Source organism: Pseudomonas sp. HN8-3, assembly GCF_020790195.1.
GTDB lineage: Bacteria > Pseudomonadota > Gammaproteobacteria > Pseudomonadales > Pseudomonadaceae > Aquipseudomonas > Aquipseudomonas synxantha_A.
In genome coordinates, this window is sequence record NZ_CP086206.1 from 4,796,679 (window position 1) to 5,027,364 (window position 230,686).

211 protein-coding genes, 3 tRNA genes and 3 pseudogenes (1 of these 217 running past the window's edge) are annotated in these 230,686 nt (G+C 59.8%); 84 read left to right on the forward strand and 133 right to left on the reverse strand.

Annotated features, from left to right (window positions below; translation table 11 throughout):
* The first annotated feature begins 17 nt into the window (after positions 1 to 17).
* A complete protein-coding gene (locus LJX92_RS21285) occupies positions 18 to 1,082 on the forward strand; it encodes an imelysin family protein (protein ID WP_005791021.1) in 1,065 nt (354 codons plus the stop codon).
* Between the two features lie 2 nt (positions 1,083 to 1,084).
* Positions 1,085 to 2,182: a DUF1513 domain-containing protein gene (locus LJX92_RS21290; protein ID WP_228309923.1), complete on the forward strand. Its 1,098-nt coding sequence runs from the start codon at positions 1,085 to 1,087 to the stop codon at positions 2,180 to 2,182.
* A 102-nt stretch (positions 2,183 to 2,284) separates the two neighbouring features.
* Here the strand turns inward: LJX92_RS21290 and LJX92_RS21295 are convergent, their stop codons facing one another.
* The 5 genes from LJX92_RS21295 to colR all read right to left on the reverse strand — a co-directional run bounded on the left by LJX92_RS21295 (position 2,285) and on the right by colR (position 6,054).
* The gene (locus LJX92_RS21295) at positions 2,285 to 2,512 is read right to left on the reverse strand and encodes a hypothetical protein (protein WP_005791025.1); all 228 of its coding nucleotides are present in this window, start codon (positions 2,510 to 2,512) and stop codon (positions 2,285 to 2,287) included.
* On the reverse strand, positions 2,509 to 3,228 hold the full coding sequence (locus tag LJX92_RS21300) for a lipopolysaccharide kinase InaA family protein (RefSeq protein WP_005791027.1): 720 nt from the start codon (positions 3,226 to 3,228) through the stop codon (positions 2,509 to 2,511). The genes LJX92_RS21295 and LJX92_RS21300 overlap by 4 nt, the downstream gene beginning before the upstream one ends.
* Positions 3,229 to 3,231: 3 nt before the next feature.
* Entirely contained in the window at positions 3,232 to 3,912 is a 681-nt protein-coding gene (locus tag LJX92_RS21305) for a class I SAM-dependent methyltransferase (protein WP_005791029.1), read from the reverse strand.
* Between the two features lie 188 nt (positions 3,913 to 4,100).
* Positions 4,101 to 5,381, reverse strand: coding sequence for a sensor histidine kinase (locus LJX92_RS21310; RefSeq protein ID WP_103734877.1), 1,281 nt, complete (start codon positions 5,379 to 5,381; stop codon positions 4,101 to 4,103).
* The gene (gene colR, locus LJX92_RS21315; RefSeq protein WP_003175870.1) at positions 5,371 to 6,054 is read right to left on the reverse strand and encodes a two-component system response regulator ColR; all 684 of its coding nucleotides are present in this window, start codon (positions 6,052 to 6,054) and stop codon (positions 5,371 to 5,373) included. Before colR ends, LJX92_RS21310 begins: the two co-directional genes overlap by 11 nt.
* Positions 6,055 to 6,254: 200 nt before the next feature.
* On the opposite strand from colR, the gene LJX92_RS21320 reads away from it, so the two are divergent.
* Both LJX92_RS21320 and LJX92_RS21325 read left to right on the forward strand, forming a co-directional pair.
* Positions 6,255 to 8,204 (forward strand): LTA synthase family protein, encoded by a 1,950-nt coding sequence (locus LJX92_RS21320; RefSeq protein WP_228308920.1) that lies wholly within the window; start codon positions 6,255 to 6,257, stop codon positions 8,202 to 8,204.
* Between the two features lie 50 nt (positions 8,205 to 8,254).
* Positions 8,255 to 8,980 carry a phosphatase PAP2 family protein gene (locus LJX92_RS21325; protein ID WP_228308921.1) on the forward strand — a complete coding sequence of 242 codons (726 nt, stop codon included), beginning with the start codon at positions 8,255 to 8,257 and terminating at the stop codon, positions 8,978 to 8,980.
* Between the two features lie 632 nt (positions 8,981 to 9,612).
* On the opposite strand, the gene groL is transcribed toward LJX92_RS21325, so the two are convergent.
* The 5 genes from groL to LJX92_RS21350 form a co-directional block, all read right to left on the reverse strand.
* Complete coding sequence (gene groL / locus LJX92_RS21330) at positions 9,613 to 11,259, reverse strand: chaperonin GroEL (protein WP_005791041.1); 1,647 nt, start codon at positions 11,257 to 11,259, stop codon at positions 9,613 to 9,615.
* A 50-nt stretch (positions 11,260 to 11,309) separates the two neighbouring features.
* A complete protein-coding gene (locus tag LJX92_RS21335) occupies positions 11,310 to 11,603 on the reverse strand; it encodes a co-chaperone GroES (protein ID WP_003193940.1) in 294 nt (97 codons plus the stop codon).
* Positions 11,604 to 11,853: 250 nt separating this feature from the next.
* Complete coding sequence (locus LJX92_RS21340) at positions 11,854 to 12,330, reverse strand: FxsA family protein (protein ID WP_032879654.1); 477 nt, start codon at positions 12,328 to 12,330, stop codon at positions 11,854 to 11,856.
* A gap of 66 nt (positions 12,331 to 12,396) precedes the next feature.
* Positions 12,397 to 13,128, reverse strand: coding sequence for a HugZ family protein (locus tag LJX92_RS21345; RefSeq protein ID WP_148852649.1), 732 nt, complete (start codon positions 13,126 to 13,128; stop codon positions 12,397 to 12,399).
* A 103-nt stretch (positions 13,129 to 13,231) separates the two neighbouring features.
* The gene (locus LJX92_RS21350) at positions 13,232 to 14,239 is read right to left on the reverse strand and encodes a DUF481 domain-containing protein (protein WP_032879652.1); all 1,008 of its coding nucleotides are present in this window, start codon (positions 14,237 to 14,239) and stop codon (positions 13,232 to 13,234) included.
* A 194-nt stretch (positions 14,240 to 14,433) separates the two neighbouring features.
* Between LJX92_RS21350 and LJX92_RS21355 the strand changes: the two genes are divergently transcribed.
* The 4 genes from LJX92_RS21355 to LJX92_RS21370 all read left to right on the forward strand — a co-directional run bounded on the left by LJX92_RS21355 (position 14,434) and on the right by LJX92_RS21370 (position 19,211).
* Positions 14,434 to 14,748 (forward strand): MGMT family protein, encoded by a 315-nt coding sequence (locus tag LJX92_RS21355; protein ID WP_050549437.1) that lies wholly within the window; start codon positions 14,434 to 14,436, stop codon positions 14,746 to 14,748.
* 43 nt (positions 14,749 to 14,791) lie between these two features.
* Complete coding sequence (locus LJX92_RS21360; RefSeq protein WP_005791052.1) at positions 14,792 to 16,324, forward strand: AmpG family muropeptide MFS transporter; 1,533 nt, start codon at positions 14,792 to 14,794, stop codon at positions 16,322 to 16,324.
* Positions 16,325 to 16,521: 197 nt separating this feature from the next.
* The gene (locus tag LJX92_RS21365; protein ID WP_148852651.1) at positions 16,522 to 18,237 is read left to right on the forward strand and encodes a proline--tRNA ligase; all 1,716 of its coding nucleotides are present in this window, start codon (positions 16,522 to 16,524) and stop codon (positions 18,235 to 18,237) included.
* A 20-nt stretch (positions 18,238 to 18,257) separates the two neighbouring features.
* On the forward strand, positions 18,258 to 19,211 hold the full coding sequence (locus LJX92_RS21370; protein ID WP_005791056.1) for a hypothetical protein: 954 nt from the start codon (positions 18,258 to 18,260) through the stop codon (positions 19,209 to 19,211).
* A 129-nt stretch (positions 19,212 to 19,340) separates the two neighbouring features.
* Here LJX92_RS21370 and dinB read toward each other — a convergent pair whose 3' ends face one another.
* Positions 19,341 to 20,399 (reverse strand): DNA polymerase IV, encoded by a 1,059-nt coding sequence (dinB, locus tag LJX92_RS21375; RefSeq protein WP_005791058.1) that lies wholly within the window; start codon positions 20,397 to 20,399, stop codon positions 19,341 to 19,343.
* A 278-nt stretch (positions 20,400 to 20,677) separates the two neighbouring features.
* Here dinB and LJX92_RS21380 point away from each other — a divergent pair.
* The 4 genes from LJX92_RS21380 (at position 20,678) to LJX92_RS21395 (ending at position 25,207) form a co-directional block, all read left to right on the forward strand.
* A tRNA-Met gene (locus LJX92_RS21380) sits at positions 20,678 to 20,754 on the forward strand.
* A gap of 174 nt (positions 20,755 to 20,928) precedes the next feature.
* Positions 20,929 to 21,005, forward strand: a tRNA-Met gene (locus tag LJX92_RS21385).
* A gap of 279 nt (positions 21,006 to 21,284) precedes the next feature.
* Positions 21,285 to 23,927: a bifunctional lysylphosphatidylglycerol flippase/synthetase MprF gene (gene mprF, locus LJX92_RS21390; protein WP_005791060.1), complete on the forward strand. Its 2,643-nt coding sequence runs from the start codon at positions 21,285 to 21,287 to the stop codon at positions 23,925 to 23,927.
* On the forward strand, positions 23,927 to 25,207 hold the full coding sequence (locus LJX92_RS21395; RefSeq protein WP_103734883.1) for a virulence factor family protein: 1,281 nt from the start codon (positions 23,927 to 23,929) through the stop codon (positions 25,205 to 25,207). The genes mprF and LJX92_RS21395 overlap by 1 nt, the downstream gene beginning before the upstream one ends.
* A gap of 137 nt (positions 25,208 to 25,344) precedes the next feature.
* Here LJX92_RS21395 and recJ read toward each other — a convergent pair whose 3' ends face one another.
* Both recJ and LJX92_RS21405 read right to left on the reverse strand, forming a co-directional pair.
* Entirely contained in the window at positions 25,345 to 27,054 is a 1,710-nt protein-coding gene (recJ, locus tag LJX92_RS21400; RefSeq protein WP_228308922.1) for a single-stranded-DNA-specific exonuclease RecJ, read from the reverse strand.
* 157 nt (positions 27,055 to 27,211) lie between these two features.
* Positions 27,212 to 27,754, reverse strand: coding sequence for a YaeQ family protein (locus LJX92_RS21405; protein WP_003193952.1), 543 nt, complete (start codon positions 27,752 to 27,754; stop codon positions 27,212 to 27,214).
* A 137-nt stretch (positions 27,755 to 27,891) separates the two neighbouring features.
* Here LJX92_RS21405 and LJX92_RS21410 point away from each other — a divergent pair, with 137 nt between their 5' ends.
* A complete protein-coding gene (locus tag LJX92_RS21410) occupies positions 27,892 to 29,091 on the forward strand; it encodes a CaiB/BaiF CoA transferase family protein (RefSeq protein ID WP_228308923.1) in 1,200 nt (399 codons plus the stop codon).
* A gap of 170 nt (positions 29,092 to 29,261) precedes the next feature.
* On the opposite strand, the gene LJX92_RS21415 is transcribed toward LJX92_RS21410, so the two are convergent.
* Complete coding sequence (locus LJX92_RS21415) at positions 29,262 to 29,546, reverse strand: DUF3509 domain-containing protein (protein WP_032803962.1); 285 nt, start codon at positions 29,544 to 29,546, stop codon at positions 29,262 to 29,264.
* 206 nt (positions 29,547 to 29,752) lie between these two features.
* On the opposite strand from LJX92_RS21415, the gene LJX92_RS21420 reads away from it, so the two are divergent.
* The gene (locus LJX92_RS21420) at positions 29,753 to 30,415 is read left to right on the forward strand and encodes a response regulator transcription factor (protein ID WP_228308924.1); all 663 of its coding nucleotides are present in this window, start codon (positions 29,753 to 29,755) and stop codon (positions 30,413 to 30,415) included.
* Here LJX92_RS21420 and LJX92_RS21425 read toward each other — a convergent pair.
* From LJX92_RS21425 to xerD, 6 genes are all read right to left on the reverse strand, one after another.
* Positions 30,384 to 31,628, reverse strand: coding sequence for an EAL domain-containing protein (locus LJX92_RS21425; protein WP_032879641.1), 1,245 nt, complete (start codon positions 31,626 to 31,628; stop codon positions 30,384 to 30,386). The genes LJX92_RS21420 and LJX92_RS21425 overlap by 32 nt on opposite strands.
* Positions 31,629 to 32,050: 422 nt before the next feature.
* Positions 32,051 to 35,620 carry an ATP-binding protein gene (locus LJX92_RS21430; RefSeq protein ID WP_228308925.1) on the reverse strand — a complete coding sequence of 1,190 codons (3,570 nt, stop codon included), beginning with the start codon at positions 35,618 to 35,620 and terminating at the stop codon, positions 32,051 to 32,053.
* A gap of 129 nt (positions 35,621 to 35,749) precedes the next feature.
* Positions 35,750 to 37,159 carry a threonine synthase gene (gene thrC / locus LJX92_RS21435; RefSeq protein WP_032879637.1) on the reverse strand — a complete coding sequence of 470 codons (1,410 nt, stop codon included), beginning with the start codon at positions 37,157 to 37,159 and terminating at the stop codon, positions 35,750 to 35,752.
* Positions 37,160 to 37,226: 67 nt separating this feature from the next.
* Complete coding sequence (locus LJX92_RS21440; protein WP_005791086.1) at positions 37,227 to 38,531, reverse strand: homoserine dehydrogenase; 1,305 nt, start codon at positions 38,529 to 38,531, stop codon at positions 37,227 to 37,229.
* Positions 38,532 to 38,659: 128 nt separating this feature from the next.
* Positions 38,660 to 39,391, reverse strand: a complete 732-nt coding sequence (locus LJX92_RS21445) for a thioredoxin fold domain-containing protein (protein WP_005791088.1) — start codon at positions 39,389 to 39,391, stop codon at positions 38,660 to 38,662.
* 148 nt (positions 39,392 to 39,539) lie between these two features.
* On the reverse strand, positions 39,540 to 40,436 hold the full coding sequence (xerD, locus tag LJX92_RS21450) for a site-specific tyrosine recombinase XerD (protein WP_078822235.1): 897 nt from the start codon (positions 40,434 to 40,436) through the stop codon (positions 39,540 to 39,542).
* A gap of 107 nt (positions 40,437 to 40,543) precedes the next feature.
* On the opposite strand from xerD, the gene LJX92_RS21455 reads away from it, so the two are divergent.
* Entirely contained in the window at positions 40,544 to 42,352 is a 1,809-nt protein-coding gene (locus LJX92_RS21455; RefSeq protein ID WP_228308926.1) for a cation:proton antiporter, read from the forward strand.
* On the opposite strand, the gene LJX92_RS21460 is transcribed toward LJX92_RS21455, so the two are convergent.
* The 6 genes from LJX92_RS21460 to ffh all read right to left on the reverse strand — a co-directional run bounded on the left by LJX92_RS21460 (position 42,353) and on the right by ffh (position 46,420).
* A complete protein-coding gene (locus LJX92_RS21460; RefSeq protein ID WP_005791095.1) occupies positions 42,353 to 42,766 on the reverse strand; it encodes an acyl-CoA thioesterase in 414 nt (137 codons plus the stop codon). It lies immediately after the preceding gene.
* Positions 42,767 to 42,847: 81 nt separating this feature from the next.
* Positions 42,848 to 43,198, reverse strand: a complete 351-nt coding sequence (rplS, locus tag LJX92_RS21465; RefSeq protein WP_003175895.1) for a 50S ribosomal protein L19 — start codon at positions 43,196 to 43,198, stop codon at positions 42,848 to 42,850.
* A gap of 45 nt (positions 43,199 to 43,243) precedes the next feature.
* A complete protein-coding gene (gene trmD, locus LJX92_RS21470) occupies positions 43,244 to 44,017 on the reverse strand; it encodes a tRNA (guanosine(37)-N1)-methyltransferase TrmD (protein WP_173664496.1) in 774 nt (257 codons plus the stop codon).
* Positions 43,999 to 44,535, reverse strand: coding sequence for a ribosome maturation factor RimM (gene rimM, locus LJX92_RS21475; RefSeq protein ID WP_003175898.1), 537 nt, complete (start codon positions 44,533 to 44,535; stop codon positions 43,999 to 44,001). The genes trmD and rimM overlap by 19 nt, the downstream gene beginning before the upstream one ends.
* A gap of 5 nt (positions 44,536 to 44,540) precedes the next feature.
* Complete coding sequence (gene rpsP / locus LJX92_RS21480) at positions 44,541 to 44,792, reverse strand: 30S ribosomal protein S16 (protein WP_003175899.1); 252 nt, start codon at positions 44,790 to 44,792, stop codon at positions 44,541 to 44,543.
* 251 nt (positions 44,793 to 45,043) lie between these two features.
* Positions 45,044 to 46,420 carry a signal recognition particle protein gene (ffh, locus tag LJX92_RS21485; protein ID WP_017139724.1) on the reverse strand — a complete coding sequence of 459 codons (1,377 nt, stop codon included), beginning with the start codon at positions 46,418 to 46,420 and terminating at the stop codon, positions 45,044 to 45,046.
* Positions 46,421 to 46,652: 232 nt separating this feature from the next.
* Here ffh and LJX92_RS21490 point away from each other — a divergent pair, with 232 nt between their 5' ends.
* The 3 genes from LJX92_RS21490 (at position 46,653) to LJX92_RS21500 (ending at position 50,392) form a co-directional block, all read left to right on the forward strand.
* Entirely contained in the window at positions 46,653 to 47,465 is an 813-nt protein-coding gene (locus tag LJX92_RS21490) for a cytochrome C assembly family protein (RefSeq protein ID WP_032879633.1), read from the forward strand.
* 12 nt (positions 47,466 to 47,477) lie between these two features.
* Positions 47,478 to 48,716, forward strand: a complete 1,239-nt coding sequence (locus LJX92_RS21495) for a transporter associated domain-containing protein (protein WP_005791125.1) — start codon at positions 47,478 to 47,480, stop codon at positions 48,714 to 48,716.
* Between the two features lie 365 nt (positions 48,717 to 49,081).
* Positions 49,082 to 50,392 (forward strand): MFS transporter, encoded by a 1,311-nt coding sequence (locus LJX92_RS21500; RefSeq protein WP_005791128.1) that lies wholly within the window; start codon positions 49,082 to 49,084, stop codon positions 50,390 to 50,392.
* A 95-nt stretch (positions 50,393 to 50,487) separates the two neighbouring features.
* Here the strand turns inward: LJX92_RS21500 and purT are convergent, their stop codons facing one another.
* From purT to LJX92_RS21525, 5 genes are all read right to left on the reverse strand, one after another.
* On the reverse strand, positions 50,488 to 51,669 hold the full coding sequence (purT, locus tag LJX92_RS21505; protein ID WP_019817237.1) for a formate-dependent phosphoribosylglycinamide formyltransferase: 1,182 nt from the start codon (positions 51,667 to 51,669) through the stop codon (positions 50,488 to 50,490).
* Positions 51,670 to 51,738: 69 nt separating this feature from the next.
* The gene (locus tag LJX92_RS21510) at positions 51,739 to 52,206 is read right to left on the reverse strand and encodes a preQ0 transporter (RefSeq protein WP_078822237.1); all 468 of its coding nucleotides are present in this window, start codon (positions 52,204 to 52,206) and stop codon (positions 51,739 to 51,741) included.
* 151 nt (positions 52,207 to 52,357) lie between these two features.
* The gene (locus LJX92_RS21515; protein WP_228308927.1) at positions 52,358 to 52,573 is read right to left on the reverse strand and encodes a DUF1289 domain-containing protein; all 216 of its coding nucleotides are present in this window, start codon (positions 52,571 to 52,573) and stop codon (positions 52,358 to 52,360) included.
* On the reverse strand, positions 52,570 to 53,094 hold the full coding sequence (locus LJX92_RS21520) for a gamma carbonic anhydrase family protein (protein WP_032879630.1): 525 nt from the start codon (positions 53,092 to 53,094) through the stop codon (positions 52,570 to 52,572). The genes LJX92_RS21515 and LJX92_RS21520 overlap by 4 nt, the downstream gene beginning before the upstream one ends.
* A 35-nt stretch (positions 53,095 to 53,129) precedes the next feature.
* Positions 53,130 to 53,732: a CoA pyrophosphatase gene (locus LJX92_RS21525; RefSeq protein ID WP_078822240.1), complete on the reverse strand. Its 603-nt coding sequence runs from the start codon at positions 53,730 to 53,732 to the stop codon at positions 53,130 to 53,132.
* 147 nt (positions 53,733 to 53,879) lie between these two features.
* Between LJX92_RS21525 and LJX92_RS21530 the strand changes: the two genes are divergently transcribed.
* From LJX92_RS21530 to nagE, 7 genes are all read left to right on the forward strand, one after another.
* Complete coding sequence (locus LJX92_RS21530; protein WP_223017895.1) at positions 53,880 to 54,428, forward strand: NUDIX hydrolase; 549 nt, start codon at positions 53,880 to 53,882, stop codon at positions 54,426 to 54,428.
* 37 nt (positions 54,429 to 54,465) lie between these two features.
* On the forward strand, positions 54,466 to 54,969 hold the full coding sequence (locus LJX92_RS21535; protein ID WP_103734891.1) for a L,D-transpeptidase family protein: 504 nt from the start codon (positions 54,466 to 54,468) through the stop codon (positions 54,967 to 54,969).
* Between the two features lie 262 nt (positions 54,970 to 55,231).
* Positions 55,232 to 55,990 (forward strand): GntR family transcriptional regulator, encoded by a 759-nt coding sequence (locus tag LJX92_RS21540; RefSeq protein ID WP_005791139.1) that lies wholly within the window; start codon positions 55,232 to 55,234, stop codon positions 55,988 to 55,990.
* 10 nt (positions 55,991 to 56,000) lie between these two features.
* Complete coding sequence (gene nagA / locus LJX92_RS21545; protein WP_078822244.1) at positions 56,001 to 57,107, forward strand: N-acetylglucosamine-6-phosphate deacetylase; 1,107 nt, start codon at positions 56,001 to 56,003, stop codon at positions 57,105 to 57,107.
* A complete protein-coding gene (locus LJX92_RS21550) occupies positions 57,100 to 58,110 on the forward strand; it encodes an SIS domain-containing protein (RefSeq protein ID WP_416309148.1) in 1,011 nt (336 codons plus the stop codon). Before nagA ends, LJX92_RS21550 begins: the two co-directional genes overlap by 8 nt.
* Positions 58,111 to 58,140: 30 nt before the next feature.
* Positions 58,141 to 60,651, forward strand: a complete 2,511-nt coding sequence (ptsP, locus tag LJX92_RS21555; protein ID WP_228309924.1) for a phosphoenolpyruvate--protein phosphotransferase — start codon at positions 58,141 to 58,143, stop codon at positions 60,649 to 60,651.
* 26 nt (positions 60,652 to 60,677) lie between these two features.
* Positions 60,678 to 62,381 carry an N-acetylglucosamine-specific PTS transporter subunit IIBC gene (gene nagE, locus LJX92_RS21560; RefSeq protein ID WP_228308929.1) on the forward strand — a complete coding sequence of 568 codons (1,704 nt, stop codon included), beginning with the start codon at positions 60,678 to 60,680 and terminating at the stop codon, positions 62,379 to 62,381.
* A gap of 64 nt (positions 62,382 to 62,445) precedes the next feature.
* Here nagE and LJX92_RS21565 read toward each other — a convergent pair whose 3' ends face one another.
* The 3 genes from LJX92_RS21565 to purL form a co-directional block, all read right to left on the reverse strand.
* Entirely contained in the window at positions 62,446 to 62,739 is a 294-nt protein-coding gene (locus LJX92_RS21565; protein ID WP_032879623.1) for a DUF6124 family protein, read from the reverse strand.
* Positions 62,740 to 63,048: 309 nt separating this feature from the next.
* On the reverse strand, positions 63,049 to 63,360 hold the full coding sequence (locus tag LJX92_RS21570; protein ID WP_003193986.1) for an NIF3 1: 312 nt from the start codon (positions 63,358 to 63,360) through the stop codon (positions 63,049 to 63,051).
* A gap of 4 nt (positions 63,361 to 63,364) precedes the next feature.
* The gene (gene purL / locus LJX92_RS21575) at positions 63,365 to 67,261 is read right to left on the reverse strand and encodes a phosphoribosylformylglycinamidine synthase (RefSeq protein WP_032879622.1); all 3,897 of its coding nucleotides are present in this window, start codon (positions 67,259 to 67,261) and stop codon (positions 63,365 to 63,367) included.
* 286 nt (positions 67,262 to 67,547) lie between these two features.
* On the opposite strand from purL, the gene mltF reads away from it, so the two are divergent.
* Positions 67,548 to 69,008, forward strand: a complete 1,461-nt coding sequence (gene mltF / locus LJX92_RS21580; RefSeq protein WP_005791148.1) for a membrane-bound lytic murein transglycosylase MltF — start codon at positions 67,548 to 67,550, stop codon at positions 69,006 to 69,008.
* A 136-nt stretch (positions 69,009 to 69,144) separates the two neighbouring features.
* Here mltF and LJX92_RS21585 read toward each other — a convergent pair whose 3' ends face one another.
* From LJX92_RS21585 to treP, 5 genes are all read right to left on the reverse strand, one after another.
* Positions 69,145 to 69,423: a PTS transporter subunit EIIB gene (locus LJX92_RS21585; protein WP_228308930.1), complete on the reverse strand. Its 279-nt coding sequence runs from the start codon at positions 69,421 to 69,423 to the stop codon at positions 69,145 to 69,147.
* A gap of 2 nt (positions 69,424 to 69,425) precedes the next feature.
* A complete protein-coding gene (gene ptsP / locus LJX92_RS21590) occupies positions 69,426 to 71,960 on the reverse strand; it encodes a phosphoenolpyruvate--protein phosphotransferase (RefSeq protein ID WP_228308931.1) in 2,535 nt (844 codons plus the stop codon).
* Positions 71,961 to 72,008: 48 nt separating this feature from the next.
* On the reverse strand, positions 72,009 to 73,229 hold the full coding sequence (locus tag LJX92_RS21595) for a maltoporin (RefSeq protein WP_228308932.1): 1,221 nt from the start codon (positions 73,227 to 73,229) through the stop codon (positions 72,009 to 72,011).
* A gap of 68 nt (positions 73,230 to 73,297) precedes the next feature.
* Positions 73,298 to 74,944 (reverse strand): alpha,alpha-phosphotrehalase, encoded by a 1,647-nt coding sequence (gene treC, locus LJX92_RS21600; protein WP_228308933.1) that lies wholly within the window; start codon positions 74,942 to 74,944, stop codon positions 73,298 to 73,300.
* A gap of 122 nt (positions 74,945 to 75,066) precedes the next feature.
* The gene (treP, locus tag LJX92_RS21605) at positions 75,067 to 76,509 is read right to left on the reverse strand and encodes a PTS system trehalose-specific EIIBC component (RefSeq protein WP_032879618.1); all 1,443 of its coding nucleotides are present in this window, start codon (positions 76,507 to 76,509) and stop codon (positions 75,067 to 75,069) included.
* 239 nt (positions 76,510 to 76,748) lie between these two features.
* Between treP and treR the strand changes: the two genes are divergently transcribed.
* The 5 genes and pseudogenes from treR to LJX92_RS21630 all read left to right on the forward strand — a co-directional run.
* Entirely contained in the window at positions 76,749 to 77,453 is a 705-nt protein-coding gene (gene treR, locus LJX92_RS21610; RefSeq protein WP_032879617.1) for a trehalose operon repressor, read from the forward strand.
* A gap of 13 nt (positions 77,454 to 77,466) precedes the next feature.
* Positions 77,467 to 78,237: an APH(3')-II family aminoglycoside O-phosphotransferase gene (locus tag LJX92_RS21615; protein ID WP_228308934.1), complete on the forward strand. Its 771-nt coding sequence runs from the start codon at positions 77,467 to 77,469 to the stop codon at positions 78,235 to 78,237.
* A gap of 356 nt (positions 78,238 to 78,593) precedes the next feature.
* On the forward strand, positions 78,594 to 80,666 hold the full coding sequence (locus LJX92_RS21620) for a TerD family protein (protein WP_228308935.1): 2,073 nt from the start codon (positions 78,594 to 78,596) through the stop codon (positions 80,664 to 80,666).
* A gap of 369 nt (positions 80,667 to 81,035) precedes the next feature.
* Positions 81,036 to 81,980: a hypothetical protein gene (locus LJX92_RS21625; RefSeq protein WP_228308936.1), complete on the forward strand. Its 945-nt coding sequence runs from the start codon at positions 81,036 to 81,038 to the stop codon at positions 81,978 to 81,980.
* A gap of 76 nt (positions 81,981 to 82,056) precedes the next feature.
* Positions 82,057 to 82,302 (forward strand): annotated as a pseudogene (locus tag LJX92_RS21630) (UTRA domain-containing protein); the annotation flags it as partial.
* Between the two features lie 45 nt (positions 82,303 to 82,347).
* On the opposite strand, the gene LJX92_RS21635 reads toward LJX92_RS21630, so the two are convergent.
* From LJX92_RS21635 to LJX92_RS21665, 7 genes are all read right to left on the reverse strand, one after another.
* Entirely contained in the window at positions 82,348 to 82,659 is a 312-nt protein-coding gene (locus tag LJX92_RS21635) for a hypothetical protein (protein WP_266105147.1), read from the reverse strand.
* Between the two features lie 50 nt (positions 82,660 to 82,709).
* Positions 82,710 to 82,949: a hypothetical protein gene (locus LJX92_RS21640; protein WP_228308938.1), complete on the reverse strand. Its 240-nt coding sequence runs from the start codon at positions 82,947 to 82,949 to the stop codon at positions 82,710 to 82,712.
* Between the two features lie 115 nt (positions 82,950 to 83,064).
* Positions 83,065 to 83,757, reverse strand: a complete 693-nt coding sequence (locus tag LJX92_RS21645; RefSeq protein ID WP_228308939.1) for a hypothetical protein — start codon at positions 83,755 to 83,757, stop codon at positions 83,065 to 83,067.
* Between the two features lie 177 nt (positions 83,758 to 83,934).
* Complete coding sequence (gene guaA, locus LJX92_RS21650) at positions 83,935 to 85,512, reverse strand: glutamine-hydrolyzing GMP synthase (protein WP_005791155.1); 1,578 nt, start codon at positions 85,510 to 85,512, stop codon at positions 83,935 to 83,937.
* 81 nt (positions 85,513 to 85,593) lie between these two features.
* A complete protein-coding gene (gene guaB, locus LJX92_RS21655; protein ID WP_014719807.1) occupies positions 85,594 to 87,063 on the reverse strand; it encodes an IMP dehydrogenase in 1,470 nt (489 codons plus the stop codon).
* A gap of 104 nt (positions 87,064 to 87,167) precedes the next feature.
* Positions 87,168 to 87,716, reverse strand: coding sequence for a hypothetical protein (locus LJX92_RS21660; RefSeq protein ID WP_005791157.1), 549 nt, complete (start codon positions 87,714 to 87,716; stop codon positions 87,168 to 87,170).
* A 137-nt stretch (positions 87,717 to 87,853) separates the two neighbouring features.
* Positions 87,854 to 88,621, reverse strand: coding sequence for a sulfite exporter TauE/SafE family protein (locus tag LJX92_RS21665; protein WP_103734899.1), 768 nt, complete (start codon positions 88,619 to 88,621; stop codon positions 87,854 to 87,856).
* 99 nt (positions 88,622 to 88,720) lie between these two features.
* Between LJX92_RS21665 and LJX92_RS21670 the strand changes: the two genes are divergently transcribed.
* From LJX92_RS21670 to leuA, 4 genes are all read left to right on the forward strand, one after another.
* Entirely contained in the window at positions 88,721 to 89,611 is an 891-nt protein-coding gene (locus tag LJX92_RS21670; RefSeq protein ID WP_228308940.1) for a LysR family transcriptional regulator, read from the forward strand.
* A 10-nt stretch (positions 89,612 to 89,621) separates the two neighbouring features.
* Positions 89,622 to 91,001, forward strand: a complete 1,380-nt coding sequence (gene xseA / locus LJX92_RS21675; protein WP_032879613.1) for an exodeoxyribonuclease VII large subunit — start codon at positions 89,622 to 89,624, stop codon at positions 90,999 to 91,001.
* Positions 91,002 to 91,004: 3 nt separating this feature from the next.
* A complete protein-coding gene (locus tag LJX92_RS21680; protein WP_032879612.1) occupies positions 91,005 to 91,823 on the forward strand; it encodes a M23 family metallopeptidase in 819 nt (272 codons plus the stop codon).
* A 323-nt stretch (positions 91,824 to 92,146) separates the two neighbouring features.
* Complete coding sequence (gene leuA, locus LJX92_RS21685; protein ID WP_103734900.1) at positions 92,147 to 93,826, forward strand: 2-isopropylmalate synthase; 1,680 nt, start codon at positions 92,147 to 92,149, stop codon at positions 93,824 to 93,826.
* Between the two features lie 161 nt (positions 93,827 to 93,987).
* Here leuA and LJX92_RS21690 read toward each other — a convergent pair whose 3' ends face one another.
* The 21 genes from LJX92_RS21690 to trmJ form a co-directional block, all read right to left on the reverse strand.
* Positions 93,988 to 94,779 carry an amidohydrolase gene (locus LJX92_RS21690; RefSeq protein WP_032879610.1) on the reverse strand — a complete coding sequence of 264 codons (792 nt, stop codon included), beginning with the start codon at positions 94,777 to 94,779 and terminating at the stop codon, positions 93,988 to 93,990.
* Positions 94,767 to 95,915 (reverse strand): pyridoxal phosphate-dependent aminotransferase, encoded by a 1,149-nt coding sequence (locus tag LJX92_RS21695; protein ID WP_103734901.1) that lies wholly within the window; start codon positions 95,913 to 95,915, stop codon positions 94,767 to 94,769. The genes LJX92_RS21690 and LJX92_RS21695 overlap by 13 nt, the downstream gene beginning before the upstream one ends.
* A 134-nt stretch (positions 95,916 to 96,049) precedes the next feature.
* Entirely contained in the window at positions 96,050 to 97,519 is a 1,470-nt protein-coding gene (gene der / locus LJX92_RS21700) for a ribosome biogenesis GTPase Der (RefSeq protein WP_005791167.1), read from the reverse strand.
* A 134-nt stretch (positions 97,520 to 97,653) separates the two neighbouring features.
* Positions 97,654 to 98,805: an outer membrane protein assembly factor BamB gene (gene bamB, locus LJX92_RS21705; RefSeq protein ID WP_005791169.1), complete on the reverse strand. Its 1,152-nt coding sequence runs from the start codon at positions 98,803 to 98,805 to the stop codon at positions 97,654 to 97,656.
* A complete protein-coding gene (locus LJX92_RS21710) occupies positions 98,798 to 99,439 on the reverse strand; it encodes a YfgM family protein (protein ID WP_003194010.1) in 642 nt (213 codons plus the stop codon). Before LJX92_RS21710 ends, bamB begins: the two co-directional genes overlap by 8 nt.
* A 41-nt stretch (positions 99,440 to 99,480) precedes the next feature.
* Positions 99,481 to 100,770 carry a histidine--tRNA ligase gene (gene hisS, locus LJX92_RS21715; protein WP_032879608.1) on the reverse strand — a complete coding sequence of 430 codons (1,290 nt, stop codon included), beginning with the start codon at positions 100,768 to 100,770 and terminating at the stop codon, positions 99,481 to 99,483.
* A gap of 23 nt (positions 100,771 to 100,793) precedes the next feature.
* Positions 100,794 to 101,903, reverse strand: coding sequence for a flavodoxin-dependent (E)-4-hydroxy-3-methylbut-2-enyl-diphosphate synthase (gene ispG, locus LJX92_RS21720; RefSeq protein ID WP_228308941.1), 1,110 nt, complete (start codon positions 101,901 to 101,903; stop codon positions 100,794 to 100,796).
* A 2-nt stretch (positions 101,904 to 101,905) separates the two neighbouring features.
* Positions 101,906 to 102,892 carry a RodZ domain-containing protein gene (locus LJX92_RS21725; RefSeq protein ID WP_228308942.1) on the reverse strand — a complete coding sequence of 329 codons (987 nt, stop codon included), beginning with the start codon at positions 102,890 to 102,892 and terminating at the stop codon, positions 101,906 to 101,908.
* On the reverse strand, positions 102,892 to 103,650 hold the full coding sequence (gene pilW / locus LJX92_RS21730) for a type IV pilus biogenesis/stability protein PilW (RefSeq protein ID WP_032879606.1): 759 nt from the start codon (positions 103,648 to 103,650) through the stop codon (positions 102,892 to 102,894). Before pilW ends, LJX92_RS21725 begins: the two co-directional genes overlap by 1 nt.
* Positions 103,651 to 103,662: 12 nt before the next feature.
* Positions 103,663 to 104,811 (reverse strand): 23S rRNA (adenine(2503)-C(2))-methyltransferase RlmN, encoded by a 1,149-nt coding sequence (gene rlmN / locus LJX92_RS21735; RefSeq protein WP_005791178.1) that lies wholly within the window; start codon positions 104,809 to 104,811, stop codon positions 103,663 to 103,665.
* Between the two features lie 29 nt (positions 104,812 to 104,840).
* On the reverse strand, positions 104,841 to 105,266 hold the full coding sequence (gene ndk / locus LJX92_RS21740; protein WP_003175956.1) for a nucleoside-diphosphate kinase: 426 nt from the start codon (positions 105,264 to 105,266) through the stop codon (positions 104,841 to 104,843).
* Between the two features lie 92 nt (positions 105,267 to 105,358).
* Positions 105,359 to 105,559: a Fe-S cluster assembly protein IscX gene (iscX, locus tag LJX92_RS21745; protein ID WP_032879605.1), complete on the reverse strand. Its 201-nt coding sequence runs from the start codon at positions 105,557 to 105,559 to the stop codon at positions 105,359 to 105,361.
* Between the two features lie 14 nt (positions 105,560 to 105,573).
* Entirely contained in the window at positions 105,574 to 105,915 is a 342-nt protein-coding gene (fdx, locus tag LJX92_RS21750; RefSeq protein ID WP_005791182.1) for an ISC system 2Fe-2S type ferredoxin, read from the reverse strand.
* Positions 105,916 to 105,918: 3 nt separating this feature from the next.
* Complete coding sequence (gene hscA / locus LJX92_RS21755) at positions 105,919 to 107,781, reverse strand: Fe-S protein assembly chaperone HscA (RefSeq protein ID WP_078822258.1); 1,863 nt, start codon at positions 107,779 to 107,781, stop codon at positions 105,919 to 105,921.
* 51 nt (positions 107,782 to 107,832) lie between these two features.
* A complete protein-coding gene (hscB, locus tag LJX92_RS21760) occupies positions 107,833 to 108,354 on the reverse strand; it encodes a co-chaperone HscB (RefSeq protein ID WP_005791186.1) in 522 nt (173 codons plus the stop codon).
* Between the two features lie 8 nt (positions 108,355 to 108,362).
* Positions 108,363 to 108,686 carry an iron-sulfur cluster assembly protein IscA gene (gene iscA, locus LJX92_RS21765; protein WP_003209680.1) on the reverse strand — a complete coding sequence of 108 codons (324 nt, stop codon included), beginning with the start codon at positions 108,684 to 108,686 and terminating at the stop codon, positions 108,363 to 108,365.
* A gap of 28 nt (positions 108,687 to 108,714) precedes the next feature.
* Positions 108,715 to 109,101 carry a Fe-S cluster assembly scaffold IscU gene (gene iscU / locus LJX92_RS21770; protein ID WP_032879603.1) on the reverse strand — a complete coding sequence of 129 codons (387 nt, stop codon included), beginning with the start codon at positions 109,099 to 109,101 and terminating at the stop codon, positions 108,715 to 108,717.
* Between the two features lie 99 nt (positions 109,102 to 109,200).
* Positions 109,201 to 110,415, reverse strand: coding sequence for an IscS subfamily cysteine desulfurase (locus LJX92_RS21775; protein WP_003194019.1), 1,215 nt, complete (start codon positions 110,413 to 110,415; stop codon positions 109,201 to 109,203).
* Positions 110,416 to 110,465: 50 nt separating this feature from the next.
* Positions 110,466 to 110,957 (reverse strand): Fe-S cluster assembly transcriptional regulator IscR, encoded by a 492-nt coding sequence (gene iscR / locus LJX92_RS21780; RefSeq protein WP_003194020.1) that lies wholly within the window; start codon positions 110,955 to 110,957, stop codon positions 110,466 to 110,468.
* Positions 110,958 to 111,259: 302 nt separating this feature from the next.
* Positions 111,260 to 112,042 carry a serine O-acetyltransferase gene (gene cysE / locus LJX92_RS21785; protein WP_032879602.1) on the reverse strand — a complete coding sequence of 261 codons (783 nt, stop codon included), beginning with the start codon at positions 112,040 to 112,042 and terminating at the stop codon, positions 111,260 to 111,262.
* 2 nt (positions 112,043 to 112,044) lie between these two features.
* A complete protein-coding gene (gene trmJ / locus LJX92_RS21790; RefSeq protein WP_032879601.1) occupies positions 112,045 to 112,815 on the reverse strand; it encodes a tRNA (cytosine(32)/uridine(32)-2'-O)-methyltransferase TrmJ in 771 nt (256 codons plus the stop codon).
* Positions 112,816 to 112,960: 145 nt separating this feature from the next.
* Here trmJ and suhB point away from each other — a divergent pair, with 145 nt between their 5' ends.
* Positions 112,961 to 113,776, forward strand: a complete 816-nt coding sequence (gene suhB / locus LJX92_RS21795) for an inositol-phosphate phosphatase (protein ID WP_005791195.1) — start codon at positions 112,961 to 112,963, stop codon at positions 113,774 to 113,776.
* Positions 113,777 to 113,981: 205 nt separating this feature from the next.
* On the opposite strand, the gene LJX92_RS21800 is transcribed toward suhB, so the two are convergent.
* The 6 genes from LJX92_RS21800 to queA all read right to left on the reverse strand — a co-directional run bounded on the left by LJX92_RS21800 (position 113,982) and on the right by queA (position 120,059).
* The gene (locus tag LJX92_RS21800; RefSeq protein ID WP_005791197.1) at positions 113,982 to 114,524 is read right to left on the reverse strand and encodes a glycine zipper 2TM domain-containing protein; all 543 of its coding nucleotides are present in this window, start codon (positions 114,522 to 114,524) and stop codon (positions 113,982 to 113,984) included.
* 124 nt (positions 114,525 to 114,648) lie between these two features.
* Positions 114,649 to 115,563, reverse strand: a complete 915-nt coding sequence (gene secF / locus LJX92_RS21805; protein WP_032879600.1) for a protein translocase subunit SecF — start codon at positions 115,561 to 115,563, stop codon at positions 114,649 to 114,651.
* Positions 115,564 to 115,572: 9 nt separating this feature from the next.
* Positions 115,573 to 117,444 carry a protein translocase subunit SecD gene (secD, locus tag LJX92_RS21810; RefSeq protein WP_032879599.1) on the reverse strand — a complete coding sequence of 624 codons (1,872 nt, stop codon included), beginning with the start codon at positions 117,442 to 117,444 and terminating at the stop codon, positions 115,573 to 115,575.
* Between the two features lie 62 nt (positions 117,445 to 117,506).
* Complete coding sequence (gene yajC / locus LJX92_RS21815; protein ID WP_003175975.1) at positions 117,507 to 117,845, reverse strand: preprotein translocase subunit YajC; 339 nt, start codon at positions 117,843 to 117,845, stop codon at positions 117,507 to 117,509.
* Positions 117,846 to 117,888: 43 nt separating this feature from the next.
* Entirely contained in the window at positions 117,889 to 119,004 is a 1,116-nt protein-coding gene (tgt, locus tag LJX92_RS21820; RefSeq protein ID WP_032803964.1) for a tRNA guanosine(34) transglycosylase Tgt, read from the reverse strand.
* Positions 119,005 to 119,009: 5 nt separating this feature from the next.
* Entirely contained in the window at positions 119,010 to 120,059 is a 1,050-nt protein-coding gene (gene queA / locus LJX92_RS21825; protein WP_032879598.1) for a tRNA preQ1(34) S-adenosylmethionine ribosyltransferase-isomerase QueA, read from the reverse strand.
* Between the two features lie 108 nt (positions 120,060 to 120,167).
* Between queA and LJX92_RS21830 the strand changes: the two genes are divergently transcribed.
* Positions 120,168 to 120,252, forward strand: a tRNA-Leu gene (locus tag LJX92_RS21830).
* Between the two features lie 85 nt (positions 120,253 to 120,337).
* Positions 120,338 to 120,667 (forward strand): hypothetical protein, encoded by a 330-nt coding sequence (locus LJX92_RS21835; RefSeq protein ID WP_148852663.1) that lies wholly within the window; start codon positions 120,338 to 120,340, stop codon positions 120,665 to 120,667.
* Here the strand turns inward: LJX92_RS21835 and LJX92_RS21840 are convergent.
* Complete coding sequence (locus LJX92_RS21840; RefSeq protein WP_005791208.1) at positions 120,638 to 121,276, reverse strand: LysE/ArgO family amino acid transporter; 639 nt, start codon at positions 121,274 to 121,276, stop codon at positions 120,638 to 120,640. The two genes, LJX92_RS21835 and LJX92_RS21840, sit on opposite strands and share 30 nt — an antisense overlap.
* Before the next feature lie 26 nt (positions 121,277 to 121,302).
* Complete coding sequence (locus LJX92_RS21845; protein WP_032879594.1) at positions 121,303 to 122,109, reverse strand: 2OG-Fe(II) oxygenase family protein; 807 nt, start codon at positions 122,107 to 122,109, stop codon at positions 121,303 to 121,305.
* A 229-nt stretch (positions 122,110 to 122,338) separates the two neighbouring features.
* Between LJX92_RS21845 and LJX92_RS21850 the strand changes: the two genes are divergently transcribed.
* Positions 122,339 to 123,031, forward strand: a complete 693-nt coding sequence (locus LJX92_RS21850) for an NBR1-Ig-like domain-containing protein (protein WP_005791214.1) — start codon at positions 122,339 to 122,341, stop codon at positions 123,029 to 123,031.
* An 8-nt stretch (positions 123,032 to 123,039) separates the two neighbouring features.
* Here LJX92_RS21850 and LJX92_RS21855 read toward each other — a convergent pair whose 3' ends face one another.
* Entirely contained in the window at positions 123,040 to 123,675 is a 636-nt protein-coding gene (locus LJX92_RS21855) for a LysE family translocator (RefSeq protein WP_032879592.1), read from the reverse strand.
* Positions 123,676 to 123,831: 156 nt separating this feature from the next.
* Here LJX92_RS21855 and LJX92_RS21860 point away from each other — a divergent pair, with 156 nt between their 5' ends.
* Positions 123,832 to 124,203, forward strand: a complete 372-nt coding sequence (locus LJX92_RS21860) for a PH domain-containing protein (RefSeq protein ID WP_032879590.1) — start codon at positions 123,832 to 123,834, stop codon at positions 124,201 to 124,203.
* A 145-nt stretch (positions 124,204 to 124,348) separates the two neighbouring features.
* Here LJX92_RS21860 and LJX92_RS21865 read toward each other — a convergent pair whose 3' ends face one another.
* Together LJX92_RS21865 and LJX92_RS21870 are read right to left on the reverse strand one after the other, a co-directional pair.
* On the reverse strand, positions 124,349 to 124,582 hold the full coding sequence (locus LJX92_RS21865; RefSeq protein ID WP_032879588.1) for a hypothetical protein: 234 nt from the start codon (positions 124,580 to 124,582) through the stop codon (positions 124,349 to 124,351).
* Positions 124,579 to 124,875 (reverse strand): T6SS effector amidase Tae4 family protein, encoded by a 297-nt coding sequence (locus tag LJX92_RS21870; RefSeq protein ID WP_266105156.1) that lies wholly within the window; start codon positions 124,873 to 124,875, stop codon positions 124,579 to 124,581. Before LJX92_RS21870 ends, LJX92_RS21865 begins: the two co-directional genes overlap by 4 nt.
* 443 nt (positions 124,876 to 125,318) lie before the next feature.
* Here LJX92_RS21870 and LJX92_RS21875 point away from each other — a divergent pair, with 443 nt between their 5' ends.
* A complete protein-coding gene (locus LJX92_RS21875) occupies positions 125,319 to 125,603 on the forward strand; it encodes a barstar family protein (RefSeq protein ID WP_228309925.1) in 285 nt (94 codons plus the stop codon).
* Positions 125,604 to 125,749: 146 nt separating this feature from the next.
* Here the strand turns inward: LJX92_RS21875 and LJX92_RS21880 are convergent, their stop codons facing one another.
* Both LJX92_RS21880 and LJX92_RS21885 read right to left on the reverse strand, forming a co-directional pair.
* Positions 125,750 to 126,124, reverse strand: a complete 375-nt coding sequence (locus LJX92_RS21880; RefSeq protein ID WP_078822265.1) for a c-type cytochrome — start codon at positions 126,122 to 126,124, stop codon at positions 125,750 to 125,752.
* Between the two features lie 30 nt (positions 126,125 to 126,154).
* Complete coding sequence (locus tag LJX92_RS21885) at positions 126,155 to 126,586, reverse strand: bleomycin resistance protein (protein WP_228308944.1); 432 nt, start codon at positions 126,584 to 126,586, stop codon at positions 126,155 to 126,157.
* A gap of 180 nt (positions 126,587 to 126,766) precedes the next feature.
* On the opposite strand from LJX92_RS21885, the gene LJX92_RS21890 reads away from it, so the two are divergent.
* From LJX92_RS21890 to LJX92_RS21925, 8 genes are all read left to right on the forward strand, one after another.
* Positions 126,767 to 127,147 (forward strand): response regulator, encoded by a 381-nt coding sequence (locus LJX92_RS21890; RefSeq protein WP_032879577.1) that lies wholly within the window; start codon positions 126,767 to 126,769, stop codon positions 127,145 to 127,147.
* 194 nt (positions 127,148 to 127,341) lie between these two features.
* Positions 127,342 to 127,956, forward strand: coding sequence for a biliverdin-producing heme oxygenase (locus tag LJX92_RS21895; protein ID WP_032879575.1), 615 nt, complete (start codon positions 127,342 to 127,344; stop codon positions 127,954 to 127,956).
* A complete protein-coding gene (locus LJX92_RS21900; RefSeq protein ID WP_228308945.1) occupies positions 127,953 to 130,181 on the forward strand; it encodes an ATP-binding protein in 2,229 nt (742 codons plus the stop codon). The genes LJX92_RS21895 and LJX92_RS21900 overlap by 4 nt, the downstream gene beginning before the upstream one ends.
* 141 nt (positions 130,182 to 130,322) lie before the next feature.
* Complete coding sequence (locus LJX92_RS21905; RefSeq protein ID WP_146097887.1) at positions 130,323 to 130,508, forward strand: hypothetical protein; 186 nt, start codon at positions 130,323 to 130,325, stop codon at positions 130,506 to 130,508.
* A gap of 126 nt (positions 130,509 to 130,634) precedes the next feature.
* Complete coding sequence (locus LJX92_RS21910; protein WP_228308946.1) at positions 130,635 to 132,536, forward strand: alkaline phosphatase D family protein; 1,902 nt, start codon at positions 130,635 to 130,637, stop codon at positions 132,534 to 132,536.
* Between the two features lie 409 nt (positions 132,537 to 132,945).
* Positions 132,946 to 133,959, forward strand: coding sequence for a diguanylate cyclase domain-containing protein (locus LJX92_RS21915; protein WP_032879571.1), 1,014 nt, complete (start codon positions 132,946 to 132,948; stop codon positions 133,957 to 133,959).
* Between the two features lie 114 nt (positions 133,960 to 134,073).
* Positions 134,074 to 135,327: an aspartate aminotransferase family protein gene (locus tag LJX92_RS21920; protein ID WP_103734913.1), complete on the forward strand. Its 1,254-nt coding sequence runs from the start codon at positions 134,074 to 134,076 to the stop codon at positions 135,325 to 135,327.
* Between the two features lie 94 nt (positions 135,328 to 135,421).
* Positions 135,422 to 136,138 (forward strand): hypothetical protein, encoded by a 717-nt coding sequence (locus tag LJX92_RS21925; RefSeq protein WP_122732585.1) that lies wholly within the window; start codon positions 135,422 to 135,424, stop codon positions 136,136 to 136,138.
* A 102-nt stretch (positions 136,139 to 136,240) separates the two neighbouring features.
* On the opposite strand, the gene LJX92_RS21930 is transcribed toward LJX92_RS21925, so the two are convergent.
* Positions 136,241 to 137,335: a pyridoxal phosphate-dependent aminotransferase gene (locus LJX92_RS21930; protein ID WP_228308947.1), complete on the reverse strand. Its 1,095-nt coding sequence runs from the start codon at positions 137,333 to 137,335 to the stop codon at positions 136,241 to 136,243.
* Between the two features lie 212 nt (positions 137,336 to 137,547).
* Here LJX92_RS21930 and LJX92_RS21935 point away from each other — a divergent pair, with 212 nt between their 5' ends.
* Positions 137,548 to 138,153, forward strand: coding sequence for a helix-turn-helix transcriptional regulator (locus tag LJX92_RS21935; RefSeq protein ID WP_005791243.1), 606 nt, complete (start codon positions 137,548 to 137,550; stop codon positions 138,151 to 138,153).
* Positions 138,140 to 139,018 carry a queuosine precursor transporter gene (locus LJX92_RS21940; protein ID WP_032879563.1) on the forward strand — a complete coding sequence of 293 codons (879 nt, stop codon included), beginning with the start codon at positions 138,140 to 138,142 and terminating at the stop codon, positions 139,016 to 139,018. Before LJX92_RS21935 ends, LJX92_RS21940 begins: the two co-directional genes overlap by 14 nt.
* A gap of 141 nt (positions 139,019 to 139,159) precedes the next feature.
* Here LJX92_RS21940 and queC read toward each other — a convergent pair whose 3' ends face one another.
* The 8 genes from queC to hmpA form a co-directional block, all read right to left on the reverse strand.
* On the reverse strand, positions 139,160 to 139,858 hold the full coding sequence (gene queC, locus LJX92_RS21945) for a 7-cyano-7-deazaguanine synthase QueC (RefSeq protein WP_032879562.1): 699 nt from the start codon (positions 139,856 to 139,858) through the stop codon (positions 139,160 to 139,162).
* 167 nt (positions 139,859 to 140,025) lie between these two features.
* Positions 140,026 to 140,913 (reverse strand): heme o synthase, encoded by an 888-nt coding sequence (gene cyoE, locus LJX92_RS21950; RefSeq protein WP_005791249.1) that lies wholly within the window; start codon positions 140,911 to 140,913, stop codon positions 140,026 to 140,028.
* 11 nt (positions 140,914 to 140,924) lie between these two features.
* A complete protein-coding gene (cyoD, locus tag LJX92_RS21955) occupies positions 140,925 to 141,260 on the reverse strand; it encodes a cytochrome o ubiquinol oxidase subunit IV (RefSeq protein WP_003194051.1) in 336 nt (111 codons plus the stop codon).
* Positions 141,260 to 141,886 (reverse strand): cytochrome o ubiquinol oxidase subunit III, encoded by a 627-nt coding sequence (locus LJX92_RS21960; RefSeq protein WP_005791252.1) that lies wholly within the window; start codon positions 141,884 to 141,886, stop codon positions 141,260 to 141,262. The genes cyoD and LJX92_RS21960 overlap by 1 nt, the downstream gene beginning before the upstream one ends.
* 3 nt (positions 141,887 to 141,889) lie before the next feature.
* A complete protein-coding gene (gene cyoB / locus LJX92_RS21965) occupies positions 141,890 to 143,908 on the reverse strand; it encodes a cytochrome o ubiquinol oxidase subunit I (RefSeq protein ID WP_005791254.1) in 2,019 nt (672 codons plus the stop codon).
* A 3-nt stretch (positions 143,909 to 143,911) separates the two neighbouring features.
* Positions 143,912 to 144,853, reverse strand: a complete 942-nt coding sequence (gene cyoA, locus LJX92_RS21970) for a ubiquinol oxidase subunit II (protein ID WP_005791256.1) — start codon at positions 144,851 to 144,853, stop codon at positions 143,912 to 143,914.
* A 792-nt stretch (positions 144,854 to 145,645) separates the two neighbouring features.
* Positions 145,646 to 146,152 (reverse strand): disulfide bond formation protein B, encoded by a 507-nt coding sequence (locus tag LJX92_RS21975; RefSeq protein ID WP_032879561.1) that lies wholly within the window; start codon positions 146,150 to 146,152, stop codon positions 145,646 to 145,648.
* Between the two features lie 221 nt (positions 146,153 to 146,373).
* Positions 146,374 to 147,555: an NO-inducible flavohemoprotein gene (gene hmpA, locus LJX92_RS21980; RefSeq protein ID WP_032879559.1), complete on the reverse strand. Its 1,182-nt coding sequence runs from the start codon at positions 147,553 to 147,555 to the stop codon at positions 146,374 to 146,376.
* Between the two features lie 147 nt (positions 147,556 to 147,702).
* On the opposite strand from hmpA, the gene norR reads away from it, so the two are divergent.
* Positions 147,703 to 149,247, forward strand: coding sequence for a nitric oxide reductase transcriptional regulator NorR (gene norR / locus LJX92_RS21985; RefSeq protein ID WP_148852672.1), 1,545 nt, complete (start codon positions 147,703 to 147,705; stop codon positions 149,245 to 149,247).
* 14 nt (positions 149,248 to 149,261) lie between these two features.
* On the opposite strand, the gene LJX92_RS21990 is transcribed toward norR, so the two are convergent.
* Entirely contained in the window at positions 149,262 to 150,164 is a 903-nt protein-coding gene (locus LJX92_RS21990) for a DMT family transporter (protein WP_032879555.1), read from the reverse strand.
* Positions 150,165 to 150,300: 136 nt separating this feature from the next.
* Between LJX92_RS21990 and LJX92_RS21995 the strand changes: the two genes are divergently transcribed.
* Positions 150,301 to 151,176, forward strand: a complete 876-nt coding sequence (locus tag LJX92_RS21995; protein ID WP_223017920.1) for a helix-turn-helix domain-containing protein — start codon at positions 150,301 to 150,303, stop codon at positions 151,174 to 151,176.
* 403 nt (positions 151,177 to 151,579) lie between these two features.
* Here the strand turns inward: LJX92_RS21995 and LJX92_RS22000 are convergent, their stop codons facing one another.
* The 4 genes from LJX92_RS22000 to LJX92_RS22015 all read right to left on the reverse strand — a co-directional run bounded on the left by LJX92_RS22000 (position 151,580) and on the right by LJX92_RS22015 (position 154,907).
* A complete protein-coding gene (locus tag LJX92_RS22000; protein WP_032879553.1) occupies positions 151,580 to 152,491 on the reverse strand; it encodes an SDR family oxidoreductase in 912 nt (303 codons plus the stop codon).
* 130 nt (positions 152,492 to 152,621) lie between these two features.
* Complete coding sequence (locus LJX92_RS22005; RefSeq protein ID WP_032879552.1) at positions 152,622 to 153,524, reverse strand: alpha/beta fold hydrolase; 903 nt, start codon at positions 153,522 to 153,524, stop codon at positions 152,622 to 152,624.
* On the reverse strand, positions 153,524 to 154,306 hold the full coding sequence (locus LJX92_RS22010; RefSeq protein ID WP_228308948.1) for a class II aldolase/adducin family protein: 783 nt from the start codon (positions 154,304 to 154,306) through the stop codon (positions 153,524 to 153,526). The genes LJX92_RS22005 and LJX92_RS22010 overlap by 1 nt, the downstream gene beginning before the upstream one ends.
* A gap of 145 nt (positions 154,307 to 154,451) precedes the next feature.
* Positions 154,452 to 154,907, reverse strand: a complete 456-nt coding sequence (locus tag LJX92_RS22015; RefSeq protein WP_032879551.1) for a flavodoxin — start codon at positions 154,905 to 154,907, stop codon at positions 154,452 to 154,454.
* 129 nt (positions 154,908 to 155,036) lie between these two features.
* Between LJX92_RS22015 and LJX92_RS22020 the strand changes: the two genes are divergently transcribed.
* A complete protein-coding gene (locus tag LJX92_RS22020) occupies positions 155,037 to 155,504 on the forward strand; it encodes a PAS domain-containing protein (protein ID WP_032879550.1) in 468 nt (155 codons plus the stop codon).
* A 58-nt stretch (positions 155,505 to 155,562) separates the two neighbouring features.
* A complete protein-coding gene (locus tag LJX92_RS22025) occupies positions 155,563 to 156,168 on the forward strand; it encodes a hypothetical protein (RefSeq protein WP_032879549.1) in 606 nt (201 codons plus the stop codon).
* A 2-nt stretch (positions 156,169 to 156,170) separates the two neighbouring features.
* Here the strand turns inward: LJX92_RS22025 and LJX92_RS22030 are convergent, their stop codons facing one another.
* A complete protein-coding gene (locus LJX92_RS22030; protein WP_032879548.1) occupies positions 156,171 to 157,127 on the reverse strand; it encodes a MerR family transcriptional regulator in 957 nt (318 codons plus the stop codon).
* 212 nt (positions 157,128 to 157,339) lie between these two features.
* On the opposite strand from LJX92_RS22030, the gene LJX92_RS22035 reads away from it, so the two are divergent.
* The 6 genes from LJX92_RS22035 to LJX92_RS22060 are packed head-to-tail and all read left to right on the forward strand — an operon-like array spanning position 157,340 to position 160,264.
* Complete coding sequence (locus tag LJX92_RS22035; protein ID WP_032879547.1) at positions 157,340 to 157,897, forward strand: antibiotic biosynthesis monooxygenase; 558 nt, start codon at positions 157,340 to 157,342, stop codon at positions 157,895 to 157,897.
* Between the two features lie 55 nt (positions 157,898 to 157,952).
* Complete coding sequence (folM, locus tag LJX92_RS22040; protein WP_032879545.1) at positions 157,953 to 158,663, forward strand: dihydromonapterin reductase; 711 nt, start codon at positions 157,953 to 157,955, stop codon at positions 158,661 to 158,663.
* Between the two features lie 20 nt (positions 158,664 to 158,683).
* Positions 158,684 to 159,244, forward strand: coding sequence for a GTP cyclohydrolase I FolE (gene folE / locus LJX92_RS22045; protein ID WP_005791285.1), 561 nt, complete (start codon positions 158,684 to 158,686; stop codon positions 159,242 to 159,244).
* A 2-nt stretch (positions 159,245 to 159,246) separates the two neighbouring features.
* The gene (gene folX / locus LJX92_RS22050) at positions 159,247 to 159,618 is read left to right on the forward strand and encodes a dihydroneopterin triphosphate 2'-epimerase (protein WP_032857710.1); all 372 of its coding nucleotides are present in this window, start codon (positions 159,247 to 159,249) and stop codon (positions 159,616 to 159,618) included.
* Between the two features lie 15 nt (positions 159,619 to 159,633).
* Positions 159,634 to 159,930 (forward strand): DUF1244 domain-containing protein, encoded by a 297-nt coding sequence (locus LJX92_RS22055; protein ID WP_032879544.1) that lies wholly within the window; start codon positions 159,634 to 159,636, stop codon positions 159,928 to 159,930.
* Positions 159,923 to 160,264 carry a HopJ type III effector protein gene (locus LJX92_RS22060; protein ID WP_148852675.1) on the forward strand — a complete coding sequence of 114 codons (342 nt, stop codon included), beginning with the start codon at positions 159,923 to 159,925 and terminating at the stop codon, positions 160,262 to 160,264. The genes LJX92_RS22055 and LJX92_RS22060 overlap by 8 nt, the downstream gene beginning before the upstream one ends.
* 123 nt (positions 160,265 to 160,387) lie before the next feature.
* Here the strand turns inward: LJX92_RS22060 and trxB are convergent, their stop codons facing one another.
* On the reverse strand, positions 160,388 to 161,350 hold the full coding sequence (gene trxB / locus LJX92_RS22065; RefSeq protein ID WP_003194076.1) for a thioredoxin-disulfide reductase: 963 nt from the start codon (positions 161,348 to 161,350) through the stop codon (positions 160,388 to 160,390).
* A 294-nt stretch (positions 161,351 to 161,644) separates the two neighbouring features.
* Between trxB and cysZ the strand changes: the two genes are divergently transcribed.
* The 3 genes from cysZ (at position 161,645) to LJX92_RS22080 (ending at position 164,589) form a co-directional block, all read left to right on the forward strand.
* Positions 161,645 to 162,409, forward strand: a complete 765-nt coding sequence (gene cysZ, locus LJX92_RS22070; RefSeq protein WP_228308949.1) for a sulfate transporter CysZ — start codon at positions 161,645 to 161,647, stop codon at positions 162,407 to 162,409.
* Positions 162,410 to 162,463: 54 nt separating this feature from the next.
* The gene (locus tag LJX92_RS22075; protein WP_032879541.1) at positions 162,464 to 163,642 is read left to right on the forward strand and encodes a glycosyltransferase family 4 protein; all 1,179 of its coding nucleotides are present in this window, start codon (positions 162,464 to 162,466) and stop codon (positions 163,640 to 163,642) included.
* A gap of 767 nt (positions 163,643 to 164,409) precedes the next feature.
* Positions 164,410 to 164,589: a hypothetical protein gene (locus LJX92_RS22080; RefSeq protein WP_032879540.1), complete on the forward strand. Its 180-nt coding sequence runs from the start codon at positions 164,410 to 164,412 to the stop codon at positions 164,587 to 164,589.
* A gap of 49 nt (positions 164,590 to 164,638) precedes the next feature.
* Here the strand turns inward: LJX92_RS22080 and LJX92_RS22085 are convergent, their stop codons facing one another.
* The 7 genes from LJX92_RS22085 to rplU all read right to left on the reverse strand — a co-directional run bounded on the left by LJX92_RS22085 (position 164,639) and on the right by rplU (position 170,277).
* Complete coding sequence (locus LJX92_RS22085; protein ID WP_032879538.1) at positions 164,639 to 165,742, reverse strand: NADH:flavin oxidoreductase; 1,104 nt, start codon at positions 165,740 to 165,742, stop codon at positions 164,639 to 164,641.
* A gap of 219 nt (positions 165,743 to 165,961) precedes the next feature.
* Entirely contained in the window at positions 165,962 to 166,444 is a 483-nt protein-coding gene (locus tag LJX92_RS22090; protein WP_032879536.1) for a glutathione peroxidase, read from the reverse strand.
* Between the two features lie 101 nt (positions 166,445 to 166,545).
* Complete coding sequence (locus tag LJX92_RS22095; RefSeq protein WP_032879534.1) at positions 166,546 to 167,010, reverse strand: CreA family protein; 465 nt, start codon at positions 167,008 to 167,010, stop codon at positions 166,546 to 166,548.
* A 16-nt stretch (positions 167,011 to 167,026) separates the two neighbouring features.
* Entirely contained in the window at positions 167,027 to 168,145 is a 1,119-nt protein-coding gene (gene proB / locus LJX92_RS22100) for a glutamate 5-kinase (protein WP_005791305.1), read from the reverse strand.
* A 109-nt stretch (positions 168,146 to 168,254) separates the two neighbouring features.
* Positions 168,255 to 169,478 (reverse strand): Obg family GTPase CgtA, encoded by a 1,224-nt coding sequence (cgtA, locus tag LJX92_RS22105; RefSeq protein WP_005791308.1) that lies wholly within the window; start codon positions 169,476 to 169,478, stop codon positions 168,255 to 168,257.
* 192 nt (positions 169,479 to 169,670) lie between these two features.
* Positions 169,671 to 169,928 carry a 50S ribosomal protein L27 gene (gene rpmA / locus LJX92_RS22110; protein ID WP_003176049.1) on the reverse strand — a complete coding sequence of 86 codons (258 nt, stop codon included), beginning with the start codon at positions 169,926 to 169,928 and terminating at the stop codon, positions 169,671 to 169,673.
* 34 nt (positions 169,929 to 169,962) lie between these two features.
* The gene (gene rplU, locus LJX92_RS22115; protein WP_003176051.1) at positions 169,963 to 170,277 is read right to left on the reverse strand and encodes a 50S ribosomal protein L21; all 315 of its coding nucleotides are present in this window, start codon (positions 170,275 to 170,277) and stop codon (positions 169,963 to 169,965) included.
* Between the two features lie 399 nt (positions 170,278 to 170,676).
* Here rplU and LJX92_RS22120 point away from each other — a divergent pair, with 399 nt between their 5' ends.
* The 3 genes from LJX92_RS22120 (at position 170,677) to LJX92_RS22130 (ending at position 172,585) form a co-directional block, all read left to right on the forward strand.
* The gene (locus LJX92_RS22120; protein ID WP_005791318.1) at positions 170,677 to 171,645 is read left to right on the forward strand and encodes a polyprenyl synthetase family protein; all 969 of its coding nucleotides are present in this window, start codon (positions 170,677 to 170,679) and stop codon (positions 171,643 to 171,645) included.
* Positions 171,646 to 171,826: 181 nt separating this feature from the next.
* Positions 171,827 to 172,168 (forward strand): zinc ribbon domain-containing protein YjdM, encoded by a 342-nt coding sequence (locus LJX92_RS22125; protein WP_228308950.1) that lies wholly within the window; start codon positions 171,827 to 171,829, stop codon positions 172,166 to 172,168.
* A gap of 159 nt (positions 172,169 to 172,327) precedes the next feature.
* The gene (locus tag LJX92_RS22130) at positions 172,328 to 172,585 is read left to right on the forward strand and encodes a hypothetical protein (RefSeq protein ID WP_005791321.1); all 258 of its coding nucleotides are present in this window, start codon (positions 172,328 to 172,330) and stop codon (positions 172,583 to 172,585) included.
* A 60-nt stretch (positions 172,586 to 172,645) separates the two neighbouring features.
* Here LJX92_RS22130 and LJX92_RS22135 read toward each other — a convergent pair whose 3' ends face one another.
* Together LJX92_RS22135 and LJX92_RS22140 are read right to left on the reverse strand one after the other, a co-directional pair.
* Positions 172,646 to 173,263, reverse strand: coding sequence for an FKBP-type peptidyl-prolyl cis-trans isomerase (locus LJX92_RS22135; protein ID WP_014719893.1), 618 nt, complete (start codon positions 173,261 to 173,263; stop codon positions 172,646 to 172,648).
* A gap of 104 nt (positions 173,264 to 173,367) precedes the next feature.
* Positions 173,368 to 174,591, reverse strand: a complete 1,224-nt coding sequence (locus LJX92_RS22140; protein ID WP_032879531.1) for an OprD family porin — start codon at positions 174,589 to 174,591, stop codon at positions 173,368 to 173,370.
* A 183-nt stretch (positions 174,592 to 174,774) separates the two neighbouring features.
* On the opposite strand from LJX92_RS22140, the gene LJX92_RS22145 reads away from it, so the two are divergent.
* From LJX92_RS22145 to LJX92_RS27165, 5 genes and pseudogenes are all read left to right on the forward strand, one after another.
* Positions 174,775 to 175,671, forward strand: a complete 897-nt coding sequence (locus tag LJX92_RS22145) for a LysR family transcriptional regulator (RefSeq protein WP_198845094.1) — start codon at positions 174,775 to 174,777, stop codon at positions 175,669 to 175,671.
* 107 nt (positions 175,672 to 175,778) lie between these two features.
* Positions 175,779 to 177,206, forward strand: a complete 1,428-nt coding sequence (locus LJX92_RS22150) for a YfcC family protein (RefSeq protein WP_228308951.1) — start codon at positions 175,779 to 175,781, stop codon at positions 177,204 to 177,206.
* 19 nt (positions 177,207 to 177,225) lie between these two features.
* Positions 177,226 to 179,055, forward strand: coding sequence for a CocE/NonD family hydrolase (locus LJX92_RS22155; RefSeq protein ID WP_228308952.1), 1,830 nt, complete (start codon positions 177,226 to 177,228; stop codon positions 179,053 to 179,055).
* A 166-nt stretch (positions 179,056 to 179,221) separates the two neighbouring features.
* Positions 179,222 to 180,238: pseudogene (locus LJX92_RS27160) on the forward strand (methyl-accepting chemotaxis protein); the annotation flags it as partial.
* 306 nt (positions 180,239 to 180,544) lie between these two features.
* Positions 180,545 to 181,141 (forward strand): annotated as a pseudogene (locus tag LJX92_RS27165) (methyl-accepting chemotaxis protein); the annotation flags it as partial.
* A 626-nt stretch (positions 181,142 to 181,767) separates the two neighbouring features.
* Here the strand turns inward: LJX92_RS27165 and LJX92_RS22165 are convergent.
* From LJX92_RS22165 to LJX92_RS22180, 4 genes are read right to left on the reverse strand one after another with little or no spacing between them, the layout of a single operon-like run.
* The gene (locus tag LJX92_RS22165) at positions 181,768 to 182,136 is read right to left on the reverse strand and encodes a glyoxalase superfamily protein (RefSeq protein ID WP_032879523.1); all 369 of its coding nucleotides are present in this window, start codon (positions 182,134 to 182,136) and stop codon (positions 181,768 to 181,770) included.
* 29 nt (positions 182,137 to 182,165) lie between these two features.
* Complete coding sequence (locus tag LJX92_RS22170; protein ID WP_228308953.1) at positions 182,166 to 183,629, reverse strand: N-acyl-D-amino-acid deacylase family protein; 1,464 nt, start codon at positions 183,627 to 183,629, stop codon at positions 182,166 to 182,168.
* Between the two features lies 1 nt (position 183,630).
* Positions 183,631 to 184,491 (reverse strand): MurR/RpiR family transcriptional regulator, encoded by an 861-nt coding sequence (locus tag LJX92_RS22175; RefSeq protein ID WP_228308954.1) that lies wholly within the window; start codon positions 184,489 to 184,491, stop codon positions 183,631 to 183,633.
* A gap of 25 nt (positions 184,492 to 184,516) precedes the next feature.
* The gene (locus LJX92_RS22180) at positions 184,517 to 185,866 is read right to left on the reverse strand and encodes a gluconate:H+ symporter (RefSeq protein WP_228308955.1); all 1,350 of its coding nucleotides are present in this window, start codon (positions 185,864 to 185,866) and stop codon (positions 184,517 to 184,519) included.
* 246 nt (positions 185,867 to 186,112) lie between these two features.
* Between LJX92_RS22180 and LJX92_RS22185 the strand changes: the two genes are divergently transcribed.
* Positions 186,113 to 186,493, forward strand: coding sequence for a lysozyme inhibitor LprI family protein (locus LJX92_RS22185; protein ID WP_032879519.1), 381 nt, complete (start codon positions 186,113 to 186,115; stop codon positions 186,491 to 186,493).
* Positions 186,494 to 186,529: 36 nt separating this feature from the next.
* On the opposite strand, the gene LJX92_RS22190 is transcribed toward LJX92_RS22185, so the two are convergent.
* From LJX92_RS22190 to LJX92_RS22205, 4 genes are all read right to left on the reverse strand, one after another.
* Positions 186,530 to 187,975 (reverse strand): SulP family inorganic anion transporter, encoded by a 1,446-nt coding sequence (locus LJX92_RS22190; RefSeq protein ID WP_032879517.1) that lies wholly within the window; start codon positions 187,973 to 187,975, stop codon positions 186,530 to 186,532.
* A 195-nt stretch (positions 187,976 to 188,170) separates the two neighbouring features.
* Positions 188,171 to 189,064, reverse strand: coding sequence for an NAD-dependent epimerase/dehydratase family protein (locus LJX92_RS22195; RefSeq protein WP_216092096.1), 894 nt, complete (start codon positions 189,062 to 189,064; stop codon positions 188,171 to 188,173).
* 103 nt (positions 189,065 to 189,167) lie between these two features.
* Positions 189,168 to 190,064: a LysR family transcriptional regulator gene (locus LJX92_RS22200; protein ID WP_078822289.1), complete on the reverse strand. Its 897-nt coding sequence runs from the start codon at positions 190,062 to 190,064 to the stop codon at positions 189,168 to 189,170.
* Positions 190,065 to 190,106: 42 nt separating this feature from the next.
* On the reverse strand, positions 190,107 to 190,871 hold the full coding sequence (locus LJX92_RS22205) for a sulfite exporter TauE/SafE family protein (protein WP_228308956.1): 765 nt from the start codon (positions 190,869 to 190,871) through the stop codon (positions 190,107 to 190,109).
* A 189-nt stretch (positions 190,872 to 191,060) separates the two neighbouring features.
* On the opposite strand from LJX92_RS22205, the gene LJX92_RS22210 reads away from it, so the two are divergent.
* Positions 191,061 to 191,951, forward strand: a complete 891-nt coding sequence (locus LJX92_RS22210) for a LysR substrate-binding domain-containing protein (protein ID WP_005791344.1) — start codon at positions 191,061 to 191,063, stop codon at positions 191,949 to 191,951.
* On the opposite strand, the gene LJX92_RS22215 is transcribed toward LJX92_RS22210, so the two are convergent.
* Positions 191,897 to 193,303, reverse strand: coding sequence for an amino acid permease (locus LJX92_RS22215; protein ID WP_034133661.1), 1,407 nt, complete (start codon positions 193,301 to 193,303; stop codon positions 191,897 to 191,899). The genes LJX92_RS22210 and LJX92_RS22215 overlap by 55 nt on opposite strands.
* 153 nt (positions 193,304 to 193,456) lie before the next feature.
* Positions 193,457 to 194,707: a kynureninase gene (gene kynU, locus LJX92_RS22220; protein ID WP_228308957.1), complete on the reverse strand. Its 1,251-nt coding sequence runs from the start codon at positions 194,705 to 194,707 to the stop codon at positions 193,457 to 193,459.
* Between the two features lie 144 nt (positions 194,708 to 194,851).
* On the opposite strand from kynU, the gene LJX92_RS22225 reads away from it, so the two are divergent.
* Positions 194,852 to 195,325, forward strand: a complete 474-nt coding sequence (locus LJX92_RS22225; RefSeq protein ID WP_032879507.1) for an Lrp/AsnC family transcriptional regulator — start codon at positions 194,852 to 194,854, stop codon at positions 195,323 to 195,325.
* Positions 195,326 to 195,456: 131 nt separating this feature from the next.
* On the opposite strand, the gene catA is transcribed toward LJX92_RS22225, so the two are convergent.
* Genes catA through LJX92_RS22240 form a run of 3 tightly spaced genes read right to left on the reverse strand, consistent with a single transcriptional unit; the run spans position 195,457 to position 197,857 of the window.
* Complete coding sequence (catA, locus tag LJX92_RS22230; protein ID WP_078822294.1) at positions 195,457 to 196,386, reverse strand: catechol 1,2-dioxygenase; 930 nt, start codon at positions 196,384 to 196,386, stop codon at positions 195,457 to 195,459.
* A gap of 40 nt (positions 196,387 to 196,426) precedes the next feature.
* Positions 196,427 to 196,717: a muconolactone Delta-isomerase gene (gene catC, locus LJX92_RS22235; protein WP_056845956.1), complete on the reverse strand. Its 291-nt coding sequence runs from the start codon at positions 196,715 to 196,717 to the stop codon at positions 196,427 to 196,429.
* Between the two features lie 12 nt (positions 196,718 to 196,729).
* A complete protein-coding gene (locus tag LJX92_RS22240) occupies positions 196,730 to 197,857 on the reverse strand; it encodes a muconate cycloisomerase family protein (RefSeq protein ID WP_032879498.1) in 1,128 nt (375 codons plus the stop codon).
* 114 nt (positions 197,858 to 197,971) lie between these two features.
* Here LJX92_RS22240 and LJX92_RS22245 point away from each other — a divergent pair, with 114 nt between their 5' ends.
* Entirely contained in the window at positions 197,972 to 198,847 is an 876-nt protein-coding gene (locus tag LJX92_RS22245) for a LysR family transcriptional regulator (RefSeq protein WP_032879497.1), read from the forward strand.
* A 133-nt stretch (positions 198,848 to 198,980) separates the two neighbouring features.
* Here the strand turns inward: LJX92_RS22245 and LJX92_RS22250 are convergent, their stop codons facing one another.
* Positions 198,981 to 199,973: an AraC family transcriptional regulator gene (locus LJX92_RS22250; protein WP_103734932.1), complete on the reverse strand. Its 993-nt coding sequence runs from the start codon at positions 199,971 to 199,973 to the stop codon at positions 198,981 to 198,983.
* A gap of 313 nt (positions 199,974 to 200,286) precedes the next feature.
* On the opposite strand from LJX92_RS22250, the gene antA reads away from it, so the two are divergent.
* From antA to LJX92_RS22270, 4 genes are all read left to right on the forward strand, one after another.
* Positions 200,287 to 201,678: an anthranilate 1,2-dioxygenase large subunit gene (antA, locus tag LJX92_RS22255; protein WP_032879492.1), complete on the forward strand. Its 1,392-nt coding sequence runs from the start codon at positions 200,287 to 200,289 to the stop codon at positions 201,676 to 201,678.
* Complete coding sequence (gene antB / locus LJX92_RS22260; RefSeq protein WP_005791362.1) at positions 201,678 to 202,169, forward strand: anthranilate 1,2-dioxygenase small subunit; 492 nt, start codon at positions 201,678 to 201,680, stop codon at positions 202,167 to 202,169. The genes antA and antB overlap by 1 nt, the downstream gene beginning before the upstream one ends.
* A gap of 18 nt (positions 202,170 to 202,187) precedes the next feature.
* Positions 202,188 to 203,195, forward strand: a complete 1,008-nt coding sequence (antC, locus tag LJX92_RS22265) for an anthranilate 1,2-dioxygenase electron transfer component AntC (RefSeq protein ID WP_228308958.1) — start codon at positions 202,188 to 202,190, stop codon at positions 203,193 to 203,195.
* A 71-nt stretch (positions 203,196 to 203,266) separates the two neighbouring features.
* Complete coding sequence (locus LJX92_RS22270) at positions 203,267 to 204,667, forward strand: amino acid permease (protein ID WP_005791366.1); 1,401 nt, start codon at positions 203,267 to 203,269, stop codon at positions 204,665 to 204,667.
* An 83-nt stretch (positions 204,668 to 204,750) separates the two neighbouring features.
* On the opposite strand, the gene kynA is transcribed toward LJX92_RS22270, so the two are convergent.
* Together kynA and kynB are read right to left on the reverse strand one after the other, a co-directional pair.
* Positions 204,751 to 205,608 carry a tryptophan 2,3-dioxygenase gene (gene kynA, locus LJX92_RS22275; RefSeq protein ID WP_005791367.1) on the reverse strand — a complete coding sequence of 286 codons (858 nt, stop codon included), beginning with the start codon at positions 205,606 to 205,608 and terminating at the stop codon, positions 204,751 to 204,753.
* Complete coding sequence (kynB, locus tag LJX92_RS22280; protein WP_005791369.1) at positions 205,605 to 206,255, reverse strand: arylformamidase; 651 nt, start codon at positions 206,253 to 206,255, stop codon at positions 205,605 to 205,607. Before kynB ends, kynA begins: the two co-directional genes overlap by 4 nt.
* Before the next feature lie 369 nt (positions 206,256 to 206,624).
* Between kynB and LJX92_RS22285 the strand changes: the two genes are divergently transcribed.
* From LJX92_RS22285 to LJX92_RS22295, 3 genes are all read left to right on the forward strand, one after another.
* Positions 206,625 to 206,969, forward strand: coding sequence for a cupin domain-containing protein (locus LJX92_RS22285; RefSeq protein ID WP_003194115.1), 345 nt, complete (start codon positions 206,625 to 206,627; stop codon positions 206,967 to 206,969).
* A gap of 506 nt (positions 206,970 to 207,475) precedes the next feature.
* A complete protein-coding gene (locus tag LJX92_RS22290; RefSeq protein WP_005791371.1) occupies positions 207,476 to 207,676 on the forward strand; it encodes a hypothetical protein in 201 nt (66 codons plus the stop codon).
* Between the two features lie 400 nt (positions 207,677 to 208,076).
* Positions 208,077 to 210,959: a UDP-N-acetylmuramoyl-tripeptide--D-alanyl-D-alanine ligase gene (locus LJX92_RS22295; protein WP_228308959.1), complete on the forward strand. Its 2,883-nt coding sequence runs from the start codon at positions 208,077 to 208,079 to the stop codon at positions 210,957 to 210,959.
* Here the strand turns inward: LJX92_RS22295 and LJX92_RS22300 are convergent.
* The 7 genes from LJX92_RS22300 to LJX92_RS22330 all read right to left on the reverse strand — a co-directional run bounded on the left by LJX92_RS22300 (position 210,956) and on the right by LJX92_RS22330 (position 224,367).
* Positions 210,956 to 211,852 (reverse strand): alpha/beta hydrolase family protein, encoded by an 897-nt coding sequence (locus tag LJX92_RS22300; RefSeq protein WP_228308960.1) that lies wholly within the window; start codon positions 211,850 to 211,852, stop codon positions 210,956 to 210,958. The two genes, LJX92_RS22295 and LJX92_RS22300, sit on opposite strands and share 4 nt — an antisense overlap.
* A 9-nt stretch (positions 211,853 to 211,861) precedes the next feature.
* Complete coding sequence (locus LJX92_RS22305; protein ID WP_228309926.1) at positions 211,862 to 213,028, reverse strand: HlyD family efflux transporter periplasmic adaptor subunit; 1,167 nt, start codon at positions 213,026 to 213,028, stop codon at positions 211,862 to 211,864.
* A gap of 50 nt (positions 213,029 to 213,078) precedes the next feature.
* Positions 213,079 to 215,262 (reverse strand): type I secretion system permease/ATPase, encoded by a 2,184-nt coding sequence (locus LJX92_RS22310; protein ID WP_032879484.1) that lies wholly within the window; start codon positions 215,260 to 215,262, stop codon positions 213,079 to 213,081.
* On the reverse strand, positions 215,259 to 216,656 hold the full coding sequence (locus tag LJX92_RS22315; RefSeq protein ID WP_050549390.1) for a TolC family outer membrane protein: 1,398 nt from the start codon (positions 216,654 to 216,656) through the stop codon (positions 215,259 to 215,261). The genes LJX92_RS22310 and LJX92_RS22315 overlap by 4 nt, the downstream gene beginning before the upstream one ends.
* 187 nt (positions 216,657 to 216,843) lie before the next feature.
* On the reverse strand, positions 216,844 to 221,019 hold the full coding sequence (locus LJX92_RS22320; RefSeq protein ID WP_228308961.1) for a BapA/Bap/LapF family large adhesin: 4,176 nt from the start codon (positions 221,017 to 221,019) through the stop codon (positions 216,844 to 216,846).
* Between the two features lie 927 nt (positions 221,020 to 221,946).
* On the reverse strand, positions 221,947 to 222,834 hold the full coding sequence (mmsB, locus tag LJX92_RS22325; RefSeq protein WP_005791381.1) for a 3-hydroxyisobutyrate dehydrogenase: 888 nt from the start codon (positions 222,832 to 222,834) through the stop codon (positions 221,947 to 221,949).
* A 15-nt stretch (positions 222,835 to 222,849) separates the two neighbouring features.
* Positions 222,850 to 224,367: a CoA-acylating methylmalonate-semialdehyde dehydrogenase gene (locus tag LJX92_RS22330; RefSeq protein ID WP_228308962.1), complete on the reverse strand. Its 1,518-nt coding sequence runs from the start codon at positions 224,365 to 224,367 to the stop codon at positions 222,850 to 222,852.
* Positions 224,368 to 224,500: 133 nt separating this feature from the next.
* On the opposite strand from LJX92_RS22330, the gene LJX92_RS22335 reads away from it, so the two are divergent.
* Entirely contained in the window at positions 224,501 to 225,448 is a 948-nt protein-coding gene (locus LJX92_RS22335; RefSeq protein WP_228308963.1) for a LysR family transcriptional regulator, read from the forward strand.
* A gap of 127 nt (positions 225,449 to 225,575) precedes the next feature.
* Here LJX92_RS22335 and LJX92_RS22340 read toward each other — a convergent pair whose 3' ends face one another.
* From LJX92_RS22340 to recB, 5 genes are all read right to left on the reverse strand, one after another.
* Positions 225,576 to 226,067 carry an OmpA family protein gene (locus LJX92_RS22340; protein ID WP_032879478.1) on the reverse strand — a complete coding sequence of 164 codons (492 nt, stop codon included), beginning with the start codon at positions 226,065 to 226,067 and terminating at the stop codon, positions 225,576 to 225,578.
* Between the two features lie 5 nt (positions 226,068 to 226,072).
* Positions 226,073 to 227,335: a diguanylate cyclase domain-containing protein gene (locus LJX92_RS22345; RefSeq protein WP_032879477.1), complete on the reverse strand. Its 1,263-nt coding sequence runs from the start codon at positions 227,333 to 227,335 to the stop codon at positions 226,073 to 226,075.
* Positions 227,332 to 227,898, reverse strand: coding sequence for a YfiR family protein (locus tag LJX92_RS22350; protein ID WP_032879475.1), 567 nt, complete (start codon positions 227,896 to 227,898; stop codon positions 227,332 to 227,334). The genes LJX92_RS22345 and LJX92_RS22350 overlap by 4 nt, the downstream gene beginning before the upstream one ends.
* Before the next feature lie 132 nt (positions 227,899 to 228,030).
* A complete protein-coding gene (gene recD / locus LJX92_RS22355) occupies positions 228,031 to 230,109 on the reverse strand; it encodes an exodeoxyribonuclease V subunit alpha (RefSeq protein WP_032879474.1) in 2,079 nt (692 codons plus the stop codon).
* On the reverse strand, positions 230,106 to 230,686 hold the 3' end of the coding sequence (gene recB / locus LJX92_RS22360) for an exodeoxyribonuclease V subunit beta (RefSeq protein ID WP_228308964.1). Its footprint extends 3,091 nt past the window's final position; the window shows 581 of its 3,672 coding nt (coding positions 3,092–3,672); the start codon falls outside the window, past its right edge; it ends in the stop codon at positions 230,106 to 230,108. Before recB ends, recD begins: the two co-directional genes overlap by 4 nt.

Consider the following 230,686-nt stretch of genomic DNA (forward strand, 5'->3'; position numbering starts at 1 on the left):
ACAGAAGGGAGCTCGACATGTTTCGTCCCAAGTTGTTGTTCACCAGCCTCGCCGCCCTTGCCCTGGGCGCGTGCTCGCCCCAGGACCCGCAAGCGGTGACCTCGGCGGCTATCGCCAAGCAGGTGATCCTGCCGACCTACAGCCGCTGGGTTGAAGCCGACCGCCAGTTGGCCGTAAGCGCCCTGGCCTACTGCCAGGGCAAGGAAAGCCTGGACACTGCCCGCGCCGACTTCCTGCACGCCCAAAAAGCCTGGGCCGAGTTGCAACCGTTGCTGATCGGCCCACTGGCCGAAGGCAACCGCGCCTGGCAGGTGCAGTTCTGGCCGGACAAGAAGAACCTGGTAGGTCGCCAGGTCGAGCAACTGGTCAGCGCCCAGCCGCAGATCGATGCGGCCGCCCTGGCCAAATCGAGCGTGGTGGTGCAGGGCCTGTCGGCCTACGAATACATCCTCTACGACGCCAAGCCCGACGTTGCCGACGAAACCCAGAAAGCCCGCTACTGCCCGCTGCTGATGGCCATCGGCGAGCGTCAGAAGGCCCTGGCTGAAGAGATCCTCGCCAGTTGGAACAGCACCGACGGTATGCTCGCGCAGATGACCAAGTTTCCGAACCAGCGCTACGCTGATTCCCACGAAGCCATTGCCGATCTGCTGCGCGTGCAAGTAACCGCACTGGACACCCTGAAGAAAAAACTCGGCACGCCGATGGGCCGCCAGACCAAGGGCATCCCGCAACCCTTCCAGGCCGATGCATGGCGCAGCCAGTCCTCCCTGCAAAGCCTGGAGGCCAGCCTCGCCGCCGCCCAGACCGTATGGGTCGGTGTCGACAACAAAGGCCTGCGCGGCCTGCTGCCGAGCGATCAGAAGCCGTTGGCCGAGAAGATCGACGCCGCCTATGCTGCGTCCCTGAAACTGTTCGCCAGCAACCAGCGCTCCCTCAACGAACTGTTGAACGATGACGCCGGGCGCCAGCAACTCAACGATATCTACGACAGCCTCAATGTGGTCCATCGCCTTCACGAGGGCGAGCTGGCCAAAGCATTGGGCGTCCAACTGGGCTTCAACGCCAACGACGGTGACTGATGATGCTCAGGCGACAGGCTTTGGCGCTGGGTAGCGTGCTGCTCAGCGCCCTCACGTTGGGCGGCTGGACGCTGTTCAAAGGCAAAGACAAGGGACCGCTGCTGCTCTCGGCACGCGATGATGCCGACGGCAAGCACTACGCTGTCGGCTATCGCCTGGACGGCAAGCCCGTCTTTGCCACCCAGGTCGGCCAGCGCTGTCACGACATCATCAACCACCCCACACTGCCAATTGCGTTGTTCGTCGCCCGTCGTCCGGGCACCGAGAGCTACCTGATCGACCTGCGCGATGGCACGCTGCTGCAAACCATCACCTCAAAGGCCAACCGGCACTTTTACGGCCATGCGGTGATCCACAAGAGCGGCGACTGGCTGTACGCCACCGAGAACGACACCTCAGATCCCGGTCGTGGGTTGTTGGGGGTGTATAAGTTCGAAGGCGAGCGGCTGGTACACAGCGGCGAGATTTCCACCCAAGGCATCGGCCCGCACCAGGTCTCCTGGATGCCCGACGGCGAAACCCTGGTGGTGGCCAACGGCGGCATTCGCACCGAAGCCGAAAGCCGCGTGGAGATGAACCTCAACGCCATGGAACCGAGCCTGGTGCTGATGCAGCGCGATGGCACCTTGATCAGCAAGGAAACGTTGGGCCAGCAAATGAACAGCGTGCGCCATATGGGGATCGCCAGCGATGGCACCATCCTCACCGGGCAGCAGTTCATGGGGCCGTCCCAGGAGCGTTCCGAGTTGCTCGCAATCAAGCGCCCGGGCCAGCCTTTTATGGCGTTCCCGGTAGCCGATGAGCAACTGCAAGCGATAGGGCACTACACCGCCAGCGTGGCGGTGCACAGCGAACTGCGCCTAGTAGCGCTCACGGCGCCGCGTGGCAATCGTTTCTTCATCTGGGATATGGACAGCGCCGAGCTGCGCCTGGATGGGCCGTTGCCCGACTGCGCCGGTGTGGGTGCAGTGGCGGACGGGTTTGTGGTTACGTCGGGACAGGGACGTTGCCGCTTCTATGATTGTCGTCAGGAACGACTGATGGCCAAGCCATTGGAATTACCGGCGGGGTTTTGGGATAACCACCTGCACCTGATCTGAAAATCGCCCCTCTGCAGGAGCGAGCTTGCTCCTACCGTTAAAGCGTCAGGCGTAAAAAAAGGGCCTCGCATCGCAAGGCCCTTTCCAGGAGTTTTACTCGTTTCAACTTTGCGGCCTCATTGCTTGAGACATCCCGAACATGAATAGCAGCAAATCATGATCAGGCCTGGCCGCCACACTTGCCTTGGCAATCCGCGGCAGCAGGCATTGCCCGCCACCGTCTACCGCACTGAGCACTTGTGTGCGAGGTTGTTCCCACGCTGCCAGGGCAAGGGCTGAAATGCCCAACGCCCCGACCAAAAACAAACCTCGTGCTATTTCTAGCTTCATCTGGTTAAACCCTTGATAGCGCTGCCAAACGCCGTCTCGTAAAAGTAGCTGAGTTTTTTCCAGTCGGTATCGTTCCACGACGAATGGCGGCGCAATTGCAGCATGTCATGGGACGCCGCCCGATAAGCGGTCAAACGCTGGCGACATTTTTCAAAGTCCAGCAGGGCCACTTCCACAATCGCCGCATCAGGCTCACCGGTTACCCGCACGAAAATGTGCTTGATATACAAGCAACCGTGCTGCCAGCGGCCCTTGTGCATACGGGCCAGGGTGCCGGCCAGCTCCTGGAGCAAACGCTCGTGGACCGCCTCGCCGTACTGCTCACGGCCACCGGCGGCGTACCAGTTTTCGATCTCGTCGAAACCGTCCAATGACGCGGTCACCAACAGGGCTTTCCATTGATGCTCCGGGTCGCGTCGCGCCTCGCAAAACACCAACTCCGGCACGCGCACATCCAGCAAACGCAGGCCCTTCAAGGCATCACGTTCACGCAGCACGGTCGGACGCCCGAATGGATGCAACCAACTGCGGTAGATGTGCCCGGTCTGACGCTTGCAATACAGCAAACGCCCATTAGGGCTGACCACTCGCTGCACACCACTTTCACCGCCACGCCGGCGATTGGGTTCTTCGACCCACTCACCCTTCTGGCGCCAGAAATAATCAAACCGCTCCTCGGGAGCTACATGACTGCCTGCTACGCACTCAACTGCCATCTGTTACCTCTTGCGCAATACATACACTCGCCACATGGCGTAGAGCGGTATGAAGTCCAGGGACTCCTGAACACGGAAACCGGCCTGCTCGAATTCTGCCTCGACAGTAGCAGCCGGTAACACAAACCGGTTTTGGTAACCTTCCTGCTCACCTCTTTTGCGACGACGCACTTCGCTGCGCTTGCGCTTCCAGGCCTTGAAATTGCCGTCCACCCACAGCGAAATAATCACGCTGTCACGGGTAACTCGCTGAAACTCACGCAGTATTGTCAGCCTGTGCTCCGCTTCACCGATGTGGTGCATCAAGCGCATGCAGAAAATACTGTCGACGGAGTTATCTGGCAAATCGATATCAAAGGCAGATGTCTGCAAAGGGCGTACCCGTTTCACCACCTCCGCCGGTTGCGCGGTGGTGGCGATCTTCAACATCGACGCCGAATTGTCAGCCCCGATAATCACACGGTTGGGTTTTTCGGCCAGCAACGGCCAGAAACGTCCAGCGCCACAAGGCAGGTCCAGCACCAGGCCCGGCTCACCGGCCATGGCCAGTGCACCACGCGCCAGTTGCTCGTCGCGTTTGTGGGACAACCGGCGAGCCAGATTGTCCTGATGTTTGAGCAAATATTGTTGCGCGTGTTGATCGTCGTACTTTTCGGAAAATTCCAACTTGATTGGGGAAGGCATCGTACGTCTCCGGTAACTGATGCCTGCAACCTTAAGCAGTTAAACGTAATCAACAGGTCAACTCATTGTGAAAATCTTGTCCTGTCCAACTGCATACATTTCAAGACTTTACAGAAACATTCAGTAGCATCGGGCCATCTTCGCTGAAAAGCAGGCAGTCTGCATCCGCAAAACGACAGACTGAACGGTCAGCTTTTGACCTGACTCAGCTCCACATGAAAACGGCAGCCATTGGGCTCCATCGTCGTCAGGCTCACGCTCCAGCCCTGGCTCTCGCAGATCCGTTGCACCAGCGACAGACCAAGCCCCAGCCCCTCGCCACGGTTCTCGCTGCCGCGCACAAAAGGCTCGAACATCGCTTCGCGCTTGTCTTCAGGAATGCCCACGCCAGAGTCCTCCACCACAAAACCACTCGGCTCCAGCGTGAGGCGGATAAACCCTTGCTCGGTGTAATGCAGTGCATTGCGCAACAGGTTACCCATCACTGCGTGCAGGAACGTAGTGTTGTAGCGAGTATCCAGAGGATTGCCAGGGCAGTAGATCAACTCAAGGCCTTTTTGCTCGATGGGCCCACGCCAGATCCCAAGCAAATCTTCGGCGACCTGCGTCAGGTTGACCTGAGCCGACATGGCAGCATCATCGTGTTTGGCGCGGGCCAGCATCAGGAAGGTCTGCACTAGTTCACGCATTTCCTCACAGGCCCGCGCGATTCGCTGGACCTGGTTACGGCCGCGTTGATCGATGGCGGGGTTTTCCAGCAGCAGCTCACAGGAGCTGGCCAACACCATCAAGGGCGTGCGCAACTCATGGCTTACATCGCTGGTAAACAACTGCTCACGGGACAACGCCTGCCGCAGGCGACCCAGCGTGGCATCGAACGCCACCGCCAGCTCGCCCACTTCATCGGCTGCATAATCCGGTGCCAAAGGCGGCGCCAGCCCTAATAACTGGTCACGATGCCGCACCTGGCGAGCCAGGCGCACTACCGGCGCCATCACCTTGCGGGCCAGCACCCAGCCGAGGAACACCGCCAGCGCCAGGCTGAGCACGAACCCCACCAGCACCACGGCAAACAGCACGCGCTCGCGCTCTTCAAAATCGCTTTGATCCTGCAACAGCACATAACGCCGACCGTCGATCACCTCGACCATGGCGTGGTACGACAGAGACTCGCGAAATACTTCGTGGAAGCCCGGGTCCAGATGCCGAAGATCCTTGGGCAACTCGAAATCGCCTTGCCCGCCGCTGAAGTAAAACAGCTGGTCCGGCTCCGGCCGATGTCGCCAGTCTTCCATGCTGTCCATCAACAGCAGGCGTTGCAGGTCACCGCCCAGGCCCGCCGAGATCAGCTTCTCTTCCACCAGGTGCACCGTCGCAACGATCCCCATGGCGAAGGCCCCCGCCACCAACGCACTCATCAAGGCAAAGGCGATGATGATCCGTTGGGCAAGGCTTTGTCTAAACTCCATCACGGCCCTCGGCCAAGCGATAACCCACACCGTGCACCGTTTGCAGCAACGGCTTGGCAAAGGGCTTATCGATCACCTGGCGCAATTGGTGAACGTGGCTGCGCAGGCTGTCGCTGTCCGGGCAGTCATCGCCCCACAGGGCTTCTTCGAGAATTTCCCGGCGTAGCACGTGCGGGCTCTTCTGCATCAGCACTGCCAGCAGTTTCAGGCCGACGGGGTTGAGCTTGAGCAGGCGCCCTTCGCGGGTGACTTCCAAGGTATCGAGATCGTAGCTCAGGTCACCCACCTGCAGGGCGCGGCGGCCACCACCCTGGGCACGCCGCAACACCGCCTCGATCCGCGCGGCCAGTTCCGACAAGGCAAATGGCTTGAGCAGGTAATCATCAGCCCCGGACTTGAAGCCTTGCAGGCGGTCATCCAGTTGATCGCGTGCGGTGAGCATGATCACCGGCGTATCGCGCCGTGCGTCTTCGCGCAGGCGTTTGCACAGGGTGTAGCCATCGATGCCAGGCAGCATGATATCGAGCACGATCAGGTCGTAATGCTCGGTGGCCGCAAGGTGCAGGCCCGACAAGCCGTCCTGCGCACAGTCCACTGTGTAGCCTTTGAGCCCCAGGTAATCGGCCAGGTTGGCCAGAATATCGCGGTTGTCTTCAACCAATAAAATTCGCATGGGCAGTGTCTCCGTACGCGGTAACAGCCGTGTTGGCTCGCGCAGCTTAAGGCCAAGCGGGGCTCAGGGATAGAGCTGAAAGGCCCACTGATGAGGGTTTTCAACTGATTACAGGGACAAACGAGTTTTTCACTATAGCTTCACAAACAGACCACAGTGTCAGGGTGAAGATCGCGCCCATCGATCTAAGGAACCTGGACATGGGCTTTCTCAAAACAGCGCCAATGCGCTATTTGCTGTTGATAACCGCTGCCTGGTTATTGGTTTTCCTGCTCACTCGCAGCGTGTTGCTCGTGACTCACCTGAATGAAGTGGGCGGCAACTTGCTGCCGGTGTTTGGCGTGGGTCTGGTCTACGACCTGGGCTTCCTCGCCTATGCGGCCTTGCCGCTGGGCTTGTATTTGCTGCTCTGCCCACCCGCACTGTGGCGCCGCCGCGGCCACCGCTGGTTCTTGCAGGCGCTGCTGACAATCAGCCTGTTCGCCATGCTGTTCACCTCGGTGGCCGAATGGCTGTTCTGGGATGAGTTTGGGGTGCGCTTCAACTTTATTGCGGTCGACTATCTGGTGTATTCCGATGAGGTGCTGAACAACCTGCTGGAGTCTTACCCGATCGGCAAGCTGCTGAGCCTGCTGGCAATGCTGGCGATCCTCATGAGCCTGGCCCTGCGTAAACCCTTCAATGCCGCCATGGCGGCACCTTCGCCGGCACTGCGTGGCCGTTTGGTCAATGCCCTGGGCCTGTTGGTGGTCGCCGGCCTCAGCCTGCAACTGATCAGCCAGGACAGCCCGCGTACCCAGGGCGGTAACGCTTACAAGAACGAACTGGCCAGCAACGGCCCTTATCAATTCTTCGCTGCGTTCCGCAATAACGAATTGGACTACACCCAGTTCTATCAGAGCCTGCCCACTGACGTGGTCGCCCGGCAACTGCGCGCCGAACTCAGCGAGCCCAATGCGCGCTTTATCGACCCGGACCCGCTGGATATTCGCCGCGCCATCACCAACCCGGGCACACTGCGCAAGCCCAACATCGTGCTGGTCACCATCGAAAGCTTCAGCGCCAAGTACATGGGCAGCAACGGCGATCAACGCAACCTCACGCCCAACCTGGATGCGTTGCGCAAACAAAGCCTGTACTTCAATAACTTCTATGCCACCGGGACACGAACCGACCGGGGCCTGGAAGCCATTACCCTGGCGATCCCACCCACGCCAGGCCGCTCGATCGTCAAGCGCATCGGTCGTGAAAGCGGGTTCGCGAGCCTCGGCCAACAACTCACGGCCATCGGTTACGACAGCGTGTTTGTCTACGGCGGTCGCGGTTACTTCGACAATATGAACGCGTTTTTCAGCGGCAACGGGTATCGGGTCGTGGACCAAAGCAGCGTGCCCGAGTCAGAAATCTCGTTCAAAAATGCCTGGGGCATGGCCGACGAAGACCTGTTCAAACAGACGCTTAAACTGGCCGACGCCGACTACGCCAAGCAACAGCCGTTCTTGCTGCAACTGATGACGACTTCCAACCATCGCCCCTATACCTACCCGGATGGGCGCATCGATATCAAATCCGGCAAGGGTCGCGATGGTGCAGTGAAATACACCGACTACGCCATCAACCAGTTCCTTGAAGCTGCACGCCAGAAACCCTGGTTCGACAACACCATTTTTGTGTTCGTCGCCGACCACACGGCCGGCAGCGCAGGCAAGGAAGACCTGCCGATCACCAACTACCAGATCCCGTTGTTTATCTATGCGCCCAAGCTGATCGACGCACGGGAGTCCGCGCAACTGGCCAGCCAGATCGACCTTGCGCCGACCTTGCTGGGCCTGATCAACCTCAGCTACGAGTCGACGTTCTTCGGCCGTAATCTGTTGCAAGACAACCCGCTGCCACCGCGGGTCGTGGTGGGCAACTACCAGCATCTGGGCTTGTTTGACGGCAAGGACCTGGCAATCCTCAGCCCGCGCCAAGGCCTGCGTCGCCATGACCAGGCTCTTGGAGAAAGCCAGGAGTTGCGCGTCGGTAGCGATGACCCATTGATCCAGCGGGCAATTACCTATTATCAGGCCGCCAGCTACGACTACAAACAGCAACTGCTGAGCTGGAAAGCGCCCAAGGAAGAAGCTCCAGTCTTAAGCAAACGCTAATCAAAAAGCCCCGTGCAGGTGAGCACGGGGCTTTCTCACCAAGGTTCGTGATGAAATCCTCCTCTTCTTTACCGGTTTCCAAACCGCTCAATTTCTGGCTGTGCCTGGGCCTGCCTGCCGGCGCCGCAGTGGTCTTGCTGTTGCTGGAACTGACCTCATTGGACATGGACCTGGCCAGGCGCTTCTACAGCGCGGAGGCTGGCGGCTTCATCGGCCGCTATAGCTTCTTCCTTGAAGACATCCTGCATGATCGGGCCAAGCAACTGGTGATTCTGTTTTCGGTACTGGCGATTCTGGGGCTGGTCGGCAGTTTCATTCTGCAACGACTCAAGCCGTACCGCCGCGAACTGGTGTGCCTGGTGCTGTCGCTGGGAATGGCGACGGCCTTCGTGGCGCCGTTGAAAACCATCACCGCCGTGCAATGCCCCTGGAGCCTCAAGGAATTCGGCGGCCAGGAAACCTACAGCGAACTGCTCAGCCCGCGCCCGCCTACCGATAAACCTGGCCGCTGTTGGCCTGGCGGACATGCAGCTACCGGTTTTGCCTTGTTCGCCTGGTTCTTCGCGCTGAGGGATCGGCGACCACGGCTGGCGCGCAACGCGTTCATTTTTGCCGTCAGCCTGGGCAGCGTCTTCTCCGTCAGCCGTATGCTGCAAGGGGCACACTTTTTTTCCCACAACGTGTGGACAGCGATTTTTTGCTGGCTGATTTGCCTGGGTTTGTATTGCCTGTTGCTGTACCGGCCTTCACGGCAAGCCGTAATGCCGATCAGTTAAGCGAATGCAATGCTCAACGCAACGAAGATCAAATGTGAGAGCTGGCTTGCCTGCGATTGGCATGGGTATCAACACAACTTTACAGTCGCCAACAGTAACCACGATGCGAAGCGAGTCGCTTTTGATCTGCTTTTGATCTCAGGCGCCCCGTTAAACCACGCTGGCCGGAATTCGACAGGGATTTGGGGGGTAAACCGGCAGGGATGCCGGTTTAGCCGCCCCGCGCCATGGATGGCGCGTGGCGGCGGCCCCCCAAATCGCTGTCGGATTACGGGCACACCGAGCCTAGGCGAGGTGCCGAGTGGTGGGGCAAGAGCGTTTTGCTTACTTTGCCGCTTTTGCAAAGTGAGCCGCCGTCAGGGCGGAACCCTAAGTGGCCGTTACCGCAGGAATGGATATGTACTCGGTATAACTGTGTCGGCTGGCAGGCCGCCATCGGGAGCAAGCCCCCTCCCACATTTGGATCGCGGGGTGTCAGGTAGATAGGCGTCGGCTGTCAGGCCGCCAGCGGGAGCAAGCTCCCTCGCCACAGGTCGAGTGTCATACCGAAGTTGAGAGATACAACCGCTCACAAAAAAGCCCCGCCTGCATCACTGCAGGCGGGGCTTTTTATAGCGCCGGGTAAGGCTGGCTTACATCATGCCGCCCATGCCACCCATGCCGCCCATATCTGGCATACCGCCGCCAGCTGCGCCTTCAGCCTTCGGCTTGTCAGCGATGGCAGCTTCGGTAGTCAGGATCAGGCCACCGATGGAGGCTGCCGCTTGCAGCGCGGAACGGGTCACCTTGGTAGGGTCCAGGATGCCCATTTCGATCATGTCGCCATAGACGCCAGTCGCAGCGTTGTAACCGTAGTTACCTTTGCCGTTCTTGACTTCGTTGACCACAACGCTTGGCTCGTCGCCGGAGTTGGCAGCGATCTGGCGCAGCGGTGCTTCAACGGCACGACGCAGCACAGCGATACCAACGTTCTGGTCGGCATTGTCGCCGGTCAGGTTGGTCAGGGCTTCCAGAGCACGGATCAGCGCAACGCCACCGCCAGGTACCACGCCTTCTTCAACGGCTGCACGGGTTGCGTGCAGGGCGTCTTCAACGCGGGCCTTCTTCTCTTTCATTTCAACTTCGGAGCCAGCGCCAACCTTGATCACTGCAACGCCGCCGGACAGCTTGGCCAGACGCTCTTGCAGTTTTTCACGGTCGTAGTCCGAGGAGGTTTCGGCAACCTGGGCACGGATCTGCGCGATACGGGACTCGATGTCGCCTTCAACGCCAGCACCGTCAACGATGATGGTGTTTTCCTTGGAGATGGTCACGCGCTTGGCGCTGCCCAGGTTTTCCAGGGTGGCGCTTTCCAGGCTCAGGCCGATCTCTTCGGAGATAACGGTACCGCCAGTCAATACGGCGATGTCCTGCAGCATGGCCTTGCGACGGTCGCCGAAGCCTGGAGCCTTGACGGCTGCAACCTTGACGATGCCACGCATGTTGTTCACAACCAGGGTCGCCAGGGCTTCGCCTTCAACGTCTTCGGAAACGATCAGCAATGGGCGGCCGGCTTTGGCAACGGCTTCCAGTACTGGCAGCATTTCGCGAATGTTGGAGATCTTCTTGTCAACCAGCAGGATCAGCGGGTTGTCCAGCTCGGCAACCATGGTCTCTGGCTTGTTGACGAAGTACGGAGACAGGTAGCCACGGTCGAACTGCATGCCTTCTACAACCGACAGTTCGTTTTCCAGGCCCGAGCCTTCTTCAACGGTGATCACGCCTTCTTTACCGACTTTTTCCATGGCTTCGGCAATGATGTCACCGATGGAGCTGTCGGAGTTGGCGGAGATGGTGCCGACCTGAGCGATGGCCTTGGTGTCGGCGCATGGCTTGGACAGGTTTTTCAGCTCGGCAACGATGGCGATGGTCGCCTTGTCGATGCCACGCTTGAGGTCCATAGGGTTCATGCCGGCAGCGACGGCCTTGTAGCCCTCGTTGACGATCGCCTGAGCCAGTACGGTAGCGGTGGTGGTGCCGTCGCCTGCGTCGTCGTTGGCACGGGAGGCAACGTCTTTGACCAGCTGCGCGCCCATGTTCTCGAAACGGTCTTCCAGTTCGATTTCTTTGGCGACGGAAACGCCGTCCTTGGTGATGGTCGGAGCGCCGAAGCTCTTCTCGATGATCACGTTACGGCCTTTCGGGCCCAGGGTCGCTTTTACTGCGTCAGCCAGGACGTTGACACCGGTGAGCATTTTCTTGCGGGCGGAGTCGCCGAATTTAACTTCTTTAGCAGCCATGATCGATATTCCTTAAATACTTTGTAGTAACGGGAAAATGAGCGAGGAAATCAGTCTTCCAGTACGGCGAGAATTTCGTTCTCAGCCATGACCAGCAGGTCTTCGCCGTCTACTTTCACAGTGTTGCTGCCGGAGTAAGGGCCGAAAACAACCTTGTCACCCACTTTCACGGCCAGTGCGCGTACATCACCGTTCTCCAGGGTCTTGCCTGGGCCAGCAGCGACGATCACACCGTGGTTGGCTTTTTCAGCAGCCGAACCTGGCAGAACGATCCCGCCAGCGGTTTTCTTTTCTTCTTCGCTGCGACGGATTACGACGCGGTCGTGCAGAGGACGAAGCTTCATTGTCGATCTCTCCTAATTGTGTTTTTCATCGGCCGGTATCAATTCCGGCGGGTTAAATTCCGGCGGTGCCGGTCGCGGCTCGCTGGGCGAGACGCGGAAGTCTGTCTGATGTCACCACCAGAAACCTTGCGGTGACCGTTACATAAGGGCGCATACGCTTATTACAAGGGGGCCGGGAGGAAATTTTTTCTCAGATCGCTCCCCGGGCCAATGCAACACGGCACCCGAAGGTGCCGTGCCAGTGAAGCAGTTATTTGTTGTCGCGGTGTTCGAACTCGCCTTCGATCACGTCGCCTTCACGCCCCAGCGGTTGACGCGGGGCCGGGCCGCCACGGGGTTGCAGGTCGTCGGCAAACGCGCGTTGGCGAATCGCCGCTTCTTCGGCGCGCTGGCGCATCTTGCCGGCCAGCAGTTTGCGGGTAAACGGCAGCAGCAGGACCAGGCCGAGCACGTCGCTGATAAAGCCCGGCAGGATCAGCAGGCCACCGGCCAGGGCCATCATCAGGCCCTCAAGCATGGTCTGGGCCGGCAGTTCGCCGCGGTTCAGGCTTTCACGGGCACGCAACGCCGTGGCCAGGCCTGCCACGCGCAGCACCAGGACGCCGAGCATGGAGCCTGCGATGATCAGCAGCAGCGCCGGGAAAAAACCGATCGCACCGCTGACTTTGACGAATACGAACAGCTCCAACACCGGGAACAGCAGAAAGAGCAATAAAAAAGGGCGCATCAAATGGTTCCTCAACGCAAGAATGCCTTGCCAGTTCACCTTAGATGACGTCGCCATTGTGTGAATTCAAGCGTCGGCAGTGGTTTTTTTCGGCCACACCGCGGCGTGAGCCAATGAAACCAGGGCCTCGCGTACTTGTGTCGGTGTGTTGCAAGGCGTCTCGAAAGGCAACCAATGCAAGCTTTGGCCAATACGCAGGTGCATGCCTTCGCTGTCGATGCCGGCCAACTGCGCAGGCTCGCCAGTCGGCAAACCGCTGAGGTCGACGTAATGGGCGATGGCCTTGGTGTGATCGCTGTTCATGTGCTCGATCATGCTGCGCTCGGCCTTGCCGGCGAACGGATTGGCCAGGGTCAACTGGTCGACCCAGTGAATCGCACCAAACCCACCGATATAACGGTGGCGCACCGGCTTGAGCACCCAGAAATCGAAATCGTGGGCCTTGTGGTAGTTGGCCGAATCGGGGAAGTAGCGGTAGTAACGCTCGGCGGCCGCTTCAATGGCTGCGCCGTCTTCCAGTTTCTCGGCCTCGGCCAGGTAGGTCAGACGCCCCACGGCCTGCACATCATCAGCCTCGCGCTCACCCACCAGCAATGAGCACTTGGGGTCTTTTTGCAGGTTATGGGTGTGCTGGGCGATGCGGCTGATCAGGATCAGCGGACGGCCCTGCTCATCGAGGCAGTAGGGCACGACCGAGCCGAAGGGAAAACCGGGCATGGCTTTTGACTGTGTGGCCAAAGCCCCACGGTATTCCTTGAGCAACAGCTCTCGGGCGTTCTTGGCAACGTGCGCGCTCAACGTATGACTCCTCGGGTGTTCCGCCGCCCATGGCATATGGGAATGGATCTCAACACAAGGTAATCAATATCCGCGCAGGTTGCCAGAGTGGCCGACGCAGCTTTTACCAGGCCACACCAAAGCCTGCGGTGTAGCGAGTCTTGCTCAGGCTGCTCTCGGAACTGCCGCTGACCTCGTTGCGCTCGGCCTTCAAGTTGAGCGAGGCCCACTCGGTAACCTTGTAGCGCAGGCCCATTTCCGCATCCAGGGAATACTCGGACGGCCCGGCAAGGGGTTTGCCCAATTCGCCGTTGGTGAAGAACTCGACGGTCTTGCCCACCAGGTAGCGGTTGTAGTTCCACTTCATGGCCAGGGAATAGAAGTTGTCCTTGCCGCCGTCGGCGTATTCGTAATCGGTGCGGTTGACCAGCGAACCGAGGGAGAACGCGCCCAGTTCATCGTCCCAGAACTGATAGCCCGGGCCGGTACCGACAACGCGCTGACGGGCCAGGTCTTCGACCTTGTCGCGCTTGTAGGTCAGGCGGCCCTGCCAGAACCAGTGCTCGGTGATGAAGCGGTCCAGGTTGTACTCCAGCGCCCAGTTATCGGTGGTGGTAACGTCGTCCTGGAACTCGCGGTTGTATTCGCCCTTGCCCGTATGACGCCATTGGCCATGACGGGCCGAGGTCTTGAAGTCGATGTCGTAGTCGTTGGTGTCTTTGTCGGCACGCTTGTAGTCCAGCGCCAGGTCGACGTTGCCCTTCCACACCAGGTCTTCGATCACTGGCTTGGGCTTCATGATCTGTTGGATGCTTGCCAGGTCGACCGTCTTGGGTGCCTCGCCATTGGCCAGCACCACCTTGCCGTCATCTGACGCCTGCAACGACTTGGCCTTTTCGCCGCTGTAGGCGTCCTGCTTGACCAGCAACTCCTGATCGCTTTCCAGGGTCTTGACCTGCTTCCAATCCACCGGGATCGAGCCTGCGTAGGTGGTTTGGATCAGCAGTTTGCCACCGTCGAAGACTTTGATCTTGCCGGTCAGCCGGTCGCCGTTTTTCAACCAGACGGTATCGGCGAGCAAGGGCGTGGAAGCACTGAAAACAGCAAGGCACAACAGGGTTCTGGACAACATAAGCAGATACGGGGCTCAGGGGTGGCAAAAAATAGGGGCGTTATAGTGTTACATGGCTAGAACTGACTCAAGGATTTATATTGAGTTCAATGCTCATCGTCATGTTTACAGACGTTTCTGACAAAACCGCGACGATCTCAACGGATATCCCCATAGTGAAGCCACCTGCCGATACGCCGCAAAGCCCCGCCGAAATGCGGCGTACCGCGCTGTACCTGACCTTGTCGCAAGTGCCCGAAGGCTGTGTGGTGAGCTACGGCGAGCTGGCTCACCTGGCGGGTCTGGGCCGTGCCGCCCGATGGGTCGGGCGCACCCTGAGCCAGTTGCCCGAAGACACCCGATTACCCTGGCATCGGGTGTTGGGCGCCGGTGGTCGGATAAGTCTGCCGGCGGGCAGCGCCTCAGGCGACGAACAACGTGCGCGTTTGCGTAGCGAAGGCGTCACTATCTTGAACAATCGTGTTGATATTCAGCGCCATGGCTGGCGTCCGGTAGAGCACAGCGGTTAGAGTGCGCGCTTTGTTTCCGCAAACCTGAGGCAGACTCCAGCCCATGCCCCGTAAAACCTGGCGCGCCGCGCTCGCCGCCTATGCCAGCCCCTCGACATTAGTGCTGTTGTTGCTCGGCTTCGCCGCCGGCATGCCTTACATGTTGGTGTTCTCGACGCTTTCAGTGTGGCTGCGTGAAGCCGGTGTGGCCCGCGAGACCATTGGCTATGCAAGCCTGATCGGCCTGGCCTACGCCTTTAAATGGGTCTGGTCGCCGCTGCTCGATCAATGGCGCTTGCCGTTGCTCGGTAAACTGGGGCGTCGTCGCTCCTGGCTGGTGCTGGCCCAATCGCTGGTGATCCTCGGATTGATCGGCATGGGTTTTTGTGACCCGCAAAAACACCTGTCCTGGTTGATCGCCATCGCGGTGATCGTCGCCTTCGCGTCGGCCACCCAAGATATCGCCGTGGATGCCTACCGCCTGGAAATCGCCGACGACAGCCGCCAGGCCGCCCTGGCCGCGAGCTACATGTCCGGCTACCGCATCGCTGCCCTGCTGGCCACCGCCGGCGCGCTGTTCTTTGCCGAAGGCTTTGGCTCCACCGGCTTCAACTATAAACACTCGGCCTGGACCGGCACCTATGTGCTGTTCGGCGTGTTGATGGTGCCGGCGTTGCTCACCACCTTCCTCATGCGTGAACCAGATGTACCACTGCGCACCCAGTTGCAGGCCGGCCGCTACAGTTTCATGCACCAGTTGGTGTCGGTGTTTGTGCTGATCGTGCTGTTGGTCTCGGTGCCGGCGATGTTCACCCAGCTGTACAACACCGACTTCGCCAGCGTGCTGTTCCAGGGCGTGAGCCTGTGGGAACTGCTGATGGAAGACCGCGCGTTCCTGCGCGCCATCCTTTATATCATCCTCACCACCCTGTGCCTTTCGGCCATGGGCCGTCGGGGCCTGGCGCCGGTGCTGACGCCGGTCAACGACTTTATCCTGCGCTATCGCTGGCAGGCGCTGCTGCTGCTCGGGCTGATTGCCACGTATCGCATGTCCGACACGGTGATGGGCGTGATGGCCAACGTGTTCTATATCGACCAGGGTTTCACCAAGGACCAGATCGCCGGAGTGAGCAAGATCTTCGGCTTGATCATGACCCTGCTCGGCGCCGGCATGGGCGGCCTGTTGATTGTGCGGTTCGGGATCCTGCCGATCCTGTTCATCGGTGGCGTGGCCTCGGCCGGCACCAACCTTTTGTTCGTGATGCTCGCCGACATGGGCCCCGACCTGCAGATGCTGATCGTCACCATTTCCCTGGACAACTTCAGTTCGGGCATGGCCACCTCGGCGTTCGTGGCGTACCTGTCGAGCCTGACCAACCTCAAGTTCTCCGCTACCCAATATGCGTTGCTCAGCTCGATCATGCTGTTGCTGCCACGCCTGATCGGCGGGTATTCGGGGGTGATGGTGGAGAAGTTCGGTTATCACAACTTCTTTATGATTACTTGCCTGCTGGGGGTGCCGACGCTGCTCCTGATTGCATTGCACTGGTTCCAGGAGAACCGGCGCGCCCGGCTTAATCCACCACAGGAAGACTGATACGACTCGGTCAATGTGGGAGCTGGCTTGCCTGCGATAGCGATGGTGAACCCAACGCCGCTATCGCAGGCAAGCCAGCTCCCACACAAGCGACGGTTACGACAGATACGCCCCACCACCTCACGCCTGTACTCCAGCAGCAACCGCCCGTACAATCCCAAGTCATTTCAAGTCCAAGCAACCGACAACGGCCTACCATGCGTACCAGTCAATATTTGCTCGCCACACAGAAAGAAACGCCTTCCGACGCGGTTGTGATCAGCCATCAGCTGATGCTGCGCGCCGGCATGATCCGCAAACTGGCCTCGGGCCTGTACACCTGGTTGCCCATGGGCTTGAAGGTGATGCGCAAGGTCGAAGCCATCGTTCGCGAAGAAATGAACGCTGCCGGCTCTCTGGAAGTGTTGATGCCGAGCACCCAACCGGCTGAGTTGTGGCAGGAATCCGGGCGCTGGGAAGAGTACGGCCCTGAGTTGCTGCGCTTCAAGGACCGTCATGGCCGCGATTTCTGCGCCGGCCCGACCCATGAAGAAGTCATCACCGACCTGATGCGCAACGAGTTGAGCAGCTATAAACAGTTGCCGCTGAACCTGTATCAGATCCAGACCAAATTCCGCGATGAAATCCGCCCGCGCTTCGGCTTGATGCGTGGTCGCGAATTCATCATGAAGGACGCCTATTCGTTCCATGCCGACCAGGCTTCCCTGCAAGCGACCTACGACCGCATGCACCAGGCCTACTGCAATGTATTCACGCGCCTGGGCCTGAAGTTCCGCCCGGTTGAAGCGGACAACGGCTCCATCGGCGGTGCCGGCTCCCACGAATTCCACGTGCTGGCCGAATCCGGTGAAGACGATATCGTGTTCAGCAACGGTTCCGACTACGCGGCGAACATCGAGAAGGCCGAAGCCATACCACGTGAAACCTCGCGTCCTGCTCCCACCGAGGAGCTGCGCCTGGTCGACACGCCGGACACCAAAACCATCGTGGCCCTGGTGGAGAAATTCAATCTGCCGATTGAAAAGACCATCAAGACCCTGATCGTGCGCGCTGAAGAAGAAGGCAAGCTGATCGCCCTGGTGATCCGTGGCGACCACGAGCTCAACGAAATCAAGGCCGCCAACCAGCCTGGCGTAGCCAGCCCGCTGGTCATGGCCACCGATGCCGAACTGCGCGACGCCATTGGTGCCGGTGCCGGTTCCCTAGGCCCGCTGAACCTGCCGCTGCCGATCATCATCGACCGTTCCGTCGAGCTGATGAGCGACTTCGGTATCGGCGCGAACATCGACGACAAGCACTACTTCGGCGTGAACTGGGAGCGTGACCTGCCGGTTCCGACCGTGGCCGACCTGCGCAACGTCGTAGCCGGTGACCCAAGCCCGGATGGCAAGGGCACCCTGGAAATCAAGCGCGGCATCGAAGTCGGGCACATCTTCCAGCTGGGCAACAAGTACAGCAAGGCGATGAAGTGCGAAGTGCTGGGCGAGAACGGCAAGCCGATCACCCTGGACATGGGCTGCTACGGCATTGGTGTTTCCCGCGTGGTCGCCGCTGCCATCGAGCAGAACAACGACGAGAAAGGCATCATCTGGAGTGACGCTTTGGCGCCGTTCCAGGTGGCCCTGGTGCCGTTGCGCTATGAAACCGAGCAAGTACGCGAAGCCACCGACAAGCTGTACGCTGAACTGACCGCTGCCGGTTTTGAAGTGCTGCTCGATGACCGGGACAAGAAAACCAGCCCGGGCATCAAGTTCGCCGACATGGAACTGATTGGCATCCCGCACCGGATCGTGGTCAGTGACCGTGGCCTGGCCGATGGCAATCTGGAATACAAGAGCCGGACCGAAGCGCAAGCCCAACCGTTGCCGGTGGCTGACGTGCTGTCTTTCCTTCAGGCGCGTATTCGTCGCTGAAAACCAGATCAAGAGAAGTCATGTTCAAGCGAAACACCAAAGCCCTGGGGGGCGCCGCCTTGTGCGGCGCCCTGCTGGTCAGCGGCTGCGCCAATCAGATGTCGCAACGCAGTGAGCACGAGGAGCGGGTCGAGCGTAAATTGCTCGATCACAGCCTGCAGATCGATGTAGGCGAACCCAAAGTGCTGGAGCTGCCGCAACGCCGGGTTCGCATTCATGAGCAGAAGACCTTCGAGGTCACCGAATTCGAAGTCACCCGTCGTTACGATCGCTACACGCCCTACCAGCCCTGGCGCAAACTCTATGAGATGCCGCTGGGTGCCGTGGCGTTGGTCGCGGGCGTGGGTGCCAACGTGGCGAATATCTTCGCCCTCGGCAACCTGCCCACGAGTGTGACGCGAGACTGGCTGAGCTATGGCGTGGACGGCATCAACCCGTTCATGAACGTGCAATCCCATGGCCGTGCGCAACAGAACCTGGCAGCTATCGATGAAGTCCAGCGCGACAAGCGCCTGGAGTATTCGAGCCTGCCGTGGAGCGAGCGCCCGGTACAAGTCACTGCCGGCAAGCAGACCCATGAGCTGACCACCGACCGCAACGGCATCCTGCGCCTGAACCTGTTGGACAGCCCGTTTGCCGAGCAGGACCTGAACCGTGTCACCACCTTGAAGATCAGCGTGGCAGATGGTCAGGACGATGTGCACACAGACTCGACCCTGGCGGTCAGCAACTCCCTGCGCGGCAAATTGCTGGAAGCCCATGGCCTGATCTACGACGACCTGGAAGATGACGAAGTGAACCAGTGGGTGCACCGCGTCAAGCGCCTGTCGGAACTGGGCCTGGAAGAAGAAGCCAGCGAACTGGAACAAAGCCTGATCGAGCTGACCCGCAATGATCCGGAATTGCAGCAGGAGTTTGTGCAGGCACTGACCAAGGATGCGGGGCGGTTGGTCGCAGATCCTGGCGCACGCTGATCGCGCAATACCTGTGAAGATCAAACTGTGGGAGCTGGCTTGCCTGCGATAGCGGTGTATCAGTTAAAGCATTCTTGACTGACACTCCGCTATCGCAGGCAAGCCAGCTCCCACATTTGTTTCGGGTTTCTACCAGGAGAACTCGAGCTGTTCGTTTCCGCCGCTCAAGTCCAGCAACCGCACCCCAATCCCCAGCAATCGCACCGGTTTCCCCCCGCGATTAAACGCCTGGGTCAGCAACTGCTGATAACTCTCCAGATCCCGCCCTGCCCCCGCCTGCTCCAGCGTCGTCTGGGTAAAGTCATGAAACTTCACTTTGACGAACGGCTTGCCCGCCCGGTAGCTGCTGTCGATGCGCGCCATACGCCCCGCGAGGGTTTCCATCAATTCGGGAAGTTTAGCCAGGCAGCTTGAAAGATCCGGCAAGTCCACATCGTAGGTATTTTCCACACTGATGGACTGTCGACGACTGTCGTTTTGCACCACGCGATCATCAATCCCACGGGCCAGGCTCCAGAGTCGTTCGCCAAAACTGCCGAATTCGCGCACCAGCGCCAGTTTGTTCCACTCGCGCAGCTGCAAGCAGTCTTCGATGCCCAGGCGCGCGAGCTTATCGGCGGTGACCTTGCCAACGCCGTGCAGCTTGCTGACCCGCAGCTGCGAGACAAAGTCTTCGACCTGGTCCGGGGTAATCACGAACAGGCCGTTGGGTTTCTTCCAGTCGCTGGCGATCTTGGCCAGGAACTTGTTCGGCGCCACCCCGGCAGACACGGTGATATGCAGCTGGTTGGAGACCCGCCGACGGATGTCCTGGGCAATACGCGTGGCGCTGCCGCCAAAATGCGGGCTGTCGGAGACATCGAGGTAGGCTTCATCCAGCGACAACGGCTCGATCAAGTCGGTGTAGTCGCGAAAGATCGTCTGGATTTCCTTCGATGCTTCTTTATAGGCATCCATGCGCGGCTTGACGATGGTCAGGTCGGGGCACAGCTTCAAGGCGTGGCGCGACGACATCGCAGAACGAACTCCATACGCACGCGCTTCGTAGTTGCAGGTAGCGATAACCCCCCGCCGGTCCGCCGAGCCGCCCACAGCCAAGGGCTTTTGCGCCAGGCTCGGGTCGTCACGCATCTCGATGGCGGCGTAGAAGCAATCACAGTCGACGTGGATGATTTTGCGCTGCGTCATATAAACGGGGTGTGAACCAACGGGTGGCCAGTATCGCATTCACCCCTGTATATAGCACCAGTAGTTTGATTCTTCCTTCCAAGTGGTAGGAAGTTTCCCCGATGAATTTATTTTCTCAATCGAATTCAGCCTTCCGATAGAGCTGAAAGCCTCAGCCTGACTGGCCCGAAGCGCTTCATGACCCCGCCTTGGAGAGCTAACCGATTGAACCACAAGCGCTTTTGTTTGATTTACAGGTTGACACACTCGCGTTCCTCTGTAGAATGCCGACACACAGACGCGGGATGGAGCAGTCTGGTAGCTCGTCGGGCTCATAACCCGAAGGTCGTCGGTTCAAATCCGGCTCCCGCAACCAAACATCAAAAAAGGCTACTCGAAAGAGTGGCCTTTTTTGTGCTCGCGTGTTTTCTCCCGCTGCGCCTGAAAACACCGCCAACACTTTGATTTCAGAATAATTCGCGCTTATTTGGTCCATCGGCTCATTAACGGTTGACACCTCGCCGCTTGGCTGTAGAATGCCGCCCACAGACGCGGGATGGAGCAGTCTGGTAGCTCGTCGGGCTCATAACCCGAAGGTCGTCGGTTCAAATCCGGCTCCCGCAACCAAACATCAAAAAAGGCTACTCGAAAGAGTGGCCTTTTTTGTATCCGACGAAAAAGTTCTTCTGAAACAATGGCATGGCATCTTTCATGAAACCGTAGTCGGTTTGTAGAGTCCATCTCATTGCACGCTAGGCTCAATGCTCAAGCGCTACCCTCTACGACCAATGGCCGCAGTCGCCGACCCCGGTGATCCGCGTTAATATTTGTAATTATTTTGTCCATAGGGATTGGTAACTTGGCCGGATACCCCCATCCTGTCGCGCACAATCCACGAGGTGATTGATGCGCGCCAACTCGTCTGAACCACAAGACACCGTCACAGCAGAACAACCGATCACGCCGACCCGCTTGCGATGGCTGGATTTGTTGAGCAAGTATCGCCAGCCCATTGGCCTGGCCGTAACGCTGCTGCTGTTTGCAATCGCCCTGATCGCCTGCCGACACCTGCTGCTGGAACTGGACCTCTACGCACTCCACGATTCGATTCTGGAAGTGCCCAAGCCAGCCTTGCTCGGTGCGTTTGCAGCGGCAGTCGCAGGTTTCATTATCCTGCTTGGTTATGAATTTTCCGGCGCACGCTATGCCGGCGTGAAGTTACCCGCCAAGACCCTGGCCCTGGGCGGCTTCACCGCCTTTGCCATCGGCAACGCCATTGGCTTGTCGATGCTCTCGGGCGGTTCGGTGCGCTACCGTTTATATGCACGCCACGGCATCGGCGCATCGGAAGTGGCGCACATGACCGTGTTCGCCAGCCTGGCTCTGGGCTGTGCTCTGCCGCCACTGGCCGCATTGGCCACGCTGAGCAATTTGCCGGCGGCTTCGACTTACCTGCATTTACCGCAAAGCCTGCTCGGGGGGATTTCCGGCGCCGTGTTGGTGTTGTCGGCCATGCTGTGCATCGGCATCTATCGTCGTCGCCTGCCGGAACAGCCCTACCCCGATAACCTGCTGGTCAAGGCCGGGCGTCGCACCCTGCGCCTGCCGGGCCGCCGCCTGACCTTCCTGCAGTTGATCATCACCGCCCTCGACGTAGCCGCTGCCGCTGCCGTCCTTTATATGCTGTTGCCGGAAGCACCGCCCTTCGGCCCGTTCCTGCTGGTGTACCTGCTGGCACTGGCCGCCGGTGTGCTCAGCCATGTGCCGGGGGGCGTGGGTGTATTCGAAGCGATCCTGCTGGCGGCCTTCGCCGACAAACTCGGTGCCGCGCCCCTGGCTGCCGCCTTGCTGCTGTACCGGATGATCTACGTGGTATTGCCGCTGCTGATCGCCTGTGTGTTCCTACTGGTCAACGAGGCCCAGCGCCTGTTCCAGACCCAGCAAAGCCTGCGGGTGGCGTCGGGGCTGGCAGCGCCGGTATTGGCCGTCCTGGTTTTTTTGTCCGGCGTGGTCCTGCTGTTTTCCGGCGCCACGCCAGAGATCGACTCACGCCTGGAAAACATCGGCTTCCTGATTCCCCACCGCCTGATTGACGCCTCGCACTTTGGTGCCAGCCTGATCGGCGTGTTGTGCCTGTTGCTCGCCCAGGGCCTGCGTCGACGTTTGTCGGCGGCCTGGATGCTGACCATGGTGCTGCTGCTGGTCGGCGCCCTGCTCTCGTTGCTCAAGGGCTTCGACTGGGAAGAAGCCAGCCTGATGACCATGACCGCGGTGCTGCTGGCGATCTTTCGCCGCTCGTTCTACCGCGCCAGCCGCTTGACCGAGCTGCCGTTTTCGCCGCTTTACCTGGTGGCCAGTGTCTGTGTACTCGGCGCCTCGATCTGGCTGCTGTTGTTCGCCTATCAGGATGTGCCTTACAGCCATCAACTGTGGTGGCAGTTCACCCTCGACGCCAACGCCCCCCGCGGTTTGCGCTCGTTGCTGGGCGCTGCGGTGCTGCTGGTGATCGTATCGCTGACCTGGCTGCTGCGCACGGCGCGCCCGGTCATCCACTTGCCCACCCCGGAAGAACTGGAGCGCGCCAGCAAGATCCTGATGGCCTCGTCCCAACCCGACGGCGGCCTGGCGCTGACCGGCGACAAGGCGCTGCTGTTTCACCCCAACGATGAAGCCTTCCTGATGTACGCCCGTCGCGGGCGCAGCCTAGTGGCCTTGTACGACCCGATCGGCCCGACCCAGCCGCGCGCCGAGATGATCTGGCAGTTCCGTGACCTGTGCGATATCCACCACGCAAGACCGGTGTTCTACCAGGTACGCGCCGAGAACCTGCCGTACTACATGGACATCGGCCTCACCGCGATCAAGCTGGGCGAGGAAGCCCGCGTCGACCTGAAACGCTTTGACCTGGAAGCCAAGGGCAAAGAGATGAAGGATTTGCGCTACACCTGGAACCGTGGCACCCGGGACGGCTTGTCCCTGGAAATCTTCGAACCGGGCCAGGCGCCGATGGATGAATTAAAAGTCATCTCCGATGCCTGGCTTACAGGTAAGAATGTGCGGGAAAAAGGCTTCTCCCTGGGCCGTTTCAGCGACGACTACCTCAAGCACTTCCGTATCGCGATCATTCGCTTCGAAGGGCGCCCGGTAGCCTTCGCCAACCTGCTCGAGACCTACAATCATGACCTGGCCAGCCTTGACCTGATGCGCGCCCACCCCGACGCGCCCAAGCTCACGATGGAATTCATGATGGTGGGCCTGATTCAACATTATAAGAACCACGGCTACGCCCGCTTCAGCCTCGGTATGGTGCCGCTGTCGGGCTTGCAACCGCGCCGTGGCGCACCGCTGACCCAGCGCCTGGGCTCGATGGTGTTCCGCCGTGGCGAGCAACTGTATAACTTCCAAGGTTTGCGCCGCTTCAAAGACAAGTTCCAGCCCGACTGGGAACCCCGTTACATGGCCGTGCCCGCAGGACTTGATCCGCTGGTGGCACTGGCCGATACCGCCGCCCTGATCGCGGGCGGCTTGACTGGATTGGTGAAACGCTGATGATTCGACGCTCCTGGCGGTATGTATTGGCCTTTGTAGTGCTGCTCGCGCTGGTCGTGGCGGGTGGTTTTTGGTACTGGAATCGCCCTGCCCCGCAACCGACCCTGGAGCAATTGCCCCAGGCCGATGGCTCGGTAATGACCCGCGTCACCCCCGCCAGCGCCGCCAAAGCCCGTGTGGCTGTGGCCGTGATGGCCGATGAAGCGCTGACCGACAGCCAACTGGTTGCCCTGAGCCAGGGCGGCGCGGCGCAAATCGTTCAGGTGATCCTGCCTAAGGATGACTGCAAGCTGCAGGAACAAGCGCTGCAAGGCGCCCTGGCCCAGCTCAAAGGCCCGGCGACCCTGGTCAGCGGCATCGGCCCTGGCGCTGCGCTCGCCTGGCGCTGGCTGGCCACTCAGAATGATGACAAGGCTAACGCGATCTCCGTCGGCTTTGCCCTGAAACAGGAAGGCTGCAACGACCCGCTGCCCACGACCTCTGCCCACGGCAACTGGCTGGTGGCGTGGAACGACAATCCCGACGATGAAAGCGCCAGCTTCGTACGTGACACGCCGCGTGCCACCACCAGCATCAGCGACTACGACATTCATTACCCGCAAGTGCTGAACAACGAGCTGCGCAAGCAACTGGTCGGTTCGGACAACGGTGGCCTGGCGATTCCCGTGGTGGAAGTTCCTGCCGGGCAGGCCAAAGACACCGTGACCCTGTTCCTCTCCGGTGACGGCGGCTGGCGTGACCTGGACCGCGATGTGGCCGGCGAGATGGCGAAGATCGGCTACCCGGTGGTCGGCATCGACACACTGCGCTACTACTGGCAGCACAAGAGCCCGGAGCAAAGCGCCAAGGACCTCACCGAGTTGATGCAACACTATCGGCAGAAGTGGGGCACCAAGCGCTTCGTGCTGACCGGTTATTCGTTCGGCGCCGATGTACTGCCGGCCATTTACAACCGTATGCCGGAAAACGAACAGCAGCGCGTCGATGCGATCATCCTGTTGGCATTTGCGCGCACTGGCAGCTTTGAAATCGAAGTGGAAGGTTGGCTGGGCAACGCCGGCAAAGAAGCCGCCACCGGCCCGGAAATGGCCAAGCTGCCACCTGAGAAGGTCGTGTGCATCTATGGTGCAGAGGAAGTCGACGAGAGTGGCTGCACCGACAAGACCGCAGTGGGCGAAGCCATGAAGCTGCCGGGCGGGCATCACTTCGATGAGAACTACCCGGCGCTGGCCAAGCGCTTGGTGGATATTATCGTCAAGCACCAGGCCAAAGCCGAGTAGCTCCAGGCTGCACACAGGACCCAATGTGGGAGGGGGCTTGCTCCCGATAGCTGAATGTCAGTCAATGATTTAGTGACTGATGCACCGCTATCGGGAGCAAGCCCCCTCCCACATTTGTCTTGCATTGTCAGGAATATCTAACGTGGTTCGATGTGGGCAATCATCAGCTGCACAGTCTCATTGCCACGAAACTCATTCACATCCAGCTTGTAAGCCAACTCCACCCAACGCACCGTCGGGTTCGGCCACACCTCGCGGTCCACGCCGAAGGCGATGCCATCAAGCTTCACTGACCCGCATTCGCTCTTGAGCACCACCTTCAGGTGCCGCTCCCCCACTACCCGCTGCTCCACCAACTGGAACACACCGTGAAACAACGGCTCCGGAAAGTGTTGCCCCCAAGGGCCGGCGTGACGCAGGGCGCGGGCCAGCTCCAGGTGGAACTCTTCCACGGCCAAGGTGCCGTCGGAGAGCAGGCGGCCGGTGAGGTCCTCTTCACGCAGCTGCCGACGCACTTCGGCATCGAAGGCTTGCGCAAACAGCGGGAAGTTCGCCTCGGGCAGGGTCAGCCCGGCGGCCATGGCGTGACCGCCGTACTTGCTGATCAGGTTGGGATGCTGGCTTGCAACAACCGCCAGCGCATCGCGGATATGAAAGCCTTGCACCGAACGCCCAGAACCCTTGAGCAGGCCGTCGCCCGCGTCAGCAAAGGCAATGGTCGGGCGGAAGTAACGTTCTTTCATGCGCGACGCGAGGATGCCGATCACCCCCTGGTGCCACTCCGGGTCGAACAGGCACAAACCGTACGGCCTCGACTCCACCGGCAAGTCCTTGAGCTGGGCCAGGGCCTCGCGCTGCATGCCTTGTTCAATGGATTTACGGTCCTGGTTCATGCCGTCCAGTTGCGCGGCCATTTCCCGTGCGGCGCCAGCGTCGGTGGTGAGCAGGCATTCGATGCCCAGGCTCATATCATCCAGGCGCCCGGCCGCGTTCAGCCGCGGGCCGAGGATAAACCCCAGGTCGGTGGAGGTGATGCGAGCGTGGTCGCGCTTGGCCACTTCCAGGATCGCCTTGATGCCAGGCCGCGCCCGACCGGCACGAATGCGCTCCAGGCCTTGATGAACAAGGATGCGATTGTTGGCGTCAAGCGGCACCACGTCGGCGACGCTGCCCAACGCCACCAGATCAAGCAGTTCACCGATGTTCGGCTGGGGTTTGTTGTCATACCAACCCAGGCTGCGTAACCGCGCGCGCAGGGCCATCAACACGTAGAAGATCACGCCGACACCGGCCAGGGCCTTGCTGGGAAACGTGCAGCCCGGCTGGTTCGGATTGACGATGGCGTCGGCGGCCGGCAGTTCATCGCCGGGCAAGTGGTGGTCGGTGACCAGCACCTTCAGCCCCGCCGCTTTCGCCGCCGCCACGCCTTCGACGCTGGAGATGCCGTTGTCCACGGTAATCAGCAACTGGGGCTCGCGCTGCAACGCCACCGCGACGATTTCCGGCGTCAGGCCGTAGCCGTACTCGAAACGGTTGGGCACCAGGTAATCGACATGGGCCGCCCCAAGCAAGCGCAGGCCCAGGGTACCTACGGTGCTCGCCGTGGCGCCATCGGCGTCGAAGTCACCAACGATCAGGATGCGTTGGCGCTGCTCCAGGGCGGTCACCAGCAAGTCCACCGCCGCGTCGATCCCTTTGAGCTGCTGGTAGGGAATCAACCGCGCCAGGCTCTTGTCCAGCTCAGCTTCCGATTGCACCCCGCGCGCGGCATAGAGACGGGTCAACAGCGGCGGCAATTCACCGAGAAAAGGCAGGACGGCGGGCAATGGGCGGGGATCGATACGCATGGGGTGACGGGCGCTTCTCTTCTAATACATCGGTTAAACACAGATATTGAACGCAACAAAGATCAAGTGTGGGAGCTGGCTTGCCTGCGATGGCATCCACTCGGTGTGTCTGATGTACCGAGTGGTATGCATCGCAGGCAAGCCAGCTCCCAACTTTTCAACCGCGCTCGCCAACCAGCCATTGCAGTTGCACTTCATGCTGGCCACGGTCGTCGGTCACGAAGATCGTACCTTCGCTGATCATCACATCCCACTTGATCACCCGCGGCATGTCCTTGGCCAGGGTCTCCAACACTTCCTGAGGCACGGCAGCGATGTGCACGTTCTTCAGGTTATTGGCCACCGGCACTACCTTGCCTTCCCACACACGCAGGCTGCCATAGGCCAGCAGGCTGGTGCGCTCGGTGCGGCGCGAGCACCAGGTCAGGCGATCGGCATCCGGCTGGCCGACTTCGATCCAGTGCAGGACCCGATCATCCAGGCTTTTTTCCCACAGGGCTGGTTCGTCTACATCCGACAGGCCACGCCCGAACGCCAGTTGCTCGTTGTACCAGAGGGCGTAGGCCAGCAGGCGCACGGTCATGCGCTCTTCGGTTTCCGAAGGGTGGCGGGCAATGGTCTGTTTGACACTCTCGTACACCGAACGGTCGAGGTCGGTGAGGTTGAGTTCGAACTTGTAGGTCGTGGACGGCTGGGCCATGAACGGGCTTCTAAAGACAAGGAAAGGCGGCCAGTCTAACCGATGGCGAGGTCATTCAACGAATACTGCGCTGCATCCGGGCGGCTCGCCTATGTTAAAAAGCAGGACACCATCGTCCCGCGCTTGTAAGGATCCCCATGTCGCTCAACGCCAAACCACTTGCCGGCCTGAAAGTCATCGAACTGGGCACCCTGATCGCCGGCCCGTTTGCCTCACGCATTTGCGCTGAATTCGGTGCCGAGGTGATCAAGGTCGAATCCCCGGACGGCGGCGACCCGCTGCGCAAATGGCGCAAGCTGTATGAAGGCACCTCGCTGTGGTGGTTCGTACAGGCCCGTAACAAGCAGTCGCTGACCCTCAACCTCAAGCACCCCGACGGCCTGGCAATCCTCAAAAAACTATTGGCCGACGCCGACATCCTGATCGAGAACTTCCGCCCCGGCGTGCTGGAAAAACTCGGCCTGAGCTGGGAAACCCTGCACGCTCTGAACCCCAAGCTGGTGATGGTGCGCCTCTCGGGCTTCGGCCAGACCGGGCCGATGAAGGATCAGCCAGGGTTTGGTGCCGTGGGTGAATCCATGGGCGGCTTGCGCTATATCACCGGCTTCGAAGACCGCCCGCCGGTGCGCACCGGGATCTCCATCGGCGACTCGATTGCCGCGCTGTGGGCGGTGATCGGCGCGCTGATGGCGCTGCGTCATCGCGAGGTCAACGGCGGCTTGGGCCAAGTGGTGGATGTGGCGCTGTACGAAGCCATCTTCGCCATGATGGAAAGCATGATTCCCGAGTTCGATGTGTTCGGATTTATTCGCGAGCGTACCGGTAACATCATGCCCGGCATTACACCGTCTTCGATCCACACCAGCGCCGACGGCAAGCATGTGCAGATCGGCGCCAATGGCGATGCAATCTTCAAGCGCTTTATGGCGGCCATCGGCCGTGACGACTTGGCGAACGACCCACAATTGGCCAGCAACGATGGGCGCGACAGCCGCCGCGACGAGCTGTATGGCGTGATCGACCGCTGGGTCAACTCGCTGCCGCTGGAGCAGGTGATTGAGCAACTGAACAAGGCTGAAGTACCCGCCAGCCGTATCTACAGCGCCGAAGACATGCTGGGCGACCCGCAATTTCTGGCCCGAGAGATGTTCCTCAAGGCTCAGCTCCCGGACGGCAAGCACTTCAAGATGCCAGGCATCGTGCCCAAGCTTTCGGATACACCGGGCAGTTGTGAATGGGTGGGCCCGCAACTGGGTGAACACAACAATGTGCTGCTCAATGCCCTGGGCTACGACGCGGCGGCTATTGCGCGTCTGCGTGAGAATGGCGCGATCTGAGAATCGCGGGCAAAAAGAAACCCCGAGCAGTGGGGAGACAACTCGGGGTTAAACGTGGCCTTAAAAAGGCACGCACAGCAAGCGACAAACACCGGAGCACAATGATTGCTCTTGCTGTTACGGACTCTGACTGACCGCCGCGTAGGAAGGTTCCGAAGAAAAATAATGTTTCATGCGAGTGCGCCGCCACGGGTTTGGGCAGCATTGCGCAAGGCAGCAATGACCGAGGGTTCCAGGCGCCCTTCGGCGATTTTCACGTCGCGAAGCAGGCAATCCGCGACATCCACCAGCGCACGCTTGTCGGACAATTGCGCGCGATCGACATCGCGCTCGACCACAATCGCGCCGCCGGGATTCTTTACGGTTACCAGGCAGTCTTCCCGCACACCAGAAGTGGTCAGCGTAACCTGATAAGGGCTCAGTGCTTCACTGAGCAATAGGTGGATACTTTCCATCTCGATCACCACTCAATCATTCGAAAAAGGTTCGAAAAACAAAAATGTCACGAAGAGGCTGACATTCAAGTGACCCGTGCTCAAAGCAGAAAGTTCTACCTTTTGTGTAATCCACTGCTTGAGGAAAACGAGCATGCACGGAAAAGATGACAGAGAAAAAACACAGGCTCACACGCTAGAATCCCTGGATTACCTGGGAGCCTGCCTTGAGAGCTGCGTCTGAAACACCTTTGCGCGTCGTCATTGCCGACGATCATCCGATTTTCCTGATTGGCCTGCGCGCCGTGCTTGAGCGTGACCCGCACATCAGCATCGTCGGGGAGGCCAACTCGCCGCAGGTCCTCAATGCGTTGCTGCAAGACTGTGCCTGCGATGTGCTGGTGACCGACTTTATGATGCCTGCCGAGCCCCATGCCGACGGGTTGCGCCTGATCGACCAACTGCGCCGACACTACCCGGACCTGCCGATTGTGGTGGTCACCATGCTCAACAATGCCGGTTTGTTTCACTCGATTCTGGCATTGGGCGTGATGGGCCTTTTGAGCAAGGCCAGCCTGGCCGATGAACTGCCGCAGGCGATTCGTCAGGTCCGCCAGCAACGCACCTACGTGGCCCAGACCATTCGCCAGGCGCTGAGCCTGGCCGGAGAAGTCGGTGCCGATCGCCTGCACTCCCAGGAACAGTTGTCACCCCGGGAGCTGGAGGTGATTCGCCTGTTGGCCACTGGCATGACGGTGGGCCAGATCGCCGCGCACCTGCATCGCAGCAAGCAGACCGTCAGTGCGCAAAAAGTCAGCGCCATGCGCAAACTTGGGCTTGCCAATGATGCCGCTCTGTTTATTTATGTGCAGGAACACGGGCTGGCCTAGCCTGGAACGCAATCCATTGCTTGAGCGCCTCGGCCTCCATCGGCCGGGCAATGAAGCAGCCTTGCAACCACGCCGCCCCCAGCTCACCCACAGCGTGGTAGTCGGCAGCACTTTCAACCCCGGTGACGACCACGGCGATATCCAGACGCGCGGCCATGCTCATGGCCCCCGCCACCACCGCCGCCTTGCGATCGTCATCGGCCATTCCGCAGGCAAACGCCGGGGGGATTTTCAGTTCGGTGAAAGGCAACTCCAGCAAATGCTGCAAGCTGGTGCCACCCATGCCGAAATCCCCGATGGACAACTGGCAACCCAGCATCCGCAGGCGCAGCAAGCCAGTGAGGTGGGCACTGTCGGTTTTCAGCGTTGAGGTTTCCACCAGCTCCAGGGTGAGGCTATGGGCGGGTATGCCGTGAAGTTGCAGCAGCCCCTGCAATATTTGTGGGAAGTGTGTGCGCTCAAGCATACGTCCGGGAATGTTCACCGCCACCGGCAGCACCTGGCCGGTCTCGCCCATGACCTGGTTGGCCAGGCCAAGTGCCTGTTCCAGCACATGCCAGGTAAAGGCCTCTTCCATGCCGGCAAACTCCAACACCGGCAGGAACTCTTCGGGCAGCAGCAATTGAGCGTGCGGCAACTGCCAACGCGCCAGCGCCTCCACCCCTTGCAACACCCCGGCCTGGCTGACGATGGGTTGGTACCAGACCCTGCCGCAGGCTGCGATAGTGGCCTGGCTGACATCCGCCGACGGTGGCAGTTGTTCTCGCGCGCTCAACCCCAGCAACTGGCGCACACGCTCCCAGGACAGCACCGCTGGCCCCGGGCGCAAGTGCCGCTGACAATCGGCCAACACCTGCCCGATCAGCGTTGCCGAAGCCGGCTTGGGCAAGCACGCCAGCACGTTGAGGCCCAATTGCCGGGCCATGTTCGCCACGCCTTCGAGCACATCGGGCTCAGCATTGCTGAGCAGAACCAGCACTTGAGCCAAACGGCGCTCGGCGAGTTCGCGGATCAACTCCAGCCCATCGCCCTGCTCCAGATACAGATCGCAGATGGCGACATCCACCGGGCCTTTGCTGTCCAGGGACTGGCGAGCCGTTTCGACATCTTCAGCAGTCAGTACATTGAACACGCCATTGGCATTGAGCATCTGGTGCAGTGCCATCAGCTGAAACGGGTTGTCTTCGAGGATCAGGACATTGAGAGAGCGCATGGGTCATGGAGTCGGTACTGGGAAAAGTCCTTCACAGTAGCCATAAGACGCGAAGCGTCCCATAGGACGTGTCCGAAATGCTGTCGAGCGGAGCGCACAACTTGGTTGACGCCACCGCTAACCACGATGCGAAGCAAGCCGATCTTGATCTTGACCTGCTTTTGATCTCAGGCGCCCCGTCAAACCACGCTGGCCGGAATTCGACAGGGATTTGGGGGGTAAACCGGCAGGGATGCCGGTTTAGCCGCCCCGCGCCATGGATGGCGCGTGGCGGCGGCCCCCCAAATACCTGTCGGATTACGGGCACACCGAGCCGGGCAAGCCCCCTCCCACATTTGGGACCAATACCATCAGTTAGATACTCATCTGCTGCCAAGCCGTCACGGGAGCAAATCTCCTCCCACATTGCATCGCGTCAGCTATCAGTCCAGATAAGGCTGCAGATCGCGACGAAACACCTTCAACACCTCAGACAACCTCAACCACGGCTCCTCAAGCTCAGCCCCACGCTGCTCCCGCGCGCATTGCTCAAGCACCACACAAGCCTTGGCCAACGGCAGCGCATCCACCAGCGAACAAATACCCTTGAGCCGATGCAGCGCCGCATTCAAGCGCGCCACATCACGCTCGGCCAATGCGCTGGCCAATACCTCATGCTCGTGGTCCAGGCTTTTTGCCAGTTCTTGCAACATGCTATGCAGCACAGGCCCGTCAGCCTGGGTCATGGTACGCAGGGCCTGGATATCAAACGAACGCTGCGGCGCCACCCGCGCCAGCACGCGCGTCCAATCCTCCAGAGTCACCGGCTTGACCAGCAGCTCATCCATACCCGCGTCCTCGCAGCGTCTTTGTTCATCTTTCATCGCGTTCGCCGTGCAACCGATCAACGCACAACGGGGCCGTTGTTCTTCGGTTTCGATACGCCGGACCGCCTCGCTCAAGGCATAGCCGGACATACCCGGCATCTGGCAATCGGTCACCAGCACGTCGAAACGCTGCTCACGCCAACGCTGCAACGCGGCCTCGGCCGAATCCAGAGCAATCACCTGATGCCCCAGGAACTGCAACTGCTGCGCCAGCACCAAGCGGTTGGCCGCCAAATCATCCACCACCAGCACCGACAGGCTACGCCCCGCTGGGGGCAACGCTGGCGCTGGCGTGGCCGGCACATCGTCGGTGCTGACCCGATCAAGGCGCAGGTCGATGCACACCTCGGTGCCCTCACCCACCACGCTTGCCAAATGAATGCGACCGCCCATCAACTCCACCAATTGCTTGCAGATACTCAGGCCCAGCCCGGTGCCGCCATGTTCCGCCGCGGTCAATGCGCTCACTTGGGTAAACGGCTTGAACAACCTTGGCTGCTGTTCGGCGCTGATCCCCGGGCCGCTGTCTTCGACGCACAGGTGCAGGTATTCGGTATCAGACTCATCCCGCTGGCAGGTGACGCTGAGCCGCACCCCGCCCTGCTCGGTAAACTTCAGCGCATTACCCAGCAGGTTGTGCATCACTTGGCGTAAACGCAGCGGATCGAACCAGTAATAGCCCTTGGCCGCAGGATCAAACGCCAGGGTCAAATGCAGGCCCTTTTTTTGCGCCGTGGCTTCGAACAGACGCTGGATGCCTTCGAAAAAACCCTTCAACTCGGTGGTTTGCGGAACCAGTTGCAGGTGACCGGCCTCGATCTTGGCCAGGTCCAGGCTGTCGCCCATCAGCGCGATCAGCTCGCGCGCCGAACGATGGGCCACCTGTAATGCTTCAGAGACGGGCTGGCCGCTTGCCAGGCAGCGTTCCTGCTCCAGCTCGAGCAAACCGATGATGGCGGTCATGGGTGTGCGAATTTCATGACTTAGCGCAGAAAGAAATGCACTTTTGGCGTAGTTCGCTTCGTCGGCAGCCTGGCGGGCATCCATCAGTTGGTGCTCCAGGTCTTTGCGTTCGTTGATATCGATCCAGCCGCCCAGCAGCCCCTGCAAGCGGCCCTGGGCATCGAAGAACGGAACCGTCCACTGGTAAACGTGAAAGCTGCCGCCGTTGAACTCCAGCTCGCGATCGACAAACAACGACTGTTGCGTGGCCAGTTGTTCCATATGGCCGGCGTGCAGGCGCGCCGCCGTGGCCTCGGGCATTACCCCGCTTTCCATCAGCGTCAGCCCCTGAATCAGCTCAAGCCGGGTCGCCAGTTGCTGTTCATAGCTTTTGTTGCAGGTCACCAGCCGCCCGGCCAGGTCGCGCACAAACAGCGGGTTGGGCATGCCGTCGAGCAACGCGCGTTTGAACGCCAATTGGTCATTGAGCCGCTGCTCGGCCTCCAGCCGCTGGCGAATCTGACGCTTGAGCCGGCTGTTCCACACCAGCGATACCAGCACAAACAGCAGCGCCGTGGCCACCATCCAATACGCCCAGGGCGGCACCCGTTGCCAGGCCGGTAGAGGGATCGCCACAGCGCCGATCCAGCGCAGGCGCAGTGCGCTCAACTCGGCCACCGGCAAGGCTTCCAGGGCCTTGTTCAGGATACTCAGCAGCTCAGGCTGGTCCTTGCGTACCGACAAGCAATTGGATGACCACTTGCCGTCGACACTGCGGCCAATACGCAAGCCTTCCTGGGAGTAACTCTGGACCTCCACCTCAGTCTGCAACGTGGCAGCGGCCTCGCCCCGTTGCACCAGTTCGCGGGCCTGGGCGTAATTGTCCACCAGGCGCAGCTTGATCTGCGGGTGCATCTGGCGGATATAACTCTCCAGCACATGGCGCGCCGGCAGCGCCAGGACCTTGCCTTCCAGCTGCTTCAACCCAGTCAGCGGTGTGACATCGGCGCGTTCGACGAACACCCAGCCGGAGCCGCCAAAGCCATGACTGAAGTCAAGCAGCGCCCTGCGCTCCTGATTCGACGCCAGGGTGGTGTTCATCTGCGCCCTGCCGGTTTCCAGCCATTCCAGGGTTTGCGCGGTGGAGTGCACCTCTTCGAAGACAAACTGCAAACCGGTCATGCGCGAAATGCGGTGCAGCAGGTCGACATTCAAACCCACCCAGTGACCGTCCTTGTCCTTGAATATGTAAGGTGACATCTGCTGCGCCACCACCACGACATGGGAATGCTGCAACAGCCAGGTGCGCTCCGAGGCCGACAATTCAACGCGCTCACCCCTGAAGCCGACGCCGAGCCCTGTGGTCCAGCGGCCCAGGATCTCCCGCTGCACCGACTCGTCAATGCTCGCCAAGGCGCGGTTCATCATCGCCCCCAGCAATGGGTCGGCCTGGCGGGTGGCGAAAGCAAAGCCGATGGGCGCCAGCCGACTTTGTTCCTTGATCTGCAACCCCAGGTAAGGCCGCAGCGATTTGTAGGCCCGCACAATCACTTCATTGCCGATAAACGCATCGGCATCACCTTGCTTGAGCGCCTCCAGGCCGCTGTAGAGGTTGGGCGCGAGCATGATGTGGCTATCGGGGTAGGCCGCCTGCACGTTGTGCACATTGGCGTAGCCATCGAGCAATACGACTTTCTTGCCCGCCAGGTCGTCCTCTTGAAGCTCATCGCGACGCAGCACCACCACTGACCGATCGGGCATGTAGTCCTGGGTGAACTGCAAGCCGGGCACATCGCGCTCATAGCCGTTGGCGCTGGTCAGGATATCGATGGCTCCACTGCGCAGCGCCTCGACCGCCTGGGCCCGCTCGGCAAAGCCCAGCACCTGCATCGGCACCTGCAAGCGCGCGCCGACCAGGCTCAGGTAATCGGCACTGATACCCTGGTAGCGGTTGCGGTCGCGGGTGATATCGATCGGCTGATAGTCATCAATGGAAATACCCACCTTCAACGTCCGATGCGTCGCCAGCCACTGCTGCTCTGCGGGCGCCAGGGGCAAAGGCTCAAGCGGGATAAACGCCGGCACCAGCTTGAAAGGCAGGCTGACGGCCGCCAGGCTTACCGGTAGTTGGGTAAGCCACAGCATGCACATCAGCCGCACTGTCCATTGAATCAAAACCTGCACCGATTTGGCTTCCTTGATTGGGCGAAGGAACAAGTATGGCTCGCCAAAATAAAAAAGCCCGTCACGAGGACGGGCTTGGCCGACTGCAAAAAAGCTAACTGCCGGATGTAATCTGATCAACCGCGGGCATCAGAGCGGCTTGCCACGATTGCCATGCTGGCTGACAAACGCCTGCACCGCCTTCAGGTCGTTAGCCAGCACGGTGCAGCGCTCTTCACGCTCGAACAGGTCGGCCAGGTGCTCCGGCAATTCCAGCGCCTTGCCAACACCGGCCTTCTCCACCGCTTCGGGGAATTTGACCGGGTGCGCGGTACCCAGGATCACCATTGGAATATCCAGGCTACGGCGGCATTCGCGCGCAGCCTTCACGCCGATAGCCGTGTGGGGGTCGAGCACTTCGCCGGTCTGGGCATAGACCTCGGCAATGGTTTCGCACGTCTGCGCATCGTCCACGGCCAGGGAGTCGAACAACTTGCGGGTTTCGGTCCAGCGTTCTTGTTCGACGCTGAAACCGCCACCCTGCTTGAAGCTGCTCATCAGCTCGGCCAGCGCCGCGCCATTGCGACCGTGCATGTCGAACAGCAAGCGTTCGAAGTTAGACGACACCATGATGTCCATGGATGGCGACAGGGTGGCGTGCAGGGTTTCCTTGACGTACTGGTTGCCGCTCATGAAGCGGTGCAGGATGTCATTGCGGTTGGTAGCAACGATCAACTGATTGATCGGCAGGCCCATGTTGCGTGCCAGATAACCGGCGAAGATGTCGCCGAAGTTGCCGGTCGGCACCGAGAACGACACCGAACGCGCCGGGCCGCCCAGCTGCAGGGAGGCGTGGAAGTAGTAGACGATCTGGGCCATGATCCGCGCCCAGTTGATCGAGTTCACCGCCACCAGGCGTGTGCCCTTGAGGAAGCTCTGGTCAGCGAAGCTGTTCTTGACCATTTCCTGGCAGTCATCGAAGTTGCCTTCGATGGCGATGTTGTGGATGTTCTCACCGAAGATGGTGGTCATCTGGCGACGTTGCACCTCCGACACGCGCTTGTGCGGGTGCAGGATGAAGATGTCGACGTTTTCGCAGTGCTTGCACCCTTCGATGGCAGCCGAACCGGTGTCACCGGAGGTGGCGCCGATGATCACCACGCGCTCGCCGCGCTTTTCCAGCACGTAGTCCAGCAGGCGCCCCAGCAGTTGCAGGGCGAAGTCCTTGAACGCCAGGGTCGGGCCGTGGAACAGCTCCAGCACCCACTCGTTGCCGTTCAGCTGGCGCAAAGGCGCGATGGCGCTGTGGGCAAACACGCCGTACGTCTCTTCCAGGATCTTCTTGAAGTCCGCATCCGGAATGCTGCCGGTGACGAACGGGCGCATTACCCGGAACGCCAGCTCGTAGTACGGCAGGCCGGCCCAGGAAGCGATTTCTTCCTGGGTGAAGCGTGGCAGGTTTTCCGGCACGTACAGGCCGCCGTCGGTGGCAAGGCCTGCCAGCAGGACGTCTTCGAAATTCAGGGCCGGTGCCTGGCCGCGGGTGCTGATGTAACGCATGAGTGGCTCCTCTAAAACATTCTCGAACAGAGGCCGCCGAAGGTGCGGGGCCCCTGGAACAAATCGGTTAGTTCAAGTGCTCGACGCGAATGCGCACCACCGGGCCGACCACACCTTGCAGGGCTTCGAGGGCGTGGATGGCATCGTTGATATGCTGCTCGAGCACGCGATGGGTCAGCAGGATCATCGGCACCTGGCCGTTTTGCTCCTCGACTTCCTTCTGCATGATCGATTCGATGTTGATACCGCGCTCCGACAGAATGCTGGCGACCTGGGCCAGCACGCCCGGATGGTCCTGGGCCTGGATGCGCAGGTAGTAGGCGCTTTCGCAGGCTTCGATCGGCAGGATCGGGTGGGCCGACAGCGAGTCCGGCTGGAAGGCCAGGTGCGGCACGCGGTTTTCCGGGTCGCTGGTCATGGCGCGAACCACATCCACCAGGTCGGCGATCACCGACGAAGCGGTCGGCTCCATGCCGGCACCGGCGCCGTAGAACAGGGTGGAACCGGCGGCGTCACCGTTGACCATCACCGCGTTCATCACGCCGTTGACGTTGGCGATCAGGCGGTCGGCTGGAATCAGCGTCGGGTGCACACGCAACTCGATACCGGCCGGGGTGCTGCGCGCCACGCCCAGGTGCTTGATGCGGTAGCCCAGGGCTTCGGCGTAATTCACGTCGGCGGTGGTCAGCTTGGTGATACCTTCGGTGTAGGCTTTGTCGAATTGCAGCGGGATACCAAAGGCGATGGAGGCCAGGATGGTCAGCTTGTGTGCCGCGTCGATGCCTTCCACGTCAAAGGTCGGGTCGGCCTCGGCGTAACCCAGGGCCTGGGCTTCGGCCAGTACGTCTTCGAAGGTACGGCCTTTCTCGCGCATTTCGGTGAGGATGAAGTTACCGGTGCCGTTGATGATGCCGGCCACCCAGTTGATGCGGTTGGCAGACAGGCCCTCACGGATCGCCTTGATCACCGGGATACCGCCGGCCACCGCGGCTTCGAACGCCACGATCACGCCCTTCTCGCGAGCCTTGGCGAAGATCTCGTTGCCGTGCACGGCGATCAGCGCCTTGTTGGCGGTGACCACGTGCTTGCCGTGCTCGATGGCCTTGAGCACCAGCTCGCGGGCCACGGTGTAGCCGCCTACCAGCTCGATGACGATATCGATCTCAGGGTTGGTGGCCACGGCGAATACATCGTTGGTAATCGCAATACCGGTCGTTTCGAACTGAGGCTTTGGCGAACGCGTGGCAATTTGCGCCACTTCAATCCCGCGACCTGCGCGGCGGGAAATTTCTTCAGCGTTACGCTGAAGTACGTTGAAGGTACCGCCACCGACGGTCCCTAACCCACAGATGCCTACTTTGACCGGTTTCACTGAAGAACTCCCCATGAAACGGCCGACGCTAGGTCGGCCGTGAAAACAGCCGCACAACTGCGGCTCTCAATTAATGACCCGTCGACAGTTCGGCGGGTCATGATCGTCAAAGGCTCGACGATTAATGCTTACTTGGCACCCAGTGCCAGTTTGGCAACTTGCGGCGCCGGCTGGTAGCCCGGAATCACCTGGCCGTCGGCCAAAACGATGGCCGGTGTACCGTTCACACCAATGGACTGGCCCAGGGCGAACTGCTTGGAAACCGGGTTGGCGCATTTGGCCGATTTGATTTCCTTGCCGTCGACCATCTTGTCCATGGCGGCCTTCTTGTCGGCCGAGCACCATACGGCTTGCAACTGCTCGTCACCCGGCGAACCCAGGCCCTGGCGCGGGAACGCTACATAGCGCACTTCCACACCCAGCTTGTTCAGTGCCGGTATCTCGGCGTGCAGCTTGTGGCAGTACGGGCAGGTGGTGTCGGTGAACACGGTGATGTGGGTCTTGGTTTCGCCGATGGCGGGGTAAACCACGGTTTCAGCCACCGGGATGCCGTTGATCAGCTTTGACACGCCCAGGCGCTCGGCCTTCTCGGTCAGGTTGACCGGCTTGCCGTCCTTGAGCTGGAACAGGTAGCCCTGCACGATGTACTGCCCATCGGCACTGGCGTACAGCACACGGCTGCCCTTGAGCTTGACTTCATACAGGCCGGCCATGGGGCTGGCGCTGATGCTTTCGATCGGGGTGTCGAGCGCCAGGTTGGCCAGGCTCTTGCGAATGGTCTGCTCGGCCGCATCATCGGCGACAGCAAAGGTGGAAACCAACGCAATGGCTGCGGCGGCAATAATCTGGGTCAAGCGCATGGGAACTCCTGAAGGCAGAGGCAGGGACGGGAGCAGAATACTGATCTGGAACACAACGGGTGCCGTCCCCTTTGCGAACCGGCAAAGCCTACCACAGTTGGGCGGGAGGGCAGACCGCGACAAGTAAAATGGGCCATTTCTGACGTTTTTATCCGCGCGGGTGATGCTTGGCGTGCATATCCTGCAAACGTGCGCGTGCCACATGGGTGTAGATCTGGGTTGTGGATAAGTCGCTGTGCCCGAGCAGCATCTGTACCACACGCAAATCGGCACCATGGTTGAGCAAATGGGTGGCGAACGCATGGCGCAGTGTGTGAGGCGACAGGGCCTTGCCGATTCCAGCCACTTTGGCCTGGTGCTTGATGCGGTGCCAGAAGGTCTGGCGGGTCATCTGCTCGCCGCGCAGGCTGGGAAACAGCACATCACTGGGGCGCCCACCGAGCAATTCGTGGCGCGCATCGCGCATGTAGCGCTCGACCCACACAATCGCCTCCTCGCCCATGGGCACCAGCCGCTCCTTGCTGCCCTTGCCCATCACACGCAATACGCCCTGGCGCAGGTTGACCTGCTCCAGCGTCAGGCTGATCAGTTCGGTCACCCGTAGGCCGCAGGCGTAGAGCACTTCCAGCATGGCGCGATCACGTTGGCCGATGGCTTCGCTGAGATCCGGCGCAGCCAGCAAAGCCTCCACGTCAGCTTCCGACAAAGACTTAGGAAGAGGCCTGCCTAATTGCGGCATATCGACTTGTAGAGTTGGATCGGTCGCGATGAGCTTTTCCCTCAACAGGTAGCGATAAAAGCCACGCACGCCGGAGAGAAACCGTGCGGTGGAGCGCGGCTTGTAGTTCTGCTCCAGGCGCCAGGCCAGGTGATCGAGGATCAGCTCGCGCCCGGCGTTGATCAGCTCAAGGTTTTTTTCCTGCAACCAGCCATTGAACAGGGCCAGATCACTGCGGTAGGCCTGGCGCGTGTTATCCGAGAGGCCTTTTTCCAGCCAGAGGGCGTCGAGGAAACGGTCGATCAAAGGGTGGTCGATGGCGGGCATGGGTACTCAAAGCGGCGCAGCATGGGGGCTGTGCGAATTATTTAGTGAACTGTGACAAGGGCCGCTAGTCTTTCATAGCCCGCTACTTCAAGGAACAGGAAGCTTCAATGAATGAACAACAGATTTTGCTGGCCTTTGGTGGTATTGGAGTAGCGGCGCTGGGCTGCCAATGGCTGGCCTGGCGGCTCAAGTTGCCGGCGATCCTGTTTCTGTTATTGACGGGTATTTTGGCGGGGCCTGTACTGGGCTGGCTCGACCCGCAGGAGATGTTCGGCCCTCTGTTAATGCCGTTGGTGTCCCTGGCCGTGGCGTTGATCCTGTTCGAAGGCAGCCTGACCCTGCACCTGTCGGAATGGAAGGAAATCGGCAGCGTGGTGCATCGCCTGGTCACGGTCGGTGCCCTGTCGACTTGGGCGGTGATCACCCTGGCCACGCACTGGCTGCTGGGCTTTGACTGGATGCTCGCCCTGCTGTTCGGCACCCTGACCCTGGTGACCGGGCCGACCGTGATCGTGCCGATGCTGCGCGTGGTACGCCCCAAAGCCTCCATCGCCAATATCCTGCGCTGGGAAGGCATCGTCATCGACCCGATCGGCGCGCTGCTGGCGGTAGTGGTCTACAGCTTCATTATTGCCCGGGCTTCGGGCGACGGCTTGAGCCATAGCCTGCTGACCTTTGGCGGCGTCATCCTCTGCGGTAGCCTGTTCGGGATCGCCGGCGGCTGGGTACTGGGGCAGATCATGCGCCGGCAGTGGTTGCCGGAATACCTGCATAACCTCGCGACGCTGGCCGGTGTGCTGGGCATCTTTATCGCTGCCAACCAGGTGATGCATGAGTCCGGCCTGCTGGCGGTCACGCTGATGGGCATGTGGATGGCGAACATGAAGGGTGTGGATGTAAGACACATCCTGCACTTCAAGGAAAACCTCAGTGTGCTGCTGATTTCCGGGCTGTTCATCCTGCTGGCGGCGCGCCTGGACCTGAATGCCTTGATCGCCCTGGGGCCATTCGTACTGATTCTGCTGGTGATCATCCAGTTTATTGCACGCCCACTGAACGTAGCGCTCTCAACCTTTGGCTCCGGACTGAACTGGCGCGAGCGTGCGCTGCTGGCCTGGATCGCACCACGGGGGATTGTGGCGGCGGCGGTGTCGGCGATCTTTGCGATTCGCCTGGATGAGGCAGGGCATGAAGGCGTGTTATTGCTGGTGCCGCTGACCTTCGCGGTGATCATCGGCACCGTGGTGCTGCAAAGCGCCACGGCACGCCCCTTGGCGCGCCTGCTGAAAGTCGCCGAGCCTGCGCCCAGCGGTTTCCTGATCGTCGGCGCGAACGGCCCGGCGCGGGCACTCGGCAAGGCGTTGCAACAATTGGGCAGCCGCGTGTTGCTGACGGATTCCAGCTGGGAAAATATCCGCGCCAGTCGCATGGAGGGCCTGCCGACCTACTTCGGCAACCCCGCCTCCCAACATGCCGAGTCCCATCTGGATCTGGTCGGCCTGGGGCATTTGCTCGCGCTCTCCCCGTCCGGCGAGCTGAACGCCTTGGCGACCATGCGTTTTCGCCATGATTTCGGCCATCGCCTGTTCGCCCTGGCCAGCAGCCAGGAAAGCCGCCGCACCGACAAACACAAGGCCAGCCACGAACACCGCGGCCACCTGCTGGGCAGCCAACCCCTGAGCTATACCAAACTGGCCAGCCTGTTGGGCCAGGGCGCCGAACTGTATAGCACCAACCTCACCGACGGCTTTGGCTGGGAGCAGTACCAGGCGTTGCACGGGGAGCGCGCCACCTTGCTGTTTGCCCGGGACACCAGCGGCTGGGTGCATGTGGTCACGCCCGAGAGCAGCTTGAAGCCCGCGGCCGGCTGGACCCTGCTGGCGGTGATTCAACCGGAGAACGGCAGCGCCACGTAATCAGTCGGCAAACCCAGGCAGTACCGGTACAGGGCGTTTGTCCGCGTCAATCGCGACAAAGCTGAACACGCCCTGGATCGCCTTTTCACGGCCATCAGCGCTCATGCTCTCGACAAACACTTCCACTTCAACCTTGAGGCTGGTGTTGCCGACTTTGATCACCCGGCCGATCAGCTCAACGATGGAGCCGGCCGGGATTGCGTGATTGAAGTCGATACGGTCGGTGGAGACCGTCACCAAAGGCAAGCGACAGAAGCGCGTGGCGGCGATGAACGACACTTCGTCCATCCATGCCAAGGCGGTGCCGCCGAACAGGGTGTTGTGGTGGTTGGTGGTCGGCGGGAACACGGCCTTGGTCACGCGGGTGACGGACAGGTCGGTGCGGCGCTGAATTTCTTCGAGACGGGTGGTCATGGTCAATACCGGCAAATGGACAAATTTCAGACACAAAAAAGCAGCCCGTAGGCTGCTTTTTTCTGCATCGGGAAGCTGGACTTAAGCCAGTTTTTCCTTGATGCGAGCTGCTTTACCGGACAGGTCACGCAGGTAGTACAGCTTGGCTTTACGTACGTCACCGCGACGCTTGACGGCCATGCTGTCGATTTGCGGGCTGTAGGTCTGGAAAGTACGCTCTACGCCAACACCGTTGGAGATTTTACGAACAGTGAAAGCACTGTTCACACCACGGTTACGCTTGGCGATTACCACGCCTTCGAACGCTTGCAGACGCGAACGGTCGCCTTCCTTCACTTTCACCTGAACGACAATGGTGTCGCCCGGGGCAAAGGTAGGGATCTCTTTGGTCATCTGCTCTGCTTCGAGTGCAAGGATGATTTTGTTAGTCATGCTGTGCTCCTAAGGTAAGTCAATGGACCTACCATCGATACGTTGTTAACTATCGTCCCGCGCGAGGATGTATTCCTCGAGCAGCTTCTTCTCTTCTCCAGAAAGCGAGCGGCTTTCCAGAAGATCGGCGCGTCGTTCATAGGTCCGACCAAGGGACTGCTGTAAACGCCAACGCCGGATATGTGCGTGATTGCCACTTAGCAATACGTCGGGAACACGCTGATCCGCATACACCTCCGGTCGGGTGTAGTGCGGGCAATCCAGCAAACCATCCGTGAAGGAATCCTCCTCCGCAGAGTCCACATGCCCTAAAGCTCCAGGCAGCAGTCGTGTAACCGCATCTATCAGGACCATTGCCGGCAGCTCGCCACCAGACAATACATAGTCCCCAATCGACCACTCTTCATCGACATGAGCTTCAATAAAACGCTCGTCAATGCCTTCATAGCGACCGGCAATCAGGATCAAACTTTCCTCATTCGCCAGTTCGCGTACCGCCGCCTGTTTCAGCTGACGGCCTTGAGGGGACAGGTAAATTACCTTCGCCTTCTCCCCGGCGGCTGCCTTGGCCTGAACCAATGCATCTTCCAGGGGCTTGATCTTCATCACCATGCCCGGGCCACCGCCAAATGGGCGATCGTCCACAGTGTGATGTCGATCCGTCGTGTAGTCTCGCGGGTTCCAACAGGTGAGCTGCAACAGCCCCTGTTTCACCGCCCGACTGGTGATGCCGTACTCGCTGATGGCGGAAAACATCTCGGGAAACAAACTGATCACTTCAATGCGCAAATTAGCCACGCTTAGAAGTCCGCGTCCCATTCCACCTTCATCTCGCCCGCTGCCAGGTCGACGGCCAACACGCATTGCTCGGTATAGGGCAACAGGCGTTCGCGATCATCCAGGCTGCCAGCGCAAGGCTTGACCACCATTACATCATTGGCGCCGGTTTCCAGAAGATGATCGATTTTCCCCAGCAATTGCCCGAGTTGATCGATAACCTTCAGACCTTCGAGCTGGTACCAGTAGTACTCGCCGTCGGTCAATTCAGGGAACAGGTTGCGCGGCACGCAGATCTCATAACCGGCCAGAAGACGAGCTTCTTCACGGTCATCAAGACCCTTGAGCTTTGCGACCAGGAACTTATCGCTCCCGCGTCCACTGACCAGCTCAACCTGCTTCACACTCCCCTCGCGCTTGAGCGTCCAGGTTTTGTACTGCAACAGGTTTTCAGTCGGATCAGTAAAGGAATACACCTTCACTTCGCCGCGAACGCCATGAACAGAGTAAATCTTGCCGATAACGATCAAATCATCAGCAACAGCTGGCGTCGCGTTCATATTGCTCAGGCTGCGGCCTTAGCCGAGTCCTTCAACAGTTTTGCAACGCGCTCGGATGGCTGTGCGCCAACGCTCAGCCAGTAGGCTACGCGCTCTTGGTTCACGGACAGACGAACTTCTTGACCACGAGCAACAGGGTTGAAGAAACCAACCTGTTCCTTGTGCGAACCGTCGCGCGGGTTGCGGCTGTCGGTTACGGTCAAGTGGTAAAACGGGCGCTTTTTGGAGCCGCCAAGGGCAAGACGGATTGTTAGCATGTGAACATCGTTCCTGTAGTCGGTGCTGCAAATCTAAATGCACAGCGGGCATAGGTGCCCGAAAGGCCGCATATTCTAAGGAATATCCGGACTTTTGCAAATGTCTTTTTCTGGCGCCTATCAGCGTGCCATTCAGATCTGCTATAGAGCCGTCGGTTAAAACGGCGAGTCAGCGCCCGCCAACGGCGGGTTTGCTGGAGATCCCACATCCCTGTGGGTCGGAGCAGGAGCCGGGCTCCCGCTCGAATACTTTACATTTTCGGCATGCCGCCGCCGGGCAACATACCGCCCATGCCGCGCATCATCTTGGCCATCCCGCCTTTGGCGGAGAATTTCTTCATCATCTTCTGCATCTGCTTGTGCTGCTTGATCAAGCGACCGATGTCCTGCACCTGGGTGCCGGAACCCATGGCGATCCGGCGCTTGCGCGAACCGCTGATCAGCTCAGGGTCGCGGCGCTCGGCCGGGGTCATGGAGTTGATGATGGCTTCCATCTGCTTGAACTGCTTCTCTGCCGCGCCCTGGGCATTGCCCATTTGCGCCAGGTTCACACCGCCGATGTTGGGCAGCTTGTCCATCAGGCCGCCGAGGCCGCCCATGTTCTTCATCTGTTGCAACTGGTCACGGAAGTCTTCGAGGTCGAAGCCCTTGCCCTTCTTCAGCTTCTTGGCCAGCTTGTCGGCCTTGTCCTTGTCGAGCGTGGCTTCGGCCTGTTCGATCAGGCTGAGCACGTCACCCATGCCGAGGATACGCGAGGCGATACGCTCGGGGTGGAACGGTTCGAGCGCGTCGCTCTTCTCGCCCATACCGATGAACTTGATCGGCTTGCCAGTAATGGCACGTACCGACAGCGCGGCACCGCCGCGTGCGTCGCCGTCGACCTTGGTAAGGATCACGCCGGTCAGCGGCAGCGCATCACCAAAGGCCTTGGCGGTGTTGGCCGCATCCTGGCCGGTCATGGCATCGACCACGAACAAGGTTTCGACCGGGTTGATCGCGGCATGCAGCGCCTTGATCTCGCCCATCATCTCTTCGTCGATGTGCAGGCGACCGGCGGTATCGACGATGACCACGTCGATGAACTTGAGCTTGGCTTCTTTAATAGCCGCGTTGGCAATGTCGACCGGCTTCTGGCTCAGGTCGGACGGGAAGAAGGTCACACCCACTTCGCCCGCGAGCATTTCCAACTGCTTGATGGCCGCCGGACGGTACACGTCGGCCGACACCACCATCACGGATTTCTTCTTGCGCTCTTTAAGGAAGCGCGCCAGCTTGCCGGCGGTGGTGGTCTTACCCGCGCCTTGCAGGCCGGCCATCAATACGACGGCTGGCGGCACGGCGCTCAGGTTCAAGTCTTCGTTGGCCGCGCCCATCAGGCTTTCGAGTTCGGCCTGGACGACCTTCACGAAGGCCTGGCCCGGGGTCAGGCTGCGGGACACTTCGGTGCCGACCGCGCGCTCTTTGACCGAGTTGACGAAATCCTTCACCACCGGCAAGGCCACGTCGGCTTCCAGCAACGCCATGCGCACTTCACGCAGGGTGTCTTTAATATTGTCCTCGGTCAGCTTGGCCTTGCCGGTAACGTGGCGCAGCGTCTGCGAGAGACGGTCAGTCAAGTTTTCAAACATGCGCGATCCTTTCAGGCCCTACTCATCGAAATGCAGGTAGACCGAGGTAATGGCGGCCCAGGCTGTGGTCAATCGCTATTAAAAACAGCGCTCGCCGAGCCTGCGGCGTGGGCAGGTCGCGGATTATAGCGAAGACTGCGCCCATGCACACCCGCTGTCTGGCCCGGGAGTCTTTCTTGCAGCGCAGGTGTGTGCCAAACTCAACGCCTTTCGGGCTTGCCTACCAGGATTTATGCTCCCCTTGTCACCCAGTTTGCTACCCAGCCTCGCCGCCGCCATTCTGTATGCCGCTGCGACTCTCTATCAGGGCACTCGTCTGGCCCAAGGCGCCAAAGCGGACAAACGTCTGCTCGTCGGCCTTGGCGTGCTGGCCCTGCTGGCCCATGCCGCCAGCCTGTTCACTCACCTGATGACGCCGGTGGGCCTGGGCCTGGACTTTTTCAGCGCCGCCAGCCTGATCGCCGCGGCCGTCATCGCACTGACACTGCTGGCCTGCTACCGCATTCCCGTCGAGAACCTGCTGGTGCTGCTATACCCCTTGGGCGTGCTGACGGTATTGCTGGCGCAGTTCACGCCCACCGGCACCGTACAGGTGATCGATGAGGAGCCCGGCATCCTTGCCCACATCCTGTTGTCGATCCTCGCCTACGGCATGTTCACCATTGCGGTGTTCCAGGCCCTGCTCCTGTTGCTGCAGGATCACCAGCTCAAGCACAAGCACCCCTCAGGGCTGATCAAGAACTTCCCGCCGCTGCAAACCATGGAAAGCCTGCTGTTCGGATTCCTGTGGGCCGGTTGGACCCTGCTGTCGCTGTCGCTGATTTCCGGCTGGCTGTTCGTCGAGAACCTGTTCGCCCAGCACCTGGTGCACAAGACCCTGCTGGCGTGCCTGGCCTGGGTGGTGTTCAGCGTGCTGCTGTGGGGCCGCAACCGCCTCGGCTGGCGTGGGCACAAGGCAATACGCTGGACCCTGGCCGGGTTCTGCCTGCTGATGCTGGCCTATTTCGGCAGCAAGCTGGTTCGCGAATACATCCTGCATATCTGACGGGCAGCGATCATGGATAACTTGCCTTTGGAGCCGATGCTCGCCGTCATTGCCTTGCTGATTTTATGGGCGGCGCTGTTTACCGCCATCGAAGCAGCACAACAGCATCTGTTGGCCCTGCGCCCCGGTACCCGCCAGGGCGATAAGGCTGCCGCACGCCTGAGCTTCCCGCGCCATAGCCTGATTCTGTGCAACAGCCTGTGCCGCGCCGCCGTGGTGATCCTTTGCACGCTGCTGGCAATCTATGCCTGGGCGCAGAACGGCCCATGGCTGGGTTGGCTGATCTCTTGTGCACTGCTGCTGATTCTCGCCGACTACCTGCCTCGCATCCTGGCCACCCGCCATCCGCAAGCGGTGTTGGGTTTCGGTAACGCCCTGCTGGGCGTGCCGCTGAAAATCCTCTACCCGCTGGCCTGGCTGCTCAACGGCATCAGCCTGTTGCTGCTGCGCCCGTTCGCGCGCAAGTCCGGTGTGGTGAAAAACAGCGATGAGCCGCTGCCGGACCATGACGACCAAGCCCCGCCTGAGGCCGACGAGGACCGCGCGCCCGGTATGCCCGGCATCCACGCGCTGGATAACATCACCGTCAACGACATCCTGGTGCCCCGCAGTGAAGTGGACGGCATCAACCTGGATGACTCGATCGACGAGATCATCGAGCAGCTGCGCAGTTCCCAACGCACGCGCCTGCCGGTGTTCCACAGTGATATCAACCAGGTCGAAGCGGTGCTCAACACGCGCCAGGTCCAGCACCTGCTCCCCGACGCCAGCCTGACCAAAGAGGCGCTGCTCGCTGCCTGTCACGAACCCTATTTCGTTCCGGAAAGCACTCCGTTGCAGCTGCAACTGCTGAATTTTCACAAGCAGCAACGGCGCCTGGGCATGGTGGTGGACGAATACGGCGAAGTGCTGGGCATCGTTACCCTGGAAGATATCCTGGAAGAAATCGTCGGCGAGTTCGAAAGCGATCAGGCTGTGGATAACCCCCACATCGAGGCCCAGCCCGATGGCCGCTACATCATTGACGGCGCCGCTTCGATCCGCGAACTGAACAAAAGCCTGGGCTGGCACCTGCCCAGCGACGGCCCCAAGACCCTCAACGGCCTGGTGACCGAAGCGCTGGAAACCATCCCCGATTGCGCGGTGTGCCTGAAGATCGGCCGCTATCGCCTGGAAATCCTCGAAACCGAGGACAACCGGGTGAGCAAGGTGTTGATCTGGCATACCAGCCATGTGCCCGTGGCCGCCTGACCTCAGCAGGCTCAACCCGGTCAATGTGGGAGCTGGCTTGCCTGCGATGCAGGCGACTCGGTCCTTCAGTTGAACCGAGGTGATGCTATCGCAGGCAAGCAAGCTCCCACATTGATCCAGTTCCAGGCCATAGATCCTCACCAGCCCCTTGTTGGATCCTTAGCCCCCTTCCTATAATCCATCCGGCTTACCCAAGCCCCGCCCGACCGCGTGCTACCCGCACTCAGCGTGTCCAGGCACCGCTTTATCATGTCCGACCGGTGTTTGCTCCCATCCCGAGCCGCCCCGCGCACAACCCTGATCCATGGGTGTTCGACCAATAATAATCCGCGTCCAAACGCGCAATGACCGTCAGGGATACTGCCATGAGCACCACCTACCAAGAGGCTGCGACCGCCGCCCCGACCAATTCGACCGCCCGCGTCGCCACGGCGAGCATCGTCGGCACCGCCATTGAGTTCTACGATTTCTATATCTACGCCACAGCTGCTGCGCTGGTCATCGGCCCGGTGTTCTTTCCCCAGAGCTCCGGTACGGCGCAGATGCTGGCGTCGTTCCTGACCTTTGGCATCGCCTTTATCGCACGCCCGCTGGGGTCGGCGCTGTTCGGCCATTTCGGCGACCGTATCGGGCGTAAATCCACTCTGGTGGCCTCGCTGCTGTTGATGGGTGTGTGCACCACCTTGATCGGCTTGCTGCCCGGCTATGACAGCATCGGCGCCTGGGCACCGATTCTGTTGTGCGTATTGCGCTTCGGCCAGGGCCTGGGCCTTGGCGGGGAATGGGGCGGCGCGGCATTGCTGGCGACCGAGAACGCACCCAAAGGCAAGCGCGCCTGGTTCGGCATGTTCCCGCAACTGGGCCCGTCGATTGGCTTTCTGGCGGCCAACGGTTTATTCCTGATCCTGGCCATGAGCCTGAATGACGAGCAGTTCCGTAGCTGGGGCTGGCGTATTCCGTTCATTCTCAGCGCCGCACTGGTGATGGTGGGCCTGTATGCACGCCTGAAGCTGCATGAAACCCCAGTATTCGCCAACTCCGTAGCCAAAGAAGCACCGGTGAAGGTGCCACTGGTGGAACTGTTCAGCCAACATTGGCTGCCGGTGCTGCTGGGCGCTGCGTCGATGGTGGTGTGCTACGCGCTGTTCTACATCACCACGGCGTTTTCCCTGAGCTACGGCGTTTCCACGCTGGGCTACAGCCGCGAGACGTTCCTCGGTTTACTGTGCTTTGCCGTGCTGTTCATGGGCTTGGCGACGCCGCTGGCAGCGCTGGCCAGTGATCGTTATGGACGTAAGCCGGTGCTGATCGTTGGGGCGATCCTGGCGATTCTCTCGGGCTTTACCATGGAGCCACTGCTGACCCACGGCTCGACCTGGGCCGTGGCGCTGTTCCTGGCGTTGGAGCTGTTTCTGATGGGTGTGACCTTCGCACCGATGGGTGCCCTGCTGCCGGAGTTGTTCCCGACGCGTGTGCGTTATACCGGTGCTTCGGCGGCGTATAACCTGGGTGGGATTGTCGGGGCGTCTGCAGCACCGTTCTTCGCGACCAAGCTGGTGGCGATGGGTGGGCTCAGTTATGTCGGTGGGTATGTGTCGGCGGCAGCGTTGCTGAGTTTGATTGCGGTGCTGTGCCTGAAAGAGACGCGGGATAATGATTTGAACAAGGTCGCCTGATAAACCGCTATCGGGAGCAAGCCCCCTCCCACATTCGACCGCATTCCAAAGGTTATACGCGGTTAAATGTGGGAGGGGGCTTGCTCCCGATGCTTTTAGAGCTCTACAACAACCGCTTGGGAGGCCCGCGTCGCCTTGGCACGAGCCGCTTCAATCGACTCATCCCGCGCCAACGCCACACCCATGCGGCGCTGGCCGTTGACCTCTGGCTTGCCAAACAGACGCAACGCCGTGTCCGGCTCGCTCAATGCCGCGCCGAGGTTGGCAAACGCCGTCTGGGTCGATTGCCCTTCCACCAGGATCACCGCCGACGCCGAAGGCCCGAACTGACGGATCAATGGGATCGGCAAGCCCAGGATGGCGCGAGCGTGCAGCGCGAACTGCGACAGGTCCTGAGAAATCAGTGTGACCAAACCGGTGTCATGTGGGCGCGGCGACACTTCGCTGAACCACACCTGATCGCCCTTGATGAACAACTCCACACCAAACAGGCCACGGCCACCCAGGGCTTCGGTTACCGCCTTGGCAACGCGCTCGGATTCGGCCAGGGCGATCGGGCTCATGGCCTGTGGCTGCCAGGACTCCTGATAGTCGCCCTTCTCCTGACGATGGCCAACCGGCGCGCAGAAGGTGGTGCCGCCAATGTGGCGCACGGTCAGCAGGGTGATTTCGTAGTCGAAATCGATAAAGCCTTCGATGATGACTCGACCCTTACCGGCACGCCCGCCTTCCTGGGCGTAATCCCAGGCTTTCTGCACGTCATCAGTGCTGCGCAACAGGCTCTGGCCCTTGCCCGACGAACTCATCACCGGCTTGACCACGCAGGGGAAGCCCAGGTCCTGGACGGCCTTGCTGTAGTCTTCGAAGGTGTCGGCGAAGTGGTACGGCGAGGTCGGCAGATCCAGTTCTTCGGCGGCCAGGCGACGGATGCCCTCACGGTTCATGGTCAACGACGTGGCGCGGGCGGTCGGGATAACCGTGAAGCCTTCAGCCTCCAGTTCCACCAGAGTGGCGGTGGCGATGGCTTCGATTTCCGGCACGATGAAGTGCGGCTTCTCCGCCTCGATGACTGCACGCAGCGCCGCACCGTCGAGCATGTTGATCACGTGGCTACGGTGCGCCACCTGCATCGCCGGCGCGTTGGCGTAGCGATCCACGGCGATCACTTCAACACCCAGGCGTTGCAGTTCGATCACCACTTCCTTGCCCAGCTCACCGCAGCCACACAGCAAAACGCGGGTCGCGGTTGGCGACAATGGAGTTCCGATTCGGGTCATCTCAGGTCCTCAGGGGAGCGGATCATGGGGAGAAAGGCCGGCATTTTACATGAACTGCAAGAATTGGCCTCAGTTGGCGACGGCACGCTTGCGCAGGCGCCAAGCCATGATCAACCACACCACCGTGACCCCGGCGAACTTCGACACCAGCGCCGTGCCCGCCACCGCCGGCGTCAGCGCGCCGATCAAGCCGAAGAAAATAAAGGTGTCGAGGGGAATGCTCAGTGCCGAACTTATCCACAGGCGATCATGCAGCGGGCGTTTGGTGATGCTGAACACCAGCCAGTCGATGCACTCGGACACCGCGAACGCCGTAGCACTGGCCAGGGCGATGGACGGGTCGGAAGTGATATACGACAGCACCAGCGCCGCCAGCATGGCGATGATCGCGCCGTGGCCGAAGCGGGTTTGCACCATGTCGCGAAGGATAAATACCAGGCCACCCCAGGCGGACCAGATGACATCCAGGTGCGGGGCGGTGGAGAAGGCGAAGTTGATCAGCACGACGCTGCTGATGTAGGCGATCAGGAAAAACATGGATGAATGACCTGTGAACAAGGGACACAGGGTACTTCACAATTAGACATATGTCGTCTGGGAGGGCCTCATCGGGGGCAAGCCCCCTCCCACATTTTGATCTGTGAACACATTCAAGTGTGGGAGGGGGCTTGCTCCCGATAGCAATCGATCAGGCACCCGAGCTTTTGGGCGTCATCCACACCATCCCACTGGCCACCGCCCGCTCATGACACAGCCCCAGCACCACCCGGCGCTCGGCGTTATCCATGCGGCCCCAACGCGTAATCTCATCCACGCTACGCTGGCAACCGGTACAGATATCGTCCTCATCCAACGCGCAGATACTCACGCATGGCGAGGCTACAGGCCGTTCAACTGCACTCATTCTTCCTGCTCAACCAAGTCTCGGGCATAGCGCTGCGAATTGTGCACATAGTGCGCGGCGCTGGCTTCGAGCATACGTTTCTGCGCCTCAGTCAGCTCACGTACCACCTTGCCCGGGGAGCCCATGACCAGCGAGCCATCGGGAATTTCCTTGCCTTCACCGATCAGCGAGTTCGCGCCGATAATGCAGTGCTTGCCAATCTTGGCGCCATTGAGAACCACCGCGTTAATGCCGATCAGGCTGTAGTCGTCGACGCTGCAGCCGTGCAGCATGGCGTTATGGCCGATGGTCACGCCGGTGCCGAGGGTAAGCGGGTAGCCCATGTCGGTGTGCATTACGCTGCCGTCCTGCACGTTGCTGTTCTTGCCGATCAGGATCAGTTCGTTATCGCCGCGCAACACCGCGTTGAACCAGACGTTGGCGCCCTCCTCCAGCTTGACCTTGCCCACCAGCGTGGCATTGGGTGCGACCCAACTGTTGGGATGGGTCTCGACGCGGGCATCGCCCAGGCGGTATTTCATGGTTTTCCCTCACGGCTTGCCATTCATGCGATGGCTTAGATATTGATAAAACTCTTGGGCGGCTGGTGCAGGCTGATCTTGGCGTCGTCATAGAGCAGATTGATCAGCTCGACGATCATGATCGCCGTCAGCCCCCAGATCTTGTATTCACCGAAGCGGTAGCTGGGCACATACCAACTTCGGCCCTGGTAATCGATCCGGTGGGTATGTTCGCGTGGGTCCTGTCGGAAAAACTCCAGGGGCACACTGAAGACTGCGGCGATTTCGGCGTCGTTGGCCAGGTATTCGACGTAGTCAGGGATCACGCCTACATAGGGCGTTACACGGATGCCGTGCAGGGAAATCAGCGGGCTCAACGGGCCTATGACCTCAACCAGCCCCGGCGGCAGGCCGATTTCTTCTTCGGCTTCGCGCAAGGCGGTAAAGATCAGGTCCGGGTCTTCAGGGTCACGCCGCCCACCAGGAAAGGCCACTTCGCCACCATGGGTCGACAGGCCGCTGGCGCGCAGAGTCAGGATCAGCTCAGGTTCGTCAGTGCGGGTAATCGGCACCAGCACTGCGGCCTCGGGGAAACGCCCGTCAGTTTCCAAGGTGTGAGGGGTGTGATTGCTTACCCGGCGAAGTAGCTCGTCCAGCATGAGTCATCTCGGTCTGTTGGCTACCTTGCATCATGCACCAAAGCGTGCGGGCGCCCAAGCCCAAAACCCGGTGCATGTCGCGAAACGACAACTTGCAGGAACGCCCGGCACCAAGCCAAGATGTGCCCATTCTCCAGGAACCCCAGCATGAATTTCTGCAGCCAGTGCGGTAAACCGGTTACCCAACGTATTCCCGAAGGCGACGCACGCCTGCGTTTTGTGTGTGATCACTGTTCGACCATTCACTATCAAAACCCCAATATCGTCGCCGGCACCGTACCGGTGTGGGGCGATCAAGTGCTGCTGTGCCGCCGTGCCATCGAACCGCGCTTGGGTTACTGGACCCTGCCCGCAGGTTTCATGGAAAACGGTGAAACCGTCGAACAGGCGGCCATGCGTGAAACCCTGGAAGAAGCCTGCGCCCGCGTGCGCAACCTGAGCATCTATACCCTGATCAATGTGCCGCACATCAGCCAGGTGCATATTTTCTACCGCGCCGAGCTGATCGACCTGGATTTTGCCGCAGGCCCGGAAAGCCTTGAAGTGAAGCTGTTCGATCAAGCTGATATCCCTTGGTCCGAGCTGGCTTTCCGCACGGTCGGGCGTACCTTAGAATGCTTTTTCGCTGACCGTCGCCAACAGGTGTACCCGGTGCGCAGCGAGTCGGTCCCACCGATGACACGCCCAACCAAATAACCTTCCAGGCAGCACCTTTATCAGGGATACCGTTTCAATGCGTTGGTTGCTTGCTCTTATCTGCCTGTCGTTTGCCACGCTGTCCCCAGCCTCTACGGTGGAAACTCTCGGCGGTAAAACCGTCGAAAAAGTCCTGGTACTCAAGTCCGCGCACCAACTGCAACTGATCAACGACGGCAAGCCCCTCAAGACCTATCGCATTTCCCTGGGCAAGAACCCCAAGGGCCACAAGCTGATCGAAGGCGACCGCCGTACCCCCGAGGGTTTCTACTGGATCGACTGGCGCAAGACCAGCGACCGCTTCAACCTGGCCATGCACATCTCCTACCCGAACATCAGCGACGCCGCCCGCGCCCGCCGCGAAGGGGTAAAACCGGGCAGCATGATCATGATCCACGGCACGCCCGACACCGAAGACTACCCGGAACAGTGGTTTCACACCCTGGACTGGACCGACGGCTGCATCGGCATGCGCAACGTAGACATGCGCGAAGTCTGGAGCCTGGTCAAAGACGGCACCATGATCGAGATTCGGCCGTAATCTCGTACCGTTCGTAAATTAATTCGAAAATAATTCCTGCCTCCAGCAGCGCCTGCCGGTGAATACCAGTTCACCGCGCGGGACAGTGCACTTGTGCGCGACACAAAGACCTCTCTAATACCACTTGATACCAAGCCCTATTAAAGCCCCCTGAAACCGGGGTTCGCACCGTTTTGGCAGCATTGACATGGTATTTAAGTGGTATTAATTTCCGGCCATTACCGGGCGACAACACTCCAATAACGCATCGGAAACCTGACAGATGAATCCCATCCTGGCCCTGCGCCCCGACGACAAGCAATCCACGCCGCTGTACCTGCAACTGGCTCGCAGCCTTGAAGCCGCGATCCATGCCGGCCAGTGGAAATCCGAGCAGGCCCTGCCCTCGGAGCGTGCGCTCAGCGAGCAGTTGAGCATCTCGCGGGTCACTGCCCGTAAAGCGCTGGAAGTGTTGCTTGCCCAGGGCCTGATCCGCCGCAGCCAGGGCTCCGGCACCTTTATCACGCCGCGCCTGGAACAACCCTTGTCGCGCTTGTCGGGGTTCAGCGAAATGCTGCGGCTCAAGGGCTTTGTGCCCACCTCCCAGTGGCTGGAGCGCGACATCACCCCGCCGACCCACGAAGAGCTGATCCGCCTGTGCCTGTCGCCCACCGACAAAGTGGCGCGCCTCAAGCGTTTGCGCAAAGCCGATGACACGGTGATGGCGATTGAAATGACCGCCATGCCCGCCTCGGTGTTGCCGCACCCGCAAGCCATCGGCAATTCGCTGTACGAATACCTGGAAGGCATCGGCAAGCCCATCGTGCGCGCCCTGCAGCATATCCAGGCGATCAACGCCTCGGACGAGTTCGCCAAGCTGGTGGGCATCGCCCCCGGCACCGCCATGCTGCTGATGACCCGCGTGGGCTACACCGCCGACAACACGCCGATTGAAATCACCGACACCTACTGCCGCAACGACTACTACGACTTTGTCGCAGAGCTGCGCCGTCATGACTACTCCGCCGAATTGCGAATTTAGAGAACTGCCCATGTCAGAAGACAATATCCTCACGCCCAACGGCTGGATGCGCGGCCGCCTGGTGCACGAACACGGCAAGGTGGTTGCCATCGAAGGCACGCCTTGCGACCCGGCTGACAACGACCTGCCCTACCTGCTGCCAGGCTTTATCGACCTGCATGTACACGGCGGTGGCGGTGCCGACATCATGGAAGGGGCGCAGGCCTTCGAGACCATTACCCGCACCCACGTGCGTTTTGGGACCACCTCGCTATTGGCCACCACCATGACGGCGCCGGTGGAAGAAATCACCAGCGTCCTCGGTGAACTCGGCAGGTTCTGCGAGCAACGCCCGACAGGCAGCGCCCGGGTACTGGGCGTGCACCTGGAAGGCCCCTACATCAACCCGGGCAAACTCGGCGCCCAACCCAACTTCGCCCACACCGCGTTGATGGCCGAAGTCGAAGCCTATTTGCGCCTGGCGCCAATTCGGGTAATCACCATCGCCCCGGAAATTGCCGGCCATGACGGCCTGATCCGCGCCCTCAGCCAACGCGGCGTGCGCATGCAGATCGGCCACACCCTGGGCAGCTATGAAGAAGGCGTCGCCGCCCTCGCCGCCGGCGCCACCAGCTTTACCCATTTGTACAACGCCATGAGCCCGCTGCATCACCGCGAGCCAGGCATCGTCGGCGCCGCGCTGGCCCACGCCCAATACGCCGAGCTGATCCCGGATCTGCTCCATGTGCATCCCGGTGCCATGCGCGTGGCCCTGCGCTCGATCCCATGCCTGTACTGCGTGACCGATTCCACCGCCGCCGCCGGTATGCCCGATGGCGAATACAAGCTGGGCAGCCACACCGTGACCAAATGCCTGGGTGGCGTACGCCTGGCCGACGGCACCCTGGCCGGCAGCACGCTGACCATGGACCAGGCGCTGCGCAACCTGGTGAAAATCGGCCTGCCCATCAGCGAAGCCTCACAACGCCTGTCGCAATTTCCTGCGGACTACCTGGGCCTGGAAGAACGCGGCCGCCTGCAACCCGGCAGCTATGCCGACTGCGTGCGCCTGGACCGCTCCCTGACACTCACCGACGTAATGGTCGAAGGAGAAACCATTGACTTCAAAAATGCTTGAAGAGGCCCTGGCCTCCTGCGACGCCGTTGCGGCACAACTGCAACGCCTGAATCCGCTGCTGGAAGAAGTGGCCGGTCGCCTGCGTCGCCAGCCGCCGCAAGTGGCGATGACCATTGCCCGCGGCAGCTCCGACCACGCCGCCAGCTACTTCGCCTACCTGGCCATGCAGCATGTGGGCATCCCGGTGGCGTCGTTGCCGATGTCGGTGGTGACCCTGTTGCAGGCGCCGATGAAAGTCAGCGGCCAGGTGGCGTTTGGGTTCTCCCAGTCGGGGCAGAGCCCGGACCTGGTCAACAGCCTGCGACTGCTGCGCAAGCGCGGCGCCCTGAGCATCTCGCTGGTGAACGCCGAAGACTCGCCGCTGGAAGCCGCCTGTGAATTCCATGTGCCGTTGTGCGCCGGCCCGGAACAAAGCGTGGCCGCGACCAAGAGCTTTATCGCCACCCTCAGCGCCAGCGCGCAATTGATCGGCTACTGGAACCAGGAAACCGAGTTGCTCCAAGCCTGCCAGGCGCTGCCCGACGGTTTGCGTGAAGCCGCCAAGCAGGATTGGACCCAAGCTATCGATGCCCTGCGCGACTGCCAGCAATTGATGGTAATCGGCCGCGGCGCCGGGTTTGCAATCGCCCAGGAAGCAGCGCTCAAGCTCAAGGAAACCTCGGCGATCCAGGCCGAAGCCTTCAGCAGCGCCGAGGTACGCCACGGGCCGATGGCCTTGATCGACGAAAACTACCCGCTACTGGTGTTCGCCCCACGCGGCGCCGAGCAGCCCGGCCTGTTGAGCCTGGCCGCCGATATGCGCCAACGCGGCGCCCGCGTGCTGCTGGCCGCACCGGACGATATCGCCGAACGCGACCTGACCCTTAGTCGCGCCGAACACCCGAGCCTGGACCCGATCCTGGCGATCCAGAGCTTCTACGTGATGGCCGCCGGCCTGGCTGAGGCACGGGGCATGGACCCGGACCAGCCGCGCCACCTGAGCAAAGTCACCCGTACGCACTAAAGCGGCGTTTTCCTGATGAGTACCGTGCCCATGCCCAACAACAATAATCCATTGACCTTAAGCGCCCCCTTGAGTGGGCCGGTGCTGGCCCTGAACAGCGTCCCCGACGAAGTGTTCGCCAGCGGCGCCATGGGGGACGGGATTGCCATCGACCCGTTGAACGATTGCCTGCATGCGCCCTGTGACGGCGTGATCATCCATGTCGCCCGCACCGGTCATGCATTGACCATCCGCGCCGACAACGGTGCCGAAGTGCTGATGCACGTGGGCATCGACACCGTGGAGCTCAATGGCGAAGGCTTTGCCTTGCTGGTGAAGGATGGCGCACGGGTGAGCGAGGGCCAGCCGTTGGTGCAGTTTGACCTGGACCGCATTGCGCGCCAGTGCAAAAGCCTGGTGAGCCTGATCATCCTGACCAACAGTGACCGCTTCGAACTGCAACCCATCGCGAGCAAGACCGTGAAGCTCGGTGAATCACTGATGCGGATTGCCCTGCGTACATCCGCACCGGTTCAAACCGCTGTGGATAACTCGGTCGCGCAAGTGAGCGCCACGGTGCGCATCAGCCACCGTGGCGGCTTGCATGCGCGCCCTGCCGCGCTGATCCGCAAGACTGCCCAGGGCTTCAGCAGCCAATCGCAGCTGCACTTCGGTGATAAGACCGCGGCTTGCGACAGCCTGATCGGCCTGATGGGGCTGGGTATTGGCGAAGGTGACGAGGTACGGGTGACCTCTCGCGGCAAAGATTGCGAGGCGGCGTTGCAGGCCCTGGTCGCCGCGTTGTCGGTGGCGGTTTACGAGGAACACCACGCACCAGTCGCCGCCACGCCACGCCGGGCGAATACCGAAGCCAATGTGCTGCAAGGCGTATGCGCGGCACCCGGTCTGGTATGTGGGCCATTGTTCCGCCTGACGGGCATCGAACTGCCGCAAGACAGCGGCAATCATAGCGTCGACGAACAACTGCAACGCCTGGATGCCGCCCTTGAGCAAGTGCGCGGCGAAATCCGCAGTACGCTGGGCCAGGCGCGCCAACGCAAGAACGTCGAAGAAGAAGAGATCTTCGCCGCCCACCTCGCCCTGCTGGAAGACCCGGCATTACTCGACGCAGCCACCGCTGCCATCGAACAAGGCAGCGCCGCCACCCATGCCTGGCGTGATGCGATCCAGGCCCAATGCGCCGTGCTGCTGGCGTTGGGCAAACCACTGTTTGCCGAGCGCGCCAATGACCTGCGAGACCTTCAACAACGGGTGCTGCGTGCGTTGCTGGGTGAAGCCTGGCATTTCGAATTGCCGGCGGGGGCGATTGTCAGTGCCCATGAGCTGACACCTTCGGACTTGCTGCAACTGAGCGAGCAACACGCCGCTGGCATCTGCATGGCCGAAGGCGGTGCGACCTCCCATGTGGCGATTTTGGCCCGGGGCAAAGGCCTGCCGTGTCTCGTCGCCCTGGGCAATGAAGTGCTTGATGTGCCCCAAGGCCAACGGGTAGTGCTCGATGCCGCCAACGGCCGCCTGGAACTGGCCCCCAGTGAAGCGCGCCACGCCGAAGTTCACCAGATTCGCGAAACACAGAAATTACGACGCCAGCAACAACAGGCCCAAGCCCGGCAACCGGCACTCACCACCGACGGCGTGACGGTTGAAGTGGCGGCGAATGTCGCCTCCAGCGCCGAAGCCCAGGTGGCGTTTGACAACGGCGCCGATGGCGTCGGCCTGCTGCGCACTGAATTTCTGTTCGTCGACCGCCGTACCGCGCCGGATGAGCAGGAGCAACGCCAAGCTTATCAGGCCGTGCTGGATGCCATGGGTGACAAGTCGGTGATCATCCGCACCATCGATGTGGGTGGCGACAAGCAGCTCGATTACCTGCCGCTGCCCGTCGAGGCGAACCCGGTGCTGGGCCTGCGCGGTATTCGCATGGCCCAGGTGCGCCCTGAACTGCTCGACCAGCAACTGCGCGCCCTGCTGCAAGTCTCGCCGTTGGCGCGCTGCCGCATCCTGTTGCCGATGGTCAGCGAGGTGGATGAACTGCTACAGATTCGCCAGCGCCTGGATGAACTGTGCGTGGAGCTGGAGCTGACGCAGCGCCCCGAGCTGGGCGTGATGATCGAAGTGCCCGCCGCCGCGCTGATGGCCGAGCAGTTGGCCGAACACGCGGACTTTTTATCCATCGGCACCAATGACCTGTCCCAGTACACCCTGGCGATGGACCGCGACCACGCAGGCTTGGCCGCCCGCGTTGATGCGCTGCATCCTGCCTTGCTGCGGCTGATCGCCCAAACCTGCACCGGTGCGGCGAAACACGGGCGTTGGGTCGGCGTGTGCGGTGCCTTGGCGTCTGACCCACTGGCCACGCCAGTACTGGTCGGCCTGGGGGTCAGTGAGCTGTCGGTAAGCCCGCCGCAGATCGGCGAAATCAAGGACCGCGTCCGCCACCTGGACGCGGCGCAATGCCGGCAACTGAGCCTTGAGCTGCTCGACCTGAGCAGTGCCAAGGCCGTTCGCCAAGCCTGTCAACACCACTGGCCGCTGAGCTGAAAACAACAAGAATAGGGAGACACGCCATGTACCAACACTTTATCGAAGGCCTGCAACGCCTGGGCCGCGCCCTGATGCTGCCGATTGCGATCCTGCCAATCGCCGGCCTCTTGCTGCGCCTGGGCGACACCGACTTGCTCAACATCGCGGTGATGCATGATGCCGGGCAGGCGATCTTCGCCAACCTGGCGCTGATCTTCGCCATCGGCATCGCCGTGGGCTTTGCCCGCGACAACAACGGCACCGCCGGCCTGGCCGGGGCGATTGGCTACCTGGTGATGATCTCGACCCTCAAGGTGATGGATACCACCATCAACATGGGCATGCTCGCCGGTATCGCCAGTGGCCTGATGGCGGGCGGGCTGTATAACCGCTTCAAGGACATCAAGCTGCCGGAGTACCTGGCGTTCTTTGGTGGGCGACGCTTTGTGCCGATTGTCACCGGTTTTTCGGCGGTGGGCCTGGGCGTGATCTTCGGTCTGATCTGGCCGCCGATCCAGCACGGCATCAACAGCTTTGGCGTGTTGTTGATGGAAAGCGGCAGCCTGGGTGCGTTCGTGTTTGGCGTGTTCAACCGCCTGCTGATCGTCACCGGGTTGCATCACATCCTCAACAATATGGCGTGGTTCGTGTTCGGCACGTTTACCGACCCGGCAACCGGCGCGGTGGTGACCGGCGACCTGACCCGCTACTTTGCCGGCGACCCGAAAGGCGGCCAGTTCATGACCGGCATGTTCCCGGTGATGCTGTTCGGCCTGCCGGCTGCGTGCCTGGCGATGTACCGCAATGCGTTGCCAGAGCGCCGTAAAGTCATGGGCGGGATCTTTCTGTCGATGGCGCTGACTTCGTTTTTGACCGGGGTGACTGAACCAATTGAATTTGCCTTCATGTTCCTGGCACCGTTCCTGTACCTGATCCATGCCGTGCTGACGGGCCTGTCGATGGCAGTCACCAATATGTTGAATATCCACCTCGGGTTTACCTTCTCCGGTGGGTTTATCGACATGGTGCTGGGTTGGGGCAAGTCCACCAATGGCTGGCTGGTGGTACCGGTGGGCCTGGCCTACTCGGTGATCTACTACACGGTGTTCAGCTACTGCATCCGCCGCTTTAACCTCAAGACACCGGGGCGTGAAGATATCCAGGTGGTGCAGGCTGAAGCGATGAGTGATAACCAGCGTGCCACGGCATATATCCAGGCGCTGGGTGGTGCAGAGAACTTGCTGAGTGTGGGTGCATGCACCACGCGGCTGCGGTTGGACATGGTTGATCGCAACAAGGCGGTGGATGCTGAACTGAAAGCACTGGGCGCCATGGCTGTAGTGCGCCCGGGTAACGGCGGGAGTTTGCAGGTGGTGGTTGGGCCGATGGCCGATAGCATTGCTGATGAAATTCGTTTGGCCATGCCAGGGTTTGTTGCAGCGCCTGTAGCGGTTGCACCTGTGGATAAGCCCCTGACGGTGAATGTGCAAGAGGCCGAGCAATGGCTGAATGCGCTGGGTGGCCGAGGGAATTTGCGCCAGCTGGAAGCTGTGGCGATGACCCGGTTGCGGGTGGAGTTGGGGGATGATTCGGGGTTGTCTGAAGCTCAGCTCACTGCGCTCGGTTGCCAAGGTGTGAGTCAGCTTGAGAGCGGTGTTTGGCACTTGTTGGTTGGTGACAAGGCCTCTGGCTTGGGTGAGGCGTTGGAGCGGTTGGTCAGTGGCCGTGAGGTCGGCGCCAGGGTTTAGAGCTGTAGTGGCTTTTCTGGCCTCATCGGGGGCTTGCTCCCGATTGGCCCTCACAGGCGCCTGATTACTTCTGCTCAGGCACCTCAACTAAATCCAGCACCCGATCCACCATCAACTGAATACCCTCCACCATCCGATGAATCCCCAGCACGGCATCACGCTGCGGACCGTCGACATCAAAAGCCAGATGACCCGCCAGTGCCTGCACGGATGCCAGGTCTTGGGAAGCATTGGCGAGCAGGGTTTCGCTGTTCAGACTGGGTATTACGGTGAAGATCTGGTCGGACGGTAAATCACCAGCTTGGCGGGACTCGGCTTGAGATGAGATTGAACCAGTTAGCAAGTTGTCGCTGATCATCATTAAACTCCATATGGAATAGGCTCCTAGTGATTTTTCAGGCTTGCAGTCCCGGTCACTGAATTGGCAGCGACTCGAGAAGGTTAGTTGTGCGAGTTCCGACGGACAACCTGAAAGGCTTGTCGGAAAGTTCTGAGGCGCTTGCACCGACGCCATCGCAGGCAAGCCAGCTCCCACATGGGATTGATGTACGGTCTGACAACGGGGTCAAATGTGGGAGCTGGCTTGCCTGCGATTGGCACTTACAGCCAACAAAAAACCCGCTGACCAAACTGGCCCAGCGGGTTTCTTGTTTATGCAGCCAGCCGATCAAAAATCCGCCAACTGCCACACCTCATACGCTGGAGTCTCATACGGGTGGCTAAGTTTGAGAGCAGCCACAACAGCCACAATCAACTCATCCGCCACCACCAGCTCAACCTTCCATTCCTCAACCACTTCAACCTGGCCGACCTGCCCGATAAACGGCTGACTGCCGTCCAACGCGCGGAATTGGCCCTGGCCCAGCACTTGCCAGGCGCAGCTGTCGTAGTCGCCGATGCGCCCGCCGCCGGCTGCGAAGACGGCGGTTTTCACCGTCTCCACATGGCTGTCGGGCACGAAGAAGGCGAGCTTGTACACGGCCTTAGTTCACCCACACGCGCGCGTTGCGGAACATGCGCATCCAGGCGCCGTCTTCGTTCCACTCTTCCGGGCGCCACGAGTTCTGCACGGCGCGGAATACGCGCTCCGGGTGCGGCATCATGATGGTCACGCGGCCGTCGCGGCTGGTGAGGCCGGTAATGCCGCGTGGCGAGCCGTTCGGGTTGGCCGGGTAGCTTTCGGTGACCTTGCCGTGGTTGTCGACGAAACGCAGGGCCACGGTGCCGGACAGGTCGGCTTCAAGCAGCGCTTCTTCGCTGGCGAACTCGGCATGGCCTTCACCGTGGGCGATGGCGATTGGCATACGCGAACCGGCCATGCCTTGCAGGAAGATCGAGTTGGACTCCTGCACCTGCACCATGGCGACACGGGCTTCGAACTGCTCGGAACGGTTGCGCACAAAGTGCGGCCAGAACTCGCTGCCCGGGATCAGTTCGCTGAGGTTGGACATCATCTGGCAACCGTTGCACACACCCAGGGTGAAGCTGTCGTTGCGTTCGAAGAAGCCCTGGAACGCGTCGCGAGCACGGCTGTTGAACAGGGCCGACTTGGCCCAGCCTTCACCGGCACCCAGCACGTCGCCGTAGGAGAAACCACCGCAGGCCACCAGGCCTTTGAACTCGTTGAGATCAACGCGACCGGCGAGGATATCGCTCATGTGCACGTCAATCGCATTGAAACCGGCGCGATCGAACGCCGCGGCCATTTCCACCTGACCGTTGACGCCCTGCTCACGCAGTACGGCAACCTGTGGGCGAATGCCCTTCTTGATGTAAGGCGCGGCGATGTCCTGGTTGACGTCGAAGCTGAGCATGGTGCTCAGGCCCGGGTTGTCTTCTTCCAGGATCACGTCGAATTCCTGCTCGGCGCAGTCGGCGTTGTCGCGCAGGCGCTGGATCTGGTAGCTGGTCTCGGCCCACTGGCGTTGCAGCAAGCGGCGCTGACCGGTAAAGACCGTGTCGCCGTTGAACGAGATATTGACTTCGCCGTTGTTGATCGGCTGGCCAATCACCGCCACGCATTCGGCAAGGCCGGCAGCGCTGAATTGTGCGAGTACGTCCGGAGTCGCGTCCTGGCGAACCTGGATCACGGCGCCCAACTCTTCGTTGAACAGGATGCCGTTGATTTCGGCAGCATCCTCGGCAACGCTGTCGAGCACGATATTCAGGCCGCAGTGACCGGCGAAGGCCATTTCGACAACGCTGGTCAGCAAACCACCGTCGGAACGGTCGTGGTAAGCCAGCAGGTGACCGTCGGCGTTGAGGCCCTGGATCACGGCGAAGAAGGCTTTCAGGTCTTCGGCGTCATCGACGTCCGGTGCCTGTTTGCCCAACTTGCCATGGGTCTGCGCCAGGATCGAGGCACCCATGCGGTTCTGGCCACGTCCCAGGTCGATCAGGATCAGGTCGGTGGTGCCCTTGTCCATGCGCAGTTGCGGGGTCAGGGTCTGGCGGATGTCGGTGACCGGTGCGAAACCGGTGACGATCAGCGACAGTGGCGAGGTGACGCTCTTGTCGGTGCCTTCATCATTCCAACGAGTGGCCATGGACATGGAGTCCTTGCCCACCGGAATGGTGATACCCAGTTCCGGGCACAGCTCCATGCCGACAGCCTTGACGGTGTCGTACAGGCGCGCATCTTCACCGGGGTGGCCGGCAGCGGACATCCAGTTGGCCGACAGTTTGATGTCGGACAGCTTGCCGATACGCGAGGCGGCTATGTTGGTGAGGGTTTCACCAATGGCCATGCGGCCCGACGCCGGTGCGTCCAGCAGGGCCAGCGGCGTGCGCTCGCCCATGGCCATGGCTTCACCGGTATACACGTCGAAGCTGGTGGCGGTGACGGCAACGTCGGCCACCGGCACCTGCCATGGGCCAACCATTTGGTCACGGGCAACCAGGCCAGTGATGGTGCGGTCGCCGATGGTGATCAAAAAGCTTTTGCTCGCCACGGCCGGGTGGTGCAGCACGCGCTCAATGCTGTCGGCCAGCTCCAGCGTGCTTGGGTCGAAATCATCGCCCAGTTCGTTTTCACGTACCGCCGAACGGTGCATGCGCGGGGCTTTGCCCAGCAGCACTTCCAGCGGCATGTCTACCGGGCTGTTGCCGAAGTGGCTATCGGTAACCGTCAGCTGCGGCTCGGCAGTGGCTTCGCCGACCACGGCAAACGGGCAACGCTCACGTTCGCAGATGGCCTGGAAGCGTGCGAAGTCTTCAGGGCCGACGGCCAACACGTAACGTTCCTGGGATTCGTTGCTCCAGATTTCGTGCGGGGCCATGCCCGGCTCGTCGTTTGGAATGTTGCGCAGTTCGAAACGGCCACCGCGGTCGCCATCGTTGACCAGTTCCGGGAAGGCGTTGGACAAACCGCCGGCGCCGACGTCGTGGATGAAGCTGATCGGGTTCTTGTCGCCCAATTGCCAGCAACGGTCGATGACTTCCTGGCAGCGGCGTTCCATCTCAGGGTTTTCGCGCTGTACGGAAGCAAAATCCAGGTCTGCCGAGCTGGTGCCGGTGGCCATGGAGGAAGCCGCGCCGCCGCCCAGGCCGATCAACATCGCCGGGCCGCCGAGCACGATCAGCTTGGAGCCGACCAGGATCTCGCCTTTCTTGACGTGTTCTTCACGGATGTTGCCCATGCCGCCGGCCAACATGATCGGCTTGTGGTAACCGCGCACTTCATCGCCACGCGGGGTGGTGATGGATTGTTCGAAGGTACGGAAGTAACCGGTCAGCGCCGGACGCCCGAATTCGTTGTTGAACGCGGCGCCGCCCAGGGGGCCTTCGATCATGATGTCCAGCGCGGTGACGATGCGCTCAGGCTTGCCGTACGGCACTTCCCACGGTTGTTCGAAGCCCGGGATCTGCAGGTTGGACACGGTAAAACCGGTGAGGCCCGCCTTGGGCTTGGCGCCACGGCCGGTGGCGCCTTCGTCACGAATTTCGCCGCCAGACCCGGTGGCTGCGCCCGGGAACGGGGCAATCGCGGTCGGGTGGTTGTGGGTTTCAACCTTCATCAGGATGTGCACCGGCTCCTGCACCGCGCCGTACTGGCGGGTTTCCGGGTCCGGGAAGAAGCGACCGGCGACGGAGCCGACGATGACCGAGGCGTTGTCCTTGTAAGCCGACAGAACGCCTTCGCTGTGCATCACGTAGGTGTTCTTGATCATGCCGAACAGGCTTTTTTCCTGGCTTTGGCCGTCGATATCCCAACTGGCGTTGAAGATCTTGTGACGGCAGTGCTCGGAGTTGGCCTGGGCGAACATCATCAGTTCGATGTCGTGGGGGTTGCGCTTCAAGCCGGTGAAGGCGTTGACCAGGTAGTCGATTTCGTCTTCGGCCAGGGCCAGGCCCAGCTCGGTGTTGGCCTTCTCGAGGGCGGCGCGGCCGCCGCCGAGCACGTCAATCGCGGTCAGCGGCTTGGGCTCTGCGTGGCTGAACAGGCCGGCAGCCTGTTCCAGCTGGCTGACGATGATCTGGGTCATGCGGTCATGCAGGCTGCTGGCGATCAGCTCGGCTTCGGCATCGCTGAACTGGCCAGCGACGTAAAAGGCGATCCCACGCTCCAGGCGCTGGATTTTATCCAGGCCGCAGTTGCGGGCGATGTCACTGGCCTTGCTCGACCAGGGCGAGATGGTGCCGAACCGCGGCAGAACCAGGAACAAGCGGCCAGTCGGCTCTTGAACGGGAACGCTTGGGCCGTACTTCAGAAGGCGTGCCAGCACTTGCTGTTCGTCGGCGGTCAAGACGCCGGTAACGTCGGCGAAGTGAGCAAATTCAGCGTAAAGGCCTGTAACAGCTGGAACCTTCTGGCTCAGTTGCTCAAGGAGTTTGCTGTGGCGAAAGGCAGAAAGGGCAGGAGCGCCGCGCAGGATCAACATCTTCGGGACAGCCTCGGGAAGGGGTGTGCTTTGAGGCCGTGCATTCTAGCGTAAACCTTCGCCAACGGCACCCGAAACGGCACCGGTGGCCGCTGCCGAACGTCAGTTGGCAGGGTTTGCACGGCATCGGCAGGAAATCCGCGGTGTCGAGGGCAGTTATTTTAACCGTCACAATGGCGCTCCAGGCCGCGTTTCTGCGGGCTGCAGCACAGTTTTAACCGCGCTAGCAGACAAGTGCAGCGCTGTCGAGATATGGCGCCACGGGCCGTTTGCGTATACTGCGCAGATGTTCTCCCCAACTGTTTTGCGCCCGCGATGGGTCAAATGGCTCATCGCCACCCTGCTCTTCCTGACGCTCAGTGCCTGTGTTGATAAGCCCAGCACGCTTGAGCGAATCAAGGAGGATGGCGTATTGCGGGTGGTCACCCGGAACAGTCCGGCCACGTATTTCCAGGACCGTAACGGGGAGACCGGGTTCGAATATGAACTGGTCAAGCGTTTTGCCGACGAGTTGGGCGTGAAGCTGGAAATCGAGACCGCCGACAACCTCGATGACCTGTTCGGTCAGCTGGGCAAACCCAACGGCCCGGTTCTGGCCGCCGCCGGCCTGGTCAGCAGCGAACAGCGCCAGCAGCAGGTGCGTTTTTCCCACCCGTACCTGGAAGTGACCCCGCAGATCATCTATCGCAACGGCCAATCGCGCCCCACCAATGCAGCCGATCTGGCGGGCAAGAAGATCATGGTGCTCAAGGGCAGCACCCACGCCGAACAGCTTGCGGCGCTGAAGAAACAGAATCCTGCAATCGAATACGAAGAGTCCGACGCCGTTGAAGTAGTCGACCTGCTGCGCATGGTCGACGAGGGGCAGATCGACCTGACCCTGGTGGACTCCAACGAAGTCGCCATGAACCAGGTGTACTTTCCCAATGTGCGCGTGGCGTTCGACCTCGGCAATGCCAGCAACCAAAGCTGGGCCGTGGCGGCAGGCGACGACAACAGCCTGCTCAACGAAATCAACAGCTACCTGGACAAGGTCGAGAAGAACGGCACGTTGCAGCGTCTGAAAGACCGCTATTACGGACATGTCGACGTACTCGGCTATGTGGGCGCCTATACCTTTGCCCAGCATCTGCAACAACGCCTGCCCAAGTACGAGAAGCACTTTCGTGCCTATGCCAAGGCAGAGAAAGTCGATTGGCGGCTGCTGGCAGCCATCGGCTACCAGGAATCGCTGTGGCAACCGACGGTCACCTCCAAGACCGGCGTGCGCGGCCTGATGATGCTGACCCAGAACACCGCCCAAGCCATGGGCGTGTCCAACCGCCTGGACCCCAAGCAGAGCATCATGGGCGGCGCCAAGTACCTGGCCAGGATCAAGGATGAGCTGGACGACAAGATCGCCGAGCCCGACCGCACCTGGTTTGCCCTCGCCGCCTATAACGTCGGCACCGGTCATCTGGACGATGCACGTATCCTGGCCAAGAAAGAAGGCCTGAACCCGAACAAGTGGCTGGACGTGAAGAAGATGCTGCCGCGCTTGTCGCAGAAGCAGTGGTACAGCAAGACCCGCTATGGTTATGCGCGTGGCGGGGAGCCGGTACATTTTGTAGCGAACATCCGGCGTTACTACGACATTCTTACCTGGGTGACCCAGCCGCAGCTGGAAGGCAACCAGGTGGTGGAAGGCAACCTGCATGTGCCGGGTGTGGACAAGACCAAGCCGCCGCAGGACAGCCCTCAACTCTGATCACGACAGCCCGCACACTGCAAATCCCTGTGGGAGCCGGGCTTGCCCGCGATGGCGGCCTGACAGTCAAGGTATTCGGCGCCTGACACACTGCTATCGCGGGCAAGCCCGGCTCCCACATTTGATCATCGTAGCCTTATAGGCCGGTGAGCAGATGGACCACGCCGCCCGCCAGTACCATCACTGCGGGTACACCGGCAGCCTTCAACGCCGACTCATCCAACCCACCCACCTCCTTCAATTGCACCCTCACACGCGTCAGCGCCACGCGCTGCTGTGACGTAACGTTCCCCTCCCCGCCCAATGCACTCAGCACCTCGGCCGACAACAGGCTCGGTGTCGGTGCGGCAACCGAATCCGCCACCAAATCAGGCGTCAGGGCTTTCCAGAACGCCCGCTGCAATTTCTCGAACATGCTCAGTGCTCCACGACAGATGATGTTTCAACGGTGGCCGCGTGGTACAGGCGCAGGGCCTCACGCACTTGATTGGCTTCTTCCAGGCCCAGCACCTGGCGGGCGATGATCTGGCAGTCGTGCAGGTCCAGCTCACGCACGGTGGCCTTGATGGTCGGGATCAGCGGCACGCTGACCGACAGCTCATCCACGCCGAGCCCGATCAATACCGGCACGGCTACTGTTTCGGAGGCCAGCGCGCCACATACCCCCACCCACTTGCCGTGGGCATGGGCCGCTTTGACCGTGATGTCGATCAGGCGAAGTACCGCCGGGTGGAAACTGTCGGCCTGGCTGGCCAGACGCGGGTGGTCGCGGTCCATGGCGAGGGTGTATTGGGTCAGGTCGTTGGTGCCGATGGAGAAGAAATCCACATGAGGCGCAAACACATCCGCCATCAGCGCTGCGCTGGGGACTTCGATCATGATGCCCAGCTTCGGTAACTCGGTCAGCCCAAGCGCCAATGCCTCTTCTTCGAGCATCTTGCGCGCCAGGTGCAGCTCCGACAGCAGGCTGACCATCGGCAACATGATATGCAGTCGCGCCAAGCCTGCACTGGCAAGGATCGAGCGCAGCTGTTCACGCAGCAGTTGGGGGCGCTCCAGGCACAGGCGAATACCGCGCAGGCCAAGGAACGGGTTGGTCTCGCTCTCCATCGGCACATAGGCCAAGGGTTTGTCGCCGCCCACATCCAGGGTGCGCACCACCAGGTTGCGCTCGCTGCCAAGGGCACGGGCGATGGCGCTGTAAGTGCCAGCCTGTTCTTCGGCGCTCGGGGCGCGGTTGCGGTCCAGGTAAAGGAACTCCGAACGCAGCAGGCCCACGCCTTCCCCGCCCAGGGTCAGGGACTGCTCCACTTCCTGCAACGAGGCGACATTGGCGGTGACTTCAACGTGATGCCCATCGCGGGTGACCGCCGCCCGTGAGGCCTGTGCCACCTCACGTTGCAGTCGCAGCTTTTGCTGTTGGCGAACCGCCTGCAATTGTTCGATTTCAGCCAGGTCCGGCTCCAGATGCAGTTCGCCTTTGTCGGCATTGAGCAGTACCCGTTTGCCGTTGGCCAGGGCCAATACCTGGCTCGGCACCCCGCAAACAGAGGGCAGGCCCAGCGCGCGGGCAAGGATTGCCACATGACTGGTAGCGCCACCGGCGACCGTGACGAAGCCCAGGACTTTACCGGTATCCAGGCCGGCGGTTTGTGAGGGTGTCAGTTGCTCGGCGACCAGGATGGCGCACTCCGGCAGCTCCATGGATCGCTCGGGCACGCCCAGGATCAACTTGAGCACGCGCCGACCAACGTCGGCCAAGTCCGCTGCACGTTCAGCGAGCAGTGCCTTACCCAAGCCCTCGAAGAGTTGGGCGGTCGCCACTGTGGCGCGGTTCCAGGCAAAGGCGGCACTCTTGCCCTCGGCCAGCAGGCTATAGGCTTGTTCAAGCAGGGTTGGATCTTCGAGCAATTCCTGATGAGCGCGGAAAATTTCGGCTTGGGCACTGCCGGCCGCCTTGGCTTGCAAGTCTTGCAGCGCCTCGCTTGCCGCCCGTAGGCCACGCGCCAATGCGGCCCGCTCAAAGGTTTCTCCGACGCCAGCTTCGGGAATATCGAGCGCCGTCTCAGCCACTTGGACGACCTGGCCGAACGCCGAGCCCGGCGATGCGCAGACACCTCGTAACACGGTGGCCGAGGACGCCGGCGCGGCGCGCGTGTTGATTTTCTCGACCGCTACCGGCAAGGTCTCGCCACAGCCGTCGAGCAATAACGCCACCAGGGCCTGGATCGCCGCCTCGGCATCTTCGCCCGCCGCGCTCACCTGCACGCTGTCGCCCTGGCAGGTCTGCAGCGCCATGATCGCCACCAGGGACTTGGCATTCGCACTCTGGGTTTGCTTGTGCAGGTAAATGCTCGAGTTGAACCCTTTCGCCGCCTGGGCAAGCACCGCCGCAGGCCGGGCGTGCAAGCCATGAGCGTTGGGCACAGTCAGTGGCTTGGAGAACAGCGCGTTACCCTGCTCCTCATCCAGCTCGGCAGATACCTGCCCGGGCGATACTCGCAACAGTGGCTGGCCGGCCTCGACCAACGCCCGGTCTGCCACCAACAGCTCAAACGGCTCGCCGCTCACCACCAGCATCAAGGTCAGCAGACTGCGTGCATGGAGCGCCACATAGTCGGCATCGAACTCTATCAGCGGCTGCCCAGCCTCCACCCGCTGGCCTTCCTCGACCAGACGGGTGAAGCCCTGGCCAGCCAGGTTCACGGTGTCCAGACCGATATGCAGCAACACCTGCACGCCGTTGTCGTCGGTGACACTGACCGCATGACCGCTGTCCTGAATGTTGCTGATCACCCCGGCCAACGGCGCGCAGAGCGTCTGCGAGGTCGGGTCGATGCACAGCCCGTCGCCGATCACGCGACCGGAAAATACCGGGTCGGGTACCTGATCCAGCGCCAGCAGGACCCCGGACAGGGGCGCCAGCAGTGTCAGGGGTTTAGATGGGGTCATGACTTCACCTGTTGTTGTGTTTTTTAAATATCATTGGGAGCTACCGAATTACTTCCACCAATACTCGACTTGTACACCCATGTTCGAGCCATGCCGCGCAGTGCCATAGGCACCGGTATCAGATAATGCCGAACCCGCCGCCAGCTCATTGGCCGCACGCTTGGCCGCCTGGTTCCAGGACGCATAGGTGTAATACAACCGCACTTCCGGCCGAGCCCAGAACTCAGGACCTTTGGGCGACCAGGTCGGAGCGAACGTGAATTTGCTCAACTTGCGCGTGCCCCCCGTGGCGTCAACCTGATCGTGACCCAGCTCAGCGACCAGTTTGAATTGCTCGCTGATGGCATACGCCGGGCGCACGCCGAGGGAGATCCAATTCTGGTCCTGGCGCCCTGGGCGCACGTCTTTCTGGTACACCGCTTCAACTTGCCCGCCGAAACGCGGGGTCACCTGCCAGTCGAAGAACTCCACTACCCGGTAGCTTTTGCTGCTCCTGTCGAACGCGGTATTGCCGGTATAGCCCAGGCCGGTGCCTGGGCCTTCGCCGTACTGGAGGGCAAACTTGTTCTTGCCCCCCAGGAATGCAGCTTGTACATGCTGCGCGGTCAGCGCCCATCCGCTGTTGGCGTCACGCCCGCCAGCCTTGGCGATGTAGCTCAAGCCAAGCTCCAGCTCGCCGCCAGGGTTGGTATTGAAACCTGCGACGTTGAAGTCGTGACGGGTGGCGTATTCCTTCTGGTACAGGTTGTCCTTGCGTGACAGCGCGTAGCTGTATTTCAAGCCGCCGATCAGCACGTCCTCGATTCCCCCTCCGGTGGCGCTCTGGTTCCAGTAGTAGAAGTCGGAAATATGGATGTCGTTACGCTTGTAGTAACGCCGCCCGGCCCACAGCGAACCGCCATTGAGGCTGGGCAGGTTGGACCATTGCGCGTACATCTGCGGCATACGCGCCGAACCGTTGTTTTCGCCCTGGAATTTCAGGGCACGGTCGTACTGGTTGTAGAGGGAAGCCATGGCATCGACGCTGAACACCGACCCGTCATCGAGGGTCAGCAGGTCCTGGCGCAATTCCAGCTCAGCGTATTGCTCGCATTCGTTGCCCAAGCGGTACTTGGTTTGCGCCCCCGGTAGTTGGAAGCATTGCTGCTTGCCACTGCCCGTCGATGTGCCTGCGCCGCTGCGCAAGTAACCGGCGAATTCCAGAGCCTGGGCGCCAAACGGCGCAGCGAGGCAAGAGGCGATAAGACCCAGCTTTATTTTTGTTTTCATGAAGCGCTCCTTTTATTTTTATTGTTATTTCTTACTGTCTTGCGTGACGCGATCGCCCGTAGGGCGGCTTAGCCCTTGAGGTGCAGCACAAACGATTCGTAAGGGCGCAACACCACCGTGCTCGTGCGCACCGGGCAGTCGGGGTAGTTGCTGATCAGCAAACGTTGTTCGCACGCCGCGTTGATCACCTGATCGGGCAATTGGATTTCGCACGGCGTGCCGTAGAAGTTGTTGAGCACCAGCAGGCGCTCGCCCTGGCCTTCACGCAGGTAGGCCCAAACCTTGGAATGGTCTTGCAGCAGCGGGCGATAAACGCCTTGCTGGATCAGAGGTTCGCGGCGCCGCAGGGCGATCAATGCTCGGTAGTGATGCAGCACCGAGTCCGGGGCATCCAGCTGACTTTCGACATTGATGCGCGCGGCGTTGTCCGGGATGCCAATCCAGGGCTCGCCACGACTGAAACCGGCATTGGCCTGGCTGTTCCACTGCATCGGCGTACGCCCGTTGTCGCGGGACTTCTGCATGATCGCCGCCATGCTCGATGCTTCGGACTCTCCCGCATCGCGCTTGAGTCGGAAGATATTCAGGGTTTCTACATCGCGGTATTGTTCGATCCTGTCAAAGCCCGGGTTGGTCATCCCCAGTTCTTCGCCCTGGTACACATAGGGTGTGCCCTGGAGGAAGTGCAGCGCGGTGGCAAGCATCTTGGCCGAGACCACGCGATATTCGCCGTCATCACCAAATCGCGAAACCACCCGTGGCTGGTCGTGGTTACACCAGAACAGCGCGTTCCAACCGCCACCGGCCTGCATGCCTGTCTGCCAATCAGAGAGAATCTGCTTGAGTTGCAGGAAATCGAAATCGGCCTTTACCCACTTTTGCAGGTTGGGGTAATCGACTTTCAGGTGATGGAAGTTGAAGGTCATCGACAGCTCTTTCGAGGCCGGATTCGAGTAGCGAATGCAGTGTTCCAGGCGGGTGGACGACATCTCGCCCACGTTGATCAGGTCATGGCCGTCGAAGACTTCGCGGTGCATTTGCTGCAGGTACTCGTGCACATGCGGGCCGTCGGTGTAGAAGCGGCGGCCGTCGCTGGTGTCCTCGGGGAAATCGGCGGGCTTGGAGATCAGGTTGATCACGTCCAGGCGGAACCCACCCACGCCTTTGTCACGCCAGAAGCGCATCATCTTGAACACTTCGGCGCGCACCTTGGGGTTGTCCCAATTGAGGTCGGCCTGGGTGTGGTCGAACAGGTGCAGGTAGTACTGGCCAGTCTGCGCTTCGTATTCCCAGGCCGAGCCGCCGAACTTGGACTCCCAGTTGTTCGGCTGGTCGCGCCAGATGTAGAAGTCGCGGTAAGGGTTGTCGAGGCTGCTGCGTGCCTGCTGGAACCACTCGTGCTCGACGGAGGTGTGGTTGACCACGATGTCGAGCATCAGCCTGATGCCGCGCTTGGCCGCTTCGCTGATCAGCAAGTCGCAGTCGGCCATGGTCCCGTAGCTGGGGTCGATGGCGTAGTAATCGCTGATGTCGTAGCCGTTGTCGCGCTGGGGTGAGCGCAAAAACGGGGTGACCCACAGGCAATCCACGCCCAGCCAGTGCAAGTAGTCGAGCTTGTCGACGATGCCCAGCAGGTCACCGGTAGCGTTACCCGCGTGGCTGTGGAAGCTTTTGGGGTAGATCTGGTAGATCACCGAGTGTTGCCAGGTTTGCATGGTGGGTTCCTTCAGTAGAGTTGGGTGCTGGCCCGTCTGGCCTCATCGCAGGCAAGCCAGCTCCCACACTTGAATGTGTTCACAAATCACTGTGGGAGTTGGCTTGCCTGCGATAGCGATCTTCAGGCGACCCGGTAACCAGGCCGAATGATCTTCATGCTCAACAGGCAAGTCAGCGCAAACGGCACGACCATCGCCACGATCATGCCGATCACAAACATTGGAATCGCACTCGGTACGATCGAGATAAACCCGGGCAAGCCACCGACGCCGATGGCCGAAGCCGTCACCTTGTTCAGCGACAGGAAAATACTGCCCAGCGCCGAGCCCAGCAGAGCGGCGTAGAACGGGAACTTGAAGCGCAGATTCACCCCGAACATCGCCGGCTCGGTGATGCCGAAATAAGCCGAAATTGCCGAGGTGGACGCCATGCTTTTGTCCCGCGCATTGCGGGTCATGTAGAACACGCCCAATGCGGCGCTGCCCTGGGCCAGGTTGGACATGACGATCATTGGCCAGATAAAGGTGCCTCCCTGGGTCGAAATAAGCTGCAGGTCGACGGCCAGGAACATGTGGTGCATACCGGTGATCACCAATGGCGCATACAGCAGGCCGAAAATCGCCCCGCCAATCATGGGTGCAATCTCAAACAGGGTGACCAGGCCTTCGGTAATCAGGATGCCGAGGTGGCGGGTGACCGGGCCGATGATCGCCAGGGCCAGCACGCCGGTAACAACGATGGTGGTGATCGGCACGACCAGCAATTGAATCGCATTCGGTACCCGCGCCCTTAGCCACTTCTCGATCACGCTCATGACGAAGGCGGCCATCAGGATCGGCAGGATCTGCCCCTGGTAACCCACCTTCTCGATCTGGAACCAGCCGAAGATATCGAAGTACGGCAGGCTCTGGCCGTCGAGGCCGGCGACCGCCTTGCCGTAGTTCCAGGCGTTGAGCAGGTCGGGGTGCACCAGCATCAGGCCCAGCACAATGCCGAGGATTTCACTGCCGCCAAAACGCTTGGCTGCCGACCAGCCCACCAACGCCGGCAGGAACACGAACGAGGTGTTTGCCATCAGGTTGATCAGGCTCCACAGGCCATCCAGGTTCGGGTAGGCCTCCAGCAGGGTCTTGCCTTCGATGAACATGCCCTTGGCGCCCATCAGGTTGTTCACGCCCATCAACAGGCCGGCGATGATCAGCGCGGGCAGGATCGGCATGAACACATCGGAAAACACCCGCACCAGACGCTGCATGGGGTTGGTCTTGTCGCCGCCGGCTTTCTTCACGTCGGCAATGGTTGAGGCGGCCAGGCCGGTCAGTTCGCGCAGGGCGGCATAGACCTTCTCCACTTCGCCGGGGCCGATCACCACCTGGAACAGGCCGCCGGTAAAGAACGAGCCCTTGACCAGATCGACCTGGTTCAACGCATTGCCGTTGACCAGGCTTGGGTCCTTGAGCGCCAGGCGCAGGCGGGTCACGCAATGGGCAGCTTGCTCAAGGTTATCGCGGCCCCCGAGGTGCTCGAGAATCTCGCGGGCAGTAGACGAATAGTCGTGGCTCATGCTCGTTTTCCACTGTGATTGTTTTTATGGGTGGCAGTCATTGGCAGCACGCCGAGGAGGGAAAAGTACTCGTCTGTACGAGTTAAATCAACAACTCGTCTGTACGAGTTACACTTTTGTTTATATGTGGGAGCTTACTGTCAGACTTTTCCCTCGCCTGCACGGCTATCCAATGGACAAACCCCACCTCTGCCACTAAGGTTCCTGCCTTGAATGCAAGCCAGGCACAGAGCCATCTCATGAGCAAATACAACCAGATCTATACGGATCTGCTTGCCAGCATCACCACCGAACGCCTGCAACGCGGTACGCGCCTTCCCTCCGAAACCGAACTGATGGACGCCTACCAGGCCAGCCGTGGCACCGTGCGACGCGCCATCGAGCAGTTGCAGGAGCGTGGCTTTGCGCAAAAAATCCATGGCAAGGGCACCTTTGTGTTGTCGCCCAACCCGATCGAGTTCCAGTTGGGCGGCATCGTCAGCTTTCACGAGACCCACGCCGACCTGGGCGATGACGTACGCACTGACGTCGTCGAGTTCACCCAAATCCCGCTGGAAGGTTCTTTGCTGCAACACATCGAAGCCGAGCCCGGCACGCTGATCACCCGCGTCAAACGCGTACGACGTATCGGTGGCAAGCGCGTGATCCTGGACATCAACCACTTCGTTGCCGACCTGATCCCCGGCCTGGACCACTCGATTGCCGAGCAGTCGATCTACGCGTTTATCGAGCAAACGCTGGGGCTGCAGATCAGCTATGCACAGCGCACCATCGAAGCCCTGCCGCGCAGCAAAGACGACCAGGCGCACCTGGACCTTGATGGGCAAAGCCATGTGATCGTGGTGAGTAACCAGACGTTTTTGCAGGACGGGAGGCAGTTCGAGTACACCGAGTCGCGGCATACGCTGGATAAGTTTTACTTTTCGGATATTGCGCGGCGCTGAGCTGGACACAACGATGAATATTCCACACAAATGGCGTGAACAATTCCCCTGTGCGCTCATTGAACAACAGGCCATTGGCGAATCGCGGGCCGACGTCTTTCGTCTGCGCCAGAACGACGTTACAGATCTGTTCCTGAAGTCCGAGCCCCTCGAGGAACTTGGTGAGCTTGCAGACGAAATCGATCGACTGCGGTGGCTGCGGCAAATGAATCTGCCTGCGCCTGCTGTCGTGGATGAAGTCACAGAAAGCCATCGCCATTGGTTGCTGATGACCACCGTACCGGGACGGGACTTGGCCAGCGCCCACGAGCTTTGCGCCGAGCAAATCATCAACATCCTGGCAACAGCGCTACGCACCCTGCACCAGCTACCGGTCGCCCTCTGCCCATTCGATCACGCCCTTGAGCGGCGCATCACACGTGCACAGGAGCACGTCAGCGCCGGCCTGGTGGACGAGACGGATTTCGACGACGAACGACTAGGCCAAAGCGCTGAGGATGTGTTTGCTGAACTGGTGGCGACTCAGCCAAGCACTCATGATCTGGTAGTGACCCACGGCGACGCCTGCCTGCCGAACTTCATGGCGGCAGACGGTCACTTCAGCGGTTATATCGACTGCGGACGCCTGGGGGTCAGTGACCGTTATCAAGACCTTGCCCTGGCTGCGCGAAGTATTGAACGCAACCTGGGGCAGGCATGGGTGAAACCCTTTTTTGAGGTTTATGGTGTTGAGCCCGACGAGCAGCGTATGAAGTTCTATTGTCTGCTGGATGAGTTTTTCTGACGCTGAGCGTACTGTCGATACGCATCTCTAAGTTCAAGTCGGTAACACCGTCACTTAAGATTCAGGAAGGGCACAAAGCAACCCTGCGGCGAGGGAGCTTTCTCCCGCTGGGCCGCGAAGCGCCCCCTCTTCTTCTGGCGAAGCAGCTTGTTACCGTTGAGTAACACAGCGGCCTGACAAACAGATTCAACCTTACGTAGAATGCCTCCGTGGCTATGGAACACCTTCCTTCTAACCTCCTATGATCTAGGGGTTTCGCTCTCCACACTACGCCTGCTACTTGCAGGCGTTTTTACATCAGCTGTAGCACGACGCTACAACTCGTCCACGCCGGCGGCCAAGGGAGAAAATCAAGCATGAATCAGGGGTTGTTCCTGCGTCGCCGTTGCAAAGTTTACGTTCCGGTGGGCACTGGCGGTGCTTCGCGCGCTCAGGTCGCGTCGGCTATCCGGGAAGTAGCGGCGTTCCGATGTGTATTGTCAGAATCTCTGATTGAGCAAATCGGCAAGTTATCAGCGACAGAACTCAAGTACTGGCTGCGCGAAATTGTTGGGGTCCTTCGGCGGGAAACTGGCGCTCATGTACATCACAGGCCGTTTTACCCTGGCTTTCCAGAGCAGGTTATGATGACCTCAGAGGCCGAGTTGTACCTTAACGCCGTCATTCACTACTTCACGCTTCTACGTTTACCACCGACCGAATACTCCCGACCTGCGATGCTTGAAGGCAACTTCATATCTCGCGTTATCGAACCGGGAAGCGTCTCTGAGTTCGAGTCACTCCTTGAACCGCTGATTGCATCGCGCACCTCGCTGTCCGAAGAGGAAACTGCCGATGTCGTCTGGTTTATCCGAAAGTACAAAAGCGATGTGTTCCGACTGTTGCCTGAGACCGTACCGTTTCGGGAAATCCGTGCGCAGGTTGGCGGCGCACTTTTCCAGCATGTACCCGGCGATGCACGGGCTGAGGCATTTCTGGAGCGGAACGTCGACACTGCGACTGACGTACTACGACTCGCGGTCGCGCTAAATGGAGGAGACGTGTCACTTGCGACAGCGTTGACACGTTTCACTGCGATGAAGCGCTCAACGCGCCGCCTGCTGTTGCGCCTGCTCGACCGGATACCCAACGCTGCAGAAGGTGTGATGCGGCATGCTGAGCAATGGAAACGCCTGGCTGAAGTACTGCATCCGGGCGACTACGCCGGTAAGTACCCTCAAGCATTAGCCGCCATCACGGCAGCACGTCGCAACGAAGCACCAGCTTCATTTGGATCACGCGTCGAAACATTACTTGCCCAGCGTCACATCACCACCCTTACACCCATACTCCAAAGCCGTCCTGGCGAGTTCGCACGACGGCTGGACGTGACCCTGCGGCGCGCGACGGAACCAGAATCGGTTCTCGACGCGTTCGAGGCGGTTGCGACACAAGTGTCCTCACCTGTTCTGCTGCAGCTACTGGCCCAGGTACGGGCTCCGCGCCCCCTGCCTCTGCGAGCCTTCACACCGAAGGGTGCATTCGCCAAAGTCTATGGCATCAAGGATCGACGCGAACCTCTCGCCCCCGATGTGTTGGCTCGTGCGACTAGAATCTGCGAGGACGCTCTAGTATCGCGTTTTGCGTCGCTACCGCCACTAGGCCGTTGTTTCATCGATCCAGCATTACGCGAATACAGGGTACCGCTGGCGCAGCGTGCTTCATCGAAGTCACTACGTACGCTGGTGCGAGGCAGTCGGTTGCCTATACCTGACACACGCTTCATTCGGCTGTTCCTGTGGTGGAAGAACGGCCGTGAGCGCACGGATATCGACTTGTCCGCCGCTTTTTTCGACGCCAACTTTGTGTTCATGGAAACGGTCGCCTACTACAACCTAAAGAGTTTAGGCGGCTACCACAGCGGCGACATCGTCGACGCGCCCGACGGGGCTTCGGAGTTCATCGACCTAAACCTTGATGTCCTCGTCGAGAAGGGTGTTCGCTACGTTGTCACGTCTATCAACTCATACACCGAGCAGCCGTACTGCGATCTTCCAGAATGCTTCGCGGGCTGGATGGCCCGCGCCGACACGGCGTCGGGTGAAGTATTCGAGCCGCGCTCCGTGTTCGACCGTATCGATATCGCGTCCGACACAAGGATCTGTCTGCCATTCGTGATGGACTTGCAGGAACGGGGCATGATTTGGGCCGATCTGGGGCTCACTTCATCTCCGCGGTGGAACAACGTGCAGAACAACCTCAGTGGGGTATCGTTGATGCTGCGAGCTTTGGTACATACACCAAGGCCGGACTTGGAGACGCTGTTCGATTTACATGTTCGAGCACGGGGAGAACGAGTGGCTTCACCGCACCAGGCACAGCAGGTGTTTGCGCCGGATCAAGGGATAACACCGTTCGATACGAATTTGATTCGATCACAGTTTCTTTAATAGCTACGTCAGCCTTTGCCGCTCATTGAAGCAACAACTCTTGCTTCGAAGCTTTTTATCCAAAAACAAAAAAGCCAGTCAGTCATAACTGGCTGGCATTGGCTAAGCCCCTTCCTGCGCTAGTCCGAATTTAGCGCTGTACTCTAATCAGTGAAGGCACCCTATCACTCCCACTCGAATATAAACAGTCAATACTAACCCTGCCCCACGGACAATTCCGCCCAAGTACGGAGTTTTATTTGCTTACTGTAGATCAAGCGAGCGTCTGCGCTTTTTCTGTCGATGAGAGTGGTAGAGCAACCGGATCGATTTTCGGCACGATTCGTGAGATAACGTAGACTGAGTTTTGCGAAAGGACGCTCAAGATCAATGTTTCCGTACGTTGCCACCTACCTGCTTTTCGCCTGCATGCTCGCGGTCCTGGACCGTCTCAGTGATCGCCCGTTGTTCATTCGAACTCACCTCAAGCATTTGCCATGGAAGCTTAACTACAACTTCAGATGGTGGAGAACCCAAGAATATTGTGCGGCATTGATTCAGTTATCAATTGCCGGACTGCTCTTTCTTTTGTTTTGGAACACTCTCGGAGGAGCAAAATACACCCGTGTGGCGCAAGGTCTGTTTGTCTTGATTTGCGTGAGCTCGTCTGTACTTTCTATAAAGCAGTTTCAGTTGATAAAGAGATTCAAGGCTCACGTGTGGTGGATGACAGGCCTAGCAGCCTTGGGAACAGTTGCACTGAGCATCGTAGCAAGTGCGTATGCAGATTCATTGATAGTCAACTGGACCCGCATCGAGGCCGCACAGTTTCCTCTTGCCCAAAAGGCGTTATCCGCCTTAATCCTTATAGCTCTATGGGGTTACGTCGTGACCGTCCTGATCAGCTTAAGCGTAGGAATTGTTGCTTTTTCAATGACCGTGACACAACCCGCTTTCATGCTGGAAACCAAGAAAAAGCACTTGAAGTTCAAAAATTGGAACCAGTACAAACCCGGTTTGGAGCAACGAAGACATTCCAGGCTGCTCGTGACCATTTGGAGTGGGGCAGCTTTTACCGTGGCCATCCTGTTGAATTCTTGGGTTTCTATCCTGGGTCACGCAGAAGAAGGCCTCCAAGACGTAATGATCTTTGCCTCATTTCACCTCCATCCTGAAGACTGTGGAATTCAGGGTAGAACCGCAGACACCTGGGCTGCCCTTGTCGCCGAAGGTCGAACAGTGATCGCAACACCTGCCGCTAATGGTTACTCGTACGAAACCATGGGGTGCAAAATACAGCCTGCGAAACTCGTTACTGCAGTACAAAAGAAGTGAAGTGGATCCACAACGAACGCAAAAAGGGGACTTGTTTATTTCTCGCACGCTAAATCAGTCCCCTTTTCTTTGCTCGATTGCCGAGCAGTCGATCTACGCGTTTATCGAGCAAACGCTGGGGCTGCAGATCAGCTATGCACAGCGCACCATCGAAGCCCTGCCGCGCAGCAAGGACGACCAGGCGCATCTGGATCTCGATGGGCAGAGCCATGTGATTGTGGTGAGTAACCAGACGTTTTTGCAGGACGGGAGGCAGTTCGAGTACACCGAGTCGCGGCATACGCTGGATAAGTTTTACTTTTCGGATATTGCGCGGCGGTGAATTCTACGCGCGGGCTTGGGGTTAGCAGCTGGAGAACCGCTCCCCTTAGTCGATGGCATAGCCCCGTCGCTGATCAAACTCGAGATATTTTCGGGTGATCGCAGGATCATCTGAGCGCCCCTCGACAGTGTCCGTCGTCACCAAGCCATTCAGGCCCTGGACGCAATGAATAGCGGCTTCCCATGCGTCGGGCTCCACGGGCGGCTCAATAAAGTCTTTTAAGTACGCATCCAGAATGCCCTTATCAGGCGTCTCGATTTCTTGACTCAAGGCAGACAGATAGGCCGACTTATCCGTGCGGCCCCAATTAATCGAGAACCCTGCGCGATGACAGAGGACTGAATGAACCACCAGCATTGTTCTTCCATTGCCATCAAGGAATGGATGCCCGTAAGCGAAAAAACCCATCACCAGGCCGGGTGACTTTTAAGCACAACCTTGTTCTGCCCCAAACGAAGCCCTTCTTCAACGGCTCTTTTGGCTTCGTACGGAAGACAAAAACAGGTGCCCGCTTTGGAAATCGCCAAGTCAGGAGAGGTCGCCATCCTGTCACTGCCTGCCCACGGATAAAGATCACCAAACAGAAGTGCGTGGACTTTTAAAAAATCGCGATACGTGATCGTGCTTTTCTTCGCCAAATAGGCCATCGCGTCAGCAAGGTTCGCCGTAAACAGGTCATGTTCAAGCTGCTTGACGATGTTCAGGTCTTTTTCACCGACAACGTTTCTGAGATAGCCCTTCGCGTCAAAGTCCTTGAATGGGTCAAATACGCTGCTTTTCCCTCAAGTAGTTGGTAAGCAGATGAACCGCTTCCAGACCAGTGACTTTTTTCTCTTTCTTCAGCGCGATGACCAAGTTCTCTATGACGTCAGTCTGAACATCGTCTCCCGCCAACCGAGAAACATTTTCTGCCCACTCATCGGCGTAAGTCCGGATGTAAGCGACCTGACATGCGTCCGCCAGATCCATCACGTAACGCCGTAGTCCAGACTCAGGAATGATCAACGCACCCGTTTTCGGATGACGCCGGACCGAACTTTTCGGTTTACGGGGAGAGGCGAGTTCATTGACATAAACCACTGACCGTCCACCAAGCGATAACTTGCGTCGAATTCGGCGGCTACCCTTTATGCAAATCCTTGCATCCTTTGACACGACCAAACGCCCGGCGCCGGACTTGGCGACCTGCACAGAAGCACTAACGCCAAGCCGCTGAAATACCTCAACGGCGAGCGCTTCAAGGTCAGCCACAGGAGTCACAATGCCAGTATCAGGGCAACGAGAAGCTTTGGCGTAGATGCCAATGCCCATGCGCACAATCACGCCTTTGCGCATTAACTCGTCCAATGCGACAGAAACCTGTGAATGCCCGCCAAGCGCAGCAACATCCATGCGCAGGATCACGTTTCCCAGCACGCCCTCAATGGCAGTCTGCATACGCTCTTCCAGCTTCAAGTACAGACCTCCGGCAATAGCTTCTCAGAATCACTTCAAAGGGGTGCCAATCGATGCAGTTCGATTATGGGCAAGCGTAGGCTATTCTCCAACCCCCTTTTCAGTACACACTAAAAACACAAACCCCGGCCATCAGGCCGGGGTTCTGTTATTCAGCACTCACCTGCTATTGCAGGATCATTCCCACTCAATCGTCGCCGGCGGCTTGCTCGACACGTCATACGTCACGCGCGAAATGCCTTCGATTTCATTGATGATACGGCCGCTGACCGTCTCCAGCAGTTCGTAAGGCAGGTGTGCCCAACGCGCTGTCATGAAGTCGATCGTCTCTACGGCACGCAGCGCAACAACCCAGGCGTAACGACGACCATCGCCTACAACGCCAACCGATTTCACCGGCTGGAACACCACGAACGCCTGGCTGACCTTGTGGTACCAGTCGGCCTTGCGCAGTTCTTCAATGAAGATGTGGTCGGCGCGACGCAGCAGGTCGGCGTATTCCTTTTTCACTTCACCGAGGATACGCACGCCCAGGCCCGGGCCTGGGAATGGGTGGCGGTAGACCATGTCGTACGGCAGGCCCAGTTCCAGGCCCAGACGGCGGACTTCGTCCTTGAACAGCTCGCGCAGCGGTTCTACCAGCTTGAGGTTCATTTCCTCAGGCAGGCCACCCACGTTGTGGTGGGACTTGATCACGTGGGCCTTGCCGCTCTTGGCGCCGGCCGACTCGATCACGTCTGGGTAGATGGTGCCTTGGGCGAGGTACTTGATGTTGTCCAGTTTGTTGGACTGGGCATCAAAGACGTCGATGAAGGTACGGCCGATGATCTTGCGCTTCTTCTCCGGGTCGGACTCGCCGGCCAGGTTGTTGAGGAACTGCTCCTCAGCGTTGGCGCGGATCACCTTGACGCCCATGTTCTCGGCGAACATGGCCATCACTTGCTCGCCTTCGTGCAGGCGCAGCAGGCCGTTGTCGACGAATACGCAGGTCAGCTGGTCGCCGATGGCCTTGTGCAGCAAGGCAGCAACTACCGAGGAGTCCACGCCGCCGGACAGGCCGAGCAACACGTTGTCGGTGCCGACCTGGGCGCGCACCTGGGCGATGGCGTCTTCAGCGATTTTCGAAGGGGTCCACAGGGCTTCACACTCGCAGATGTCGAGGATGAAGCGCGACAGGATGCGCCCGCCTTGCTTGGTGTGGGTCACTTCCGGGTGGAACTGCACGCCGTAGTAACGACGCTCGTCGCTGAACATGCCGGCGATCGGGCAGCTTGGGGTGCTGGCCAGAATGTGGAAGTCTTCCGGCATCTTGGTGACCTTGTCACCGTGGCTCATCCAGACGTCGAGGCCGAACAGGCCGTCGGCGTCGATGTGGTCTTCGATGCCGTCCAGCAGGCGGCTCTTGCCGACCACGTCCACACGGGCATAACCGAATTCACGCAGCTCGGAGCCTTCCACCTTGCCGCCCAGTTGTTCGGCCATGGTTTGCATGCCGTAGCAGATACCGAACACCGGTACGCCCAGGTCGAATACCGCTTGCGGGCAACGCGGGCTGTTGGCTTCGTGCACGGACTCGGGGCCACCGGCGAGGATGACGCCTTTAGGGGCGAATTCGCGGATCGCTGCGTCGTCCATGTCGAACGGGTGCAGTTCGCAGTACACGCCGATTTCACGCACGCGGCGGGCGATCAGCTGGGTGTACTGGGAACCGAAATCGAGGATCAGGATGCGATGGGCGTGAATGTCGAGGGCCATGAAGTCAGTCTCGTCTAATGAATCAGAAACAACTCGGGGCTGAAAGAACAGCCCCGGTTACTTAACATTTTGCTGGAAGGCTCAACCTACACGGTAGTTTGGCGCTTCCTTGGTGATCTGCACGTCGTGGACATGGGATTCAGCCATGCCTGCGCCGGTGATCCGTACGAACTCTGGCTTGGTGCGCATTTCTTCGATGTCGGCGCTGCCGGTGTAGCCCATCGAGGAACGCAGGCCGCCCATCAGTTGATGGATGATCGCGCTCAGGGTGCCTTTGTACGGCACACGGCCTTCGATACCTTCCGGTACGAGCTTCTCGGCGCCTGCCGAGGAGTCCTGGAAGTAACGATCGGAAGAACCTTGCGCCTGGGACATGGCGCCCAGCGACCCCATGCCACGGTAAGCCTTGTACGAACGGCCCTGGAACAGTTCGATCTCGCCAGGCGCTTCTTCGGTACCGGCGAACATCGAGCCCATCATCACGCAGGAAGCACCGGCCACGATGGCCTTGGACAGGTCACCGGAGAAACGGATGCCGCCGTCGGCGATCAACGGTACGCCAGTGCCTTCAAGGGCAGCGGCGACGTTGGCGATAGCGCTGATCTGCGGCACGCCCACACCGGCGACGATACGCGTGGTGCAGATCGAGCCAGGGCCGATACCGACCTTGACAGCGTCAGCGCCAGCTTCGGCCAGAGCCTTGGCGGCAGCGCCGGTGGCGATGTTGCCGCCGATCACTTGCACGTCAGGGAAGTTCTGCTTGACCCAGCGCACGCGGTCGATCACGCCTTTGGAGTGACCGTGGGCGGTGTCGACCACCACCACGTCAACACCGGCAGCAACCAGCGCCGAAACGCGGTCGCCCGTGTCTTTACCGGTGCCGACTGCTGCGCCAACACGCAGACGACCCTGGTCATCCTTGCTGGCCAGCGGGTAGGCCTTGGCTTTTTCGATGTCGTTGACGGTCATCATGCCCTTGAGGGCGAATTTGTCATCGACGATCAGCACGCGCTCGATGCGGTGCTTGTGCAGCAGTTCGCGCACATCGTTCTTGTCGGCGCCTTCCTTGACAGTAACGAGGCGCTCTTTAGGCGTCATCACTTCACGGACGGTGACTTCAAGGCGGTTCTCGAAACGCACGTCACGGGAAGTGACGATGCCGACCAGGTCGCCATCGTGCAGCACCGGGACGCCGGAGATGTTGTGCATGCGAGTGAGTTCGAACAGGTCACGCACGGTGGCGTCGGCTTCGATGGTGATTGGATCTTTCACCACACCGGCTTCGTAACGCTTGACCTTGCGCACTTCGGCAGCTTGCTGCTCGATAGTCATGTTCTTGTGGATGATGCCGATGCCGCCTTCCTGAGCCATGGCAATGGCCAGACGGGCTTCGGTGACGGTGTCCATGGCAGCGGAAACCAGGGGAATATTCAGCTCGATGCCACGGGTTAGGCGGGTCTTGAGACTGACTTCGTTAGGAAGCACCTCGGAATAACCGGGCACTAGGAGAATGTCGTCGAATGTCAGAGCTTCTTGGCTGATACGCAGCATCGCGGGGGCTCCCGAGCGGGAAAATGGAAGCGCGCCATTATATACATGCACCCTGCCCGGCTCAATGTAAAACTCTGACAAACTTGGTAATACTGATAGAAGGATTAAAGCTCGACTTTGACCCAGCTCATTTTCTGGTCCAACCAATCGGCAAATTCGTCGATAAAGCTCTGCTTGAACCCCGCCTCCGCCCAGTTGTTGAAGATGAACCCCAGGTTGGAAAACCCGCATTCCTGCAGGAACAGAAAGCCGTTGATGTCATCTTCATGCCCACACAGCGGGCAGGTGAAGTTGTCGGTGTGACCAGGCATCCAGTCTTCCAGGCTTTCGAACAGCGCCTCGCCAACTTCCTTCAGGCATTCCGGGCAGCCGGCTTCTTCAAGGAACCCCTTGGCCGGCGTGTAGATGCAACGCTTGTAGATGATCTCCAGGCCATTGACCGGCTCGTTGAACGGCAGCGCTTCAGGGTGCAGCACCACGGCGCGGGCACCATCGGCCAGGGCGTAGCCCATGCGGTTGCCGGTGCGCCCGCAGGTAGTGAGTTCTTCCTTGATGATGTTCTTGCGCACCAGCCAACGCACGATCGCCCGGGCGCGGGGTTCGTGGACGGGCAAGGTGGAGATTTTCGGGACAAGGATGCTTTGGGAATTCATGGGAGTCCTGCGGTGTGGCTATTGGCGCCATCGCGGGCAAGCCCGGCTCCCACAGTTGATCGCATTCCAATGTGGGAGCCGGGCTTGCCCGCGATGACGCCCGGGAGGACGGCAGCTTAATCCCTGAAAAAATCAGGTCAAGTACTCACATACCGCCCGATCAACGCAATACCACTGGCCAATACCAACCAGGTCACCAACCGCACGAACGCCTCACGGGACAGCCGCATCGTCAGCCTGCGTCCACACCACAGCCCCAGGGCCATCGCCGGCAACAGGCAAACCGCCAACATCAATAACGGCAAATCTGCATACACGCCGGCAATCAGGAACAGACTCAAACGCACGACCGTGCTGCAACTGATCAGCGCGCTTTGCGTGGCCCGCGCCGCGTCCTTGGGCAAACGGCTGTTCAGGTAAATCGCATATAAAAAGCCGCCACTGCCGAATAGCGCACCAAACAGCCCCCCAACAGTGCCCATGGGAATCGACCAGCCCGCTGCCAGCTCAGTCGGCCGCGCCTTCACCGCCAGGCTGTAAATCGCGTAGGCGCTGATAAACAGGCCCATCAACAGCAGCAACAGGTCCGAATGCAGGTTGAGCAAAAACAACACGCCCAGGCTGCAGCCGACGGCCATGCAGGGCAGCAACCGCAACAGTTCTGGTTTGTTCACATCGCGCCGCGTTTGCAGCAAGCCGCCAAACGCCGCGACAAAGTCGAGAAGCACCAGCAACGGGATGATCTTCGACAGCGGCATAAACACAATCAGGATCGGCCCGGCGACCAAGGCCGTCCCGAACCCGGCAATGCCAAACACCACATAGGCCAGCACCACACCCAGGCCGATCACCAGCCAATCCACAGCCCCGAACGACCACTGACTCATCAACTCAACCAGGCTCATGGGTTATCCCTTGTTGGGCATGGCCTTCACTTTAGCCATTGTCGACTGTTGCGACTAATATCTTCAAAGCTAGCCACTCATCTCAAAAAGGCATGACTCGTGATCTCCACGCGGCAACTGCGTTACTTCGTCGAAATCGCCGAGAGCGGCAGCTTCAGTGCCGCGGCCGAACGCCTGTTTGTGGCGCAGTCGGCCTTGAGCCGGCAGATCAAGGAACTGGAAAATCAACTGCAAACCCCATTGTTCGAACGCACCGCACGCCAACCGCGGCTCACAGCGGCCGGTGAAGCGTTCTACCCACGGGCGCGCAATTTGCTGAGTGAGTTGCTCAAGGCCAGCGAAGTGGCGACCCTAGTAGGCAATGGCCAGCTTGGCACGCTGCGCCTGAGTCACTCGAGCACAGTGCCGATGAGCGGCGCGTTGTTGCACGGCATCAGCACCTGGCTAGAGCGCTGCCCTGGAGTATCGGTGGATATCGCCAAGCTCTCCTCCGAAGCCCAGTTGGAGGACATCGCCGAGGGTCGCCTGGACGTCGGCCTGCTGCGCTTGCCCGTACTGCGCCAGCGCGACGGCGTGCGTGTGCTGCCGTTGTACACGGAGCCGTTGGTGCTGGCGGTGCCGCCGAATCATCCGTTGGCGCGCAGCGACGCGCCGGTGGAGTTGGCGCAGCTAAAGGACCAAGCGTTTATCTCGATCCCCCATCCCCAACGCGGCGGGCTGAGTTATCTGTCGGCCGAACTGTGCATGCGTGCAGGATTTTTCCCCAGGGCCGCACGGGTGATGTCGCGCAAGACCACGCAGTTGCAATTGATCCAGGCCGGTTTCGGCATTGCCTTGTTACCAAAATCCATGCAGTACATCGCCCCCGCCAACCTGCACTTTTTACCCCTGGCCGACCCGGACTGCCATAGCACCGTGGCCCTCGCCTGCGCGCAGGCGCCGAACGCGCTGGTAGAGCAGTTCTGTCAAACCCTGCACGAATGCCTATAAACTGCCGCCCATGATTAAAGATCCTTTTGCCCGTCTGGGCCTGGACCGCGAAGTCCTGACTGTCAGCCAGCTCAACGGCCGCGCGCGGGTGTTGCTGGAAGACGTGTTCACCAATATCTGGGTCGAAGGCGAAATCTCCAACCTCGCCCGCCCGGCTTCCGGCCATGTGTATTTCACCCTCAAGGACAGCGGGGCCCAGGTGCGTTGCGCGCTGTTTCGCAACAACGCTGCACGCGTGCGCCAGGCGTTGAAGGACGGCCTGGCGGTCAAAGTGCGTGGCAAGGTCTCGTTGTTCGAGGGGCGTGGCGACTATCAACTGATCCTCGACACCGTGGAACCTGCCGGCGATGGCGCGCTGCGCCTGGCCTTCGATGCCTTGAAGGAAAAGCTCAGCGCCGAAGGCCTGTTCAGCGCCGAGCGCAAGGTGCCGCTGCCCGCGCACCCGCGGCGTATCGGCATCATCAGTTCGCCGACCGGCGCGGTGATTCGCGACATCATCAGTGTGTTCCGCCGCCGGGCGCCGAACATTGAACTGACACTGATCCCGACCGCTGTGCAGGGCCGCGAGGCGATCCCGCAGATCGTGCGGGCGCTCAAACTCGCCGATGCCCGCGGCTTCGACGCGCTGATCCTGGCCCGTGGCGGCGGCTCACTGGAAGATCTCTGGTGCTTCAACGAAGAAGCCGTGGCCCGAGCGGTGGACGCCTGCGTCACGCCCATCGTCAGCGCCGTCGGCCATGAAACCGATGTGTCGATCAGCGACTTCGTGGCGGACGTGCGCGCTCCGACGCCCTCCGCCGCCGCCGAGTTGCTGGCACCGGACGCCAGCCATCTGGTGCGCCAGGTAGACAACCTGCATCGGCGCCTGGTGATGCTGATGCGTAACCGCCTGAGCCACAGCCGCCTGCGCCTGGAAGGCATGGCCCGGCGCCTGCGTCACCCGGGCGAGCGCTTGCGCCAGCAGGCACAACGTCTGGATGACCTGGACATGCGTATGCGCCGCGCCTTCGAGCGCGGCCTCAATACCCGTCGCGAGCGCTTGATTCGCCTGGAGACCCGCCTCGCCGGCCAGCATCCGGGCCGCCAATTGGCGCTGTTGCGCCAGCGCCTGGACAGCCTCGCCGAACGCCTGCCCCGAGCCATGCGCGAAGGTCTCAAGGCCCGACGCCTGCAACTGCAAAGCCAGGTGCAGACGTTGCAGGTGGTCAGCCCGCTGGCGACCCTGGGCCGTGGCTACAGCATCCTGCTGGATGAACGCGGCCAGGCGATTCGCAATGCCGCACAAACCCACACCGGCCAGCGCCTGACCGCGCGCCTGGGTGAAGGTCAACTGCAAGTGCGGGTGGAAGACAATCACCTGACCCCCGTCACCCTTTCGCTACTGGATTGATTGATGCCACGTCTACTGAGTTTGTTGCTGCTGTGCCTGTCCATGAATACCTACGCGGACAGCTATATCACCCGCACCTTGAACAAACCGGTGCCCGGTGGTGTGGCCGTGGTCGAACTGGGACCTGCCGCCACGGCGCCCAAAGCCACATACCAAGGCAAACCGGTACTGGTGGTCAAAGAACAGGACAACTGGCTAGCCATCGTCGGTATCCCGTTGACGGTCAAGCCTGGTAACGAGCGCATCAGCAGCGGCGGGCGCAACTTGCCGTTTATCGTCGGTTACAAGAAGTACCCGGAACAGCGCATCACGCTGAAGAATAAAAGCCAGGTCAACCCTGACCCGGCCCAGCTCAAGCGCATCGAAGGCGAATTGGCGGTACAGCTCAAGGCTTACCGCAGTTTCAGCCCCACCCTGCCGAGCAACCTGGTGCTGGACAAACCGGTGAACGGCCCGTTGTCGAGCAAGTTCGGGGTGCGGCGCTTCTTCAACGGCGAAGAGCGCAACCCACATTCGGGCCTCGACTTCGCCGTACCGGCCGGTACGCCGATCAAGACGCCCGCGAACGGCAAGGTGATTCTGGTTGGCAATTACTTCTTCAATGGCAACACGGTATTCGTCGACCATGGCCAGGGCTTTATCAGCATGTTCTGCCATATGTCGAAGATCGACGTGAAGGTGGGCCAGCAACTGGTGCGCGGTGCGGTCGTGGGCAAGGTGGGTTCGACCGGACGGGCGACGGGGCCGCACATGCACTGGAACGTCAGCCTGAACGATGCACGGGTTGACCCGGCTATCTTTATCGGCGCATTCCAACCCTGAAACACGCGATTGCGCGCCCCATCACCGGCGCGCAATTAAAACCAGATATCAACTTCAAAACCAGCATAAAATCTCGTTTATTCTGCGCAGAACAGAACTTATCTCAATTTTTATCGACTGCTTGCCATCTTTCACCCCTGCGGTTAGGGTTGAGCTTATGAAAACCTCTCACACCCTCATTCAGCTTCGCCAGCACCGCAGCCTGTGCCTCGTCAGCGCACGACTGCCAGGCTGAATCGATCTGCCTCGTCCCAAGCTTTCTCCCCAAAAACAGTTTCACGGCAGGCCGCCTTTTCTCGGCCCCTACAACAAAGGATTTCCCGATGAGCATGCTCAAAGACCCGTCGTCGAAGTACCGCGCGTTCCCGACCATTGATATTCAGGACCGCACCTGGCCATCGAAGACCATCACCACCGCGCCGATCTGGTGCAGCTCTGACCTGCGTGATGGCAACCAGTCGCTGATCGAGCCGATGGACGCCGCGAAAAAGCTGCGTTTCTGGAAGACCCTGGTATCTGTAGGCGTGAAGGAAATCGAAGCCTCGTTCCCGGCCGCCTCGCAAACCGACTTCGACTTCGTGCGCACCCTGATCGAAGACAACCACATCCCCGAGGACACCACCATCCAGGTGCTGACCCAGGGCCGTGAAGACTTGATCGCACGCACCTTCGAATCCCTGCGCGGCGCCAAGAAGGCCATCGTGCACTTGTACAACGCCACGTCGCCGTCGTTCCGCCGCATCGTGTTCAACCAGGACAAGGATGGCATCAAGGCTATCGCCGTCAACGCGGCCAAACTGTTCGTCAAATACGCCGCCCAACAGCCTGAAACCCAGTGGACCTTCGAATACTCCCCGGAAACGTTCAGCGCCACTGAGTTGGAGTTCGCCAAGGAAGTCTGCGACGCAGTGATCGAGGTGTGGAACCCGACGCCCGAGCACAAGATGATCCTCAACCTGCCGGCCACCGTTGAATGCGCCACACCGAACATCTATGCCGACCAGATCGAGTGGTTCGGTCGCCATATCAACCGTCGTGACAGTGTGATCATCAGCCTGCACACCCATAACGATCGCGGCACCGGCGTCGCCGCCACCGAACTGGGCCTGATGGCCGGCGCCGACCGCGTCGAAGGCTGCCTGTTCGGCAACGGCGAGCGTACCGGCAACGTCGACCTGGTGACCGTGGCCCTGAACATGTACACCCAGGGCCTGGACCCGCAACTGGACTTCTCCGATATCGACGGTGTGCGCAAAGTCGTTGAAGAGTGCAACCAGATCCAGGTGCACCCGCGTCATCCTTATGTGGGCGACCTGGTACACACCGCGTTTTCCGGCTCCCACCAGGACGCGATCCGCAAAGGCTTCTCCCAGCAGAAAGACGATGCGCTGTGGGAAGTGCCGTACTTGCCGATCGACCCGGCGGACATTGGCCGCAGCTACGAAGCGGTGATTCGTGTAAACAGCCAGTCGGGCAAAGGTGGCATCGCCTACCTGCTGGAACAGGAATACGACATCAGCTTGCCGCGTCGTATGCAGATCGAGTTCAGCCAGGTTGTGCAGGCCGAAACCGACCGCGTGGGCCTTGAGATGACTGCGCCGCAGATCTACGCCTTGCTGCAGCGTGAATACCTGCAAGCCAACACCCCGTACGCGCTGGTCAGCCATCGCCTGCAGGAAGAGAACGGCAACAGCTTTGTCGAGGTGGAAGTTTCCGGCAAGGGCCAGGGCGAAACCAACCTGCACTGGAAAGGCAAAGGCAACGGCGCGCTGGAAGCCTTGGTGGCCGGCCTGCCGATTGGCGTGGAGATCATGGACTACAACGAACATGCCATCGGTGCGGGCACCAATGCCAAGGCGGCCGCCTACATTGAACTGCGCGTGAACGGCGAACGTCCGGTGCATGGTGTGGGCATTGATGAAAACATCACCACCGCCAGCTTCAAGGCGCTGTTCAGTGCGCTGAACCGCTCGCTGAGCCAGTTGGAAGCCAAAGCGGCGTAATCGGCTGCTGAAATGTGAAAGGCCCCTGGGTGTGAATCCAGGGGCCTTTTTGCTTTGGGGTTATGGTGGCGCTGATGGCCCTATCGGGAGCAAGCCCCCTCCCACATTTGAATGTATTCGCAAATCAAAGTGGGAGGGGGCTTGCTCCCGATAGCGGTTTATCAGACAAACTGAAAGCTATCGGCATCCAGGTTCGCTGGAAACCTGGTGCGATAAGCAGCCAGCTCCGCTGCATCCAGAATCACCTGGAACACCCCGTCCGCCTCCCCTGCACTCAGCAAGGTTTCACCCTGGAAATCCAGCACCTGGCTGTCGCCTGTATAGGCAAATCCTTTGCCATCCGTGCCTACCCGATTCACGGCAGCCACATAGCACAGGTTTTCAATCGCCCGCGCCGGCAACAAGCGGTTCCAATGCTGACGACGTGCACCGGGCCAATTAGCGGTGTACAGCAGCAAGTCGGTGTCCTGGGCATCGCGACTCCATACCGGGAAGCGCAGGTCGTAGCAAATCAGTGGGCGAATGCGCCAGCCCTTTAACTCAAACTGCACCTGGCGTTCGCCGGGGGTGTAGTGATCGTGCTCACCGGCCATGCGGAACAGGTGACGCTTGTCGTAATGCAGCACCTCGCCATCCGGCCTTGCCCACAACAGGCGGTTGCGGTGGCTACCGTCGGCGGCCTGGATAATCACGCTGCCAGTGATCACCGCGTTGTATTTGGTTGCTTGCGCCTGGAGCCAGTGATGGGTCGGCCCCTTTTCCGGCTCGGCGAGGGTGGCTGACTCCATGGAGAAACCGGTGGTGAACATCTCCGGCAGTATGATCAGGTCCGCACCATTGGCCTGCTCCAGCAGCAGCTCAAAATGCTCAAGGTTAGCCTGACGGTCATGCCACACCAGGCTGGTCTGAATCAGGGCGATGTTCAGATTGGGCAGTGCACTCAGATCACGCATAGCTTTTCGGCTGCTTGTTGCAGCGTCTCCTCGCGTTTGGCAAAGCACAGACGCACCAGGCGCTGGCCTTGGGGTGGGTTCTGGTAGAACACCGAGACCGGTATGGTCGCCACGCCGTGTTCGCGGGTCATCCACAAGGACATGGCAATGTCATCCAGGTCTGGGCGAATCTGTGAGTAATCCACCAGTTGGAAATAAGTGCCGCTCACCCGGGTAAAACTGAAGCGGGATGGCCCCAGCAGGTCGCAAAACATGTCGCGCTTGGCCTGGTAAAAGGCCGGCAGTTCTTCGACATGCTCCGGGTGATCAGCCATGAAGTCAGCCAAAGCGTACTGCAAAGGGGTCACGCCGCAAAAGTTGACATATTGATGCACCTTGCGCAGTTCGGCAGTCAGAGCCGGCGGCGCGACCACGTAACCGGTTTTCCAGCCGGTCACGTGATAGGTCTTGCCGAAGGAGCTGACCACGAAGGCGCGCTGATACAGCTCCTGATGGGCCAATATGCTGACGTGAGGCACACCGTCGAACACCAGGTGTTCGTAGACCTCATCGCTGACCAGGTAGATATCGCGGTCGCGGATCAGTTCGGCCAACTGGTCCAGCTCGGCGCGGCTGATCAGCGCACCAGTGGGGTTATGTGGCGAGTTGATGATGATCATGCGGGTGCGCGGCGACAGCGCCGCCTTGATCTGCTCGAAGTCGAGGGCAAAACCGTCCAGACTCAGTTGCACATGAACGCAACGACCACCGGCCAGCTCCACCGAGGGCTCATAGCTGTCGTAGCTGGGGTCGAACACGATGACTTCATCGCCACTGCGAATCACCGCCTGGATCGCGCAGAAGATCGCCTCGGTGGCGCCAGGGGTGATGGTCACCTCGCTGTCGGCATTGACTGTGGCGCCATAACTGCGAGCAATCTTGGCGGCCACCTGCTGACGCAACACGGGCAAGCCGGTCATGGGCGCGTACTGGTTGTGACCCAGAGCGATATGCTTGCCCACTGCATCGAGTAAACCTTGCGGGCCATTGAAATCCGGGAAACCCTGGGACAGGTTGAGCGCGCCGGTTTCAGCGGCGAGTTGCGACATAGTGGTGAAAATGGTCGTGCCGACATTCGGCAGCTTGCTGGTGATCATCGGAGGCCCCTGCAGGTGAGCCCCAAGTTTTAAGCTGCCAATTGCATCGGGTCAAGGCACAAACGGTCGCGCACAAAAAAGGGCTCCAAAGGAGCCCTCTCTTGCAGCGTGTCGCTTACAACGCAAAGCTGCCGTTATTTCTTGTCACGGCGCTTCTTGTCGGCCTTCTTGTGGTGAGTCATCAAACGACGCTTCTTGTTCACCTGACGGTCGGTCAGTGTGTTCTTGTTGCCTTCGTATGGGTTCTCGCCACCCTTGAACTCGATACGGATCGGCGTACCGACCAGTTTCAAGACTCGGCGGTAAGTGTTTTCCAGGTAACGCACGTAGGACTTGGGCACCTTCTCGATCTGGTTACCGTGGATCACGATAATCGGCGGGTTGGCACCACCCAAGTGGGCGTAACGCAGTTTGATCCGACGGTTGTTGACCATCGGCGGTGCGTGCTCGCCCACGGCGTCTTCGAGGATCTGGGTCAGACGGTTGGTCGGCCAGCGGGTGACCGCGGACTTGAACGAGTTCTGTACCGAGGCGTAGAGGTTACCCACGCCAGTACCGTGCAGTGCCGAGATAAAGTGGATATCGGCGAACTCGACGAAGAACAACCGACGCTGCAGTTCGATCTTGACGAAATCGCGCTCGCTCGGCGTCATGCCGTCCCACTTGTTGATCGCGATCACCAGGGCCCGACCGGCTTCCAGGGCAAAGCCCAGCAAGTTGAGGTCGTGGTCCACCACGCCTTCGCGGGCGTCCATCACGAAGATCACCACGTTGGCGTCTTTGATCGCTTGCAGGGTTTTGACCACGGAGAACTTTTCAACTTCTTCGTGGATCTTGCCGCGCTTGCGCACACCGGCGGTGTCGATCAGCGTGTACTTCTCGTCGTTACGCTCGAACGGGATGTAGATACTGTCGCGAGTGGTGCCGGGCTGGTCGTAGACGATAACGCGGTCTTCACCGAGCATACGGTTGACCAGGGTCGACTTGCCGACGTTCGGGCGGCCGATGATAGCGATCTTGATACCGTCTTTTTCGCTCGGGCCAGGAATGCGCTTGGCTTCCTCGCCTTCAGCGACGATCTCTTCCTCGCCCTCTTCTTCCTCGACATCATCCTTGGGGAAGTCGCGCAGGGCGATTTCCAGCATCTGGGTGATGCCACGGCCGTGGGCACCCGCGACCGGGATCGCATCACCCAGGCCCATCGGGCTGAATTCGGCACGGGCCGCCTCAGGATCGATGTTGTCGATCTTGTTGGCGACCAGATAAGAACGCTTGTTGCGCTTGCGCAGGTGCTCGCCAATCATCTGGTCAGCGGCGGTATAGCCCGCGCGGGCGTCCACCAGGAACAACACGACATCGGCTTCTTCAATGGCCAGCAGCGACTGCTCGGCCATTTTTTCGTCCATGCCATGCTCGTCACCGGAGATACCACCGGTGTCGACAATAATGTAGGAGCGCCCTTGCCACTTTGCCTCACCGTATTGGCGATCACGGGTCAGACCGGACAAGTCGCCGACAATGGCGTCGCGAGTCCTGGTCAGGCGGTTGAACAAGGTGGACTTGCCGACGTTAGGTCGGCCCACCAGGGCGATTACGGGAACCATGCGGCTCTCCACTTCGTTATTTCAGAAAATACAAAAGCCGCTGCAGGGCAGCGGCTGGTGCTCGGGGCAGCATCGTCAGATGCCGCATGCCCCGCAAAAGCAGGGCCGCCTGGGTGTTACCCCAAGCATGGTTCTTACTTGATGGTCAGGGCTTCCAGCTTGCCGCCGTTGCCATACACATAAAGCATGTTACCTACCACCAGCGGACGCGCACGCAGGCCGTCGCTGTCGATACGTTGGCGACCGACAAAGCGACCATCCACCTGGCTCAGCAGGTGCAGGTAACCTTCAAAGTCACCGACTGCTACGTAGCTGGAGAAGACTTCCGGTGCCGACAGTTGGCGGCGAGCCAGCGAGTCGTTGCTCCACAGTGCAGTGGTGGAACGCTCATCGACACTTTCAACGGTGCCGGAGGCCAGGCTCACGTAGACGCTGCCAAACCCTTGGGCGACACCCGCATAGCTGGAAGCATCACGCTGCCAGTTGATGCGGCCGCTTTGCAGGTCCAGCGCGGCAACACGGCCCTGATAGGTGGCCACGTAGAGGGTTTCACCCGACAGCAGCAGGCCACCGTCGATGTCCACGACGCGGTCCAGCTCGGAACGGCCTTGCGGGATAGCCACACGGGTTTCCCACGCCGGCACGCCGTTCTGGGTATCCAGGGCGACTACTTTACCGGTCGACAGGCCAGCCACAGCGAGATTGTTGGTCACAATCGGACCACTGGTACCACGCAGGGTCAACACCGCCGGGGTGCTGTCGTACAACCAGCGTTGGTCGCCAGTGGAGGCATCCAGACCGATTACGCGGTCATCCTGGGTCTGCACCACGACGATATCGCCGTTGGTCGCTGGCGCCGAGAGCACTTCACTGGTCACGCGAGCGCGCCATTTCTCTTCGCCGGTGCTGGAGTCGAGTGCGACCACATCACCTTTGAGCGTACCGATCAGCACCATGCCGTAGCCGACACCCACACCACCGGAAACCGGCAGCTCGAGGTCTTTCTTCCACTTGACGTCGCCGTTCATGCGATCCATGGCAACCACGACGCCAGTGGAATCAGTGGCCACGATGTTGTCGCCGTCGATCGCCGGCTGCAACAGGTTGTAGAGGTCGCCCTGCCCGTCACCAATGGATTGGCTCCATTGTTTTTGCAGGACCACTTCTTCCTTGAAGCTGGTCAGCTCGGCAGGTGGCAGTTCTTTTTTGCTGTTGCTGCTGCAACCCGCGGCCAAAACGGCCAGAGCCAGCAATGCTGCATGTTTCCAACGGATCACGTCACGCATCCCCTTTGGCCAAGTCGTCGAGCTTGATTTGTAAGCCACCGACCGCCGCTTCATCAGACAGCGCCGCCTTGGCTTTTTGGTACGCAGCATGGGCTTCGTCGGTACGACCCAATTGGACCAACAGGTCGCCCTTGAGCTCTTCGCGAGTGGCCACGAATGCCTTGTCAGCATCGCCGTCGAGCAGTTTGAGTGCTTCGTCAGCCTTGTTCTGTGCCGCCAATACCTGTGCCAGGCGCTGACGTGCGATTTCACCCAGGGTCGGGTTGGTCGGCTTGTCGGCAATGGCCTTCAGCTCGGTGGCTGCGTCATCCAGCTTGCCGGTATCGACCGCGACTTTCGCGACGAACAGGCTGCCGTACTGGGCGTAGGTGCTACCGCCGAATTCGTTTTTCAGCTTGCCGGCCAGGTCTGCCACCTGTGCAGGGTCAGGCTTGCCGTCCGGCGTCAGGGTAGTTTCCAGCAATTGCTGGTAAACGATCGAGGCGCCCTGGGATTGGTTGGCCTGATACTTGGTCCAGGCTTGCCAGCCGAACACCACCACTAAAGCCAGCAGGCCGCCAGTGACCAGGGGCTTGCCGTTACGCTGCCACCAGTCCTTGAACTCGGCCAGTTGCTCATCATCAGTACTCGACACCCCAATACTCCTTAATCGCTAAATTCGGCTGTTCGACAGCTTCAACCCTGCACGACGCAGGTGGCCAAGTGCGCAGCGAGCGCATCAAAGGCAACGTTCTGTTGTTCACCCTGGCCACGCAGGGGTTTGAAACCTATCACTTGCTGGGCCAATTCGTCATCGCCAAGGATCAGTGCGTACAGCGCACCGCTCTTGTCAGCCTTCTTGAACTGGCTCTTGAAGCTGCCGGCGCCGGCATTGATCTGCAGGCGCAGGTTCGGCAGTTGGTCGCGCACCTTCTCGCTCAAGGCCAGGGCGGCCAGTTCGGCAGCCTCGCCAAAAGCGCACAGGTACACGTCCACCTGACGGGAAATTTCTTCGGGAACCTGTTCAAGGGTTTCCAGCAACAGGATCAGTCGCTCGATACCCATGGCAAAGCCCACGCCCGTAGTCGGCTTGCCGCCCATTTGCTCGACCAGGCCGTCGTAGCGACCACCGGCACACACGGTGCCTTGGGCGCCGAGCTTGTCGGTGACCCACTCGAATACGGTCTTGCTGTAGTAGTCGAGGCCACGCACCAGCTTGGGGTTGATCACGTAGGGAATCCCCGCGGCATCCAGGCGAGCCTTGAGGCCCTCGAAGTGCACGCGGGATTCGTCGTCCAGGTAATCGGCCATTTTCGGTGCATTGACCAATACGGCCTGGGTGTCGGCGTTCTTGGTATCCAGAACGCGCAACGGGTTGGTTTTCAGACGGCGCTGGCTGTCTTCGTCCAATTTATCCAGGTGAGCCGACAGGTATTCGACCAGGGCTTCGCGATAGCGGCCCCGGGACTCGCTGGTACCCAGGCTGTTGAGTTCGAGCTTGACCGCATCGCGGATGCCCAGTTGGCCCCACAGACGCCAGGTCAGCACGATCAGCTCGGCATCGATGTCCGGACCGTCCAGGTTGAAGACTTCGCAACCGATCTGGTGGAACTGGCGATAGCGGCCTTTCTGCGGGCGCTCGTGGCGGAACATCGGGCCGATGTACCAGAGCTTCTGGGTTTGGCCACCACCGGTGATGCCATGTTCCAGTACGGCGCGCACGCACGCGGCAGTGCCTTCCGGACGCAGGGTCAGGGAGTCGCCGTTGCGGTCTTCGAAGGTGTACATCTCTTTTTCGACGATGTCGGTCACTTCACCGATGGAGCGTTTGAACAGCTCGGTGAACTCGACGATCGGCATGCGGATCTGCTTGTAACCGTAGTTATCCAGCAGGCGCGCGACAGTGCTTTCGAAGTAGCGCCACAGTGGCGTCTGCTCCGGCAGGATGTCGTTCATGCCACGAATGGCTTGCAGAGACTTGCTCACATCAAATCCTTAAATTCGTTCAATCAGCCGCGAGCGATCAGCGCTGCGTCAGCGGCGACCTTCTCGGCCGCTTTCTCGCGGATCAGCTTTTCCAGCTCATCCACCAGATTGTCATTCGTTAGCTTCTGCGACGGCTTGCCGTCGATGTAAATCAAATTCGGCGTACCACCGGTCAGGCCCACATGAGCCTCTTTGGCCTCACCCGGCCCGTTGACCACACAACCGATGACTGCGACATCCAGCGGCACCAGCAGGTCTTCGAGGCGCAGCTCCAGGTCGTTCATGGTTTTCACCACGTCGAAGTTCTGCCGCGAGCAGCTCGGGCAGGCAATGAAGTTGATACCACGGGAACGCAAACGCAGGGATTTGAGAATGTCGTAGCCGACCTTCACTTCCTCTACGGGGTCTGCCGCCAGGGAGATGCGGATAGTATCGCCAATCCCTTCGGCGAGCAGCATACCGAGACCCACCGCAGATTTCACTGTGCCTGAGCGCAAACCGCCAGCTTCAGTGATACCCAAGTGCAGTGGTTGCACGATTTCCTTGGCCAGCAGGCGGTAGGCTTCTACCGCCATGAACACACCGGAGGCCTTTACGCTGACCTTGAAGTCCTGGAAATTCAGGCGCTCCAGGTGCTCAACGTGGCGCAGTGCCGACTCGACCAGCGCCGCCGGGGTAGGCTCGCCGTATTTTTTTTGCAGGTCTTTTTCCAGGGAGCCGGCGTTCACGCCAATGCGGATCGGAATCCCACGATCACGGGCAGCGTCCACCACGGCGCGCACGCGGTCTTCGCGACCGATGTTGCCCGGGTTGATACGTAGGCAGTCCACACCCAGCTCGGCCACGCGCAGTGCAATCTTGTAGTCGAAGTGAATGTCGGCAACCAGCGGCACCTTGACCAACTGCTTGATGCGGCCGAAAGCCTCGGCGGCATCCATGTCCGGTACGGAAACCCGCACGATGTCTACGCCGGCCGCTTCCAGACGATTGATCTGGGCGACGGTGGCGGCCACATCGTTAGTGTCGCTGTTGGTCATGCTTTGCACTGCAATGGGGGCATCGCCCCCCACGGGCACCGAGCCGACCCAGATCTTGCGCGATACGCGACGTTTGATTGGAGATTCGCCGTGCATGACTATTGTCCCAACTTGAGGCGAGCGGTCTCGCCACTGGTGAACGGCGCCACGTCTACAGGCTGGCCGTTGTAGGCCACTTGCGCACCACGGGCAAAGCCCAGACGCAGCGTCAAAGGAGGCTTGCCGCCCTGGTCAAGCGTATCTCCCTTACGCTTCAAACCGCTGAACAGCACTTTGCCGTTGCCATCGGTGACCTGCGTCCAGCAATCAGCGATGAAGGTGATCTGTACGCGCCCGTCACCGGCGATCAACGCAGGGGTGGTCGGAGGCGACATTGCTGGCGCTACCGGTGCGGCTGGCGCAGGCGTCGCGGGTGCGGGTGCGGGTGCCGCAGGAGCTTGAACCACGGGTGCTGCCGGGGTCACCGGCGCCTGTACCGCCGCAGTGTCAGCAGGCGTGGTGCCCACTTGCGGCGCCGGCTGCTCAGCCGTAGCCGGCACTTGCGGTGCGGCCTGCCCTTCGGCAACTGCCTGGTCTTCCGGCTCGTCCAGCGGATGAATCTGGGTGGTGCCATCGGCGCTTTCGACTTCGACGTGCTCCATGGCGTTGCTGGTCAGGTCTTTGTTGCGCTGGGAGGCCTGGTCTTGCCACCAGACGAAACCGCCGCCGACCACGGCAACCAGCAGCAACAGGCTGACAATCCGCAAAATCGTGTGGGAAACCCGCGTTGGCTCTTCGATGCGCCCAAGGCCATGGACATTGCTGCCTTGGGCATCGGTACCGGTGAACTGGTCGAATTCCTGCACCAGCACCGCCTGGTCAATACCCAGCAATTTGGCGTAGGCGCGAATATAGCCACGGGCAAAGGTGTGCCCAGGCAGCTTGTCGAACGCGCCGGCTTCCAGATTGGCCAGGGACGTGCTGGTCAAATTGAGCTTGAGGGCCACTTCCGCCAGCGACCAACCATTGCTTTCGCGGGCCTGACGCAAGGTTTCGCCTGGGTTTACGCGATTAGCTGCTACATCTTCCGGGTGCGCGGCTTTCATCATTGCTCCGACAGGTATTGCTGATATTCCGGCGTACCGGGATAGAGTCGTTCGAGTTGCTGGCCAAAACGTGCGGCCGTGTCGTGTTCTTCATGAACCGTCGCCAGGCGCACACCGAGCAATAGACTACGTGCATTTTGCCCGCTGAGCAGGCTAAAACGCTCGTAATAGTCTCGTGCCGGCACATAATGCCTGTCTTCGTAAGACAACTCAGCCATTTCGAGCAAAGCCCGTGGCTGGCGACTGTTCAGATGCAGGGCTTTTTCCAGCTGCTGACGCGCGCTGTCGCGCTGACCCAGGCGCATCGAGGTCACCCCGAGGTTCTCGAACACCCGCGAACGCTCAGGATAAAGAGTATCGGCGCTGGCTTGCTGGAAATAAGCGGCGGCTTGGTCATACCGTTTCTGCTCGAACAGGAAACTGCCATAGTTGTTCAGCAACCTGGGATCGGCAGGACGGGAAGCCAGGGCCTTGCTGAAATAGCGGTCGGCCAGCTCAGGCTCTGCCTGGGCCTGAAACACCAGAGCCAGTGCGGCGTTGGCATCGGCATCCGCGCTGTCCAGTTCAAGGGCCTTTTTCAGCGGCACCTTGGCTTGCTCGCTCATACCTTGACGCAAATACCCCAAGCCCAATTGCACATAGGCAACCCGCGCCTCATCACGGCCTTTAGTGGTGTGCAAAGGGCTGTCATGGCCCGATGAAACACAACCGGCAACGAGGCCGGTAAGCAGTAAAAGCAGCGCAAGGCGCAAGGGCATAGAGATCCTCTCTCAGATTCGATTCACAGCAATTTGCGGCAAATCTTCGGCGGCGTTAAGTTCGCGCACGGCGATATAACGTTCGCTGCGGCGGGTGCGGTCCATCACCTGCCCTACCAATTGGCCACAGGCGGCGTCGATGTCTTCACCACGGGTGGTGCGTACGGTGACGTTGTAGCCGGCCTGGTGCAGTTGATCCTGGAAACGGCGGATGGCGTTGTTGCTCGGCCGCTCGTAGCCAGAATGTGGAAACGGGTTGAACGGGATCAGGTTGATCTTGCACGGCGTGTTCTTGAGCAACTCGATCATCTCGACCGCGTGCTCGACCTTGTCGTTGATGTCCTTGAGCATGGTGTACTCAATGGTCAGCACACGCTTCTCACCCAAGGTCGCCATGTAACGCTGGCAAGATTCGAGCAGCATCTTAAGCGGATACTTCTTGTTGATCGGCACCAATTGGTTACGCAATGCGTCATTCGGTGCGTGCAACGACAACGCCAGGGAGACGTCGATATGCTTGGCCAGCTCATCGATCATCGGCACCACGCCGGAGGTCGACAGGGTCACACGGCGCTTGGAGATGCCGTAGCCCAGGTCGTCCATCATCAGGTGCATGGCCGCAATCACGTTGTCGAAGTTCAGCAGCGGCTCACCCATGCCCATCATCACCACGTTGGTGATGGCACGGTCGACGGTCGCCGGGACGCTGCCAAAGGATTTGTTGGCAATCCACACCTGGCCGATGACTTCGGCGGCGGTGAGGTTGCTATTGAAGCCTTGCTTGCCGGTGGAGCAGAAACTGCAATCCAGGGCACAGCCTGCCTGGGACGAAACGCACAAGGTGCCGCGTTTGCCCTGGGGAATGTACACGGTCTCGACGCAGCTGCCGGACGCCACGCGCACCACCCATTTACGGGTGCCGTCGCTGGAGATGTCCTCGCTGACAACCTCGGGACCACGCACCTCGGCAATGGCCTTGAGCTTGTCGCGCAGGGCCTTGCTGACGTTCGTCATGGCGTCGAAATCGTCGACGCCAAAGTGGTGAATCCACTTCATTACCTGACCGGCACGGAAACGCTTCTCCCCGATTGAGTCGAAGAATTTCTCCATTTCCGGCTGAGTCAGACCCAGCAGGTTGGTTTTAACAGTCGATGTAGTCATGGATTCACCCTCACTCTTTAAGCCGATGCTTAGCGAGCGGTTACTTCAGTAGCAGCGAAAAAGTACGAGATTTCGCGAGCAGCAGCGGCTTCGGAGTCCGAACCGTGAACAGCGTTGGCATCGATGGACTCAGCGAAGTCAGCACGAATGGTGCCGGCAGCCGCTTCTTTAGGGTTGGTAGCGCCCATCAGCTCACGGTTCAGAGCGATAGCGTTTTCGCCTTCCAGAACCTGAACAACAACAGGACCGGAGATCATGAAGGCAACCAGGTCGCCGAAGAAGCCACGAGCGCTGTGCTCAGCGTAGAAGCCTTCAGCTTCAGCCTTGGACAGTTGCTTGAGTTTCGAAGCTACAACCTTCAGGCCGGCTTTTTCGAAACGAGTGGTGATCTCGCCGATGACGTTTTTTGCAACAGCGTCAGGCTTGATGATGGAGAAAGTACGTTGAACAGCCATGGTGTAACTCCAGAAACGGTAATTTACGAAAAATTAAACCCGCGAATTATACGCGGGTTATTGGGTATTGCCTAACTGCGTAAAAAGGCGGCTCAGTCTGCTTCTTCGATCCACAGGCCTTGAATCGCCTCCAGGACCTTTTCGCCACCCCGGTCAGGGATGTCGTCAAAATCCGGCAGCGCCATTACGAGGTTGCGCAGCTTGACGAAGTTCACGGTAAGAGGATTGACCTCAGGGTGAGCTTCGGCAAGTTGTATAGCGATTTCTTGTACATCAACCCATTTCAGGCTCATGACAGTTCCTTGAATCAATGCGGCGCTTCGGCGGCATGGTTGAGCGAATATTTCGGAATTTCAACGGTGAGGTCTTCAGTCCCCACTTTCGCCTGGCAACTCAGACGCGACGTCGGCTCCAGCCCCCACGCCCTATCAAGATAGTCTTCTTCCAGGTCGTCAGCCTCATTAAGGCTGTCGAAACCTTTACGAATGATGCAGTGGCAAGTGGTGCAGGCATTGACGCCACCACACGCACTTTCAATCTCGATATGGTTGTCGTGCGCGACGTCAAGCAGGGACTTGCCGGTCTCTGCCTCCACGACCATGCCATCCGGGCAGTGTTCAGCGTGCGGTAGAAAAGTGACCTGCGGCATCAGTTATTCCTCGATTTCATTCAGGTTGCGGCCCGCCAGTGCGGCTTTCACCGTCTGATCCATACGACGGGCGGCAAAGGCATCAGTCACTTGCGACAGGCGCTTGGTCTGTTGCTCGATGGCGTAACCATCGTTGCCTTTCATCAGTTCGGCCAATTCCTGCATCTGCAGGTCGATGACCATGCGCTCTTCGGCATCCAGCAGGCGCTCACCGTCAGCCTCAAGAGCACCCTGCACCGCTTCGAGCAGGCGCTGGGCATCCACTTGCTGCTCACGCAGTACGCGGGCAACCTTGTCGTCACCGGCATACTGGAACGAGTCCTTGAGCATCTTGGCGATTTCGCCGTCGGTCAGGCCGTAGGACGGTTTGACCTGGATGCTGGCCTCAACGCCCGAGGCCAGTTCACGCGCAGCCACGCTGAGCAGGCCATCGGCGTCGACCTGATAGGTGACGCGAATCTTCGCTGCACCGGCCACCATCGCCGGGATGCCGCGCAGTTCAAAGCGCGCCAGGGAGCGGCAGTCGCTGATCAGCTCGCGCTCGCCTTGCAGCACGTGAATCATCATGGCCGTCTGGCCGTCTTTGTAGGTGGTGAAATCCTGGGCACGGGCGACGGGGATGGTGGTGTTGCGTGGAATCACCTTCTCCATCAGGCCGCCCATGGTTTCCAGCCCCAGGGACAGCGGGATCACGTCGAGCAGCAGCAATTCGCCACCGTCGCGCTTGTTGCCGGCCAGGGTGTCGGCCTGGATCGCAGCACCGATGGCGACCACTTGATCCGGGTCGATTTCAGTCAGCGGCTGGCGACCAAAGGCTTCGGCGACGGCTTCGCGCACGCGCGGCACACGGGTCGAACCGCCAACCATGACCACGGCCGCCACATCTTCCAGTTCAACACCGGAGTCACGTACGGCACGGCGGCAAGCCCTGAGGCTGCGAGCGACCATCGGCTCGATCAGCGCATCGAAGGCCTCACGGGTCAGTTGAGCCGACCATGAGCCGTAGCAAACCTCTACAGAGTTGGCGTCCGTCAGTGCTTCCTTGGCCGCACAGGCAGTTTGCAGCAAATTACGCTGCGCGCCCGGGTCCAGGTCGGCAGACAAACCGGCGCTGGTGATGATCCAGCCGGCGATGGCGTGGTCGAAGTCATCGCCGCCCAGGGCACTGTCGCCACCGGTGGCCAGCACTTCGAAAACACCGCCGGTCAGGCGCAGGATCGAAATATCGAAGGTGCCGCCGCCCAGATCATAAATGGCAACCAGGCCTTCAGCGTGCTGATCGAGGCCGTAGGCCACAGCCGCAGCGGTCGGCTCGTTGAGCAGGCGCAGTACATTCAGGCCCGCCAGTTTCGCCGCGTCCTTGGTGGCTTGGCGCTGGGCGTCATCGAAATACGCCGGAACGGTGATCACCGCCCCGACCAGCTCGCCGCCCAAGGTTTTTTCCGCACGCTGGCGCAGCACCTTGAGGATATCAGCCGACACTTCGACCGGGCTTTTCGGGCCCTGGACGGTGTCGATAAACGGCATATGGGACTCACCGCCGACAAAGCGGTACGGCAACTGGTCGCCCAACTGCTTGACGTCGGACAGCCCACGACCCATCAAGCGCTTGACCGACAGCACAGTGTTCAGGGGGTCCGAGGACGCGGCCAACTTGGCCGACTCACCCACTTCGGTACGATCAGGGTGGTAACGCACGGCGGACGGCAGGATCACCTGCCCATCGGCATCGGGCAGAGGCTCGGACAGGCCACTGCGCAAGGCAGCAACCAGGGAATTGGTGGTGCCCAGGTCAATCCCGACCGCCAGGCGACGCTGGTGCGGTTGAGGGCTTTGGCCGGGTTCGGCGATTTGCAGTAGGGCCATGGTAATCAGGTCTTATCTGTCTATCAGGCGTGCATCACGGGCAGCACTGGGTTAATCGTCGAGGCGCTCTTCTAGCTGGCGCACTTCGTAGGTGAGCTTGTCGAGGAACTGCATACGCCGCATCAGGCGCTCGGCCTGTTCACGTTGCGCAGCATCATCCCAACAGGCCGCAAAGCTTTCGTTGAGCTCGTCCTGGGCAGTTTTCAGACGACGTTTGAAGACCGCGACACCCGCCACATCGGCTTCGTCCTGCAGATCTTCGAGCTCTTCACGCCATTGCATCTGCTGCATCAGGAAGTCCGGGTCATGCACGGTGACTTCCATCGGCAACTCACCGCCCTTCATCGCCAGCAAATAGCGCGCGCGTTTGGGGGGGCTTTTGAGCGTCTGATAGGCTTCGTTGAGGCTGGCCGATTGCTCCAGGGCCAGGCGTTGCTCACGCTCGGAAGCGTCGGCAAAGCGGTCCGGATGCACCCCACGCGCCAGTTCTCGATAGCGCGTGGCAAGCTGCTCGAGGTCCAGCCGAAAGCTCGGCTGCAGCTCGAATAAAGCGAAATGACAAGGAGTACCCACGAGTAGCCTCAGATGTTGAAGCTTTCGCCGCAGCCACATTCACCGCGCACGTTGGGGTTGTTGAACTTGAAGCCTTCGTTCAACCCTTCCTTGACGAAATCGAGCTCGGTGCCGTCCAGGTAGGTCAGGCTCTTGGGGTCGATGATCACTTTCTCGCCGTGACTTTCGAACACCTGGTCCTCTTCAACCACCTCGTCGACAAACTCCAGCACGTAGGCAAGGCCGGAACAGCCCGTGGTGCGTACACCCAGACGAATCCCCTCACCTTTACCGCGCCCATTCAGGGAGCGGCGAATGTGCTGCGCAGCCGCTTCTGTCATGCTGATAGCCATCGTTGACTCCTTACTCGTCGCCAAATGCTTAGATCAAGCCTTTCTTCTGCTTGTAGTCGCGAACCGCCGCCTTGATGGCGTCTTCAGCGAGTACGGAGCAGTGGATTTTCACTGGCGGCAGGGCCAGTTCTTCGGCCAGCTGGGTGTTGCTGATGGTGACAGCCTCATCCAGGGACTTGCCTTTCATCCACTCGGTCGCAAGGGAACTGGAGGCGATGGCCGAACCGCAGCCATAGGTCTTGAACTTGGCATCTTCGATAATGCCCTGTTCGTTGACCTTGATCTGCAGGCGCATCACATCGCCGCACGCCGGAGCGCCGACCATGCCGGTGCCGACATCAGGATCTTCCGCGTTCATCTTGCCGACGTTGCGCGGGTTTTCGTAGTGGTCGATGACCTTTTCGCTGTAAGCCATGGTACTGAATCCTCACTCATCAGGGCCGCTCTGGAACCCTGTAGAAACGCCTGCGTTTACCGCCACGTTCCTACAGAGCTTGGGTGGCGGCTTCTATATTTAGTGTGCCGCCCACTCGATCTTGGAAATATCGACACCGTCTTTGTACATGTCCCACAGCGGCGACAGAACGCGCAGCTTGTTGACGGCTTCGCAGACCTTCTGCGCGGCATAGTCGACTTGCTCTTCAGTGGTGAAGCGGCCGAACGTAAAGCGGATCGAGCTGTGTGCCAGTTCGTCGTTGCGGCCCAGGGCGCGCAATACATACGAAGGCTCAAGGGATGCCGAGGTACAGGCCGAACCGGACGAGACCGCCAGGTCCTTGAGCGCCATGATCAGCGACTCGCCTTCGACATAGTTGAAGCTCAAATTCAGGTTGTGCGGTACACGGGCAGTCATGCTGCCGTTGATGTACAGCTCTTCAAGGTTCTCGACCTGCTTGTAGAAGCGATCACTCAGGGCCTTGATACGTACGTTTTCGGCAGCCATGTCTTCCTTGGCTACGCGGAAGGCTTCACCCATGCCGACGATCTGGTGGGTCGCCAGGGTGCCCGAACGCATGCCGCGTTCGTGGCCGCCACCGTGCATGGTCGCTTCGATGCGCACGCGTGGCTTGCGGCTGACGTAGAGAGCGCCGATGCCTTTAGGGCCGTAAGTCTTGTGGGCCGAGAACGACATCAGGTCGACTTTCAGCTTGGACAGGTCGATATCGACCTTGCCGGTAGACTGAGCAGCGTCGACGTGTAGCAACACACCCTTGGAGCGCGTCAGCTCGCCGATGGCGGCGATGTCGTTGATGGTACCGATTTCGTTGTTCACGTGGATCACGGAAACCAGGATGGTGTCTTCACGCATCGCGGCTTCGATCATCGCAGGGGTGACGATACCGTCGGTGGTGGGCTCAAGGTAAGTCACCTCGAAACCTTCACGCTCCAGTTGGCGCATGGTGTCGAGGACAGCCTTGTGCTCAATCTTGGTGGTGATCAGGTGCTTGCCCTTGGTTGCGTAGAAATGCGCCGCACCCTTGATAGCCAGGTTGTCGGACTCGGTAGCACCGGACGTCCAGACGATTTCACGCGGGTCAGCGTTGACCAGATCAGCGACCTGGCGACGCGCGTTCTCGACCGCTTCCTCGGCCTTCCAGCCGAATACGTGGGAACGGGAGGCCGGGTTGCCGAAGTTTCCGTCAACCAGCAGGCATTCGCTCATTTTTTGCGCAACACGCGGATCAACCGGGGTGGTCGCTGAGTAATCAAGGTAAATCGGCAATTTCATGGACTTTCTCCTAAATCAGGCTGGCTGGCACGCCGTTAGCTCTTCGGCTGTCACTCGACGGCGGACGCTTCGATCTTGTCCAGACGCGGCGCCTTGGTATTGCAACGGCGCTGGTCCTGACGCTGGGCTACTTCTTGCACCTCACGGCGAGTCACAAGATCAGCCAAGCTGATACCACTCAAAAACTCATGGATCTGCAGGCTCAAGTCACACCACAAGTGGTGTGTCAGGCAGGTGTCGCCGGCGTGGCAATCACCCAAACCCTGGCATTTGGTGGCATCGACGGATTCGTTGACCGCGTCGATCACCTGGGCCACCTGAATGCCCTGCATGTCGCGGGACAATTGATAGCCACCACCTGGACCACGAACGCTGGAAACCAGATTGCTGCGGCGCAATTTGGCGAACAGCTGCTCGAGGTAGGACAGGGAAATGCCTTGGCGCTCGGAGATATCGGCCAGGGACACCGGCCCAGTTTGCGCGTGCAGGGCCAGGTCAAGCATGGCGGTCACCGCGTATCGGCCTTTTGTAGTCAGTCTCATGGACAAGTACCAAGGTGTTTCAGAATGGGAGCAAGTATGCGATTCCCGAGTATTTAAGTCAACTATAAGACCTAGTACTTTAGTCAGGAATACCCGTAAAAAGGGCGCGCGAATCATAGCAGGATGGGGTGGGATGGACCAGCGGGAACAGGGCCTGGCAGAGATCTCGAGACCAATGGAGATCAAAATGTGGGAGGGGGGCTTGCTCCCGATGACTGAATGTCAGTCACTTATCAGTTAGCTGACCCACCGTTATCGGGAGCAAGCCCCCTCCCACAGGGATCTCTGGCGGCCTTGGGACTTCAGCTTGCCTTGGTGGCGGCCTCGTCCTTGATCTCGGCGAAGTCCTCTTCGCGCAACTCAGGCAGATCCTTCGCACAGTATGGGCTGCCCAGATCCTTCAGCGCACCACACATACCGTCCAGCTTGCCGTCCACTGCTTGCAGATGATCAAGCAGCTGACCAATGGCGCGAGCCACCGGATCGGGCATGTCTTCGCTGACGCCATAGGCGTCAAAACCGATCTTCTCGGCCATGGCCTTGCGCTTGGCCTCCTGCTCGTCGCCGACCTCTGGTTTGACGATGATGCGACCCGGAATACCCACCACAGTGGCGCCAGCAGGTACAGCCTTGGTCACCACGGCGTTGGAACCTACCTTGGCACCGGCACCCACGGTAAAGGGCCCCAGCACCTTGGCGCCCGCCCCCACCACCACACCATTTTCCAGGGTCGGGTGACGCTTGCCTTTATTCCATGTAGTACCGCCCAGGGTCACACCTTGGTAAAGCGTCACGTCATCACCGATCTCGGCGGTCTCGCCTATGACAATACCCATGCCATGGTCGATAAAGAAGCGACGGCCCACCTTGGCGCCCGGATGAATCTCGATGCCGGTCAACCAGCGACCGAAGTTCGACACCAGCCGGGCCAGCCATTTCCAGCCCATGCCCCACAAGGCGCCGGACAGACGGTGAATCCAGATCGCGTGCAGGCCCGGATAGCAGGTCAGCACTTCAAAGGCGTTGCGCGCCGCCGGGTCACGATGGAAAACACTCTGGATATCTTCTCGCAAACGCTCGAACATTTTTAATCCTTCCGCTTAAGAAGCTCACCACGGGCCGCTTTCTGGGTTTCCGTGAGGATGCCACGCAATATATTCATCTCCGCCCGGCTCACCGAGCTGCGACCGTACAAACGACGCAGGCGCGCCATCAAGTGCCGTGGCTTTTCAGGATCGAGGAATTCGATGGCCACCAGGGTTTGCTCCAGGTGCTCATAGAACCGCTCCAGCTCGTCCATGGTGGCCAGCTCACCACTTTTGGTCGACGCCACTTCGTCCTTTTCCACTTTGCTCGGCTGGCCGGCAGCAGCCAGCCAGGCCATGCGCACTTCGTACGTCAACACTTGCACCGCCGCCCCGAGGTTCAGCGAGCTGAACTCAGGGTCTGAGGGGATATGCACGTGATAATGACATCGCTGCAGCTCTTCGTTGGTGAGGCCGGAATCTTCACGGCCAAATACCAAGGCAATTTCGGCACCGCCGATGGCCTCTTCCACCACTTTGGTGCCGCACTCACGCGGATCCAGCAGCGGCCAGGGGATACGCCGATCGCGAGCGCTGGTGCCGAGCACCAGGTTGCAGCCGACCAGAGCCTCTTCCAGGGTGGCGACGATCTGGGCGTTTGCCAGCAGGTCATTGGCGCCGGATGCACGGGCATCGGCCTCGTGGTGCGGGAACACCCGCGGTTCGACCAGCACCAGGCGCGTCAGCCCCATGTTTTTCATGGCTCGCGCCACCCCGCCGATATTGCCGGGATGACTGGTATTGACCAAGACGACACGAATGTTTTGCAGCAAGGGAGGCGCTCTCGGACACGGGAAAGGGGAGCAAATCTTACAGAACAGCCTAAGGTTATGCCATGAAAGCTAACGTCGTCCTTCACCTGAGGAAAGTTTCTGCTAGAATGCCCGGCTTTCTTTAACAACCTTAGGTGACACATCCATGCAGCCCATGCTGAATATCGCGCTGCGCGCCGCCCGCAGCGCCAGTGAATTGATCTTCCGCTCCATCGAGCGCCTGGATACCATCAAGGTCGACGAAAAAGACGCCAAGGATTATGTATCCGAGGTGGATCGCGCCGCCGAACAGAAGATCATCGACGCCCTGCGCAAGGCCTACCCTACCCACGGCATCCTCGGCGAAGAAACCGGCCTGCACAAAGGTAGCGGCGAAGGCGAAGACTACCTGTGGATCATCGACCCACTGGATGGCACCACCAACTTCCTGCGCGGCATCCCGCACTTTGCCGTGAGCATCGCCTGCAAATACCGTGGCCGCCTGGAACACGCTGTTGTGCTGGATCCGGTGCGCCAGGAAGAGTTCACCGCCAGCCGTGGCCGTGGCGCCCAGCTCAATGGTCGTCGCTTGCGCGTCAGCGGTCGCACCAGCCTGGAAGGCGCCCTGCTGGGCACCGGCTTCCCGTTCCGTGACGACCAGATGGACAACCTGGAAAACTACCTAGGCATGTTCCGTGCCCTGGTTGGCCAGACCGCCGGTATCCGCCGCGCCGGTGCAGCCAGCCTGGACCTGGCCTATGTCGCCGCCGGTCGTTTTGATGCATTCTGGGAATCGGGCCTGTCCGAGTGGGACATGGCAGCAGGCGCCCTGCTGATTCAGGAAGCAGGCGGCCTGGTGAGCGATTTCACCGGCGGTCACGACTTCCTGGAGAAAGGCCACGTGGTTGCCGGCAACACCAAATGCTTCAAGGCCGTACTGACGGCGATCCAGCCGCACCTGCCGGCTTCGCTGAAGCGTTAAGCGAGCGAGCACAAAAAAGCACCCCTAGGGGTGCTTTTTTTATGCGTGGGATTTAGCAAAAAACCAATTCCAACTGCTCAATACAATCCAATGTGGGAGCTGGCTTGCCTGCGATGACGGGCTGCCAACCAAGTGATTAGTTGCTGACCCACCGCTATCGCAGGCAAGCCAGCTCCCACATTTGGATCGAAGCCAGGCCTGGGGATTACTGCTGGTTCTGACCCAGGATCAGACGACCTTCTTTGTCGACTGGAATCTGGCCGCCTGGATCACGCTCCATACGCACAGTCCCTTCCTTGCCATCCAGATTGTAACGCACGTCATAACCGACAACCTTGTCGCTGATGTCGTTAACAGTGTTACAGCGGGTTTGCGTGGTGGTGTAGGTATCACGGTTCTGCATGCCTTCCTGAACCTTGTTACCGGCGTAACCGCCACCGACCGCACCGGCCACGGTGGCCAGTTTCTTACCATTACCGCCACCGATCTGGTTGCCCAACAGGCCACCTGCAAGGGCGCCGACCACGGTACCGGCGATTTGATGCTGATCCTGCACCGGACGTTGCCGGGTCACAGTGACGTCCTTGCAGACCTCACGCGGGGTTTTGATCTGGGTTTTAACCGGCTGTACCGCCAGTACTTGCGCATACTCAGGGCCGCTTTTTACCAGGCTGTAGGTGGCAACAGCACCCCCGGCAGTCACACCGACAGCACCCAATACCGCACCAACCAGCAACGACTTGTTCACGTTGAACCTCCTGACCATCACAAACGGATCGAAAGATCCGCGCTATACCCAGCCTTGGAGCAAAAAAAAAGGCGCGAGTTCAATACTCGCGCCCTTCTTGTAACAGCCGATCAACTAACGCCCATCAAGGGCGGTCGTCGACCTCCTTGCCAGTAGCAGCAGGAGGGATCAAGTCTTCGCTGTTGAGGTTGAGCCAGATCAGCACCACGTTGGCAATGTAGATCGACGAGTAGGTACCCGCCAGAACACCGATGAACAGCGCCAGCGAGAAGCCCCACAGGTTGTCGCCCCCGAAGATCATCAGCGCGGCGATCGCCAGCAAGGTGGAGATCGACGTCGCCATGGTCCGCAGCAGCGTCTGGGTGGTGGAGATGTTGATGTTCTCGATCAATGTCGCCTTGCGCAGCACCCGGAAGTTCTCACGAACCCGGTCGAATACCACGATGGTGTCGTTGAGCGAGTAACCAATGATCGCCAGCACGGCCGCCAATACGGTCAGGTCGAAGGTGATCTGGAAGTAGGCCAGGATCCCCACGGTCACGATCACGTCGTGGATCAGCGACACAATGGCGCCGACACCGAACTTCCACTGAAAGCGGAAGGCCAGGTAGATCATGATGCCGACCAGCGCCATCAGCATGCCGAGGCCGCCCTGGTCGCGCAGCTCTTCACCGACCTGCGGGCCGACGAACTCGACGCGCTTGACCGATGCCGGGTTGTCGCCGCCGACCTTCTGCAAGGCCTCCGCTACCTGGTGACCCAGTTGCGGGTCTTCGCCAGGCATACGCACCAGCAGGTCAGTAGTGGCGCCGAAGCTCTGCACCACCGCCTCGTGATAGCCGGCCTTGACCAGCTCATTGCGCACCAGGGTGACATCGGCCGGCTTCTCGTAGGTCAGCTCGATGAGCGTACCGCCGGTGAAGTCCAGCCCGTAGTTCAGGCCCTTATGGAACCAGCTGAACAACGCCAGAACGGTAAGGAGCACGGTGACGCCGAACGCAACGTTGCGAACGCCCATGAAGTTGATTGTACGTAACATGGCAGCCCCTTAAATCCACAACTTCTTGAAGTCACGCCCGCCAAAGATCAGGTTGACCATTGCGCGGGTCACCATGATGGCCGTGAACATCGAGGTAAAGATACCCAGGGACATGGTCACCGCAAAACCTTTGACGGGGCCGGTGCCCATGGCAAAGAGAATCCCGCCGACCAGCAAAGTGGTCAAGTTGGAGTCGAGAATCGCGGTAAATGCCCGGCCGAAGCCTTCGTTGATAGCACGCTGCACGGTCATGCCGGCGGCGATCTCTTCACGGATACGCGAGAAGATCAGCACGTTGGCGTCAACCGCCATACCCATGGTCAGCACGATACCGGCGATACCCGGCAAGGTCAGCGTCGCGCCCAGCAGCGACATCAGCGCCAGCAGCATCACCATGTTGCCCGCCAGTGCGACGGTGGCGATAACGCCGAAGAAGCGGTAGATGGCGATGATGAACAGCGACACGAACAACATGCCCCACAGCGCCGCATCCACACCCTTGGTGATGTTGTCGGCACCCAGGCTCGGGCCGATGGTACGCTCTTCAGCGAAGTACATCGGCGCCGCCAGGCCACCAGCACGCAGCAGCAGCGCCAGCTCGGAGGACTCACCCTGGCCGTTCAGGCCAGTGATGCGGAACTGCGCACCCAGCGGCGACTGGATGGTCGCCAGGCTGATGATCTTTTTCTCTTCCTTGAAGGTCTGCACCGGCACGTCTTTCTCGACGCCGTTGACCATCTGCTTGGTATAGGTGGTAACGGGGCGCTGCTCGATGAAGATCACCGCCATGCTGCGACCGACGTTGCTGCGCGTGGCGCGGCTCATCAGTTCGCCACCGTGGCCATCCAGGCGGATGTTCACTTCGGGCGTACCGTGCTGCGAGTCGAAACCGGCCTTGGCATCGGTCACCTGGTCACCAGTGATGATCAAGCCACGCTCGATCAACGCAGGAGGACGATTGCCCTCGCGGAACTCGAACTCTTCGGAGGTCGCACGAGTGGCACCCGGCTCAGCTGCAAGGCGGAATTCCAGGTTGGCGGTTTTACCAAGGATACGCTTGGCTTCAGCAGTGTCCTGTACACCCGGCAACTCAACCACGATACGGTTGGCGCCCTGGCGCTGCACGATCGGCTCGGCCACACCCAGCTCGTTGACGCGGTTACGTACCGTGGTCAAGTTCTGCTTGATGGAGTACTCGCGGATCTCGGCGATCTTGGCCGGGCTCATCGCCAGGCGCAACACAGCCTGACCATTCAAGTCGGCCGGAACGATGTCGAAGTCATTGAAATTCTTGCGGATCAGCGCACGGGCCTGCTCGCGGGAAGCTTCGTCAGCAAAACCCAGCTGGATGGCACCGTTGAGCTGCGGCAAGCTGCGATAACGCAGTTTCTCTTTGCGCAGCAGGCTCTTCACGTCGCCTTCATAGACTTTCAGACGCGCGTCGAGGGCCTTGTCCATGTCGACTTCCAGCAGGAAGTGCACGCCACCGGACAAGTCCAGGCCCAGCTTCATCGGGTGCGCGCCAATGCTGCGCAGCCATTGAGGCGTGGTCTGTGCCAGGTTCAATGCAACGACGTAGTCGTCACCCATGACCTTGCGTACAACGTCCTTGGCCGGCAATTGGTCTTCTTGCTTGGTCAGGCGCAACAAGCCGCCTTTGGAACCAGCTGCCAAGGTTGCCGCTTTAACCTGGATGCCCGCGTCAGTCAGCGCTTTGCTAGCGCGTTCCAGATCAGCCTGATTGACCTGCAGCGAAGTGCTGGCGCCAGAGATCTGGATCGCCGGGTCATCAGGATAGAGATTGGGAGCGGAATAAATAAAACCGATCGCCAGCACCGCCAGGATCAGTACGTATTTCCACAGAGGGTATTTGTTCAGCATCACGCCGCCCGCTTATAACGCGGGGCGCCTTGCGCGCCCCGTCGATTGGTAAAGGTTGTTACTTAGATCGCTTTGAGCGTGCCCTTAGGCAGCGTGGCGGCGATGGCGCCCTTCTGGAACTTCATTTCTACGGTGTCGGAGACTTCCAGTACCACGAAAGCATCGGAAACCTTGGTGATCTTGCCGGCGATGCCGCCAGTGGTCACGACTTCGTCGCCTTTTTGCAGGCTGCCCAGCAGGTTTTTCTGCTCTTTGGCGCGCTTGGCCTGTGGACGCCAGATCATCAGGTAGAAGATGACCAGGAAGCCGACCAGGAAAATCCACTCGAAACCACCGCCCATAGGGCCGGCAGCAGCAGGCGCAGCGGCGTCAGCCATGGCGTTAGAGATAAAAAAGCTCATTTAGCACTCCAGTTGCAAATAGTGAATCTTAGGGTCGGAAAACTCAGTCCAAGGGCGGCACAGGGAGCCCGCGCTTGGCATAGAAGGCATCGACGAAGGCGGCCAATGTACCCTGTTGAATAGCCTCGCGCAAACCAGCCATCAGGACTTGGTAGTGACGCAAATTGTGGATGGTATTCAACATGCTACCCAGCATTTCCCCGCACTTGTCCAGATGATGCAGATAGGCACGGGAGAAGTTCTGGCAGGTGTAGCAGTCACAGGTGGGATCCAGCGGCGAATCATCATGGCGATGGAACGCGTTACGGATCTTGAGCACGCCTGTATCGATGAACAGATGCCCATTGCGGGCATTACGGGTTGGCATCACGCAATCGAACATGTCCACACCGCGGCGCACACCCTCTACGAGATCTTCCGGTTTGCCAACGCCCATAAGGTAACGAGGTTTGTCAGCGGGCATCAGGCCCGGCAGGTAGTCGAGCACCTTGATCATTTCGTGCTTGGGCTCGCCCACCGACAAACCGCCGATGGCCAGGCCGTCGAAGCCGATCTTGTCGAGGCCTTCCAGCGAGCGTTTACGCAGGCTTTCGTGCATCCCGCCCTGGACAATCCCGAACAGGGCCGCGGTGTTGTCACCATGGGCGTTCTTCGAGCGCTGGGCCCAACGCAGGGACAGCTCCATGGAGATGCGCGCCACGTCTTCGTCAGCCGGGTAAGGCGTGCACTCGTCGAAAATCATCACGATGTCGGAGCCCAAGTCGCGCTGGACCTGCATTGACTCTTCCGGGCCCATGAACACCTTGGCACCGTCCACCGGCGAGGCGAAGGTTACGCCCTCCTCCTTGATCTTGCGCATGGCGCCCAGGCTGAATACCTGGAAACCACCGGAGTCGGTGAGGATCGGGCCTTGCCACTTCATGAAGTCATGCAGATCGCCGTGCTTTTTGATCACTTCCGTGCCCGGGCGCAGCCACAGGTGGAAGGTGTTGCCGAGGATAATCTCGGCACCGGTAGCGACGATGTCGCGCGGCAACATGCCCTTGACGGTGCCGTAGGTGCCGACCGGCATGAACGCCGGGGTCTCCACGGTGCCGCGCGGGAAGGTCAGGCGACCGCGACGGGCCTTGCCGTCGGTGGCCAACAATTCAAACGACATACGACTCATAGTTGTTCCTCTGGGCCGCGTGGCGCCGGGTTACGGGTGATAAACATCGCATCACCGTAGCTGAAAAAACGGTACTCGTTGGCAATGGCGGCCTGGTAAGCAGCCATGGTTTGCGGGTAACCGGCAAATGCCGACACCAGCATCAAGAGCGTGGATTCGGGCAAATGGAAATTGGTGACCAGGCAATCGACCACATGGAATGGCCGGCCCGGAAAAATAAAGATATCAGTGTCACCACTGAACGGCTTGAGCACGCCATCACGCGCCGCACTTTCAAGTGATCGTACGCTGGTGGTGCCCACGGCCACCACTCGCCCGCCGCGCGCCTTGCACGCATTGACCGCGTCCACGACGTCCTGGCTGACCTCCAGCCATTCGCTGTGCATGTGGTGGTCTTCGATGTTCTCCACACGCACCGGCTGAAACGTACCGGCCCCCACGTGCAGCGTCACATAGGCCGTCTCGACGCCCTTGGCGGCAATCGCATCCAGCAGCGGCTGGTCGAAATGCAGCCCGGCAGTCGGCGCCGCTACAGCGCCGAGGCGCTGTGAGTACACCGTCTGATAGCGCTCGCGGTCCGCGTCTTCGTCGGGGCGGTCTATATAAGGAGGCAACGGCATATGGCCGACGCGATCCAGCAACGGCAGCACTTCTTCGGCAAACTTGAGCTCGAACAAGGCATCGTGGCGCGCAACCATCTCGGCTTCGCCACCGCCATCAATGAGGATGCTCGAACCCGGCTTGGGCGACTTGCTGGAGCGCACATGGGCCAGCACACGATGGCTGTCCAGCACCCGCTCCACCAGAATTTCCAGCTTGCCGCCGGAAGCTTTCTGGCCGAACAGCCGCGCCGGAATCACCCGGGTGTTGTTGAAAACCATCAAATCGCCCGGGCGCAAATGCTCAAGCAAATCAGTGAATTGACGGTGTGCGAGGGCACCGCTGACCCCGTCCAGGGTCAGCAGTCGACTGGCGCGACGCTCGGCCAAAGGGTGGCGAGCGATCAGCGAATCAGGGAGCTCAAAAGTAAAGTCAGCAACGCGCATGATGGGGTTCGTCTAGCAGGGCCGGGAAGTCTAGCGGAAATAGTGAAAATAGACCATGAAACGTGATTGACCAACGGTAATCTCATCTCTATACTTCGCCGCCATTGAGCCCTGATGGCGGAATTGGTAGACGCGGCGGATTCAAAATCCGTTTTCGAAAGGAGTGGGAGTTCGAGTCTCCCTCGGGGCACCATCTTAAAGAAAGACCTTGAAATTCAAGGTCTTTTTTTTCGCCTGTGAAAAAGTGCCGGGCGTGGCAGTGGGGGGTTAGTGAGACCATGGAATTGATGCTTGAAGCGGTTGCACTGTTCGCCCTGAAGCTGGCGCATGAAACCGAGGACGGCAGCCCGCTGCTGCGCGATGATCCTGCAATGGATGGCTATGAGCGTGAAGTGTTTGGGTTGTTGGTGCGCCAGGGAAACTTGGCTGAGATCCAGTTGAAGCTCGATGAGTGCATCACCCAGGCGTTGATTGCATTGGGTGGAGCGGACAGCGTGCTCGGGCGTGAATTGCTAAAGCTATCCACCCCTGTGCAAAACATCTCTCGCCTTGATGAGTTGATCTGCCCGCTGACCGTTCTAAAGGGCTATCTGAAAGATGTGCAATGAATCGGTGATCAGCATAACGGCCAGGTACACCATCAATACCGCCACCCCTGCATCCAGCCAACGCCAGACCGCTGGCTTGCGAAACAATACTGTCAGCCGCTGACAGCACAGCGCCAACACCACAAACCACACGAGTGATGCCGTCATGGCGCCTGTCGCGAACAGTGCCTGTTGGCCCGCAGGTTTCGTGGCCCCGATAGAACCAATCAGCACCACGGTATCCAGCCATGCATAAGGGTTGGCAAAGCCGAGTATGACCGCCGAGCGCAACAGCCCTCTTTGCGAATTGCCGCCTTGAGCATCCGGCATGGACTGATCCCGGATACAAGCCAACAGACGCTGGCCACCAAACCAAAGCAGATAGGCCGCTCCGGACAATAGCAATAGCGCCATCACCTCAGGCCGACTTCCCAATAACGACCCTAAACCCGTGACCCCGAAAGCGATCAGGAAAATATCGGCCAATACGCAAATGGCGACAACGCCCCAGATCGGCCCGCGACCGACACCTTGGCGGATCACCAGGGTGTCTTTCGGGCCTGGGGCGGCGAACAGTCCGATGCCCAAGAGCAAACCTTCGATGTAAAGGGCATTGAAGTGAGGAAACATGGACTGTTCGAGCCCTCCAGGACTATTTAGCGCAGTTGAATCGGCTGATTACCGAAACCGGTATGACGAGCATTCACCGTGCTGCCCAGGTCAATGGGTTTCTGGCGGTAAAAGGTCGTCAGCAACTGGTCCGGATTGGGGTTTGCAAAGTAAATCAATGAGCTTCTGGCGACCGGTTTGCTGGGCGCAAGTACAGCATGGTAGGCGGCAGGCACGGCATGATCGGAGAGCTCTGTCAGCAAGGAGCCGGCCAGCACCGCGACCTCGTTCTCCAGAAGGCGTACAGGTTCCAACGATCGTCCCTTCATCAAGACCAGCCCTTCGCGGGTAGGCTTGATAAACGAAAGCATATGCCCGTCTTCATGAGGATCCTGAGCAAATTTACGAGAATGGTCTTTGGCCTGTGGACCGTAGACACACAACTGGATATACGATGCCGCGCGAAAGGGGGCCAAGGGTGCCACGCCAAATTCCTCGCAAATGCCATCCATCACCCCCTGGGCCAACTCGCTCATCTGTCGTTCAAAACTGCCGACTGCGGCAACGAAAGTACTTCGGGTGAATTCGAAAGCGGTTCTTTTTGAAGCGTGCGCGGGCCAGTAACAAAACCGCTCGCACAGGTCAGGGTGATCCTCGACAAGGGAGTACTCGGCGCCAAAAGGGAAAAACCCATCCGTGTCCTGGGCAAAGGAAAATTCATCCTTGATGGCCTGGGGAATGGCCGAATACCCATCGATGATCTTTTTGTAGTCCTGCAACATCGCATCAGGAATTTGCAGAATGCCAAAGCCTGATCGGGCTATGGATTCGCAGCATGCTTTTAATCGAGACATAGCTATACCCAAAGATAGTTGTAAAGGAATGCAACACACACTAGGTTCGCAAGCATGCGAGAAACCGCGACACTGGATATAGCCAAACAGAAAGGGACCGATCCATGTCCTTCACAACGGCGCTAGCAGGTTGCGAGTGTGCAGGGCTCACTACACGCAACGGCGAGCAAGTTGTCCTTTTTGGCGAACAAGATGATGATTTTTCAAGGACGGGGATCAACGTACGGATATGAGCATCAAAACCCGCGACACACTCCGAGCACTGGTCGTAAGACGCAGCCGGGAACTGGGCAAATCCATGACAACCCTGGCCAAGGAAGCCGGTATTTCGCGTACCTATCTTTACGGATTAGCGGGTGGCATTTCACAGGATCCCTCGGTACGCACCCTGATCAAACTGGCCAAGGCGCTGCAGGTGTCCCCGTTATTGCTGTTCCGCTACTTCGCCGATTTGGCAGGCGCACCGGTCGATACCCATTCAATGGCAACCACCAACCGAGCCATCGGCCTGCATGATCTTGGCGACATTGTGGTGTTTAACGCCGACGTCACCACGCCCGACCAAACCGTCGTGCTGCCTGGCGAAACGTTTCAGAAAACCTGGGAGATCCAGAACGTCGGTACCCGCCCCTGGCGCGGTCGACGATTGGTTCGAGTGGACGGTGAATACGTCATCGCCCGTCGCACGGCTACAGGCGAGCCCCTGGAAGTGGTGATGGACAGCCACCTGCGCAGCCTTAACAACGAGGTACCGATTGCCGAAACCCTGCCCGGCCAACCGGTGCATATCACCGTAGAGTTTGGAGCGCCGAAAGAGACCTGCACGGTCACTTCGATATGGCGTATCGAAGATGAACACGGGCGCCCCTGCTATGGACCTGCATTCATCCTGCATGTGATTGTCAATGTCATGGCACGCTGAAAGCAGCCTTATTTGCGCCCTTCCACCGCCATCCGTACTGCCAACCCCATCAACACTGACCCCATCACCCAGCGCTGCACCACCTGCCACCCCGGCCGAGTCACGAAGAACACCGCGATGGAGCCGGCCATACAAGCAATCACCGCATTGACGCTGACGCTGATGAAAATCTGCAGAGAGCCCAACACCAACGATTGCAACAGCACGCTGCCATGGCCGTTCGGTTCAATGAACTGGGGCAGCAGCGACAGATACATCACCGCCACCTTGGGATTGAGCAGGTTGGTCACCACGCCCATGGTGAACAACTTGCGCGGGCTGTCCTTGGGCAAGTCCCGCACCTGAAACGGTGAACGCCCGCCCGGCTTGACCGCCTGCCACGCCAGGTACACCAGATACAGCGCACCGCCGAACCGCAGCACGTCGTAGGCAAGCGGCACCGCCATCACCAGCGCGGTGATACCCAGCGCCGCGCACACCATATAGATCAAAAAGCCCAGCGCCACCCCGCCAAGTGAGATCAGCCCTGCGGTGCGCCCCTGGCAGATCGAGCGGGAAATCAGGTAAATCATATTCGGCCCGGGCGTGAGCACCATGCCGAGTGAAATCAGGCCGTAGGCAAGCAAGCTGGATATATCGGGCATTGTTTAGCTCCTGGATTTTTATGCTGCCGGCGTAAAATCCTTCGCCAGCACTGTAGTGTTACGCGCCATGCTAGAGCCTTGCAGGCTCAGCCGTTAGATACAGATCCGCGAGCAAAACGCCATACACCAGCGGCACCCTTCAACCAGGACAGGCACATGATCGACTTCAACAACAAAGGCTTCTTCAAGCTCAAACAAAACAACGAATACGCCGAACGCGTTTCGGCCCTGCTGATGGACGGCGAAGAAGTGGTCGACGCGTACAAGGCCATGCGCGACGGCGTGGTCTTCACCACCAAGCGCATCATCGCAGTGAACGTGCAGGGGATTACCGGCAGCAAGAAGGACTTCACTTCGCTGCCGTACAAAAACATCGTGGCGTATTCAGTGGAAACGTCAGGGACGTTTGATCTGGATTCGGAGCTGGAGATTTACTTTTCGTCGCTGGGGAAGGTGAAGTTCGAGTTCACTGGGAAAACCTCGATTGTGGAGATCTCGCGGCTGATTTCAAAGCATCTGCTGACCTGAACCTTGGGCAAAAAAAGACCTTGGCGCACCAAGGCCTTTTTTTTGCCTACACGATTCAACAGATGTACCAGATCATAATGTGGGAGGGGGCTTGCTCCCGATGGCGCCCTCCCATGAATACATGATCCGCCGAACACTTGAAAACTCACACCCCACGCCTGCGCAAATATCTGCGATACCAACCCACTCCCAGCAACACCGTAGCCAGCATCACAACCCCATTACCCACCAACCAAAATCCAAAATTTCGATTCTGTTGCGCATCCCCCTCATAAAACGGCCCGAAATAAGCCGACACTGCCACAACCAATCCGTTAAACACCGTCAGCGCCACCACAACCATCCCGATCACAAAGAGCACGCCCTTAACCACCTTCATATGACTTTCCGAAACCATATCTCCCTGGACTCGTGATAGTCCGAGAACGTCCCCTCAATCGAAAGCCCCAACTGAATACGCGGATAACTCAGCCAATTCGTCAACCGCCGCCCATTCCAAAGGTCAATGTGGTCACCACTGCGATTGCCAGACGTCTCATTCCCTCGGCGCCAAAAGTCTTTGAAAAAGATAATGCCTTGCTGCCCCGCCAACACCTCTTCGAAATCCTCAGGTTTTATCTTCTTCGGGCGCTGCAAACCGGGGATATTCGCGTCACTTAGAGCTTTGGCCATCTCCTCAGCTGCCAACACATGGCCCTCACTCTTGGCATGCTGCCAACAATAGCGCACACCTCTCTACCTGCTCAGGTCGGCGCCTGACCTGCGCAGTGCTACGCCCAGGTTAATGGCGCATTGGTCACTGAAATTTTTGGCGCCGTTGGTTCTACAAGGGGCGGCGTCTCCGAAGATTTCCGGATGGTTTTTCCATAGGGAGTTGAACGTCAGCATTAAGCGCTTCCATCGCGTATTTTTCACACGAACGTAGCAAACGCTTTGCCGCTAATACTGAGGTCAGTCGCAAATCAGAACGGTCCTACTTGCGTGTAGGCTTTGGATGCAGGCCAAGGCTCATAATGTTAATGAAAGGCCTAAAATCACGTGCTGTGAAACATGAGGACGGGTGCATTTGTCCTGGTTATATTCAAGGCGCCTGTAAATCAGCAAATGGTGCACAAGTGACCCGAACATCCATCATCAAAATAGACCTGAGCCGCATCCAAAACCCCAAAGAACTTCACGCCACACTGTGCACTTCACTCAACTTCCCCAACTGGTATGGCCGAAACTGGGATGCCTTTTGGGACGCCATCAGCGGCTTGGTAGAAATGCCGGAGACGCTTGAGTTTTCTGGTTGGGATATTTTTTCAGAGCACCTACCCCACGATGCCAAGATGCTGCGGCAGTGCTTGGCTGAGCTTGCGACCCATTACCCGGAGCTTGCGTCGCGGGTTCGCTATTGATGCTTGAGCCTAATGACAACCGACGGCGATACCTTAAGCCGAACCCAGTTCAATGTGGGAGCCTGCGCTTAACTGACTGGCATGACGGCAAGCCCCGCCACCTTCTGATCGCGTTGTGCCCGGTGGTAGCCGTCAGCCTGGGCAGCTCACTTGGGCTGGAATGTATCTAAGTACGCCAAGATATTTTCAATCTTCTGCGGATCACTGATTCCCCAGAAAATCATCCGCGTCCCACTTACCACCGATTTCGGGTCTTCGATGTAGGCCGTTAGTTTGTCCCGCGTCCAAACCACTCCCGAATTCTTCATCGCATCCGAATACTGATAGTCCGGGGTCGTACCGGCAGGTCGGCCGATAATGCCGTTCAGCTGCGGCCCAAAACCGCCGCGTGCACCTTCACCGATGCTGTGGCAGCCGCCGCAGGTCTTGGTGAAGAGTTTGCCGCCCGCTTCGGCGTCGCCAGCTGCAAACGCGGGTGCAGCGACAACGGTGAGGGCGAGGGTCAATAACACGTACTTCATCAGGGTCTCCCTATGGGTTATTGCCGTCAATTATGCCTGCTTGAACGGCCGCTCCCCCAGCCGTTCCACCAGGCGCACCAGATAACCGTCCGGGTCTTGCACGATGAACTGGCGCTGCCCGGCCTCTACGTCGCCCGCGCGGTACCAGGCATCCTCGACGTTACGGAACAACGGGCGGCCGATCTCCGACAGGCGCCGCAAGATAGGCGCTATGGCAGGCACGTCGATTTGCAAGTTGATGCCACGCCCGAAAGGCTGCTGCAAGGGCGCGGTCAACCACTGCCCGGCGTGCGGCTCGTATTGTTCCAGCATGATTTGCGCACCGTGCAGGTCGAGGTAGGCAAAGCCTTCTTCAGCGCGCTGATAGGCGATGCCGAAACCCAACTGGTCAACCCAGAATGCCAGGCTGGCACCGAGGTGGGTAACGATGAGTTCTGGCACGAGGGGATTACGCTTAAACATGGCATTCCTTGGACGTCGCAGTGGCGCTTACCTTAACGGATTATCGTGCTGACGGCGTGGGGCAAGACCACATGCTGGAACCAGCCGAATGACCACCCATCGTTTAAAAAACATCCAATCGAACCTATATACCCAACCCCCACTCCACCTTACTGAACCCCTGATGGTGGAGTAAGGATCATGGCTCAGCCATCGATTTTAGTATTGGAAGACGACGAGATCATTCGGGCGTTAATGGTGGATGTGCTGGAGGATTTCGGTGCGGTGGTGACTTCATTCCCTTCGGCGGATGAAGGGATGATTTATCTGGAGCGGGGCGACGACCCTGTGGACTTGATTGTCAGTGATATTCAAATGCCCGGCCTGCTCAATGGCTACGACTTGAGCCGCGTAGTGGCTCATCGCTGGCCTGAGGTGCAGGTGGTGCTGACTTCCGGCAATACGAAGATCGCCACTCAATTGGGCAGCTCGGTGCGGTTTCTGCCTAAACCATGGAGCACCGATCACTTGCTTGAGTGCGTGCAAACGGCGTTGACCCAGCAGGGACCGCCCATGCATTGATAGCGTCGCGATATCATCCGGACCGAACTCGTGGCGTGCCGTGGGGTCATTTGGAATACAGGGAGCGACTTTTCTGATCCACTGGTCAGCCTTTTCGCTTCTTGCGCTCAGCTGACGACAACGAGTTGTGTAGAATTGTCGCCCATTTTCATGCGTCATTCCTGGCCGACAGGCCCACAGTTCGAGCTCATTGAATGCACTCACAGGCCCATGACGTTGGTGCGCCATCCTTGCTGGAAACGTTACGCACGGGTACCGGCCTGTTGCATGTCGCGTTGGAAAAGCGTTTGCCGTTTTTTTCCGAACGCCTGGATGCCCAGTGGTATCGGCGATTGCTGCAGGCGTACTACGGTTTTTATCAACCCATGGAGGCGGCGCTGTACGACGGTGGCCTGATTCCGGATGGAATTGATATTGCGTCACGTGTGAAAACGCCGACGCTGGTTAACGATCTGCGCGCTCTGGGCCTGGATAGTCCCACCCTAGATGCCCTTCCCCGCTGCACCCAACTCCCCGCGCTGGACACTCCTGCCGCTTGCCTCGGCGCCCTGTATGTACTGGAAGGTGCAACGCTCGGCGGCCAGGTATTACGCCGGGAGATGGCGTCACGCCTGGCGATCGAAGCCGACAACGGCGGTGCGTTTCTCGATGTCTACGGTGCCGAGACCGGCCGGCGCTGGAAAGACTTTCTCGACTACCTGGCTCATCAGCCACTGGATGCGAGCGCTCGAGCGCGCGCAGTGATGGCTGCCCGGTCCACTTTCAGCGGCTTTGAGCAATGGCTCGAACGCCAGGAGGTACTGCTATGAAACCCGAAGATTTTGAAGAGCTGCTTGCCAACTGTGCCGACGAGCCCATCCGCTTCCCCGGGGCAATCCAGCCTCATGGCGTGTTGCTGACGCTGTCGGAGCCTGAGCTGAACATCATTCAGGTCAGTGCCAACGTCGGCACCTTGTTCGGCCACACGCCCGAGGCCTTGTTGAATCAACCGTTGCACACGTTGATTGGCAGTGAACACGCTCAGGTGGTGCAGTCGATGGCCGAGCACAATACCTTTATCGACGCCCCACCCCTGCATGTCACGCTCAACGGTGCTCAGTTCGAAGGTTTGCTGCATCGTCATCAGAACGTGCTGGTGTTGGAATTCGAACCCTTGCTCGCGGATTTCAAACCCCAGGTACGCAATGGTCTCACCAGCAACCTGAGCAAAATGCTGCAACGCCTGCAATCGGCCAAGACACTGCAAGCGCTGTACGCCATCAGCGTGGATGAAATCCAGGCCATGACCGGTTATGACCGAGTGCTGATCTATCGCTTCGAAGACGAAGGCCATGGTCAGGTAATCGCTGAAGCCTCGACGCCGGCCATGGAATTATTCAACGGCCTGTTCTTCCCCGCGTCCGACATCCCCGAACAAGCCCGTGAGCTGTATCGCACCAACTGGCTTCGGATCATCCCGAATGCGTCCTACGAACCCGTACCGCTATTGCCAAAATTGCGCCCGGACACCGGCCAACCGCTGGACCTGAGCTTCGCTACCCTGCGCAGCGTGTCGCCGATTCACTGCCAATACATGCAGAACATGGGCGTGTTGTCGTCCATGAGTATTTCGCTGATGAAGGGCGACAAACTCTGGGGCCTGATCAGCTGCGGCAACCGCGAGCCGCTGCTGGTGCCGAACGATCTGCGTATGACCTGCCAGACCATCGGTCAGGTGCTGTCGTTGCAGATCAGTGCCATGGAAGCCTTGGAGTTAAGCCGCCAGCGAGAGGAGAAAGTCGAAACCCTGGCGTTACTTGATCGGGCGATGAAAGCCAGCGACGACAATGTGTTCGACAGCCTGGCCCACCACGGTAAAAAACTGATGGACCTGACCTTGTCGGGCGGTGTGGCGATCATCGAAGACAAGCAGTTGCACCGTTACGGCAACTGCCCGGAACCAGCGCAAATCCGGGCGCTGCACAAGTGGCTGCAAACGCTGGGCCAGCCGGTATTTTCCAACCACAACCTGGCTTCGGTGTACCCACCGGCCGCCGAGTATCAGGCGGTGGCCAGTGGTGTGCTCGCCATGAGCCTGCCCAAGCCTGTGGATAACGGTGTGTTGTGGTTTCGCCCGGAAGTCAAAGAGAACATCAATTGGAGCGGTGACCCGAGCAAGCCGCTAAATCTGGAAACTTCTGACACTGGCCTACGCCTTCGCCCACGCACGTCGTTTGAAATCTGGAAAGTGGAAATGGCCGGCATTTCCACCAAGTGGAGCCACGGCGACCTGTTTGCCGCCAATGACCTGCGCCGCTCGGCCCTGGAAAATGACTTGGCCCGCCAGGTGCTGCGCGAACAACAAGCGGTGCGTGCCCGTGACGAGCTGGTCGCAGTGGTTTCCCACGACCTGCGCAACCCGATGACAGTTATTTCCATGCTCTGCGGCATGATGCAGAAAGCCTTCAGCTCCGACGGCCCACACACCTCACGGCGGATTTCCTCGGCCATCGACACCATGCAACAGGCCGCCGGGCGCATGAATGTGCTGCTGGAGGACTTGCTCGACACCTCGAAAATCGAAGCCGGACGCTATGTGGTCAAGCCAGTTGCGCTGGACGTCAGCCAGATATTTGAAGAGGCATATTCGCTGCTGTCGCCACTGGCCTCGGAAAAAGGTATCGACCTGTCGTTCAACGCCGAGCCTGGCCTGCAGATCAGCGCCGACCCGGAGCGCTTGTTCCAAGTGCTGTCGAACCTGATCGGCAACGCCATCAAATTCACCCCCCGCCAGGGCAACATCGGTATCAGCGCCATGAGCAACGGCGAAGAGATCGTGTTTTCGGTACGCGATTCCGGTGAAGGCATTGCGCCGGATCATTTGCCCCATGTGTTCGACCGCTATTGGACCCAGTCCGAGAACAATCCCACCGGCAGCGGGCTGGGGCTGTATATCACCCAGGGGATTGTCCAGGCCCATGGTGGTCGGATCGAAGCCGACAGTGAATTGGGGCGCGGCAGTGAATTCAGGTTTACGGTGCCTAAGCCTGCTTGAGACACACCAAATTCCTACTAGCCAAACATATGGTTACCTATGGCCGGGAACGAAAAACCCGGCCAGCCTCACTCAATCAGTGCGCACTCAAAGGGAGTATTGATGCGACAACAGTCCTCCAATTGAGTAAGGGGTTTTACCATGTTCATCGGCAATTCGTTTCACAGCTTCAGCTATAACATCCAGCAAGGCTTAAAAGATAACCAGCCTCCAGCCAATCCCGCACCAACTTCTTCGCCGCTTGACGGCCCCCCACAGGGGCAGGACACGCAACCAAAACCCAAAGGTTCGGGTATGACCTCTCTCGGAGGAGGCAAACTGACTTAAACCGTTACGGGTCACCGGCAACAAGTGCAGTGCAGTGCAGCGCACCGCGCTGCACTTGCGTTAACAAAACACTGACATCCTCTGCGTTATCCTCTCCAGTCCCACTTGGTATGAGCTGCATTTTTCATGCGTCAACCCGACATCCTGCCTGCCGTCATCGCAGGTCCCCTGCTAAGGCGCCTTGAACCGCAGCGCCTGGTTATCTGGTTGGTGGGCAGTCGCGCCCTGCCACTGTGCTTGAGGCTGCAATTACCCCAGGGCGAGACGCTGAATATCCCGCTCGATGCAACGCACTGCCAAGTCGTGCCCGTCGGGCGCCATGCCGTTATCCACTTGATCGACGTAGCGCTGAGCGACGCTCTGCCCCAGGACGAGGTCATCGGTTACGACCTGATCGTCGACGGCATTGGCATTGCACAATGGGCGCCGCACTTGCTGTATGCCGACGCCACAACGCCGAGCTTCGTGCTGCATAGCCGCATCAACCACTTGGTACATGGCTCCTGCCGTAAACCCCATCACCGTGCAGATGAAGGTTTGTTGTGCGTCGACCGCCTGTTGGCGCAGGCCCGCACCCCGCTCGAACGCCCCGCCTTGCTGATGATGAGCGGCGACCAGGTCTACGCGGACGATGTCGCCGGGCCCATGCTGCGGGCCATCCATGCGCTGATCGCGCACCTGGGCCTGTTCGACGAGTTCCTGGAGGGCGCCGTGGTGGACGACAGCGTCAGCCTCTATGGGCATCGCGCCAGCTATTACCACCGCGCCGACCTGCTTCCGGCGCTGGACAGTAACGAGACCCTGCGCGAACGCTTTTTCGGCGGCGTGAAGAAGCCGATCTTCACCAGCAGCACCGCTGACAATCACCTGGTGACCTTCGCCGAAGTCATCGCGATGTACCTGCTGGTCTGGTCGCCCACCCCGTGGACGCTGATCACACCACGACCGCCGCAACTGAGCGCGCAAGAACAACTGCGTTATGCCCGCGAACAAGTGCAGATCGATCAATTGCGCACCGGCTTGCCGGGGGTAGCCCGGGTGTTCGCCCACTTGTCGACGCTGATGATCTTCGATGATCACGACATCACCGACGATTGGAACCTCAGCGCTCAGTGGGAGCAAACCGCCTACGGCCATCCCTTCTCCAAACGCATCATCGGCAATGCCTTGCTGGCGTACCTGTTATGCCAGGGCTGGGGCAACCAACCCCAGGTGTTCGGCGAACTGCTGACCCAGACCCAGGCACTGACTGGCCAGGCGCAGGGCAATCATCTGGACGCTGCTGCCCAGGATGATCTGCTGGAGGTGCTGCTGAAATTCCAGCAATGGCATTACGTTTTGCCCACCACCCCTGCCCTGGTGGTACTCGATACCCGTACTCGGCGCTGGCGCAGCGAATTTACCCTCAAGCAACCTTCCGGCCTGCTGGACTGGGAAGCCTTGAGCGAACTGCAACAGGAGCTGCTCGACCATCCGTCGGCCATTATCGTCTCGCCTGCGCCGATCTTTGGCGTCAAGCTGATCGAAACGGTGCAAAAGGTCTTCAGTTGGTGCGGCTTCCCACTGCTGGTGGACGCCGAAAACTGGATGGCTCATCGCGGCGCCGCCCAAGTGATCCTGAACATCTTCCGCCACTCGCGCACGCCCGGTAACTACGTGATCCTCTCCGGCGATGTGCATTACTCGTTCGTCTACCAGGTGCTGATCCGTCACCGCAACGGCGGCCCGAGGATCTGGCAAATCACCAGCAGCGGCATCAAGAATGAGTTCCCGCCGCGCCTGCTGGAATGGTTCGACCGTCTCAACCGCTGGCTGTATTCCCCACGCTCGCCGCTCAACTGGTTTACCCGCCGCCGTACCATGCAGGTAGTCCCGTATATTCCGGACCATGCCGAGGCGGGTGAGCGGCTGTGGAATAGCGCGGGAATTGGCCAGGTGTTTTTCAATGAACAGGGCCAGCCGGATGAGATTTACCAACACAACGCGGATGGAAAGCCTCGAACAAAGATGCTGGCGCCCGAACCATAGCCAAACGCCACTATCCGAAAGCAGCACATCCGCCCTATTCAAACCGTGCAAGCAGCGAGGTAGAGTAGCGCCAGCCACGGAGTATCGGCGTCACCAATAATAACTGGCCCCTAGGGGGCGTTCTCAATTAGTTTCCCCGCCGCGTTGTCGCCTTAAAGCGGGCCAGGCAAGGCGCAGGCCGCAGGGAATGGTTGTTCCCTTTCCAAGGCCTGCAACGCAGGCTGGCCCGCTTTAAGGCACAACCCGAAGGGCCGGGCCTGCTGTTGTGCAGGGCTGCGTTGCTCGAAGCTTATTTGGAATGACCAAACCACGCTTCTCGCGCCTTGCCCTGCACAACAGCAGACCCGGCGCGACGGGGAAACTAATTGAGAACGCCCCCTAGAAGCCAGCCCTTGCAGGGAGCGCGCTGATGGACGATACACCCGGCAACGAGCCACTACGCAATGACTTTTCCGAACTCAACGCCGACCTGCTGCACGCCATCATGGAACTGGTCAGTGACGGGATCTGGGACTGGAACGCCACGACTGGCTACGTCTACCGCAACCCCGGCTGGTACGAAATGCTCGGTTACTCCCGAGACTCGCTGGAAAACAACGTGTTCACCTGGGAAAGCGTGATCCATAGCGAGGATTACCCGCGCGTGATGGCGTTGTTTGATGACTACATCAGTCAACGTTCGCCCCTTTACCGCGCCGAATACCGCTGCCGGAAAGAAGACGGCACTTACCTGTGGATCGAGGATCGTGGCTACATCATTGCACGCAACCCCGACGGCTCAGTGGCGCGCATGGTGGGCGCGCACCGCGACATTCATACGCGTAAATGCTCCATTGAACGCTTGCAAAAGCGCAACCAATCCCTTGAAGCACTGGTGGCAGAACGTACCCTTGAGCTATCGCGGGTCAATCAACAATTGCAGATACAGCTGGACGAAAACCGCTCCCTGGCCGAGCGCGACGCGCTGACACGCATCGCCAACCGTTATCGCCTGGAAAAATGCCTGCTGGAAGAATGCGACCGCGCCGAACGCTTTCGTGTGCCCCTGGCGCTGGTGGCGATGGACATCGATGACTTCAAGCCGGTCAATGACCGATACGGTCACGGCGTCGGTGATCAGACGCTGATAGGGGTGGCGGAACGTCTGGAAAGCTGCGTACGCACAACTGACCTGCTGGCTCGCTGGGGCGGCGATGAGTTCATGGTGGTGCTGCCTGCAAGCAACCTGGACACGGCGAAGGAATTGGCCGAAAGGATTCGCCGTGCAATCAAACAGTCGCCTATCGTCAACGACCTCAACGTCACCCTGAGCCTGGGGATTGTAGAGCGGCGCATGGGTGAGTCTCCCGCCGCGCTGGTGGCAAGGGCTGACCGAGCGCTATATCGGTCCAAGGCGGCTGGCAAAGATGGGGTGTCGGATTAATGCAGACAAGCGCTCCTTCCGATTTGGAATGACCCGGCGACTTTATTTCGTTTGCGGCAAGGCCCGGTGCGCGGCTTAGATAAACCACGCCCAGCCTTGTCGAGTACGCGATTCATGAGCCACGCCAGCATCAGCCAATCGATTTCCATCGTCCATCCCATCAGCCTCAGCCACGGTAAAAACGCTGAGGTGTGGGACACCGCGGGCAAACGCTACATCGATTTTGTCGGCGGTATCGGCGTGCTCAACCTGGGCCATTGCCATCCGGGCGTAGTGGCGGCGATTCGCGAGCAAGCAACCAGGCTTACCCACTACGCATTCAACGCCGCACCGCATACGCCCTACATCGAGTTGATGCAACGCCTGACGGCGTTTATCCCGGTGCACTACCCGGTCAGCGGCATGCTCACCAACAGTGGCGCGGAAGCGGCGGAAAATGCGTTGAAGATCGTCCGCGGCGCCACCGGGCGATCGGCGGTGATCGCCTTTGATGGAGCCTTCCACGGCCGAACCCTGGCGACCCTCAACCTCAATGGCAAGGTGGTGCCTTACAAGCAGAAGGTCGGCGTACTGCCTGGCCCGGTGTATCACCTGCCGTACCCCAGTGTCGATAACGGCGTGACCTGCGCCGAAGCGCTGAAGGCGATGGACCGTCTGTTCAGCGTGGAAATCGACGTAAACGATGTGGCCTGTTTCATCATCGAGCCGGTGCAGGGCGAAGCCGGTTTCCTCGCTCTCGATATCGAGTTTGCCCAAGCCCTGCGGTGCTTTTGCGACGAGCACAACATTCTGCTGATTGTCGATGAGATCCAGTCCGGCTTTGGTCGCACGGGGCAGCGCTTTGCCTTTTCGCGCCTGGGCATCGAACCGGATCTGTTGCTGCTCGGCAAAAGCATCGCTGGCGGCGTGCCGTTGGGTGCTGTGGTGGGGCGCAAGGCGCTGATGGACAACCTGCCCAAGGGCGGCCTCGGCGGCACCTACTCCGGCAACCCCATCGCCTGCGCGGCGGCACTGGCTACCCTTGAGGCGATGACCGATGAACATCTGCAAGCTTGGGGGGCACAGCAGGAGGCGGCCATTGTCAGCCGCCATGAAAGCTGGCGCTCACAACAACTGTCGCCCTACCTGGGCCGCCTCACCGGCGTCGGCGCCATGCGTGGTATTGAACTGGTGAATGTCGATGGCACTCCGGCCTCCAGGCAACTCACTCAGTTGCTGGGCCTGGCGCGAGACGCCGGCTTGCTGTTGATGCCCAGCGGCAAGTCGCGGCACATTGTGCGCTTGCTGGCACCGTTGACCATCGAGCCTTGGGTGCTGGAGGAGGGCCTGGATATTCTCCAGGCGTGCTTCGCGCAACTGGACCAATAACGTCACCTGCCCGAACCTGTCTTGACCTGATCCCCCACCCCGCCGAAAATGCCCGACGTTTTTGTCTCCCCGTTTACTACGCAGTGAAATTTTAATGCCTGATTCCTACACCGCAGAATCCGCCGAAGAATCCGTAACCGCCTTGCATGCCAAAGCCGAATACGAAAACGCCATCAATCTTTCACAGCATGTGCCAGCGGCCAAGATCATCAGCGAGATGGTGCTGGACGCGTTTCATACCTCCAAGGAAAGCGACCAGATCCGCGAGCTGCGCATCGCCATCCGCCAGGCCCATGACGCCTTCGACGATGACAAAGCCTACGACCTGATGGGCCAGCTCAAACAATTGAAGGACGCCGAAGCCGCCGATAACGCCGCCCTCGAAGACCTGAGCAGCAAGTTCTCGATCAGCCGCATCCTGTCCAGCTTCAAGGACGATCCCCAGTTTCAGGAACTGGTCTATGGCCTGGCCCTCAAGGTGCTGAACCAGTCGCATCAGGCCATCAGCAACCCAAGTGCCGGCAAGGGCAAGGCAGCACGTGCCAAGAAAGAAGCCGAAGTGTTTGTGATCAGCAAGGATGGCATCAGCGTCACCCTGCCGCTGCGCACACCGCGCTCCAGGCTCAGCGTGGACCGCGAAGCATTCGAGTTCCTGGGGTTCAACTTCGTCGGTGAAGGCGACGAGGCCGAACTGGAAGTGGAAAGCTTTGTGGATAACGCCGGTAATGAACAGCCGTTGAGCCGCAAAAGTGTGATTACTGCGCTGCAGCAGCAGACAGCGTTTGACGGCTACAGCATTGCCCAGCAGTAACGCGGCAACACCGCTGGACTAAACATCACGTTCAAGAGATAGCACACTGTGGCGAGGGAGCTTGCTCCCTCGCCACAGTCATGGCTGGCTGCAGGTAATGTTTCAGCCAACAGGCGCGATCTGCGCGGCAAACACCTCGCGAAAGCGTTCCATCTCCTGCTGGTTGCCCACTGTCACCCGCACCCATTGCGGCCAGTTCTGCCATACGCGCCCCACCAGCACATTCTGTGCGGCCAGCCGCTCAACCACCTGCTCGGCTGGTTGCTTTACATCGATCATGAAGCAATTGCTCTGGGAAGCCGTGCAGCTAAAGCCCCGGCCTTTGAGCCAGGCGACTGTCTCATCACGCAACCTGGCATTGAGCGCTTTGCGTTGGCCCACCAACGTGGTGTCCTCCAGGCTGGCACGTGCGCCCAATAGGCTGGCAGCGGCCGGGACGTTGTCACCGCCGAACACCGCCAGCCGCTCCAGCAGCGCCGGATGACCGATTGCCAGCCCCAGACGCGCTCCGGCCATGCCGTAGATTTTCGAGAACGTACGCAGCACCAACAGATCGTCGTGGTCGTTGACCCAACTCACACAGCTGGGTGCATCGCAGAAGTCGATATACGCCTCGTCCACCACTAGCACGCTGCCTTTGGGTTTGTTCGCCAGGGCTTGGCGGATGGCCTCGGTAGGGGTCAGGGTGCCGGTGGGGTTGTTGGGGTTGCACAGGTACAACATGCCGGCCTGTGGGTCTGCCGCGAGCATGGCCGGTACATCATGGGCATGACCGGCGTCGAGGTTCACTTCATGCACCGGTGCCTTGATCGACTCGGCCGCCTGACGCACAAGTTCATAGGACGGTGTCGCCATGACCAGGCCGCGGGTTTGGCTGGTAAACGCCAGCACCGCAAAACGCAGGGCCGCCATCGAGCCGGCAAACACCGCGACGTTTTCTTCGGCAACCCCCTGCTGGTGGGCAAACTGCGCGGCCAAGGCGTACATGTCCGGGTAGGGATAGCGCCCAGACGCTGCAATCGCTCGCTGCATCGCCTCACGGGCGGCGTCTGAAGGGCCGTAGGGGCTTTCGTTGTAGTTGAGCCGTACCTTGTCGGATTGAGCCTGCACCGGGCTGGCAACCGCCCAATCCAGCTGGCCAAGTACAGGTAACGCCGCCCCAAGCGCGAGAAGGGACCTACGGCTGAAGCTGACCATGGTGACTACTCCTTGTCGAAGTGCGAGGGATTCGCACAGGTCGGATATAACGGTATGACGAGAAAGCAGTTGCCTGATTTAGCGGCGGGACGTATCCCTGCACTCAGTACTTTATTGTCAACGCGAGCCCATGCAACACTTGCGCTGCCGCGGGCCTGGAACTAGACGTTCTGCCGGGTATGGACTGATGACTAAATGGAAGTGGTGAGCACTTGATACACAGACGAGAAAAAACCGAGCACTTGAAGAGCAATATCAAGTACTTGATCAAAAGTCGTGGCGAAACCCAGCTTTCGTTAAGCAATGCCGCCGGCGTGACCAGGACGACCATCTACAACATCCTGGAAGGCAAGGTCGTCAAAGTGCAACAGTCGACCATTCGCAAGATCTCTGATTTCTTCGGCGTTTCGTACGAAGAAATCGAGACCGTCAACTTTGAAGCCAAGGAAGTCATCGAAAGCAATGTTTCCCCCCTGGGCAACAAGAACCCGGCGGCAGTGCCTGTACTCAAGGAAAGCCTGCTGATGCAGAACCTGGGCAAGCGCATCGGCGAACTGGCCACGCTTTACCCACTGACTTACTACTTCGGCAACTCCTGCAACTTGATCGGCGTTCGCCTGGAGCATGCGATTCCCGGCATCAATGAGCCGGGGGACTTGCTGATCGTGCAGAAAGGCGCATCGAGCGACGATAAAGAAAAGCTGGTGTACGACCGCGCCACCAAGAAGCTGTTCATCACCCTTGAACCCTGCGGCAACTCAGACCGCTTGTGCGTCATCGGCGATATTCTTGAGGAGCGCTTCAATGACAACCTTTGAAGGCGCCGTGGAAAACAGCAAATACAAGTTGCTGGGCTTTGAAAATGACAAGCGCCTGGCAGTGATCATGGTGATCGCCACGGGCAAGGTCGTCAAAATCAAGCTCAGTGAGGTGCTCAACAGCGAAATGATGGACAACTTCAACAAGCTGGAAATCAAGAACCTCTACAAGAAGTTCTATTCACAAGCAGGAGCACTCACCGCCTACGACATTAACGACCGCAATGAAAACTCGTGGATGATCTACATCATCCTGAACCTGTTGCTGTTCACGTTTTACATCTTCACCAGCATCGCCGCGACCAAACCGATCTACCTGGAATCCATGGGCATCATTGTGACGCCGGGCACTTTTTTGTACCCGCTGACCTTCTTGATTGTGGATCTGCTGAACGAGAACTTCGGCCTGCGCCTGGCCCGGCGAGCCATTATGTTTGCGTTTGCCAGCAATGCGATGATCATCATCCTGTTGTATGGCTCAACGTTCCTGCCGGGGCTGCCGGGCTGGAAACTCGATGGGCCGTATAACGACGTGATCCTGCAAGTGTCGTCGGTGCTGGTGGCCTCTTCGGTGTCGTTCCTGGTCTCGGAGAATATAAACTCCTACCTGCTGTGCAAGATCAAAGAACTGACCAACTCCAGGTACCTGTACCTGCGGATTTTCTTCAGCACCTTCTTTGCGGTGATCATCGACAGTTTTCTGTTCTGCTTTATTGCCTTCTACGGCGCCATGCAGACCAGCGATATCCTGAGCATGATCTATGTGCAGATTGCGATCAAAGTCGGTTTTGCGTTCTTCAACATCCTGCCTGCCTATGGGGCGCGCTCGTTGTTCAAGCGCTACCTGACCACTGCCAACACATGAAACCTATGTGGGAGGGGGCCTGCTCCCGATGGTGGTGGGTCAGCTAAGAATGTATTTGCCTCGACACCGCTATCGGGAGCAAGCCCCCTCCCACATTTGGACTTCATACATCAGGTAGAGCCTGGCGGGCCTTGGATGCGGTTACTTCAGTTGCAACTTGTGCTTCAGGCTCTGCATGACATCCGCCTTGTTTTGCAGGTAGTCATTCAAGCCCCGGGCACGCAGGTTGCACGCATCGCAGTTGCCGCAGCCGGAGCCAATGACGCCGTTGTAGCAGGTCAGCGTCTGCTCGCGCACCAGTTCCAGTTGGTTGTGGTAATCGGCCAGGGCCCAGGTTTCGGCCTTGTTCAGCCACATCAACGGGGTGTCGAGGCTCACGTCGTATTCCATGCCCAGCTTGAGGGCCTGGTTCAATGCCTTGACGAACTCGTCACGGCAATCGGGGTAGCCCGAGAAGTCGGTTTCGCACACACCGGTAATCACGGCCTCGGCCTTGACCTGGTAGGCGTAGATCGCAGCCAGGGTCAAGAACAGGATATTGCGGCCCGGCACGAAAGTGCTCGGCAGGCTTTCGCCTGAGCTGTTAACGGTCGGTACCGGAATGTTGTCACGGGTGAGGCTGCTGATCGCCAGCTCATTGAGCAGCGACACATCCATCACTTTGTGCACGGTGGCGCCCAATTGCTTGGCCAACTTGCGGGCCACTTCGATTTCCGCCACATGGCGCTGACCATAATCGAAGGTGATGCAGTGCACTTCGTCATACTGCTTCAATGCCTGGATCAGGCAGGTGGTCGAGTCCTGCCCGCCACTGAAGACCATCACGGCTTTTTTACTCATTGCATTGCTTCCTGCATTTGTAGAATTGGGGTGTAGGAGCGAGGCGGGCGGCTAGCCCTTGCTCACGAAAAACGTCAACGATAACGCAGCGTATCCGGTTTAGCGCAGCGCTCAATAAAAAACCCCGCGCGTCTTTCGAAGGCGGGGCTTTTTTACTGCAAGACCACTCAGTGCGCGTAGGTCAGCAACAGCTCTTTCGGTACCTGGAAATCCAGGGACATCATCACGCTGAGCGCGGTGATGGTGAAGATCGAGAACACGAAGAGCTTGCGCGCCCAGACGGTGTCGTCCACCGCCTTGTAACCGGTCCAGGCCATGTACAACCAGTACATGCCCATGGCGGCGGCTACGGCGAGGTAGCTCATGCCGGCGTAGCCACTGAAGGTCAACATCAAGGTCGCCACGAGGAACGCCAGGATGTAGAGCAGGATGTGTTTCTTGGCCACCTGAATGCCACGCTTGACCGGCAGAACCGGAATCGACGCAGCCAGGTAGTCATTGAAGCGGAAAATCGCGATGGCGTAGGAATGCGGCATCTGCCAAAGGCTGAACATCACCAGCAGCACCAGCGCGGCCATGTCGAAGCTATTGGTTACAGCCACATAACCAATCACCGGCGGCATCGCCCCCGACAGGCTGCCCACCAGCGTGCCGTGAACCGACTTGCGCTTGAGGTACAGGCTGTAGAGGCCGACATAGATGACAAAACCGATCACGGCAAACAGCGCCGCCAACGGGTTGGCCACCTTGTACAACAACACTACGCCCGCAACACCCAGGATGGTCGCGAAGATCAGCGCCAGCTTCAGGGAAATAAGCCCCTGGACCAGCACTCGATTCTTGGTGCGTTCCATCTTGATGTCGATGTCACGGTCGATGCAGTTGTTGAACACGCATCCGGAAGCAACCACCAGGGACGTACCGATCATCGCAGCCAGGAAGATGGCCAGATCGACATGTCCCTTGGAGGCCAGGAAGAAACCGCCCGCCACAGAAAGCACGTTACCGAAAATGATCCCCGGTTTGGTGATTTGGATAAAGTGCTTAAGCGACATCGGGTCTTACCTCACTTCGCCATCATGTAGGTGTGGATGCTGAACATGATCCACAGCGACAGACCAACCAGCAGAACGATCACCAGGCCTGCGAACACAAACGCGATCACATTCTCGCGCTGCTCTTTGGAGCGATCCAGGTGCAGGAAGTACACCAGGTGCACCAGGACCTGAATCACCGCGAACGCCAGGACGATCATCAAGGTGATCGACTTCGGCAAGGTTGGGTACATCACCAGGCCGAACGGGATCAGGGTCAGGATGACCGACAGGATGAAGCCGATAGCGTAAGACTTTACGCTGCCGTGGCTCGAATCGTGGCTGTCATGGGAGTGTGCATTAGCCATTACAGAGTCCCCATCAAGTAAACGACGGTGAATACGCAGATCCAGACCACGTCCAGGAAGTGCCAGAACAGGCTCAGGCAGCTCAGGCGGGTCTTGTTGGTGTTGGTCAGGCCGTGTTTGTTGACCTGATAGATCATCACCGCCATCCACAGCAAACCTGCGGTTACGTGCAGACCGTGGGTGCCGACCAGCGTGAAGAACGCCGACAGGAAACCGGAACGGCTAGGACCGTAGCCTTCGGAGATCAGCAGGTGGAACTCGTTGATCTCCATGCCGATAAAGCCCAGGCCGAACAGGAAGGTCAGGCCCAGCCAGGTCAGCACGCCCTTCTTGTTGCCTTTGTAGAAGGCCAACATGGCGAAGCCGTAGGTGATCGAACTGAACAACAGCAAGGCGGTTTCGCCGAGCACGTAAGGCAGTTCGAAGATGTCGTGGCCCGACGGGCCACCCGCTACGTTGTTTACCAGTACCGCGTACACCGCGAAGATCGACGCAAACAAGATGCAGTCGGTCATCAGGTAGAGCCAGAAACCGTAGACGGTTATTGGCCCCGAGTCGTGGTGATGGTCATCGTGCCCATGGTCATCGACATGGGCGTGTCCAGCATTGGTCACTAAGTTCGACATGGTTTAAGCCTGTTCCAACGAGGTTTCTACACGGTTGGCCGGAATCTTCTTCTCGGCTACCAGGCGAGCGTGCTGCTCGGCTTCGATGCGTTCGATCGTTTCGACCGGCACCATGTAGCCTTGATCATCACGGGCAGCGTGAATGATGAAGTAACCGATAGTGCCCACCAGGCTCGCGATTGCCAGCCACCAGATGTGCCAGATCATCGCGAAACCGAACACGGTCAACAGCGCACCCATCACCACGCCAGTGGCGGTGTTGTTTGGCATGTGGATCGGCTCGTAGTGCTTGGGCTTCTGGTACGCAGTACCGTCTTCCTTGGCTTCGGTGAAGGCATCAATGGTGTTCGCAGTCGGGATCACAGCGAAGTTGTAGAACGGTGGTGGCGACGAGGTCGACCATTCCAGGGTGTGGCCGTTCCATGGGTCGCCGGACTCGCACATGTTCTTCTTGCGATCACGCACACTGACGTACAGCTGGATCAACTGGCAGGCGATGCCCACAGCGATCATCACCGCACCGAACATGGCAACGTACAGGTACGGTACCCACTCAGGGTTGGTGGTGGCGTTCAGACGACGGGTCATGCCCATGAAGCCCAGTGCATAGAGCGGCATGAACGCGACGAAGAAGCCCGAGATCCAGAACCAGAATGCAGCCTTGCCCCAGCCTTCGTGCAGCTTGAAGCCGAACGCTTTCGGGAAGTAGAAGCTGAAACCAGCGATGTAGCCGAATACCGCACCACCGATGATCACGTTGTGGAAGTGCGCGATCACGAACAGGCTGTTGTGCAACACGAAGTCAGCACCCGGGATGGCCAGCAGTACGCCGGTCATGCCGCCAATGGCGAAGGTCACCATGAAGCCCAGGGTCCACAGGACCTGGCTGGTCATGCGCAGACGACCGTGGTAGATGGTGAACAGCCAGTTGAATAGCTTCACCCCCGTCGGGATGGAAATCAGCATCGTCGCCAGGCCGAAGAAGGCGTTGACGCTGGCCCCCGAGCCCATGGTGAAGAAGTGGTGCAGCCACACCATGAAGCCCAGTACGGAGATCGCGCCCGATGCGTAGACCATCGAGTGGTGACCGAACAGGCGCTTGCCGGTAAAGGTCGAGATCACTTCGGAGAAGATACCGAACGCTGGCAGGATCAGGATGTACACCTCAGGGTGACCCCATGCCCAGAACAGGTTCACGTACATCATTGGATTGCCACCAAGTTCATTGGTGAAAATGTGGAAATCCAGGTAACGGTCAAGCGACAGCAGCGCCATGGTAGCGGCAAGGATCGGGAACGAAGCCACGATCAGCACGTTTGCCCAGGTACAGGTCCAGGTGAAGATCGGCATGTCCATCAGTTTCATGCCAGGGGCGCGCATTTTCAGGACGGTGGCCAGGAAGTTGACCCCCGTCAATGTCGTCCCGAGTCCTGATAACTGTAGGGCCCAGATGTAGTAGTCCACACCCACGCCCGGACTGTATTGCAAGCCCGACAATGGCGGATACGCAACCCAACCGGTCTTGGCAAATTCGCCGACGCCCAGGGAAACGTTGATCAGCACCACGCCGGAAACCAGCAGCCAGAAGCTCAGGGAGTTCAGGAACGGGTAGGCAACGTCACGCGCACCAATCTGCAGCGGCAAGGCAAGGTTCATCAAGCCGGTGAAGAATGGCATCGCCATGAAGATGATCATGATCACACCGTGGGCGGTGAAGATCTGGTCATAGTGTTCAGGTGGCAGGTAGCCAGGCGAACCCTCGGTGGCCATGGCCAACTGGGTACGCATCATGATGGCGTCGGCAAAACCACGCAGCAGCATGACCATGGCAACGATGACGTACATGACGCCGATTTTCTTGTGGTCGACCGAGGTCAGCCACTCGGTCCACAGGTAGGACCACTTCTTGAAGTACGTAATACCCGCAACCAGTGCCAGACCACCCAGCGCGATCATGGCGATGGTCACCATCACGATCGGCTCGTGGAATGGGACCGCGTCCCAACTTAATTTACCAAACATCGTTTACTCCTCTGCCCCAGCAGTTGAATGCGCGCCTGTATCAGAACCTTCAACCGCGGCCACTTCTTTCTTCTCGTGCTTGACCGGCTTGCCTGGCTTCATACCTTCGTACTTGTCGACGATTTTCTGAAACAGGTCCGGCTCATACGCGGAGTACAAGGCGACAGGGTTGTTCTGGCTTGGTTTGGTCAGGGCGTCGTATTCAGCTTGATCAAGCTGTTTAGGTGCGGCCTTGACTGCAGCTACCCAGGCGTCGAAATCTTCCTGGCTTGTCGAGATCGCTTTGAATTTCATGCCGGTGAAGCCAGCGCCGCTGTAGTTGGCGGAGATGCCTTCCATTTCAGCTTTCTGGTTGGCGATCAGGTGCAGGCGGGTCTGCATGCCTGCCATCGCGTAAATCTGGCCACCCAGTGCAGGGATGAAGAACGAGTTCATCACGGCGTCGGAGGTGATCCGGAAGTTAAGCGGGGTGTGCTCCGGGAAGCGGATCTCGTTGACGGTGGCGATACCCAGGTCCGGGTAGATGAACAGCCACTTCCAATCCAGCGCGACCACTTGGATGTTCACAGGCTTCACGTCGGATTCCAGTGGACGGTACGGGTCCAGAGCGTGGGTCGACTTATAGGTGATGTAACCCAGGGCGATAATGATGAGGATCGGGACCAGCCACACCGCGATTTCGATCTTGGTGGAGTGCGACCACTTCGGCGCGTAGGTGGCGCTGGTGTTGGACGCGCGGTATTTCCAGGCGAAGGCGAAGGTCATCACGATCACAGGAACCACAACCAGCAACATCAGCAGGGTAGCGGTGATGATCAGGTTTCGTTCATCCAGACCGACCTGTCCTTTTGGGTCGAGCAAGGTCCACTTGCAGCCTCCCAGCATTAAAAACATGCCAAGCAGCGGCAAAAAGCCTAGTAATCGGGGGTACCTGTTTTTACTCATCTCACGACCTCTAAAGCAGCTTGCGCAATGCAGTTGGGTTTTGATCGCCAACACTTCACCCTGCCAAGGGTTGGCATTTCTCTTCGATTGAATAAGAGCCTGCCCGACACGTCATAACTGTACGTTTCACGGACCTGCAGTGAGTTCTTATTCGATTTCGTGGCTAAAGGCCTTGTTACAGACCAATTCCATTTGGTGCGGATAGTTGAAAGGCTGCCGGAACCTGGGGTCGCACAGAGCCTTCCATCTGCTCCTCGACCGCTCCAATGCTCAAATATTGAACAGCACCGGACATTCAGTGCGGGCGATTGTAGTTAGCTAGCGATGTATAAACCATGTCTTATAAAGAAATAATTTTTATCGATTCCAGCAACAATCCTTCACCAAAGTTGCAAAGATTCGCGATCTTATCGCGTTCGATTCTCAACAAAAACCACAAAAATTGCCGTGTTATTGGGCAGATTGCCACTTCCCTTACAGCCTGTAAGGGCATGACCAATGGATGCAAGTGCCCATAAACCAAGGGATTCGCAGATCCATCAAGCTCTCCAGACTCGCGCCCGTCACGGCACGGCCAGGCCCACGAACTGACAGCACAATTTGTGCGCCGGGTGCAAATTTAAGGGTCGATTCGGCGGGTCAGAAACGTCCTGCGACAGCGTCCGTGTGACAACATGTCGCACGCTGCGCGCACCTTAAGTTGCCCCTCGTCACAGCGCTTTCACAAATCCCTACAAACCAAAACGCTCCGGCCTACTCAAGAAGGCCGGAGCGTTTTGTCGCTGCGAGGGGTCAGGCTTTGGGATGACGGTTGCGGTAGATACACAGGGGTACCAGGACCACTGTCAGCACGAACGCCACCAGCGCCCATTGGGCCAGGGACAGGCCGAGGATCGGCGGGTAAGGGGTGCTGCAGAAACCATCGACCTGGAACCCCAGGGGAAACACTTTGGCCAGGGGCAGATCATCGACGATCGGTTGCAACACATCGATGCCGCAGCTGACCTGAGGAAAGAACTGGGTGTACACATGGTGGCCGGCGGCGGCCACGCCGCCCAAGGCGCTGAGCACCACCAACCCTTCAAAGAAGGTCACCGCGCCTTTGGTGCGCATGGCGGCACCGATAAACGCGAAGACCGCAATCAGCAGCAAGGCATAGCGTTGCAGGATACACAGCGGGCACGGCGCTTCGCCCAGCACCACTTGCATGTACAGCGCGCCGCCAATCAGCGCCAGGCAGATAATGCCCAGCAACACCAGAAAGCGCCGCTCCCTGCCCAAACGCATGTCGTCAATCATCCCCGTCTTTCCCTTTCTCTGATTATGGTTGTGCCTGATGGCAACAAGTTTACACACAGGCAGTGGTTAAAACAGAGAGGGGTTAACAGCGGATTAATCATGGTAAATGTAGTGATTATGCGGACGCCACCGCGGGCAAGCCCGGCTCCCACAGAGAACGCATTCCAATGTGGGAGCCGGGCTTGCCCGCGATGATGCCGATACGGTCAATGGGCTAAAATCTATTCAAGCGCCGCCGCCGGGCCGAAGAACTCATAGCGAGCCTGCTTATCCGGCACACCCAGGGCCTTGAGGTGACGCTTGATCGCCGCCATGAAGCCCTTGGGCCCCAGGAAGTACGCATCGATATCACGGTCTTCGGGCAACCAGGCCGCCAGTTGCTCCTGATTGAGCATCCCGATCTTGTCCGCCGCCGGGCTGATACCGTCATCCTCGGCGTAGCAGTAGAAGCGCTTGAGCTGCGGGTGCTTGGCCGCCAGGGTGTCCACCCAGTCACGGAACGCATGCACCCCGCCATTACGCGCACAGTGAATAAAGTGCACCGGCCGCTCGCTCGCCAGGGCTGCTTCGAGCATCGGCAGGGTTGGCGTAATGCCCACCCCGCCGCTGATCAGCACCAGCGGCTTATCGCTGGCAGCCAGGGTGAACTCGCCCGACGGTGGAAACAGGTCAACCGTCGCGCCAACGTGCATCTGGTCATGCAGGTAGTTGGACACTCGCCCGCCGGCTTCGCGCTTGACGCTGATGCGGTACATGCCGGTATCGGTGAGGGCCGACAGGGAATAGTTGCGACGCACCTCTTCGCCGTCGAGGACCAACTTCAGGCCGATGTACTGGCCGGGCTCGGCAGCCAGGATCGGGCCATTGTCCACTGGGGCAAAATAGAAGGAGATGATCTCGTCACTCTCCTCCACGCGCTTGACCAACAGGAATGGTCGCGCCCCCCGCCAGCCGCCGGGCGCCTGGGCTTTTTCGTCGTAGATGGCCGCTTCGGCACCGATCAAAATGTCCGCCAACTGGCCGTAGGCCGCGCCCCAGGCACTCATCACCTCAGGGGTGGCAATCTCGCTGCCCAGCACTTCGGAAATAGCCCGCAGCAAGCAGGCACCCACAATCGGGTAATGCTCCGGCAGGATCTGCAAGGCCACGTGCTTGTTGATGATCTTGGCCACCAGGTCACCCAACTGGTCCAACTGGTCGATATGCCGCGCATACATCAGCACGCCATTGGCCAAGGCCCGGGGCTGGTCGCCGCTGGCCTGGTGGGCCTGGTTGAACAGCGGGCGGACTTCGGGATACTCGGACAGCATCATGCGGTAGAAGTGGGTAATCAGTGCTTCGCCGCCGCTTTCCAGCAGGGGCACAGTGGATTTGACGATGGCACGGTCTTGGGCACTTAGCATGGCAGACTCCTGGGTCTTTTTACTCATTACCTTTAGGCAGTCAGTATTCGTGCCAACTAATAAATCCTTAATTTTCAACATCTTAAATATTTTGTAGTCAATATGACTTCTTACGCTTTATAGTCATATCGACTACAAGGAGTCATTATGACTGCAAAATCGCTGCTCACCGCCCTGCTGCCGCTGGTCGCCGACCTGTCCCGCGAATTGCCCGAAGGCGAGCGCTACCGCCGCCTGCTGCAAGCCATGCGCGCCCTGCTGCCGTGTGATGCCGCCGCGTTGCTGCGCCTGGATGGCGAATGGCTGGTGCCACTGGCGGTGGATGGCTTAAGCGCCGATACCCTGGGCCGCCGTTTCAAGATCAGCGAACACCCGCGCTTTGAAATATTGCTCAGCAGCCCCGGCCCTACCCGCTTCGACAGCGACAGCCAATTGCCCGACCCCTATGACGGCTTGGTCGCTGGCTTGCACGGCCACCTTGAAGTCCACGACTGCATGGGCTGCCCGCTGTTTATCGACGACCAGCCCTGGGGCCTGCTGACCCTTGACGCCCTCGACAACGAACGCTTTGAACGGGTCGAACTGGACGCGCTGCAAGCCTTCGCCAGCCTGGCCGCGGCCACGGTCAATGTGGCTGAACGCATTGAGCGCCTGGCGCTACGGGCCGAGGACGAGCACCAGCGCGCCGAAATCTATCGCCAGGCCAGCGGTCAGCAGCACAAGGAAATGATCGGCCAGAGCAAAGCGCACAAACGGCTGGTCGAGGAAATCAAGCTGGTGGGCGGCAGCGACCTGACCGTGCTGATCACCGGCGAAACCGGGGTCGGCAAGGAACTGGTGGCCCAGGCGATCCATGCCGCGTCATCGCGTGCCGACAAGCCGATGATCAGCCTCAATTGCGCCGCGCTACCGGAAACCCTGGTAGAGAGCGAGCTGTTCGGCCATGTGCGCGGTGCTTTCACCGGCGCGTTGAATGAGCGACGGGGCAAATTCGAACTGGCCAACGGCGGCACGTTGTTCCTGGACGAAGTGGGTGAACTGTCATTGAGCGTGCAGGCCAAGCTGCTGCGCGTACTGCAAAGCGGCCAGTTGCAGCGCCTGGGCTCGGACAAGGAACACCAGGTGGACGTGCGCCTGATTGCCGCCACCAACCGCGACCTTGCCGAAGAGGTGCGCAATGGCCGCTACCGCGCCGATTTCTACCATCGCCTGAGCGTGTACCCGCTGCAAGTGCCGGCGCTGCGTGAGCGCGGACGGGATGTGCTGCTATTGGCAGGCTTTTTCCTCGAACAGAACCGGTCGCGCATGGGCCTGGGTAGCTTGCGCCTGACCAGTGACGCCCAGGCGGCGCTGCTGGCTTACAACTGGCCGGGCAATGTGCGCGAACTGGAACACCTGATCGGACGTAGCGCGCTCAAAGCCTTGGGCAACTGTCGCGAACGCCCGAAGATTCTCAGCCTGAGCGCCCAGGACCTGGACTTGCCTGACATCAGTGCAGCGGTGATTGATGTACCAGTGCAAGCCGCGCCCATCGCCACTGGCGACCTGCGCCAGGCCACCGAGCACTATCAGCGCCAGATCATCAGCGCCTGTCTGGAACGTCATCAGCACAACTGGGCCGGCGCCGCCCGCGAACTGGGCCTGGACCGCGCCAACCTTGGGCGCATGGCCAAGCGCCTGGGCCTGAAATAGACCAGGCAACTCGGTTAAATGTGTTTCGCTTGGAAAACCGGGTTTACCGGTTTGGGTTTACGAAACACCAATACATTCCCCAACATCACCAGCACCAGCCCCACCAACGCCGGCGCCGTCCACTGGTAGCCCTCGGCGAATGCGGACACATTCAACGCCACCACCGGAAACAGCACGGTGCAATATGCCGCTTTTTCCGGCCCCATGCGGCCGACCAGGGTGAGGTAGGCGGTAAACCCAATCACCGAGCCCGGGATCACCAGGTACCACAGCGCACCGATATACCGTGCGCTCCAGTCCATCTCGAAGGGAATGCCACGCACTGCGCAATAGGTCGCCAACATGGCTGCCCCATAGGCCATGCCCCAGGCATTGGTGGTCAACGGTTTGAGCCCGGCCTTCTGTTGCAGGCTCGACAGCATATTGCCCGCCGAAAAACACAGCGTTCCCAGCAGCGCCAGGCCCAGCCCGAGCAAGGTCTGCGGGCTGGCGGTATGCCCGGCCAGTTCCGGCCAGAACAGAAAGCCCAGGCCCAGCAGCCCCAGCGCGCCGCCCGTCAATACGTTACGTGCAACCCGCTGGCCGAAAAACACCCGGGCATTCAGGGCATTCCACAAGGTCGCCGTGGAAAACACCACGGCGACCAGGCCACTGGGGATCCACTGGCTGGCGGTGAGAAAGCACATGAAGTTGACGCAGAAAAGGCACAGCCCTTGGGCCAGGCAAATCAGGTGCCCGCGGCGGTTCATCACCTGCAATTTGCGGCTGAGCAGCAACAGCGCGAACAGCACCAGCGCCGCCAGGCCGAAGCGATAGACAATCGACACGGGAATCGCCACCACGCCCAGTTGCCATTTGAGCGCGATCCAGGTGGTACCCCAAATCAGCACCGTGAGTAAGTACAAGAAGAGGTTCATAGCAGGCTCCGACGATTGAGCCACAGTGTTGCGGTTAATCGCCCTGAGGTTCTTGCACATTCTTGCGCTTTTGTCGGGTGACGGGCTCACAGCGCTCGCCGCCGGGAGTAGGATGCAAGGCGTCGGAGAACACACCATGCCAGAGCTGGAATCGCTGCACGTCTTTCAATCCCTCAACCGCTCGCCCCACGCACGCCTGGAAGCCTGCGCCGAGCTCGGTGACGGTTTGTCTGCGGCCGTGTGGAGCAACCACCACGATGCCCAGGACTATCAGGCGCCCAGCCATCACACCTTGTCCTGCTATATCGGCGGCGGCACTGGCACCTTTCGTCGCGACCGACCGGGTACCAAGGGCGGCCCCGACAAATTGTGCATTCTGCCGGCCGAGCACCAGTCGGCGTGGGTGATCAATGGCGAGATTCGCCTGGCCCACGTGTATTTCAGCCCGGAGCAATTTGCCCTCGGCTGCGTCACCCTGCTGGACCGCGAGCCGCGGGAATTGCAGTTGCGTGAGACGACCTTCCTTGAAGACGCCCGCCAGGCCCGGCGCTTTCACCAGCTGATTAGCCTCAACTGGCTCGAACCCGCAGAGCGCTTGCTGACCAGCAGCCTGGCCCATGAGTTGCTCAGCCACACCCTGCTCAACCAGGTCGGCGTACGCGAGGGCCTGCGCCTCAAAGGCGGGCTGGCGGCGCACCAACGGCGGCGTCTGGTGGAGTACATCGACCACCATGTCGAAGACCCCATCAGCCTCGGCCAGTTGGCATCAATGTGCGCGCTGTCGGAATACCATTTCGCCCGGATGTTCCGTCAGAGTTTCGGCGTGCCGCCCCATCAATACCTGCTGGCACGCCGTCTGGCGCGGGCGAAGACCCTGCTGCGCAGCAGCACGCTGCCCCTGGGTGAGGTGGCTTTGAGGTGCGGTTTTTCCAGCGCCAGCCATTTCAACCAGCGCTTTCGCCAAGCCTTGGGGGCCACCCCGGGCGAATACCGCCAGGCATTACGCGCCTAGGCCATCAAGCCCAGCGTCGTCGCCTTGGCCACCGCCTGTGGCGTGAAGATGGCGCATGAATGGGGTGGATAGGGCGTTATCAGAAGAGTCGATGAACGCAGCACAACTGTTGCGTAATTAGTAACAGTCCTTGTCCTGAACTGCTATTACTCATTTTGTTACAAGCGACTATTCTTACCTCGCTTTCAGGGCAAATGGCCCGCTCCCTGCTTGGGGAGAACAGCAGATTTACAACGGATTGATCCCGTATTCAGTCTGTTACCGGTGTTCACTGACGTTGATTTGTCGCTCCTTGATCCAACGTCTTACTTCGGCCGCTGCTTATGCAGCGGCCTTTTTTATGCCTGAAATAAAACGGGGCGTCATCGACGCCCCGCGAGATTCAGTGATGTTCCGGCAATGATCAGAGGCTGAACTTCTGCAAGTTGGCCATCATCTCCTTCAATGCCTCAATGTTGTCCTTGGGATGTGCAGCACCTTCGAAATCACAGATCTGCTGCCAATGCGCCGCCACTTCGTCCGGCGAGAAGCCCGCTTCGGGATCAAACCCCACCCCCAGGCTGCGCTCCCAACGGGTCTTGCCGATCCAGCCGCCACCCACTTCGAACAACCCTGAAGTTTCCTGGCAGGCTTCACTGCCCAAATACACCACCAACGGGCTGACCAGTTCCGGCTTGAGCCGCTCGAATACCTGGGGCGGGATCAGCCCTTCGGTCATGCGCGTACCTCCGGTAGGGGCGATGGCGTTGACCAGGATATTGTTCTTGCGCCCTTCCAGCGCCAGGGTGCGGGTCAACCCATACAGGCCCAGCTTGGCCATGCCGTAGTTGGACTGGCCGAAGTTGCCGTAGATGCCTGACGTGGAGGCGGTGAAGATCACCCGGCCATAACCTTGCTCGCGCAGATGGGGCCAGGCGGCACGCGTAACCTTGTAGGCGCCTTCGACATGCACCCGGTAAACCAGATCCCAGTCGCTGTCGTCCATCTTGTGGAAAGTCTTGTCGCGCAGGATCCCGGCGTTGTTGACTACCACGTCGATCCGGCCGAAGACATCCAGAGCGTTCTGTACGATCTTGTCACCGTCAGTGACCGAATCATGGTTGGCCTCGGCAATGCCGCCTGCCGCGCGAATCTCTGCTACCACCCGGTCGGCCGCCGAGGCGTTGGCGCCCTCGCCCTGGGTGGAGCCACCCAGGTCATTGACCAGCACTTTGGCTCCGTGCCTGGCGAACAGCAGTGCATGAGCACGGCCCAGGCCACCGCCGGCACCGGTGACGATCACGACCTTATCCTGGAACTGCACTGATTCACTCATACCGAACTCCGCTGGCGACAATGGGAATAGGCAGAGTGTCACGCACAGCGCCTTTGGTCACAATAAAGACGGCCGAGGCTGAATGGTGCTCGATAAGGCAGCAGGATGATACCCGCTGGAGAAGCCAGGCTCAGGAATAGACCGCTTGCGGCGAAGGCTGGCCGATGCGATCACGAAAGGCCTGGTAATGCCTGAGCACCTGCACCGGCGCCTCGATCTGCGGGTAATGGCCGATATCGGCCAGCAATACCGTGTCGGCGTGGGGCACCAGTTGCTCAAAGCGCTCGACCATATGGCCGCCGGAAATCGGGTCCACCTCGCCGTCGATCACCCGCATCGGCACGCTGCCGTGCTGCATGGCGGCCACCCAGCGATCACGCAGGCGTCGACGCTGGGGAATGTAGGCGATCAGTTTGTGCAGGATACGCGGCCCGTCATTGCAACTGATCAAACTCCAGAAATCATCCAGAGCGCTTTCACTGGGCCGCGTTCGCGGGCCGAATATCTGGCTGAAACTGCTGGCCAGGGCATTGCGCCCGTAAGCCCGGCCGATCATCCAGCCCAACGGGCTGAGCAATAACTTTTGCACCAGGGTGGGACGGTGGGTTTCCGGGAACAGCCCGCCGTTGAGAAAGACGCAACTGGCCATCTGGAACCGGCCTTCGTAATGCCGGGCAAGTAACTCCTGGGCGACGCTGTCGCCGTAGTCATGGGCCAATACATGCACCGGCTGCTCCACTCCCAGGTGTTCAAGCAACGCCTGTTGCAAGTCGGCTTGCTCCAACAGGCAATAGTCGTGGTTCAGGGGCTTGGCCGAGTCACCAAAACCGAGCATGTCGCAGGCAATCACCAGATTGCGCTGGGCCAGGGGCTGCCACAGGTAATGCCAATCCCAACTGGCGGTGGGGAAGCCATGAATAAGCAGCAGAGGCGTGCCCTGCCCGGCCACCCAGTAACGCAGGGTACGGCCACGAAAGACGAAGTCCTGGCCGCGTTTGCGCCAGGCTCTGAGCGGTATCTCGGCGAGTGGCATCAGCTTTTATACCCGGGGTTCTGGTGGTCCAATTTGCGCAGCAGCGCCGGCCAGGCCAGCGCACCTCCCATACCTTGGGCGCTTTTTGTGACAGCCGCCACCATCGCCTTGGCGCCAGCCAGGATTTGCGGCTCGATGGCAATCAGCTGCGCTGCGCCGTTTTGCGCCAGCACCTGGATCTCGCAGGCGCGCTGGAAGGTGAACATCATCAGGAAGGTATCGGCGATGGTGCCAGCACAGGTCAGCAAGCCGTGGTTATGCAGCATGAGGAAATTGTTTTGCCCAAGGTCCGCCTGCAAACGGGCTTTTTCCTCATGGTTCAGCGCTACGCCTTCGTAGGCGTGATAGCCGAGGCTGGACAGCACAAACAGCGACTGCTGACTGATGGGCAATACGCCTTGCTTTTGTGCGCAAACCGCCACACCGGCAGCGGTGTGGGTATGCAACACGCAGGTCACGTCATGACGCACTTCGTGGATGGCGCTGTGGATGGTATAGCCCGCGGGGTTGATCTCGTAGGGGCTGTCCATTTGCTTGTTGCCGGCCTGGTCAACCTTGACGAGGCTTGAGGCCGTGATTTCGTGGAACATCAGCCCATAAGGGTTGATCAGGAAATCTTCCGTGCTCGGCACCTTGGCCGAAATATGCGTGAAGATCAGATCATCCCAACCATGCATCGCCACCAGGCGATAACAGGCCGCCAGGTCAACGCGGGTTTGCCATTCGGCAGCACTGACCTGGGCTTTGATGTTTTCTGGCGATGATGCAGGGGCTAGGCTCACGGCAACGTCCTCCTTGGCGCACTTGTTATTGTGTCTAAGTGAGAGCCAGTCTAGTCAGACGCCGTGGCACAAGGAGTTGCCTTCGCAGCCAGCTTGATGACTGAGCGAGTCAGCCAAGAGAATAGTACAACGGCCGCCCCTTCGCTCAACCGCGCAGCGCGACGACCAGTTCAGCCAGCCAAGGCTCGGCGTCGGCTTCCGGGGTCACGCTTTCGCTGGCGTCCAGGCGCAGCATCGGCAGCACTTCACGCACGCCCAACTCGCCGAACAGTTCGCGCATTTGCTCGCCGCCACCGCAGAACGTATCGCCATAGCTGGCGTCACCCAGGCCGATGACCGCGCCCGGCAGCCCGCGCCAGGCGGCGGGGAGTTGGTCGCGAATGCTTGAGTACAGCAGTTGCAGATTATCGGGCAACTCGCCCATGCCGGTGGTCGAGGTCACCGCAAGGAACGCATCGGGAGCAAACGCCTGCACCTCGCCCAGGCTGGCGCGAGGGTTGTGCCAGGCTTCAAAACCGGCGTCCTTGAGGATTTTTTCCGCATGGCGAGCGACTTCTTCAGCCGTACCGTAGACCGAGCCGGAAAGGATGGCGACTTTCATCAATCTGATCCTGTAGTTGAGTCAAAGCCTGGGATATTAGCAGTCTGTGCCGATAATTCAGCGCGCAGCGTGCAAGAATCAAGACTTGCCTTAAACTTGCACCGTCAAACACAAGCCATGGACCGCTCAATGATTAACGCCAAGCTGCTGCAAATGGTCGTCAATGCCTCAAACGATGGGATCGTCGTTGCCGAGCGTGAGGGCAAGGACAAACCGCTGATCTACGTCAACCCTGCGTTCGAACGCCTGACCGGCTACACCCTGGACGAGATCCTTTATCAGGACTGCCGCTTCCTCCAGTCCGGTGACCGTGACCAGCCGGCACTGATGGCCATTCGTGAAGCCCTCGACAACGGCGGCGCATGTCGCGAGATCCTGCGTAACTACCGCAAGGACGGCACTCACTTCTGGAATGAGCTGTCACTTTCGACGGTGTACAACGAGGCGGACAGGCAAACGTATTTCGTCGGTGTGCAAAAAGACGTCACCACTCAAGTCAAGGCGCAGCAACGCGTCGCCCAGTTGGAAACGCAGTTGGCCGAGCTTAAAAACGAGCTCGCGGCGCTCAAGGCGACGAGTGGAATTAACAAACTGTAAAAAACCCAGTCTTTAGAGCGATAATGGCTTTTTAATGCCTCAGCCTTGAGCTAGATCAATGCACCGCGACACGCTTTTGACGCAGGACGAACTGGACTTTATCCAGGACATGCAGCACAACCCGCAGCTCAATCTGCGGGATGCGTGGTCGAGCCTGACGGTTAATGGCGGCGCGCAGATTCGTGATTTGCTCACGCGGCTGGCCGCTCACGACCAAGTCACCATCCAGGCCCAGTTCGACAACCAGCAGCTCACCTTCCCCCTGCGCTTGGTGGAAGATGAGTTTCATGCGGTGCATCTGCGCCTGGGCGTGCCGAGCATTTTCGAAGACGGGCCGATGATCCGCCCGTGGCGCCTGGCCCTTGAAGCGCCCGTGGCGTTGGAAAACGTCAAGGGCTACCCCAGTGCATTGTGGGTGCACGAAGTATCATTCAAGGGTGTACTGGTAGAAGTGCGCGGCCGGGCGAAACCGCCCAAGACCTTTTCCCTGTGGTTCAGCCCTTCCGGCTACGAACGTATCGCGCTTCGCGGCACGCTGGAGCGGGAAACTGCCCGAGGCCTGTTCGCTTACCGCCTGAGCCAGAGTGATGCAGATGAGACCGAGCGCCTGCGCCAGTTCATTCTGCACCAGCACCGCCTGGTTCATCCCCACGTGCACGCCTGAGTTCAGGTATCCAGGTGACCACTGAGAAACTGCTGCAAGCGGCGCTGCATCAAACGTCCGTCATTGCCCAGGCAACCTATCGATGAGCCTGCCAGGCTGTGCTCGGCGAGGTCCGAGGCATCGCCAGCCAACAGCAACGGGCAATTGAGCGTCAATGCCAGGCGACTGAGCCGCGAAGGCAGTTCTGCACCGGGAGAATGGTTGGAAAACAGCACCAGGGCTTGTGGCCGAGTTCTCTCGCAGACCAGCGTCAACTCATCGAGCGGTTGGCCAACACCCAGGACTTTTACCGCGAGCTTGTCGCTGGATATCAATAAACCCGCGACCAATAGTTCCAGCTCACGACACTCGCCGGCAATGGCGGCCAGCAACACCCTCGGTGCCGGTGAAGCACACGCCAATTGCAGCCGTTGAGCGGTGCGCGAACGCAGGAAGTTGTCGAAAAACAGCCATTCGCTGGCTTGGCCAAAACGCCCCTGGTGACGCAGCAGTTGCTGCCAGAGGGGCATCATGATGTCCTGAAATACGACGGTGGTTGAATAAGCGCTGAAGATTTGTCCGTACAACTGCCCCAGTTCACGATCATCAAAAGCGCTGATGGCCACCCGCAGTTGCGCCTGCCACTGCTGCCATTCCAGTTCGATATCGCTGCGTGACGCCGTGGCCAGCTCGCCGGGCCGTTGATCACGCGCCAGGATCTTGCCCACTTTGCTCACCGCTACGCCGCGTTCGATCCAGTCAAGAATGCGATGAACCGTGTCGATATCGGTGCTTGAGTACAGCCGATGCCCACTTTCGGTGCGAACGGGCTGAATCAAGCCATAGCGACGCTCCCAGGCACGTAAAGTCACCGGGTTAACGCCTGTAAGTCTTGCCACTTCACGAATTGGAAACAGCACTTCGGGGTCAGCGTGACTATCAGGTGATGCTTCAAGAGACGGAGCAATGATTTGGGGCATCAGCTGTCAGCAATATCCATATGGATTTGTATCTTATTTAACGCCCATTGATGCCCATGATTCAAGATCTACGGCGATCCATCCGAAGTTTCTGGCGTATTTCGGCAAAACAGGAATAATCCTTGCCTGTTTTTTACGTCGCTGCAGCACCCCGCAGCCTCGTTCGTGCGCCGCTTACCCGGCCCAGCGCACTCGATACCTGGAGATACACCATGTCTACCTCACCCGTCACATTGATGGTTGCGCGCCGCGTCGCCAAAGGTCGCTACGAAGAATTGATGGCTTGGCTGCGCGAAGGCGAGCAATTGGCCACTGACTTCCCGGGTTACCTGGGTTCCGGCGTACTCGCCCCGCCACCCCATGATGATGAGTTCCAGATCATCTTCCGCTTCGCCGATGAGAAAACCCTGCACGCCTGGGAATTTTCCGCCTCGCGCAGCGCCTGGCTGAGTCGCGGAAGCGAGCTGTTTGCCAACCCTTGCGAGCGTCGTGTCAGCGGTATCGATGGCTGGTTTGGTGCCGTAGGGGCACGCCCGCCGCGCTGGAAACAGGCGGTCGCGATTTGGCTGGCGTTCTTCCCGGTGTCATTGTTGTTCAACTTCGGTCTCGGCCCGCTGCTTGGCGAGTTGGACCTGTTCAGCCGTGTACTGGTCAGCACCGCCGCCCTGACGCCGCTGATGGTTTACCTCTTTATTCCGCTCTCGACGCATCTGTTGGCGAACTGGCTGCACCCCTCGCCACCGCGCAAAGTCACCGAAGCCGCCGTATGAGCACAGGGGCCGGGTCGCTGGTATAGTTTGCGTCTGCCAGCGACTTGAGCCTCCCATGATTGCAACCCACGCACCGATCCTGATCACCGGTGCCGGCCAGCGCGTCGGCCTGCATTGTGCTGAGCGCCTGTTGGATGATGGCTACTCGGTGATTTTCAGTTACCGTAGCGAACGCCCAGGTGTGCAGGCGCTACGTGAACGAGGGGCCATCGGCGTATTTGCCGACTTTTCCAGCGAAGCCGGGATTCTTGCCTTCATCGCGCAGCTGCAAACCCATACCCAAAGCCTGCGTGCGATCATCCACAATGCTTCGGCCTGGGTCGCAGAAACACCGGGCGACGAAAGCCGCGCGTTTATCGATATGTTCAGCGTACACATGCTTGCGCCGTACCTGATCAACCTGCATTGTTCACCCTTGCTGCAACGCTCGACACCTGCCGATATCGTGCACATCAGCGATGACGTGGTGCGCAAGGGCAGCCGTCAGCACATCGCCTATTGCGCCACCAAGGCCGGCCTCGACAGCCTCACGCTATCGTTTGCCGCGCAGTTCGCGCCGCTGATCAAGGTCAACGGTATCGCGCCGGCCATGGTGATGTTCAACGAAGGCGACGACGCGGCCTATCGCGCCAAGGTCCTGGCCAAGTCGGCCCTGGGCATCGAGCCCGGGCCTGAGGTGATCTACCAGAGCGTGCGTTACCTGCTGGACAACCCCTATGTCACCGGTACCACCCTGACCGTCAACGGCGGGCGGCATATCAAGTAAGCCGTTTGCGAGGATGTTGTATGACCCTTTCCCTGCCCCACCACTACCGCGAAATCCTCAAGGGCCTGGGCGAAGACCCAGAGCGCGAGGGCCTGCTCGACACGCCCAAGCGTGCCGCCAAGGCCATGCAGTACCTGTGTCATGGCTACGCGCAGAACCTGGAAGAAATCGTCAACGGCGCGCTGTTCGCCTCCGACAATGACGAGATGGTGATCCTCAAGGACATCGAGTTGTACTCGTTGTGCGAGCATCACCTGCTGCCCTTTATCGGCAAGGCGCACGTGGCCTATATTCCGACCGGCAAGGTGCTGGGCCTGTCTAAACTGGCGCGCATCGTCGACATGTTTGCCCGGCGCCTGCAGATCCAGGAAAACCTTACGCGGCAAATCGCCGACGCCATCCAGGACGTGACCCAGGCTGCCGGCGTGGCGGTGGTGATCGAAGCCAAGCACATGTGCATGATGATGCGCGGCGTGGAGAAACAGAATTCAACCATGAACACCTCAGTGATGCTCGGCGCCTTCCGCGAATCGAACACCACGCGCATGGAGTTCCTGCAATTGATTGGACGGAGCAAGTAGCAATGCCACAACTTCAACCAGGCATGGCGCGCATCCGGGTCAAAGACCTGTGCCTGCGCACTTTTATTGGCATCAACGAGGACGAAATCCTCAACAAGCAGGATGTGCTGATCAACCTGACCATCCTGTATGCCGCCCAGGACGCCGTGCGCGACAACGATATCGACCACGCCTTGAACTACCGCACCATCACCAAGGCGATCATCGCCCATGTGGAAGGCAACCGCTTCGCCCTGCTGGAGCGCCTGACCCAGGAATTGCTGGACCTGGTGATGAGCAACGAATCGGTGTTGTACGCCGAGGTGGAAGTCGACAAGCCCCACGCGCTGCGCTTTGCCGAGTCGGTTTCGATCACTCTAGCCGCCAGCCGCTGATACTAAGTGAGCCCTATGAACGACCAACAACGCCTCGAACTTGAAGCCGCCGCCTTTCGCCGATTGGTGGCCCATCTGGATAGCCGCAAGGATGTGCAGAATATCGACCTGATGAACCTGGCCGGCTTTTGCCGCAACTGCCTGTCCAAGTGGTACAAGGCCGAGGCCGATGAGCGCCAGATCGAGGTCAGCCTCGATGACGCCCGTGAAGTGGTGTACGGCATGCCGTACGCCGAGTGGAAAGCCCAATACCAGCAAGAAGCCAACGCCGACCAACAGGCCGCGTTCGCCAAAGGAAAACCCCATGACTGATCTGAACACCCTGCGCGCCAGCCTCAACAGTGGCGAACACGTCTTTGCCGACACCCTGGCCTTTATCGCCGACGGTTACGACTACCAGCCACAAGCGTTCACCAATGGCGATGTGGAAAACGCAGCCGGACAAAACGAAGGTTCGTGCAAGACCCTGGGTTTGGCGTTGCTGGAAGGCTTGAGCGATCAGGAAGCGTTGCTGGCGTTTGGCGAGCATTACCGGTCGGTGGTGGCGACGCCTGAGGGCAGTGACCATGGCAATATTCGGGCGTTGATTGCCCATGGGTTGGATGGGGTAAAATTTGCCGCGCAGCCCCTGGCTCGCAAATCCTGAGTCAAATACATATCCAAATGTGGGAGGGGGCTTGCTCCCGATAGCAGGTTTCAGCCAAGTATTAGTTGGCTGACACACCGCTATCGGGAGCAAGCCCCCTCCCACATTTTTTTGCAGCGTTGTTTAGAACGAAGCGTCCTTCAAACCATCGAGGTAGCGCTCGGCATCCAGGGCCGCCATGCAACCGGCGCCGGCCGAGGTGATGGCCTGGCGGTAGACGTGGTCAGCCACGTCGCCGGCAGCGAAAATGCCTTCGATGTTGGTCGCGGTAGCATTGCCTTCGCGGCCGCCCTGCACCACCAGGTAGCCATCTTTGGCTTCCAGCACGCCTTCGAACAGCGAGGTGTTCGGGGTGTGGCCGATGGCGATGAATACACCGTCGACTTTCAATTCGTCGAAGCTGCCATCGTTGTTCTTCAGGCGCGCACCGGTCACGCCCATGTTGTCGCCCAGGACTTCATCCAGGGTGGCGTTGAGCTTGAGGATGATCTTGCCTTCTGCCACACGGGCATGCAGCTTGTCGATCAGGATCTTCTCGGCGCGGAAGGTCTCGCGACGGTGAACCAGGGTCACAGTGCTGGCGATGTTGGCCAGGTACAGCGCCTCCTCCACAGCGGTGTTACCACCACCGACCACAGCGACCGGCTTGTTGCGGTAGAAGAAACCGTCGCAGGTAGCGCAGGCCGAAACCCCCTTGCCCATGAACGCTTCTTCCGATGGCAGGCCCAGGTAACGAGCACTGGCACCGGTGGCGATGATCAGGGCGTCACAAGTGTAGACGCCACTGTCGCCGGTCAGGCTGTAAGGCTTCTTGGAGAAGTCGACCTTGTTGATGTGATCAAACACGATCTCGGTTTCAAAGCGCTCGGCGTGCTCTTTCATACGCTCCATCAGCACCGGGCCGGTCAGTCCGTGGACATCGCCCGGCCAGTTGTCGACTTCGGTGGTGGTGGTCAACTGACCGCCCGCCTGCATGCCGGTGATCAGCAGCGGCTTGAGGTTGGCCCGGGCAGCATAGACGGCAGCGCTGTAACCGGCAGGGCCGGAACCGAGAATAATCACTCGCGAATGGCGGGTATCAGACATGACTCGCTCCTATCGACCGCCCGGACTACAAGGCGGCTGGAATAAAAAAGGGACCACGAAGCACTTGGGGAAGGCTTGAACTCGCAGGCCCTGAAAATAATGGGTGCAGCGTATCGAGGGGGGCAAGATTAAGGAAATACGGAATAACAATCCAGCTCATAGGTGGTCTCTATGCAGTCGGCCCGATTAATCGACGCCATTGCTCCCCCTAATGTTACTGATGATGTCGCCGCTTTCGCCCACGATACAAAGCCGGTAAGGTCGGCGCGTTCGTCATCCTGCTCGGAGTTCACCATGCCCGCCCCCGCTCTTTCCGGTCCGCAATACCTGCGTGAAGGCCTCAAACTGGTGTTGAGCCCCGGCTTGCGCTTGTTTGTGCTGCTGCCGCTGGCGATCAACCTGGTGCTGTTCGTCGGCTTGATCTATTTCGCCGGCCATCAGTTCAGCCTGTGGGTCGACCATCTGATGCCGACGCTGCCCAGTTGGCTGAGTTTTCTGAATTACCTGTTGTGGCCATTGTTTGTGGTGTTGGTGGTGCTGATGGTGTTTTTCACCTTCACCATGCTCGCCAATATCATCGCAGCGCCGTTCAACGGCTTTCTCTCGGAGAAGGTTGAAGTGGTGGTGCGCGGCACCGATGACTTTCCGGCGTTCAGTTGGGGTGAATTGATCGCCATGGTGCCGCGTACCCTGGCCCGGGAAATGCGCAAGCTGGGCTACTTCCTGCCACGAGCTATCGGACTGTTTATCCTGTCGTTCATTCCAGTGATCAACCTGATCGCTGCGCCGCTGTGGTTGCTCTTTGGCGTATGGATGATGGCAATCCAGTACATCGACTACCCGGCCGACAACCACAAACTGGGCTGGAACGAGATGCTCGCCTGGCTGCGCCAGAAGCGCTGGCAGAGCATGAGCTTCGGCGGTGTTGTCTATCTGGTGCTGCTGGTGCCGGTGGTCAACCTGCTGATGATGCCGGCGGCAGTCGCCGGGGCGACGTTGTTCTGGGTGCGTGAGCAAGGTGCCGAGGCGATGACGCAGCAGGCCGTGACCCCGTCATAAATCCATCATCACTCAGACACAATGGCGACATGGCCCGCGGTGACACTGTGGGTCATGACGACAGCCTCGCTTCACATCACCCTCATTACCGAAACCTTCCCGCCGGAAATCAACGGCGTGGCCAATACCCTTGGCCGCCTGTGCGAGGGTTTGCGCTCGCGTGGTCATCAGGTCGAACTGGTGCGTCCACGCCAGGGCGCTGATCAGAGCCGACCGAGTGACGATCAACTGCTGCTGTGCCGCGGCTGGCCATTACCCGGTTACCCAGGGCTGCAATGGGGCCAATCGTCGATGCGCAAACTGCTCAGACGCTGGAGCCGCCAGCGCCCGGACGTGTTGTATATCGCCACCGAAGGGCCGTTGGGTTTATCCGCTCTGCGTGCGGCGCGGCGTTTGGGAATCAGTGTTGTCAGCGGCTTTCATACCAACTTCCAGCAGTATTCGAACCAGTACGGCTTGAGCCTGCTCAGTCGCATGGTCACCCATTACCTGCGCTGGTTTCACAACCGATCGAGCCTGACCCTGGTACCAAGCGCCAGTCAGCGCCTGGAACTGGAGCGTCGGCATTTTGAGCGCCTGGGGATGTTGGCCAGAGGCGTCGACAGCCAATTGTTCCACCCCGCCAAACGCGACAGCGCTCTGCGGGAAAGCTGGGCCTTGAATAATGAGCAAATCGCAGTGCTGCATGTAGGGCGGCTGGCCCAGGAAAAGAACCTGGGCCTGCTCAAGCGCTGTTTCGAGACCTTGCAGAACAGATACCCCTTGCGTCAGATGAAACTGATCATCGTCGGTGATGGACCACAACGAGCAATGCTGGAAAAGGACCTTCCCGAAGCAATTTTCTGCGGTGCCTTGCGCGGTGAAGAACTGGCTCGTCATTACGCGTCCGGCGATGTGTTCCTGTTCCCCAGCCTGACCGAAACCTTTGGCAATGTGGTACTGGAGGCCATGGCGTCAGGGTTGGGGGTGGTGGCCTACGACCAGGCTGCCGCCACACAGCATATTCGTCACGGCTACAACGGGGTGCTGGCGATGCCGGGTGACGAAAATGCGTTTTGCGACGCCGCCAATTGGCTGCTGGAGGACGCGGAAAGTTTACGCCGTATGCGCCTCAATGCGCGTCAACACGCGAGCCGCCAGGGCTGGCCAGCGATTGTCGAACAGTTCGAGCAGCAGTTACGAGGTGTGTGTGGGGAACATTTTATCGTCCCAACACAGCCGCACGCAGGCTGAAGACTCAGCAATGACTGTAAGTCACTTCACCTGCCTGACAGACGAGCCCCCGAGTAATGGCCCAGGCGTTAGGCTTTTTCGCGCCAGAGCGCCTGAATAAGCGCCCCCACACAGGATATTTCTGGAACGCTGCAGGATTTATCACCACCCACATGACACCTGTCTTACCAGGGGTGTCTTTTACAGATCGCACCCAAGAGGCAGGCATTCATGATGGAAACTTAAGAGATAACTATGTCGACACTGATAAACGAATCCATGGTTCCACGGTACCCGACTACCGATACCTTCAGCCAGAGGCCTACGGGGCCCGACAATGGCTGGTACCGCCGGCAGCAACCCCCACGTCCCGACTACGGCTGGCATCGCCCGCAGCAACCTACACGTCCCGACTACGGCTCGCATCGCCCGCAGCAACCTACACGTCCCGACTATGGCTGGCATCGTCCGCAGCAACCCTCACAACCCGATTACGGCTGGCATCGTCCGCAGCAACCCACACAACCCGACTATGGCTGGCATCGTCCGCAGCAACCCTCACAACCCGATTATGGCTGGCATCGTCCGCAGCACCCCACACAACCCGATTATGGCTGGCATCGTCCGCAGCAACCCTCACAACCCGATTACGGCTGGCATCGTCCACATCAGCCCACACGCCCCGACTACGGCTCGCATCGTCCACAGCAACCCACACATCCATACGACCAAACCCTGACGCAGCCAGTACGCCCCTATTGATCAGCCAACCCCAGGAGATACGGAACATGTCAATTTATGGAATGGGTGTACGCAATGGTGTCAACATGCCAACCGCGCAATGGACCCAGCAGCAACAATGGCTGGATCAAGCCCGTGCTGAACCGCCAATCTACGGCCAGCCTGGCCATAAAGACACGCTCAAGACTGATCACAGTAAAGAGTTGAATAAGCGACCAGAGTATTAATCGCTAAAGAGAAGAAACTCCCTGTGACGCTCACAGGGAGTCCAGCCTTTTACACCAGAGTGGTCAACGCGTCGCGACTGAAGGGCAAGATGTCCCCTTCACGCCCTTCGCGCACCTTCACGGCCCAATCAGGATCCACCAGCAGCGCACGCCCTACGGCCACCAGGTCGAACTCATCGTTATTCAGGCGCTCCAGCAGCTTTTCGAGGCTGGCAGGTTGCGCGACCTTGTCGGTGTTGACCATAAATTGCAGGAACTCGCCATCCAGGCCAACACTGCCCACGGTGATAGTCGGCTTACCCGTGAGCTGACGCGTCCAGCCAGCCAGGTTGAGGTCGGAGCCTTCAAACTCCGGCTCCCAGAAACGGCGAGTGGAGCAGTGGAAAATATCTACGCCGGCCTCAGCCAATGGCTTGAGGAACTCACCCAGCGCCTCAGGGGTTTGCACCAGGCGTGCGGTGTAGTCCTGCTGCTTCCACTGCGAGAAACGCAGGATGATCGGAAAATTCGGCCCTACAGCAGCACGGGTGGCCTCGATCAGCTCAATGGCAAAGCGCGAACGGTTGGCCAGGCTGCCACCGTATTCGTCGGTGCGCTGGTTGCTGCCCTCCCAGAAGAATTGATCCACCAGGTAACCGTGGGCGCCATGGATTTCTACACCGTCCATGCCGATCGCCTGGGCGTCACTGGCAGCTTGGGCGAAGGCGTTGATCACGTCCCTGATGTCCTGTTGCGTCATACCGTGCACAACCACGTTGCCGTCCTTGAGCTTTTCCATCGGGCCATAAGCAGGCACGCTGGCATCAGGCTCGGTGCCAATACGGCGCACGCTACCCACATGCCACAACTGCGGGACAATCTTGCCGCCTTCGGCGTGTACCGCGTCGACCACTTTCTTCCAGCCGGCCAGCGCGGCCTCACCGTAGAAATGCGGGACGTTGGGGTAGCCGTTGGACGCCCGGTGATCGACCACGGTGCCTTCAGTGATGATCAGGCCCACACCGGCCGCCGCACGACGACGGTAGTACTCGATGACCTTGGAGTTGGGTACACCACCCGGAGAGAACGAACGGGTCATGGGCGCCATGACCACGCGGGTCGACAGTTGCAGTCCACCGAGTTGGAAGGGTTTGAACAAGGCTTGGACAGGCATGGAGCACTCCACCAGGACGGGATTTATGACGCGGATAATATGGCGAGTGTGCAGCGCTTAGTAGCACTATTGATCTGGGTGATTAAAGGGGTAGAAGTAGCCGAATACCTGTAGGAGCGAGCTTGTTCGCGAAGAATCCGGGAACACGCGTTAAGTCAGGATCAACGCGTTATCGTTGGCGATCTTCGCGAGCAAGCTCGCTCCTACAGTGGGTGTGTTTCAGCTCAGGGCTTTTTCGATGGCCTGCATGATAGTCGGGTCGTCCGGGGACGTACGCGGCGAGAAGCGCGCGAGTACCCGGCCATCTTTACCCAACAGGAATTTCTCGAAGTTCCAGGTGATGTCCCCTGGAAACTCGGCGCCCTCACCTGCCAGCAAGCGGTACAGCTGATGACGATCCGGGCCGTTGACCTCGAGCTTGCTGCCCAGGGGAAAACTCACCCCGTAGTTCAGGCTGCAGAACTCGCGGATCTCTTGTTCGGTCCCCGGTTCCTGGCCTGCAAACTGATTGCACGGCAAGCCGAGCACCGTGAATCCCTGGTCCCTGTATTGCTGGTAGAGGTTTTCCAACGCCGCGTATTGCGGGGTCAAACCACATTTGGACGCCACATTGACCACCAGCACAACCTGGCCCTTGAAGGGCGCCAGCGGTAGCTCTTGTCCGTCCAGGGCTTTGAGTTTCAGATCGTGGAAAGCACTCATGACGAACTCCAGATATCCCATATTCTTTGCATTGCAGCTCTCGGAGCTTACAACCGGCGAGTCTTCAATCATAGACGCCGGTGACAAAACTCGCCTGCAGGTTACTGAGCGGTCGGCCAGGGCAGAATCGGAATCGCCGTCACCGCGTTCTGCGGGCTGCCTTCGATCAGGCGGTCGCTGTAGACCAGATACACCAGGGTATTGCGCTTCTTGTCGAGGAAACGCACCACCTGCATGGTCTTGAACACCAGGGAGGTGCGTTCCTTGAAGACTTCGTCCCCGTCCTTGAGTTCGCCCTTGAAATGGATCGGGCCAACCTGGCGGCAGGCAATCGAGGCCTCAGCGCGGTCTTCGGCCAGGCCCAGGCCGCCTTTGACGCCGCCGGTCTTGGCACGCGACAGGTAGCAGGTCACGCCGTCAACCTTGGGGTCGTCAAACGCTTCGACCACAATCCGGTCGTTAGGGCCGACAAACTTGAACACCGTCGAGACCTGGGCGATTTCTTCGGCCGAGGCCAGCAGTGGCATGAGCAATAACAGGCCGAGTAATCCCTTCATTACACGCATCGGGTATTCCTTTCGTTTAAACCAGGATGAGGTTATCGCGGTGCACCAGTTCCGGTTCCGCCATGTAACCCAAGAGTCCGACAATCGCGTCAGACGATTGTCCAATAATCTTCTGTGCTTCAAGGGCGCTGTAGTTGGCCAGGCCACGGGCAATCTCGCGGCCGTCCGGCGCGACGCACACCACCATTTCGCCACGGCGGAAGCTGCCCTGCACCAGCTTGACGCCCACCGGCAGCAAGCTCTTGTTGCCTTGGGACAACGCCGACACCGCGCCCTCGTCCAGCACCAGGGTGCCACGGGTTTGCAGATGCCCGGCCAGCCACTGCTTGCGCGCTGCCAGCATGCCGCGTTCCGGTGATAGCAGCGTACCGATGCGCTCACCGGCCTTGAGGCGATCCAGCACACGCTCCAGGCGCCCACCAACGATGATGGTATGGGCACCGGAACGCGCAGCCAGGCGAGCGGCGCGCAGTTTGGTCTGCATACCGCCACGGCCCAGGGCACCGCCGACACTGCCGGCGACCGCATCCAGTGCCGGGTCATCGGCGCGGGCTTCGTAGATCAACTGGGCATCGGGGTTGTTGCGCGGGTCGGCGTCGAACATGCCGTCGCGGTCGGTGAGGATCACCAACAGGTCGGCTTCCACCAGGTTGGCCACCAGCGCAGCCAGGGTGTCGTTGTCGCCGAAACGGATTTCGTCTGTGACCACGGTGTCGTTTTCATTGATGACCGGGATGACCTTGAGCTCCACCAAGGCGCGCAAGGTGCTGCGGGCATTGAGGTAGCGCTTGCGGTCGGACAGGTCGTCGTGGGTCAGCAGGATCTGCGCCGTGTGGCGGCCGTGCTCGGCAAAGCTGGACTCCCAGGCTTGCACCAGGCCCATCTGGCCGATGGCCGCGGCGGCTTGCAGTTCGTGCATCGCGCTGGGTCGCGCGGTCCAGCCGAGGCGGCTCATCCCGGCGGCAACCGCCCCGGACGACACCAGCACCAACTCGACACCGGCCTCATGCAAGGCCACCATCTGCTCGACCCAGACGCTCATGGCTGCGCGATCCAGCCCCTTGCCATCGGCCGTCAGCAACGCACTGCCGATCTTCACGACCCAGCGCTGCGCACCTGTCACTTTGCTCCGCATCATCTTCAACCTTAGAGTGAGGGCCGCGCGACCCAGCGCCGCCCATAACGTTATACCCGGATACCAAAACGCCGCTCCAGGGAGCGGCGTTCAAGTTTATCGCAACGAATCAATCGCGCACGTAAATGATTTCCGGACCGTCTTCATCATCCACGTCTTCTTCGTCCCAATCATCGTCGCCGATGTCATGGACCGACTTCACGCCGCTGCGGCGCAGGGCACGCTGGTCGTCCAGGGCCTGCAACTGGGCACGGGCTTCGTCTTCGATCTGCTGGTCAAGCTCGGCAAGCTCGGCCTTGAATACCGGGTCGGCCGCCAGGCGGTCGGCTCGGTCTTCCAGGTAACGCATGATGTCGCGGGTCAGGCGTTCGGTGCCTTCTTTGGCAATGGCCGAGATCACATAGACCGGGCCTTCCCATTCCAGGCGATCGACGATTTCCTTGACGCGCTCTTCGTGCTCTTCCTCAAGGATCTGGTCGCACTTGTTCAGGACCAGCCAGCGATCACGCTCGGCCAGGGCCGGGCTGAACTTGGTCAGCTCGCTGACGATCACTTCGGCGGCATCCGCAGCGCTGGTGTCATCCAGCGGCGCCATGTCGACGAGGTGCAGCAGCAAACGGGTGCGGGACAAGTGCTTGAGGAAGCGAATGCCCAGACCAGCACCGTCGGAAGCCCCTTCGATCAGGCCAGGAATGTCGGCAACCACGAAGCTCTTCCAGCGGTCGACGCTGACCACGCCCAGGTTTGGCACCAGGGTGGTGAACGGGTAGTCGGCGACCTTCGGCTTGGCGGCCGATACCGAGCGGATGAAGGTACTTTTGCCGGCGTTCGGCAGGCCCAACAGGCCCACGTCGGCGAGTACTTTCATTTCCAGCTTCAGGTCACGCTGTTCGCCCGGCTTGCCCGGCGTGGTCTGGCGCGGCGCACGGTTGGTACTGGACTTGAATCGGGTGTTACCCAGGCCGTGCCAGCCGCCCTGCACAACCATCAGTTTCTGGCCGGCCTTGGTCAGGTCGCCAATCACTTCCTGTGTCGCGGAATCGATGATCGTGGTGCCGACCGGTACGCGCAGTACCAGGTCTTCACCTTTTTTGCCGGTGCAGTCGGTGCTGCCGCCGTTGGAGCCACGCTCGGCATCGAAGTGCCGGGTGTAACGGTAGTCGACCAGGGTGTTGAGGTTTTCGTCGGCCATCATGTAGATGGAGCCACCGTCACCGCCGTCACCGCCGTTCGGACCACCGTTTTCGATGAATTTTTCGCGACGGAAACTCATGCAACCGTTACCGCCGTCGCCTGCTTTTACTCGGATGGAAACTTCATCAACGAACTTCATAACAAAACGCCTCTCGCCGCATGGACGAGCTTAAGAAACCAAGACATAAGACTCTTGCAAAAATGAGCGCAGCGACCTCAATCAGCGACCGCAAACTTGCGCCTGAGCTCATCACAAACAGCTTTGCAAGAGACTCACTCCACAAACGAAAAAGCCCCGTCGCAAGACAGGGCTTTTCCAGCGATCTCGCAATTAAGCTGCGACAACGCTCACGTAACGGCGGTTGAACGCGCCCTTTACTTCGAACTTGATCACGCCTTCGATTTTAGCGAAGAGGGTGTGATCTTTACCCATGCCAACACCGTAACCGGCGTGGAATTGGGTGCCGCGCTGACGCACGATGATGTTGCCCGGAATGATTTTCTGGCCGCCATACATCTTCACGCCAAGGCGTTTGGCTTCTGAGTCGCGACCGTTACGGGTACTACCACCAGCTTTTTTGTGTGCCATGAGTCAATTCTCCTAGTGAGGAATTAGGCTGAAATTAAGCCTGAATACCGGTGATTTTGATCTCGGTGTACCACTGGCGGTGGCCCATACGCTTCATGTGGTGCTTACGACGACGGAACTTGATGATGCGGACTTTATCGTGACGACCTTGGGAGATCACTTCAGCCACAACGGTAGCGCCAGCAACAACTGGAGCGCCGATGTTCACGTCATCGCCATTGGCGACCAACAGAACGCGATCAAAAGTAACGGATTCGCCAGTAGCGATTTCCAGTTTTTCGATCTTCAGGTATTCACCTGGGGCGACTTTGTATTGCTTGCCACCAGTAACAATTACTGCGTACGACATGGTATTTCTCCGATAATCCTGCTCACCCAGCGCTTTATAAGAAGAGGTATTGGCTGGCATGGCTGCATGGGATGGACGTCCCGAATGCAATTGCGTAAGGCAGGTGCTGCCCAGGAAGTTCAGGGTGCGCGATTGTACGCAAGGTAAATGGGTGTTGCAAGGGGCCGCCAGTCGCCTTGAAAGCGTAACGAGCGAAGGGAAGACAAGGAAAAAACAGGCGAGGAAGCGGAGTTTACTGGTTGTAAATGAGCATTCCGAGCCTGTTTTTGACGCAGGATTACGCGCGTAGAGCCGAAGGCTCCCAGCCTGCAGTAGCTTTCATGGTGACTGGGCGCGCCTTGACACTGCGGGGTCAGGGTCCTAGCATGCCGCGCAACCCTTCTGGAGCGACTGTCGCTGATGCAACCCCAAGCTTTCTACCGCGCGGTCGCGGACGATTTTAGCGCCGTCGACGGCATCATCAAGCAGCAGCTGACGTCTAAAGTGCCGCTGGTCTCCAAAATTGGCGACTATATTACGTCGGCGGGCGGTAAACGCCTGCGTCCTTTATTAGTGCTGCTGTGTGGCAAGGCGCTGGGCCGCGAAGGCGATGACCTGCGCTTGCTGGCTGCGACCATCGAGTTCCTGCACACCGCCACCCTGCTGCATGACGACGTGGTCGACATGTCCGGCATGCGCCGTGGCCGCGAGACTGCAAACGCCATGTGGGGCAATGCGCCCAGCGTGTTGGTGGGCGACTTCCTGTACTCGCGCTCGTTCGAAATGATGGTCGAGCTGGGCTCGATGCCCGTGATGAAGATTCTTTCACAGGCCACGCGCATCATCGCCGAAGGCGAAGTGTTGCAGTTGTCCAAAGTCCGCGACGCCAGCACCACCGAAGAAACCTATATGGAAGTGATTCGCGGCAAAACCGCGATGCTCTTCGAAGCGTCCACCCACAGCGCTGCCGCGCTGTGTGGCGCCACTGCCGAACAGGCCGAAGCCCTGCGTACCTTTGGCGATCACCTGGGCGTGGCGTTCCAACTGGTGGATGACCTGCTCGACTACAAGGGCGATGCCGAGACCCTGGGCAAGAACGTCGGTGACGACCTGGCCGAAGGCAAGCCAACCTTGCCGCTGATCTACACCATGCGCGAAGGCACGCCGGAACAGGCCGCCCTGGTGCGCAAGGCCATCCAGAAAGGCGGGATCGAAGACCTGGAGGCCATCCGTGCCGCCGTCGAAGCCTCCGGTTCCCTGGAGTACACCGCGCAACTGGCGCGTGACTACGTGGCGCGGGCGATCCAGTGCCTGGAAGCCTTGCCGGCCAGTGAATACCGGGATGCATTGGTGGAACTGAGTGAGTTTGCGGTCGCCCGCACTCACTGATTCCGCGTTGATTAATGTGGGAGCTGGCTTGCCTGCGATGACGGTAGTGAACTCACCATCGCTATCGCAGGCAAGCCAGCTCCCACATTTAGATCGCATTCACCACTGACCTCCCCGCTCTCGCCGCAAAACCCTATATAATGTGCGACTTTTAGTCATCCCTGAATCTCAAGGAGCTTTAGTGAGCACGTTGCCACCCTGCCCGAAATGCAATTCCGAATACACCTACGAAGACGGCACCCAACTGGTCTGCCCGGAATGCGCCAATGAGTGGTCCGCCAATGGCGAGGCCGAAGTGGCCGGCGATGAGACCGTGAAGAAAGACTCTGTGGGCAACGTCCTGCAGGACGGCGACACCATCACCGTGATCAAGGACCTCAAGGTCAAGGGCACCTCACTGGTGGTCAAGGTCGGCACCAAGGTCAAGAACATCCGCCTGTGCGACGGAGACCACGATATCGACTGCAAGATCGACGGTATCGGCCCGATGAAACTCAAGTCCGAGTTCGTGCGCAAGGTCTGAAGCTGCTGCATCCATCCCGCGCCCGCCGCGGGATGGCGTTTCGCCCTCCTGATTGATCGAAAACAATATCCACACAAAAAAACCCGGAAACCGCCAATAGATACTTGCTATTCTACGAATAAGAATTATTCTCATTGAAACTCATCAAGGAGAACGACCATGACTTATTTGATAGATGCCTGGCTGGATCGCCCCCACCCTTACCTGCGAATCCTGCATCGGGAAACCGGCGAAGTCTGTGCGGTGCTTGAGGAAGAAGCGCTGAACGAACTACAGGACCAGGGTGACCTGGACGTCAATGGCCTGAGTTCCAGTGAGCCTGGAGTACTGAAAGAAGTGGTGAGGAATTTGTTTCTGTTCTGCTATGCCCGAGCATTGCGCCCGGCGACCGACTTGAATGGCAAGTTCCATCCATGAAGAAACTGGCAAATGCCTGTTGGGGCGAACGCGTTCGTCCCAACAGGTAACCAGCAGGTCTTACAGAACGTCGAGCAGCTCGACGTCGAATACCAGAACGCTGTGCGGCGGGATGCTGCCAACGCCTTGAGCGCCGTAAGCCAGTTCGCTCGGCACGTACAGACGCCATTTGCTGCCGGCATTCATCAGTTGCAGGGCCTCGGTCCAGCCGGCGATCACGCCGCCAACCGGGAATTCTGCAGGCTGGCCGCGCTCGTAGGAGCTGTCGAACACAGTGCCGTCGATCAAGGTGCCGTGGTAGTGGGTACGCACTTGATCTTCACGGGTCGGCTTGGCGCCGGTGCCGGCAGTCAGCACTTCAAATTGCAGGCCGGAAGCCAGGGTGGTGATGCCATCACGCTTGGCGTTTTCAGCCAGGAAAGCCAGGCCGGCACCCGCGGCGGCTTCAGCCTTGGCAGCGGCTTCGGCTTGCATGATCTCGCGGATCACTTTGAAGCTGGCAGCCATTTGCTCCTGGTCAACACGGCTCGGCTGGCCTGCAAATGCGTCGGTCAGGCCGGCCAGGATTGCGTCCAGGCTCACGCCCGGCGGCGGGTTGTCGCGCAGTTGGTCGCCCAACTGACGGCCGATACCGTAGCTGACGCGGGTTTCGTCGGTGGACAGATTAACTTCGGACATGAAGAGGCTCCGCTGTAGGACAACAGGGTTTCCCGCGCTGCCCAGAACTAAAAGGGCCCGCAGACTAGCACACAAGAGCAGCCCATGATCAGCCCCCTCCCCGGCTACCAGAGCGCCAGGTCGTAGGTCAGGTACACCCGGTAGTTGTCCCGATCACTGGCATAAGTCGAGCGGTAAGTGGCCTTGCGCAACTCCACGCCCAGTCCTTTGAACGTGCTGTCCTGGACCACATAGCGCAGATTCGTGTCGGACTCCCACTCACGCGCCTCGCGCCCTTTGAACTCGCCGTTTTGCCCTTTGTAGTAGCGGGTCATGAAACTCAAGCCCGGCAGTACCGCCGTCAAGTCATAGTCGTAGCGCAGCATCCATGTCTGCTCACCAGCCTGGATGAACTTGCCAACACCGGCGTTACTGAAGGAATACACCGTCGACACGCTGGCATACGGCAACGCTGTGTCGCCGCTGACTTTCTGATAACCAACACCCAGCGCCTGCGGGCCCAGGCGGTAAGTGAACAGACCGCTGAACATGTCACTGTCGACCTCGCCGTTACGCGCCTCACCCGCTTCGTTACTAATGAAGTAGCGCAAGTCGCTGGTCAGTGTGCCGCTGCCCAACGGCTGCTTATGCACCAGGCCAAAGAATTGCTGGCGATAGAATTGGCGCATTTCACCGTAGTACCAGGTGCCGCTGAGCTTCGGCGTAAACGCGTAGCTAGCGCCGGCAAAATCGAAATCACTACCCTTTTTTCCGCTGTAGCCCTGGGGATAGATATCCACACTGTCAGTGGAGTTACGCAACTTGAATTTGTCCAGGTGCCCAGCGTGCAGGTACAGGTCACGAATACCACTGTATTCCACTTGTGTGCCCTGGAAGGTCTGCGGTAACAAGCGGCCATCGTTGTGCACCAGCACCGGGATTTTCGGCAGCAACGTGCCGGTTTTCACCACTGCATCGCCCCAGCGCATCTTGGCCGTGACGCCCAGGCTGGAAAACTCACTGGCCGCATGACCATCGTCGTGCACAGGTAACAAGCCCGTCCCGGCGTGCGTCGGGCTAGAGTCGAGACGCAGGCCCGCCAGCCCCAGGGCATCCAGGCCAAAACCCACGGTGCCCTCGGTATAACCAGACTGAAGATTAAGCAGAAAACCCTGAGCCCATTCCTTGCGGTCTTCACCACCGTCGCGGTAACCGTCGTTGAAGTAGAAGTTGCGCAAGGTCAATCGGCCGTGGGAATCATCCCAGAAACCCTGGGCCATCAATGTCGGTGACAGGCTCGCCAGCAGCCCCGCCGAGACCATTCCCCCTTTCGTGAAAAACTCACGCATAAACCATTCCTCAATGCCGTGTTGTGTTTTTTATGGGCAGTTGCACCGCGCGGCAGGCTGGACGGCATGTCGCGTTGGAGCGGACACTAACGGCTCGTCGACAGCCCCACAACGTTATGCGAGAAGCGCATCAGGCTATGCGTGAAGTACCGGCCGCCCTTCCCAACCGACAGGAAAAACACGGTGAACCTCAAGCAACTCGAAGCCTTCAAAGCGATCATGGCCACCGGCTCGACCATCGGCGCAGCAACGCGCATGGGCCTGTCGCAATCGGCGGTCAGCCGCCTGCTGAGCCAGTTGGAAGAGCACTTGGGTTTTGCCTTGTTCCTGCGCAAGAAGGGCCGCCTGATGGCGACGCCCGAAGCCGAGGAACTGCTCGCCGAAGTCGCCGGACTGGTGGATGGCATGCAACGAATCCAGCGCCTGGCCGACGAAATGCGCGTGGGCCGCTCACGCAAGAGCCTGCTCAAGGTCGGGGTGCCCACCAGCATGACCCAGGAGCTGTTGCCGCGCATCGTGGCGCAGTTTCTCAAGGAGCATGACGACATTGTCGTGGAACTGCTGACCGGTTCTTACGACACGATCGAGCGTGCGGTGCTGGACCGTTCCGCCGACCTGGGCTTTGTACGCCTGCCCACGGAAATACCTGACTTCGATGTCGAGCCGGTGCTGCAAACCGAAGGCGTCTGCGTGATGCCCGCCGACCATCCGCTGACCCGTCACGCCTGCATCGAAGTGCAGCATCTGCGCGATGTGCCGTTGGTGATGCTCGGCCGGCAACGGGCATTGCGGGCCGAGCTGAACCAGGTGTTTCGTGCCGCCAACCTCACGCCGCAGGTGCGGGTCGAGGTGCACTCGGTCGGGGCTGCGTGCAGCTTCGTTGCCGAGGGGCTGGGGGTGTCGATCGTCAATGGTCTGCTGGCCAGCCACTTCCGGCACTTGCCCATCGTCACCCGCCCGTTTCGCCCGGCGCTGCCCTACGCATTCGGCCTGGCGTTTCGCGCCAATGAGCCCAGGTCGCAGCTGGTGAACGCGTTTGCCGAGCATCTCAAGCAGCGTCTGTCCGCACAAAACGCATAGCCCAACCCAACCCACGCATAACGTTGTCGCCGCGAAAACTTTGCCCTAGTGTCCGCCCCACACGTGTCACCCCTATAACAATAACGGCGCAAGCCGGGGCCACTAGCATGAGCGAATCCCAGAGCATCCCCACCCAAGCAGCGGTGGGAAATACCACGCAACGCAAGCAGATCAATCCCGCCATCATCCTGCTGAGTATCGTCCTGCTCGCAGTGGCGTTTACCTACGCCGTGAACTCGGGCACGTTCCAGCGCCAGAATGGCCTGGTGATCCCGGGCTCTTACCAGGTGCTGGAAAAACACGACTCCCTGAGCCAACTGTTCGCACTGGAACCACGCAAAGCCGGCGACACCGTGGCGCGCCCGGTGTCCCTGGTGGAAGGCTTCATGGCGATTCCCCAGGGCATCGAGAAGCGTGCGGCACTGATTTTCATGGTGCTGTTCATCGGTGGCATGTTCGGCGTGCTGAACAAGGCCGGGGTGATCGACGCCGGGCTGGAGCGCATGCTGGGTCTGACACGGGGCAATATCTATGTGCTGGTGCCGTGCCTGATGCTGGTGTTTTCCGCCGGCAGTACCTTCATGGGGCTGGCCAAGGAATTTATTCTCATCGTGCCGTTGATGGTTGCCATGGCTAATCGGCTGGGGCTGTCGAACCTGATCGGGCTGGCCATCGTCACGATCTCAGTCAAGATCGGCTACCTGGCCTCGATATCCAATCCAGTGGCGCTGTCCGTGGCCCAGCCGATGGTCGGGCTGCCGATCTTCAGTGGCCTGAGCATGCGTGTGCTCGCCTACTGCAGCTTCCTGCTGGTGGGCATTGCCTTCGTGCTGTGGAGTATTCGCAAGCACGGTTACGATGCCACGGCGCAGATCACTTTCGAAAGTACGCCGTTGCCCCTGCGCCATCTGATCAACCTGATCGTACTGCTGACGGGCATCGCTTTCCTGGTCTACGCCTCCAACCGCTGGGGCTGGAAATACCATGAGCTGTCGGCGTTCTACCTGCTGCTGACGCTGGCCTTCAGCGTGATCGCCGGGCTCGGCGCCAGCGTTGCCGCCAGTGCCTTTGTCGATGGAATGAAGAAGGTGCTGATCGCCGGCGTGCTGATCGGTCTGGCTACCGCCGTGGAGATCATCCTCAGTACCGGCCAGGTCCTGGACACCATCGTCAACAGCCTGGCCAACCTGGTGGGCGACCATGGTCCGATCGTGTCGGCCTACGGCATGTTCTTCGCACAACTGGGGCTGGATGTGCTGATCCCATCCACCTCCGGCCAGGCGGCGGTAACCATGCCGATCTTCGGGCCCTTGGGTCAGTTGTCCGGCGTCAGCCCGCAGACCACGGTGTTCGCATTTCTGATGGGCAATGGCCTGACCAACATGATCACCCCCACGTCCAGCGGCCTGCTGGTGCTGTTGGCCACCGCCAATGTCGGTTGGGGCCAATGGGCGCGCTACATCCTGCCGCTGTTCCTGATCTACGCCGTGCTGGCGATGGTGTTGCTGGCCATTGCGGTAATGAGCGGGTACTGAATCGATGAGTGTTCTCCCCATGCATATTCTGCACAACCAAATGATCCGGATGCGTGACGGCATCCACCTGGCCACTGACATCTATGTGCCGGAGTACAGCAATGGGCCGTTTCCGGTGGTGATCGAGCGCACGCCCTACGACAAGAGCAAACCCTCCCGCTCGGAAAAACAGCTCGACGGCCAACACATCTCCCGTGAGCAAATGGCCGCACGGTTTACCGAGCAAGGCTTTGTCGCAATTTTCCAGGACTGCCGTGGACGCTACGCCTCCGAAGGCACATTCACCAAATACACCGCCGAGGGCGAAGACGGTTTCGACACCCTGGCCTGGATCATCCAACAGCCCTGGTGCAACGGCAAGATCGGCAGTATGGGCTTGTCTTATGCTGCCCACACACAACTGGCGATGGCTTGCCTGCACCCGCCGGGCCTGAGCAGCATGGTGCTCGACAGCGGCGGCTTCGCCAACGCCTACCATTGCGGGATTCGCCAGGGCGGCGCCTTCGAACTCAAGCAGGCCACCTGGGCCTTTCGCCAGGCCAAGGAAAGCCCTGCTGCCCTGGCCGACCCGTTGGTTCGTGAAGCGCTGGAACAGGAAGATATTTATCAGTGGTTCACGCGTATGCCATGGCAACCCGGGCAATCGCCCCTGCGCCATGTGCCGGAATACGAAGCCTATGTGTTGGAGCAATGGGCTCAGGGCACCTTCGGTGAGTATTGGCAAAAGTCTGGCCTCTATGCCGAAGGTCACTACGCACGACTGCCCGATATCCCGGTGCTGTTCATGTCCAGTTGGTACGACGCCTACGTCAGTTCGACCCTGGCCAATTACCGCGCCTTCACACTCCAAGGTACGGCCAGCCAACGACTGGTGATGGGCCCGTGGCTGCACGGCGACCGTAATATCAGCCACAGCGGCGATGTGGAATTCGGCCCGCAAGCCGCCTTTGACGGCCAGGTCGATCAGGATTGGCTCAGTTGCCGACTGGCCTGGTTCGAGCAATCCCTCAAGCCGTCGCCGCGAACCACAACGGCCAGCGTACAGGTGTTTCTGATGGGGGGCGGCAGCGGTAACCGCGACGAAAACGGACGCCTGCACCATGGCGGCCGCTGGCTGCACACCACGCAATGGCCGCTGCCCGGCAGCCAAACACTGACCCTCTATCTGAATGCACACAGGCAGTTGAGCCACACGGCACCTGTCGAGGCTGACGCCCACTTGAGTTACCGCGCCGACCCGGCCCACCCGGTCCCGACCATCGGCGGCGCGCTAACCTCCGGTGCCCCCGTGTTTGTCGGCGGAGCCTTCGATCAACGGGAGCGCCTCGATTTTTTCGGCACCCAAGGGGACAACCGTCCCCTGGCCCAGCGCGATGACGTGCTGGTGTTCCAGACCGAGCCGCTCGACGACGACCTGATCGTCGCCGGTGACGTGCAGATCGAGCTGTGGATCGACAGCGATGCACCCGACACCGACTTCACCGCCAAACTGGTGGACGTGTACCCGCCCAGCGCCGACTACCCCGAGGGCTTTGCGATGAACATCACCGACGGCATCCGCCGCTGCCGTTATCGCGACTCATGGGAACAACCGACGGCCCTGACGCCGGGTGAGCGAGTGAAAGTGCTGATCGAGCCTTTCGCCACCTGCAACCTGTTCAAGCGCGGCCATCGGTTGCGCCTGGACATCGCCAGCAGCAATTTCCCGCGCTTTGACGTCAACCCCAACAGCGGCGAGCCTTCAGGCCAGGCCAGCCACCCTCGGGTTGCCCACAATAATGTGCACCTGAGCCACGCCGCCGCCTCCTGCCTCAGGCTTACCGTGGTGCCCAACACGGCGGAGTCCTGAGCGCATCGGATCGCCATTGCTGCACGGTAATGGCGACCCTTCGTCACCCCGCAAGAAAAGTACTTCAGAATCATCCTTTGCCGCCGATACAGCCCTACACATCTTGGCTGGCTCAAACAACAACACACCGTCCAGCAGACAGACATCACTCTTCAAGGAGCTTTCGATGAACAGCTGGTTCGGTAACATCAGCGTCAATCTCAAACTCGGCCTGGGCTTTGGCCTGGTGCTGGTCCTCACCTCGATCCTGGCGCTCACCGGCTGGACCAGCCTGGGCGGCCTGATCGACCGCAGCAACTGGATGAGCGACATCACCCAGCTCAACGCCTCGCTGACCAAGCTGCGGATCGTACGCCTGCAATACATGCTGGCCAATGGCGACGAAGCCGTGGCGCAGAATGTGCAGACCAGCCTGGATGCCTTCGCAGCTCAACAACAGAAATTGCTGGACAGCTTCAAGAGCCCGGAAAACCTCAAACTGCTCAATGACCAGAAAGCCGTCATCACTGCTTACCGCCAGTCCCTGAACAAAATGCGCGAGGCCTACCGCAATGGCAACGCTGCGCGCGACGTCATGGGCGCCAAAGCCGATGTCGCCAACGCACAAATCAATGCACTGGAAACCAGTGTGCAGCAGGCGCCCGATAGCCCGGAGCGCTTCACGCAATTTCTGGCCGTGACCCAAGCCAAGAATGAGTTCCAGCAAGCTCGCTACGAAGTGCGCGGCTATACCAATAGCCCCAACGCAGAAACCGAAGCCCGCGCTGCTGCGCAACTGGAAAAAGCCGTCGGCGGTTTGAAGGGCCTTAGCGCGGCGTTCGGTACCGGCCAGCAAAACGCATTGTCCGCACTGGAAGCCGCCCTCGGTGCCTATCGCAGCGCCGTGCAGAGCTACAAGGCAGCCAACGCCAACATCGTCACCGCCCGCGCCGAAATGACCACCCAGGGCGCCGATATCGTGACGATCAGCGACAAGCTGTACGACATCCAACTGGAACGTCGCGACGCTGAAAGCACCCAGGCCCGCAGCCTGCAATTGATCAGCACCTTGTTGGCACTGCTGGTCGGCGTGATTGCCGCCTGGGTCATCACCCGTCAGATCACCCGCCCGATCCAGGACACCCTGGCGGTGGTGGAGCGCATCGCTTCAGGCGACTTGAGCCACAACATCCAGGTGACCCGTCGTGATGAGCTGGGCGTATTGCAACAAGGCATCCAGCGCATGGGCACGACCCTGCGCGAGTTGATCAGCGGCATCCGCGATGGCGTGACCCAGATCGCCAGCGCCGCTGAGGAGCTATCAGCCGTGACCGAGCAAACCAGCGCCGGTGTGAACAGCCAGAAGATCGAGACCGATCAGGTGGCCACCGCCATGCATGAAATGACCGCTACCGTGCAGGAAGTTGCGCGCAATGCCGAGCAGGCGTCCCAAGCCGCCTCCGACGCCGACGGCCAGGCCCGCGAAGGCGACAAGGTGGTGGCCGAAGCTATCGCCCAGATCGAACGCCTGGCGGCCGAAGTCGCCCGCTCCACCGACGCCATGACGCACCTGCAACAAGAGAGCAACAAGATCGGCAGCGTGATGGACGTGATCAAGGCCGTGGCCGAACAGACCAACCTGCTGGCCCTCAACGCCGCCATTGAAGCCGCGCGTGCCGGTGAAGCCGGCCGTGGCTTTGCCGTGGTCGCCGACGAAGTACGCGGCCTGGCCCAGCGTACACAGAAATCCACCGAGGAAATCGAAGGCCTGGTGGCCGGCTTGCAGAACGGCACCCAACAAGTCGCCAGCGTGATGAACAACAGCCGCAGCCTCACCGACAGCAGCGTCGAACTGACGCGCAAGGCCGGGGTATCCCTGGAAAACATCACCCGTACGGTGTCGAATATCCAGTCGATGAACCAGCAGATCGCAGCGGCCGCCGAACAGCAAAGCGCCGTGGCGGAAGAGATCAGCCGCAGTATCGTGAATGTGCGGGACGTGTCCGAGCAGACGGCGACGGCCAGTGATGAGACAGCCAAGTCGAGTGTGGAACTGGCTCGATTGGGTAGCCAGTTGCAGCAGATGGTCAGTCATTTCCGGGTGTAGAAACCAAAAAGCCGCCTCGATCTAGACCGAGGCGGCTCCACCTCTCAGACCTTAACGGTCATCGAAGCTGTCCCGCAGGAACTTCCATACGTGATACGCACGCAGGCAGTTCACTACGAGGTTCCATGTACGTCGTGCAAACTTAGACATACTCGGCCCTCCGTGAGTTGGGCCTTACCTCCAGCGCACTTACCGGCACATGTGGGCCTTTGGATGCACACCAGTGCTCCTGTGAGGCGGCTGGGTTTATGGTCCTCCCGCGTGAATCCGGCACGGATTACTAGCCCGTGGCGGGCGGTCCAAAATTTGCGCGCGAACCCAGCCAACCTACTTCACGACGAACACAGAACGAGGGCGATACTAGCTCAGCACTCTGCTCCAAGGTGTAACGAACAACGGCCAGCTAGCCTTAAAATCTGTTGCTGTTTTTTGCAAAGTTAAACAACACAAAAGATCAATGCTGCCGTGAAAAACTCTTGTTCGTCTGGTGTTGCATAACGCCCTAAAGCAGCAGTAGTATTGTGACCACGCCAGTGCTCCTGTGAAGCCGCAACCCCAGCCACTAACTGGGTTTGCAAAAAAAACCGCCTTACCAAGGCGGTTTTTTATTGCCTGCCATTTGCCACTTAGCCCTCGCTGTCCTCGACAAACACCAAGCGATTCCCGAACGGATCCCGGATGCTCATTTCCCGCGATCCCCAAGGCGTTTCCTCGACCCCAGGCTTGGCATAGCGGTAATCCTTGCCGAGCAATTGCTGCTGGTACGCATCCACCCTTTGCGCCTGGATCCGCACCGCCGCGCCCGGCGAAGCATCGCCATGGTGCTCGGACAAATGCAACACGCACTCACCCAGCGACACTTGCAGGTACAACGGGAAATTCGCCTCGAACCGATGCTGCCAATCGACCTTGAACCCCAGGAAGTCGACGTAGAATTCCAACGCTTTGGTCTCGTCGAAAATCCGCAGGATGGGGGTGACTTTTCCTAAGTGCATGGCGACCGCTCCGTGTATGAGAACGCCCACTATAAAGACGAAAAGCCGCCACGCAAATCCCCACTGCGCGCCAGGAATCGCCCTGGCCGCTGGCCGTTGGCCTGCCCATTGCTGTAGCTCAGTACGCCGTTAACCCACACACCGTCGATCCCTTCCGCTGCACGTTGCGGTGTGTTGAAATCTGCCACATCACGCACCCGCAACGGGTCGAACAACACCAGGTCGGCCCAGTACCCTTCGCGGATTTCGCCACGCTCGGATAAGCCAAAGCGCGCTGCCGACAGACCAGTCATCTTGTGCACCGCCGTGTGCAACGGGAACAAGCCGACATCGCGGCTGAAGTGCCCCAGCACCCGCGGGAACGCCCCCCACAAGCGCGGGTGGGGAAACGGATCTTCGGGCAAACCATCGGAGCCCACCATCGACAACGGATGGGCGAGGATGCGCCGCACATCGTCTTCGTCCATCCCGTAGTACACCGCTCCCGCCGGTTGCAGGCGACGGGCAGCGTCCATTAGCGAAACGCCCCACTCGGCAGCGATAGCCTGCAGATCCCGCCCACCCATTTCGGGGTGCGGCGTCGACCAGGTGATGGTGATGCGAAACGCGTCGGTCACCTGCTTGAGATCCAGGGTCGAGGAGCTGGCGGCATAGGGATAGCAATCACAGCCCACCGGATGGTTTTTTGCCGCAGCTTCCAGGGCCGCCAACAACTGCGGACTACGCCCCCAGTTACCGGCACCAGCGCATTTAAGGTGGGAAATAATCACTGGCACCCTGGCATGTCGGCCGATCAGAAACGCCTCATCCATTGCCTCCAGCACCGGCTCGAACTCGCTGCGTAAATGCGTGGTGTACACCGCACCATAGGCCGTCAGTTCCTCAACGAGTTGCAACACTTCATCGGTCTCGGCGTTGAATGCGCTGGCGTAGGCCAGGCCTGTGGATAACCCCAGGGCACCGGCCTCCAGGCTCTCTTGCAACTGCACGCGCATGGCCGCGATTTCATACGGTGTGGCGGTGCGATGCAGGTCATCCATATGGTTGCTGCGCAGCGCGGTGTGGCCGATCAATGCCGCAACGTTCACTGCCGGATGGGCGCCTTGCACTGCGTTGCGATAATCGCTGAACCGCGGATAACAGAACTGCTCACGGCTGCCCAACAAGTTCATTGGGTCTGGCGGGTCACTGCGCAAACTCACCGGCGAAGCGCTGATGCCACAGTTGCCGACAATCACCGTGGTCACGCCCTGGCTGAGCTTGGGCAGCATCTGCGGCTGGCGGATCACCACCGTGTCATCGTGGGTGTGCACATCGATAAAGCCCGGCGCCAATACCCGGCCATGCGCATCGATGACATGCGCGGCCTCGTTGGCGGACAGGTCACCCATCGCCTGGATGCGCCCACCGCGCACGCCCACATCGGCGACAAACCCTTCGGTGTTGCTGCCATCAATGACCAGCGCCTGGCGAATCAGCGTGTCGTATTTCATATCAGTCTCCAAGCGGCAGGCTGTCAGGGCCGCCGCGGTAATCATCCAGGGCCAGCTTGATCCGGCGCAGGCGTTCCTGATTGTCGTCCGGCAAGGCCAGCGCCAGCTCGGTGGCAAGCAGGTCGATGGCCAGTAACATGCCGTAGCGGGCGGCGGTGGGTTTGTAGATAAAGCTGGTCTCCGCCGGTTGCAGCGGCAGCAACACATCCGCCAGTTCGGCCAGGGGTGAGTCCGCGAGGGTGAGGGCAATAATCCGCGCGTCGTAGTTGCGCGCCAGCTTCACCACATCCAGTAATTCGGGCGTACGGCCGGTGAGGGAACAGACAAGCAAGGCATGTTGCGGGCCCAGGGTCGCGGCCGTGACGCGCATCATCACCGGGTCATGGCAGGCGGCAATCGGGTAGCCCAGACGCACCAGGCGCACTTGCAGTTCATCGCTGCACAGGCTGGAGGGGCCGCCCATGCCGAACGCGTGAATCATCCGCGCCTTGCCCAGCAAAGTGACCGCATCGGCAAAGCTGTGCTGGTTGAAACCGGACAAATGCTGGCGCAACGTCGCTTCGATATCGCCCAGGATTTGCCGATGAAAGGCCGACTGTTCCGGCAGCCCCGCCGGGTCCAGGAAGCGACTGCCCACGCCACTGGCCTGAGCCAGTTGCAGGCGCAAATCGCGCAAGTCACGGCAGCCGACGCTGCGGGCAAAACGCGACAAGGTCGCGGTGCTGACCTCGGCCCGCTGAGACAACGCCTCCAGGCTGGCCGAGGCGGCAAAGCCCACATCCTCAAGCATCAACTTGGCGATACGCCCTTCGCCGGCGCTGAACGAGTCCTGGCGGGCGCGGATCTGGTAGAGGATGTCCATGGAGGCTCCGGTTAGAGGGTCAGGCTCATAAAACCAGTGACAAGCCGTAGGTCAGACCGAAGGCGACCAGCGAAATCAGGGTCTCCAGTACGGTCCAGGTCTTGAAGGTCTGGATCACCGTCATATTGAAGTATTCCTTGATCAGCCAGAAGCCGCCGTCGTTAACGTGGGAAAAAATCACCGAGCCCGCGCCGGTCGCCAGCACCAGCAATTCAGGGTGTGGATAACCCAGGCCCAAAGCAACGGGCGCGACCACCCCGGATGCAGTGGTCATGGCAACGGTGGCCGAGCCCGTGGCGATGCGCATCAACGCAGCGAACAGCCAGCCCATCACCAGCGGCGACAAGTGGAACGCGTGGGCCAGGCCGAGGATTTCATTGGTCACACCGGCATCCACCAGAATGCGATTCAAACCACCGCCCGCGCCCACCAGCAAGGTGATACTGGCGGTCGGCGCCAGGCATTCGTTGGTGAACTTGAGAATCGACTCCCGGTTGAAGCCCTGGGCCAGGCCCAGGGTCCAGAAACTCACCAGGGTCGCCACCAGCAGGGCAATTACCGAGTTACCGATAAACAGCAGGAACTGATTGAAACCGCTGCCCGGGGTGGAAATCACATTGGCCCAGCCGCCGATCATCATCAGTACCACCGGCAACAGGATGGTGCCCATGGTCAGTGCAAAACTGGGCAGGCGAGTACGCGGTTCGCGCTCGATAAACTGGCGCTCCAGCGGGTTCTCGGCCGGCAGGTGAATATGCGGCACGATGAACTTGGCGTAGACGGGGCCGGCGATGATCGCCGTGGGGATACCGATCAAAATCGCATACAGCACCGTCTGCCCGACCGAGGCGTTGTAGGCCAGCACCGCCATCATCGCCGCCGGATGTGGTGGCACCAGCGCGTGTACCACCGACAAACCGGCGACCATCGGCAGGCCGACCATCAGGATCGATACGCCCACGCGCCGCGCCACGGTAAAGGCAATCGGCACCAGCAGCACAAAGCCGACCTCGAAAAACAGCGGCAGCCCCACCAGGAACGCAATGCACACCATCGCCCAGTGGGCGTTGCGTTCACCGAAGCGGTTGATCAGCGTACGCGCCACCTGCTCGGCGCCACCCGACTCGGCCATCATCTTACCGAGCATGGTGCCCAGCGCCACCACCAGGGCGATATGCCCCAGGGTTTTACCGACGCCCGCCTCATACGACCCCATGATCGTGTCCGCCGGCATTCCGGCCATCAGCGCGAGGCCGATGGACACCAGCGTAATGACGATAAACGGGTTGAGTCGGTAACGTGCAATCAGCACGATCAATGCAATGATGGCAATGGCAGCGTATGCCAATAGCCCGAAGCCCGGTAATGCGGCCATGCGGTACTCCTCGGAAAGGGTCACGTCGAATTGGTTGTGAAACTCATAAATCATTACCGAGGAGTACTTTCAATTTTCATGAAAGTAATTTTCGCCCACGGACAAGCGTTGTCGCATGGAGATATGTCCAGCGCCAGCCCATGAAAATACGGGGGATGTTCTTACATGAAGATCAGGAATGCCGGAAACTCAAGCGCCGCCCTTGAGTCATAGAATGCGCATCCACTCATGCTCAGGAAACCGCCCATGATTCGCACCACACTCGTCGCCAGCGCCCTGCTTCTCTGCTTGGGTGGCACAGCGTATGCCGCCGACAATGCCGCGTTGAAAAAATGCATGGACAGCGCCAATACCACGGCAGACATGGTCAATTGCAACGCCAAACAAGCCAAGGTGCAGGACGAGCGCTTGAACCGCGCCTACAAGACCGCCCTGGCCGCCCAGGACGGCGCGCACAAGCAGCAACTGCAAGACGTGCAGCGCCTGTGGATCAAATACCGCGATGCCAACTGCGCCTTCGCCGGCAGCGCCACCGGCGGCACCATTGATCAGGTCAACGGCTCCGGCTGCGTGCTGGACATGACCCAGACCCGCGCCCAGGAGCTTGAAGACCTGGTAGGCCCCTGACTGCTGGAGCCGGTCTATTGTGGCGAGGGAGCTTGCTCAGTCATGGTGAACCCTGGCGCGCTTGAGCAGCTTCTTGCAGCGCTCGGATAAATGCAGCACCCGCAGATGCTTACCGGCCTTGGCATAGCGCTCGCGCAACGTCATCAGCGCAGCGATCGCCGAATAGTCGACAACACTCAGGTGGCGGCAATCCAGCGTCACCTGGGCCGGGTCATTGGCCGGGTCGAATTGGTTCAAGAACGGCGTGGTCGAGGCGAAGAACAAGGTGCCATGCACCCGGTAAAGCTTGCTGCCGTCGGCCTCCAGATGTTCATCGGCGTACAGCTCTCGCGCCTGCTGCCAGGCAAAATTCAACGCGGCGATGACGATACCGCACAGCACCGCGGTGGCCAGATCCGTGAACACGGTGATGATCGTCACCGCCATGATCACCAGCACATCATTGAGCGGCACCTTGTTGATCACCCGCAACGAGGCCCAGGCGAAGGTCTGCTGCGACACTACAAACATCACGCCCACCAGCGCCGCCAGCGGAATACGCTCAATCAGCGGTGACAGAAACAGAATGAACAACAGGATCATCACCCCGGCAAACACCCCTGAGAAACGCCCGCGCCCACCGGAGCTGAGGTTGATCACGGTTTGCCCGATCATCGCGCAACCGCCCATGCCGCCAAACAGGCCCGAGACCATATTCGCTGCGCCCAGCGCCACGCTCTCACGGTCGGGGTAGCCACGGGTCTCGGTGATTTCGTCGGTGAGGTTGAGGGTCAGCAGGGTTTCCAGCAGGCCGACCATCGCCATCAGGAACGCGTAGGGCGCGATGATGCCGAGCGTGTCGAAGGTCCAGGGGATTTGCGGCAGGGCGAAGGTCGGCAAGCCACCGGCGATATGCGCCATATCGCCCAACGTGCGAGTCGGCAGGCCAAGCAGGTACACCGCCAGACCAACGCCAAGGATCGCCACCAACGCGGGCGGCACGGCGCGGGTCAGGCGTGGCAGCAGGTAGACAATCGCCATGGTCACCACAACCAGGCCCGCCATCACATATAAGGGCGTGCCGCTTAGCCAGCGTTCGCCGCTCTTGAAATGTTCCAGTTGCGCCAGCGCAATGATGATCGCCAGGCCGTTGACGAAACCGAGCATCACCGAGTGCGGCACCATGCGCACCAGCTTGCCCAGGCGCAGCAGGCCGAAGGCGATCATGATCAACCCGCCCAGCAGTACTGTCGCCAGCAAGTATTCCACGCCGTGTTGCACCACCAGCGCAACAATCACCACCGCCATCGAGCCGGCTGCGCCCGAGACCATGCCCGGGCGGCCGCCGAACAAGGCAGTGAGGGTGCAGATGATAAAGGCGCCGTAGAGCCCCATCAGCGGGTTGAGGTGGGCCACCAGGGCAAAGGCGATGCATTCGGGCAGCAGCGCAAAAGACGTGGTGAGGCCGGCCAGGGCGTCGGCGCGCAGACGGGTGAGGTTCATGGAGTACCGGGGAATTGCGAGGGATGAGGCGAGGAATGGTACGGAATTGCGGCGAGTGGGGCTAGCCTCCAGAACTGAGTGGCCCCAATCGGGAGCAAGCCCCCTCCCACACTTGAATGCATTCCAAAGTTGGACATCGGTCAAATGTGGGAGGGGGCTTGCTCCCGATAGCTACACCCAGGTCTCAAGCCAACATCAGACCATCTCGTTGCGAATCCACTCCACCACCGACGTACGCTTGGGCACCCAGCCCAGCAGTTCGCGAGCGTGCTTGCCGCGTACGCGACTGTTGGAGCCCAACCCGTAGTTGGCCATTTCATAGCCCCACTCGGCTTCAGCCTCGGCCAACGGCCAATCCTGCGGTTCGCCCAGGTTCAGCGTCTGGGCAATCGCCGTAGTCATGTCGATAAACGCCGCTTCGCTGCTTTCCACAAAGTAGAAAGTACCCGGTACGTTTTTGGTCAGTGCCAGCAGATACAGGGTGACCACATCCTCAATGTGCACGTTGGACCAGATGTTCTGCCCGCTGCCCACATGGCGCACTACACCGCTCTTGCGTGCCTGCTTGAGCAAGCGTGGCAATTGCACGCTGTCACGCTTCACGCCCAGGCTGTGGCCGTAGATCAGGGTGTTGCAGATCACCGCCGAATTCACACCGTCACTGGCCGCCGCGAGGATCAGGTTGTCGATCGCCACCCGCGCGGCTTTGTCGACGGTCGGCTCAGGCAGGTTGCCTTCGAAGTAGATGACTTCACTGGCCTTGCCGCCCGACGCATCACCGACAATGCTCGACCCGCTGGTATGCAGGAACGGCTTGTTCGAGCCTTTCAAGGCGGCCAGCAAGGTTTCCACGGCGGCGCGATGGTCGCTGCTGGCAGCGTTGATCACCGCATCAGCCTTCTGTGCCTGCTCGGTCAATACGGCTGCGTCGTCGAGGGTGCCGATCACCGGCGTAATGCCCAGGGCGGTCATTTCGGCGGCTTGTTCGGCGCTGCGCACCAGGCCGGTGACGTCATGGCCAGCGTTGACCAGGCCGGTGGCGATGGAACCGCCGATAAACCCTGCTGCACCGGTAACGAATACATTCATGGAGGTTGCTCCTGACTGGGTAAGTGATGCACCCAGTATCCAGCCCCCACTGCTGTCGAATAAGCCCGTACGGCCCAATTCACTCTTGCGTGCAAGTCACGAATCAGCGCGCATACCGAGCCAGCTTGGCCTGAATGAACTCCAGGAAACACTGAATGCGCAGCGCCAATTGCGAGTTGCGATAGAACACCGCGTGGATCGGCTGGCGATAACCACTGTTGAACGCCTCCAGCATGGGTACCAGACGGCCGGCATCGATATCGTCGACCGTCATGAAATTCGACAGGCAACAAATACCCTGCCCCTGCAGCGCCAACTGGCGCACAGTTTCGCCACTGGATGCGCTGACACTGGGCTGGATCAGCCAGCGGTCACCTTCGCCATGACGCAGCGGCCAGTGGTTGAGGGTCTCGGTGTGAGTGAAGCCCAGCAAGGTGTGATCGGCCAACTCGGCAACGGTCGTCGGCGTGCCGTATTGCTTGAGGTAGTCGGGGCTGGCCAGGATATGCAGCGGCGTGCTGCCCAGGGAGCGCGCATGAAGGGTCGAGTCGGCCAGGGTGCCAATGCGAATGGCGATGTCGGTACTTTGCTCAAGCAGGTCGATGATCAAGTCGTCGCTGTTGAGCTCCAACTGGATATCCGGGTACAAGCGGCGAAACTCGGCGATGTACGGCACGATCCCGTGCAGCATGAACGGCACGGCGGCATTGATACGCAGGCGACCGGCCGGTTTTTTCTGGCGCGACGACAGGCGCTCTTCCAGCTCGTCCATCTGCGCCAGGATCACCTTGGCCTGCTCGAAGAAGTACTTGCCCTCTTCAGTCAGGTCCATGCGTCGCGTGGTGCGGTTGATCAGCGTGGTGTCGAGCTTGGCTTCCAGGCGCGACAGCGTGCGGCTGACCGCAGACGGCGTTTGCCCGACCTTTTCGGCGGCGGCAGAAATCGAGCCGCATTCAATCACGCTGACGAAGATCTGTAGCTCATCGGAACGGGCTTTCACGGGCGGTCCTTCATTTATCGGCGGGCACAGGCACAGTCATTATTAACCAGCCAGCAACAAATGGCCTCCCAACAACGCCATGCCCGTGAAAAACCCACGCTTGAACCACAGCGCACTAATGCGTCGGCGAACCACTTGGCCCAGCCACATCCCCAGCAATGCCGGCACCAGCGCCAACACTGACGCACCGATTTCACCACCGCCCAGGGCTCCGCGCCAGGCCAGCCCGGCGGCCAGCGCCAGTGTCGACACCGTGAACGACAGCCCCAGCGCCTGCACCAACTGATCACGGCTCAAGCCCAGCGCTTGCAGATACGGCACCGCAGGGATCACGAAAACACCGGTGGCCGAGGTGATGATGCCGGTGATCAGCCCACACAAGGGCCCCAGCCAGCGCTCGGTCCGGGGCGCGACCTTGAAGGTCGGCAGGAACAAGCCGCTCAACGCATATACCAGCAACGCCGCACCCAACGCGCGGACCACCCACGGCCCACCGTCCATGCCCAGCCACACGGAGCCTAGCCCGGTGCCGCAGAAAATAAGCAACAGCATCGGCCACAGGCGTTTGAGCAAGGCACTCAAATGACCGCCAAACGTCAGCTGCCAGAGATTGGTGATAGTCGAAGGAATGATCAGCAACGCCGCAGCCTGCGCCGGTAACATAGCCAGGCCGAGCATGCCCATGGCTACAGTGGGCAGGCCAAGGCCGATGATGCCTTTGACCGTACCGGCCAGCAGGAAGGTAGTGATGACCAACGCTGTCAGGGCTGGACCGAAGTTTTGGTAGAACGCTAGGAAGGTATTCATGCACCGATTGTGCAGGGCTGGAGAGAGGCTGAAAATTCGCCATATACTGAGGCAGCCTCTTGTTTTTTGTGAGGCTGATGCCGTCATCGCAGGCAAGCCAGCTCCCACATTTTGAACTGTGAATACATCCAAGTGTGGGAGCTGGCTTGCCTGCGATGACGCCCGCCCAGTCACCGGAAACCTGCAGCCATGCACTTTGACCTGATCGACCTGCGCCTCTATCTGCACATCCTCGACAGCGGCAATATCACTGCCGGTGCAGCCCGTAGTCATTTATCCCTGGCGGCCGCCAGCGCACGCATCCGGGCAATGGAGTCTTCACTGGGCATCGCGTTTCTTGAGCGTGGCCGCCGTGGCGTCACCCCAACGCCGGCAGGCAAAGCCCTGGCTCGGCATGCTCGCCTGCTGTTGCAACAGGCCGAACACCTGCAACAGGACCTGGCCGAATACGCCAATGGCGTCAAAGGCCAGGTACGCTTGCTGTGCAATACCACCGCCCTTAGCGAGTACCTGCCTGAATTGCTCGCACACTTTTTGCGCGAGCACCCCAACCTCGATATCGACCTGCAAGAATTGCCCAGCCTGCGCATCACCCAAGCCTTGCGCCAGGGCACCGCCGACCTGGGGATTATTTCCGATGCCGTGGACACCCACGGCTTGCAGACCCTGGCGTTTCGCGATGATCCGCTGGTGCTGATCATGCCCCTGGACCACCCGTTGACCCGCCCGAGTTTTATCGACAGCTTGCAATACGACTACGTGGGCCTGGCGGCCAACAGCGCGCTGGCGGTTTATCTCGAAGAACAGGCACTGCACACAGGCTTTCGCTTGCAGACACGCATTCGCGCCGACGGTTTTGATGGGTTGATTCGCATGGTCGCCGGCGGCGCGGGTCTGGGCATCGTGCCGCAGGCAGCCTTGGAGCGCTGGCCGTCAGAACGCCGTTTCAAGGCCCACCCCCTGCAAGAGGAGTGGGCCTGCCGCTCGTTGCTGTTATGCGCACGCTCGTTCGAGCAACTGCCGGGTTACGCCAGGGCTTTGTTCGACGCCTTGGCCCTGCCCTTGCGGAAGAACCCGTAATACACCGCCGACAGAATCAACAGGAACGGCACGCCGAATACCAAGGTCATCTTGAACGCTTCGGTGAAATAGGTGGTGATCATTACCGCCCCCATCAGCACCAACCCCAGCAGCGTACTGTAGGGAAAAAACCGCAGCTGGAACGACAACTTCGCTCCGCCATGGCGCTTGCGATAGCGGCGAAAGAACAGGTGCGTGAGGAAGATCATGAACCAGGTGAAGATCGCGCCAAACATCGAGATCGCCATCATCAGGGTGAATGAGCTTTCCGGGTACACCACATTCAGCAGGGTCGCCAGGGCAATGCCCGAGCTGGAAAGCAACAAGGCATTCAGCGGGATGCCGTTCTTGCTCAAGGCGCCCATGGACTTGGGTGCAAAACCTGCGCGCGACAGGCTGAACATCATGCGCGTGGTGATGTAGAGCTGGCTGTTCATCGCCGACAGCGCCGCGATCAGGATCACGAAATTCATCACCCCGGTGGCGCCGGGAATGCCGATGGTCTGCATCACCGTGACAAACGGGCTCTGGGCCTGGCCGGCCTGGTTCCACGGCACGATGGCGAGCATCAGCGCCAGGGTCAGCAGGTAGAACACCACCAGCCGTACGATGGTAGCGCGGAAGGCTTTCTTCACCGCCTGCTCCGGGTCGGCGGCTTCACCGGCGGCCACGGCGATCATCTCGACGCTGAGATAGCTGAAGATCGACACAATCACCGCGATCCACATGCCGCTCAAACCATGGGGGAAAAAGCCGTCGTGGGCCGTGTAGTTCTGCACGCCATAGTCCGGGTTGCCGGAGCCGAACACCACATACACCGCCAGGATGATGAAACCGACAATGGCGCTGATCTTGATCGTCGAGAACCAGTATTCGAAGTTGCCGAAGGTCTTCACGCTGATCGCATTGAGCACAATCAGCACACTGGAAAACGACACGATCCACACCCATTCCGGTACGTTGGCGAACCAGTACTTCATGTACATCGCCACCGCCGTGACCTCGGCCCCCACCGCCAGCACAATCGCCGCCCAATAGGCATACCGCACCAGGAACCCGGCCAGCGGGCTGATGTAGAACTCGGCATAGGCGCCAAAGGAGCCGGAGGTGGAATGGGCTACCGTCATCTCCGCCAGGCAGCCCATCAGCAGCAAGGTGATCAAGGCGCCGATGGCATAGCTCACCAGCACGCTGGGACCGGCATACCCGATGGCGTAGGCGCTGCCCATGAACAGCCCGGTGCCGATGGCGCCACCGATAGCGATCATGCTCATCTGGCCGGAAGTGAGCTGGCGCCTGAGGCCCAGTTCGCGGTGGGTGATTTCTGCAAAGCCGTTGTCTGGCGTGGTCACTGGAGTGCCCCTTTATTATTGTGATGGTTGCTGCTGGCGGTGAATCCTGTGGGAGGGGGCTTGCTCCCGATAGCAGTGTGTCAGTCACTGATATGTCAACTGACACACCCCTATCGGGAGCAAGCCCCCTCCCACATTGGGTGTGTGGTGCTATTAAGTAACGCTGTTTCGGACTTTGAATTGCGGCTGGTCCCAGGTGCGGTTGTCGAGAATTTCACCAAGGATTTCCACCGCGTCCCACACCTCGGTAAAGCTTGTGTACAGCGGCGTGAAACCAAAGCGCATGATCCGCGGCTCACGGTAATCGCCGATCACGCCTCGGGCGATCAGGGCCTGGATCACCGCGTAACCTTCGGGGTGTTCGAAGCTCACATGGCTGCCGCGCCGGGCGTGCTCACGCGGCGTGATCAGTTCCAGGCCATGGGCGGCGCAGCGGCTTTCGACCAACGCGATAAACAGGTCGGTCAATGCCAGGGATTTGCGGCGCAGGCTGGCCATGTCGGTCTGGGCGAAAATGTCCAGGCCGCATTCCACCATGGCCAACGAAGTGATCGGCTGGGTACCGCACAGGTAGCGCGCGATGCCGGCGCTGGGGGCGTAGCTCGATTCCATGGCGAACTGACGGGTATGCCCGAACCAGCCTGACAACGGCTGGCGCACCACATCCACCAACGCCGGGTTGACCCAAACAAATGCCTGGGAGCCCGGGCCGCCGTTGAGGTATTTGTAGGTGCAGCCAATGGCATAATCAGCGCCGGCCTGGTGCAGGTCCACAGGCACCGCGCCCGCTGAGTGCGCCAGGTCCCAAAGGCTCAGCGCGCCACACTCGTGGCTCAGCGCAGTCAGCGCCGCCATGTCGTACATGTAGCCAGTCTTGTAGTTGACGTGGGTGAGCATCACCACCGCCACGTCTGCGTCGATGGCCTGGGGCAGTTCGGCCGGGCTGTTGACCAGGCGCAGGGAATAGCCTTGTTGCAGCAGTTCGGCCAGGCCCTCGGCAATATACAAATCGGTGGGAAAGTTATTCGCTTCGCTGACGATCACCTTGCGCGCCGGGGAGCGTTGACGCTGCACACTCAACGCCGCGCTCAGCACCTTGAACAGGTTGATCGAGGTGGTATCGGTGACCACCACTTCGCCCTCACGCGCACCGATCAACGGTGCGAGGCGATTACCCAGGCGCTGGGACAAATCCGCCCAGCCTGCGCTGTTCCAGCTGCGAATCAAGCCATTGCCCCACTCTTGGGCGATCACCTGCTGTGCCCGCTCCAGCGCTGCCACCGGGCGCGCGCCGAGGGAGTTACCGTCGAGGTAGATCACGCCCTCGGGCAAGGCGAATTGGGCGCGCAGGGGTGCCAACGGGTCCTGGGCGTCGAGGGCTTGGCAATGGCTTCGAGTGGTCATGGGTCGTCCTGGTTTTTATAAGTGAGGATGGACCAAATAATGAACGAACTTTTAGAGAATTTTCGTGCAAAGTGGTGGGTAAACGGCTATTTAAGCTGTAGGAAATTCGAATTTAATCTCAAAATACGCGGATATCTTCCAAGCATGATTCTCGACGCCACCGACCTGCGCCTCCTGCATTTTCTGCAACAGGATGGCCGTATCAGCAATCAGGAATTGGCGGAAAAAGTCGCGTTGTCACCGTCCGCCTGCCTGCGCCGTTTGCGCCTGTTAGAGAGCGAAGGAATCATCAGCGGCTACCGCGCGGTGTTGAACGCCGAACAACTGGGGATTGAGCTGGAAGCCATCGTGCACCTGTCGCTGCGCCAGGATATCGAGGACTGGCATGAGACGTTCATCAAGAAGGTGCAAGGCTGGCCGGAGGTGGCGAGCGCCTATGTGATCACCGGCGCCAGCAACTATGTGCTGCGGGTGCAGGCGCGCAACCTCAAGCACTTTTCGGACTTTATCGTGAACCACCTGAACCGCACGGCGGGGGTGATGGATATTCGCTCTGAAATTGTGCTGCAGAAGATCAAGGATCGGGATGAGGTGCTGGATCTGGTCCTGCGCAAGTAACCCATCACTACAGATCAAATGTGAACTAAATGTGGGAGGGGGCTTGCTCCCGATAGCGCAGGATCAGTTAGTAAATAAGTGACTGACACACTGCTATCGGGGGCAAGCCCCCTCCCACATTCTGCCCGCGCTCAGTCCTCGAGAGCCCGTGTGCGTTGCATGCGCTTTTGCTCCACCGGCGCATCAGCCACCTGCAACTCAAAGTCAAAATCAATCTGCGCAAACCGCCCTTCCACGCCAAATTCCCGCGCCAGTTGCGGATCGTCGCTGAAGCGGATCTCGGCAATCAGTTCATCGCGGGTGGCATAGGCAAAGTCATCATGCAGGTACGGGTCATCCGAGAGGTTGATCTGGGTGGTCAGGTGCCGATGCCCGGGCGCCGAGATGAAAAAGTGGATATGCGCCGGCCGTTGCCCGTGGCGCCCCAATTGATCGAGCAACTGCTGCGTCGGCCCGGTCGGCGGGCAGCCGTAGCCCGAGGGTACGATGCTGCGAAAACGGTAGTTGCCCTGGGCGTCGGTCTCGATACGTCGGCGCAGGTTGAATTCAGACTGGTTCGGGTCGAACCACGAATAAGTACCGCCCGTATTGGCCTGCCACACATCGACAATCGCCCCCGCCAATGGCTTGCCCTCGGTATCGCGCACTTGCCCGCGCATGAACAACGGCACCGCGTCGTCCTTGCCATCATCCAGCCGTGCCTCGTATTTGGACAGCGGCGCGCCGGCCACGTACAGCGGGCCTTCGATGGTGCGCGGTGTACCGCCGGACTTGCCCGCCTGCTCATCGGCGGCGTCCATCAACAGGTCCAGGTAATGCTCCAGGCCCAGGCCAGCGGCGAGCAGGCCAGCTTCCTGGTTTTTACCCAGATCATTGAGGTAGTTGACCGCCTTCCAGAACTCCTCGGGGGTCACTTCCAGGTCTTCGATGATGTTCACAGTGTCGCGCAGGATCCGGTAGATCAGCGCCTTGGCGCGCGGGTTGCCGGCGTCATTGAGGTTGCCGCTGGCTTCTTCGAGAAAGCGTTGGGCGTGGGCAGTCTGGGACAGGCGGATGGACATGGTGCACTCCTCATCTTGTAATTATCAGGTTGAAACCGGCTTAGCGGTCGTCCGCATGGATGGACGACGGGTGCCGGCACAGCGCATTAACTTCGATAGCCATGTAAGGAAACAATGGCAGTTGCATCAGCAGGTCATGCAGGTCCTGCACGCTGTCGACATCGAACACGCTGTAGTTGGCGTAGTGCCCGGCGATGCGCCACAGGTGGCGCCACTTGCCCTCTTGTTGCAGGCGTTGCGCCAGGGCTTTCTCTTCGGCCTTGAGGCTGTCGGCACGCTCAGGGGGCATGTCGAGGGGCAGGTTCACAGTCATTTTTACGTGGAACAACATGGCAGGCGCCTCTTAGTATTTGTCACGGCTAAAGAACGCCAGACGCTCTTCATCGAGCGCCAGGCCCAGGCCCGGTGCAGTGGAAACATGCAGCTGGAAATCGCGGTACACCGGTGGCTCGGCAAGGATGTCTTCGGTGAGCAACAACGGGCCGAACAGCTCGGTGCCCCACGCCAGTGTGTTCAGCGTGAGGAAGGCATGGGCCGACGCCAGGGTGCCGATACCGCCTTCGAGCATGGTGCCGCCGTACAGGCCGATGCCTGCCGCCTCGCCGATCGCCGCCGTACGCAGCACGGCGCGGGGGCCGCCGTTCTTGGCGATCTTGAGGGCAAACACCGAGGCCGCGCCTTCACGCGCCAGGTTGAACGCATCTTCGACACACTCGATAGACTCATCGGCCATGATCGGCACCGGGCTCGACAGGTTGAGCCGGGCCATACCGCCACGGTTGTTGCGTGAGATGGGTTGCTCGATAAGGTCGATACCGTTGTCGCCGAGCACCTTGCACGCCCGCAGCGCCACGGCCTCATCCCAGGCCTGGTTGACGTCGACACGCACACTGGCGCGCTCGCCCAGAGCTTTTTTGATCGCGATCACATGGGCCAGGTCGCGGCTGACTTCACCGGCGCCGATCTTCAATTTGAAGATGCGGTGACGGCGCAGGTCGAGCATTTTCTCGGCCTCGCTGATGTCCTGTTCGGTATTGCCGCTGGCCAGGGTCCAGGCCACCGGCAACGCGTCACGCACACGCCCGCCCAGCAGTTCGCTGACCGGCAGCCCCAGGCGTTTGCCGAGGGCGTCGAGCAAGGCGCTTTCGATGCCGGACTTGGCAAAGGTGTTGCCGCGAATACTGCGCTCCAGGCGCAACATGGCCGCGTTGATGTTGCTCGCATCCTGGCCGATCAGCAGCGGGGCGAAGTGGCGGTCGATGTTGACCTTGATGCTGTCGGGGCTTTCATTGCCATAGCTGAGGCCACCGATGGTGGTAGCTTCGCCGATGCCTTCAATGCCGTCGGTGCACCGCAGACGGATAATCACCAGGGTCTGGTTTTGCATGGTGTGCATCGCCAGCTTGTGCGGGCGAATGGTGGGGAGATCGACGATGAGGGTGTCGATCGACTCGATGGTGCAAATCGGCATGGCAATACCCGTTGGGTTCTTTATAGATTTGCGTCGATTCTGTTCCGCATTTTTTCGGGCTTCCAATATAGAATTGGTCTTGTGCGATACCCTCAAGGTATGAAAGGAGTCGATATGGAACTGCGTCACTTGCGCTATTTCCAGGTGCTGGGCGAGACCCTCAATTTCACCCGGGCTGCCGAACGCCTGCACATCGCCCAGCCGCCCTTGAGCCGGCAAATCCAGCAGCTGGAGGATGAACTGGGGGTGCTGCTGCTGGAGCGTAGCCGACCGTTGCGCCTGACCGAAGCCGGGCGGTTTTTCTATGAACACGCCAATGTGCTGCTCGAACAGCTGGGCACGGTTTGCGACAACACACGGCGCATTGGCCTGGGCGAAAAGACGTGGCTGGGCATCGGCTTTGCACCCTCGACCTTGTACGGCGTGCTGCCGGAACTGATTCGCAGGCTGCGCAATCACGAGGCCCTGGAGCTGGAGTTGGGCTTGTCGGAGATGACTACGCTGCAACAGGTCGAAGCGCTCAAGGCCGGGCGCATCGATGTGGGTTTCGGGCGCATTCGCATCGACGACCCGGCCATCGTCCAGCGCGTATTGGTGGAGGATCGCCTGGTGGCCGTGCTGCCCAGCGGTCACCCCTTGCTGGGTGCCCCTGCCACCCTCGCCCAGTTGGCCACCGAGCCCTTTGTGCTCTACCCAGGCAACCCGCGCCCCAGTTATGCCGACCATGTGATCGCGCTGTTCGACGCCCACGGTTTGAGCCTGAAGGTGGCGCAGTGGACCAACGAGTTGCAGACCGCCATCGGCCTGGTAGGCGCCGGTATGGGTGTGACGCTGGTACCGGCGTCGGTGCAGGTGCTGCATCGGGCGGATATTGGCTATACGCCGGTGGTGGAGGCGACTGCGACCTCGCCGATCATTCTGAGCCGACGGGTGAATGACCAGTCGCCGGGGCTGACTCATTGCCTGCAACTGGTGGAAGAGTTGATCTGAGATTCCATATGCACCACAAATCCAATGTGGGAGGGGGCTTGCTCCCGATAGCTGTGGTTCAGTCAACTATTCCAGTGCCTGACACACCGCTATCGGGAGCAAGCCCCCTCCCACATTTTGATCTTCATCAGGTTCAAGTAATGCGCATGCGCTTGCGCTGCTGTGTCTGACTGGGCGACTCATCAAACAACTTGCGGTACTCCGCCGAAAACCGCCCCAGGTGAGTAAAGCCCCAACCCAAGGCAATTTCAGAGATAGTACGCACCGAGCCCTGTTCAAGAATTTCCTGACGCACCGCCCCCAACCGATGCTTCTTCAGATACGCCATGGGCGACAAGGCGAAGTACTTGCGAAACGCATCGAACAGCTTGAACCGCGACACCCCGGCCGCCGCTTCCAGGTCTTCCAGGTGCAGCGCTTCACGGGCGTTGTCGTGGATGTACTGGCGCGCACGAATCAGGTAGTGCGGCAGTTTTACCCCCAACACCTCGCGCAATTCTTCAGAATAGTTATTCGGCTGGGCCAGGATCAGCCCTTTGATCAGCGAGCTTTCCAGGTCCCGGGTAAATGCGGCCTGCTCGTACAACTCGCTGCTGCATTCCAGTTCGGCGATGAAGTATCGCGCCATGCGCCACCACGAAGCCGGGGCGCCGTCCACGGCATCCATCACCGATTCAAAGCGCAGCGGCGCATCAATGGGCCGTTGCAGCAAACCTTCCAGCGACTCGCTCATCGCCGTACGGGTGATCACCACCTGCAACTTGCGACAGTCACCGGAAATCGCCAGCACCTGGTGCTCGTTGGGTGAAATGATCACGCCCTGGTCGCGGTTGGAACTGAGGCGTTCACCGTTCTTGCTCAGCTCCTGTTCGCCCACCAACGGCAGGCTCAGGCTGTAGCTGCTGAAATGCTCGGCGTCTTCGATGTCGATAGTCACGTCGGTGCCGTACTCAATCACACCCAGGGTGGTGGCGCGGGACTTGAACACGTTGGCGCTGTGATGAAATCGCAGGCGCTCGGGGGTAGCCGTCGCCAGGCGATGGGGCCCGCAGATGCCGGACATCCAGCTGCGGGCACCTTCGAGGTCAAAGCGTTGAATATGAATATCGTGTGTCTGGCTACTCATCGGGCTGCACCCACGGCGGTTAGGCGTTTGCGCGCTCTGGCGGCGCATCGTTGAACATCGACAGCAAGTTCCAAGCCACGTCGGCGCCGTTGCAACCACGTGGATAGCAACCGTCGACTATGTGGATAAATTCAGGTTTTCTGCGACCGTCACCTGCAATGACAGTAGCCCATTGCGTCACCGCGCCGCACCGTGTTGAGTATTTGCTGCCCAACTTTGCGGCCCATCTTCCCCCATTAAGCGGATAGCCCACCGCCCTTCTGCAGCGCCTTAATGGCTCACCCGTTTTAGCCATTATCAAAAGGTGCCTCCCATGAGTGGTGCAAGAACCGTCGAGCAGTGGAAAACCTTTATCGAAAGCTGCCTGGACTTTCGCCCGGCAGATGAAGTGTTCCGCATCGCCCGCGACATGTTCACCGAACCCGAGTTGTTCGACCTGGAGATGGAACTGATCTTCGAGAAAAACTGGATCTATGCCTGTCACGAAAGCGAACTGGCCAATAACCACGACTTCGTGACGATGCGTGCCGGGCGCCAGCCGATGATCATCACCCGCGACGGCGAAGGCCGGCTCAACGCGTTGATCAATGCCTGCCAGCACCGCGGCACCACCCTCACCCGGGTGGGCAAGGGCAACCAGTCCACCTTTACCTGCCCGTTCCACGCCTGGTGCTACAAAAGCGATGGCCGGCTGGTCAAGGTCAAGGCGCCGGGGGAATACCCGGAAGGGTTTGATAAAGCCACCCGCGGCCTGAAAAAGGCGCGCATCGACAGCTACAAAGGCTTTGTCTTTATCAGCCTCGACGTAAACGGCACCAACAGCCTGGAAGATTTCCTCGGCGACGCCAAAGTGTTCTTCGACATGATGGTCGCGCAATCGGCGACCGGTGAGCTGGAAGTGCTGCCGGGCAAGTCGGCCTACACCTACGACGGCAACTGGAAGCTGCAAAACGAAAACGGGCTGGACGGTTATCACGTCAGCACCGTGCACTACAACTACGTGGCCACGGTGCAGCATCGCCAGCAGGTCAATACCGAGAACGGCGCAGGCGCAAGCACAACGCTGGACTACAGCAAGCTCGGCGCCGGCGACGCGAATACCGATGACGGCTGGTTCGCCTTCAATAACGGCCACAGTGTGTTGTTCAGCGACATGCCCAACCCCAGCGTACGTTCCGGCTACGCCACCATCATGCCGCGCCTGGTGGCCGAACATGGCCAGCAAAAGGCCGAATGGATGATGCACCGCCTGCGCAACCTGAACATCTACCCTAGCCTGTTCTTTCTCGACCAGATCAGTTCGCAGCTGCGCATCATCCGCCCAGTGGCCTGGAACAAGACCGAGATCATCAGCCAATGCCTGGGGGTCAAGGGTGAGTCCGACGCGGATCGCGAAAACCGCATTCGCCAGTTCGAAGATTTCTTCAACGTCTCGGGCATGGGCACGCCGGACGACCTGGTGGAGTTTCGCGAAGCCCAGCGCGGTTTCCAGGGCCGCCTGGAACGCTGGAGCGATATATCACGGGGCAGCCACCGCTGGGAGACCGGACCCACGCCTAACAGTGAAGCCATCGGCATTCAACCGGCCATGACCGGCACTGAATTCACCCACGAAGGCTTGTACGTCAACCAGCACCGCAATTGGCAACAGTTTCTGCTCAAGGGTTTGGACCAGCGGGCCCTGAGCCTGCGGGAGGTGAAGTGATGAATGCGCAATTGCAGTACCGGGTCGAGCAGTTTTTTTACCGTAAATCCGAACTGTGCGACGCCCAGGACTGGGACGCCTACGTGCAGTTGTTCGACCCCCAGAGCGAATTCCATTTGCCGCAATGGGACTCGGAACACGTCTACACCAAAGACCCAAAACGTGAGATGTCGTTGATCTACTACGCCAACCGTTCGGGCCTGGAAGACCGCGTGTTCCGCCTGCGCACCGGCAAGGCAGCCTCGGCGACGCCAATGCCGCGCACCCTGCACCTGATCAATAACCTGCGCATTTCGGAGCAGGCTGACGGCACGTTGGAGGTGCGCTTGAACTGGCACACGTTGTTCTATCGCCTGGCCACGTCCGAGCAGTTCTACGGGCATGCCACGTACCACCTGAAGCCTGCGGGCGACAGCTGGCTGATCATGCGCAAGCACGCCTTGCTGCTCAACGACACCATCAACTCGGTGCTGGATTTCTATCACCTATAGGCACCGGGAGTTTTTCCTATGAATCACAAAGTGGCCTTCAGCTTTGCCGATGGCAAGACCCTGTTCTTCCCGGTGGGCGCCAATGAAATCCTGTTGGATGCAGCCCTGCGCAACGGTATCAAGATCCCGCTCGATTGCCGCGAAGGCGTGTGCGGCACTTGCCAGGGGCGTTGCGAATCCGGCGAGTACACCCAGGACTATGTCGACGAAGAAGCGCTCTCGAGCCTCGACCTGCAGCAACGCAAGATGCTCAGTTGCCAGACTCGGGTGCAGTCCGACGCCACCTTCTACTTCGACTTCGATTCAAGCCTGTGCAATGCATCCGGGCCAGTGCAGGTACGCGGTACGGTGAGCGACGTGCAGCAGGTCTCCACCAGTACGGCGATCTTGCAGGTGCAACTGGACCAGCCACTGGATTTCCTGCCCGGCCAGTACGCTCGTGTCGCGGTGCCCGGCACCGACAGTTGGCGCTCCTACTCCTTCGCCAATCGGCCGGGTAACCAACTGCAGTTCCTAGTGCGCCTGCTGCCGGATGGGGTGATGAGCAACTACCTGCGCGAACGCTGCCAGGCGGGCGACGCGATGCTGCTGGAGGCGCCATTGGGGGCGTTCTACCTCCGGCATGTCACCCGGCCGCTGGTGCTGGTGGCGGGTGGTACCGGGTTGTCGGCGTTGCTGGGTATGCTCGATGAACTGGCGGCCAACGGCTGCTCGCAACCGGTGCACCTCTACTACGGCGTGCGCGGTGCCGAGGATTTATGCGAAGCGGCGCGTATCCAGGACTACGCGAGGACAATCCCGGGCTTTCGCTACACCGAAGTACTCAGCGATGCTTTATCCGAATGGCCCGGCAAGCGCGGCTACCTCACCGAACATTTTGACCTGGCCGAATTGCGGGACAGATCGGCGGATATGTACGTGTGCGGCCCCCCTCCAATGGTCGAATCCATTCAACAATGGCTGGTGGATCAGGCACTTGATGGCGTTCAGCTGTATTACGAAAAGTTTACGCAGAGTAATATCTGACCCTCAGCAGTTCTGAGGGGCCGATGCGGCGTGCAATCACCCTTGAGAAAAACAAGTAGAAGGGAATGTTAATGGCGGATGACATGGTTAACCCGGTGGGCCTCAAGCGTGGCCTGAAGAACCGGCACATTCAGCTGATCGCCTTGGGAGGCGCGATTGGTACAGGCTTGTTCCTCGGCTCGGCCGGGGTACTCAAGTCGGCGGGGCCGTCGATGATCCTGGGCTATGCGGTGGCCGGCTTTATCGCGTTCCTGATCATGCGCCAGCTCGGCGAGATGATCGTCGAAGAGCCGGTGGCCGGCTCCTTCAGCCACTTCGCGCACAAATACTGGGGCGGCTACGCGGGTTTTCTGGCGGGTTGGAACTACTGGGTGCTCTACGTGCTGGTGGGCATGGCCGAGTTAACCGCGGTGGGCAAGTACATCCAGTTCTGGTGGCCGGAGATTCCAACCTGGGTCAGCGCGCTGGTGTTCTTTGTTGCGGTGAACCTGATCAACACCCTGAACGTGAAGTTCTTCGGTGAAGCCGAGTTCTGGTTTGCGATCATCAAGGTGGTGGCGATTGTCGGCATGATCGTGCTCGGCTGCTACCTGCTGTTCAGCGGCACTGGCGGCCCGCAAGCGTCGGTCAGCAACCTGTGGAGCCACGGCGGGTTCTTCCCCAATGGCGGCATGGGGCTGCTGATGTCCATGGCCTTTATCATGTTTTCGTTCGGCGGCCTGGAACTGGTCGGCATCACCGCCGCCGAAGCCAGCGAACCGCGCAAGGTCATCCCCAAAGCGATCAACCAGGTGGTGTACCGCATCCTGATTTTCTACGTCGGCGCACTGACCGTGCTGTTGTCGCTGTACCCGTGGGATCAATTGCTGCAAACCCTCGGCGCGTCGGGCGATGCCTACAGCGGCAGCCCGTTTGTGCAGATCTTCTCGCTGATCGGCAACGACACCGCCGCCCACATCCTCAACTTCGTGGTGCTGACCGCGGCGTTGTCGGTGTACAACAGCGGCGTGTACTGCAACAGCCGCATGTTGTTCGGCCTGGCCGAGCAGGGTGACGCGCCCAAGGCGCTGATGAAGCTCAACAAACAAGGCGTGCCGCTGCGGGCCCTGGCGATTTCGGCGTTAGTGACGATGCTGTGCGTGGTGGTCAACTACGTCGCGCCGCACAGTGCGCTGGAGTTGCTGTTCGCGCTGGTGGTTGCTTCGTTGATGATCAACTGGGCGCTGATCAGCCTGACCCACATCAAGTTCCGCAAGGCCATGGGCGAGCAAGGCGTGACACCGTCGTTCAAGACCTTCTGGTTCCCGTTCAGCAACTACCTGTGCCTGGCGTTCATGGTGATGATCATTGGCGTGATGCTGGCGATTCCGGGGATTCGCGAGTCGGTGTATGCGATGCCGGTGTGGGTGGGAATTATCTACATCGCCTATCGGTTTCGGATCAGAAACGGGAAAGTTGCAGTAACCCAGTAAACTCTGTGGGAGGGGGCTTGCTCCCTCCCACATTTTTAGCTGCATTCCAAATGAAAAGCCCCGGAGATCCGGGGCTTTTTTGTTTAGAGCGTGGAACGTACTCGCCAGAGTTCAGGGAACAGCACCGTGTCGAGCATCTTGCGCAGGTAACCCACGCCTTCGGTGCCGCCGGTACCCGGCTGGAAGCCGATGATGCGCTCCACCGTGGTGACATGCCGGAAGCGCCATTGGCGGAACGAATCTTCCAGGTCGATAAACTTCTCGGCCAACTGATACAGGTCCCAGTACCGATTCGGGTCGCGATACACCTCGCGCCACGCCGCCTCCACGGAGTCGTCATGCACTGTGGCCGCCGTCGGGTCGCGCTCGGCGCGCTGAGGGTCAATTGCCAGTCCGGCCTTGACCATCAGGTTGACCGCCTCGTCATACAGCGACGGCGTGGCAATCGCTACCTGCAATTGCTGCAGCAAATCCGGGCGATGAGCATGGGGCCGCAGCAGCGCCGGGCTTTTGTTGCCCAGGATGAATTCGATCTCACGGTACTGGAACGACTGAAACCCCGACGACTGCCCCAGGAACGGGCGAATCGCCTTGTACTCCGACGGCGTCATGGTCGCCAGCACGGCCCAGGCGTGTACCAGTTGATCGAAGATCCGCGACACCCGCGCCAGCATCTTGAACGCTGGTGGCAGCTCACCCAGGCGCACATGTTCGCGGGCAGCCTTGAGTTCGTGAAGCATCAGCTTCATCCACAGCTCCGAGGTCTGGTGCTGGATGATGAAGAGCATTTCGTTGTGGTCTGGAGAAAGCGGGTGCTGGGCGCTGAGGACTTTGCCCAGGTCCAGGTAATCGCCATAGCTCATGGACTCGGAAAAATTCAGTTCGGCGTTATGCCATTCTTCCGGCGGTTGGTAATCAGCTGAGAAAGGACATTGGCTCATCGCGTGGGCTCCTTGAGCGGGCGGAGAATGGCGCGGACCGGGCTGGCATCGAGATGGGCAAAACGTAGCGGCAGCGCGATCAGTTCATAGTCGCCCTCCGGCACTTCATCGAGCACGATGCCTTCGAGGATCGCCATGCCATGGCGCGCCACGGCGTTGTGGGAATCCATGGTCTTGGATTGTTGCGGGTCCAGGGACGGCGTATCGATACCGATCAGGCGCACACCCAGGCCGGCGAGCAGCTCAATGGTTTGCGGGGCGATGGCAGTGAAATTCGAATCCCATTCAGTCAGTGGCGCTTGTGGATAAGTACGCAATAGCACGCGCTCCGGCAGGTTATCCACACGCCCTTGCAACTGATGCGGCTGCACCAACGCGCCGCTGCCCAGGCAATGCAATACCCGGCACGGGCCCATGTACACATCCAGCGAAACCTCGCCAATCGGCGCGCCATCGGCGCTGTAATGCAGCGGTGCATCCACATGGGCACCGGTGTGCGGCGACAGGGTTACGCGGCCCACATTTACCGGACACTCCGGGCCGAACTGCCACACGCGCTCTTCCTGGAACGGCGTATCGCCCGGCCAGGTCGGGGTCGCCGTGCTCAAGGGCGGGCTGATATCCCACCACGTTTTTATTGGGTTCATTGCAAGGCTCTCACTGGGTACTGGGGTGAATGATACGAGGGCCAGCTCTGAATTTTCTTGCGAATTCTGGCGTGAGATGGGAAATATTTCGCACTTACTGCGAGGAAATGGTCAGTTACTGCACAAATCTTTCGTTTAGACATGCCCCTTGTGGGAGCCGGGCTTGCCCGCGATGACGATGGCGCAGCCAGCCTCTTCATTGCCTGACACTCCGCTATCGCGGGCAAGCCCGGCTCCCACAGGGATGGGGGTGATTTCCAGTTCATCACATGGCCTGCGCTTCTGGACATCCCGATGTCGAGTTCAGACCACTGGCGCAGCGCCCAAGGCCTTAGGGTTGAGCTTTCCCTTCCCTGCCTCGGAGTCATCATGTCCAAGCCCATCACCGTACTGCGCGACACCCACCCACTGCCGGTCCTGGATGCCTGCAAATGGGAAAAGCTTGAAGGCGACCCGCACACCGTCAACCTCAACGCTTACACCAGCGAAGACGGCAGCAAGATCATGGGCACCTGGATCTGCACACCGGGCAAGTGGTACGTGGAATACGTGAAGTGGGAATACTGCCATTTCCAGGAAGGCTACTGCGTGATCACGCCTGAAGGGATGGCGCCGATCCATCTGCGCGCTGGGGATATCTTCGTGGTGGAGCCAGGCATGAAAGGTACCTGGGAAGTAGTGGAGACCGTGCGCAAGTACTTCGTTTTTGCTTGATCCCGCCACCTGAAAAAGGGTCACCCTGGCCCTTTTTGCTTCAACGCCCCGGCGTCGTGCCAACTGCCCCGCTGCCCCCCCCAAACCACAAAAAGTAAAAACAAACAACAGCCGTTTTTTCGAGTTGTATTTTTCGGCGAAACACTCCAAAAAAAACCGGCATAATGAAAAAAAGTCGCCTGCCTACATTATCAGCGCGCCCATACACTACTTTAGTTATAGATAGTATTAATTTTGACAGCTGCGCCTGCTTCGTATAATTTCATTGCAGCCTTGTTAGTATTCAGGCTCATTGGATTACAATCGCATGATAATAGGGATATAGGTAAAAGGTGCAGAAGCTCACATTATCTGAACCTTCAATCACCTTCTGTAGAAAATGCCAGGAGAGTTGAATTAGAATCCCGGTGTATTGACTGCACGGCTCTAAGCCTTCAACACTTCTCGTATCACTTGCTGCCCGCGGCAGTTGAGACCGCGCTTTTGTATGTAAAAGGACTAGAAAAATGCCTGATAAAACTACGCGCCTGACCATCCTCATCGACGCGCCGACCAAACAACGGCTGGAGTCCTTGTCCAACGACGTTGACCTTACTATCTCTCAGGTCATTCGCAAACTGATTCGCGATCACCTCCAACAGCACGAAAACCTCGTGGCTTCACCTGTCCGAGAGCCTGCAAAGGAAGACTCTTCGATGTATTCCTGATATATAAATTCGAACATCAGCCTACGTACGGACAATAACTTCTGCTGCGAGAAAGTTTGCATTTCTTGACGTACCCAGCGTCAATTAATAATAATCGTCGGCAAGTTATGATGCATGGAGAGTTTCGCCTGTGAAACAGCAACTGCTCGCTTGCTACACTCTTTTGAGCAAACACGCTAACGAGCTGACTGTCTCAACAGACGCCCCGCACACCTGCACTTTATTTTTTTCAATAAGTGATAGTACCTACCGTGCGGTGGTTTTTCATATTACCGCTGACAACTTCGAAACTGCCTGGCAATTGGGTGAGCTTGAATTCGAACGTCTCTGCTCCCACGCTGCACGCCAAGGGACTGATAAAACCGATCGTTCATGGATCCGCGTCGAACGTGCGTTCAACGTGACGCCAATAACCTGGGAAAAGCTCAGTGAACGCCTCAGGCGCCACAAGCGCAATTACTTCAGGCACGGCCTTGCATTCGATGCCGATATGCAGCTGGCAATCACCGAACAGGAATTGAATGCCAATGCCATCCTGTACGGCGGCAGCGACATTGCCCACGCGACCTTCAACACCAATAACTTCGTCACCTATGCCAAGCGGCGGTTCAGCGGCTCACAGGCCGCAGCCATCGTGGCAGCGCTTGCCCCCGAAACCCGCGTGTTCACCTTCAACACCATCGGAGTGTTCTGCGCCGAAGATGGCGTCGCCCACCCCCTTAACAGCAGCGGGCCGCAAACCGGCTGGCGTGCCCTGGGAGCGCTCGCACCTGATGATGTTCGGGCGTGTATAAACAGCGCATCCAGCTACCTGAGCACGCAGGTGCAAGACAGCGGGCAATTTATCTACGGCTACTTCCCCTGCTTTGACCGAACCATCAAAAACTACAACACGCTACGCCACGCAAGCACCACTTACTCGATGATCGAGGCCTGGGCACTGACCGGCGATGAACAGCTCAAGGCAGCGATCGAGCGCTCGCTGACTCACCTCGCCGAGGTACTGATCAGGCCCTCGTTGCTGCCCAATGGCAGCGTGGCGGCGTTTCTCATCGACACCGACAACGAGATCAAGCTGGGCGGCAATGCGGTGTGCCTGCTGGCACTGGTCAAGTACAGCGAAGTCACCGGCACTCGCCGTTACCTGCCGCTTCTTGAAGCCCTCGCCAACGGCATGGCCTGGATGCAGGATCCTGTCAGCGGGGCGTTTGCGCACGTTTTGCATGCCCATGACCTGAGTGTCAAAGAGCCCTTCAGGATTATCTACTACGATGGCGAGGCCGCTTTCGGGTTGATCCGTCTCTATGGGCTGACCCGCAACGAGCGCTGGCTGGCCGTGGTGGAAAAAGCCTTCGACTATTTCATCGAGAAAGAGCACTGGCGCGAGCATGACCATTGGCTCAGCTACTGCGTGAACGAACTGACCCGCTACCGACCTGACGAAAAATATTTTCGCTTTGGCCTGAACAACGTCGCCGGCTATCTGGGGTTCGTCCAGCAACGCATCACCACCTTTCCGACGTTGCTGGAGTTGATGATGGCAGCGCAGCAGATGCTGACACGCATCGCCCAGCAACCATCACTGCGCCACCTGCTTGAAGAGATTGATCTGCACGCGTTCTACCGCGCGCTGCATCATCGCGCGCGCTACCTGCTCAATGGCTATTTCTGGCCGGAACTGGCGATGTATTTTGCCAACCCGGCGCGCATCGCCGGGGCCTTCTTTATTCGTCATCACGCGTTCCGGGTACGGATCGACGATGTAGAACACTATCTTTCCGGGTTAATCGCTTACCACCGTTATCTGCTTGATGGTGCCCCTCAGGTCAGTTGGGTCCAGGCCGCAACCGGCGTGGATCGAGCCTGGAACGCAGATACCCTGGCGCAAGTCACCCAGGGCACGTGGGCAACCCCACCGCCGCCCGGCTGGCGCGCAACGGGGCTGACGCCCTCCATGCAGTTCTTCAAGCCGCAGCGGATCCTCAGTCGCCATCCCAGCCGGGTCGGCCCCAATGAAGCGCAATCGGCGCAACGCTGGGCCCAGGCCAAACCCGAACGTCGACCGTCAGCCTTCCTGTGTGTAGACCCCACCCCCTACCTGAGCAGTGGGCTGCCGGTATTGCAGGTTGCCGACACCAGCGAGGCCATGTTGCAGATGGGCCGTCACGCCCGGCAGCACTTCAGTGGAACAGTGTTTGGCGTGACCGGCAGTTTCGGCAAGACCACTGTGGTGGCAATGCTTGCCCAGGCGTTGAAACCCTGGGGCAACGTGGGCCAGACCGAAGCCAACGCCAACCTGCCCCATGGCATTGCCTGGAACCTGGCGAGCATGACTGAGCCGGCAGAATTCTGGGTACTGGAAATGGCCGTTGGGCGTATGCCGATCAACTCGGCGCTGGTTCGCCCGCAGATCGCCGTCGTCACCGGCATCGCACCGGCGCACTTGGAGTATCACGGAACCCTGGAAAACCTGGCGCGCAAAAAAAGCGCAATATTCGCCTCCATGGCCCCGGGTGGTCACGCGGTACTCTGTCGCGATATGCCTTACTACGAGCTGTTCGCCGAAGCCGCCGAGGTGGCCCACTTGCACGTGATCAGCTTCGGCGAACACCCCGAAGCGGACCTGCGCTTGCTGGATTGGAACAGTGAAGTCCATCAAGTAAACGTCAACGCACTCCTTGCCGGGCAACCCTTGAATTTCAGTCTGAAGGCGCGCGGCAGGCATATGGTAATCAACGCGTTGGGAGTACTAGCGGCCCTGTCTGCACGCGGGCTTGCGGTCGAGCAGGCGCTGGAAACCCTGGGCGCGTTCATGCCCGTCGAAGGCCGCGGCAATACCCTGTCAATTACCTGCACAGGCGGCCATTTCCAACTGATCAACGATGCCTACAACGCCAACCCTGGCTCGATGAGTGCCGCGCTGCGCTCAATGACCGATCTGCCTGCCCCACCGCAGCACCGTGTGCTGGTGCTGGGGGATATGCTCGAACTCGGGGCCGACGCCCAACGTTATCACCTTGAGATGGCCGAGCCTTTGCGGGCTGTGGCGCCACGGCATGTGGTGCTGTGCGGCCCGTTGATGCACGCGCTGTACCTGTCGTTGCGTGACGAGCTGCCAGTGCAATGGTTCGAGAATGCCAAGGCGCTGAACCAGGCACTGGCGAACGACCCGCAACCGTGGTTTCAGCCTGGCGATTGGGTCATGGTCAAGAGCTCGGGCGGGACGGGGTTGTCGCAGCTGTGTGATTGGTTGACCTCACGCGAACAGGCGGTGCCGGTCTAGCCCGCGCACTGCGCCGCCGTCTTCAGCCCGATGTCATGGCGCAACTGGTGAAAGGCCGTCGGCACGCCCAGCGCCTTGATCAAATGCGCCTGGTGCCCGGCCCGCATCAGTGCCTGGAAGAAAGCTTCCTGCAGGGCGAACGGTGCGACTTGATCGTCCGGGCTGCCAATCACATACAACTGCCGTGCGGGTGCGACGGCAATGCCATCGATGTGCCGGGCCGGATCATAAGGGTGCAGCAACCCATTGGTGTCACGCCCAGGCCTTGAAGGCAGGCCCTTGCTCTGGCGGATCATCTGCGCCCGCTGCACCAGCGAGAAAGCACCGGAGGTCATCACCGCGCATTTCACGTCGGTACGGCCCAGCGTCAACAGTGCAGCGGCAACCGTAGCGCCGCCACTGTGCCCGAGCAACACGAACTGCCCAATGCCATAGCGCTCGCGCAACTGATCCAGCGCCCCATTGAGCGCAATGAACTCCTGCGCCTGACGCCGTTGCCCGTGGTTGCCGCTGGAACCGTAGGTGCCGGGGCGCGCTACGATCACCAGGGGCACACCCGCGCGCTTGGTAAGCATCGTGGCCTGGCTGACTTTGGCGGCCAGGGTGTTGCCGGCAATCGCCTGCGGCGCACGATGCATCTCGCTCGTGCGATCACCGTGGAACATCACAATCACCACGGGCGCACGCTCCAGGGCGCCGCCAGCGAAGTAACGAATGCACGCATCGCCTCGGGCAATTTCGACCCACAGCGCCGAACCCGGCTCAGTGCAGGTGCCGCGGTCGGCGGGCGCATTCCAGCGCAGCGGGGTCGTCGCCTCATCGAACGCCTGCACCCAAGACGTACAGGCCATCGTCAGGCCCAACAGCACACCGATGCCGAACGTTCTACCCATCCTGCCTCCCTAGCGTTCTCGCAACGCTTCGCGTGCCCGGTTCATCGGTTTGATCAGGTAGTCGAGCACGGTTTTCTGACCGGTCTTGATGTCTACCGAGGCGATCATGCCGGGCACGATCGAGAACGTCTTGCCGGCCTTGTTTTTCAAGGTGTCGGCATCGGTGCGGATAAACACCCGATAGTAAAAAACTTCCGGTTTGACTTCGTCCTGAATGGTGTCCGGCGAAATGGTCACTACCTTACCGTCCATGCCGCCGTAAATGGCATAGTCATAGGCCGTGATCTTGACCTTGGCCATCTGGTCGGGATGGATGAAGGCAATGTCCCTGGGCGAGACTCGCGCCTCGATCAGCAGCTGTTCATCCAGCGGCACAATCTGCATCAGCCGCCCATTGGGAGGGATGACGCCGCCGATGGTCGTGACCTCGATATCCTTGACGATACCGCGCACCGGCGAGCGCAAGGTCAGGCGGGTTACCGAATCCGAACGCCCGCGCATCACCGACAACAGCGTCTGGACATCCGCGTTGACCTTGGCCAGGTCCTCACCGGCGCGCACCAGGTAATCGGAGCGCGCCTGGCTGAGTTTCAATTCCAGCTCGGCCTTCTGGCGCTTGAGGCGCAGCACCTCGACATTGCTGGCAGCCCCAACCTTGGCCAGGTTTTCGGTAATCTCCAGCTCACTGCGCACCAGCCCCAGGGAAGAGCGTACACCGGCCAGGGATTCCTCAAGGCCTTTGCGCCGGGTGTTGAACAGATCGGTTTCAGCGCTGATCAGCGCCGGGTAACGTGACAGCTCCGCCGGGAATGCCAACGGTTTGCCGTTCACTTCCGCCTGCAACCGCGCCACGCTGGCCAGGGACGCACGGTACTTGGAAGCGCTTTCATCGAAGTTGGATTCGGTCTTGGTCGGATCAAGCCTGGCCAGGACCTGCCCCTGTTTGACGATATCGCCCTCCCCCACATTCAGCTCCGTGACGATCCCGCCTTCCAGGGACTGAATGATCTGCTCGCGGGAGGTGGGAATGACCTTGCCGCTGCCGGTGGACACCTCGTCCACTTCAAACACGTAGGCCCAGGCGCCAAACGCGACAAGCATGACGGCCACCCACGCCACCACCCGTGTAGCGCGCAGCACCGTACTGTCATCCACGCCCGCGTGGGGGCGGCCGATGTGTTCGTCTTCACTGGCAAGCAGGGGGATTGTTTTCAGCGCATGGGTTTTCACTGGTTTTTCCCCTTGGGTCTGGATAGCCGTGCAATGGCGTTGTCCTTGCTGTCATCGACGATGACCTGGCCGTTGTCGACCACAATGATGCGGTTGACCAGGCTCAATACACTCATGCGGTGGGTGGCGATGATCAGCGTGCGATGGGCCGCCCAGCGATCCAGGTTCTGAATCAATTGGCGCTCGGTAGCTTCATCCAGGGACGCGGTGGGCTCGTCGAGCAAGACAATATGCGGTTGGCGAATGATCAAGCGTGACAAGAGCAACGATTGGCGCTGGCCGCCAGAGAGGCCTAGGCCGCCTTCGAGGATCAGGTGGTCCATGCCGTCGGCGAATTTGCCGATGAAGTCGGCGGCGCCGGTTACCGCCAGGGCCTGGAGGATTTCCTCATCCGATGCATGCGGCGCCCCCATGATCAGGTTGTCACGCAGGGTGCCGTGGAACAGACGCGAGTTTTGCGTCATCAACCCCACATCCCGGCGCACGTCCGCCGGGTCGAGGTGGCCCAGGGCAACCCCGTCGAGGCTGATGTTGCCGCTCTTGAGGTCGAGCATCCCGGCCAGGGCCTGCAGCAAGGTCGATTTGCCCGCGCCGTTACGGCCGAGAATGGCGATGCGCTCGCCCGGCTGGATCTGCAGATCCGCCACCAATAACGCCGGCACCGGCGCTTCGTCGCAATACTGGAAGGCCGCCTGTTTGAGCACATAGTGACCGCGCACCAGCGGTAAATGCACGCGCTTGCTGCCTTCAGCGTGGTCCACCGGCAATTCCATGATGCGGTTCAAACTCTGCAATGCCACCTTGGCCTGCTGCCAGCGCGTGAGTACCTGAGTGATCTGCGACATCGGCGCCATCATGCGCGAGGCCAGGATCGAGGCGGCCACCAGGCTGCCGGTGGTCATATCGCTGGCCATGACCATGGGCGCCCCGAATACGACGACCACGGCAAACACCGAGCCCTGGACGTTGTTGCTCCATGCCACCAACTTATTGGTGAGCAGGCGCAGGCGCAGGCTGGCATCGCCACAAGTGGCGTTGTAATGGTTCCATTGCTGCGAAAAACGCTGCTCGGCTTGCAGGGCCTTGATGTCGTCGAGGCCTTGTACGGTTTCAACCAGCATCGCGCTGCGCAACGCGCCTTCGCGCATCGACTCAGTGGCCAACGCCGCGAGTTTTTTCTGCGCCAGCAGGCCCGGCACCACCAGAAACAGCACGGCCACCAGGGGCACAGCGACCAACGGACCGGCGATCAACCAATAGATCACCAGAAACAGCAGGAAAAACGGCAGGTCTGCCAGCGCGGTCGCCGTGCTTGAGGTGATCAGTTCACGCAGTTGTTCCAATTCCTTGAGTTGGGAAATGAACGAACCGGTGGACTTGGGTCGGGCGCTGTTGCGCAGGCGGATGGCGTGCCCGAACACCAGGTCCGAGACGCGCAGGTCGGCGCGTTTGCCGAGCATGTCAGTGATGCGCACGCGGGTGATGCGCATGATGAAATCAAAGACCAGCGCCAACATCACGCCGCCGAACAGCACATACAGGGTGGGCATGGACTCGGCGGGAATAACGCGGTCGTACACCTGCATCGAAAAGAGCACCCCGGCGAGGCCGAGTACGCTGGTGACCAGGGACGCCAGCATCACATAGCCATACGGCCGCAGGTCGCGCAGCACGATGGCACTGAACCAGTTCTTTTGGTACGGCTTGATGTAATCATCGACGCGAGTGTCGCGCACCGCGCGCATTGGCCGCAAAATCACCGTCTTGCGTGCCTGCTCAAGCAATTCGCGGCGGCCCAGACGGCTTTGCAAACCGCCATCACCGCTGTAGGCGATGCCGATGCTGTCATCCTCACCGATGAGCTCCAGCACACCGACCTGCCCATCCGCAAACTGCACCACCAGCGGCAACTGGCGCTGCATCAGGGTCGAGGCGCTAAAGTCGCCGATCACGCAATTCAACCCGGCCTGACGCGCCATACGCCGCACCACGTCTTCCACCGACGCGCTGTCAGTCCATTGGGCTGCCAGGCGCACGCTTTGCGCTGAACACTCCAGGCGGTAATGGCGGGCCACTCCAAGAATTGCTTCCAGCCATACCTCGTAATCAAAGGTCGGCGGCGGTGTGTGCTGTAGGGGCGCTGCACTCAAGTCGTCATCCAGTTTCACGGCTTCATTCATGGCCGAATCTCCACACCCTGCAGGGTGCTGTTGTCCAAATGGAACGCCGTGCGAAGCCCGCCCGTGTTGTAGAGGCAATCGATATTCAGGCGACGCAGGTCTGCCGCCGTGTTTTCCCGATCCATGCGCGCCTGGTGGATTTCCTGCTCGGCATTGAGCAAGTCGAGTAACGGACGCGTGCCCAGCTCAAGGTATTGCTGGCGATAAAGGTCACGGGTTTCGGAGATGCTGCGCTCACGAAAATCCAGGGTCGACAGACGTTGCGACAAGCTTGATATCTGGTCGCGGGCTTCGAGCAAACCCTGGCGAACCGCAAGCCGTGCGGCGTCGTTGGCCGCCTCGGCCGAGCGCAGCGCCTGCTGCGCCGCGGTTTTGCGCGCGGTGATTGCGCCGCCCTGGTACAGCGGCATCTTCACGTTGAGAAACACGCCGTAGCGGGTGCGATCGCGGCCGCCGGGCAGGTTGCTTTCATCGTTGTTGTCCAGGTAGTGCGTGATGGACGGGTCCAGCGACACCGTGGGCAAGGCTTCGGCACGCGCCTGTGCAATCAGTGCCAAGGCATCGACCCGCTGGGCCTGGGCGATCAGCAACGTCGGGGTGACGGCGGCATCGGGCACCACGCCCACGCAGGACTGTTCCAGGCTGGCAGGAAAGCCGCTGGCCACGTTCACCGGCGACTGGGCCCCCAGCAAACTGCTCAAGGCGCTGCGCCAGCGGTTGAATTGCGCGGTGAACTGCATTTGGGTGGCCATTGACGCCTCGACCCGCGAACGGGCCTGGATCAAATCGGAACGGGTGCTGGCGCCCATATCGCTGCGTTTTTTGGCCAGTTCGGCAATCGCCGAAATCCCCTCGATCTGCTCGCGGGCCACAGTCACCAAACGTTGCGAGCGTTGCAGTTCGATCATTGCAAACGAGGTGTCGCGGGCCACTTGGTCAATCGACAACAAGATCGCCGCCTGGCTGCCGCTGACCCGCGCCAGTGCGCTGTCCACTGAGCTGGAAACCTTGCCGAAGTCATAAAGCATCTGCGACGCCGACAACGAAAACGCTCGGCTTTGGCCATTGCCACTCAAGCCGCTGTCATAGCCCGAATTGAAGCCACCGCTGACTTGCGGGTAATACCCGGACCGGGCGATGTTCACGTTCTCGTTTTGTTGGTACAGCTGGCCGATCGCCTCGGCAATCGCCGGGTGCCACTCTACGGCCAACTGAATGGCGCGCATGAGGTCGAGGTTGCTCGGTATGTTGCGCTGGGGTGCCACCGGTGCGCTGACGCCCGCTGGCCCTCCCGGTAAATTCGTGCCCAGGTTGCTGGGGCTGATGATGTTGACGGGTTCTTCATCGTCGAAAAGCGACGTGGCCATGACCGGCTCAATCCCTGGCGCGATCATTGCGACTGCCAGAACCGTGGCAGACAGTTGGTTGGCCAAACTCTTATGCCTCACTGCAAGTCACCTGACTGTTGTCAAACCGGAGGGGGACAACAACGAACCGTGACTGGCATCAGTCACGGCCCATCGCTGCAAGCTTGTTGGTAAGGAAAACCGGGCATTGCGGCCCGGTTATCGGGAAGTGGCGTTACACCACGTTGATGCCGCTTTGTACCCAAAGCTGATGGGCCTGATCTTCCGCACTGGTGTAGACCACGTACTCCAGACCGTTCTCTACTTGCGTCACACCGCCAGTCCAGTCGCCGGTCAGGTGCACGCTGTCCTGATCGTCGCCCTGAATCATCAAGCGATCCGACTCAGGCCCGGTGATGGACACCAGGTCTTCCAGGCTCAACGTCAGGTCCACTGCGCTGATATCGTTCAGGTCGATACTCTGCACATCGCTGACTTTGCCGATCAGGTCGGTGAGGTTGATGGCAGCATCCCCCCCTTCCCACAGCAACCCGTTTGCACCCGCGCCCGCATCGACGTGGGTGAAGTCGGTGTCATCAACCACCGCCGCATCGTGGTGCTGAGCATCAACGCTGGCGGCGTCATCCGCGGCCTGATCCACCGCCCCCAGGGCTGCGGCAAAGCCGACACCCTCAGTGGCAGGCGCGCCCGGGTTGGCGTCGTCCCAGACCAGGTCACGGTCTGGCGAGTCGATGCGGATGTACACGTCTGCGGTCTCCTCCTGACCCGTCGGCGTGGTGAGTTTGTAGGTGAATTTATCCACCTGGCCAATCTCATCCAACGTCAGGCCGGCATTCGGCGTGTAGACGTATTTGCCATCGGCAAAGACGGTCAACGTGCCGTGCTCACCGACGACTTGCGCCCCCGTCTGCCCAGGCACCACATAGGCCCCGGCTACCAGCACGCTCAACACCGTCAATGGCGAACCGAGCACATCCGGTCCGGCCAGGCTGCCAGCCAACAAGTCGCCGGTGGCGTTGGTCATTTCACCGGCCACAAATTGCGTGGTGAAGGTGGTAGTCAAGGTCTGAGCCACCGTGATGGTCGACAATGACAGCACCGAGCCTGTGGATGCGGTGACCCGATACGAACCGGCGTCCAGCCCGGTGAACGTATGCGACGACTGGGTGGTGGTCTGTTGCGTTTCCCATTGGCCTGCAATCAGTTTTTGCAGATTGACGGTGGTGGACGGCAACAGGGTCAAGCCGGAAGCGCTGACATCGACCTTCAATACAGCCGTAGAGTCGGCAGCCACGACGATGACTTCGCCCGTACCCGAGCCCGTGCCGATCGCCGGCAGGTTGTAGCTCAAGGCCGGCGCGTTGGCTTCTGTCACCAGGTTGACGATCGCTATCTGCGCCGAGCCCAGGTCATCGTTCGCTACCGGGCTGACCGTGCCTGGAGCCGATGGGTCTGTTGCGTTCCAGGTCACGTCGACACTTGGGCTGTCGATGCGCACATACAAGGTGGCGGCGGCAGAACCACCCGCACCATTGACCAAGTGGTATTCGAACGCATCCACTTTGCCGATGTTGGCGACATCGCCGTTCGGGGTGTACTTGTAGTCACCATTGGCAAAAATAGTCAGTTGACCATATTGGCCTTGCAGCACCGTGCCGGTAGTGGCGTCCGCATCGACGAATTCACCGCCGACCTCGACCTGCACCTTGACGGGCCCGCCGTTGCCCGGCACATCCGGAGTGCCTCCCACACCCGGGTCGGTGATGACGTTGCCGGAGACTTCGGGACCGGCTTCGCCAGTGAAATCAGTCAGGCTGTTGTTGGTGACGCTCAATACCGCCGTCGCCCCCGCACCGATGCTGACCAGGTTTGGGTCCAGTTGGAGGGTGAAGCGATATTGCCCGGCCTGCAGCCCTTCGATCTCGGCAGTGGTGCTTTGACCGAACAGGCCCAACAGATCCAGCAAGCCCGAACCGTTACTGCCCTGTTGAACCGGCAACCAGCCACCCGCGCCGTCGCTGACCTCCAGGACCGCAGTGAAACCGCCTCCCAGCAGCGAAACCAGATCCGCCTGGGCAAACTGCAGGTTCAGCGTGCCGCTGGAACCTTCGGCAACCGTGAACTCCTGTGCCTTGGTGTGATCGCCCAGGATGATCCCGCCAACACCCAGCAGGGTGAAGACACGCATATCCGCCAGGTTGGTGTTGGATGTAACGGGTTTGATGGTCACTTCGCTTGTGGCGAGGTCGTCGAAGGCTTCTAGGTCGGCGTCGGCATCGGCGTCAGCATCGGCATCGGCATCGGCATCGGCATCGGCATCGGCGTCAGCATCCGCATCCGCATCAGCATCCGCATCAGCATCGGCGTCGGCATCCGCATCGGCATCGGCATCGGCATCGGCATCGGCATCAGCGTCGGCGTCGGCGTCGGCGTCGGCATCAGCGTCAGCATCGGCATCCGCGTCGGCGTCGGCGTCCGCATCGGCGTCAGCATCAGCGTCGGCATCAGCATCGGCATCGGCATCGGCGTCCGCATCAGCATCGGCATCGGCATCGGCGTCAGCGTCCGCATCGGCGTCGGCATCGGCATCAGCGTCAGCGTCAGCGTCAGCATCGGCGTCGGCATCCGCATCGGCATCCGCATCGGCATCCGCGTCGGCGTCGGCGTCGGCATCGGCGTCGGCGTCGGCATCGGCATCGGCATCAGCATCAGCATCAGCGTCGGCATCGGCATCGGCATCAGCATCGGCATCGGCATCGGCATCGGCATCAGCATCAGCGTCGGCATCAGCATCCGCATCCGCATCCGCATCAGCGTCGGCATCGGCATCGGCATCAGCATCAGCATCAGCATCAGCGTCGGCATCGGCATCGGCATCGGCATCGGCATCGGCATCAGCATCAGCATCGGCATCGGCATCGGCATCGGCATCAGCATCAGCGTCGGCATCCGCATCAGCATCAGCATCAGCATCAGCATCAGCGTCAGCGTCAGCATCAGCATCAGCGTCAGCGTCAGCATCGGCATCGGCATCAGCGTCAGCATCGGCGTCAGCATCGGCGTCAGCGTCAGCGTCAGCATCGGCGTCAGCATCGGCGTCGGCGTCGGCGTCAGCGTCAGCGTCAGCGTCAGCGTCAGCGTCGGCATCCGCGTCCGCGTCGGTATCATCAATATCAACGGCGACCACGTTAGTCGGGACAGACTCATTCCCCGCAGGGTCCGTCAAGGTGACGGCAAGCGTTTCACCGTTAACCTGAGGCGTGTTCAAGGTCACTTGGAAGGTGCCATCATCTCCCACTGCCCCAGTGCCGATTACATTGCCATCGGTATCCTTTATGGTCACCGTGGCATTGGGTTCGCCTTTACCGCTGAGCGTTGCGCCGTCGGGGCTCAACGCCAGGTCGGTCGGTGCGGAAGGTGCGGTGGTATCACCCGCCACCACAGGGCTGGCAGGGGATTCATTGCCGGCAGCGTCTTTGAGAATGACGCTCAGCGTTTCGCCGTTAGTCTGCGGCGTGTTCAAGGTGACCTGGAAGCTGCCGTCATCCCCCACCGTGCCGGTGCCGATTACATTGCCATCGGCATCCTTTATGGTCACCGTGGCATTGGGTTCGCCCTTACCGCTGACGGTCAAACCGTCAGGGCTGACCTCCAACTCTGAAGCGGCGGCAGGTGCCGTGGTGTCACCGGCGACAACGGTTGCAGGCGGCGAGACTTGGCCCAAGGCATCCTTGAGGGTGACTTGCAGCGTTTCACCATTGGTTTGCGGTGTGCCCAGGCTGACCTGGAAATTACCGTCTGTGCCAACGGTGCTGGTGCCGAGCACATTGCCCGCAGCATCTTTGACCGTTACCGTCGTACCGCTCTGGCCTTTACCGGTGAGGAGTGTGCCCGCACTGTTGACGGCCAGACCGCTCGCGGCTCCTGGAGCGGCGGGTGGCGAATCGTTACCACCGCCTCCGCCGCCGCCGCTCATTGCCGCCGCAGCACCGCCCACGGCGAGTAGCCCCAGCCCCCACAGCACCCAGCTCGGGATGGAACTGTCTGCGGCAATGGCGGCCACACCCAGCTCGTCGAGGGTCGAAATTTCAGTAAAGGTGAAGCCCGAATAAGGCGTGGAATAGTTGCCAAGCAACAAAGTACCGTCTTCACCCTCCAGCACCAGTTGGTTTTTCGCACCGTCGGCGCCCACCACAAAAAAGTTCTGAACCGTAACGGTCTCACCTGACTTCAGCGTGACTACCAGATTCTGCCCGGACTGTTGAAACGACTGAACGCTTTCCGGCCCGAAGGGCAACTTTACAATGCTGGTACCTTTGAGGCTGGTAGTTCCCAAGGCATGTTCCGTCGCCGTCCCCGTCGCCTTGTCGACAATTGTTATATTTTTCATCTCTCACCCGTTTCAATTTATGGACACACAAAGCTCAGCGCGAGCGAATGCCCACGACAGTGATTACCGTCGAGCGCTAAATTTGTTTTTGCGTTATTGGTGAACTGTTCGGACTAAGTGGCGATCACCCAACGCCCGTTTCTTCACGCAGTCGCGCGTTGATGGGCTCGGACTCGCGACTCACAGGCGGCAATTGATGTGACAGGCAGGTAAGCCTGGAAGGCGCCGCCACCGGCAATGAGTGGGTACGCCCGCAAGCCCACAACTCAAGCAATCGGGAGAGATGGAGAGCCATGAGACTGGCCTTGTCGAGTCCCTGACCGGTGTGGGCCAAAGCAGCTGATCGCTCGGCAATACTCGCTGTCCGCTTCCTTTCGCTAGCCATTTTTAAGGCACCTGCACAACCTGGAAAAAATAAAACACTGCGGAGAAAACTGTGGAGGCATACCCAACTGAAAACTCCCGCCAGCCAGATACTAGCGAGGCAATAGCCGACATCAAAGGGAAAACTAAACAGGTATTAAGCACGCCTAATTAACGGTCATGCCCATCACATATATGACGCCCATCAATTATTTTTTCATCATCACACCATGATAATTAATCACTCCACATATGCGACCCACATGATGAATCAATGATCAAAAACCGAGAAAAACCATCAAACCTTTTCAAGTTGTAATAATTTATTTCAAGGTGGTACACACCTCAAACAGGCTCATGCGAACCAGTTAGTTGATTAGTAATAAAAACGCATATAGCAGCGAAGCTCGCGTAATGCGAGGCAGCAAAAGTTGTAATCACGATGGGGACAGGTATTAGGGGATATATCGAGGGGGCAGGTGCACAAGGCGCCTGAAATGCTGCGAACGCATAGACAAGCCAACCTCCGAGAACCCACCCAAGGAGGGCTCTCGGAACTTGCCTTTATTGAGGTTTGCGATAGCTATTGATGATGGCCGAGAAGTCTTTACCCCCCTCCCCGCGCTGGCTCATCGACTGGTACAACTGCTGGGCCACTGCGCCGAGGATCACCGGCTGATGCGCCTGGCGTGCGGCTTCCGTGGCCAGGCCCAAATCCTTGAGCATCAGGTCGGCACCAAAGCCACCGGTATAGCCACGCGATGATGGCGCGGTTTCGATCACGCCCGGCCAAGGATTATAGGTATCGGAACTCCAGCAGCGCCCGGTGGAGCTGTTGATGATGCCGGCCAGCACTTGCGTATCAATGCCGAGCGCATCGCCCAGGGCCATGGCCTCACTGACGCCGACCATGCTGATACCCAGCAGCAGGTTGTTACAGATCTTGGCGATTTGCCCGGTGCCGACATCGCCGCAGTGCACGATGTTGCGGCCCATCTGCGCCAGCACCGGTTGCAGGGTAGCGAATAATTCCGGGTTGGCGCCGACCATAAAGGTCAGCGTCCCGGCCTGGGCACCGCCGGTGCCACCGGAGACCGGTGCATCGGCCACTGCCACGCCTTGTTTCGCTGCCGCTGCAGCTACATCACGGATGGTTTGCGGATCGATGGTGCTGCAATCCACCGCTGGGACGCCTTTGCCGATGCCCGCGAGCACACCGTCGTCATTGAGCCATACGCTGCGCACGTGAGCAGCGGCCGGCAGCATGGTAATCACCAGTTCTGCGCCCTGGGCCGCATCACGCGGTGAGCTGCTGATGGTGCCGCCCAGTTCGGCGAGTTCCTTGAGTACCGCCTGGTTCAGGTCGAACAGGTTAAGCGCGTGCCCAGCCTTGATCAGGTTACGGGCCATGGGCGCGCCCATGTTGCCCAATCCAATAAATGCAATCTTCATGCTCGTCTCCCAGGTTCAGCGCAGGTTGATGGTGGTGTTGACGCCATCGTTGACCGTGTCGTCATCAAACCAGCGGCTGGTGACGGTTTTGGTCTGGGTGTAGAACTGCACCACTTGCTTGCCATACGGGCCCAGATCGCCGAGCTTGGAACCGCGCGAGCCGGTGAAACTGAAGAACGGCACTGGCACCGGAATCGGGATGTTGATGCCGACCTGACCCACATCGATTTCGCTCTGGAATTTACGCGCCGCCGCACCGCTCTGGGTGAACAAACCTGTGCCGTTGCCGAACGGGTTGGCGTTGACCAGGGCGATGGCTTGGTCGAGGGTGTCGACTTCCAGCACCACCAGCACCGGGCCGAAGATTTCCTCGGTGTAGATGCGCATGTCGGTGGTCACGCCCGAGAACAGAGTCGGGCCGACAAAGTTACCTTGTTCGAAGCCCGGCACCTTGATATCGCGGCCATCCAGCTCCAGCTTGGCGCCTTCTTTCACGCCGCTTTCGATCAGTTCAAGGATGCGTGCCTTGGCGCGCTTGGAGATCACCGGGCCGACATCCGTGCCGGCTTCGCTGCCAGCATTGACCTTGAGCTTTTGTGCCAGGGCCTTGAGATCCGGCAGCCACTGCTTGGACGCGCCCACCAGCACCACCACCGAGGTGGCCATGCAACGCTGGCCCGCCGCGCCGAAACCGGCGCCGACCAGGGCATTGAGGGTGTGTTCACGGTTGGCATCCGGCAGCACCACGGCGTGGTTCTTGGCGCCCATCATCGACTGCACGCGCTTGCCGTGTTTGCCGGCCAGGTCGTAGACATGGGTGCCGACGGCGGTGGAACCGACGAAGGACACGGCCTTGATATCTTTGTGAGTACAGAGTGCATCCACCACATCCTTACCGCCGTGCACTACGTTGAGCACACCGGCCGGTACGCCGGCTTCCAGCGCCAGTTCTACCAGCAGCATGGTCGACAACGGGTCTTGCTCGGAAGGCTTGAGGACGAAGGTATTACCGCAGGCAATCGCCATCGGGAACATCCACAGCGGAATCATCGCCGGGAAGTTGAATGGAGTGATGCCGGCGCACACGCCGATAGGTTGGCGCAGGGTGTAGGTGTCCACGCCACCGGCCACGTTTTCGGCGAATTCGCCCATTTGCAGGGTGCCGATGGAGCAGGCGTGCTCGACCACTTCCAGGCCACGGAAAATATCGCCCTCGGCATCGGCAATGGTCTTGCCCTGCTCGTTGCTGAGGACCACGGCAATGCGCTTGGAATGTTCACGGATCAGGGCTTGCAGCTTGAGCATGATGCGCATCCGCGCACCGATCGGCGTCAGCTTCCAGGTCTGAAAGGCGCGATGGGCAGCGTCGATGGCAGCGTTGACTTCATCGGCAGTGGCAAACGGGACTTTGGCCAGCACTTGCTGGGTGGCCGGGTTGACGATGTCTTGCCACTGGGTGGTCTTGGATTCGACCCACTCGCCGTTGATCAGCAACTTGACCTGTTGCACGGAAATATCGGCAGATGCGTTCATGTGGTCTCCAGAATCTTGTAGTTATGCAGAGAACCAAGGCGTTGAATCGCCTTGAAGAATGAGGCGTTCGGACTGTTTTTGGAGTATAGATGTGCAAACTTCTAATAAGAACGCACATAAAAGCCGGTCCAATATGCAAAAAAACATCACCTCTCTAGGCGCCCTGAACTGGGATGACCTGAAGTTTTTCCTCGAAGTGGCGCGCACCCGCAAGGCCAGCGTGGCCGCCAAGCGCCTGGCGGTGGACTACACCACCGTGTCGCGGCGCATCAGTTCACTGGAAGTGTCGCTCGGTACGTTGCTGTTCGAAAAATCCCGGACCAACGGCTTCGTGCTCACCACCGAGGGCCAGCGTTTGCTCGGCTACGCGGAGTCCATCGAAAGCACCCTGCACATGGCCTGCGAACAAGTCTCCGGCTCCGGCGTGGCGCTGTCCGGCCATGTGCGCATGGGCTGCACCGAAGGGTTCGGTAGCTTCTTCGTCACCCCGCAGTTGAGCCATTTCGTCGACACTTATCCCGCGATCTCGGTAGACATCCTGCCCCTGCCCCACTTCATCAGCCTGTCCAAGCGCGAAGCCGACATCGTCATCGCCCTGGAGCGCCCGGAACACGGGCCGTATGTGTGCTGCAAACTGTGCGACTACAAACTGCAGCTGTACGCCACCCAGGACTACCTCGACCAACACCCGCCAATCCGCAAACCTGCGGATTTGGCCGAGCATCCGTTTATCAGCTACGTGGATGACCTGGCCTTCAGCTCGGAGCTGCTGTACCTGGCCAACGTCGTGCCCGGCGCCAGCGCCAGCCTGCGCAGTACGAGCGTGATCGCGCAGTACGTGGCGGCGCAGCAGGGCCGGTCGATGGCGATATTGCCGTGCTTTCTGGCGGTGCAGGATCCGCGCTTGTTGCCGGTGCTGGGAGAGCAGATTGCGATTACGCGGCAGTTCTGGATGTATTGCCGGGAGGATTTGAGGAAGTTGAAACGAATTACGTTGTTGTGGGACTACATCCGGGAGGTGACGGAGCAGAATCAGGGGTTGTTGATGGGGCAGACGCGGGAAATGCGGTTTGCAGACTGAATGTGGGAGCTGGCTTGCCTGCGATAGCGGTGTATCAGCAAAAGCTATATCTACCGATCAACCGCCATCGCAGGCAAGCCAGCTCCCACATATTGAATGCATTTCAGCTGGGGGAAGGTGAACCCGCTTAGTCTGCGATCACAACAATCGACACCCGGCGATTCTCGGTGCGGCCTGCTGTGGTCGTATTCGGCGCCACCGGCTCGCTGCTGCCCAAACCGCGCAGTTGGATGTTTTCTTCTTTCATACCCACGCGGGTCAGCACCTTGCCCACGCTCTTGGCGCGGCGCAGGGACAGCGCCACGTTGTAGGGTTCTTTGCCGGAGGCGTCGGTGTGGCCGTCGACACGTACGCGCTCGATGCCCGCGCCTACCAGGGCCTGGCCGATGCGTTCGACGATGTCGGTGCTGGGTTTGTTGAGGGTTTCGATGTCGCTGCCAAACAGGACCTTGCCGGACAGGCCGAAGGCCCAGCCCTCGTCTGTCAGCTCGAAGCCTTGCTGCTTGAGTACGGCGACTTGCGCCGGGGTGAGCCCCTTGGGCGGGGGCGTCTGGCAGCCACTGAGGGCCAGGAAGGCAACGAGTAAGGAAATAAATAAAACGCGTGTGTTAGCGAACAAGGGAATCAACTCCTGTGTTGAACGTTGACGACGGGATGCTCCGACTCCGCCGTTTGCTGGCCGCCTGAAGACAGGCGTTTGGCCTGGTACATCGCCGCATCGGCGGCGTTGAGCAAGGTGCCGGGAGTGGCGCCATGATCGGGATAAATGGCAATGCCGATACTGAGGGAGGTCAACACCTGAGTACCCCCTGGCAGCGAAATCGGCACGTCCATACTGGCAATGATTTTATCGGCGATGCGATGGGCGTCTTCGGCCTTGTGCAGCGGCGCCAGCAATACCGCAAACTCATCGCCGCCCAGGCGTGCCACCAGGTCATCCTCGCGCAGTTGCGCACGCACGCGATCGGCAACAGCCACCAACACGGCATCGCCAGCAGCGTGACCGAAGCTGTCGTTGATGTCTTTGAAGCGGTCGCTGTCGAGAAACAGCACCGCCACCCGCTCGTTGACCTTGGCGGCACTACGCAAGGCGCGAATAAGCCGGCCTTCGAAGAACGCGCGGTTGGGCAGGCCAGTGAGGCTGTCATGGCTGGCCTGGTGGGCCAGGGTTTCGTTTTCGCTTTGCAGGTGGCTCTGCCAGGCCTCCATCTCGCCGAGCAGGGCGTTGAAGTCGCTGCCCAGGCTGTCGAGTTCGGCGATCTGCGCCGAGGGTACGCGGCGGTCAAAGTCTCGCTCGCTGCGCGCGGCGTGAGCGACGGCGGCCAGGCGTTGCAGTGGCACGGTGATGCCATTTAACAGACGCCGCGACAAGTGCAAGGCCACCCAGGCGCTGAGGGCGGTGCAGATCAGAATCCCGATCAGGCCGCTGAGCAAGAAGCGCAACAGGCTGCCACCGTGGCCGACCAGATGGATGCTGCCGACGGTTTGCCCTTGGCGCAGAATCGGCTGGCTGATGGGCTGTTCGAGCAGGGCGTGCGCTATTTGCAACTCGACCCGTGACAACATGCCGGTTTCCGGGCGAACCCAGCGCGCCAGCAGCTTGCCGTTGATATCGAATACTTCTGCCTGGGCCACTTCTTCGGTGGAGGCGATCAGGCTCAGGGCTTCGGTGGCCGCCGCGCTGTCGTTGAACACTACAGCCGCTTCCACGGTGTAGTTGATGGAGCGGGCGATCAGGTGCAGGTTGTGCTCGGCGTAAACCCGCAGGGCAAGTACGCCGAGCAGGGTCAGGGACACACTGGCCAGGGTGACCGCCACCAGCGCCAGAATCATATGCCCGCGGGCAATCACCGAGCGCAGGGTCGGCCGCACTTTATCGCGGCTCATGAGCCAGGCGCTCGACGGCGAGACAACTGCAACACACTGGGATGGATACGCACGCCGCTGCGGGCGACGGAATCCAGGTTGACCTCGAACGACACCTGCTCATCGCTGACGCGCAGGCAGAACAGGCTGCCCACCGTGCACTGGTCGCCCCCTTCGCTAATGCTGAGTACAGGGTGGCCAATCAATGAGGTAAACAGGCGGTTGCGTTCGTCGGGGGTGATTTTGCCGATGTAGACGGCATCGCAGGCATTGACGATATCCGGATGATCGACCAGCAGGCGCCGTACCAGCACTGGACGACCGGTGGCCTGGGTGGTGCCTTTGACCAGGTCATCGGTGTACTGAGTCGGCCCCACAACACACAGCCGCAATTGCGCAGGCTCCACCGGCCATCGCGCATAACTGAGAATGCCCAGGACGACCTGGGTGACCGCCTGGGCGCGCTGCTCGGCGAGGCTCGGCGTCTGCGCCCAGACGCGCGGTGCGAGCAGGCACAGAACCGCCACCAGCAACATCCGTCTCCAGCTCAAACTGCGCTCTGTGGGCGAGACAGCCACGTTCATGCAGCACTTCTCTCAGGTATTTTCCAGGGTGATGCCGCAACGATAGCACAGCGGCGGGAAACCCCATGCCGCACGGCTGACACGAGGCCTACTATTTTTTCAGAAAAATCAGACATCTGAATCAGAAATATTTCATGACCTATCAGTCAGTTTTTCAGGCACGGCGTCCAACTCCAGCATCAACCCGCTCAAACGCTTGACCTTGCGCCGTACCGCCTCCTCAAACACCCCACCGCGGGGCTCGATCAAGCTGAACCAGCGCTTGGCGCGGGTAATACCGGTATAGATCAACTCCTTGGTCAACACCGGGTTCAAAGCGTCCGGAAGGATCAGCGCCGTATGGGTGAACTCCGAGCCCTGGGATTTGTGCACGGTCATCGCATACACGGTTTCAACATCATTCAAGCGGCTGGGCAGCACAAAACGTACGCCGCCCTGGCCATCGTTACGTGGGAAGGCCACCCGCAGCACGTGGGAGCCGCCCTCGTTTTCGGGCAATTTCAACGCGATACCGATGTCGCCGTTCATCAGGCCCAGGCCGTAATCGTTACGGGTCATCAGTACCGGACGACCTTCGTACCACTGCTCGTCGCCTTCGATCAGGCGTACTTTGCGCAGGGCCGCGGTGATGCGCTGATTCAACCCTTCAACGCCCCAAGGGCCTTTGCGCACGGCGCAGAGCAGTTGGAACGCATCGAAGGCTTGCAGCAACTGTTGCGCCCAATGCGTCCAGGCCGCGTCATCACGTGGCGTATCCAAGGGTGGACGTGCCGATTGCAGCAGATTCAGGTAGTAGCGATAGCCTTGGGCGCCGTCGCCCTGGCCGTCCAGCACCAGGCGCTCAAGGGCATAGTCATGCTCGCCCTTGAGGCTGACGCAAAACAGGTCGTCATGACGACCTGCGGCCAACAGCTGACGTGCCTGTTCGGCATTTTGCTGGTTGACCCAGCGCGCCAGCTGGCCGATGCCGCTGCCTTCGCCGAAACGACGTGAATAGCGCAGCATCACCACCTGCTGGGCCAGGGGATGGCTACCGTCGAGGTCTTCTTGCAGGCCGCTGGCACTGAGGTCTTCGCCGCTGACGGCTTGCAGCCATTGCCGAGTGTGCGGGCTGTACCAGCCGTCTTCGGCATCACGACACAAATCACCGAGTACCGCACCCGCTTCCACCGACGCCAATTGGTCCTTGTCGCCCAGCAATACCAGACGCGCATAGGATGGCAAGGCGTCGAGCAGGTTGGCCATCATTTCCAGGTCGATCATCGAGGCTTCATCCACCACCAGCACGTCCAACGGCAATGGATTACCGAGGTGATGCCGGAAGTGGCGAGTACCGGGACGACTGCCCAGCAGGCGGTGAACCGTGGTGACCTGCGTCGGGATTTTTTCCCGCACGCTGTCGGGCACTGTCAGCGACAGCACTTGCTGGCTGATGGATTCGGTCAGGCGCGCAGCGGCTTTACCGGTGGGCGCGGCCAGGCGAATGCGCAACGGGCTGCCGGACTCCACGGCGGGCGCCTGCAGCAACGCAAGCAGGCGCACTACGGTGGTGGTCTTGCCGGTGCCGGGGCCGCCGGTGACGATACTGAATGCGCCGCGGGTAGCCAGCGCACAGGCAAGTTTTTGCCAATCAATCACCCCATCCGGCGCCGGTTGGTCGAACAGGCGGTTGAGGCGTTGTGGCAAATCGGCAGCTGCGGGCTCCACGCTCGCGAGGCGCAGGCGCAGGGCGCGATCGATACGTCGCTCGTAGGTCCAGTAGCGGCGCAGGTACAGGCGTTTGCCGGACAACACCAATGGCCGGCTCTGGGCCACGTCGCTGCCATCGACCGCCAGCGCGACCAGTGGGCTGCCCGCCAGGGCATGGCACCAATGGGCACCGTCCAGGCCGTGCAGCAACTGCGACGGCAGCAGCATGGCGCCGGTGTGCAGGTCGCCTTCGGGCGGCAAAGACAGGGCGAAGTCCGGCGTCTTGAGGGTTTCGAACAGGTCCAGGCAGACGTGGCCATGGCCCAGTTGATGGCTGGTCAACGCGGCCGCCAGCAGCACCAAGGGATCGGCCTGGGCATCAAGCTCGTGCAGGAAGCCCACGAAGGCTTTGTCCAGGGCCCGCAACCAGCCACGCTCGACCCAACGCTCAAGCAACTGCACCAGGTCAGTGGCGTGACTCAGCGGTGCCAGCTCCTCCAGCGGTAACGGCGACAGGCTCATAGCAACACTCCTTGTTCCCAGACGGGCTCGACCTTGGGCGCAATTGGCTTGCCCTGGAACAACAGGTCCAGGCTTTCGATCAGCTCACGGGGCGGCCGGGTGAAATACGCCCCCTGGCTCACCGACTGGGTGCCACGCAGGAACAGGTACAAGGCGCCGCCGACGTGCTGGTCGTAGTCATAATCGGGCAGGCGTGCCTTGAGCTGGCGATGCAGGGCCAGCAGGTAAAGTACGTATTGCAGGTCGTACCGATGCTCAAGGATCGACTGCTCCATGGCTTGCTGGGTGTAGGCCGAATCGTCGGGGCCGAGCCAGTTGGATTTGTAGTCCGCCACGTAGTAGCGCCCCTCGTGTTCGAACGTCAGGTCGATAAACCCCTTGAACATGCCGTTGAGCAGCACCGGCTCCGCGGCCACACGGGAAACGCCGCCGTGGGTGTGCCGGCACACCAGCTTGTCGAGGGTGAGCACATCGACTGTGTGACTGGCGAACCAGAACTCCATTTCAATCTGGTACTGCTCAAGACCGCTGAGGGTCACGTGGTCGTTGTACAGCGGCAACGGCGTTTGCAACAGAT

Coding starts and splice junctions, on each gene's coding strand:
- LJX92_RS21635 (WP_266105147.1), bottom strand. CDS start 82,659: ATGCTGGTGGTTCATTCAGTCCTCTGTCATCGCGCAGGGTTCTCGATT.
- colR (WP_003175870.1), bottom strand. CDS start 6,054: ATGCGAATTTTATTGGTTGAAGACAACCGCGATATTCTGGCCAACCTG.
- ffh (WP_017139724.1), bottom strand. CDS start 46,420: ATGTTTGAAAACTTGACTGACCGTCTCTCGCAGACGCTGCGCCACGTT.
- LJX92_RS21680 (WP_032879612.1), top strand. CDS start 91,005: ATGCCACGTCTACTGAGTTTGTTGCTGCTGTGCCTGTCCATGAATACC.
- LJX92_RS21975 (WP_032879561.1), bottom strand. CDS start 146,152: ATGATTGACGACATGCGTTTGGGCAGGGAGCGGCGCTTTCTGGTGTTG.
- LJX92_RS21915 (WP_032879571.1), top strand. CDS start 132,946: ATGGACGATACACCCGGCAACGAGCCACTACGCAATGACTTTTCCGAA.
- der (WP_005791167.1), bottom strand. CDS start 97,519: ATGGTTCCCGTAATCGCCCTGGTGGGCCGACCTAACGTCGGCAAGTCC.
- bamB (WP_005791169.1), bottom strand. CDS start 98,805: ATGCGTGACGTGATCCGTTGGAAACATGCAGCATTGCTGGCTCTGGCC.
- LJX92_RS21865 (WP_032879588.1), bottom strand. CDS start 124,582: ATGAAGGTGGTTAAGGGCGTGCTCTTTGTGATCGGGATGGTTGTGGTG.
- LJX92_RS21850 (WP_005791214.1), top strand. CDS start 122,339: ATGAGCATCAAAACCCGCGACACACTCCGAGCACTGGTCGTAAGACGC.
- LJX92_RS21325 (WP_228308921.1), top strand. CDS start 8,255: ATGAAATCCTCCTCTTCTTTACCGGTTTCCAAACCGCTCAATTTCTGG.
- LJX92_RS21910 (WP_228308946.1), top strand. CDS start 130,635: ATGCGTCAACCCGACATCCTGCCTGCCGTCATCGCAGGTCCCCTGCTA.
- rimM (WP_003175898.1), bottom strand. CDS start 44,535: ATGAACGCGACGCCAGCTGTTGCTGATGATTTGATCGTTATCGGCAAG.
- LJX92_RS21425 (WP_032879641.1), bottom strand. CDS start 31,628: ATGCGCTCTCTCAATGTCCTGATCCTCGAAGACAACCCGTTTCAGCTG.
- cgtA (WP_005791308.1), bottom strand. CDS start 169,478: ATGAAGTTCGTTGATGAAGTTTCCATCCGAGTAAAAGCAGGCGACGGC.
- groL (WP_005791041.1), bottom strand. CDS start 11,259: ATGGCTGCTAAAGAAGTTAAATTCGGCGACTCCGCCCGCAAGAAAATG.
- LJX92_RS22140 (WP_032879531.1), bottom strand. CDS start 174,591: ATGCGTGAGTTTTTCACGAAAGGGGGAATGGTCTCGGCGGGGCTGCTG.
- iscX (WP_032879605.1), bottom strand. CDS start 105,559: ATGAGCCTGAAATGGGTTGATGTACAAGAAATCGCTATACAACTTGCC.
- LJX92_RS21620 (WP_228308935.1), top strand. CDS start 78,594: ATGAATCAGGGGTTGTTCCTGCGTCGCCGTTGCAAAGTTTACGTTCCG.
- LJX92_RS21520 (WP_032879630.1), bottom strand. CDS start 53,094: ATGAAATACCGCCTGGGCGATGCCCGCGTCGAGACCCATCCCAACAGT.
- mltF (WP_005791148.1), top strand. CDS start 67,548: ATGTTCTCCCCAACTGTTTTGCGCCCGCGATGGGTCAAATGGCTCATC.
- LJX92_RS21565 (WP_032879623.1), bottom strand. CDS start 62,739: ATGATCAGCGACAACTTGCTAACTGGTTCAATCTCATCTCAAGCCGAG.
- LJX92_RS21615 (WP_228308934.1), top strand. CDS start 77,467: ATGAATATTCCACACAAATGGCGTGAACAATTCCCCTGTGCGCTCATT.
- LJX92_RS21355 (WP_050549437.1), top strand. CDS start 14,434: ATGCGGCGTACCGCGCTGTACCTGACCTTGTCGCAAGTGCCCGAAGGC.
- LJX92_RS21585 (WP_228308930.1), bottom strand. CDS start 69,423: ATGTTCGAGAAATTGCAGCGGGCGTTCTGGAAAGCCCTGACGCCTGAT.
- recD (WP_032879474.1), bottom strand. CDS start 230,109: ATGAGCCTGTCGCCGTTACCGCTGGAGGAGCTGGCACCGCTGAGTCAC.
- antA (WP_032879492.1), top strand. CDS start 200,287: ATGAGTGGTGCAAGAACCGTCGAGCAGTGGAAAACCTTTATCGAAAGC.
- LJX92_RS22290 (WP_005791371.1), top strand. CDS start 207,476: ATGCCTGATAAAACTACGCGCCTGACCATCCTCATCGACGCGCCGACC.
- LJX92_RS21550 (WP_416309148.1), top strand. CDS start 57,100: ATGCTTGAAGAGGCCCTGGCCTCCTGCGACGCCGTTGCGGCACAACTG.
- LJX92_RS21925 (WP_122732585.1), top strand. CDS start 135,422: ATGCCTGATTCCTACACCGCAGAATCCGCCGAAGAATCCGTAACCGCC.
- LJX92_RS22345 (WP_032879477.1), bottom strand. CDS start 227,335: ATGAGCCGCGATAAAGTGCGGCCGACCCTGCGCTCGGTGATTGCCCGC.
- LJX92_RS21490 (WP_032879633.1), top strand. CDS start 46,653: ATGCTCCCCTTGTCACCCAGTTTGCTACCCAGCCTCGCCGCCGCCATT.
- dinB (WP_005791058.1), bottom strand. CDS start 20,399: ATGACGCAGCGCAAAATCATCCACGTCGACTGTGATTGCTTCTACGCC.
- catC (WP_056845956.1), bottom strand. CDS start 196,717: ATGTTGTTCCACGTAAAAATGACTGTGAACCTGCCCCTCGACATGCCC.
- LJX92_RS22090 (WP_032879536.1), bottom strand. CDS start 166,444: ATGAGTGCTTTCCACGATCTGAAACTCAAAGCCCTGGACGGACAAGAG.
- LJX92_RS21515 (WP_228308927.1), bottom strand. CDS start 52,573: ATGAGTGCAGTTGAACGGCCTGTAGCCTCGCCATGCGTGAGTATCTGC.
- LJX92_RS21940 (WP_032879563.1), top strand. CDS start 138,140: ATGACAACCTTTGAAGGCGCCGTGGAAAACAGCAAATACAAGTTGCTG.
- LJX92_RS21530 (WP_223017895.1), top strand. CDS start 53,880: ATGAATTTCTGCAGCCAGTGCGGTAAACCGGTTACCCAACGTATTCCC.
- LJX92_RS21365 (WP_148852651.1), top strand. CDS start 16,522: ATGCGTACCAGTCAATATTTGCTCGCCACACAGAAAGAAACGCCTTCC.
- LJX92_RS21415 (WP_032803962.1), bottom strand. CDS start 29,546: ATGGAAAGTATCCACCTATTGCTCAGTGAAGCACTGAGCCCTTATCAG.
- folM (WP_032879545.1), top strand. CDS start 157,953: ATGATTGCAACCCACGCACCGATCCTGATCACCGGTGCCGGCCAGCGC.
- LJX92_RS21840 (WP_005791208.1), bottom strand. CDS start 121,276: ATGTTTCCTCACTTCAATGCCCTTTACATCGAAGGTTTGCTCTTGGGC.
- yajC (WP_003175975.1), bottom strand. CDS start 117,845: ATGAGCTTTTTTATCTCTAACGCCATGGCTGACGCCGCTGCGCCTGCT.
- LJX92_RS21320 (WP_228308920.1), top strand. CDS start 6,255: ATGGGCTTTCTCAAAACAGCGCCAATGCGCTATTTGCTGTTGATAACC.
- LJX92_RS21305 (WP_005791029.1), bottom strand. CDS start 3,912: ATGCCTTCCCCAATCAAGTTGGAATTTTCCGAAAAGTACGACGATCAA.
- LJX92_RS22330 (WP_228308962.1), bottom strand. CDS start 224,367: ATGAACGCATCTGCCGATATTTCCGTGCAACAGGTCAAGTTGCTGATC.
- LJX92_RS21525 (WP_078822240.1), bottom strand. CDS start 53,732: ATGCTGGACGAGCTACTTCGCCGGGTAAGCAATCACACCCCTCACACC.
- secF (WP_032879600.1), bottom strand. CDS start 115,563: ATGTTACGTACAATCAACTTCATGGGCGTTCGCAACGTTGCGTTCGGC.
- pilW (WP_032879606.1), bottom strand. CDS start 103,650: ATGCCCTTGCGCCTTGCGCTGCTTTTACTGCTTACCGGCCTCGTTGCC.
- LJX92_RS21960 (WP_005791252.1), bottom strand. CDS start 141,886: ATGTCGAACTTAGTGACCAATGCTGGACACGCCCATGTCGATGACCAT.
- LJX92_RS21900 (WP_228308945.1), top strand. CDS start 127,953: ATGAAACCCGAAGATTTTGAAGAGCTGCTTGCCAACTGTGCCGACGAG.
- LJX92_RS22190 (WP_032879517.1), bottom strand. CDS start 187,975: ATGAACCTCACCCGTCTGCGCGCCGACGCCCTGGCCGGCCTCACCACG.
- LJX92_RS22095 (WP_032879534.1), bottom strand. CDS start 167,010: ATGCGTGTAATGAAGGGATTACTCGGCCTGTTATTGCTCATGCCACTG.
- LJX92_RS21895 (WP_032879575.1), top strand. CDS start 127,342: ATGCACTCACAGGCCCATGACGTTGGTGCGCCATCCTTGCTGGAAACG.
- cyoB (WP_005791254.1), bottom strand. CDS start 143,908: ATGTTTGGTAAATTAAGTTGGGACGCGGTCCCATTCCACGAGCCGATC.
- LJX92_RS22120 (WP_005791318.1), top strand. CDS start 170,677: ATGCAACCCCAAGCTTTCTACCGCGCGGTCGCGGACGATTTTAGCGCC.
- kynB (WP_005791369.1), bottom strand. CDS start 206,255: ATGAACCCAATAAAAACGTGGTGGGATATCAGCCCGCCCTTGAGCACG.
- LJX92_RS22055 (WP_032879544.1), top strand. CDS start 159,634: ATGAACGACCAACAACGCCTCGAACTTGAAGCCGCCGCCTTTCGCCGA.
- LJX92_RS21890 (WP_032879577.1), top strand. CDS start 126,767: ATGGCTCAGCCATCGATTTTAGTATTGGAAGACGACGAGATCATTCGG.
- LJX92_RS21845 (WP_032879594.1), bottom strand. CDS start 122,109: ATGTCTCGATTAAAAGCATGCTGCGAATCCATAGCCCGATCAGGCTTT.
- LJX92_RS21460 (WP_005791095.1), bottom strand. CDS start 42,766: ATGACCACCCGTCTCGAAGAAATTCAGCGCCGCACCGACCTGTCCGTC.
- LJX92_RS21725 (WP_228308942.1), bottom strand. CDS start 102,892: ATGAAAGCCGCGCACCCGGAAGATGTAGCAGCTAATCGCGTAAACCCA.
- LJX92_RS21295 (WP_005791025.1), bottom strand. CDS start 2,512: ATGAAGCTAGAAATAGCACGAGGTTTGTTTTTGGTCGGGGCGTTGGGC.
- LJX92_RS21370 (WP_005791056.1), top strand. CDS start 18,258: ATGTTCAAGCGAAACACCAAAGCCCTGGGGGGCGCCGCCTTGTGCGGC.
- rplS (WP_003175895.1), bottom strand. CDS start 43,198: ATGACTAACAAAATCATCCTTGCACTCGAAGCAGAGCAGATGACCAAA.
- LJX92_RS21990 (WP_032879555.1), bottom strand. CDS start 150,164: ATGAACCTCTTCTTGTACTTACTCACGGTGCTGATTTGGGGTACCACC.
- LJX92_RS22005 (WP_032879552.1), bottom strand. CDS start 153,524: ATGCCACTCGCCGAGATACCGCTCAGAGCCTGGCGCAAACGCGGCCAG.
- LJX92_RS21690 (WP_032879610.1), bottom strand. CDS start 94,779: ATGCGTGATCTGAGTGCACTGCCCAATCTGAACATCGCCCTGATTCAG.
- LJX92_RS22210 (WP_005791344.1), top strand. CDS start 191,061: ATGCACTTTGACCTGATCGACCTGCGCCTCTATCTGCACATCCTCGAC.
- LJX92_RS22310 (WP_032879484.1), bottom strand. CDS start 215,262: ATGAATGAAGCCGTGAAACTGGATGACGACTTGAGTGCAGCGCCCCTA.
- LJX92_RS22080 (WP_032879540.1), top strand. CDS start 164,410: ATGTCAATTTATGGAATGGGTGTACGCAATGGTGTCAACATGCCAACC.
- hscA (WP_078822258.1), bottom strand. CDS start 107,781: ATGGCCCTACTGCAAATCGCCGAACCCGGCCAAAGCCCTCAACCGCAC.
- kynU (WP_228308957.1), bottom strand. CDS start 194,707: ATGACCACTCGAAGCCATTGCCAAGCCCTCGACGCCCAGGACCCGTTG.
- LJX92_RS21660 (WP_005791157.1), bottom strand. CDS start 87,716: ATGAATTCCCAAAGCATCCTTGTCCCGAAAATCTCCACCTTGCCCGTC.
- LJX92_RS21870 (WP_266105156.1), bottom strand. CDS start 124,875: ATGGCCAAAGCTCTAAGTGACGCGAATATCCCCGGTTTGCAGCGCCCG.
- LJX92_RS22180 (WP_228308955.1), bottom strand. CDS start 185,866: ATGGCCGCATTACCGGGCTTCGGGCTATTGGCATACGCTGCCATTGCC.
- queC (WP_032879562.1), bottom strand. CDS start 139,858: ATGAGTAAAAAAGCCGTGATGGTCTTCAGTGGCGGGCAGGACTCGACC.
- LJX92_RS22270 (WP_005791366.1), top strand. CDS start 203,267: ATGGCGGATGACATGGTTAACCCGGTGGGCCTCAAGCGTGGCCTGAAG.
- cyoE (WP_005791249.1), bottom strand. CDS start 140,913: ATGTCGCTTAAGCACTTTATCCAAATCACCAAACCGGGGATCATTTTC.
- cyoA (WP_005791256.1), bottom strand. CDS start 144,853: ATGAGTAAAAACAGGTACCCCCGATTACTAGGCTTTTTGCCGCTGCTT.
- nagE (WP_228308929.1), top strand. CDS start 60,678: ATGTACCAACACTTTATCGAAGGCCTGCAACGCCTGGGCCGCGCCCTG.
- LJX92_RS22170 (WP_228308953.1), bottom strand. CDS start 183,629: ATGAAATACGACACGCTGATTCGCCAGGCGCTGGTCATTGATGGCAGC.
- catA (WP_078822294.1), bottom strand. CDS start 196,386: ATGTCCATCCGCCTGTCCCAGACTGCCCACGCCCAACGCTTTCTCGAA.
- antB (WP_005791362.1), top strand. CDS start 201,678: ATGAATGCGCAATTGCAGTACCGGGTCGAGCAGTTTTTTTACCGTAAA.
- LJX92_RS22185 (WP_032879519.1), top strand. CDS start 186,113: ATGATTCGCACCACACTCGTCGCCAGCGCCCTGCTTCTCTGCTTGGGT.
- LJX92_RS21695 (WP_103734901.1), bottom strand. CDS start 95,915: ATGATCACCAGCAAGCTGCCGAATGTCGGCACGACCATTTTCACCACT.
- folE (WP_005791285.1), top strand. CDS start 158,684: ATGACCCTTTCCCTGCCCCACCACTACCGCGAAATCCTCAAGGGCCTG.
- LJX92_RS22150 (WP_228308951.1), top strand. CDS start 175,779: ATGAGCGAATCCCAGAGCATCCCCACCCAAGCAGCGGTGGGAAATACC.
- ptsP (WP_228308931.1), bottom strand. CDS start 71,960: ATGACCCCATCTAAACCCCTGACACTGCTGGCGCCCCTGTCCGGGGTC.
- ndk (WP_003175956.1), bottom strand. CDS start 105,266: ATGGCTGTTCAACGTACTTTCTCCATCATCAAGCCTGACGCTGTTGCA.
- LJX92_RS22195 (WP_216092096.1), bottom strand. CDS start 189,064: ATGAATGTATTCGTTACCGGTGCAGCAGGGTTTATCGGCGGTTCCATC.
- LJX92_RS22130 (WP_005791321.1), top strand. CDS start 172,328: ATGACTTATTTGATAGATGCCTGGCTGGATCGCCCCCACCCTTACCTG.
- LJX92_RS21880 (WP_078822265.1), bottom strand. CDS start 126,124: ATGAAGTACGTGTTATTGACCCTCGCCCTCACCGTTGTCGCTGCACCC.
- queA (WP_032879598.1), bottom strand. CDS start 120,059: ATGCGCGTTGCTGACTTTACTTTTGAGCTCCCTGATTCGCTGATCGCT.
- LJX92_RS21885 (WP_228308944.1), bottom strand. CDS start 126,586: ATGTTTAAGCGTAATCCCCTCGTGCCAGAACTCATCGTTACCCACCTC.
- LJX92_RS22205 (WP_228308956.1), bottom strand. CDS start 190,871: ATGAATACCTTCCTAGCGTTCTACCAAAACTTCGGTCCAGCCCTGACA.
- LJX92_RS21405 (WP_003193952.1), bottom strand. CDS start 27,754: ATGGCCCAGCCGTCCACGACCTACAAGTTCGAACTCAACCTCACCGAC.
- LJX92_RS22320 (WP_228308961.1), bottom strand. CDS start 221,019: ATGAAAAATATAACAATTGTCGACAAGGCGACGGGGACGGCGACGGAA.
- LJX92_RS21640 (WP_228308938.1), bottom strand. CDS start 82,949: ATGGCCTATTTGGCGAAGAAAAGCACGATCACGTATCGCGATTTTTTA.
- LJX92_RS21455 (WP_228308926.1), top strand. CDS start 40,544: ATGAATGAACAACAGATTTTGCTGGCCTTTGGTGGTATTGGAGTAGCG.
- cyoD (WP_003194051.1), bottom strand. CDS start 141,260: ATGGCTAATGCACACTCCCATGACAGCCACGATTCGAGCCACGGCAGC.
- kynA (WP_005791367.1), bottom strand. CDS start 205,608: ATGAGCCAATGTCCTTTCTCAGCTGATTACCAACCGCCGGAAGAATGG.
- LJX92_RS22350 (WP_032879475.1), bottom strand. CDS start 227,898: ATGAACGTGGCTGTCTCGCCCACAGAGCGCAGTTTGAGCTGGAGACGG.
- antC (WP_228308958.1), top strand. CDS start 202,188: ATGAATCACAAAGTGGCCTTCAGCTTTGCCGATGGCAAGACCCTGTTC.
- LJX92_RS21905 (WP_146097887.1), top strand. CDS start 130,323: ATGTTCATCGGCAATTCGTTTCACAGCTTCAGCTATAACATCCAGCAA.
- LJX92_RS21855 (WP_032879592.1), bottom strand. CDS start 123,675: ATGCCCGATATATCCAGCTTGCTTGCCTACGGCCTGATTTCACTCGGC.
- purL (WP_032879622.1), bottom strand. CDS start 67,261: ATGTTGATCCTGCGCGGCGCTCCTGCCCTTTCTGCCTTTCGCCACAGC.
- norR (WP_148852672.1), top strand. CDS start 147,703: ATGACTGCAAAATCGCTGCTCACCGCCCTGCTGCCGCTGGTCGCCGAC.
- treP (WP_032879618.1), bottom strand. CDS start 76,509: ATGAGCCACGACTATTCGTCTACTGCCCGCGAGATTCTCGAGCACCTC.
- trmD (WP_173664496.1), bottom strand. CDS start 44,017: ATGGGACGCGGACTTCTAAGCGTGGCTAATTTGCGCATTGAAGTGATC.
- LJX92_RS21535 (WP_103734891.1), top strand. CDS start 54,466: ATGCGTTGGTTGCTTGCTCTTATCTGCCTGTCGTTTGCCACGCTGTCC.
- LJX92_RS22015 (WP_032879551.1), bottom strand. CDS start 154,907: ATGAAAGTCGCCATCCTTTCCGGCTCGGTCTACGGTACGGCTGAAGAA.
- leuA (WP_103734900.1), top strand. CDS start 92,147: ATGAGCATGCTCAAAGACCCGTCGTCGAAGTACCGCGCGTTCCCGACC.
- LJX92_RS21995 (WP_223017920.1), top strand. CDS start 150,301: ATGCCAGAGCTGGAATCGCTGCACGTCTTTCAATCCCTCAACCGCTCG.
- trxB (WP_003194076.1), bottom strand. CDS start 161,350: ATGTCTGATACCCGCCATTCGCGAGTGATTATTCTCGGTTCCGGCCCT.
- LJX92_RS22245 (WP_032879497.1), top strand. CDS start 197,972: ATGGAACTGCGTCACTTGCGCTATTTCCAGGTGCTGGGCGAGACCCTC.
- LJX92_RS21540 (WP_005791139.1), top strand. CDS start 55,232: ATGAATCCCATCCTGGCCCTGCGCCCCGACGACAAGCAATCCACGCCG.
- LJX92_RS22175 (WP_228308954.1), bottom strand. CDS start 184,491: ATGGACATCCTCTACCAGATCCGCGCCCGCCAGGACTCGTTCAGCGCC.
- purT (WP_019817237.1), bottom strand. CDS start 51,669: ATGACCCGAATCGGAACTCCATTGTCGCCAACCGCGACCCGCGTTTTG.
- cysE (WP_032879602.1), bottom strand. CDS start 112,042: ATGTTCGAGCGTTTGCGAGAAGATATCCAGAGTGTTTTCCATCGTGAC.
- tgt (WP_032803964.1), bottom strand. CDS start 119,004: ATGTCGTTTGAATTGTTGGCCACCGACGGCAAGGCCCGTCGCGGTCGC.
- LJX92_RS22035 (WP_032879547.1), top strand. CDS start 157,340: ATGTCTACCTCACCCGTCACATTGATGGTTGCGCGCCGCGTCGCCAAA.
- ptsP (WP_228309924.1), top strand. CDS start 58,141: ATGCCCAACAACAATAATCCATTGACCTTAAGCGCCCCCTTGAGTGGG.
- rlmN (WP_005791178.1), bottom strand. CDS start 104,811: ATGACTACATCGACTGTTAAAACCAACCTGCTGGGTCTGACTCAGCCG.
- xseA (WP_032879613.1), top strand. CDS start 89,622: ATGATTAAAGATCCTTTTGCCCGTCTGGGCCTGGACCGCGAAGTCCTG.
- rplU (WP_003176051.1), bottom strand. CDS start 170,277: ATGTCGTACGCAGTAATTGTTACTGGTGGCAAGCAATACAAAGTCGCC.
- LJX92_RS21395 (WP_103734883.1), top strand. CDS start 23,927: ATGATTCGACGCTCCTGGCGGTATGTATTGGCCTTTGTAGTGCTGCTC.
- LJX92_RS22240 (WP_032879498.1), bottom strand. CDS start 197,857: ATGCCGATTTGCACCATCGAGTCGATCGACACCCTCATCGTCGATCTC.
- mprF (WP_005791060.1), top strand. CDS start 21,285: ATGCGCGCCAACTCGTCTGAACCACAAGACACCGTCACAGCAGAACAA.
- LJX92_RS22060 (WP_148852675.1), top strand. CDS start 159,923: ATGACTGATCTGAACACCCTGCGCGCCAGCCTCAACAGTGGCGAACAC.
- LJX92_RS22300 (WP_228308960.1), bottom strand. CDS start 211,852: ATGGGTAGAACGTTCGGCATCGGTGTGCTGTTGGGCCTGACGATGGCC.
- ispG (WP_228308941.1), bottom strand. CDS start 101,903: ATGCACGGCGAATCTCCAATCAAACGTCGCGTATCGCGCAAGATCTGG.
- LJX92_RS22225 (WP_032879507.1), top strand. CDS start 194,852: ATGATTCTCGACGCCACCGACCTGCGCCTCCTGCATTTTCTGCAACAG.
- nagA (WP_078822244.1), top strand. CDS start 56,001: ATGTCAGAAGACAATATCCTCACGCCCAACGGCTGGATGCGCGGCCGC.
- proB (WP_005791305.1), bottom strand. CDS start 168,145: ATGCGGAGCAAAGTGACAGGTGCGCAGCGCTGGGTCGTGAAGATCGGC.
- LJX92_RS21300 (WP_005791027.1), bottom strand. CDS start 3,228: ATGGCAGTTGAGTGCGTAGCAGGCAGTCATGTAGCTCCCGAGGAGCGG.
- LJX92_RS22020 (WP_032879550.1), top strand. CDS start 155,037: ATGATTAACGCCAAGCTGCTGCAAATGGTCGTCAATGCCTCAAACGAT.
- fdx (WP_005791182.1), bottom strand. CDS start 105,915: ATGCCGCAGGTCACTTTTCTACCGCACGCTGAACACTGCCCGGATGGC.
- rpmA (WP_003176049.1), bottom strand. CDS start 169,928: ATGGCACACAAAAAAGCTGGTGGTAGTACCCGTAACGGTCGCGACTCA.
- treC (WP_228308933.1), bottom strand. CDS start 74,944: ATGCAAACCTGGCAACACTCGGTGATCTACCAGATCTACCCCAAAAGC.
- LJX92_RS21410 (WP_228308923.1), top strand. CDS start 27,892: ATGTCGCTCAACGCCAAACCACTTGCCGGCCTGAAAGTCATCGAACTG.
- guaB (WP_014719807.1), bottom strand. CDS start 87,063: ATGCTGCGTATCAGCCAAGAAGCTCTGACATTCGACGACATTCTCCTA.
- LJX92_RS21335 (WP_003193940.1), bottom strand. CDS start 11,603: ATGAAGCTTCGTCCTCTGCACGACCGCGTCGTAATCCGTCGCAGCGAA.
- cysZ (WP_228308949.1), top strand. CDS start 161,645: ATGCCCGCCCCCGCTCTTTCCGGTCCGCAATACCTGCGTGAAGGCCTC.
- LJX92_RS21920 (WP_103734913.1), top strand. CDS start 134,074: ATGAGCCACGCCAGCATCAGCCAATCGATTTCCATCGTCCATCCCATC.
- mmsB (WP_005791381.1), bottom strand. CDS start 222,834: ATGAAGATTGCATTTATTGGATTGGGCAACATGGGCGCGCCCATGGCC.
- LJX92_RS21930 (WP_228308947.1), bottom strand. CDS start 137,335: ATGGTCAGCTTCAGCCGTAGGTCCCTTCTCGCGCTTGGGGCGGCGTTA.
- LJX92_RS22075 (WP_032879541.1), top strand. CDS start 162,464: ATGACGACAGCCTCGCTTCACATCACCCTCATTACCGAAACCTTCCCG.
- guaA (WP_005791155.1), bottom strand. CDS start 85,512: ATGGCCCTCGACATTCACGCCCATCGCATCCTGATCCTCGATTTCGGT.
- xerD (WP_078822235.1), bottom strand. CDS start 40,436: ATGCCCGCCATCGACCACCCTTTGATCGACCGTTTCCTCGACGCCCTC.
- suhB (WP_005791195.1), top strand. CDS start 112,961: ATGCAGCCCATGCTGAATATCGCGCTGCGCGCCGCCCGCAGCGCCAGT.
- LJX92_RS22025 (WP_032879549.1), top strand. CDS start 155,563: ATGCACCGCGACACGCTTTTGACGCAGGACGAACTGGACTTTATCCAG.
- LJX92_RS21835 (WP_148852663.1), top strand. CDS start 120,338: ATGGAATTGATGCTTGAAGCGGTTGCACTGTTCGCCCTGAAGCTGGCG.
- treR (WP_032879617.1), top strand. CDS start 76,749: ATGAGCAAATACAACCAGATCTATACGGATCTGCTTGCCAGCATCACC.
- secD (WP_032879599.1), bottom strand. CDS start 117,444: ATGCTGAACAAATACCCTCTGTGGAAATACGTACTGATCCTGGCGGTG.
- LJX92_RS21340 (WP_032879654.1), bottom strand. CDS start 12,330: ATGCGCCCTTTTTTATTGCTCTTTCTGCTGTTCCCGGTGTTGGAGCTG.
- LJX92_RS21290 (WP_228309923.1), top strand. CDS start 1,085: ATGCTCAGGCGACAGGCTTTGGCGCTGGGTAGCGTGCTGCTCAGCGCC.
- recJ (WP_228308922.1), bottom strand. CDS start 27,054: ATGCGTATCGATCCCCGCCCATTGCCCGCCGTCCTGCCTTTTCTCGGT.
- LJX92_RS22135 (WP_014719893.1), bottom strand. CDS start 173,263: ATGTCCGAAGTTAATCTGTCCACCGACGAAACCCGCGTCAGCTACGGT.
- iscU (WP_032879603.1), bottom strand. CDS start 109,101: ATGGCTTACAGCGAAAAGGTCATCGACCACTACGAAAACCCGCGCAAC.
- LJX92_RS22085 (WP_032879538.1), bottom strand. CDS start 165,742: ATGCCTGTCCAAGCCTTGTTCAAACCCTTCCAACTCGGTGGACTGCAA.
- LJX92_RS21360 (WP_005791052.1), top strand. CDS start 14,792: ATGCCCCGTAAAACCTGGCGCGCCGCGCTCGCCGCCTATGCCAGCCCC.
- LJX92_RS22335 (WP_228308963.1), top strand. CDS start 224,501: ATGCAAAAAAACATCACCTCTCTAGGCGCCCTGAACTGGGATGACCTG.
- LJX92_RS21860 (WP_032879590.1), top strand. CDS start 123,832: ATGATCGACTTCAACAACAAAGGCTTCTTCAAGCTCAAACAAAACAAC.
- LJX92_RS21775 (WP_003194019.1), bottom strand. CDS start 110,415: ATGAAATTGCCGATTTACCTTGATTACTCAGCGACCACCCCGGTTGAT.
- LJX92_RS22155 (WP_228308952.1), top strand. CDS start 177,226: ATGCATATTCTGCACAACCAAATGATCCGGATGCGTGACGGCATCCAC.
- LJX92_RS22000 (WP_032879553.1), bottom strand. CDS start 152,491: ATGAGTGAATCAGTGCAGTTCCAGGATAAGGTCGTGATCGTCACCGGT.
- LJX92_RS22030 (WP_032879548.1), bottom strand. CDS start 157,127: ATGCCCCAAATCATTGCTCCGTCTCTTGAAGCATCACCTGATAGTCAC.
- LJX92_RS22285 (WP_003194115.1), top strand. CDS start 206,625: ATGTCCAAGCCCATCACCGTACTGCGCGACACCCACCCACTGCCGGTC.
- LJX92_RS21665 (WP_103734899.1), bottom strand. CDS start 88,621: ATGAGCCTGGTTGAGTTGATGAGTCAGTGGTCGTTCGGGGCTGTGGAT.
- rpsP (WP_003175899.1), bottom strand. CDS start 44,792: ATGCTAACAATCCGTCTTGCCCTTGGCGGCTCCAAAAAGCGCCCGTTT.
- LJX92_RS22165 (WP_032879523.1), bottom strand. CDS start 182,136: ATGCACTTAGGAAAAGTCACCCCCATCCTGCGGATTTTCGACGAGACC.
- thrC (WP_032879637.1), bottom strand. CDS start 37,159: ATGCGTTACATCAGCACCCGCGGCCAGGCACCGGCCCTGAATTTCGAA.
- iscA (WP_003209680.1), bottom strand. CDS start 108,686: ATGGCTATCAGCATGACAGAAGCGGCTGCGCAGCACATTCGCCGCTCC.
- iscR (WP_003194020.1), bottom strand. CDS start 110,957: ATGAGACTGACTACAAAAGGCCGATACGCGGTGACCGCCATGCTTGAC.
- LJX92_RS21625 (WP_228308936.1), top strand. CDS start 81,036: ATGTTTCCGTACGTTGCCACCTACCTGCTTTTCGCCTGCATGCTCGCG.
- LJX92_RS22315 (WP_050549390.1), bottom strand. CDS start 216,656: ATGATCGCGCCAGGGATTGAGCCGGTCATGGCCACGTCGCTTTTCGAC.
- LJX92_RS21350 (WP_032879652.1), bottom strand. CDS start 14,239: ATGTTGTCCAGAACCCTGTTGTGCCTTGCTGTTTTCAGTGCTTCCACG.
- folX (WP_032857710.1), top strand. CDS start 159,247: ATGCCACAACTTCAACCAGGCATGGCGCGCATCCGGGTCAAAGACCTG.
- hmpA (WP_032879559.1), bottom strand. CDS start 147,555: ATGCTAAGTGCCCAAGACCGTGCCATCGTCAAATCCACTGTGCCCCTG.
- LJX92_RS21445 (WP_005791088.1), bottom strand. CDS start 39,391: ATGCGCTTGACCCAGATTATTGCCGCCGCAGCCATTGCGTTGGTTTCC.
- LJX92_RS21500 (WP_005791128.1), top strand. CDS start 49,082: ATGAGCACCACCTACCAAGAGGCTGCGACCGCCGCCCCGACCAATTCG.
- LJX92_RS22250 (WP_103734932.1), bottom strand. CDS start 199,973: ATGAGTAGCCAGACACACGATATTCATATTCAACGCTTTGACCTCGAA.
- LJX92_RS21510 (WP_078822237.1), bottom strand. CDS start 52,206: ATGTTTTTCCTGATCGCCTACATCAGCAGCGTCGTGCTGATCAACTTC.
- LJX92_RS21595 (WP_228308932.1), bottom strand. CDS start 73,229: ATGAAAACAAAAATAAAGCTGGGTCTTATCGCCTCTTGCCTCGCTGCG.
- LJX92_RS21310 (WP_103734877.1), bottom strand. CDS start 5,381: ATGGAGTTTAGACAAAGCCTTGCCCAACGGATCATCATCGCCTTTGCC.
- LJX92_RS21495 (WP_005791125.1), top strand. CDS start 47,478: ATGGATAACTTGCCTTTGGAGCCGATGCTCGCCGTCATTGCCTTGCTG.
- LJX92_RS21285 (WP_005791021.1), top strand. CDS start 18: ATGTTTCGTCCCAAGTTGTTGTTCACCAGCCTCGCCGCCCTTGCCCTG.